Origin of the sequence: Escherichia sp. HH091_1A (assembly GCF_030295175.1) — a bacterium.
GTDB classification, from domain to species: Bacteria; Pseudomonadota; Gammaproteobacteria; order Enterobacterales; family Enterobacteriaceae; genus Escherichia; species Escherichia coli_F.
Genome location: NZ_AP025747.1, coordinates 2753850 through 2984535, shown reverse-complemented (window position 1 = coordinate 2984535; position 230686 = coordinate 2753850). Strand labels below are relative to the sequence as shown.

At 51.0% G+C, this 230686-nt stretch carries 207 protein-coding genes, 2 tRNA genes and 9 pseudogenes (2 of these 218 only partly in view); 128 read left to right on the top strand and 90 right to left on the bottom strand.

The annotated features are described in order from the left end of the window. Positions 1-1353, bottom strand: the 5' portion of a protein-coding gene (gene cscA, locus QUF14_RS15050; RefSeq protein WP_000194534.1) for a sucrose hydrolase. 81 nt of this gene lie to the left of the window's left edge; the window shows 1353 of its 1434 coding nt (coding positions 1-1353); its start codon is at positions 1351-1353; its stop codon lies off the left edge, out of view. 215 nt (positions 1354-1568) lie between these two features. Here cscA and cscK point away from each other — a divergent pair, with 215 nt between their 5' ends. Together cscK and cscB are read left to right on the top strand one after the other, a co-directional pair. Beyond that, the gene (gene cscK / locus QUF14_RS15045) at positions 1569-2483 is read left to right on the top strand and encodes a fructokinase (protein WP_001274880.1); all 915 of its coding nucleotides are present in this window, start codon (positions 1569-1571) and stop codon (positions 2481-2483) included. Positions 2484-2554: 71 nt separating this feature from the next. Continuing rightward, on the top strand, positions 2555-3802 hold the full coding sequence (gene cscB / locus QUF14_RS15040; protein ID WP_001197033.1) for a sucrose MFS transporter: 1248 nt from the start codon (positions 2555-2557) through the stop codon (positions 3800-3802). Between the two features lie 79 nt (positions 3803-3881). Here cscB and QUF14_RS29065 read toward each other — a convergent pair whose 3' ends face one another. From QUF14_RS29065 to QUF14_RS15025, 3 genes are all read right to left on the bottom strand, one after another. After that, positions 3882-3986 (bottom strand): DUF4942 domain-containing protein, encoded by a 105-nt coding sequence (locus QUF14_RS29065; RefSeq protein WP_462606792.1) that lies wholly within the window; start codon positions 3984-3986, stop codon positions 3882-3884. 251 nt (positions 3987-4237) lie between these two features. Beyond that, positions 4238-4312: transfer RNA gene (locus tag QUF14_RS15030), tRNA-Arg, on the bottom strand. Positions 4313-4387: 75 nt separating this feature from the next. After that, positions 4388-5320: a formate/nitrite transporter family protein gene (locus QUF14_RS15025; RefSeq protein WP_000368131.1), complete on the bottom strand. Its 933-nt coding sequence runs from the start codon at positions 5318-5320 to the stop codon at positions 4388-4390. Positions 5321-5614: 294 nt separating this feature from the next. Here QUF14_RS15025 and mlaA point away from each other — a divergent pair, with 294 nt between their 5' ends. Continuing rightward, on the top strand, positions 5615-6370 hold the full coding sequence (gene mlaA / locus QUF14_RS15020) for a phospholipid-binding lipoprotein MlaA (protein WP_000776770.1): 756 nt from the start codon (positions 5615-5617) through the stop codon (positions 6368-6370). 181 nt (positions 6371-6551) lie between these two features. On the opposite strand, the gene QUF14_RS15015 is transcribed toward mlaA, so the two are convergent. Beyond that, entirely contained in the window at positions 6552-7751 is a 1200-nt protein-coding gene (locus QUF14_RS15015) for a hypothetical protein (RefSeq protein ID WP_000936158.1), read from the bottom strand. Between the two features lie 366 nt (positions 7752-8117). Beyond that, a complete protein-coding gene (gene fadL, locus QUF14_RS15010; RefSeq protein ID WP_024212069.1) occupies positions 8118-9458 on the bottom strand; it encodes a long-chain fatty acid transporter FadL in 1341 nt (446 codons plus the stop codon). A 371-nt stretch (positions 9459-9829) separates the two neighbouring features. On the opposite strand from fadL, the gene QUF14_RS15005 reads away from it, so the two are divergent. The 13 genes and pseudogenes from QUF14_RS15005 to QUF14_RS14945 all read left to right on the top strand — a co-directional run. After that, positions 9830-10114, top strand: a complete 285-nt coding sequence (locus QUF14_RS15005; RefSeq protein WP_001296261.1) for a YfcZ/YiiS family protein — start codon at positions 9830-9832, stop codon at positions 10112-10114. Positions 10115-10296: 182 nt separating this feature from the next. Continuing rightward, positions 10297-11607, top strand: coding sequence for an acetyl-CoA C-acyltransferase FadI (fadI, locus tag QUF14_RS15000; protein ID WP_000531904.1), 1311 nt, complete (start codon positions 10297-10299; stop codon positions 11605-11607). After that, entirely contained in the window at positions 11607-13751 is a 2145-nt protein-coding gene (gene fadJ / locus QUF14_RS14995; RefSeq protein ID WP_000425048.1) for a fatty acid oxidation complex subunit alpha FadJ, read from the top strand. Before fadI ends, fadJ begins: the two co-directional genes overlap by 1 nt. 202 nt (positions 13752-13953) lie before the next feature. Then, positions 13954-14439 (top strand): phosphohistidine phosphatase SixA, encoded by a 486-nt coding sequence (gene sixA, locus QUF14_RS14990; protein WP_001195813.1) that lies wholly within the window; start codon positions 13954-13956, stop codon positions 14437-14439. Between the two features lie 546 nt (positions 14440-14985). After that, positions 14986-15546, top strand: coding sequence for a fimbrial protein (locus QUF14_RS14985; RefSeq protein WP_000032642.1), 561 nt, complete (start codon positions 14986-14988; stop codon positions 15544-15546). Positions 15547-15630: 84 nt separating this feature from the next. Continuing rightward, positions 15631-18267, top strand: coding sequence for a fimbrial biogenesis outer membrane usher protein (locus QUF14_RS14980; RefSeq protein ID WP_286333057.1), 2637 nt, complete (start codon positions 15631-15633; stop codon positions 18265-18267). Between the two features lie 19 nt (positions 18268-18286). After that, positions 18287-19039, top strand: a complete 753-nt coding sequence (locus QUF14_RS14975) for a fimbria/pilus periplasmic chaperone (RefSeq protein ID WP_000288457.1) — start codon at positions 18287-18289, stop codon at positions 19037-19039. 15 nt (positions 19040-19054) lie between these two features. Beyond that, entirely contained in the window at positions 19055-19570 is a 516-nt protein-coding gene (locus QUF14_RS14970) for a fimbrial protein (RefSeq protein ID WP_000877917.1), read from the top strand. After that, positions 19567-20055: a fimbrial protein gene (locus QUF14_RS14965; RefSeq protein ID WP_000746532.1), complete on the top strand. Its 489-nt coding sequence runs from the start codon at positions 19567-19569 to the stop codon at positions 20053-20055. Before QUF14_RS14970 ends, QUF14_RS14965 begins: the two co-directional genes overlap by 4 nt. Next, the gene (locus QUF14_RS14960; RefSeq protein WP_000846184.1) at positions 20052-20591 is read left to right on the top strand and encodes a fimbrial protein; all 540 of its coding nucleotides are present in this window, start codon (positions 20052-20054) and stop codon (positions 20589-20591) included. The genes QUF14_RS14965 and QUF14_RS14960 overlap by 4 nt, the downstream gene beginning before the upstream one ends. A gap of 1 nt (position 20592) precedes the next feature. Continuing rightward, positions 20593-21327 (top strand): StfH/YfcO family fimbrial adhesin, encoded by a 735-nt coding sequence (locus tag QUF14_RS14955; RefSeq protein ID WP_249822556.1) that lies wholly within the window; start codon positions 20593-20595, stop codon positions 21325-21327. A 75-nt stretch (positions 21328-21402) separates the two neighbouring features. After that, positions 21403-22631 (top strand): IS3-like element IS2 family transposase gene (locus QUF14_RS14950; RefSeq protein WP_097494069.1). Its coding sequence is split into 2 segments (ribosomal slippage): positions 21403-21718 and positions 21718-22631, totalling 1230 coding nucleotides; the frame shifts between segments, so codons are not numbered across the junction. Between the two features lie 11 nt (positions 22632-22642). Beyond that, positions 22643-22774: pseudogene (locus QUF14_RS14945) on the top strand (StfH/YfcO family fimbrial adhesin); the annotation flags it as partial. A 57-nt stretch (positions 22775-22831) separates the two neighbouring features. Here the strand turns inward: QUF14_RS14945 and smrB are convergent. Next, on the bottom strand, positions 22832-23383 hold the full coding sequence (gene smrB / locus QUF14_RS14940) for an endonuclease SmrB (RefSeq protein WP_000730533.1): 552 nt from the start codon (positions 23381-23383) through the stop codon (positions 22832-22834). A 164-nt stretch (positions 23384-23547) separates the two neighbouring features. Between smrB and prmB the strand changes: the two genes are divergently transcribed. Genes prmB through QUF14_RS14910 form a run of 6 tightly spaced genes read left to right on the top strand, consistent with a single transcriptional unit; the run spans position 23548 to position 28096 of the window. Further along, a complete protein-coding gene (prmB, locus tag QUF14_RS14935) occupies positions 23548-24480 on the top strand; it encodes a 50S ribosomal protein L3 N(5)-glutamine methyltransferase (protein ID WP_001353063.1) in 933 nt (310 codons plus the stop codon). A 34-nt stretch (positions 24481-24514) separates the two neighbouring features. Further along, positions 24515-25600, top strand: coding sequence for a chorismate synthase (gene aroC / locus QUF14_RS14930; RefSeq protein ID WP_001353064.1), 1086 nt, complete (start codon positions 24515-24517; stop codon positions 25598-25600). 2 nt (positions 25601-25602) lie between these two features. Continuing rightward, entirely contained in the window at positions 25603-26427 is an 825-nt protein-coding gene (gene mepA / locus QUF14_RS14925) for a penicillin-insensitive murein endopeptidase (RefSeq protein ID WP_001043809.1), read from the top strand. Next, positions 26427-27236 (top strand): sulfite exporter TauE/SafE family protein, encoded by an 810-nt coding sequence (locus tag QUF14_RS14920; RefSeq protein WP_000447348.1) that lies wholly within the window; start codon positions 26427-26429, stop codon positions 27234-27236. Before mepA ends, QUF14_RS14920 begins: the two co-directional genes overlap by 1 nt. Further along, positions 27236-27784, top strand: coding sequence for an elongation factor P hydroxylase (gene epmC / locus QUF14_RS14915; protein ID WP_001089246.1), 549 nt, complete (start codon positions 27236-27238; stop codon positions 27782-27784). The genes QUF14_RS14920 and epmC overlap by 1 nt, the downstream gene beginning before the upstream one ends. Before the next feature lie 33 nt (positions 27785-27817). Continuing rightward, positions 27818-28096 carry a YfcL family protein gene (locus QUF14_RS14910; protein ID WP_000559764.1) on the top strand — a complete coding sequence of 93 codons (279 nt, stop codon included), beginning with the start codon at positions 27818-27820 and terminating at the stop codon, positions 28094-28096. A gap of 215 nt (positions 28097-28311) precedes the next feature. On the opposite strand, the gene mnmC is transcribed toward QUF14_RS14910, so the two are convergent. Continuing rightward, complete coding sequence (gene mnmC / locus QUF14_RS14905) at positions 28312-30318, bottom strand: bifunctional tRNA (5-methylaminomethyl-2-thiouridine)(34)-methyltransferase MnmC2/FAD-dependent 5-carboxymethylaminomethyl-2-thiouridine(34) oxidoreductase MnmC1 (RefSeq protein ID WP_000683543.1); 2007 nt, start codon at positions 30316-30318, stop codon at positions 28312-28314. A 158-nt stretch (positions 30319-30476) separates the two neighbouring features. Between mnmC and fabB the strand changes: the two genes are divergently transcribed. Then, positions 30477-31697, top strand: coding sequence for a beta-ketoacyl-ACP synthase I (gene fabB / locus QUF14_RS14900; RefSeq protein ID WP_000817187.1), 1221 nt, complete (start codon positions 30477-30479; stop codon positions 31695-31697). Between the two features lie 266 nt (positions 31698-31963). After that, positions 31964-33142, top strand: coding sequence for an arabinose transporter (locus QUF14_RS14895; RefSeq protein WP_000127786.1), 1179 nt, complete (start codon positions 31964-31966; stop codon positions 33140-33142). Here QUF14_RS14895 and flk read toward each other — a convergent pair. Continuing rightward, complete coding sequence (gene flk, locus QUF14_RS14890) at positions 33139-34134, bottom strand: flagella biosynthesis regulator Flk (protein ID WP_000615830.1); 996 nt, start codon at positions 34132-34134, stop codon at positions 33139-33141. The two genes, QUF14_RS14895 and flk, sit on opposite strands and share 4 nt — an antisense overlap. A 98-nt stretch (positions 34135-34232) precedes the next feature. On the opposite strand from flk, the gene pdxB reads away from it, so the two are divergent. From pdxB to rpnB, 16 genes are all read left to right on the top strand, one after another. After that, entirely contained in the window at positions 34233-35369 is a 1137-nt protein-coding gene (gene pdxB, locus QUF14_RS14885; protein ID WP_000699132.1) for a 4-phosphoerythronate dehydrogenase PdxB, read from the top strand. 65 nt (positions 35370-35434) lie between these two features. After that, positions 35435-36448, top strand: coding sequence for an aspartate-semialdehyde dehydrogenase (locus QUF14_RS14880; protein ID WP_001289165.1), 1014 nt, complete (start codon positions 35435-35437; stop codon positions 36446-36448). Further along, the gene (gene truA / locus QUF14_RS14875) at positions 36448-37260 is read left to right on the top strand and encodes a tRNA pseudouridine(38-40) synthase TruA (RefSeq protein ID WP_001283589.1); all 813 of its coding nucleotides are present in this window, start codon (positions 36448-36450) and stop codon (positions 37258-37260) included. The genes QUF14_RS14880 and truA overlap by 1 nt, the downstream gene beginning before the upstream one ends. Before the next feature lie 82 nt (positions 37261-37342). After that, positions 37343-38002: a DedA family protein gene (locus tag QUF14_RS14870; protein WP_100733806.1), complete on the top strand. Its 660-nt coding sequence runs from the start codon at positions 37343-37345 to the stop codon at positions 38000-38002. 155 nt (positions 38003-38157) lie between these two features. Then, positions 38158-39072, top strand: a complete 915-nt coding sequence (gene accD / locus QUF14_RS14865) for an acetyl-CoA carboxylase, carboxyltransferase subunit beta (RefSeq protein WP_000118404.1) — start codon at positions 38158-38160, stop codon at positions 39070-39072. 69 nt (positions 39073-39141) lie between these two features. Beyond that, complete coding sequence (folC, locus tag QUF14_RS14860; protein ID WP_000584568.1) at positions 39142-40410, top strand: bifunctional tetrahydrofolate synthase/dihydrofolate synthase; 1269 nt, start codon at positions 39142-39144, stop codon at positions 40408-40410. After that, complete coding sequence (gene dedD, locus QUF14_RS14855) at positions 40400-41062, top strand: cell division protein DedD (RefSeq protein ID WP_000146990.1); 663 nt, start codon at positions 40400-40402, stop codon at positions 41060-41062. The genes folC and dedD overlap by 11 nt, the downstream gene beginning before the upstream one ends. A 440-nt stretch (positions 41063-41502) precedes the next feature. Beyond that, the gene (gene cvpA / locus QUF14_RS14850) at positions 41503-41991 is read left to right on the top strand and encodes a colicin V production protein (RefSeq protein ID WP_000262113.1); all 489 of its coding nucleotides are present in this window, start codon (positions 41503-41505) and stop codon (positions 41989-41991) included. Between the two features lie 36 nt (positions 41992-42027). Continuing rightward, positions 42028-43545: an amidophosphoribosyltransferase gene (gene purF, locus QUF14_RS14845; RefSeq protein ID WP_000334213.1), complete on the top strand. Its 1518-nt coding sequence runs from the start codon at positions 42028-42030 to the stop codon at positions 43543-43545. Between the two features lie 94 nt (positions 43546-43639). Further along, complete coding sequence (gene ubiX / locus QUF14_RS14840) at positions 43640-44209, top strand: flavin prenyltransferase UbiX (RefSeq protein WP_000825690.1); 570 nt, start codon at positions 43640-43642, stop codon at positions 44207-44209. Between the two features lie 264 nt (positions 44210-44473). Beyond that, positions 44474-45256 (top strand): lysine/arginine/ornithine ABC transporter substrate-binding protein ArgT, encoded by a 783-nt coding sequence (gene argT, locus QUF14_RS14835; protein ID WP_000748235.1) that lies wholly within the window; start codon positions 44474-44476, stop codon positions 45254-45256. Positions 45257-45473: 217 nt separating this feature from the next. Then, complete coding sequence (gene hisJ, locus QUF14_RS14830) at positions 45474-46256, top strand: histidine ABC transporter substrate-binding protein HisJ (RefSeq protein WP_000737621.1); 783 nt, start codon at positions 45474-45476, stop codon at positions 46254-46256. Between the two features lie 89 nt (positions 46257-46345). Then, the gene (gene hisQ, locus QUF14_RS14825) at positions 46346-47032 is read left to right on the top strand and encodes a histidine ABC transporter permease HisQ (protein ID WP_000965505.1); all 687 of its coding nucleotides are present in this window, start codon (positions 46346-46348) and stop codon (positions 47030-47032) included. Then, positions 47029-47745, top strand: a complete 717-nt coding sequence (locus tag QUF14_RS14820; RefSeq protein WP_000569957.1) for an ABC transporter permease — start codon at positions 47029-47031, stop codon at positions 47743-47745. Before hisQ ends, QUF14_RS14820 begins: the two co-directional genes overlap by 4 nt. Positions 47746-47752: 7 nt before the next feature. Next, complete coding sequence (hisP, locus tag QUF14_RS14815) at positions 47753-48526, top strand: histidine ABC transporter ATP-binding protein HisP (RefSeq protein ID WP_001293612.1); 774 nt, start codon at positions 47753-47755, stop codon at positions 48524-48526. 195 nt (positions 48527-48721) lie between these two features. Next, entirely contained in the window at positions 48722-49612 is an 891-nt protein-coding gene (gene rpnB / locus QUF14_RS14810; RefSeq protein ID WP_000156134.1) for a recombination-promoting nuclease RpnB, read from the top strand. A 47-nt stretch (positions 49613-49659) separates the two neighbouring features. Here the strand turns inward: rpnB and QUF14_RS14805 are convergent, their stop codons facing one another. The 3 genes from QUF14_RS14805 to yfcG are packed head-to-tail and all read right to left on the bottom strand — an operon-like array spanning position 49660 to position 51640. Then, complete coding sequence (locus QUF14_RS14805; protein WP_001028329.1) at positions 49660-50553, bottom strand: TIGR01777 family oxidoreductase; 894 nt, start codon at positions 50551-50553, stop codon at positions 49660-49662. A 20-nt stretch (positions 50554-50573) separates the two neighbouring features. Next, positions 50574-50936 carry a dihydroneopterin triphosphate 2'-epimerase gene (folX, locus tag QUF14_RS14800; protein ID WP_000068457.1) on the bottom strand — a complete coding sequence of 121 codons (363 nt, stop codon included), beginning with the start codon at positions 50934-50936 and terminating at the stop codon, positions 50574-50576. Between the two features lie 56 nt (positions 50937-50992). Next, complete coding sequence (gene yfcG, locus QUF14_RS14795) at positions 50993-51640, bottom strand: GSH-dependent disulfide bond oxidoreductase (protein WP_000566495.1); 648 nt, start codon at positions 51638-51640, stop codon at positions 50993-50995. 135 nt (positions 51641-51775) lie between these two features. Here yfcG and yfcF point away from each other — a divergent pair, with 135 nt between their 5' ends. The 3 genes from yfcF to yfcD are packed head-to-tail and all read left to right on the top strand — an operon-like array spanning position 51776 to position 53627. Beyond that, positions 51776-52420, top strand: a complete 645-nt coding sequence (yfcF, locus tag QUF14_RS14790; RefSeq protein ID WP_000042445.1) for a glutathione transferase — start codon at positions 51776-51778, stop codon at positions 52418-52420. Positions 52421-52475: 55 nt separating this feature from the next. Beyond that, a complete protein-coding gene (gene yfcE / locus QUF14_RS14785; RefSeq protein ID WP_024211955.1) occupies positions 52476-53027 on the top strand; it encodes a phosphodiesterase in 552 nt (183 codons plus the stop codon). A gap of 57 nt (positions 53028-53084) precedes the next feature. Continuing rightward, positions 53085-53627, top strand: coding sequence for an NUDIX hydrolase YfcD (yfcD, locus tag QUF14_RS14780; protein WP_000437935.1), 543 nt, complete (start codon positions 53085-53087; stop codon positions 53625-53627). A 32-nt stretch (positions 53628-53659) separates the two neighbouring features. Here the strand turns inward: yfcD and yfcC are convergent, their stop codons facing one another. The 3 genes from yfcC to ackA form a co-directional block, all read right to left on the bottom strand. After that, a complete protein-coding gene (gene yfcC / locus QUF14_RS14775; protein ID WP_001274485.1) occupies positions 53660-55180 on the bottom strand; it encodes a putative basic amino acid antiporter YfcC in 1521 nt (506 codons plus the stop codon). A 189-nt stretch (positions 55181-55369) separates the two neighbouring features. Then, positions 55370-57514, bottom strand: coding sequence for a phosphate acetyltransferase (gene pta / locus QUF14_RS14770; RefSeq protein WP_000086716.1), 2145 nt, complete (start codon positions 57512-57514; stop codon positions 55370-55372). 74 nt (positions 57515-57588) lie between these two features. Then, the gene (ackA, locus tag QUF14_RS14765) at positions 57589-58791 is read right to left on the bottom strand and encodes an acetate kinase (RefSeq protein WP_000095712.1); all 1203 of its coding nucleotides are present in this window, start codon (positions 58789-58791) and stop codon (positions 57589-57591) included. A gap of 337 nt (positions 58792-59128) precedes the next feature. Here ackA and yfbV point away from each other — a divergent pair, with 337 nt between their 5' ends. From yfbV to QUF14_RS14745, 4 genes are all read left to right on the top strand, one after another. Further along, positions 59129-59584 carry a terminus macrodomain insulation protein YfbV gene (gene yfbV / locus QUF14_RS14760; RefSeq protein ID WP_000106627.1) on the top strand — a complete coding sequence of 152 codons (456 nt, stop codon included), beginning with the start codon at positions 59129-59131 and terminating at the stop codon, positions 59582-59584. 82 nt (positions 59585-59666) lie between these two features. After that, positions 59667-60161: a YfbU family protein gene (locus QUF14_RS14755; protein WP_000426124.1), complete on the top strand. Its 495-nt coding sequence runs from the start codon at positions 59667-59669 to the stop codon at positions 60159-60161. 10 nt (positions 60162-60171) lie between these two features. Then, positions 60172-60822: a hexitol phosphatase HxpA gene (hxpA, locus tag QUF14_RS14750; RefSeq protein WP_001203411.1), complete on the top strand. Its 651-nt coding sequence runs from the start codon at positions 60172-60174 to the stop codon at positions 60820-60822. Between the two features lie 86 nt (positions 60823-60908). Then, a complete protein-coding gene (locus QUF14_RS14745; protein ID WP_100733808.1) occupies positions 60909-62741 on the top strand; it encodes an SLC13 family permease in 1833 nt (610 codons plus the stop codon). 58 nt (positions 62742-62799) lie between these two features. Here QUF14_RS14745 and yfbR read toward each other — a convergent pair whose 3' ends face one another. Further along, a complete protein-coding gene (gene yfbR / locus QUF14_RS14740; protein WP_000813867.1) occupies positions 62800-63399 on the bottom strand; it encodes a 5'-deoxynucleotidase in 600 nt (199 codons plus the stop codon). Between the two features lie 83 nt (positions 63400-63482). Beyond that, complete coding sequence (gene alaA / locus QUF14_RS14735) at positions 63483-64700, bottom strand: alanine transaminase AlaA (protein ID WP_000074523.1); 1218 nt, start codon at positions 64698-64700, stop codon at positions 63483-63485. Positions 64701-65619: 919 nt separating this feature from the next. Here alaA and lrhA point away from each other — a divergent pair. The 14 genes from lrhA (at position 65620) to nuoN (ending at position 82279) form a co-directional block, all read left to right on the top strand. Next, complete coding sequence (gene lrhA, locus QUF14_RS14730; RefSeq protein WP_000622290.1) at positions 65620-66558, top strand: transcriptional regulator LrhA; 939 nt, start codon at positions 65620-65622, stop codon at positions 66556-66558. Between the two features lie 629 nt (positions 66559-67187). Further along, the gene (nuoA, locus tag QUF14_RS14725) at positions 67188-67631 is read left to right on the top strand and encodes an NADH-quinone oxidoreductase subunit NuoA (protein WP_000062997.1); all 444 of its coding nucleotides are present in this window, start codon (positions 67188-67190) and stop codon (positions 67629-67631) included. A gap of 15 nt (positions 67632-67646) precedes the next feature. Further along, positions 67647-68309, top strand: a complete 663-nt coding sequence (gene nuoB, locus QUF14_RS14720) for an NADH-quinone oxidoreductase subunit NuoB (protein WP_000386733.1) — start codon at positions 67647-67649, stop codon at positions 68307-68309. 93 nt (positions 68310-68402) lie between these two features. After that, complete coding sequence (gene nuoC, locus QUF14_RS14715) at positions 68403-70205, top strand: NADH-quinone oxidoreductase subunit C/D (protein WP_100733809.1); 1803 nt, start codon at positions 68403-68405, stop codon at positions 70203-70205. Positions 70206-70207: 2 nt separating this feature from the next. Then, positions 70208-70708, top strand: a complete 501-nt coding sequence (gene nuoE / locus QUF14_RS14710) for an NADH-quinone oxidoreductase subunit NuoE (protein ID WP_000545042.1) — start codon at positions 70208-70210, stop codon at positions 70706-70708. Continuing rightward, entirely contained in the window at positions 70705-72042 is a 1338-nt protein-coding gene (nuoF, locus tag QUF14_RS14705; protein WP_000789502.1) for an NADH-quinone oxidoreductase subunit NuoF, read from the top strand. The genes nuoE and nuoF overlap by 4 nt, the downstream gene beginning before the upstream one ends. 52 nt (positions 72043-72094) lie before the next feature. Continuing rightward, positions 72095-74821, top strand: a complete 2727-nt coding sequence (gene nuoG, locus QUF14_RS14700; protein ID WP_001354793.1) for an NADH-quinone oxidoreductase subunit NuoG — start codon at positions 72095-72097, stop codon at positions 74819-74821. Continuing rightward, positions 74818-75795, top strand: coding sequence for an NADH-quinone oxidoreductase subunit NuoH (gene nuoH / locus QUF14_RS14695; RefSeq protein ID WP_000118503.1), 978 nt, complete (start codon positions 74818-74820; stop codon positions 75793-75795). Before nuoG ends, nuoH begins: the two co-directional genes overlap by 4 nt. A 14-nt stretch (positions 75796-75809) precedes the next feature. Beyond that, the gene (gene nuoI, locus QUF14_RS14690) at positions 75810-76352 is read left to right on the top strand and encodes an NADH-quinone oxidoreductase subunit NuoI (RefSeq protein WP_000172749.1); all 543 of its coding nucleotides are present in this window, start codon (positions 75810-75812) and stop codon (positions 76350-76352) included. A gap of 11 nt (positions 76353-76363) precedes the next feature. Then, positions 76364-76918 carry an NADH-quinone oxidoreductase subunit J gene (nuoJ, locus tag QUF14_RS14685; protein ID WP_000393511.1) on the top strand — a complete coding sequence of 185 codons (555 nt, stop codon included), beginning with the start codon at positions 76364-76366 and terminating at the stop codon, positions 76916-76918. Then, positions 76915-77217 (top strand): NADH-quinone oxidoreductase subunit NuoK, encoded by a 303-nt coding sequence (nuoK, locus tag QUF14_RS14680; protein WP_000612644.1) that lies wholly within the window; start codon positions 76915-76917, stop codon positions 77215-77217. The genes nuoJ and nuoK overlap by 4 nt, the downstream gene beginning before the upstream one ends. Beyond that, complete coding sequence (nuoL, locus tag QUF14_RS14675; protein ID WP_001056608.1) at positions 77214-79055, top strand: NADH-quinone oxidoreductase subunit L; 1842 nt, start codon at positions 77214-77216, stop codon at positions 79053-79055. Before nuoK ends, nuoL begins: the two co-directional genes overlap by 4 nt. A gap of 230 nt (positions 79056-79285) precedes the next feature. Beyond that, on the top strand, positions 79286-80815 hold the full coding sequence (gene nuoM, locus QUF14_RS14670) for an NADH-quinone oxidoreductase subunit M (RefSeq protein ID WP_000926437.1): 1530 nt from the start codon (positions 79286-79288) through the stop codon (positions 80813-80815). A gap of 6 nt (positions 80816-80821) precedes the next feature. Beyond that, a complete protein-coding gene (nuoN, locus tag QUF14_RS14665; protein ID WP_000156701.1) occupies positions 80822-82279 on the top strand; it encodes an NADH-quinone oxidoreductase subunit NuoN in 1458 nt (485 codons plus the stop codon). 62 nt (positions 82280-82341) lie between these two features. Here the strand turns inward: nuoN and QUF14_RS14660 are convergent, their stop codons facing one another. From QUF14_RS14660 to rbn, 4 genes are all read right to left on the bottom strand, one after another. After that, complete coding sequence (locus tag QUF14_RS14660; protein WP_000525343.1) at positions 82342-82845, bottom strand: YfbM family protein; 504 nt, start codon at positions 82843-82845, stop codon at positions 82342-82344. 99 nt (positions 82846-82944) lie between these two features. Then, positions 82945-83919: a M28 family metallopeptidase gene (locus tag QUF14_RS14655; RefSeq protein WP_024212045.1), complete on the bottom strand. Its 975-nt coding sequence runs from the start codon at positions 83917-83919 to the stop codon at positions 82945-82947. A 389-nt stretch (positions 83920-84308) separates the two neighbouring features. Continuing rightward, positions 84309-85532, bottom strand: coding sequence for a deubiquitinase ElaD (elaD, locus tag QUF14_RS14650; RefSeq protein ID WP_100733811.1), 1224 nt, complete (start codon positions 85530-85532; stop codon positions 84309-84311). A 187-nt stretch (positions 85533-85719) separates the two neighbouring features. Beyond that, on the bottom strand, positions 85720-86637 hold the full coding sequence (gene rbn, locus QUF14_RS14645) for a ribonuclease BN (protein ID WP_001353072.1): 918 nt from the start codon (positions 86635-86637) through the stop codon (positions 85720-85722). 64 nt (positions 86638-86701) lie between these two features. Between rbn and QUF14_RS14640 the strand changes: the two genes are divergently transcribed. From QUF14_RS14640 to pmrD, 9 genes are all read left to right on the top strand, one after another. Next, entirely contained in the window at positions 86702-87163 is a 462-nt protein-coding gene (locus QUF14_RS14640; protein ID WP_000574094.1) for a GNAT family N-acetyltransferase, read from the top strand. A 54-nt stretch (positions 87164-87217) separates the two neighbouring features. Then, positions 87218-87523, top strand: a complete 306-nt coding sequence (gene elaB / locus QUF14_RS14635) for a stress response protein ElaB (protein ID WP_000070621.1) — start codon at positions 87218-87220, stop codon at positions 87521-87523. Between the two features lie 78 nt (positions 87524-87601). Continuing rightward, entirely contained in the window at positions 87602-88900 is a 1299-nt protein-coding gene (gene menF, locus QUF14_RS14630) for an isochorismate synthase MenF (RefSeq protein WP_001191447.1), read from the top strand. Between the two features lie 85 nt (positions 88901-88985). After that, positions 88986-90656, top strand: coding sequence for a 2-succinyl-5-enolpyruvyl-6-hydroxy-3-cyclohexene-1-carboxylic-acid synthase (gene menD, locus QUF14_RS14625; protein ID WP_001354789.1), 1671 nt, complete (start codon positions 88986-88988; stop codon positions 90654-90656). Further along, on the top strand, positions 90653-91411 hold the full coding sequence (gene menH / locus QUF14_RS14620; protein ID WP_000600516.1) for a 2-succinyl-6-hydroxy-2,4-cyclohexadiene-1-carboxylate synthase: 759 nt from the start codon (positions 90653-90655) through the stop codon (positions 91409-91411). Before menD ends, menH begins: the two co-directional genes overlap by 4 nt. A 14-nt stretch (positions 91412-91425) precedes the next feature. Beyond that, on the top strand, positions 91426-92283 hold the full coding sequence (gene menB / locus QUF14_RS14615; protein ID WP_000640000.1) for a 1,4-dihydroxy-2-naphthoyl-CoA synthase: 858 nt from the start codon (positions 91426-91428) through the stop codon (positions 92281-92283). Beyond that, complete coding sequence (gene menC / locus QUF14_RS14610) at positions 92283-93245, top strand: o-succinylbenzoate synthase (protein WP_001255604.1); 963 nt, start codon at positions 92283-92285, stop codon at positions 93243-93245. The genes menB and menC overlap by 1 nt, the downstream gene beginning before the upstream one ends. Beyond that, positions 93242-94597 (top strand): o-succinylbenzoate--CoA ligase, encoded by a 1356-nt coding sequence (gene menE, locus QUF14_RS14605; RefSeq protein ID WP_000577551.1) that lies wholly within the window; start codon positions 93242-93244, stop codon positions 94595-94597. Before menC ends, menE begins: the two co-directional genes overlap by 4 nt. A 109-nt stretch (positions 94598-94706) precedes the next feature. Beyond that, a complete protein-coding gene (gene pmrD / locus QUF14_RS14600) occupies positions 94707-94973 on the top strand; it encodes a signal transduction protein PmrD (protein WP_024212043.1) in 267 nt (88 codons plus the stop codon). Here the strand turns inward: pmrD and arnF are convergent. From arnF to arnB, 7 genes are read right to left on the bottom strand one after another with little or no spacing between them, the layout of a single operon-like run. Continuing rightward, the gene (arnF, locus tag QUF14_RS14595) at positions 94967-95353 is read right to left on the bottom strand and encodes a 4-amino-4-deoxy-L-arabinose-phosphoundecaprenol flippase subunit ArnF (protein WP_000523867.1); all 387 of its coding nucleotides are present in this window, start codon (positions 95351-95353) and stop codon (positions 94967-94969) included. The genes pmrD and arnF overlap by 7 nt on opposite strands. Next, on the bottom strand, positions 95353-95688 hold the full coding sequence (gene arnE / locus QUF14_RS14590) for a 4-amino-4-deoxy-L-arabinose-phosphoundecaprenol flippase subunit ArnE (RefSeq protein WP_000638030.1): 336 nt from the start codon (positions 95686-95688) through the stop codon (positions 95353-95355). Before arnE ends, arnF begins: the two co-directional genes overlap by 1 nt. Next, positions 95685-97337, bottom strand: coding sequence for a lipid IV(A) 4-amino-4-deoxy-L-arabinosyltransferase (gene arnT, locus QUF14_RS14585; RefSeq protein ID WP_100733812.1), 1653 nt, complete (start codon positions 97335-97337; stop codon positions 95685-95687). Before arnT ends, arnE begins: the two co-directional genes overlap by 4 nt. Then, entirely contained in the window at positions 97337-98227 is an 891-nt protein-coding gene (gene arnD, locus QUF14_RS14580; protein ID WP_000169717.1) for a 4-deoxy-4-formamido-L-arabinose-phosphoundecaprenol deformylase, read from the bottom strand. The genes arnT and arnD overlap by 1 nt, the downstream gene beginning before the upstream one ends. Next, positions 98224-100206, bottom strand: coding sequence for a bifunctional UDP-4-amino-4-deoxy-L-arabinose formyltransferase/UDP-glucuronic acid oxidase ArnA (gene arnA, locus QUF14_RS14575; RefSeq protein ID WP_100733813.1), 1983 nt, complete (start codon positions 100204-100206; stop codon positions 98224-98226). The genes arnD and arnA overlap by 4 nt, the downstream gene beginning before the upstream one ends. Then, positions 100206-101174 (bottom strand): undecaprenyl-phosphate 4-deoxy-4-formamido-L-arabinose transferase, encoded by a 969-nt coding sequence (arnC, locus tag QUF14_RS14570; RefSeq protein ID WP_000461649.1) that lies wholly within the window; start codon positions 101172-101174, stop codon positions 100206-100208. Before arnC ends, arnA begins: the two co-directional genes overlap by 1 nt. 3 nt (positions 101175-101177) lie before the next feature. Continuing rightward, positions 101178-102317 carry a UDP-4-amino-4-deoxy-L-arabinose aminotransferase gene (gene arnB / locus QUF14_RS14565; RefSeq protein WP_001288716.1) on the bottom strand — a complete coding sequence of 380 codons (1140 nt, stop codon included), beginning with the start codon at positions 102315-102317 and terminating at the stop codon, positions 101178-101180. A 307-nt stretch (positions 102318-102624) separates the two neighbouring features. Here arnB and ais point away from each other — a divergent pair, with 307 nt between their 5' ends. Then, positions 102625-103227 (top strand): lipopolysaccharide core heptose(II)-phosphate phosphatase Ais, encoded by a 603-nt coding sequence (gene ais, locus QUF14_RS14560; RefSeq protein ID WP_001360820.1) that lies wholly within the window; start codon positions 102625-102627, stop codon positions 103225-103227. 38 nt (positions 103228-103265) lie between these two features. Here ais and nudI read toward each other — a convergent pair whose 3' ends face one another. Further along, positions 103266-103691, bottom strand: a complete 426-nt coding sequence (gene nudI / locus QUF14_RS14555) for a nucleoside triphosphatase NudI (RefSeq protein WP_024212041.1) — start codon at positions 103689-103691, stop codon at positions 103266-103268. 278 nt (positions 103692-103969) lie between these two features. Here nudI and QUF14_RS14550 point away from each other — a divergent pair, with 278 nt between their 5' ends. The 6 genes from QUF14_RS14550 (at position 103970) to yfaU (ending at position 110202) form a co-directional block, all read left to right on the top strand. Then, positions 103970-104512 carry a YfaZ family outer membrane protein gene (locus QUF14_RS14550; RefSeq protein ID WP_001353077.1) on the top strand — a complete coding sequence of 181 codons (543 nt, stop codon included), beginning with the start codon at positions 103970-103972 and terminating at the stop codon, positions 104510-104512. Between the two features lie 99 nt (positions 104513-104611). Then, positions 104612-105814, top strand: coding sequence for a nicotinamide mononucleotide deamidase-related protein YfaY (locus QUF14_RS14545; protein WP_000958556.1), 1203 nt, complete (start codon positions 104612-104614; stop codon positions 105812-105814). A gap of 219 nt (positions 105815-106033) precedes the next feature. Beyond that, positions 106034-106816 (top strand): IclR family transcriptional regulator, encoded by a 783-nt coding sequence (locus QUF14_RS14540; protein ID WP_000894180.1) that lies wholly within the window; start codon positions 106034-106036, stop codon positions 106814-106816. A 14-nt stretch (positions 106817-106830) separates the two neighbouring features. Further along, on the top strand, positions 106831-108036 hold the full coding sequence (gene rhmD, locus QUF14_RS14535; RefSeq protein WP_024212269.1) for an L-rhamnonate dehydratase: 1206 nt from the start codon (positions 106831-106833) through the stop codon (positions 108034-108036). A gap of 56 nt (positions 108037-108092) precedes the next feature. After that, positions 108093-109382 (top strand): MFS transporter, encoded by a 1290-nt coding sequence (locus QUF14_RS14530; protein ID WP_001308785.1) that lies wholly within the window; start codon positions 108093-108095, stop codon positions 109380-109382. Positions 109383-109398: 16 nt separating this feature from the next. Next, positions 109399-110202, top strand: coding sequence for a 2-keto-3-deoxy-L-rhamnonate aldolase (gene yfaU / locus QUF14_RS14525; RefSeq protein WP_000992985.1), 804 nt, complete (start codon positions 109399-109401; stop codon positions 110200-110202). 40 nt (positions 110203-110242) lie between these two features. Here yfaU and QUF14_RS14520 read toward each other — a convergent pair. The 5 genes and pseudogenes from QUF14_RS14520 to glpA form a co-directional block, all read right to left on the bottom strand. After that, positions 110243-110440: pseudogene (locus QUF14_RS14520) on the bottom strand (Rpn/YhgA-type helix-turn-helix domain-containing protein); the annotation flags it as partial. Continuing rightward, complete coding sequence (locus tag QUF14_RS14515) at positions 110441-111400, bottom strand: ISNCY family transposase (RefSeq protein WP_100733815.1); 960 nt, start codon at positions 111398-111400, stop codon at positions 110441-110443. It lies immediately after the preceding pseudogene. 193 nt (positions 111401-111593) lie between these two features. Next, positions 111594-112784: an anaerobic glycerol-3-phosphate dehydrogenase subunit GlpC gene (gene glpC, locus QUF14_RS14510; RefSeq protein WP_286333056.1), complete on the bottom strand. Its 1191-nt coding sequence runs from the start codon at positions 112782-112784 to the stop codon at positions 111594-111596. Then, positions 112781-114040, bottom strand: coding sequence for a glycerol-3-phosphate dehydrogenase subunit GlpB (glpB, locus tag QUF14_RS14505; protein WP_001209916.1), 1260 nt, complete (start codon positions 114038-114040; stop codon positions 112781-112783). Before glpB ends, glpC begins: the two co-directional genes overlap by 4 nt. Continuing rightward, on the bottom strand, positions 114030-115658 hold the full coding sequence (gene glpA, locus QUF14_RS14500; RefSeq protein WP_000857233.1) for an anaerobic glycerol-3-phosphate dehydrogenase subunit A: 1629 nt from the start codon (positions 115656-115658) through the stop codon (positions 114030-114032). Before glpA ends, glpB begins: the two co-directional genes overlap by 11 nt. A gap of 273 nt (positions 115659-115931) precedes the next feature. Between glpA and glpT the strand changes: the two genes are divergently transcribed. Both glpT and glpQ read left to right on the top strand, forming a co-directional pair. Then, entirely contained in the window at positions 115932-117290 is a 1359-nt protein-coding gene (gene glpT, locus QUF14_RS14495) for a glycerol-3-phosphate transporter (RefSeq protein ID WP_000948724.1), read from the top strand. 4 nt (positions 117291-117294) lie between these two features. Further along, the gene (gene glpQ / locus QUF14_RS14490) at positions 117295-118371 is read left to right on the top strand and encodes a glycerophosphodiester phosphodiesterase (protein ID WP_024212125.1); all 1077 of its coding nucleotides are present in this window, start codon (positions 117295-117297) and stop codon (positions 118369-118371) included. Between the two features lie 219 nt (positions 118372-118590). Here the strand turns inward: glpQ and QUF14_RS14485 are convergent. Both QUF14_RS14485 and QUF14_RS14480 read right to left on the bottom strand, forming a co-directional pair. Next, positions 118591-119661, bottom strand: a pseudogene (locus tag QUF14_RS14485) (hypothetical protein). Between the two features lie 465 nt (positions 119662-120126). Beyond that, the gene (locus tag QUF14_RS14480) at positions 120127-121005 is read right to left on the bottom strand and encodes a LysR family transcriptional regulator (RefSeq protein ID WP_024212124.1); all 879 of its coding nucleotides are present in this window, start codon (positions 121003-121005) and stop codon (positions 120127-120129) included. A 151-nt stretch (positions 121006-121156) separates the two neighbouring features. Here QUF14_RS14480 and QUF14_RS14475 point away from each other — a divergent pair, with 151 nt between their 5' ends. Together QUF14_RS14475 and inaA are read left to right on the top strand one after the other, a co-directional pair. Continuing rightward, entirely contained in the window at positions 121157-122347 is a 1191-nt protein-coding gene (locus QUF14_RS14475; protein WP_000660227.1) for an MFS transporter, read from the top strand. 80 nt (positions 122348-122427) lie between these two features. Beyond that, on the top strand, positions 122428-123078 hold the full coding sequence (inaA, locus tag QUF14_RS14470; protein ID WP_000301026.1) for a lipopolysaccharide kinase InaA: 651 nt from the start codon (positions 122428-122430) through the stop codon (positions 123076-123078). Positions 123079-123130: 52 nt separating this feature from the next. Here inaA and yfaE read toward each other — a convergent pair whose 3' ends face one another. The 3 genes from yfaE to nrdA form a co-directional block, all read right to left on the bottom strand. Beyond that, a complete protein-coding gene (yfaE, locus tag QUF14_RS14465; protein ID WP_000135040.1) occupies positions 123131-123385 on the bottom strand; it encodes a ferredoxin-like diferric-tyrosyl radical cofactor maintenance protein YfaE in 255 nt (84 codons plus the stop codon). Then, a complete protein-coding gene (gene nrdB, locus QUF14_RS14460) occupies positions 123385-124515 on the bottom strand; it encodes a class Ia ribonucleoside-diphosphate reductase subunit beta (RefSeq protein ID WP_000332037.1) in 1131 nt (376 codons plus the stop codon). The genes yfaE and nrdB overlap by 1 nt, the downstream gene beginning before the upstream one ends. 145 nt (positions 124516-124660) lie before the next feature. Then, the gene (nrdA, locus tag QUF14_RS14450; protein WP_001075153.1) at positions 124661-126946 is read right to left on the bottom strand and encodes a class 1a ribonucleoside-diphosphate reductase subunit alpha; all 2286 of its coding nucleotides are present in this window, start codon (positions 126944-126946) and stop codon (positions 124661-124663) included. Positions 126947-127073: 127 nt separating this feature from the next. Between nrdA and ypaB the strand changes: the two genes are divergently transcribed. Both ypaB and QUF14_RS14440 read left to right on the top strand, forming a co-directional pair. Beyond that, positions 127074-127217: a protein YpaB gene (gene ypaB / locus QUF14_RS14445; RefSeq protein ID WP_001300064.1), complete on the top strand. Its 144-nt coding sequence runs from the start codon at positions 127074-127076 to the stop codon at positions 127215-127217. Positions 127218-127641: 424 nt separating this feature from the next. Beyond that, positions 127642-128613: pseudogene (locus tag QUF14_RS14440) on the top strand (hypothetical protein); the annotation flags it as partial. 255 nt (positions 128614-128868) lie between these two features. On the opposite strand, the gene ubiG reads toward QUF14_RS14440, so the two are convergent. After that, on the bottom strand, positions 128869-129591 hold the full coding sequence (gene ubiG / locus QUF14_RS14435) for a bifunctional 2-polyprenyl-6-hydroxyphenol methylase/3-demethylubiquinol 3-O-methyltransferase UbiG (RefSeq protein WP_000990784.1): 723 nt from the start codon (positions 129589-129591) through the stop codon (positions 128869-128871). Between the two features lie 146 nt (positions 129592-129737). Here ubiG and gyrA point away from each other — a divergent pair, with 146 nt between their 5' ends. From gyrA to QUF14_RS14405, 6 genes and pseudogenes are all read left to right on the top strand, one after another. Next, positions 129738-132365: a DNA topoisomerase (ATP-hydrolyzing) subunit A gene (gyrA, locus tag QUF14_RS14430; RefSeq protein WP_001281242.1), complete on the top strand. Its 2628-nt coding sequence runs from the start codon at positions 129738-129740 to the stop codon at positions 132363-132365. 146 nt (positions 132366-132511) lie between these two features. Beyond that, positions 132512-134200: a DUF2138 domain-containing protein gene (locus QUF14_RS14425; RefSeq protein WP_100733817.1), complete on the top strand. Its 1689-nt coding sequence runs from the start codon at positions 132512-132514 to the stop codon at positions 134198-134200. Then, positions 134197-134820, top strand: a pseudogene (locus QUF14_RS14420) (DUF1175 domain-containing protein). The gene QUF14_RS14425 and the pseudogene QUF14_RS14420 overlap by 4 nt, the downstream one beginning before the upstream one ends. 23 nt (positions 134821-134843) lie before the next feature. Continuing rightward, positions 134844-139358, top strand: a complete 4515-nt coding sequence (locus QUF14_RS14415; RefSeq protein WP_186269279.1) for an alpha-2-macroglobulin family protein — start codon at positions 134844-134846, stop codon at positions 139356-139358. Beyond that, the gene (locus QUF14_RS14410; protein ID WP_001104499.1) at positions 139359-141008 is read left to right on the top strand and encodes a YfaQ family protein; all 1650 of its coding nucleotides are present in this window, start codon (positions 139359-139361) and stop codon (positions 141006-141008) included. A gap of 4 nt (positions 141009-141012) precedes the next feature. Beyond that, on the top strand, positions 141013-141789 hold the full coding sequence (locus QUF14_RS14405) for a YfaP family protein (RefSeq protein ID WP_001225830.1): 777 nt from the start codon (positions 141013-141015) through the stop codon (positions 141787-141789). 73 nt (positions 141790-141862) lie between these two features. Here the strand turns inward: QUF14_RS14405 and atoB are convergent, their stop codons facing one another. The 6 genes and pseudogenes from atoB to atoS form a co-directional block, all read right to left on the bottom strand. Then, positions 141863-143047 (bottom strand): acetyl-CoA acetyltransferase, encoded by a 1185-nt coding sequence (gene atoB, locus QUF14_RS14400; protein WP_000786554.1) that lies wholly within the window; start codon positions 143045-143047, stop codon positions 141863-141865. 30 nt (positions 143048-143077) lie between these two features. Beyond that, positions 143078-144400: a TIGR00366 family protein gene (locus QUF14_RS14395; RefSeq protein ID WP_000580275.1), complete on the bottom strand. Its 1323-nt coding sequence runs from the start codon at positions 144398-144400 to the stop codon at positions 143078-143080. Further along, a pseudogene (gene atoA / locus QUF14_RS14390) lies at positions 144397-145048 on the bottom strand (acetate CoA-transferase subunit beta). Before atoA ends, QUF14_RS14395 begins: the two are co-directional and overlap by 4 nt. Further along, positions 145048-145710, bottom strand: coding sequence for an acetate CoA-transferase subunit alpha (gene atoD, locus QUF14_RS14385; RefSeq protein ID WP_000850525.1), 663 nt, complete (start codon positions 145708-145710; stop codon positions 145048-145050). The pseudogene atoA and the gene atoD overlap by 1 nt, the downstream one beginning before the upstream one ends. Before the next feature lie 195 nt (positions 145711-145905). Then, positions 145906-147291: an acetoacetate metabolism transcriptional regulator AtoC gene (gene atoC / locus QUF14_RS14380; protein ID WP_000125277.1), complete on the bottom strand. Its 1386-nt coding sequence runs from the start codon at positions 147289-147291 to the stop codon at positions 145906-145908. Then, positions 147288-149113, bottom strand: a pseudogene (gene atoS / locus QUF14_RS14375) (two-component system sensor histidine kinase AtoS). The gene atoC and the pseudogene atoS overlap by 4 nt, the downstream one beginning before the upstream one ends. A 166-nt stretch (positions 149114-149279) precedes the next feature. Between atoS and rcsC the strand changes: the two are divergent. Next, positions 149280-152129, top strand: coding sequence for a two-component system sensor histidine kinase RcsC (rcsC, locus tag QUF14_RS14370; protein ID WP_000876046.1), 2850 nt, complete (start codon positions 149280-149282; stop codon positions 152127-152129). Between the two features lie 198 nt (positions 152130-152327). On the opposite strand, the gene rcsB is transcribed toward rcsC, so the two are convergent. Together rcsB and rcsD are read right to left on the bottom strand one after the other, a co-directional pair. Then, on the bottom strand, positions 152328-152978 hold the full coding sequence (gene rcsB, locus QUF14_RS14365) for a response regulator transcription factor RcsB (protein ID WP_001061917.1): 651 nt from the start codon (positions 152976-152978) through the stop codon (positions 152328-152330). 16 nt (positions 152979-152994) lie between these two features. Then, positions 152995-155667, bottom strand: coding sequence for a phosphotransferase RcsD (rcsD, locus tag QUF14_RS14360; protein WP_100733821.1), 2673 nt, complete (start codon positions 155665-155667; stop codon positions 152995-152997). 738 nt (positions 155668-156405) lie between these two features. Between rcsD and ompC the strand changes: the two genes are divergently transcribed. The 6 genes from ompC to mqo all read left to right on the top strand — a co-directional run bounded on the left by ompC (position 156406) and on the right by mqo (position 164047). Next, entirely contained in the window at positions 156406-157509 is a 1104-nt protein-coding gene (gene ompC, locus QUF14_RS14355; RefSeq protein WP_000865555.1) for a porin OmpC, read from the top strand. Positions 157510-157620: 111 nt separating this feature from the next. Next, the gene (apbE, locus tag QUF14_RS14350) at positions 157621-158676 is read left to right on the top strand and encodes an FAD:protein FMN transferase ApbE (protein WP_000406043.1); all 1056 of its coding nucleotides are present in this window, start codon (positions 157621-157623) and stop codon (positions 158674-158676) included. A gap of 73 nt (positions 158677-158749) precedes the next feature. Next, on the top strand, positions 158750-159814 hold the full coding sequence (ada, locus tag QUF14_RS14345) for a bifunctional DNA-binding transcriptional regulator/O6-methylguanine-DNA methyltransferase Ada (RefSeq protein ID WP_100733823.1): 1065 nt from the start codon (positions 158750-158752) through the stop codon (positions 159812-159814). Beyond that, on the top strand, positions 159814-160464 hold the full coding sequence (gene alkB / locus QUF14_RS14340) for a DNA oxidative demethylase AlkB (RefSeq protein ID WP_000884932.1): 651 nt from the start codon (positions 159814-159816) through the stop codon (positions 160462-160464). The genes ada and alkB overlap by 1 nt, the downstream gene beginning before the upstream one ends. 75 nt (positions 160465-160539) lie before the next feature. Beyond that, complete coding sequence (gene yojI / locus QUF14_RS14335; RefSeq protein WP_100733824.1) at positions 160540-162183, top strand: microcin J25 efflux ABC transporter YojI; 1644 nt, start codon at positions 160540-160542, stop codon at positions 162181-162183. Between the two features lie 217 nt (positions 162184-162400). Next, positions 162401-164047 (top strand): malate dehydrogenase (quinone), encoded by a 1647-nt coding sequence (gene mqo, locus QUF14_RS14330; protein WP_000758093.1) that lies wholly within the window; start codon positions 162401-162403, stop codon positions 164045-164047. 262 nt (positions 164048-164309) lie between these two features. On the opposite strand, the gene eco is transcribed toward mqo, so the two are convergent. Continuing rightward, positions 164310-164798, bottom strand: a complete 489-nt coding sequence (eco, locus tag QUF14_RS14325) for a serine protease inhibitor ecotin (RefSeq protein WP_000849212.1) — start codon at positions 164796-164798, stop codon at positions 164310-164312. Between the two features lie 133 nt (positions 164799-164931). Beyond that, on the bottom strand, positions 164932-165096 hold the full coding sequence (yojO, locus tag QUF14_RS14320) for a protein YojO (protein ID WP_038812969.1): 165 nt from the start codon (positions 165094-165096) through the stop codon (positions 164932-164934). A 108-nt stretch (positions 165097-165204) separates the two neighbouring features. On the opposite strand from yojO, the gene napF reads away from it, so the two are divergent. Genes napF through ccmH form a run of 15 tightly spaced genes read left to right on the top strand, consistent with a single transcriptional unit; the run spans position 165205 to position 177344 of the window. Beyond that, positions 165205-165699 carry a ferredoxin-type protein NapF gene (gene napF / locus QUF14_RS14315; protein WP_000686721.1) on the top strand — a complete coding sequence of 165 codons (495 nt, stop codon included), beginning with the start codon at positions 165205-165207 and terminating at the stop codon, positions 165697-165699. After that, positions 165689-165952, top strand: a complete 264-nt coding sequence (gene napD, locus QUF14_RS14310; protein ID WP_100733825.1) for a chaperone NapD — start codon at positions 165689-165691, stop codon at positions 165950-165952. Before napF ends, napD begins: the two co-directional genes overlap by 11 nt. Continuing rightward, positions 165949-168435 carry a periplasmic nitrate reductase subunit alpha gene (gene napA / locus QUF14_RS14305; protein ID WP_000778067.1) on the top strand — a complete coding sequence of 829 codons (2487 nt, stop codon included), beginning with the start codon at positions 165949-165951 and terminating at the stop codon, positions 168433-168435. Before napD ends, napA begins: the two co-directional genes overlap by 4 nt. Positions 168436-168441: 6 nt before the next feature. Next, complete coding sequence (gene napG, locus QUF14_RS14300; protein ID WP_000091291.1) at positions 168442-169137, top strand: ferredoxin-type protein NapG; 696 nt, start codon at positions 168442-168444, stop codon at positions 169135-169137. Next, complete coding sequence (gene napH, locus QUF14_RS14295; protein WP_000013499.1) at positions 169124-169987, top strand: quinol dehydrogenase ferredoxin subunit NapH; 864 nt, start codon at positions 169124-169126, stop codon at positions 169985-169987. Before napG ends, napH begins: the two co-directional genes overlap by 14 nt. Then, positions 169984-170433 (top strand): nitrate reductase cytochrome c-type subunit, encoded by a 450-nt coding sequence (gene napB / locus QUF14_RS14290; protein ID WP_000835175.1) that lies wholly within the window; start codon positions 169984-169986, stop codon positions 170431-170433. Before napH ends, napB begins: the two co-directional genes overlap by 4 nt. A 9-nt stretch (positions 170434-170442) precedes the next feature. After that, a complete protein-coding gene (napC, locus tag QUF14_RS14285) occupies positions 170443-171045 on the top strand; it encodes a cytochrome c-type protein NapC (protein WP_000528376.1) in 603 nt (200 codons plus the stop codon). 12 nt (positions 171046-171057) lie between these two features. Continuing rightward, on the top strand, positions 171058-171681 hold the full coding sequence (gene ccmA / locus QUF14_RS14280; RefSeq protein WP_000525591.1) for a cytochrome c biogenesis heme-transporting ATPase CcmA: 624 nt from the start codon (positions 171058-171060) through the stop codon (positions 171679-171681). After that, positions 171678-172340, top strand: coding sequence for a heme exporter protein CcmB (ccmB, locus tag QUF14_RS14275; protein WP_000971730.1), 663 nt, complete (start codon positions 171678-171680; stop codon positions 172338-172340). The genes ccmA and ccmB overlap by 4 nt, the downstream gene beginning before the upstream one ends. A 41-nt stretch (positions 172341-172381) precedes the next feature. Next, positions 172382-173119 carry a heme exporter protein CcmC gene (gene ccmC, locus QUF14_RS14270; RefSeq protein ID WP_001468980.1) on the top strand — a complete coding sequence of 246 codons (738 nt, stop codon included), beginning with the start codon at positions 172382-172384 and terminating at the stop codon, positions 173117-173119. Next, a complete protein-coding gene (gene ccmD, locus QUF14_RS14265; RefSeq protein ID WP_000186536.1) occupies positions 173116-173325 on the top strand; it encodes a heme exporter protein CcmD in 210 nt (69 codons plus the stop codon). The genes ccmC and ccmD overlap by 4 nt, the downstream gene beginning before the upstream one ends. After that, positions 173322-173801 carry a cytochrome c maturation protein CcmE gene (ccmE, locus tag QUF14_RS14260; protein WP_001026421.1) on the top strand — a complete coding sequence of 160 codons (480 nt, stop codon included), beginning with the start codon at positions 173322-173324 and terminating at the stop codon, positions 173799-173801. The genes ccmD and ccmE overlap by 4 nt, the downstream gene beginning before the upstream one ends. Further along, positions 173798-175741 (top strand): cytochrome c-type biogenesis heme lyase CcmF, encoded by a 1944-nt coding sequence (ccmF, locus tag QUF14_RS14255; protein ID WP_000982452.1) that lies wholly within the window; start codon positions 173798-173800, stop codon positions 175739-175741. The genes ccmE and ccmF overlap by 4 nt, the downstream gene beginning before the upstream one ends. Beyond that, on the top strand, positions 175738-176295 hold the full coding sequence (gene dsbE / locus QUF14_RS14250) for a thiol:disulfide interchange protein DsbE (RefSeq protein ID WP_000828281.1): 558 nt from the start codon (positions 175738-175740) through the stop codon (positions 176293-176295). Before ccmF ends, dsbE begins: the two co-directional genes overlap by 4 nt. After that, positions 176292-177344, top strand: coding sequence for a cytochrome c-type biogenesis thiol:disulfide oxidoreductase CcmH (ccmH, locus tag QUF14_RS14245; RefSeq protein WP_001211597.1), 1053 nt, complete (start codon positions 176292-176294; stop codon positions 177342-177344). The genes dsbE and ccmH overlap by 4 nt, the downstream gene beginning before the upstream one ends. 237 nt (positions 177345-177581) lie before the next feature. Here ccmH and QUF14_RS14240 read toward each other — a convergent pair whose 3' ends face one another. Together QUF14_RS14240 and narP are read right to left on the bottom strand one after the other, a co-directional pair. Beyond that, complete coding sequence (locus QUF14_RS14240) at positions 177582-178562, bottom strand: IS110-like element IS621 family transposase (protein WP_000399629.1); 981 nt, start codon at positions 178560-178562, stop codon at positions 177582-177584. Positions 178563-178836: 274 nt separating this feature from the next. Beyond that, complete coding sequence (gene narP, locus QUF14_RS14235) at positions 178837-179484, bottom strand: nitrate/nitrite response regulator protein NarP (protein ID WP_001113637.1); 648 nt, start codon at positions 179482-179484, stop codon at positions 178837-178839. Positions 179485-179802: 318 nt separating this feature from the next. On the opposite strand from narP, the gene yejO reads away from it, so the two are divergent. Both yejO and QUF14_RS14225 read left to right on the top strand, forming a co-directional pair. After that, a complete protein-coding gene (gene yejO, locus QUF14_RS14230) occupies positions 179803-182397 on the top strand; it encodes an autotransporter YejO (protein ID WP_000546504.1) in 2595 nt (864 codons plus the stop codon). A gap of 283 nt (positions 182398-182680) precedes the next feature. Continuing rightward, positions 182681-182917: a hypothetical protein gene (locus tag QUF14_RS14225; protein WP_001354776.1), complete on the top strand. Its 237-nt coding sequence runs from the start codon at positions 182681-182683 to the stop codon at positions 182915-182917. A 138-nt stretch (positions 182918-183055) separates the two neighbouring features. Here QUF14_RS14225 and QUF14_RS14220 read toward each other — a convergent pair whose 3' ends face one another. After that, a complete protein-coding gene (locus QUF14_RS14220; protein WP_001360810.1) occupies positions 183056-183358 on the bottom strand; it encodes a PerC family transcriptional regulator in 303 nt (100 codons plus the stop codon). A 112-nt stretch (positions 183359-183470) separates the two neighbouring features. Here QUF14_RS14220 and QUF14_RS14215 point away from each other — a divergent pair, with 112 nt between their 5' ends. After that, positions 183471-183770, top strand: a complete 300-nt coding sequence (locus QUF14_RS14215; RefSeq protein ID WP_001242999.1) for a hypothetical protein — start codon at positions 183471-183473, stop codon at positions 183768-183770. A 123-nt stretch (positions 183771-183893) separates the two neighbouring features. Here QUF14_RS14215 and QUF14_RS14210 read toward each other — a convergent pair whose 3' ends face one another. The 14 genes and pseudogenes from QUF14_RS14210 to QUF14_RS29055 form a co-directional block, all read right to left on the bottom strand. Then, positions 183894-184175, bottom strand: coding sequence for a hypothetical protein (locus QUF14_RS14210; protein WP_000133434.1), 282 nt, complete (start codon positions 184173-184175; stop codon positions 183894-183896). 279 nt (positions 184176-184454) lie between these two features. Then, entirely contained in the window at positions 184455-184889 is a 435-nt protein-coding gene (locus tag QUF14_RS14205; protein WP_000565611.1) for a hypothetical protein, read from the bottom strand. A 161-nt stretch (positions 184890-185050) separates the two neighbouring features. Beyond that, entirely contained in the window at positions 185051-185464 is a 414-nt protein-coding gene (locus QUF14_RS14200) for a hypothetical protein (protein WP_000224588.1), read from the bottom strand. Between the two features lie 13 nt (positions 185465-185477). Continuing rightward, positions 185478-185845 (bottom strand): annotated as a pseudogene (locus tag QUF14_RS14195) (head decoration protein). 11 nt (positions 185846-185856) lie between these two features. Then, the gene (locus tag QUF14_RS14190) at positions 185857-186912 is read right to left on the bottom strand and encodes a major capsid protein (protein WP_000907467.1); all 1056 of its coding nucleotides are present in this window, start codon (positions 186910-186912) and stop codon (positions 185857-185859) included. After that, positions 186912-187118 (bottom strand): hypothetical protein, encoded by a 207-nt coding sequence (locus QUF14_RS14185; RefSeq protein ID WP_000796963.1) that lies wholly within the window; start codon positions 187116-187118, stop codon positions 186912-186914. The genes QUF14_RS14190 and QUF14_RS14185 overlap by 1 nt, the downstream gene beginning before the upstream one ends. Positions 187119-187533: 415 nt before the next feature. Next, positions 187534-187956, bottom strand: a complete 423-nt coding sequence (locus QUF14_RS14180) for a single-stranded DNA-binding protein (protein ID WP_000126681.1) — start codon at positions 187954-187956, stop codon at positions 187534-187536. Next, positions 187953-188231, bottom strand: a complete 279-nt coding sequence (locus QUF14_RS14175) for a hypothetical protein (protein ID WP_000557474.1) — start codon at positions 188229-188231, stop codon at positions 187953-187955. Before QUF14_RS14175 ends, QUF14_RS14180 begins: the two co-directional genes overlap by 4 nt. 288 nt (positions 188232-188519) lie before the next feature. Then, the gene (locus tag QUF14_RS14170; protein ID WP_000761827.1) at positions 188520-190274 is read right to left on the bottom strand and encodes a DNA primase family protein; all 1755 of its coding nucleotides are present in this window, start codon (positions 190272-190274) and stop codon (positions 188520-188522) included. After that, the gene (locus QUF14_RS14165; protein ID WP_000810836.1) at positions 190271-190570 is read right to left on the bottom strand and encodes a DUF4222 domain-containing protein; all 300 of its coding nucleotides are present in this window, start codon (positions 190568-190570) and stop codon (positions 190271-190273) included. The genes QUF14_RS14170 and QUF14_RS14165 overlap by 4 nt, the downstream gene beginning before the upstream one ends. A 5-nt stretch (positions 190571-190575) precedes the next feature. Continuing rightward, a complete protein-coding gene (locus tag QUF14_RS14160) occupies positions 190576-190803 on the bottom strand; it encodes a hypothetical protein (protein ID WP_000549009.1) in 228 nt (75 codons plus the stop codon). Further along, positions 190796-191026 (bottom strand): hypothetical protein, encoded by a 231-nt coding sequence (locus QUF14_RS14155; protein ID WP_000336132.1) that lies wholly within the window; start codon positions 191024-191026, stop codon positions 190796-190798. Before QUF14_RS14155 ends, QUF14_RS14160 begins: the two co-directional genes overlap by 8 nt. After that, positions 191016-191483, bottom strand: coding sequence for a host cell division inhibitor Icd-like protein (locus tag QUF14_RS29060; RefSeq protein WP_374756998.1), 468 nt, complete (start codon positions 191481-191483; stop codon positions 191016-191018). The genes QUF14_RS14155 and QUF14_RS29060 overlap by 11 nt, the downstream gene beginning before the upstream one ends. A 21-nt stretch (positions 191484-191504) precedes the next feature. After that, positions 191505-191630, bottom strand: a pseudogene (locus QUF14_RS29055) (host cell division inhibitor Icd-like protein); the annotation flags it as partial. Positions 191631-191829: 199 nt separating this feature from the next. On the opposite strand from QUF14_RS29055, the gene QUF14_RS14140 reads away from it, so the two are divergent. Beyond that, positions 191830-192009: a YlcI/YnfO family protein gene (locus QUF14_RS14140; RefSeq protein ID WP_000190552.1), complete on the top strand. Its 180-nt coding sequence runs from the start codon at positions 191830-191832 to the stop codon at positions 192007-192009. 282 nt (positions 192010-192291) lie between these two features. On the opposite strand, the gene QUF14_RS14135 is transcribed toward QUF14_RS14140, so the two are convergent. From QUF14_RS14135 to QUF14_RS14110, 6 genes are all read right to left on the bottom strand, one after another. Beyond that, positions 192292-192498: a helix-turn-helix transcriptional regulator gene (locus tag QUF14_RS14135; protein ID WP_000447941.1), complete on the bottom strand. Its 207-nt coding sequence runs from the start codon at positions 192496-192498 to the stop codon at positions 192292-192294. Between the two features lie 170 nt (positions 192499-192668). Continuing rightward, entirely contained in the window at positions 192669-192854 is a 186-nt protein-coding gene (locus tag QUF14_RS14130) for a hypothetical protein (RefSeq protein ID WP_141219638.1), read from the bottom strand. Between the two features lie 158 nt (positions 192855-193012). Next, positions 193013-194254 carry an integrase domain-containing protein gene (locus tag QUF14_RS14125; RefSeq protein ID WP_000101911.1) on the bottom strand — a complete coding sequence of 414 codons (1242 nt, stop codon included), beginning with the start codon at positions 194252-194254 and terminating at the stop codon, positions 193013-193015. A 208-nt stretch (positions 194255-194462) separates the two neighbouring features. Further along, positions 194463-194539 (bottom strand) — tRNA-Pro (locus QUF14_RS14120). Positions 194540-194613: 74 nt separating this feature from the next. Beyond that, positions 194614-196374: an LPS biosynthesis-modulating metalloenzyme YejM gene (yejM, locus tag QUF14_RS14115; protein ID WP_000256195.1), complete on the bottom strand. Its 1761-nt coding sequence runs from the start codon at positions 196372-196374 to the stop codon at positions 194614-194616. 19 nt (positions 196375-196393) lie between these two features. Beyond that, entirely contained in the window at positions 196394-196621 is a 228-nt protein-coding gene (locus QUF14_RS14110; RefSeq protein ID WP_001135667.1) for a YejL family protein, read from the bottom strand. Between the two features lie 181 nt (positions 196622-196802). Between QUF14_RS14110 and yejK the strand changes: the two genes are divergently transcribed. Beyond that, positions 196803-197810, top strand: a complete 1008-nt coding sequence (gene yejK / locus QUF14_RS14105; RefSeq protein WP_000050789.1) for a nucleoid-associated protein YejK — start codon at positions 196803-196805, stop codon at positions 197808-197810. 140 nt (positions 197811-197950) lie between these two features. On the opposite strand, the gene rplY is transcribed toward yejK, so the two are convergent. Both rplY and radD read right to left on the bottom strand, forming a co-directional pair. Beyond that, entirely contained in the window at positions 197951-198235 is a 285-nt protein-coding gene (gene rplY, locus QUF14_RS14100) for a 50S ribosomal protein L25 (RefSeq protein ID WP_000494197.1), read from the bottom strand. 124 nt (positions 198236-198359) lie between these two features. Further along, the gene (gene radD, locus QUF14_RS14095; RefSeq protein WP_000578095.1) at positions 198360-200120 is read right to left on the bottom strand and encodes a DNA repair helicase RadD; all 1761 of its coding nucleotides are present in this window, start codon (positions 200118-200120) and stop codon (positions 198360-198362) included. 149 nt (positions 200121-200269) lie between these two features. On the opposite strand from radD, the gene rsuA reads away from it, so the two are divergent. The 3 genes from rsuA to QUF14_RS14080 all read left to right on the top strand — a co-directional run bounded on the left by rsuA (position 200270) and on the right by QUF14_RS14080 (position 202860). Next, a complete protein-coding gene (gene rsuA, locus QUF14_RS14090) occupies positions 200270-200965 on the top strand; it encodes a 16S rRNA pseudouridine(516) synthase RsuA (protein ID WP_001234850.1) in 696 nt (231 codons plus the stop codon). 27 nt (positions 200966-200992) lie between these two features. After that, the gene (bcr, locus tag QUF14_RS14085) at positions 200993-202183 is read left to right on the top strand and encodes a multidrug efflux MFS transporter Bcr (RefSeq protein WP_000213374.1); all 1191 of its coding nucleotides are present in this window, start codon (positions 200993-200995) and stop codon (positions 202181-202183) included. 332 nt (positions 202184-202515) lie between these two features. Further along, positions 202516-202860 (top strand): YejG family protein, encoded by a 345-nt coding sequence (locus QUF14_RS14080; protein WP_000202798.1) that lies wholly within the window; start codon positions 202516-202518, stop codon positions 202858-202860. A 3-nt stretch (positions 202861-202863) separates the two neighbouring features. Here QUF14_RS14080 and yejF read toward each other — a convergent pair whose 3' ends face one another. The 10 genes from yejF to yeiP form a co-directional block, all read right to left on the bottom strand. Continuing rightward, positions 202864-204453 (bottom strand): microcin C ABC transporter ATP-binding protein YejF, encoded by a 1590-nt coding sequence (gene yejF, locus QUF14_RS14075; RefSeq protein WP_000194932.1) that lies wholly within the window; start codon positions 204451-204453, stop codon positions 202864-202866. 1 nt (position 204454) lies between these two features. Further along, a complete protein-coding gene (locus QUF14_RS14070; protein WP_000088899.1) occupies positions 204455-205480 on the bottom strand; it encodes an ABC transporter permease in 1026 nt (341 codons plus the stop codon). After that, positions 205480-206574: a microcin C ABC transporter permease YejB gene (locus QUF14_RS14065; RefSeq protein WP_000501604.1), complete on the bottom strand. Its 1095-nt coding sequence runs from the start codon at positions 206572-206574 to the stop codon at positions 205480-205482. Before QUF14_RS14065 ends, QUF14_RS14070 begins: the two co-directional genes overlap by 1 nt. Continuing rightward, on the bottom strand, positions 206575-208389 hold the full coding sequence (locus QUF14_RS14060) for an extracellular solute-binding protein (RefSeq protein ID WP_024211944.1): 1815 nt from the start codon (positions 208387-208389) through the stop codon (positions 206575-206577). Positions 208390-208470: 81 nt separating this feature from the next. Further along, positions 208471-210027, bottom strand: coding sequence for a cyclic di-GMP phosphodiesterase (locus tag QUF14_RS14055; protein WP_000470621.1), 1557 nt, complete (start codon positions 210025-210027; stop codon positions 208471-208473). Between the two features lie 180 nt (positions 210028-210207). Then, positions 210208-210774, bottom strand: coding sequence for a bifunctional murein DD-endopeptidase/murein LD-carboxypeptidase (gene mepS / locus QUF14_RS14050; RefSeq protein WP_000241011.1), 567 nt, complete (start codon positions 210772-210774; stop codon positions 210208-210210). 421 nt (positions 210775-211195) lie between these two features. Then, positions 211196-211900, bottom strand: coding sequence for a Kdo(2)-lipid A phosphotransferase (gene lpxT / locus QUF14_RS14045; protein ID WP_000594601.1), 705 nt, complete (start codon positions 211898-211900; stop codon positions 211196-211198). A gap of 38 nt (positions 211901-211938) precedes the next feature. After that, a complete protein-coding gene (yeiR, locus tag QUF14_RS14040; RefSeq protein ID WP_000198827.1) occupies positions 211939-212925 on the bottom strand; it encodes a zinc-binding GTPase YeiR in 987 nt (328 codons plus the stop codon). 117 nt (positions 212926-213042) lie between these two features. After that, the gene (locus QUF14_RS14035) at positions 213043-214509 is read right to left on the bottom strand and encodes a mannitol dehydrogenase family protein (protein WP_001354772.1); all 1467 of its coding nucleotides are present in this window, start codon (positions 214507-214509) and stop codon (positions 213043-213045) included. Between the two features lie 222 nt (positions 214510-214731). Continuing rightward, positions 214732-215304, bottom strand: coding sequence for an elongation factor P-like protein YeiP (gene yeiP / locus QUF14_RS14030; protein WP_001136827.1), 573 nt, complete (start codon positions 215302-215304; stop codon positions 214732-214734). 154 nt (positions 215305-215458) lie between these two features. Between yeiP and QUF14_RS14025 the strand changes: the two genes are divergently transcribed. Further along, positions 215459-215713 (top strand): YkgJ family cysteine cluster protein, encoded by a 255-nt coding sequence (locus QUF14_RS14025; protein WP_001354771.1) that lies wholly within the window; start codon positions 215459-215461, stop codon positions 215711-215713. Here the strand turns inward: QUF14_RS14025 and setB are convergent. Further along, positions 215710-216891 carry a sugar efflux transporter SetB gene (gene setB, locus QUF14_RS14020; protein ID WP_000551977.1) on the bottom strand — a complete coding sequence of 394 codons (1182 nt, stop codon included), beginning with the start codon at positions 216889-216891 and terminating at the stop codon, positions 215710-215712. The two genes, QUF14_RS14025 and setB, sit on opposite strands and share 4 nt — an antisense overlap. 367 nt (positions 216892-217258) lie before the next feature. On the opposite strand from setB, the gene fruB reads away from it, so the two are divergent. The 6 genes from fruB to QUF14_RS13990 all read left to right on the top strand — a co-directional run bounded on the left by fruB (position 217259) and on the right by QUF14_RS13990 (position 224673). Then, positions 217259-218389, top strand: a complete 1131-nt coding sequence (gene fruB / locus QUF14_RS14015) for a fused PTS fructose transporter subunit IIA/HPr protein (RefSeq protein ID WP_000487253.1) — start codon at positions 217259-217261, stop codon at positions 218387-218389. Then, entirely contained in the window at positions 218389-219327 is a 939-nt protein-coding gene (gene fruK, locus QUF14_RS14010; protein ID WP_000091263.1) for a 1-phosphofructokinase, read from the top strand. Before fruB ends, fruK begins: the two co-directional genes overlap by 1 nt. Positions 219328-219343: 16 nt before the next feature. Continuing rightward, the gene (gene fruA, locus QUF14_RS14005) at positions 219344-221035 is read left to right on the top strand and encodes a PTS fructose transporter subunit IIBC (RefSeq protein WP_000854458.1); all 1692 of its coding nucleotides are present in this window, start codon (positions 219344-219346) and stop codon (positions 221033-221035) included. 423 nt (positions 221036-221458) lie between these two features. Further along, a complete protein-coding gene (locus QUF14_RS14000) occupies positions 221459-222403 on the top strand; it encodes a pseudouridine kinase (RefSeq protein ID WP_100733650.1) in 945 nt (314 codons plus the stop codon). After that, positions 222391-223329 (top strand): pseudouridine-5'-phosphate glycosidase, encoded by a 939-nt coding sequence (gene psuG / locus QUF14_RS13995; RefSeq protein ID WP_001292440.1) that lies wholly within the window; start codon positions 222391-222393, stop codon positions 223327-223329. Before QUF14_RS14000 ends, psuG begins: the two co-directional genes overlap by 13 nt. A 93-nt stretch (positions 223330-223422) precedes the next feature. Beyond that, a complete protein-coding gene (locus tag QUF14_RS13990) occupies positions 223423-224673 on the top strand; it encodes a NupC/NupG family nucleoside CNT transporter (RefSeq protein WP_000353869.1) in 1251 nt (416 codons plus the stop codon). Between the two features lie 70 nt (positions 224674-224743). Here the strand turns inward: QUF14_RS13990 and QUF14_RS13985 are convergent, their stop codons facing one another. After that, positions 224744-225442 carry a transcriptional regulator YeiL gene (locus QUF14_RS13985; protein WP_100733651.1) on the bottom strand — a complete coding sequence of 233 codons (699 nt, stop codon included), beginning with the start codon at positions 225440-225442 and terminating at the stop codon, positions 224744-224746. 129 nt (positions 225443-225571) lie between these two features. Here QUF14_RS13985 and rihB point away from each other — a divergent pair, with 129 nt between their 5' ends. Both rihB and QUF14_RS13975 read left to right on the top strand, forming a co-directional pair. Beyond that, a complete protein-coding gene (gene rihB / locus QUF14_RS13980; RefSeq protein WP_000415436.1) occupies positions 225572-226513 on the top strand; it encodes a ribosylpyrimidine nucleosidase in 942 nt (313 codons plus the stop codon). Positions 226514-226612: 99 nt separating this feature from the next. Beyond that, positions 226613-227863, top strand: a complete 1251-nt coding sequence (locus tag QUF14_RS13975) for a NupC/NupG family nucleoside CNT transporter (RefSeq protein WP_000382952.1) — start codon at positions 226613-226615, stop codon at positions 227861-227863. Between the two features lie 55 nt (positions 227864-227918). Here the strand turns inward: QUF14_RS13975 and QUF14_RS13970 are convergent, their stop codons facing one another. From QUF14_RS13970 to QUF14_RS13960, 3 genes are all read right to left on the bottom strand, one after another. Continuing rightward, positions 227919-229007 carry a sugar kinase gene (locus QUF14_RS13970; RefSeq protein ID WP_001064991.1) on the bottom strand — a complete coding sequence of 363 codons (1089 nt, stop codon included), beginning with the start codon at positions 229005-229007 and terminating at the stop codon, positions 227919-227921. Between the two features lie 2 nt (positions 229008-229009). Continuing rightward, positions 229010-229867, bottom strand: coding sequence for a deoxyribonuclease IV (nfo, locus tag QUF14_RS13965; protein WP_000873877.1), 858 nt, complete (start codon positions 229865-229867; stop codon positions 229010-229012). 73 nt (positions 229868-229940) lie between these two features. Next, a protein-coding gene (locus tag QUF14_RS13960; RefSeq protein WP_000182053.1) for a YeiH family protein crosses the window boundary here: on the bottom strand, positions 229941-230686 show its 3' portion. Its footprint extends 304 nt past the window's final position; only the last 746 of its 1050 coding nucleotides appear in the window; its start codon lies beyond the right edge, outside the window; the stop codon is at positions 229941-229943.

Sequence of the window (230686 nt, the reverse complement as noted above, 5' to 3'; positions counted from 1 at the left end):
CTGCGGATAGATTCGGCTACTCATCACAGCTTCCCCGTCGTTAATAAATACTTCCACGGATGATGTATCGATAAATATCCTTAGGGCGAGCGTGTCACGCTGCGGGAGGGGAATACTACGGTAACCATCTAAATTCTCGTGTGGGTAATACCGCCACAAAACAAGTCGCTCAGATTGGTTATCAATATACAGCCGCATTCCCGTGCCGAGCTGTAATCCGTAATGTTCGGCATCGCTGTTCTTCAGAGCCCAGTGCAACTGAATCTCAACCGCTTGCGCGTTTTCCTGCAAAACATATTTGTTGCTGATTGTGTGGGGAGAGATTGATTGATGCTGCTGGCGTAACGACTCAGCTTCGTGTACCGGGCGTTGTAGGAGTTTGCCATTGCTCTCTGATAGCTCGCGCGCCAGCGTCATGCAGCCTGCCCAGCCTTCACGTTTTGAGGGCATTGGCGATTCCCACATATCCATCCAGCCGATAACAATACGCCGACCATCCTTCGCTAAAAAGCTTTGTGGTGCATAAAAGTCATGCCCATTATCAAGTTCAGTAAAATGCCCGGATTGTGCAAAAAGTCGTCCTGGCGACCATATTCCGGGTATTACACCACTTTGAAAGCGATTTCGATAATTGTATCCCTCGGCATTCATTCCCTGCGGGGAAAACATCAGATAATGTTGATCGCCAAGGCTGAAAAAGTCCGGACATTCCCACATATAGCTTTCACCCGCATCAGCGTGGGCCAGTACGCGATCGAAAGTCCATTCACGCAATGAACTGCCGCGATAAAGCAGGATCTGTCCCGTGTTGCCTGGGGCTTTCGCCCCGACTACCATCCACCAGGTGTCGGCTTCACGCCACACTTTAGGATCGCGGAAGTGCATGATTCCTTCTGGTGGAGTGAGGATCACACCTTGTTTCTCGAAATGAATACCATCCCGGCTGGTAGCCAGACATTGTACTTCACGAATTGCATCGTCATTACCTGCATCATCGAGCCAGACGTGGCCGGTGTAGATAAGTGAGAGGACACCATTGTCATCAACAGCACTACCTGAAAAACACCCGTCTTTGTCATTCTCGTCTCCTGGCGCTAGCGCAATAGGCTCGTGCTGCCAGTGGATCATATCGTCGCTGGTGGCATGTCCCCAGTGCATTGGCCCCCAGTGTTCGCTCATCGGGTGATGCTGATAAAACGCGTGATAACGATTGTTAAACCAGATCAGGCCGTTTGGATCGTTCATCCACCCGGCTGGAGGCGCGAGGTGAAAATGGGGATAAAAAGTATTCCCCCGGCGCTCGTGAAGTTTTGCTAGTGCGTTTTGCGCCGCATGCAATCGAGATTGCGTCATTTTAATCATCCTGGTTAAGCAAATTTGGTGAATTGTTAACGTTAACTTTTATAAAAATAAAGCCCCTTATCTTTATAAATGTGATTAATATCACAAATGTTAACGTTAACTATGACGTTTTGTGATCGAATGTGCATGTTTTAGTAAATCCATGACGATTTTGCGAAAAAGAGGTTTATCACTATGCGTAAGTCAGATGAATTTGAGGGAAAAAAATGTCAGCCAAAGTATGGGTTTTAGGGGATGCGGTTGTCGATCTCTTGCCTGAATCAGACGGGCGCCTACTGCCTTGTCCTGGCGGCGCGCCAGCTAACGTTGCGGTGGGAATCGCCAGATTAGGCGGAATAAGTGGGTTTATAGGCCGGGTGGGTGATGATCCTTTTGGCGCGTTAATGCAAAGAACGCTGCTAACGGAGGGAGTCGATATCACGTATCTGAAGCAGGATGAATGGCACCGAACATCCACGGTGCTTGTCGATCTGAACGATCAGGGGGAACGTTCATTTACGTTTATGGTCCGCCCTAGTGCCGATCTTTTTTTAGAGACGACTGACTTGCCCTTCTGGCGACATGGCGAATGGTTACATCTCTGTTCTATTGCGTTGTCTGCTGAACCTTCGCGTACCAGCGCATTTACTGCGATGACGGCGATCCGGCATGCCGGAGGTTTTGTCAGCTTCGATCCCAATATTCGTGAAGATCTGTGGCAAGACGAGCATTTGCTCCGCTTGTGTTTGCGACAGGCGCTACAACTGGCGGATGTCGTCAAGCTCTCGGAAGAAGAATGGCGACTTATCAGCGGAAAAACACAGAACGATCGGGATATATGTGCTCTGGCAAAAGAGTATGAGATCGCCATGCTGTTGGTGACTAAAGGTGCAGAAGGGGTGGTGGTCTGTTATCGAGGACAAGTTCACCATTTTGCTGGAATGTCTGTGAATTGTGTCGATAGCACGGGGGCGGGAGATGCGTTCGTTGCCGGGTTACTCACAGGTCTTTCCTCTACGGGATTAGAGACCGATGAGAGAGAAATGCGACGAATTATCGATCTCGCTCAACGTTGCGGAGCGCTTGCAGTAACGGCGAAAGGGGCAATGACAGCGCTGCCATGTCGACAAGATCTGGAATAGTGAGAAATAAACGGCGAGGCCGTTCTTGTCTCTGAATAGGACGTGAATATTTTAACGACAGGCAGGTAATTATGGCACTGAATATACCATTCAGAAATGTGTACTATCGTTTTGCATCCAGTTACTCATTTCTCTTTTTTATTTCCTGGTCGCTGTGGTGGTCGTTATACGCTATTTGGCTGAAAGGACATCTAGGGTTGACTGGGACGGAATTAGGTACACTTTATTCGGTCAACCAGTTTACCAGCATTCTATTTATGATGGTCTACGGCATCGTCCAGGATAAACTCGGTCTGAAGAAACCGCTTATCTGGTGTATGAGTTTCATCCTGGTCTTGACCGGACCGTTTATGATTTACGTTTATGAACCGTTACTGCAAAGCAATTTTTCTGTAGGTCTAATTTTGGGGGCGCTCTTTTTTGGCTTAGGGTATCTGGCGGGCTGCGGTCTGCTTGATAGCTTCACCGAAAAAATGGCACGAAATTTTCATTTCGAATATGGAACAGCGCGCGCTTGGGGATCTTTTGGCTATGCGATTGGCGCGTTCTTTGCTGGCATATTTTTCAGTATCAGTCCCCATATCAACTTCTGGTTGGTTTCGCTATTTGGCGCTGTATTTATGATGATCAACATGCGTTTTAAATATCAGGATCAGCAGTGCGTAGCGGCAGATGCGGGAGGGGTAAAAAAAGAGGATTTTATTGCAGTTTTCAAGGATCGAAACTTCTGGATTTTCGTCATATTTATTGTGGGGACGTGGTCTTTCTATAACATTTTTGATCAACAGCTCTTTCCTGTTTTTTATGCAGGTTTATTCGAATCACACGATGTAGGAACGCGCCTGTATGGTTATCTCAACTCATTCCAGGTTGTACTCGAAGCGCTGTGCATGGCCATTATTCCTTTCTTTGTTAATCGGGTAGGGCCAAAAAATGCATTACTTATCGGTGTTGTGATTATGGCGTTGCGTATTCTTTCCTGCGCACTGTTCGTTAATCCCTGGATTATTTCATTAGTGAAGCTGTTACATGCCATTGAGGTTCCACTGTGTGTCATTTCCGTCTTCAAATACAGCGTGGCAAACTTTGATAAACGCCTGTCGTCGACGATCTTTCTGATTGGTTTTCAAATTGCCAGTTCGTTGGGGATTGTGTTGCTTTCAACGCCGACTGGAATACTTTTTGACCATGCAGGTTACCAGACGGTTTTCTTCGTAATTTCGGGTATTGTCTGCCTGATGTTGTTATTTGGCATTTTCTTCCTGAGTAAAAAACGTGAGCAAATGGTGATGGAAACGCCTGTACCTTCTGCAATATAGACGTAAACTCTTTCCGGTTGTTGTCGATAGCTCTATATCCCTCAACCGGAAAATAATAATACCAAAATGCTTAGCGCGGCTAATAATCGCCTAATCCAAACGCCTCATTCATGTTCTGGAACAGTCGCTCAAATGTACTCAGGATACGCGGTTCGCTGATTTCCAGGAAATTGTCGTAATTCAGCGACCTGTCCCGTGTATCACGGGCCTGCTAATCCATCAAGGAATGCATTGCGGAGTGAAGTATCGAGTCAAGCCAGATTTCGCGATCAGGATTCTGTGTGATGATTACATTGCCAGGCCCGGGGCTGTTTAGTCATCGCCGCACAGTGCTGAGATTTCAACCTGTTGCAGGGAAAATGAGTAGATTTAGGGCAAGTGTGCTGCCAAACCCAACTTTTACGCGGGGAAGGTAGATTTCGTTGGAAGGATAAATGGTGTCCCCTGCAGGAATCGAACCTGCAATTAGCCCTTAGGAGGGGCTCGTTATATCCATTTAACTAAGAGGACAATGCGGCATGAGTATACCCGCTAATGCTCAGCGGGGTAAGTACACTGCCGCTCGATTGCTTAAACCCTCGCCATTTATGCCGGGTTTTTATCATTTTTCTTAATGTTTTCCGCACGTTCTGCTTTTTGTCGTGCTTCTGCTTTGCGCTTGTTGCTCATGTCGTTACGGATCTGTGCATGACTCATTAACGCGAAGATAAAGGTGCCGCCGCAGATGTTTCCTGCCAGAGTAGGCAGCGCGAAGGGCCAGATGAAATCGCTCCAGTGCAGCGTGCCGTTAAATACCAGATAGAGGATTTCTACAGAACCGACAACGATGTGGGTGGTGTCTCCGAGGGCGATAAGCCAGGTCATTAATATAATCACTACAATCTTTGCCGCACCCGCTGCAGGAAACATCCATACCATAGTGGCGATCAGCCAGCCGGAAATGATCGCGTTGGCAAACATCTCACTGGGGGTGTTCTTCATCACATCCATGCCGATTTTTACAAATGCATCGCGAGTTTCTTCATTAAAGATAGGCATATATTCAAATGCCCACGCCGCAATACCTGTCCCGAGAATATTCCCCAGCAGCACGACGCCCCATAACCGCATAAGTAAGCCGACGTTGCTCATTGTCGGTTTTTGCATGACGGGTAGTACCGCAGTCACGGTGTTTTCGGTAAATAATTGCTGGCGGGCCATAATGACGATAATAAAGCCAAAGGTATAACCGAGATTCTCCAGCAAGAAACTGCCCGGCACGCCTTCCAGTTCGACATGAAATATCCCTTTTGCCAGTAGTGAAGCGCCCATCGACAGACCCGCCGCAATGGCTGACCACAGTAGCGCCATTGCGTCGCGTTCCAGCTCTTTTTCACCATCCTGGCGGATATGTTCATGAATTGCCATCGCCCGGGAGGGGAGTCGGTCTTCATCTATTTCTATTTTTTTGCCGCGTTCTTTTTCTTCGCTCTCAACTTCAATTTCGTCGCTGTGTTGATCAATTTTGTCGTTGTCCATGGTCTCTTCTCTTGAATTAGCACGTATAGCTAAAGCGTAGCGGCTTTTTTGCTCGCAACTGGCGGGAGTTACTCTGAAAATGTAGAAAAGGCTGTGTTTGCCTTTTTCTGTTTCTATAGAATCAAGTAGCCTACAGGGCGTCGATTACCAGGCTATGATCAAATCAGCAAATCAGGGCGTCTGGACATCAGTTGACGTGCTGTTACAATCGCCCACACCTAAACAGGCGGATACGGTATCGTTCCGTCATGGATGGCAAACTGCATAAGCCATAAAAAAAACAGGGAGACATTTATGAAGCTTCGCCTGTCGGCGCTTGCTCTTGGAACTACGCTTCTGGTGGGGTGTGCGAGTTCTGGTACAGATCAGCAAGGGCGTTCTGACCCATTAGAAGGGTTCAACCGCACCATGTACAACTTCAACTTCAATGTATTAGACCCGTATATTGTTCGACCGGTCGCAGTCGCCTGGCGTGATTATGTTCCGCAACCGGCGCGTAACGGTTTGAGCAACTTTACCGGCAACCTTGAAGAACCTGCGGTGATGGTTAACTACTTCTTGCAGGGCGACCCTTATCAGGGGATGGTCCACTTTACCCGCTTTTTCCTGAACACTATTTTGGGGATGGGCGGCTTTATTGATGTTGCGGGGATGGCGAACCCGAAACTGCAACGGACTGAACCTCACCGCTTCGGTAGTACGCTTGGTCATTATGGCGTGGGTTATGGGCCGTACGTACAATTACCGTTCTACGGTAGCTTCACGCTGCGTGATGACGGCGGTGATATGGCGGATGGTCTTTACCCGGTACTTTCCTGGCTGACCTGGCCGATGTCCGTGGGTAAATGGACGCTTGAAGGTATCGAAACCCGTGCGCAACTGCTGGATTCCGACGGCCTGCTGCGTCAGTCGTCCGACCCATACATTATGGTGCGCGAAGCGTACTTCCAGCGTCATGATTTCATCGCCAATGGCGGCGAACTCAAACCGCAGGAAAACCCGAACGCGCAAGCGATTCAGGATGAGTTAAAAGATATCGATTCTGAATAAGAAACAAATAAAAAAGGTGAGTCGCAAAACTCACCTTTTTTGTTGTTATCCATCAATTACCACAAGTAAAAGGAGACAAACCGACAATGACCCGGACGAAATTATGTAAAAATACTGATGTTCGTCACTGACTGTTTCCGATATTCAGACGTTGAAAAATCAAAAAACTGGACAAATAATTTTAATTATCATCAAAATTAACACCCAACGCAGAGAGTTGTTTAATTTCACTTTGATATTTCATCTGGCGATTTTGAAGTCTTTTTTCAACTTTATCTTCGATTTCCTTAAACTGTTTATATTCATTTTGAGAGTTGTCAACGTCAACTTCGTTAGCGAATAAAGTAGAAATTATTTCTTTTACATTATCGCGTCTAAATTTTGCATCGTCCACTTGAAAATTGTATCTTATTGCTCGACCTAAACGTTTAAAAACTTCGTTAGGTTCTCTCAGTCTTTCCCCGTTGAGCTCGTTTACAACCTGATGATCGGAACCTGTTGCAAATGACTCTGCCATGATAGCTTTACTGCTTTCAAACCACGCTGAAGCATTCCTGGCGTTTTCACTACAATATTGGGTGAGACTATCACCATTAATACGAATTCCTCTTTGAATGTGGTAGTCGTCCTGATCGTAGTAACCGAGAGATAAGTAATCATTTCCGTTTTTATTTTTAATTACAATAGCGAGAGAGTCGCCTTTTTTATCTTTACCGTACCAGGTAAATAAGTCCGTTGGTTCGCTTTTCCCGCTCTCATCAAGTTTCGTTACCGTATGTCTGAGTTTGTGTGATATTTTATCGAAGATAAAACCAGGATTTCCATCATATATTTCTTTTATTGCGCTGAAGATCATTTCCTTGTTATGGATATCATGAGTATTCTCTACTACATTTTCACTGATGATGGTTTGACCGACTTTTTTGTTTTCATCGTTCGCAGGTGATTTTGTTGGTTCTTGATTATTAATACCAATAATACCATCATCAGTATATTCAGCATTATTTATATCATCATGAGTCTTCTCAACTATGTTGTCATTAATGATAGTACGGACGAGTTCTTTGTCTTTATAGTTCGCAGATAATTTTATTGGTTCTTGGTTGTCGATACCAATAGTAATATAGTCTGTATCATTGGAGCCAATATCAATATAAGTAACTGAGGAATTATTGATAATTATTCTATCAAGTTCACCGGTTCCTCGTATGGCATTTTTTATAAGCTCAAGTAGATGTTTAATACAGGTACTTATTCCTTCCTTGCCATTAAAAAGGTTTTTGAACTCTTGTACTAATCCATTAACTTCATTATTGTTATTTTCATTGGTGGATTCTGTGTAAGTTGGGCAGGTATTGTTGATTGAAACAGCTGGTAGCATGATTTTATTCCACGTTGATTGATTTGTTGCAAATATATATTACCTAATAAAATAGACTATCAAAAAACGCTCATTTATTTAGAACCTATCTTTAATTTGAGTGTATGAGTGCATAATAGCCAGGGTGGTTTGAGTATCCTGGAAATTCAGAAAAGTAAACTCATTGAGAAGGACGAGCAGAATGCCTGATAATCTGTCTTTCCCTTCAGGCCTGTCTGTGGATAACGCTTACAAATTTGCAAGGGCAAGCTGCCATCAGGCTGTTTGCAAAACTCAGGAGGCAAGCAATGAGGAAACTACTTTCGGTGAAGAGAGGGAGTTAAAGTCACCTGCATAGCAGGTGACTTTAACTAAGCTAACGCGTTATCAGAACGCGTAGTTAAAGTTCGTCCCGAACAGCCAGGCTTTACCTTCAGACTCGAACTGATATGGGCCTTCGTTAATTTTCACGCTCTGGCCGTGCATATAAGAAACACCAACGTCGACTGAAGCATCTTTATTAAATGCGTAAGTCGTACCTGCACTCAGCCAGAAACGGTCCTGGTCCGGAATGGAGATAGAACGATTCTGTGCCGGAACTGGGCTGTCATCGAAGGCGATACCGGTACGGAAGGTCCAGTTATCATCGTAGTAATAAGTGGTACCCAACGCGATGCGGTAAGCATCTTTAAAGCCTTCATGTTTCTGGAACAGCGTGTCGCCACTCGTTGATGTCGCTTTCAGTTGCTGGAACTGACTCCAGCTGGTGTAAGCCAGGCTATAGTGAATTGCCCACTGCGGATCAACACGGTTATAACCCGACACTTCCCACATTTCAGGCAGGTTCAGCGTCAGATAACCCGACTGCGTTGCGCCACCTGTCGCGGTAGGAATTGGCAAACCGTAGTTATTAAAAGCCGGGTTAAGATCGCTGCTGTAGTTACCCTTGAAGTCAATTTTCACTTCAGAGCGGTAGGTCAAAGCGTAGCGGTTGTTTTTATCCAGTTCGTACAGGATCCCGGCGTTCCAGCCAAAGCCCCACTGGTTACCGTTCAGGTGAGCGATTTTGGTATTACTGTCGATGCCGTTGGCGGTAGCTGCTAATGCTTGCCCCTGAGGAGTCTGCCCAGCAGGAGATTGCATAATCTGACCAGCCACCAGTTGCCCCAGATCGCCTGCAAAACGTTCAATTTTCGCACGAGCGTAGACGGCGTTGAAACCAAGACCAAAGCTCCATGCATTGTTTAAGCGATATGCACCGCTTAAGTTCAGGTTCATGGTTTCGAGGTCGGTGGTACCACCGACAGAACCGCCTGCATAAGTATCGTTAAACTCTGTCGCCAGACCATAGTTAGAGGTAATTGAAGCCCCCCAACCAAATTGGTCGTTAATCGGTGCAACAAAGTGCATGTTCGGAACCCATGCCGTAGGCGCGATGTTATCGGCTTTCAGGCTACGACCAGACGGAGACGTTCCGCTGATATTTACATCCGGATCAATATAAACCGCACCCGCAGAAAATGTCGGGCGGTCAAACATGGTAATCAACGCGGGGTTACGGCTGACGTTACCTGCATCATCGGCAATAGCGCCTTCCCCTGAATAAGCCCGGCCCAGGCCAGAGGAAGAAAATTCGTTTAACTGAAAGCCTGCCGACCAGGCCTGGGTGGAGATAAGTGCCACTGCGACTGCGATAGCAGACTTTGTAAACAGGGTTTTCTGGCTCATGACCATAACCTCAATGATTTATTTTTATACAAACTATGTTACGTACTGTAACAGGAGCGCGAAGTGTAGGGTCTGAGGTACATCTTAGAAATCAGACCAGTGGCGAGAGTATAGGTCTGACCAGATGGAATGTTGCAAGTATGTTTCTATATTTTTTCAAATATGATCTAAGAAACGCGATCCAGCTGGCAAAATTTGGAGGTGGCGCACTCATGGATTCGGGTGAATTTTGTTTTAGATCATTTTTAAGTGTGATTTCGGTCACTTATCCGATTTTGCAGAATTAACAACTGGAGCAGCACTTTCCGGAAGCGTAAAATATCCCCAACGTTTATCTGGCACCTTAGGTGCACATACAGAGGAAATCAACGATGAGTAAATGTAGTGCTGATGAAACCCCGGTTTGCTGCTGTATGGATGTTGGCACCATTATGGACAACTCCGACTGCACCGCGTCTTACAGCCGCGTGTTTGCAAACCGCGCAGAAGCAGAACAAACGCTGGCGGCGCTGACTGAAAAAGCCCGTAGCGTTGAATCCGAACCTTGCAAAATCACCCCGACTTTCACTGAAGAGTCTGACGGTGTGCGCCTGGATATCGATTTCACTTTTGCCTGCGAAGCTGAAATGTTGATCTTCCAGCTGGGTCTGCGTTAATTCCTCTCGGGTATATACGCCCCTGTCAGTTCATGGCGGGGGCGTTTTTATTTTCTCTTCCTCTTTTCTCTCTGTGTCATAGCTCCCACTTTCCCTTTTCTCCACTTGGCTAAATGTAAAAAAATGGTTAAGACTATGATCAGGTCAGACCACTTTATTTATTTTTTTTACAGGGGAGTGTTATGGGTCAGGTTTTACCGCTGATTACCCGCCAGGGCGATCGTATCGCCATTGTTAGCGGCTTACGTACGCCTTTTGCCCGTCAGGCGACGGCTTTTCATGGCATTCCCGCTGTTGATTTGGGGAAGATTGTCGTAGGCGAATTGCTGGCACGCAGCGAGATCCCCGCCGAAGTGATTGAACAACTGGTTTTTGGTCAGGTCGTACAAATGCCTGAAGCCCCCAACATTGCGCGTGAAATTGTTCTTGGCACCGGAATGAATGTCCATACCGATGCTTACAGCGTCAGCCGCGCTTGTGCTACCAGTTTTCAGGCGGTTGCAAACGTCGCCGAAAGCCTGATGGCGGGAACTATTCGTGCGGGGATTGCCGGCGGGGCAGATTCCTCTTCCGTATTGCCCATTGGTGTTAGTAAAAAACTGGCGCGCGTGTTGGTGGATGTCAACAAAGCCCGTACGATGAGCCAACGACTGAAACTTTTTTCTCGCCTGCGTTTGCGTGACTTAATGCCCGTACCGCCTGCGGTGGCGGAGTATTCCACAGGCTTGCGGATGGGCGACACCGCCGAACAAATGGCGAAAACCTACGGTATTACTCGCGAACAGCAAGATGCGCTGGCGCACCGTTCACATCAGCGTGCTGCTCAGGCATGGTCAGAAGATAAGCTCAAAGAAGAGGTAATGACCGCCTACGTTCCTCCTTATAAACAACCGCTCGCGGAAGACAACAATATTCGCGGCAATTCCACGCTTGCTGATTACGCAAAGCTGCGTCCGGCGTTTGATCGCAAACACGGGACGGTAACGGCAGCAAACAGTACGCCGCTGACCGATGGCGCAGCGGCGGTGATCCTGATGACTGAATCACGGGCGAAAGAATTGGGCCTGGTGCCGCTGGGATATCTGCGTAGCTACGCATTTACCGCTATTGATGTCTGGCAGGACATGTTGCTCGGCCCGGCCTGGTCAACGCCGCTGGCGCTGGAACGCGCTGGATTGACGATGGCCGATCTGACATTGATTGACATGCACGAAGCCTTTGCCGCCCAGACGCTGGCTAATATTCAGTTGCTTGGCAGCGAACGTTTTGCGCGCGACGTACTGGGGCGTTCCCATGCTACTGGTGAAGTGGACGATAGTAAGTTTAACGTGCTTGGTGGTTCCATTGCGTACGGGCATCCCTTCGCAGCGACTGGAGCGCGGATGATTACCCAGACATTGCATGAACTTCGCCGTCGCGGCGGTGGATTTGGCTTAGTGACCGCTTGTGCTGCTGGTGGGCTTGGTGCGGCAATGGTTCTGGAGGCGGAATAATGGAAATGGCATCAGCTTTTACTCTTAATGTTCGTCTGGACAACATTGCAGTCATCACCATCGATGTTCCCGGTGAGAAAATGAATACCCTGAAGGCGGAGTTTGCCTCGCAGGTGCGCACCATTATTAAGCAACTTCGCGAAAACAAAGAATTACGTGGAGTTGTATTTATCTCAGCGAAACCGGACAACTTTATCGCCGGAGCAGACATCAACATGATCGGCAACTGCAAAACGGCGCAAGAAGCGGAAGAGCTGGCGCGGCAGGGGCAACAGTTAATGGCGGAGATTCATGCTCTGCCTGTTCCGGTTATCGCGGCTATTCATGGCGCTTGCCTGGGGGGCGGGCTGGAACTGGCACTGGCGTGTCATGGCCGCGTCTGCAGTGACGATCCTAAAACGGTGCTTGGCTTGCCGGAAGTTCAGCTTGGATTATTGCCAGGTTCAGGCGGTACTCAGCGTTTGCCGCGCCTCATTGGCGTCAGCACCGCGCTGGAGATGATCCTCACAGGCAAGCAACTACGGGCAAAGCAGGCTTTCAAACTGGGGCTGGTGGATGATGTCGTTCCGCACTCTATTTTACTGGAATCCGCCGTTGAGTTGGCAAAGCAGGATCGACTATCTTCCCGCCCGCTACCTGTACGCGAGCGTATTCTGGCGGGGCCGCTAGGTCGTGCACTGTTGTTCAAAATGGTCGGCAAGAAAACAGAGCAGAAAACTCAGGGGAACTATCCGGCGACAAAACGCATTCTTGAAGTCATCGAAACCGGATTAGCGCAAGGCACCAGTAGCGGCTATGACGCGGAAGCCCGTGCCTTTGGTGAACTGGCGATGACACCACAATCGCAGGCTCTGCGTAGTATCTTTTTTGCCAGTACCGAAGTGAAGAAAGATCCGGGCAGTGATGCTCCGCCCGCGCCGTTAAATAGCGTAGGAATTTTAGGTGGTGGCTTGATGGGGGGCGGTATTGCTTATGTTACTGCTTGTAAAGCGGGCTTGCCGGTCAGAATTAAAGATATCAACCCGCAGGGCATAAATCATGCATTGAAGTACAGCTGGGATCAGTTGGAGGGCAAAGTGCGCCGCCGACATCTCAAAGCCAGCGAACGTGACAAACAGCTGGCATTAATTTCGGGAACAACGGATTATCGCGGCTTTGCCCATCGTGACTTAATTATTGAAGCGGTGTTTGAAAATCTCGAATTAAAACAAAAGATGGTGGCGGAAGTAGAGGAAAATTGCGCCACTCATACCATCTTCGCTTCGAATACGTCATCTTTACCAATTAGCGATATTGCCGCTCACGCCTCGCGGCCGGAGCAGGTTATCGGTCTTCATTTCTTCAGCCCGGTAGAAAAAATGCCGCTGGTGGAGATCATTCCCCATACGGGGACATCGGCGCAAACCATCGCTACAACGGTAAAACTGGCGAAAAAACAGGGAAAAACGCCAATTGTTGTGCGTGACAAAGCCGGGTTTTATGTCAATCGCATTTTAGCGCCTTACATCAATGAAGCTATCCGCATGTTGACTGAAGGTGAACGGGTTGAGCATATCGATGCCGCACTGGTCAAGTTTGGTTTTCCGGTGGGACCAATCCAACTTTTGGATGAGGTAGGAATCGACACCGGGACTAAAATTATTCCTGTACTGGAAGCCGCTTATGGAGAACGTTTTAGCGCGCCTGCAAATGTTGTTTCTTCAATTTTGAATGACGATCGCAAAGGCAGAAAAAATGGTCGGGGTTTCTATCTTTATGGGCCGAAAGGGCGTAAAAGCAAAAAACAGGTCGATCCTGCTATTTATCCGCTGATTGGCGCGCAAGGGCAGGGGCGACTCTCCGCACCGCAGGTTGCTGAACGGTGTGTGATGATGATGCTGAATGAAGCTGTACGTTGTCTGGACGAGCAGGTTATCCGTAGCGTGCGTGACGGGGATATCGGCGCGGTATTTGGAATTGGGTTTCCGCCGTTTCTCGGTGGCCCATTTCGCTATATCGACGCTCTCGGTGCGGCAGAAGTGGTTGCAATAATGCAACGTCTGACCGCGCGGTACGGTTCTCGTTTTACCCCTTGCGATCGTTTAGTTGAGATGAGCGAACGTGGGGAAAGTTTTTGGAAAACAACTGCAACTGACCTGCAATAAGAAGGTCAAAGTTATATGAATCCGCGCTGAATGGCGGAGTGTTGGTCAAAATGTAAACGCATATTGACTATACTTACGCCATTGAGGTAAAAAACAGCGTTTCATTCGGTGAATGGATAAGGCACAATGCCGGCCACCGTCGTGTTTCTCTGGTTTCAGATGAAACACGATGGGCGAATCTGGTTAACAAAAGCGGTGCAATATGCAAGTTTTTATCATGCGTCACGGCGACGCAGCCCTCGATGCCGCCAGTGATTCGGTTCGTCCTCTGACCACTAATGGTTGTGACGAATCTCGCCTGATGGCGAACTGGCTGAAAGGTCAAAAAGTGGAAATCGAACGTGTTCTGGTGAGCCCGTTCCTGCGAGCCGAGCAAACACTGGAAGAAGTGGCGGATTGTATGGACCTGCCTTCCAGTGTAGAAGTTCTGCCTGAGCTAACGCCCTGTGGCGATGTTGGTCTGGTCAGTGCGTATCTCCAGGCACTGACCAACGAAGGTGTCGAGTCGGTACTGGTTATCTCCCACTTACCATTAGTCGGGTATCTGGTTGCCGAGTTATGTCCGGGCGAAACGCCGCCTATGTTTACCACTTCAGCGATTGCCAGCGTAACACTTGATGAAAGTGGAAACGGTCAATTCAACTGGCAGATGAGCCCGTGTAATCTGAAGATGGCAAAAGCAATTTAAAAGCTCATATGCCCGGTTGCGTACGCGTATACCGGGCAAATTTTTTCTGTCCTAATTGTGATCATATTTTACATATCACGAATTTTATTATCTTTCTTGTTATTGAAACTGGTAATAACACAGTGGAATAATGGTTTTGTATCTTGAATATAAATTAATTAATTTAATCAAGATTGAATGTTAGCAATAAATAAATGCAAAATCACTATAAATTCCTTTAGTGGTTTTTATATCCAATGCATTCACATTAGTTATGAGGTTTTTCTTTTTTTTGATGGCGTGCATGTATTTTTATTGAAAATCGAGTGAAATATTCTGATTTTGTATTTATTAATTAAATCTACATAAAGTCTTTAAGTATTACTACATTGATTGTTTTTAAAGATAAGACCAACATAACGACACACCAGAGAATATCTGTTTACATTCTATGATTATTTGGGACATATGATGTTCAATGGTTAACTAAAAGTGTCAGACATAATATATACAATAATATTATGTCAGTTGCTTGTATTATACATTTTAATGATTTAAGGACAAATAATGAGTAAGTTTGCCAAAACTGCCATTGCAGCCGCAATGGTGATGGGCGCAGTTGTCTCCACGTCAGCCTTCGCTGCAGGCAACAACGGTACTGCACGTTTCTATGGCACCATTGAAGACTCTCCGTGCTCTATCGTTCCAGACGATCACAAACTGGAAGTGGATTTAGGCAACATTGGTGCAGAAGCACTCAAAAACAACGGGACTACCACGCCGAAAGACTTTCAGATTCGTTTACAGGACTGCGTATTTGATACCCAAACGAACATGGAAACGACATTCACCGGTAACGTTTCTACGGGAAACGACAATTACTACACCATTTTTAATACCGATACAGGTGCTGCGTTTAACAATGTAAGCCTGGCGATTGGTGATAAGCAAGGTACTTCCTATAAAAGCGGTGCTGGTATTAAACAGCCGATCGTAAATGACTCAGTAACTAATAAAGGCAAACCTAAACAGACTCTGAACTTCAAAGCCTGGTTAGTCGGTGCGACGGGTACGCCTGACCTGGGTGGTTTTGAAGCGAATACCACCTTCCAGATTACCTATCTCTAAGGTAATTCACCCCCATAGCATCGCGCTATGGGGGATTTTGGCGAGTTTTTGGACTTATTATAATAATCACGGATGAATACGTGTATGCCTGACCATTCCCTTTTCCGCTTACGGGCGCTTCCCTGGTGCGTTGCCGTGGCCATCTCTGGATGCCATATCAATGCCTGGGCTGATGAAGATATTCAGTTTGATTCCCGTTTTCTGGAATTAAAAGGCGACACGAAAATCGATTTAAAACGCTTTTCAAGCCAGGGTTATGTTGAGCCAGGTAAATACAGTTTACAGGTTGAGATTAATAAACAGCCGTTACCCGGTGAATATGATATTTACTGGTATGCAACAGAAAATGATGCCAATAAGACTTACGCCTGCCTGTCGCCAGACCTGGTGGCACTGCTTGGTTTCAAAGAAGACATTGCGAAAAATTTTCAATGGGTTCACGACGGTAAATGCCTCAAGCCAGGCCAATTAGACGGTCTGGAAATGCGTGTTGATTTAAGCCAGTCCGCACTCCTTATCAGCTTGCCGCAGGCTTATCTTGAATACAGCGATGTCGACTGGGACCCTCCCTCGCGCTGGGATGATGGCATCTCAGGTTTAATTGCCGATTACAGCATCAACGCCCAAACCCGACACGAAGAAAATGGCGGTGATGACAGCAACGATATCAGCGGCAACGGTACGGTTGGCGTTAACCTTGGGCCGTGGCGCTTGCGAGCCGACTGGCAGAGCGATTATCAGCATACCCGCAGTAACGACGAAGAGACGGAAGACAGCACCGAAAGAAACTGGGACTGGAGCCGTTACTATGCCTGGCGCGCGTTACCGAGCCTGAAAGCCAAACTGGCACTCGGTGAAGATTACCTCGATTCCGATATTTTCGATGGCTTTAACTACATCGGCGGTAGTATCAGTACTGACGATCAAATGCTGCCGCCGAACCTGCGCGGCTATGCCCCGGATATTTCCGGCGTGGCCCATACGGCGGCGAAAGTCACCGTTAGCCAGGCCGGGCGCGTAATCTATGAAACCCAGGTGCCAGCCGGGCCATTCCGTATCCAGGATCTCGCCGATTTTAGCTCTGGTACGCTGCATGTGCGCATTGAAGAGACAAACGGTCAGGTGCAGGAGTATGACATCAGCACTGCCTCCATGCCGTTCCTGACTCGCCCGGGCCAGGTGCGCTACAAAATTATGATGGGGCGACCACAGGAGTGGGGGCACCATGTGCAAGGCGGGTTCTTTTCCGGTGGCGAGGCGTCCTGGGGGATAGCAAACGGCTGGTCGCTGTATGGCGGGGCGCTTGGCGATGAAAATTACCAGTCAGCCGCGCTTGGGATTGGTCGCGATCTCTCCGTTTTCGGCGCGATGGCCTTTGATATCACCCACTCGCATACCCGACTTGACGATTCGACCCCTTACGGAAAAAGCACGCTCGACGGTAACTCTTTCAGAGTCAGTTATTCCAAAGACTTTGACGAACTCAACAGCCGCGTCACCTTCGCCGGATACCGCTTCTCGGAAGAGAACTATATGACCATGAGCGAGTACCTGGACGCGAATGACAGCGCAATGGTCCGCTCAGGCAATGATAAAGAGATGTACACCGCCACCTATAACCAGAACTTCAGGGATGCCGGTGTTTCTGTTTATCTGAACTATACGCGTCACACCTACTGGGATCGTGATGAACAGACCAACTACAACGTAATGCTCTCCCACTATTTCAATATGGGCGGCATTCGTAACATGAGTATCTCTCTGACCGGTTATCGCTACGAGTATGACGACAGCGCTGACAAAGGCGTCTACATCTCCTTAAGCATGCCGTGGGGCGATAGCAGCGTTGTGAGTTACAACGGCAACTACGGTAGCGGTTCAGACAGCAGCCAGGTAGGGTATTTCAGCCGTATCGATGACGCCAGTCATTATCAGATAAACGTGGGCAACAGTGAAAATCACTCCAGCGTGGATGGTTATTACAGCCGTGACGGTTCAATGGCCCATGTGGACCTCAGTGCCAACTACCATGAAGGGCAGTACACCTCTGCCGGGTTGTCGCTACAGGGCGGCGCTACGCTCACGGCTCACGGTGGCGCGTTGCACCGTACTCAAAATATGGGCGGTACGCGATTACTGATTGACGCTGACGGTGTCGCGGACGTACCGGTCGAAGGAAACGGTGCAGCGGTGTACACCAATATGTTTGGCAAAGCCGTCGTTGCCGACGTCAATAATTACTACCGTAACCAGGCCACGATTGACCTGACCAAACTGCCAGAAAACGCCGAAGCCACGCAGTCTGTCGTGCAGGCGACGCTTACCGAAGGCGCTATTGGCTATCGTCAATTTGCGGTCATCAGTGGGCAAAAGGCGATGGCAGTTCTGCGCATGAGTGATGGCAGTTACCCACCATTCGGTGCGGAAGTGAGTAACGAGCATGACCAGCAGGTCGGCCTGGTTGATGATGACGGCAACGTCTATCTGGCCGGGGTAAAAGCGGGCGAACACATGCGTGTCTCATGGAATGGTGAACCCCACTGTGAGATTTCTCTGCCAGACCCGCTACCCGCCGACCTGTTCAATGGCCTGTTACTGCCCTGCAAGCAACAAGGCGCGGTGATGCCTGCGGCTCCGGTAGAGATTAAACCGATGATTCAGGAACAAACGCAGCAGGTCACACCTGGCGCGGAACCCATGGCTATTTCAGCAAACCAATAACGTGATTAAGGATTGATCCATGTATACATTGACTCGCTCTGCAACACGCGTTGCCCCGGCGCTGGCGCTGCTGGTGGCGGCCGCCAGTTTTACAACCGACGCATCGGTGACGCCCGATCGCACACGCCTGATCTTCAATGAAGGCGACAAATCTATCAGCGTCACGTTGCGCAATAACGACCCGAAGCAGCCCTACCTGGCGCAAAGCTGGATGGAGGACGAAAAGGGCAACAAAATCAGCTCGCCACTTACGGTACTGCCGCCGGTACAGCGTATAGATGCGATGATGAATGGTCAGGTAAAAGTCCAGGGAATGCCGGATATCAACAAGTTACCCGCCGATCGTGAGAGCATGTTCTACTTTAACGTGCGTGAAATCCCGCCAAAATCGAACAAACCTAATACGCTGCAGATTGCCCTGCAAACGCGTATCAAATTGTTCTGGCGACCCAAGGCACTGGCAAAAATTAACATGAGAGACCCGTGGCAGCACAAGGTGACGTTAACCCGCAATGGCCAGGCGTTCACCGTCAACAACCCCACGCCGTATTACGTGATTATCAGCAATGCCAGCACACAGAAAAATGGTAATCCGGCAGCTGGGTTTACGCCGCTGGTCATGCCGCCGAAATCGTCCGCACCGTTGAATGTGAAGATGGACACTGTGCCGGTGCTGACTTATGTCAACGACTACGGTGCGCGATTGTCGCTGAACTTTAAATGCACTGGCAATAATTGCCAGGTGGATGCAGAGCAAAGCCGCAAAGGCTGATGCCGGGAGAGTCTTATGAAATACACGTTTCTGGTGGGAACGGGCATTTTTCTCCTGAGCGGCTGGCTGATGGGGAACCTTGCTGTCGCAGGGCAAAGTAAAAAGGTGTCATTGTCGTTGCGCATTTTGGTGGATGGGCCACCGCCCTGTTCCGTAAAGGGGAGCAACGTGGATTTTGGCAATGTCTACATTAGCAAAATCAATGGCACAAATTACCGTACCACGACCCCGCTTTATACCCTGAACTGTGATAACAGGGCGGTGGGTGCTGATGAACTGCGGATGCAGCTTAAAGGCGCAACCACCGTGATTAACGGGGAAACTGTCATGGCCACCGAAATACCAGGCCTGGGCATTCGCATCGAAAACGGTGCCGATAACTCTTTGTTCAGAGTGGGTGAAGGTAACTGGACTCCTTTCAACTTTTACCAGTCGCCCAATCTCAAAGCAGTGCCGGTTAAACAGAGCGGAGCGCAGCTTATGCCTGCGGTTTTTAACGCCACTATGACGATGGTGGTGGATTACCAATGAAAAAACGCTTGTTCCTTTTACTCTGCACCTGCGGTGGCGTTGCGCTGGCGGCTGACGATGACATCACCTTCCACGGTACGCTGGTGGCACCGCCTGTCTGTGCTATCAGCGATGGAAAGACCCTCGAAGTGGAATTTCGCGATCTCATCATCGACAGTATCAACGGGGACTATGGCCGCAAGGAAGTGGAATATGACCTGAGCTGTGACTCTGACACGCGCGATCCCAGCTTGAACATGACGCTCACCTGGACGGGGACGCCGACCGCCTACAATAACGCGGCTATCGAAACAGACGTTCCCGGCTTTGGTATTGAGCTTCAGCATGATGGTCAGCGTTTTGTGTTGAATACTCCGCTTGCCATTAACGCCACCGATTTTACCCAAAAGCCGAAACTGGAGGCCGTACCAGTGAAGTCAGCCGATGCGGTGCTGAGCGATACCACCTTTTCAGCCTATGCAACCTTGCGGGTGGATTATCAATGAAGACAGAACGTATTTGTTCACTCGGTTATGGGCTGTTAGCGGGCCTGTTGTTGATCTGCAGCATACGTGCTCTGGCCGTGGACAACAACCTGCATTTTTACGGCAACTTACTCAGCCGTTCTTGTACGCTGGTGGTTGAGAGCGGGAATCTGGCCGAAGTCCATTTTCCGACTATCAGTCGTCGGGATCTTATGGCTACGGGGGAGTCTGCGCACATCCCGGTGGTGTTTAAGCTGAAAGATTGTAAGGGGCCCGCGAGTTATCAGGTCCAGGTGACCCTTACCGGTACGGAAGACAGTGAGCAGCCCGGTTTCCTGGCGCTGGATACCACATCAACCGCGCAAGGCGTCGGAATTGGGATGGAAACGACGGACGGTGTACGGGTGGCGATTAACAACCCCTCCGGGGCGAAATTCACGCTTAGCGATGGCAGCAATAATATTAATTTCAGGGCCTGGCTACAGGCGAAAAGCGGTCGGGAAGTAACGATGGGCGATTTTACCGCCAACCTGACGGCAACCTTCGAGTATATATAATATGAAAAAATGGATGATTTGTTTCGCAAGTCTGATATTACTTGCTCTCAGTTTAGGAACCCCAAAGAGCTATGCTGGTGATAAGCTCTACAGCTCAAGCTTTCCAGGGACTGCAGTATATTATGCAATGAATAATGCCTCTATGCAGGGTACTTTATATTACTATGTTACGGTATTAACGCCAAAAGAAGTCGCTTATGGTCAATACAATGCAACACGCGCGGGGAGAGGCGATACTCTCCCGGTAATATCCTGGACCGGCTCAGGTCCGGCACCAAAGCTAGTGCTGGCTGACTGGGGCCGCACAGATAGCTCAAACTGCCCAGGTATGAATACGACTATATATGTCTGCGGATTTATGACTTTTAATGTCACGGTCGCATCTGATGATTATGGCTGCCCATGGATTGCCTCTCTTTATTCAGTTGCCCAGGCCAGTGGATTTAGTGCATATACAAGTCCAACAGTGAGTCGTACTGTTTGTCCAACAATTCCAGTATCTTCTTATGATATATCCTGGAGTGATAGTTATGTTAGCCATTCTAAAACGTTGCAATTACAATCCAATGGTTCAACCATCACGACAACGCTTTCGACCTATTTGATGGAAAGTGGCAATCTCTGCGATGGCAGTAATTTTGATGCCAGAGGAGCATACTGTCGTGCAGTTTCAGATTTATTAACGTTTACCTCTTATGGTTGCGATAATGCAAAGGTGACTAGACTGGCCCCCTGAATCTCCAGACAACCAGTATCACTTAAATAAGTGATAGTCTTAATACTAGTTTTTAGACTAGTCATTGGAGAACAGATGATTGATGTCTTAGGGCCGGAGAAACGCAGACGGCGTACCACACAGGAAAAGATCGCAATTGTTCAGCAGAGCTTTGAACCGGGGATGACGGTCTCCCTCGTTGCCCGGCAACATGGTGTAGCAGCCAGCCAGTTATTTCTCTGGCGTAAGCAATACCAGGAAGGAAGTCTTACTGCTGTCGCCGCCGGAGAACAGGTTGTTCCTGCCTCTGAACTTGCTGCCGCCATGAAGCAGATTAAAGAACTCCAGCGCCTGCTCGGCAAGAAAACGATGGAAAATGAACTCCTCAAAGAAGCCGTTGAATATGGACGGGCAAAAAAGTGGATAGCGCACGCGCCCTTATTGCCCGGGGATGGGGAGTAAGCTTAGTCAGCCGTTGTCTCCGGGTGTCGCGTGCGCAGTTGCACGTCATTCTCAGACGAACCGATGACTGGATGGATGGCCGCCGCAGTCGTCACACTGATGATACGGATGTGCTTCTCCGTATACACCATGTTATCGGAGAGCTGCCCACGTATGGTTATCGTCGGGTATGGGCGCTGCTTCGCAGACAGGCAGAACTTGATGGTATGCCTGCGATCAATGCCAAACGTGTTTACCGGATCATGCGCCAGAATGCGCTGTTGCTTGAGCGAAAACCTGCTGTACCGCCATCGAAACGGGCACATACAGGCAGAGTGGCCGTGAAAGAAAGCAATCAGCGATGGTGCTCTGACGGGTTCGAGTTCTGCTGTGATAACGGAGAGAGACTGCGTGTCACGTTCGCGCTGGACTGCTGTGATCGTGAGGCACTGCACTGGGCGGTCACTACCGGCGGCTTCAACAGTGAAACAGTACAGGACGTCATGCTGGGAGCGGTGGAACGCCGCTTCGGCAACGATCTTCCGTCGTCTCCAGTGGAGTGGCTGACGGATAATGGTTCATGCTACCGGGCTAATGAAACACGCCAGTTCGCCCGGATGTTGGGACTTGAACCGAAGAACACGGCGGTGCGGAGTCCGGAGAGTAACGGAATAGCAGAGAGCTTCGTGAAAACGATAAAGCGTGACTACATCAGTATCATGCCCAAACCAGACGGGTTAACGGCAGCAAAGAACCTTGCAGAGGCGTTCGAGCATTATAACGAATGGCATCCGCATAGTGCGCTGGGTTATCGCTCGCCACGGGAATATCTGCGGCAGCAGGCTTGTAATGGGTTAAGTGATAACAGATGTCTGGAAATATAGGGGCAAATCCAGTGACAGTCACACCGACACGTAAACCGTTAACGGATAGAAAACTCCACGACATTGTGGTGAAGGTGAATACCAGTAGTCGGCAACCGATTGATTCTACGTGCCGTTTCCAATATGTCTTAAATGAATTGTAATGTTAATCTTTCACCGACCAGTTAGCTGGTCGGTGAAAGTACATGTTGATAATGATGTCAGGGCAACTCAGGCGGCAACCACTCTTCCACTTCAATCAACACTAATAAAGCTGCATCACCGCCGTACTCTTTCGGTGCCTGATGAAACGCCATCACATGGGGATGTTGCGCCAGCCACAGCGGCGTTTGCTGCTTCAAAATATGCTTACCATGACCATGCATCACGCAGGCGCAAAACACATGTTCACGACGGCAGGCGGCAATCAGAGCCCCAAGTTCCTGCTTAGCTTGCAACTGCGTCAAACCGTGTAAATCCAAAAACAACTCCGGCGAATAATCGCCGCGGCGCAGTTTCTTCGCTTCAAAGTGGCTGACATCCGGACGGACATATTTCACCGGACCTTCGGTATTCAATAACGGTTGAAACTCATCGGAGAAATAATGGCTGGCATCGGCCTGTTCCTGAATTAACCGCTTGACCGGTACTTCGCTAATTTTTTTACGTAGCGGCCGATGGACGATGGTGTCCTGCTTTATCTGGCGGGTCCCCGCCATCAACTGGCGGAACAGCGCCTGGTCCTCCTCGCTAAGTGATGATTTCTTTTTCATTTACATCTCTCATTTCTAATTTTCCTACAGTTTACCCGACTCGTCGTCTAATCGATCGTTTTAAACGTATTTTTCCTCACTCACCGCGCGTGAATGCTGATTTATCGTCATCTTCATGGCAAACTAGCCGCCGAAATTAATGCGACCATGCCCTGGAGGAATACGTGGATAAAATTTTCGTTGATGAAGCAGTAAATGAGCTGCAAACCATTCAGGACATGTTGCGCTGGTCGGTGAGCCGCTTCAGCGCGGCAAATATCTGGTACGGCCACGGCACCGATAACCCGTGGGATGAAGCCGTACAACTGGTGCTGCCATCGCTCTACCTGCCGCTGGATATTCCGGAAGATATGCGCACCGCGCGTCTGACTTCCAGCGAAAAACATCGTATTGTTGAGCGCGTGATCCGCCGCGTCAACGAACGCATTCCGGTGGCCTACCTGACCAACAAAGCCTGGTTCTGCGGTCATGAATTTTACGTCGATGAACGTGTGCTGGTGCCGCGCTCGCCGATTGGTGAACTGATCAACAATAAATTTGCCGGACTCATCAGCAAGCAACCGCAGCACATTTTAGATATGTGCACCGGAAGCGGCTGTATTGCGATTGCCTGCGCTTATGCCTTCCCGGAAGCAGAAGTCGACGCGGTAGACATCTCTCCTGACGCGCTGGCGGTTGCTGAACAGAACATCGAAGAACATGGTCTGATCCACAACGTCATTCCGATTCGTTCCGATCTGTTCCGGGACTTGCCGAAAGTGCAGTACGACCTGATCGTCACTAACCCGCCGTACGTTGATGCGGAAGATATGTCCGACCTGCCAAATGAATACCGTCACGAGCCGGAACTGGGTCTGGCATCTGGTACTGACGGCCTGAAACTGACGCGTCGTATTCTCGGTAATGCGGCAGATTACCTTGCTGATGATGGCGTGCTGATTTGTGAAGTCGGCAACAGCATGGTACATCTTATGGAACAATATCCGGATGTTCCGTTCACCTGGCTGGAGTTTGATAACGGCGGTGATGGTGTGTTTATGCTCACCAAAGAGCAGCTTATTGCTGCACAAGAACATTTCGCGATTTATAAAGATTAAGTAAACACGCAAACACAACAATAACGGAGCCGTGATGGCTGGAAACACAATTGGACAACTCTTTCGCGTAACCACCTTCGGCGAATCGCACGGGCTGGCGCTCGGCTGCATCGTCGATGGTGTTCCGCCAGGTATTCCGCTGACGGAAGCGGACCTGCAACACGATCTCGACCGTCGTCGCCCTGGGACATCGCGCTATACCACCCAGCGTCGTGAGCCAGATCAGGTCAAAATTCTCTCCGGTGTTTTTGAAGGCGTTACTACCGGCACCAGCATTGGTTTGTTGATCGAAAACACTGACCAGCGTTCTCAGGATTACAGCGCAATTAAAGACGTTTTCCGTCCAGGCCATGCCGATTACACCTACGAACAAAAATACGGTCTGCGCGATTACCGCGGCGGCGGTCGTTCTTCCGCTCGCGAAACCGCCATGCGCGTTGCAGCAGGGGCGATTGCCAAAAAATATCTCGCTGAGAAATTTGGTATAGAAATTCGCGGCTGCCTGACCCAAATGGGCGACATTCCGCTGGAAATCAAAGACTGGTCTCAGGTCGAGCAAAATCCATTCTTCTGCCCGGATCCGGACAAAATCGAAGCCTTAGATGAACTGATGCGCGCGCTGAAAAAAGAGGGTGACTCTATTGGCGCGAAAGTCACCGTTGTTGCCAGTGGCGTACCCGCCGGACTTGGCGAGCCGGTCTTTGATCGCCTGGATGCCGACATCGCCCACGCGCTGATGAGCATCAACGCGGTGAAAGGTGTGGAAATTGGTGATGGTTTTGACGTGGTAGCGCTGCGTGGCAGCCAGAACCGCGACGAAATCACCAAAGACGGTTTCCAGAGCAACCATGCGGGCGGTATTCTCGGCGGCATCAGCAGCGGGCAGCAAATCATTGCCCATATGGCGCTGAAACCGACCTCCAGCATTACTGTGCCTGGACGCACCATTAACCGCTTTGGCGAAGAAGTTGAGATGATCACCAAAGGCCGTCACGATCCTTGTGTTGGGATCCGCGCGGTGCCGATCGCGGAAGCGATGCTGGCGATCGTTTTAATGGATCACCTGTTACGGCAACGGGCGCAAAATGCTGATGTGAAGACTGATATTCCACGCTGGTAAAAATGAACAAAACTGCGATTGCGCTGCTGGCCCTGCTTGCCAGCAGCGCCAGCCTGGCAGCGACGCCGTGGCAAAAAATAACCCAACCTGTGCCGGGTAGTGCACAATCGATAGGCAGTTTTTCAAATGGCTGTATCGTTGGTGCTGACACGCTGCCGATACAGTCCGAACATTATCAGGTCATGCGTACCGATCAGCGTCGCTATTTCGGGCACCCGGACCTGGTGATGTTTATCCAGCGTCTGAGTAGCCAGGTGAGCAATCTGGGTATGGGCACGGTGCTGATTGGCGATATGGGAATGCCTGCTGGTGGGCGTTTCAATGGCGGTCACGCCAGTCATCAGACCGGACTGGATGTGGACATCTTCCTGCAACTGCCGAAAAAACGCTGGACCTCCGCGCAACTCTTGCGCCCGCAAGCATTAGATTTGGTTTCCCGCGACGGTAAACACGTTGTCCCCGCGCTGTGGAAGCCCGAAATTTTCAGCTTGATTAAACTCGCCGCGCAGGACAAAGACGTCACGCGTATTTTTGTTAATCCGGCGATTAAACAACAACTTTGCCTTGATGCGGGCACCGATCGCGACTGGTTGCGCAAAGTGCGACCCTGGTTCCAGCATCGCGCCCATATGCATGTACGATTACGTTGTCCTGCCGATAGTCTGGAGTGTGAAGATCAACCTTTACCGCCACCGGGCGATGGTTGCGGGGCAGAACTGCAAAGCTGGTTTGAACCTCCAAAACCGGGAACAACAAAGCCTGAGAAGAAGACACCGCCTCCGTTGCCGCCTTCCTGCCAGGCGCTACTGGATGAGCACGTGATCTAATGGAAACGTTTAATAGCCTGTTTATGGTTTCCCCGCTATTACTGGGACTCCTCTTTTTTGTCGCCATACTGGCGGGATTTATCGACTCTATTGCCGGGGGCGGTGGGCTACTCACCATTCCGGCATTAATGGCGGCGGGGATGTCTCCGGCTAACGCGCTGGCAACCAATAAACTGCAAGCCTGCGGTGGCTCTATTTCTGCCACTATCTATTTTATTCGCCGCAAAGTGGTTAGCTTAAGCGATCAGAAACTCAATATCGCCATGACCTTTATCGGCTCAATGAGCGGCGCTTTGCTGGTGCAGTACGTTCAGGCTGATGTCTTGCGGCAGATTTTGCCCATTCTGGTGATTTGTATTGGTCTTTATTTCTTACTGATGCCCAAACTGGGAGAAGAAGATCGCCAGCGTCGGATGTATGGACTGCCATTTGCGCTGGTGGCGGGGGGCTGCGTAGGTTTTTACGATGGATTCTTTGGCCCGGCTGCCGGATCGTTTTACGCGTTAGCCTTCGTTACGCTGTGCGGCTTTAACCTCGCCAAAGCCACGGCCCACGCCAAATTACTCAACGCAACGTCTAATATCGGCGGTTTGCTGCTGTTTATTCTCGGCGGCAAAGTGATTTGGGCGACAGGATTTGTGATGCTGGTGGGGCAGTTCCTCGGCGCGCGCATGGGGTCAAGACTGGTGTTGAGCAAAGGGCAAAAGCTGATTCGCCCAATGATTGTTATCGTCTCGGCGGTGATGAGTGCCAAATTACTTTATGATAGCCACGGACAGGAGATCCTCCACTGGTTGGGGATGAACTAATGAATAGTACACACCACTATGAGCAGTTGATTGAAATTTTTAATAGCTGCTTTGCCGATGAATTTAATACCCGTCTGATTAAAGGCGACGACGAACCGATCTATCTTCCTGCTGATGCGGAAGTACCGTATAACCGAATCGTCTTTGCTCACGGCTTTTATGCCAGCGCAATTCATGAGATTTCGCACTGGTGTATTGCCGGGAAAGCGCGCCGTGAGCTGGTTGATTTCGGCTACTGGTATTGTCCGGACGGACGCGATGTCCAAACGCAAGGCCAGTTTGAAGATGTTGAAGTGAAGCCGCAGGCGCTGGACTGGTTGTTCTGTGTGGCGGCGGGATATCCGTTTAATGTCAGTTGCGACAATCTGGAAGGGGATTTCGAACCGGACCGCGTGGTATTTCAACGGCGGGTACATGCACAGGTGATGGATTATCTGGCAAACGGTATTCCCGAGCGTCCGGCACGCTTCATTAAAGCACTACAAAATTATTATCACACGCCGGAACTTACGGCGGAACAGTTCCCGTGGCCGGAAGCGCTCAACTGAAGCCTGCGCCACGTTTTACAATGAGGAAAGAAGATGATCGCGGAGTTTGAATCACGCATTCTGGCATTAATCGACGGTATGGTTGACCATGCCAGTGATGATGAGTTGTTTGCCAGTGGGTATTTGCGTGGCCACCTGACATTAGCCATCGCAGAACTGGAAAGTGGTGATGACCACTCCGCCCAGGCGGTACATACGACCGTTAGCCAGAGTCTGGAAAAAGCCATTGGTGCCGGTGAGTTGTCGCCGCGAGACCAGGCGCTGGTGACCGATATGTGGGAAAACCTGTTTCAACAGGCGTCACAGCAGTAAGTTGTTGGCGTCTGGAGCGTCATGCCTGATGCGACGCTTATCGCGTCTTATCAGGCCTACAGGTTTTACGTAGGTCGGATAAGGCGTTCACGCCGCATCCGACATTGAGTGCATAATGCCTGATGCGACGCTTATCGCGTCTTATCAGGCCTACAGGTTTCACGTAGGTCGGATAAGGCGTTCACGCCGCATCCGACAAACGCTGCCAAAGCAGATTACCCTGCCTTAACCGCTTTCCTTTTCAACAACTTCCGCACCCATAACCGATTTGGATTTAACGCCGCCAGCGTATTGCTATCCATCGGAATCGGTTCGTCGCTCATCTGCGCTGCCAGAATCTCGGCACACAGCGGGGCAGAACACAAACCACGCGAACCTAAAGCCGCAAGCATAAAAAGATCGTCATAAATCGGCGCGCTGACCGCGTTGTCTTTCTGTTCCGCCAGAGATGCATATTCTGCGAGCGTTGCATCATAATCAGGGACATTGCCTACCATTGGCAGATGATCTCGGGTGGCACAACGCACACCGCAGCGAGCGTCTTTATCACTGACATCAACCTCTTTTGCCCACTGCGCCTGCGGGAAACAATCAATCAACCGCTGGCGATTCTGCTGCTGATCTTCATCACTGTACGCCGTATCTTCGCTGCCGCGATGATAACTGGCACCAATACAATGGTGCTGATTCGCCGGATTTTGTGGCGTGAGATAACCGTCATAGCACAGCACCTGCTTCAGCTTCGCCAGTTCCGGCGTTGTTGGAATATGGCTGACCTGACCGGCAACGGAATACACCGGCAGAGACAACGTTTGGCTGAAACCGCTGATTTGATGCCCGTTCGCCAGTACCACCACACTGTGTGTTGCTTGCTGATCACCTGCAAAATTCAATAACCAACAGTCATCCTTACGGGATAAATCCTTTAACTGATGTTGATAACAAATCTGCAAACCCTGCTGTTGTGCCAGTTCCAGCACATTACGGGTCAGCTCTGCCGGACACAGCCAACCACCTTGCGGATAAGTAATACCGCTGCAATTTGTCGCAACGCCCGTAATTTGTTCAACCGCCTTAGCATCAACGGCCACAGCCAGTTCTGCGGGTAAATCCATCGACAGCATTTGTGCGATTTTGTGCTGACTTTTCTCATCCCAGCCTAACTGCGTGACGCCGCACCAGTCATGATCAAATTTAACAGGCAATAAATCGTAAAGCCGACGAGCAAATGTAAACGCATTGGAGAAAAACCGGTTTAGTGCTTCATCATGTTTACTTAAGAGCGGATACAGCGCCCCCTGGCGATTGCCGGAAGCACCGAGCGCGGGGGCCTCATCCGCACAATAAAGTGTAACCTGCCAGCCGCGCCGTAATAGCGCCAGCGACAATAATGCGCTGGCGATACCACCGCCAATAATCGCCGCTTCCCGTTTGCGACTACCCGTACGGTTAAACCACGGCGTGGAGCAGGGGAGGGGTAATGCTTGCTCCATCACCCCGCAAAGCATTTCCCGTTTACGCCCAAATCCTTTGCGCTTTTGCATGGTGAATCCGGCTTCCTGCAAACCCCGGCGGACAAAACCGGCAGACGTAAATGTCGCCAGAGTGCCACCCGGACGCGCCAGCCTTGCCATGGCGTTAAACAGATTTTGCGTCCACATATCCGGGTTCTTCGCTGGCGCAAAGCCGTCCAGAAACCAGGCATCTACCTTTTGATTTAGCGAATCGTCCAGTTGGCTGGTCAGTTCGTTAATGTCACCAAACCATAAATCCAGCGTCACGCGGCCTTCATCGAGCAATAAACGATGGCAACCGGGCAAGGGCAAAGGCCACTGCGCCTGAAGTTTTTCTGCCCACGGTGCCAGTTCTGGCCAGTGTTGATGCGCTAATCCTAAATCCGCACGAGTGAGGGGAAATTTCTCAAAACTAATGAAATGTAAGCGTTGTAATTGCGCTTGCGGATGAGCTTCGCGAAACTGATCAAATGCCTGCCATAGCGTCAGGAAGTTTAATCCGGTGCCGAAGCCGCTCTCTGCTACCACAAACAGAGGATGCGGATGTTCAGGAAAGCGTGCCTCTAATTGGTTACCCCCAAGAAAAACATAGCGTGTCTCTTCCAGTCCGTTATCGTTGGAAAAATAGACATCGTCAAAATCTCGGGAAACAGGTGTACCCTCAGCATTAAATTCGAGGTTGGCAGGTTGTATGGCGTAGTGTTTCACGTAAGTTACTCGTCTTACAGGCGGTGGCTCGATCTTAGCGATGTGTGTCAGGCTGCGCAAATTTCTCTATTAATTGGCTGATCGGACTTGTTCGGCGTACAAGTGTACGCTATTGTGCATTCGAAACTTACTCTATGTGCGACTTACAGAGGTATTGAATGAAACGTGCAGTGATTACTGGCCTGGGCATTGTTTCCAGCATCGGTAATAACCAGCAGGAAGTCCTGGCATCTCTGCGTGAAGGACGTTCAGGGATCACTTTCTCTCAGGAGCTGAAGGATTCCGGCATGCGTAGCCACGTCTGGGGCAACGTAAAACTGGATACCACTGGCCTCATTGACCGCAAAGTTGTGCGCTTTATGAGCGACGCATCCATTTATGCATTCCTTTCTATGGAGCAGGCAATTGCAGATGCTGGCCTCTCCCCGGAAGCTTATCAGAATAACCCGCGCGTTGGCCTGATTGCAGGTTCTGGCGGCGGTTCCCCGCGTTTCCAGGTGTTCGGCGCCGACGCTATGCGTAGCCCGCGCGGCCTGAAAGCGGTTGGCCCGTATGTGGTCACCAAAGCGATGGCATCTGGTGTTTCTGCCTGCCTCGCCACGCCGTTTAAAATTCACGGCGTTAACTACTCCATCAGCTCCGCGTGTGCGACTTCCGCACACTGTATCGGTAACGCAGTAGAGCAGATCCAACTGGGCAAACAGGACATCGTGTTTGCTGGCGGCGGCGAAGAGCTGTGCTGGGAAATGGCTTGCGAATTCGACGCGATGGGCGCGCTGTCTACTAAATACAACGACACCCCAGAAAAAGCCTCCCGTACTTACGACGCTCACCGCGACGGTTTCGTTATCGCTGGCGGCGGCGGTATGGTGGTGGTTGAAGAGCTGGAACACGCGCTGGCGCGTGGGGCTCACATCTATGCTGAAATCGTTGGTTACGGCGCAACGTCTGATGGTGCAGACATGGTTGCTCCGTCTGGCGAAGGCGCAGTTCGCTGCATGCAGATGGCGATGCACGGTGTTGATACGCCAATCGACTACCTGAACTCTCACGGTACTTCAACTCCGGTTGGCGACGTGAAAGAGCTGGCGGCTATCCGTGAAGTGTTTGGCGATAAGAGCCCGGCAATTTCTGCAACCAAAGCAATGACCGGTCACTCTCTGGGCGCTGCGGGTGTGCAGGAAGCTATCTACTCTCTGCTGATGCTGGAACACGGCTTTATCGCACCGAGCATCAACATTGAAGAGCTGGACGAGCAGGCTGCAGGTCTGAACATTGTGACCGAAACGACCGATCGCGAACTGACTACCGTTATGTCTAACAGCTTCGGCTTCGGTGGCACCAACGCCACGCTGGTAATGCGTAAGCTGAAAGATTAATTCGGAGTAGGTCGGATAAGACGCGTCAGCGTCGCATCCGACGATACGCGCCAGTGCCGCCTCCGGCACTAAAGAAAAAGGGAACCCGATGGTTCCCTTTTTCACATCATTGACAATCGCCGCCTGTTCCAGGCAAACTTCCCGCTTTGTCGATTTCCTTCTGAAAAGACGTACGCGTTAAATCCTGCCAACGCGTACCGTAACCCTGAAACCAGAGAGATGAGACGGGGAAATTCCTCGCCTCGCGCTGCATTCTGGAGTAATGCATGACTGCTGTAAGCCAAACCGAAACACGATCTTCTGCCAATTTTTCGCTTTTCCGCATCGCTTTTGCGGTTTTTCTCACCTACATGACCGTAGGGTTACCATTGCCGGTTATCCCGCTGTTTGTTCATCATGAGCTGGGCTATGGCAACACCATGGTCGGGATTGCCGTCGGCATTCAGTTTTTGGCTACGGTGCTGACGCGTGGCTATGCCGGGCGACTGGCCGATCAATATGGTGCAAAACGTTCGGCGCTTCAGGGGATGTTAGCTTGTGGTCTGGCGGGGGGCGCACTGCTGTTGGCGGCGATTTTGCCCGTCTCCGCACCGTTCAAATTTGCTCTGTTGGTCGTCGGACGTTTGATTCTTGGCTTTGGTGAAAGCCAGTTACTGACGGGCGCTCTGACCTGGGGATTGGGCATCGTTGGACCAAAACATTCCGGCAAAGTGATGTCATGGAACGGAATGGCTATTTACGGTGCCCTCGCTGTTGGTGCACCGCTTGGCCTGTTGATTCATAGCCATTACGGTTTTGCTGCACTGGCGCTCACCACAATGGCATTACCCATACTGGCGTGGGCCTGCAACGGCACAGTGCGCAAAGTACCGGCCCTGGCGGGAGAACGTCCATCGCTGTGGAGCGTTGTCGGGCTTATCTGGAAACCAGGGTTAGGTCTGGCGCTACAAGGCGTGGGTTTTGCGGTTATCGGAACTTTCGTTTCGCTCTACTTTGCCAGCAAAGGATGGGCGATGGCGGGCTTTACTCTTACCGCGTTTGGCGGGGCATTTGTCTTGATGCGCGTAATGTTTGGTTGGATGCCGGACCGTTTTGGCGGCGTGAAAGTGGCGATTGTTTCTCTGCTTGTAGAAACAGTGGGCTTGTTGCTGCTCTGGCAGGCGCCAGGTGCGTGGGTCGCATTAGCGGGCGCGGCGTTAACTGGAGCCGGATGTTCGCTTATCTTTCCTGCGCTGGGCGTGGAGGTGGTTAAACGTGTACCGTCACAAGTTCGTGGCACCGCGCTGGGCGGTTACGCCGCGTTTCAGGATATCGCCCTCGGCGTCTCCGGGCCGCTGGCGGGAATGCTGGCGACCACATTTGGTTACTCATCGGTATTTCTTGCCGGGGCGATCTCTGCGGTGCTGGGAATTATTGTCACGATACTGTCGTTTCGTCGGGGTTAACGAACCAGCCAGACCAGCATCAGGATAATCGCGACTAATAGTATCCACAGCGCGGGACGCGTTGCCATGTTTTGCAACGTGTCCATCATCGGTGGAAAAGGATTAAGCAGCGGTTGCATATCACGCGGATCAATCCCTTTAACCCGCCGTTGATAAAGCTGATTAAGGATATCCTCAGCCTGGGCTGAAGAAAGCGATGATTGCGCAGAAAGGCCATATTTTTGCTGGATATATGCCGATAACGCCGCCAGTTCACTGGCATCTAAAGGTTGTTTAAGCGCCATCTGTAGTGATTCCAGCGTCGGCGTATTTTGCTGGCTTAGCGTCTGACGCGCCTGCAGCCAGGTCACCAGATGGTTAAACAGTTTCGCTGGAATTAACTCACCATCTTTCACCCCGGAAAGTTCCAGCATCGATTGCCAGATCTGCTTGCTGGGTTCTCCCGTTGCCGCCGCAAGTTTGGTAACCAGCTGTTTGAGCGTATTGTGCTCCGCCGGTAATAACGGACGGTCGGTCGCCTCGCGCTGCTGCGGTTGCGGGATAACCATCTTCCCTTCCTGCAACAGGGTGAGAATGGTTTTTAATTGCTCCGGTGAGAGCTGATTCAGTGGCGTCTGACCAAAGTTATGACGAATATAATCCGTGACCGCCTGACGATTATTCCCCAGGCGTAAATACTCACCCAATTGGGCTAAAAGCTGGCGGGCAGAATGGCTTTTTTGCGCGGTCAGCAAACGTTGCGCCAGATTATGCTCAGCGGCGGGAAAGTGACGCGAAAGCAGCGGCGAATCTCCCGACAGGCCAATATCATGCCTGATACCCGCCCACAGTTCTGCTCTTTGCTGTTGCGTCAGCGAAGTCACTTTCGTCATTAAGCTTTCCAGCGAAGTACGTTGCTGACTGGATAAAGGCTGATTGCCCGCGCCAGACGGCAGGTTATCTCCCTGACCTGGTGGTTGCCCAGGAGGAGGGCCGGAAATAGGTTGTATCATTACGTATCCTTATACCTGAAATCATCGCAAGTATGCCTGGCCGCGAGATTATGGCACACTTGTCCGGTTAACTCTCGTCTCATACAGGTAACACAAACGTGAAAATCCTTGTTGATGAAAATATGCCTTATGCCCGCGACTTATTTAGCCGTTTGGGTGAGGTGACTGCGGTTCCGGGGCGTCCAATCCCAGTAGCTCAACTGGCAGATGCGGATGCGCTGATGGTGCGTTCGGTCACGAAAGTGAATGAATCTTTGCTGGCAGGAAAACCCATTAAATTTGTTGGCACAGCCACAGCGGGAACCGACCATGTCGATGAAGCATGGTTAAAGCAGGCGGGAATTGGTTTTTCCGCAGCACCTGGCTGTAATGCGATTGCGGTGGTGGAATATGTTTTCTCCTCACTGCTGATGCTTGCTGAACGCGATGGATTTTCACTGCATGAGCGTACCGTGGGGATCGTGGGCGTTGGTAACGTTGGTCGGCGTTTACAGGCGCGACTGGAAGCGCTGGGGATCAAAACCTTGCTTTGCGATCCGCCGCGTGCCGATCGTGGGGATGAGGGCGATTTCCGTTCGTTGGATGAATTAGTCCAGCATGCGGATATCCTGACATTCCATACGCCACTCTTTAAAGACGGACCTTACAAAACGCTGCATCTGGCGGACGAAAAACTGATTCGTAACCTGAAGCCGGGAGCGATCTTGATTAACGCCTGCCGTGGCGCAGTCGTCGATAATACTGCCCTGTTGACCTGTCTGAATGAAGGTCAGAAGTTAAGCGTAGTGCTGGATGTCTGGGAAGGCGAACCGGAACTCAACGTAGAATTGCTGAAAAAAGTGGATATCGGCACGCCGCATATTGCGGGCTACACCCTCGAAGGTAAAGCCCGTGGCACTACGCAAGTATTTGAAGCGTATAGCAAGTTTATTGGGCATGAGCAACACGTTGCGCTTGATACGTTGCTACCCGCGCCAGAATTTGGCCGTATTACACTGCATGGTCCGCTCGATCAACCGACACTGAAAAGGCTGGTGCATTTGGTGTATGATGTGCGCCGCGATGACGCACCGCTGCGTAAAGTCGCCGGGATACCGGGTGAGTTCGATAAACTGCGCAAAAACTATCTTGAGCGCCGTGAATGGTCATCTCTGTATGTGATTTGTGATGATGCCAGTGCGGCATCATTGCTGTGTAAACTGGGTTTTAACGCCGTTCATCATCCGGCACGTTAATCTCTTCTTCATGCTCTCTGCTGTAATATTGGCAGGGAGCTTTGCTATTTCTGGAGTAAACCACCATGTCTGAAGGCTGGAACATTGCCGTCCTGGGCGCAACTGGCGCTGTGGGCGAAGCCCTGCTTGAAACGCTGGCTGAACGTCAGTTCCCGGTTGGGGAAATTTATGCACTGGCACGTAACGAAAGCGCAGGCGAACAACTGCGCTTTGGTGGTAAGACAATCACCGTGCAGGATGCCGCTGAATTCGACTGGACGCAGGCGCAACTGGCGTTTTTTGTCGCAGGCAAAGAAGCTACCGCTGCCTGGGTTGAAGAAGCGACCAACTCAGGTTGCCTGGTGATCGACAGCAGCGGATTGTTTGCTCTCGAACCTGACGTACCGCTGGTGGTGCCGGAAGTTAACCCGTTTGTACTGACCGATTACCGCAACCGAAATGTCATCGCCGTACCGGACAGCCTGACCAGCCAGCTGTTGGCAGCACTGAAACCGTTAATCGATCAGGGCGGTTTGTCACGTATCAGCGTCACCAGCCTGATTTCTGCCTCCGCCCAGGGTAAAAAAGCGGTCGATGCGTTAGCAGGACAGAGCGCGAAACTGTTGAACGGTATTCCGATTGATGAAGAGGATTTCTTCGGTCGTCAGCTGGCGTTCAACATGCTGCCGTTACTGCCGGATAGCGAAGGTAGCGTGCGTGAAGAACGTCGTATCGTTGACGAAGTACGCAAAATTCTGCAAGACGAAGGGCTGATGATTTCGGCAAGTGTTGTTCAGGCACCGGTATTTTACGGTCATGCCCAGATGGTCAACTTTGAAGCTCTGCGTCCGCTGGCGGCAGAAGAAGCGCGTGATGCGTTTGCCCAGGGCGAAGATATTGTGCTCTCTGAAGAGAACGAATTCCCGACGCAGGTGGGGGATGCTTCTGGTACGCCGCATCTTTCCGTTGGCTGTGTACGCAATGACTACGGTATGCCGGAGCAAGTCCAGTTCTGGTCAGTGGCCGATAACGTTCGCTTTGGCGGCGCGCTGATGGCAGTAAAAATCGCCGAGAAACTGGTGCAGGAGTATCTGTACTAATGTCCGACCAGCAACAACCGCCAGTTTACAAAATTGCGCTGGGCATTGAGTACGACGGCAGTAAGTATTACGGCTGGCAACGGCAGAACGAAGTACGCAGTGTGCAGGAGAAACTGGAAAAGGCACTCTCTCAGGTGGCGAACGAACCGATCACCGTCTTTTGTGCCGGGCGTACCGACGCAGGCGTACACGGTACAGGGCAGGTTGTGCATTTCGAAACTACCGCACAGCGTAAAGACGCTGCGTGGACGTTGGGCGTAAATGCGAATTTACCTGGTGACATCGCCGTGCGTTGGGTTAAAGCTGTACCTGATGATTTTCATGCCCGATTTAGCGCCACGGCTCGCCGTTATCGCTACATCATCTACAATCATCGGCTGCGTCCGGCAGTGCTGAGTAAAGGGGTAACCCATTTTTACGAACCGCTGGACGCTGAACGGATGCATCGGGCCGCGCAATGCCTGCTGGGCGAGAATGATTTCACCTCGTTCCGTGCGGTGCAGTGCCAGTCCCGAACCCCGTGGCGCAACGTTATGCATATTAATGTCACGCGTCACGGTCCTTATGTGGTGGTAGATATCAAAGCAAATGCCTTTGTACATCATATGGTCAGGAATATTGTAGGCAGCCTGATGGAAGTCGGTGCCCACAACCAGCCGGAGAGCTGGATAGCAGAACTGCTGGCGGCAAAGGACAGAACGCTGGCGGCAGCAACGGCAAAAGCGGAAGGACTGTATCTGGTCGCGGTGGATTACCCTGACCGGTTTGATCTTCCAAAACCGCCAATGGGCCCGCTATTTCTGGCGGACTAACGAGAATAATGCTCGGAACATTTCAGGCTGTAGCCAACGTAGTTACAGCCTGAAAGATGACGAGTACAAGGCATAGGCTAATATGGAGCTGATTTATTTCCTCATCGATTTTATCCTGCACATTGACGTGCATCTGGCAGAACTGGTCGCAGAGTATGGCGTCTGGGTTTATGCCATCCTGTTTTTGATTTTGTTCTGTGAAACCGGTCTGGTGGTAACGCCGTTCTTACCGGGAGATTCGCTGCTGTTTGTTGCAGGGGCACTGGCCTCGCTTGAAACCAACGATCTCAATGTTCATATGATGGTGGTACTGATGTTAATTGCCGCGATTGTTGGTGATGCGGTCAACTACACCATAGGACGGTTGTTCGGTGAGAAATTATTCAGTAATCCGAACTCGAAAATTTTTCGTCGTAGCTATCTCGACAAAACTCATCAGTTTTATGAAAAACACGGCGGCAAAACCATTATTCTCGCCCGTTTTGTGCCAATCGTCAGAACGTTTGCCCCCTTTGTCGCAGGGATGGGCCACATGTCGTACCGTCATTTCGCTGCCTATAACGTGATCGGCGCACTGTTGTGGGTACTGCTTTTTACCTACGCAGGCTATTTCTTCGGTACAATTCCGATGGTTCAGGATAACCTTAAGCTGCTGATCGTCGGGATTATTGTGGTTTCCATTTTGCCGGGCGTCATCGAAATTATCCGTCACAAACGCGCTGCGGCACGCGCCGCAAAATAAAAAGTAACTCCGCGGTTCGACCACTTTTTTATCCAAAGTTTCGGGCTGTTATGTTTTAATGTGCAACATTCATGGTCTGTTGGGGACAAAAATGGCATTATGCGTCCCCAAAGATAAAACTGGCATCGAACCAGGTTCAGACAGAAAGGTCCCTAATGAGCTGGATTGAACGAATTAAAAGCAACATTACTCCCACCCGCAAGGCGAGCATTCCTGAAGGGGTGTGGACTAAGTGTGATAGCTGCGGTCAGGTTTTATACCGCGCTGAGCTGGAACGTAATCTTGAGGTCTGTCCGAAGTGTGACCATCACATGCGTATGACAGCGCGTAATCGCCTGCATAGCCTGTTAGATGAAGGAAGCCTTGTGGAGCTGGGTAGCGAGCTTGAGCCGAAAGATGTGCTGAAGTTTCGTGACTCCAAGAAGTATAAAGACCGTCTGGCATCTGCGCAGAAAGAAACCGGCGAAAAAGATGCGCTGGTGGTGATGAAAGGCACCCTGTATGGAATGCCGGTTGTCGCTGCGGCATTCGAGTTCGCCTTTATGGGCGGTTCCATGGGGTCTGTGGTAGGTGCACGTTTCGTACGTGCCGTTGAGCAGGCGCTGGAAGATAACTGCCCGCTGATCTGCTTCTCCGCGTCTGGTGGCGCACGTATGCAGGAAGCACTGATGTCGCTGATGCAGATGGCGAAAACCTCTGCGGCACTGGCAAAAATGCAGGAGCGCGGCTTGCCGTACATCTCCGTGCTGACCGACCCGACCATGGGCGGTGTTTCTGCAAGTTTCGCCATGCTGGGCGATCTCAATATTGCTGAACCGAAAGCGTTAATCGGCTTTGCCGGTCCGCGTGTTATCGAACAGACCGTTCGCGAAAAACTGCCGCCAGGATTCCAGCGCAGTGAATTCCTGATCGAGAAAGGCGCCATCGACATGATCGTCCGTCGTCCGGAAATGCGCCTGAAACTGGCGAGCATTCTGGCGAAGTTGATGAATCTGCCAGCGCCGAATCCTGAAGCGCCGCGTGAAGGCGTAGTGGTGCCACCGGTACCGGATCAGGAACCTGAGGCCTGATAACTGATAAGGGCAGGGCCACTGGCTCTGCCCTTTTGCTATTCTCACCGTAACGAATCAGCGGATACCATGATTATCAAACGCACTCCTCAAGCCGCGTCGCCTCTGGCTTCGTGGCTTTCTTATCTGGAAAACCTGCACAGTAAAACTATCGATCTTGGCCTTGAGCGCGTAAGCCAGGTCGCGGCACGTCTTGGCGTTCTGAAACCAGCGCCATTTGTATTTACCGTTGCGGGTACGAATGGCAAAGGCACCACCTGCCGTACGCTGGAGTCGATTCTGATGGCGGCAGGGTACAAAGTGGGCGTCTACAGTTCGCCACATCTGGTGCGTTATACCGAGCGCGTTCGTGTGCAGGGCCAGGAATTGCCGGAATCGGCCCACACAGCCTCTTTTGCGGAGATTGAATCGGCACGCGGTGATATTTCCCTGACCTATTTCGAGTACGGTACGCTGTCGGCGTTGTGGCTGTTCAAACAGGCACAACTTGACGTGGTGATTCTGGAAGTAGGGCTGGGCGGACGTCTGGATGCAACCAATATTGTCGATGCTGATGTTGCGGTGGTGACCAGCATTGCGCTGGATCATACCGACTGGTTGGGGCCAGATCGCGAAAGCATTGGTCGTGAGAAAGCAGGGATTTTCCGCAATGAAAAACCGGCAATTGTCGGAGAGCCTGAAATGCCTTCTACCATTGCTGATGTGGCGCAGGAAAAAGGCGCACTGCTACAACGTCGGGGCGTTGAGTGGAACTATTCCGTCAGTGACAATGACTGGACGTTCAGCGATGCTCACGGCACGCTGGAAAATCTGCCGTTGCCGCTTGTCCCGCAACCGAATGCCGCAACGGCACTGGCGGCACTGCGTGCCAGCGGGCTGGAGGTCAGTGAAAATGCCATTCGTGACGGGATTGCCAGCGCAATTTTGCCGGGACGTTTCCAGATTGTGAGCGAGTCGCCACGCGTTATTTTTGATGTCGCGCATAATCCACATGCGGCGGAATATCTCACCGGGCGTATGAAAGCGTTACCGAAAAACGGGCGCGTTCTGGCGGTTATCGGTATGCTACATGATAAAGATATTGCCGGAACTCTGGCCTGGTTGAAAAGCGTGGTTGATGACTGGTATTGTGCGCCACTGGAAGGGCCGCGCGGTGCCACGGCAGAACAACTGCTTGAGCATTTGGGTAACGGCAAATCATTTGATAGCGTGGCGCAGGCATGGGATGCCGCAATGGCGGACGCTAAAGCGGAAGATACCGTGCTGGTGTGTGGTTCGTTCCACACGGTCGCACATGTCATGGAAGTGATTGACGCGAGGAGAATCGGTGGCAAGTAAGTTTCAGAATCGGTTAGTGGGTACGATCGTGCTGGTGGCGCTGGGGGTGATTGTACTTCCAGGGTTGCTGGACGGGCAGAAAAAGCATTATCAGGATGAGTTCGCGGCAATCCCTCTGGTGCCGAAAGCGGGCGATCGCGATGAGCCTGATATGATGCCAGCCGCCACCCAGGCGTTGCCGACACAGCCGCCAGAAGGCGCAGCGGAAGAGGTGCGGGCAGGTGATGCTGCCGCGCCGTCGCTCGATCCGGCCACTATTGCAGCCAATAACACCGAGTTTGAACCGGAACCTGCACCGGTCGCCCCACCGAAGCCGAAACCGGTGGAACCGCCTAAACCGAAGGTTGAAGCAGCACCTGCGCCGAAGCCAGAACCGAAGCCGGTCGTGGAAGAAAAAGCCGCCCCGACGGGTAAAGCGTATGTCGTCCAGCTGGGCGCGCTGAAAAATGCCGATAAAGTGAATGAGATTGTCGGTAAGCTGCGCGGTGCCGGTTATCGGGTTTATACGTCGCCATCCACGCCGGTGCAGGGTAAAATTACCCGTATTCTGGTTGGGCCAGATGCCTCGAAAGATAAGCTGAAAGGTTCGCTGGGTGAACTCAAGCAGCTTTCTGGCTTAAGTGGCGTGGTGATGGGCTATACACCGAATTAATACGGTTTTGCCTGATGCGACGCTGGCGCGTCTTATCAGGCCTGCGCAGGGGTAGAACCGTAGGTCGAATAAGGCGTTCACGCCGCATCCGACAGCCGTTGCCTGATGCGACGCTGGCGCGTCTTATCAGGCCTGTGCAGGAGTAGAACCGTAGGTCGGATAAGGCGTTCACGCCGCATCCGACAGTCGTTGCCTGATGCGACGCTGGCGCGTCTTATCAGGCCTGTGCAGGAGTAGAACCGTAGGTCGGATAAGGCGTTCACGCCGCATCCGACACGCATTGCCCGATGCTGCAAAGGCATAAAAAGTCGATGGCGTTGAATATTTTTTCAGCGCCATTTTTATTGAAGCGTGGTAAGGAAATCCCTACGCAAACGTTTTCTTTTTCTGTTAGAATGCGCCCCGAACAGGATGACAGGGCGTAAAATCGTGGGACACATATGGTCTGGATTGATTACGCCATAATCGCGGTGATTGCTTTTTCCTCTCTGGTTAGCCTGATCCGCGGCTTTGTTCGTGAAGCGTTATCGCTGGTGACATGGGGTTGTGCTTTCTTTGTTGCCAGTCATTACTACACTTACCTGTCAGTCTGGTTTACGGGCTTTGAAGACGAACTGGTTCGAAATGGGATTGCCATCGCGGTACTGTTTATCGCTACCCTGATCGTTGGTGCTATCGTGAACTTCGTGATAGGCCAGTTGGTGGAGAAAACGGGGTTGTCAGGCACCGACCGGGTGCTGGGCGTCTGTTTCGGTGCGTTGCGCGGTGTGTTGATTGTTGCTGCCATTCTCTTCTTTCTCGACTCCTTTACCGGGGTGTCGAAAAGCGAAGACTGGAGCAAATCACAGCTGATCCCGCAGTTCAGTTTTATCATCAGATGGTTTTTTGATTATCTGCAAAGCTCGTCAAGTTTCTTGCCCAGAGCGTAAGTGCTCTGAGATGTGGCTTAACGAGGAAAAAGACGTATGTGCGGTATTGTCGGTATCGCCGGTGTTATGCCGGTTAACCAGTCGATTTATGATGCCTTAACGGTGCTTCAGCATCGCGGTCAGGATGCCGCCGGCATCATCACCATTGATGCCAATAATTGCTTCCGTTTGCGTAAAGCGAACGGGCTGGTGAGCGATGTCTTCGAAGCTCGCCATATGCAGCGTTTGCAGGGCAATATGGGCATTGGTCATGTGCGTTACCCCACGGCTGGTAGCTCCAGCGCCTCTGAAGCGCAGCCGTTTTACGTTAACTCCCCGTATGGCATCACGCTTGCCCACAACGGCAATCTGACCAACGCTCATGAGTTGCGTAAAAAACTGTTTGAAGAAAAACGCCGCCACATCAACACCACTTCCGACTCGGAAATTCTGCTTAATATCTTCGCCAGCGAGCTGGACAACTTCCGCCACTACCCGCTGGAAGCCGACAACATCTTCGCCGCCATCGCCGCTACAAACCGCTTAATCCGCGGTGCGTATGCCTGTGTGGCGATGATTATCGGCCACGGTATGGTGGCTTTCCGCGATCCTAACGGTATTCGTCCGCTGGTACTGGGGAAACGTGATATCGACGACAATCGCACAGAATATATGGTCGCTTCCGAAAGCGTTGCGCTCGATACCCTGGGCTTTGAGTTCCTGCGTGATGTCGCCCCAGGCGAGGCGATTTACATCACTGAAGAAGGGCAGCTGTTTACCCGCCAGTGCGCTGACAACCCGGTCAGCAATCCGTGCCTGTTCGAGTATGTTTACTTTGCCCGACCAGACTCGTTCATCGACAAAATTTCTGTTTACAGCGCGCGTGTGAATATGGGCACCAAGCTGGGCGAGAAAATTGCTCGCGAATGGGAAGATCTGGATATCGACGTGGTGATCCCAATTCCGGAAACCTCTTGTGATATCGCGCTGGAAATTGCTCGTATTCTGGGCAAACCGTACCGCCAGGGCTTCGTTAAAAACCGCTATGTTGGCCGCACCTTCATCATGCCTGGCCAGCAGCTGCGTCGTAAGTCCGTGCGCCGTAAACTGAACGCCAACCGCGCCGAGTTCCGCGATAAAAACGTCCTGCTGGTCGACGACTCCATCGTCCGTGGCACCACTTCTGAGCAGATTATCGAGATGGCACGCGAAGCCGGAGCGAAGAAAGTTTACCTCGCTTCTGCGGCACCGGAAATTCGCTTCCCGAACGTTTACGGGATTGATATGCCAAGCGCCACGGAACTGATCGCTCACGGTCGCGAAGTAGATGAAATTCGCCAGATCATCGGTGCTGACGGGTTGATTTTCCAGGACCTCAACGATTTGATCGAAGCCGTTCGCGCTGAAAACCCGGATATCCAGCAGTTTGAATGCTCGGTGTTCAACGGCGTTTACGTCACCAAAGATGTTGATCAGGGCTACCTCGATTTCCTTGATACTTTACGTAATGACGACGCTAAAGCCGTGCAACGTCAGAACGAAGTGGAAAATCTCGAAATGCATAACGAAGGATGATGCCTTCGCTCAGGGTGCCGGTCTGGCACCCTGACTTGCAACTCCCGCCGAAATCCTGCAAAGTCTGCCTGCAAGTCTGACAGGGCAACTATTTATGAAACGACTCATTGTGGGCATCAGCGGTGCCAGCGGCGCGATTTATGGCGTACGATTATTACAGGTTCTGCGCGATGTCGCAGATGTTGAAACGCATCTGGTAATGAGCCAGGCGGCGCGCCAGACCTTATCCCTTGAAACGGATTTCTCCCTGCGTGATGTGCAGGCATTAGCCGATGTCACGCACGATGCGCGCGATATTGCCGCCAGCATCTCTTCTGGTTCTTTCCAGACGTTGGGGATGGTGATTTTACCCTGTTCAATCAAAACCCTGTCCGGCATTGTCCATAGCTATACGGATGGTTTACTGACCCGTGCGGCAGATGTGGTGCTGAAAGAGCGTCGCCCGCTGGTGCTCTGCGTGCGTGAAACACCGTTGCACTTAGGCCACCTGCGTTTAATGACTCAGGCGGCAGAAATCGGTGCGGTAATTATGCCTCCCGTTCCGGCATTTTATCATCGCCCACAATCCCTTGATGATGTGATAAATCAGACGGTTAACCGTGTTCTTGACCAGTTTGCGATAAATCTACCCGAAGATCTCTTTGCCCGCTGGCAGGGCGCATAACTCCACTGTTGCCCTGTTTCAGGGCAATTTTGCAACCGCGATCAAATCCTCAACATTTTGTTCCTGCCATTCAATCGAAACGCTGCGATTCAACCGCCATACCTGCTATCTTCAACTTCAGGACAATAATGCAACGTCTTATTAACATATTTAACGTTGGATGTTACTGTTGTCGTCAAGATGGCATAAGACCTGCATGAACGAGCCTGCAAACACACAACACAATACACAACATAAAAAAGCCATTTCACTTGAGGGTTATGTATGAAGAAGTCGATTCTCGCTCTGTCTTTGTTAGTCGGGATTTCCGCAGCAGCTTCCAGCTACGCGGCGCTGCCGGAGACGGTACGTATCGGAACGGATACCACCTATGCACCGTTCTCATCGAAAGATGCCAAAGGTGACTTTGTTGGCTTTGATATCGATCTCGGTAACGAGATGTGCAAACGGATGCAGGTGAAATGTACCTGGGTTGCCAGTGACTTTGACGCGCTGATCCCCTCACTGAAAGCGAAAAAGATCGACGCCATTATTTCGTCGCTCTCCATTACCGATAAACGTCAGCAGGAGATTGCCTTCTCCGACAAACTGTACGCCGCAGACTCTCGTCTGATTGCTGCCAAAGGTTCACCGATTCAGCCAACGCTGGATTCACTGAAAGGTAAACATGTTGGTGTGCTGCAGGGATCAACCCAGGAAGCGTATGCCAATGATAACTGGCGCAGTAAGGGTGTCGATGTGGTGGCCTATGCTAACCAGGATTTGGTCTATTCCGATCTGGCTGCAGGACGCCTGGATGCCGCTCTGCAAGATGAGGTTGCTGCCAGCGAAGGTTTCCTCAAGCAACCTGCCGGTAAAGATTTCGCTTTTGCAGGCCCTTCAGTGAAAGACAAAAAATACTTCGGTGACGGCACCGGTGTCGGGCTACGTAAAGATGATGCTGAACTGACGGCTGCGTTTAATAAGGCGCTTGGCGAGCTGCGTCAGGACGGCACCTACGACAAGATGGCGAAAAAGTATTTCGACTTTAATGTCTACGGTGACTGATACGTCGCAGGGAAACTGTACCTGATGGAATGATCATGGTGCACGCCAGGTTTGTTGCACTATCGTGGTGCATTGAAATGCATACTTAAGCATTTTTAATGAAAAATAATACGTCTAACGGGGCGGGATGTTTTGCCTTGATGGTCAATTTTATGGCACGATAAGTGTAACAAACCTGTAAATATTCCCTATAAAAAGACTGTCAGTTGAGGACATTATGAAAAAACTGGTGCTATCGCTCTCTCTGGTCCTGGCCTTCTCCAGCGCAACGGCGGCGTTTGCTGCGATTCCGCAAAACATTCGCATCGGTACCGATCCGACCTATGCGCCATTTGAATCAAAAAATTCACAAGGTGAACTGGTTGGCTTCGATATCGATCTGGCGAAGGAGTTGTGCAAACGCATCAATACGCAATGTACGTTTGTCGAAAACCCGCTGGATGCGTTAATCCCGTCCTTAAAAGCGAAGAAGATTGACGCCATCATGTCATCGCTTTCCATTACGGAAAAACGTCAGCAGGAAATTGCCTTCACCGACAAACTGTACGCTGCCGACTCTCGTCTGGTAGTGGCGAAAAATTCCGACATTCAGCCGACAGTCGAGTCGCTGAAAGGCAAGCGCGTAGGCGTATTGCAGGGCACCACCCAGGAGACGTTCGGTAACGAACACTGGGCACCAAAAGGCATTGAAATCGTCTCTTATCAGGGGCAGGACAACATTTATTCTGACCTGACTGCCGGACGTATTGATGCCGCATTCCAGGATGAGGTCGCCGCCAGCGAAGGTTTCCTCAAACAACCCGTTGGTAAAGATTACAAATTCGGTGGCCCGTCTGTTAAAGATGAAAAACTGTTTGGCGTAGGGACCGGCATGGGTCTGCGTAAAGAAGATAACGAATTGCGCGAGGCACTGAACAAAGCCTTTGCCGAAATGCGCGCTGACGGTACTTACGAGAAATTAGCGAAAAAGTACTTCGATTTTGATGTTTATGGTGGTTAATCGCCATCGGTGAAAGAAAGCCCGCTCCCTTCGGGTAACCGGAGGGAGACAAGAGGCGGTAATTCACCACACACGACAGGACAGGCAGCATGTTGTATGGGTTTTCAGGTGTTATTTTACAGGGTGCGCTCGTCACGCTGGAGCTGGCTATCAGCTCTGTAGTGCTCGCTGTAATCATTGGTTTAATTGGCGCTGGCGGTAAGCTCTCGCAAAATCGGTTTTCGGGGCTCATTTTTGAAGGGTATACCACGCTGATTCGTGGCGTGCCGGATTTAGTGTTGATGCTGCTGATTTTCTACGGTTTGCAGATTGCACTAAACACGGTGACGGAGGCGATGGGCGTCGGGCAGATTGATATTGATCCGATGGTCGCAGGTATTATCACTCTCGGTTTTATCTACGGTGCTTACTTCACCGAAACGTTCCGTGGCGCGTTTATGGCAGTGCCGAAAGGGCATATAGAGGCGGCGACGGCGTTCGGTTTTACTCGTGGGCAAGTGTTTCGGCGGATTATGTTTCCGGCGATGATGCGTTACGCTCTGCCAGGCATCGGCAACAACTGGCAGGTGATCCTCAAATCTACCGCTCTGGTTTCGTTACTCGGCCTGGAAGATGTGGTCAAAGCCACGCAACTGGCAGGCAAAAGTACATGGGAACCGTTCTATTTCGCCATCGTCTGTGGCGTGATTTACCTGGTTTTCACCACCGTTTCCAATGGTGTGCTGCTGTTCCTTGAGCGCCGCTACTCCGTGGGTGTGAAGAGGGCTGACCTGTGATCGAAATCTTACATGAATACTGGAAACCGCTGTTGTGGACCGACGGTTATCGCTTTACCGGTGTGGCGATTACCCTTTGGTTGCTGATTTTGTCGGTTGTGATAGGTGGAGTTCTGGCGCTGTTTCTGGCGATTGGTCGCGTCTCCAGCAATAAATACATCCAGTTTCCAATCTGGTTATTTACTTATATTTTTCGCGGTACACCGCTGTATGTTCAATTGCTGGTGTTCTATTCCGGCATGTACACGCTGGAGATTGTTAAGGGTACCGAGTTCCTTAACGCCTTTTTCCGCAGTGGCCTGAATTGTACTGTGCTGGCGCTGACGCTTAACACCTGTGCTTACACCACCGAGATTTTTGCCGGAGCAATCCGTTCGGTACCGCACGGAGAAATTGAAGCCGCCAGAGCCTATGGCTTTTCGACCTTTAAAATGTATCGCTGCATTATTTTGCCTTCAGCGCTGCGTATTGCGTTACCGGCCTACAGCAATGAAGTAATCCTGATGCTGCACTCTACTGCGCTGGCGTTTACGGCCACGGTGCCGGATCTGCTGAAAATAGCCCGTGATATTAACGCCGCCACGTATCAACCTTTTACCGCTTTCGGTATCGCCGCGGTGCTCTATTTAATCATCTCTTATGTCCTGATCAGTCTGTTCCGCAAAGCGGAAAAACGCTGGTTGCAGCATGTGAAACCTTCTTCAACGCACTGAGAATACGATGTCCGAGAATAAATTAAACGTTATCGATTTGCACAAACGCTACGGCGAACACGAAGTGCTGAAAGGGGTCTCACTGCAAGCGAATGCCGGTGATGTCATAAGTATCATCGGATCGTCGGGATCGGGGAAAAGTACCTTTCTGCGCTGCATTAACTTCCTCGAAAAACCGAGCGAAGGATCGATCGTCGTTAACGGTCAGACGATCAATCTGGTGCGCGATAAAGACGGTCAACTCAAAGTCGCCGATAAAAATCAGCTGCGCTTACTGCGCACACGCCTGACGATGGTATTCCAGCACTTCAATCTCTGGAGCCATATGACGGTGCTGGAAAACGTCATGGAAGCGCCGATTCAGGTGTTAGGCCTGAGCAAGCAGGAAGCGCGCGAGCGGGCGGTGAAGTATCTGGCGAAAGTCGGGATAGACGAACGTGCGCAGGGGAAATACCCGGTGCATCTGTCCGGTGGTCAGCAACAGCGTGTTTCCATCGCGCGGGCGCTGGCGATGGAACCGGAAGTTTTACTGTTTGATGAACCTACCTCGGCGCTCGATCCTGAACTGGTAGGCGAAGTGCTGCGTATTATGCAGCAACTGGCAGAAGAGGGAAAAACCATGGTGGTGGTGACTCACGAAATGGGCTTTGCTCGCCATGTTTCTACTCACGTCATTTTTCTCCATCAGGGGAAAATAGAGGAAGAGGGCGCGCCAGAACAGTTATTCGGTAACCCGCAAAGTCCTCGTCTGCAACAGTTCCTTAAAGGTTCGCTGAAATAATTCCCTCTCCGGTGGCTAACGCTGCCGGAGTATTTCATGGGGAATTTGCGAGTCCGCTTCCGCTGAAATGTAAAAGTTGCAGTCCGCTAAAAATACTTCTGAATTCGCTGTCCAAAGATAAAAACTGCCTGCTGCATTGGGTGTAAATCGTGGTTATTGTCGCGTCATCTTAAATTTGAGGGGTGACGGAACGCCATGACAATATCGACAACTTCCACGCCGCATGATGCGGTATTTAAATCTTTTTTACGCCATCCAGACACCGCGCGGGATTTTATTGATATTCATCTTCCCGCGCCGCTGCGCAAACTGTGTGATTTAACGACGCTCAAACTGGAACCAAACAGTTTTATTGATGAAGACCTGCGGCAATATTATTCCGACCTCTTGTGGTCTGTGAAAACGCAGGAGGGAGCGGGTTATATTTATGTGGTGATAGAGCACCAAAGTAAGCCGGAGGAATTAATGGCTTTTCGCATGATGCGCTATTCCATCGCGGCGATGCAAAACCATCTGGATGCAGGCTATAAAGAGCTTCCATTGGTGATCCCAATGCTGTTTTATCATGGTTGCAGAAGCCCTTATCCTTATTCACTCTGCTGGCTTGATGAATTTGCCGAGCCTGCGATAGCCCGCACAATATATTCATCGGCTTTTCCGCTGGTGGATATTACCGTGGTGCCGGATGACGAGATAATGCAACATCGCAAAATGGCGCTGTTGGAGTTAATTCAGAAACATATTCGTCAGCGCGATCTGTTGGGATTAGTCGACCAAATTGTTTCGCTGCTAGTTACAGGGAACACTAATGACAGACAGCTAAAAGCCCTGTTTAATTACGTATTACAAACGGGAGATGCCCAGCGTTTCCGTGCATTTATTGGTGAGATAACAGAACGCGCACCACAAGAAAAGGAGAAACTGATGACCATTGCTGACAGATTACGTGAAGAAGGCGCAATGCAGGGCAAACACGAAGAAGCTCTGCGTATTGCTCAGGAGATGCTGGAGAGAGGTTTAGACAGAGAATTAGTTCTGATGGTGACCCGACTTTCGGCAGACGATCTTATCGCGCAAAGCCACTAATCCTGTAACACCGGGAATTAACTGGCGGATGTTTGCAGTACACCACATCAGTGAACAACATCCGCCAGCGCCTCTTCTAAATCGTACCAGCGAAACGCAAAACCCGCTTCTTCCAGCCTTTTGGGCAAAGCCCGTTGTCCACCTAATACCAGTACTGAAGATTCGCCCATTAACAGCCGAATGGCGGTCGCAGGGACGCGCAAAATGGCCGGACGATGCAGTGCATGACCGAGCGCATGGGCAAATTGTTCATTGCGTACCGGGTAGGGCGAAACCATATTAAATGGCCCGCGCAGCTCGTTATCCAGCAGCCAGAGAATACCGTTGACCATATCATCGATATGAATCCAGGCCAGATACTGCCGACCGGAGCCAATCGGCCCGCCCAGGCCAAGACGAAACGGCGGCAGCATTTTACCGAGGATCCCGCCGTCCGGTGCCAGCACCACGCCGGTACGCAGCAGGCACACACGTGTTTTGTCGCTTTGCGCCCGACAGGCAATCTCTTCCCAACGAGCGCAGAGTTTATGGGTAAATTCGTTATGCGGCGGTTCCTCTTCAGTAACCACCACTTCACCTAAGTCGCCATAATAGCCCGTTGCCGAACCGGAAATGAGTACCGACGGCGGCGTGTCGCTGGCATTAATTAGATCGACCAGTTTTTGCGTGATATTCCAGCGGCTTTGGCAGAGACGATCTTTTTGCTCGTGAGTCCAGCGTTTATCGGCAATCGGTTCTCCAGCCAGGTTGATTACCGCATCAACGCCATTGAGGTTGCTTTGATCTGCAAGCCCTTGCCATAGTGTCACCCGGGGGCCGAGAACGGAACTGGCTTTCTGCGGGTTACGTGTCACTACCGTGATTTGATGGCCCAGCTCCAGCAAACGTGGAATCAAATGGCGACCAATTAATCCCGTCCCTCCGGTGATCACTATGTTCATGCAGCCTCCCGATATGGCGGTTAACGCTGCCAGCTTAAGGTCATGGATACCGAATCAGCGTAGCGCAGCGCGTGCAGTTTATCGATCTCTACTTCAGCATACGTTACCCAGTGATGTTCACGTGCGATATCGAGCACATCCTGAGTTAATTTCTCCAGCAAAGAGAAACGGTTATTCTCTACGTGCTGAATAATGTTTTTCGTTACGGTGCGATAATTCAGCGCATCGTTGATATCTTCGCTGGTGCGCGCTTTATCGGCGGGGTAGTGGATCGTCACGTTGATAACTATATCCTGACGGTTGTTAATTTCTTCTTCCTTAATTCCGATAAACGTACGTAAACGAAGGTTCTTTATACGAATAATAGCGGCAGGTTGTGCCATTGCAGGTTCTCCGTTGTTTTACTTAGGATTAAATAATACACGAGAACCTGTTTCTGTTAACTATCCGAACGCTCATCACTGAGTTGTGCTTTTAGCAGTGCCTGCCCGGTGGCAGGGCGCGAACGGATCCGCTCATGCCAGTTCTTAACTGCAGGATACATTGCGAGGTCAATGCGCTGGCGAGTCCAGGCATTAACCCACGGCCAGCAGGCAATATCCGCAATGCTGTAATTTTCTCCGCCCAGCCAGGGCGAGTTTTCCAGCCGCTTGTTCAGCACGTGATACAGACGCTGAGTTTCAACTTGATAACGTTCAATAGCGTAAGGAATGGTTTGTGGTGCAGCGTGATTAAAATGATGATTTTGCCCAAGCATCGGCCCCAGCCCGCCTACCTGCCAGAATAGCCACTGTAATGTGGTGGCGCGTTCATGCATTTCATGACTTAAAAAGAGTCCCGTTTTCTCCGCCAGATACAACAATATGGCCCCGGACTCAAAGAGGCTTAACGGTTCGCCGCCATCGGCTGGGGAATGATCAACAATTGCCGGAATTTTGTTGTTAGGCGAAATGCGCAAAAATTCCGGGCGAAACTGGCCACCTTTCCCCAGGTCTACCTTAATCAAGCGATAATCCAGTCCTGCCTCTTCGAGAAACAACGTAATTTTGTGACCATTTGGCGTCGGGGCGAAATAGAGATCGATCATTGCAGCTCCGGTTGTCTAATCATCTGAACACCACAAGTATAGAAAGCGCGACGACTTGCGTGAGTATTCGTCACGTGACAGTGACAAAAAGGCTCTATAGTTTGATAGCAAGCCCCCTTTATTGCCGAGGACATAATGAGTAAACCCGCTATCACGCTTTGGTCAGATGCCCATTTTTTCTCCCCTTATGTGTTATCCGCCTGGGTGGCGTTGCAGGAAAAAGGCCTGTCGTTTCATATCAAGACCATCGACCTCGACAGCGGTGAACATTTGCAGCCGACGTGGCAAGGTTACGGTCAGACACGCCGTGTGCCGTTATTACAAATCGATGATTTTGAGTTGAGTGAATCTTCTGCCATTGCGGAGTATCTGGAAGATCGATTTGCGCCACCGACCTGGGAACGCATTTATCCGCTTGATTTAGAAAATCGTGCGCGTGCACGACAGATTCAGGCCTGGCTACGCAGCGATCTGATGCCCATCCGCGAAGAGCGCCCTACGGACGTTGTCTTTGCGGGGGCGAAAAAAGCGCCACTGACGGCGCAGGGAAAAGCCAGTATAGAGAAGCTGTTCGCGATGGCAGAACATTTGTTAGCACTGGGTCAGCCGAATTTATTTGGTGAATGGTGCATTGCCGATACGGATCTGGCACTAATGATTAACCGCCTGGTACTACATGGCGATGAGGTGCCAGAACGCCTGGTGGATTATGCGACATTCCAGTGGCAGCGAGCCTCTGTCCAGCGTTTTATTGCACTTTCGGCGAAGCAATCTGGCTGATAGCAACGACAGAATCCAGTATCATAGCTTACGTTTTTTCGACGAGGAGTGAGTGATGAAACTGATGTTTGCATCGGACATTCATGGGTCGTTACCGGCGACGGAACGTGTTCTGGAGTTGTTTGCCCAAAGCGGTGCCCAGTGGCTGGTGATCCTTGGCGACGTGTTGAATCACGGCCCGCGTAATGCTTTACCGGAGGGTTACGCGCCAGCCAAAGTCGCTGAACGGCTTAATGACGTGGCACATAAGGTTATCGCTGTGCGCGGCAACTGCGACAGCGAAGTGGATCAAATGCTTTTGCATTTCCCGATAACCGCGCCGTGGCAACAGGTATTACTGGAAAAACAACGTCTGTTTTTGACACATGGTCATCTATTTGGTCCGGAAAATCTGCCCGCTTTAAACCAGGATGATGTGCTGGTGTACGGTCATACCCATTTGCCAGTGGCAGAACAGCGGGGGGAGATATTCCACTTCAACCCCGGCTCGGTGAGTATTCCGAAAGGCGGTAATCCGGCGAGTTATGGCATGCTGGATAATGACGTACTGAGTGTAATCGCACTCAATGATCAAAGTATCATTGCGCAGGTCGCGATTAATCCGTAATTTACCCACAACTCAAAATGCGCCGTAAGAGCGCCAGAAAAAGAAGGTTTCCTGATAATGGAACAGCGTCGTTTGGCAAGTACTGAATGGGTGGATATTGTCAATGAAGAGAATGAAGTCATTGCACAAGCCAGCCGGGAACAAATGCGGGCACAGTGTCTGCGTCATCGTGCAACTTACATCGTCGTGCATGATGGCATGGGCAAAATTCTGGTCCAGCGTCGTACCGAGACAAAAGACTTTTTACCCGGCATGTTAGATGCGACCGCAGGCGGTGTGGTCCAGGCCGATGAGCAACTGCTGGAGTCCGCGCGTCGCGAAGCGGAAGAAGAGTTGGGCATTGCCGGTGTCCCCTTTGCCGAGCACGGGCAGTTCTATTTCGAAGATAAAAATTGCCGTGTCTGGGGCGCGTTGTTCAGTTGTGTCTCGCACGGTCCCTTCGCCCTACAGGAAGATGAAGTCAGTGAAGTTTGCTGGCTGACGCCGGAAGAAATCACCGCACGCTGCGATGAGTTCACTCCAGACTCGCTGAAAGCGCTGGCGTTGTGGATGAAGCGCAATGCCAAAAATGAAGCCGTGGAGACTGAAACGGCAGAATGAAAAAAGAGCCGCAATTGCGGCTCTTAACATTTTTAGTGGTAGCCCATCAACTGAGCACCGATAACCACGACGCTGGACATAATAAACAGCAGTCCAAGCAGGGTCGCGCCCACCTTCAGCCAGTTACGGAAGTCCACCCGACAAACACCGAGCGTCGCCATTAACGAAGCTGAGGTTGGGTAAATGATGTGACTGAAGCCATCACCAAACTGGAACGCCAGCACGGTAACCTGACGGTTAACACCGACCAGATCGCCAAGCGGTGCCAGTAACGGCATGGTTAACGCCGCCTGACCAGAACCGGATGTCACGAAGAAATTAAATACCGCCTGGAAGAGCAACATAAACCAGGCTGCAACTGCGTTATCCAGACCGCTAATGGCATTGGCAATGCTGTTTAGAATGGTATTTAACACACTGGCATCACCCGCTTCACCGTTACCGACCAGCAACAAAATCCCTTTGGCGAAACCCACCAGTAGGGCAGGGGCGATCATCATTCGCGCCCCTTCGGTGAAGGATGAAGCCATGGTATTAACCGTCATACCGTTTAGGCGGAAAACAACGCCGATGATGCCAATAACTAGCCCCATCGTGAAGAACTGGCTGGCTATTTCTGGAATAAACCAGGCATTGACGATAACGCCCCAAATTACCCAGATCATGACGGCGGTTAAAACAATCAATACCAGCCAGTCACCAAAGGTAAATGGACGCTGTTCTACATCCGCCTGTTTTTCGCGGAAGAAACGATCGGACTCATGAACGCGTGACAACAGCGGATTCTTTTTCACCCGCGAGGCGTACACCATAGTGAAGACCAGACCAATCAGAGTAGAGATTACCCATACCACGATGCGCAAACCGGAGCCAGAAAGCACCGGAACACCAGCGATCCCCTGAGCAACAACCACACAAAACGGGTTCATCCACGAACTGGCAAAACCGATTTGCGTGGCGATATAAGTCACCAGGACGGTGGTAATACTGTCATAGCCCAGCCGGACCATTAGCGGTGCGATGATAATGGCAAAGGCGACGGCCTCTTCCCCCATACCAAATACCGCGCCGCCAAGTGAAAAGAGAATAAACAAGGCAGGGATAAAGAGAATTTCATTCCCGCGTGTATGCCGAATAAGTGCCAGGATGCCGTTATCAATGGTTCCTGTACGCATCACGATGCCAAACGCGCCGCCAATCACCAGCATAAACATGATGATGCCAACGGCTGTCCCGTATTTCGATCCTGAGGTTAATCCTTCAAACGGGAAATTCATCAGGCCCGGGCGTTCATCGCCCGTCGAGAACAGTTGCACGCGGTGATACTCAGGTTCGCCCGCCTCGTTAGTCAGAATGCGAAATGAGTGCGGATCTACGACTTTGCGTGTTTTTGTTTGACCATCAACCTGATACTGCACTTCCTGACTGTCAAACATCCCCACCGGAACTACCCAGGTGGCAAGGCTGGTTAAAATAGCAACAAAAAAGATAATCACCAGCGTATCGGGCATTGCCCATCTTCTGGTTGGTTTGGATTCAGTGATTGCGGACATAGCGCAGATATTCCCTTGCACAAAACAAAGTGGTAAGTATGCAAAGTGAGATGGCGCAATTCATTGATGCAGCGCAGTTAAGCAAGATAATCAGAAAGGATTAATGCAAATTAAGAGAATAAAAAACCGGAAATAGTGACTATTTCCGGTTCAGGTATCCGCAGCGCAAAGCTGCGGATGATGACGAGATTACTGCTGCTGTGCAGACTGAATCGCAGTCAGCGCGATGGTGTAGACGATATCGTCAACCAGTGCGCCACGGGACAGATCGTTAACCGGCTTGCGCATACCCTGCAGCATCGGCCCGATGGAGATCAGATCGGCAGAACGTTGTACCGCTTTGTAAGTCGTGTTACCGGTGTTCAGATCCGGGAAGATGAACACGGTAGCGCGACCAGCAACCGGAGAATTCGGCGCTTTGGATTTCGCAACGTCAGCCATTACCGCAGCGTCGTACTGCAGCGGACCGTCGATCATCAGGTCAGGACGTTTTTCCTGCGCCAGACGAGTTGCTTCGCGAACTTTCTCTACGTCGCTACCTGCACCAGAAGTACCGGTGGAGTAGGAGAGCATTGCAACGCGCGGTTCGATACCGAAGGCCGCGGCGGAATCAGCGGACTGAATCGCGATTTCTGCCAGCTGTTCTGCGGTCGGATCCGGGTTGATCGCACAGTCACCGTAAACGTAAACCTGTTCCGGCAGCAGCATGAAGAACACGGAAGATACCAGGGAGCTACCCGGTGCAGTTTTGATCAGCTGCAGCGGCGGACGAATGGTGTTTGCGGTGGTGTGAACAGCACCGGAAACCAGACCGTCAACTTCATCCTGTTCCAGCATCAGCGTACCGAGAACCACGTTGTCTTCCAGCTGTTCGCGGGCAACGGTTTCGGTCATGCCTTTGTTCTTACGCAGTTCAACCAGGCGGCCAACATAGCTTTCGCGAACCACTTCTGGATCGACAATTTCAATGCCAGCACCCAGTTCTACGCCCTGAGAGGCTGCAACGCGGTTGATCTCAGCCGGGTTACCCAGCAGTACGCAAGTTGCGATACCACGTTCAGCACAGATAGCGGCTGCTTTAACGGTACGCGGTTCGTCGCCTTCCGGCAGCACGATACGTTTGCCCGCTTTGCGCGCCAGTTCGGTCAGCTGATAACGGAAGGCTGGCGGAGACAGACGACGGCTGCGCTCAGAGGTGGCAGTCAGAGAGTCAATCCAGTCAGCGTTGATGTAGTTAGCAACGTATTCCTGAACTTTCTCGATACGCTCGTGATCGTCAACCGGAACTTCGAGGTTGAAGCTCTGCAGGCTCAGAGAAGTCTGCCAGGTGTTAGTGTTCACCATAAATACCGGCAGGCCGGTAGCGAAAGCGCGCTCGCACAGTTTAGAAATGCGCGCGTCCATTTCGTAGCCGCCAGTCAGCAGCAGGGCACCGATTTCTACGCCGTTCATGGCAGCCAGGCACGCGGCAACCAGCACGTCAGGGCGGTCTGCGGAAGTCACCAGCAGAGAACCGGCACGGAAGTGCTCCAGCATGTGCGGAATGCTGCGTGCGCAGAAAGTGACAGATTTCACGCGACGAGTGTTGATATCGCCTTCGTTGATGATGGTGGCGTTCAGGTGGCGAGCCATATCGATCGCACGGGTCGCAATCAGATCAAAGCTCCACGGCACCGCGCCGAGAACCGGCAGCGGGCTGGATTCTTGCAGCTTCGCCGGATCAACATTGTTTACTTTTGCTTTGGAAGAGTCGTCGAAAATCTCGGACAGATCCGGGCGAGTACGACCCTGTTCATCAACCGGTGCGTTCAGTTTGTTAACGATAACGCCAGTGATGTTGGTGTTTTTTGCACCACCGAAGCTGTTGCGAGTCAGTTCGATACGCTCTTTCAGCTGTTCCGGGGTGTCAGTGCCCTGAGACATAACGAAGACGATTTCCGCGTTCAGCGTTTTAGCAATTTCGTAGTTCAGAGACTGGGCAAACTGATGCTTACGTGTCGGGACCAGACCTTCAACCAGAACGACTTCAGCGTCTTTGGTGTTAGCGTGGTAGTTCGCGACGATCTCTTCCATCAGCACATCTTTCTGATTGCTGGAAAGCAGACCTTCAACGTAGCTCATTTTCAGCGGTTCAGCGGCTGTCGTGGTGGAAGAGTTCGCACGCACGATAGTCGTGGTCTGATCGGGCGCATCGCCACCGGTACGCGGCTGAGCGATAGGTTTGAAAACGCTCAGACGAACGCCTTTGCGTTCCATTGCACGGATCACGCCAAGGCTGACGCTGGTCAGACCGACGCTGGTTCCGGTAGGGATCAGCATAATAATACGGGACACGGTTTATCCTCTTTCGTTACCGCCGGTTTGGCGGGTTACAAAACAGCACCGCCAGCTGAGCTGGCGGTGTGGAATCAGGCGGTCAAGCGGCAGGCGTCTTGCGCGATAACCAGCTCTTCGTTGGTCGGGATCACAACAGCAGGGCGGGTGCCTTCTTTGTTGATGAAACCAGATTTGCCGAAACGTGCAGCCAGGTTGCGCTCATGATCAACTTCAAAGCCCAGCACGCCCAGTTTGCCCAGAGACAGTTCACGAACCATCGCGGCATTTTCACCGATACCACCGGTGAATACAACAGCGTCCAGACGACCATCCATCAGCGCGGTGTAGGCACCGATGTATTTCGCCAGACGGTGGCAGTAAACGTCCATTGCGCGCTTCGCGTCTTCTTTTGTCGCGTAGTTGTCTTCAACATAACGGCAGTCGCTGGTGACTTCGGTCAGACCCAGCAGGCCAGACTCTTTGGTCAGCATTTTGTTGATTGCGTCAACGCTCATGCCCAGAGTGTCGTGCAGGTGGAAGATGATCGCAGGATCGATATCGCCAGAGCGAGTACCCATTACCAGACCTTCCAGCGGGGTCAGACCCATAGAGGTGTCAACGCATTTACCGTTGCGGATAGCAGAAACGGAACCACCGTTACCCAGGTGGCAGGTGATGATGTTCAGCTCTTCTACCGGTTTGTTCAGCATTTTTGCCGCTTCCTGGGTTACATAGAAGTGGCTGGTGCCGTGCGCGCCGTAACGACGGATGCCATGCTCTTTGTACAGGTTGTACGGCAGGGCGTAGAGGTAAGACTCTTCCGGCATAGTCTGGTGGAACGCGGTGTCAAATACAGCAACGTTTTTGTCTTTCAGCTGAGGGAAAGATTTCAGTGCTTCTTCGATACCGATCAGGTGAGCCGGGTTGTGCAGCGGTGCAAAAGAAGCTGCATCTTTGATACCCTGAATAACAGACTCATCGATCACTACGGAGCTGGTATACTTTTCGCCGCCGTGTACGATACGGTGACCGATAGCGGTCAGCTGCGCAGACAGTTCTGGTTTTTGTGCCAGAATAGTATTAACGATAAAGTTGAGCGCTTCGCTGTGAGCGGCGCCTGCACCTAAAGCCGCTTCCTGTTTATTGCCGTCCATTTTCCATTTGATACGTGCTTCGGGCAGGTGGAAACATTCGGCTAAACCAGAAAGGTACTCTTCACCATTCACTGCATCGATGATTGCAAATTTCAGTGAAGAACTACCGCAGTTCAGAACCAGTACTAACTTACTCGACATGGAAGTACCTATAATTGATACGTGGCTAAAAAAACGTCAGGGAGCCATAGAGCGTAGCGCATGATGACACTGACATTTATGATTAACATCATGCACTGCAAATTTTTTTTGCATGATGGAAGAAATATCTTGAGTCTATGCCATTTTGCGTAATTTTCAGCCAATGGCATAATGTATATGAATTTGACGACTCAATGAATATGTACTACTTAGGCCTTCAGGCTGCTAAAGGATACCTGATAGTGGGTATGGAAGACAAAATGTTTTGAACGTTGTCCCGCTGAGTTGTGAATTTGCACAAATTTTTGAATCTTTATATGTGAAGTTGAGGTGAAGCATGTCAACGCCGGATAATCGTTCTGTTAATTTTTTTAGCTTGTTTCGCCGGGGACAGCATTACTCAAAGACGTGGCCGCTGGAAAAACGCCTTGCCCCGGTCTTTGTCGAAAATCGCGTTATCAAGATGACGCGCTATGCGATCCGTTTTATGCCGCCAATCGCCGTATTTACTCTCTGCTGGCAGATTGCCCTGGGCGGTCAGCTGGGCCCGGCAGTTGCCACTGCGCTGTTCGCCTTAAGTTTACCCATGCAAGGACTATGGTGGCTGGGCAAGCGTTCTGTAACGCCATTACCTCCTGCAATCCTTAACTGGTTTTATGAAGTTCGCGGTAAATTGCAAGAGTCTGGACAGGTGTTGGCACCCGTTGAAGGTAAGCCTGATTACCAGGCATTAGCTGACACGCTTAAGCGCGCCTTCAAACAACTGGATAAAACTTTCCTTGATGATTTGTAATTGACCCCTGATTACGCATATAAAAGAAGGCATACTCAGCCTTCTTTTTTTTCACCGTAGTAGAGTGATACAGGAGTCAACAATGGAAATGACCAACGCGCAACGTCTTATTTTGTCTAACCAGTACAAGATGATGACTATGCTCGATCCGGCAAATGCTGAACGTTACCGTCGCCTGCAAACAATCATTGAGCGTGGTTATGGATTACAGATGCGTGAGCTGGATCGCGAGTTTGGCGAGCTGAAAGAAGAAACCTGCCGCACTATCATCGACATTATGGAGATGTATCATGCGTTGCATGTTTCCTGGTCTAATTTGCAGGACCAGCAATCCATCGATGAACGTCGTGTCACCTTCCTTGGCTTTGACGCCGCCACTGAAGCACGTTACCTCGGTTATGTGCGCTTTATGGTTAACGTGGAGGGGCGCTATACCCATTTTGACGCCGGAACTCACGGTTTTAACGCCCAGACGCCAATGTGGGAAAAATATCAGCGTATGCTTAATGTGTGGCATGCCTGCCCGCGTCAGTACCATCTGAGCGCCAACGAAATTAATCAAATTATCAACGCCTGAGGAGGCCCATGTGCGGTGCAAAGGTTTTCTGTTTGATCTTGATGGAACGCTGGTGGACTCCCTGCCTGCGGTAGAACGGGCGTGGAGCAACTGGGCCAGACGTCATGGGTTAGCGCCGGAAGAGGTGCTGGCTTTCATTCACGGTAAACAGGCCATCACCTCTTTGCGCCATTTTATGGTGGGCAAATCCGAGGCAGACATTGCTGCCGAATTTACGCGTCTGGAGCAAATCGAGGCCACGGAAACCGAAGGTATTACCGCACTTCCGGGGGCAGTCGCTTTACTCAATCATCTGAATAAAGTGGGGATTCCATGGGCCATTGTGACGTCTGGCTCCATGCCCGTAGCGCGAGCGCGCCACAAAATAGCCGGACTTCCCGCGCCAGAGGTGTTTGTGACCGCTGAGCGGGTGAAGCGCGGAAAACCAGAGCCTGATGCGTATCTCTTAGGCGCGCAGTTGTTGGGGCTTGCGCCGCAAGAGTGTGTGGTGGTGGAAGATGCTCCCGCTGGCGTGCTTTCAGGCCTGGCGGCGGGTTGTCATGTAATTGCGGTTAACGCTCCGGCAGATACCCCGCGCCTGAATGAGGTCGATTTAGTCCTCCACAGTCTGGAGCAAATTACTGTGATCAAACAGCCAAATGGTGATGTTATTATTCAGTGAAACACCTGATCATGATTTAGCCCCGTCTCGTCGGGGCTTTTTTATGGCAGAATCAAGTCATCCCCCTCAATTAACAAGGATAAGTTGTGAACGGTGAATTGATTTGGGTTCTTTCATTACTGGCCGTTGCCATCGTCTTGTTTGCGACGGGCAGAGTGCGTATGGATGCGGTCGCTTTGTTTGTTATTGTCGCGTTTGCATTAAGCGGAACGCTGACGGTCCCCGAAGTATTTTCCGGCTTTTCCGATCCTAACGTTGTCCTGATTGCCGCCTTGTTCATTATTGGCGATGGTTTGGTCCGTACCGGTGTGGCCACCGTAATGGGGACATGGCTGGTCAAAGTGGCAGGCAACAGTGAAATCAAAATGTTGGTTTTGTTGATGCTGACCGTCGCGGGGCTTGGCGCGTTTATGAGTTCAACCGGCGTTGTCGCTATCTTTATTCCCGTGGTGTTAAGCGTTGCCATGCGTATGCAAACGTCGCCGTCGCGCCTGATGATGCCGTTAAGTTTTGCCGGGCTGATAAGCGGCATGATGACGCTGGTGGCGACGCCGCCGAACCTGGTAGTCAACAGTGAATTGCTGCGTGAAGGCTATCATGGTTTTAGTTTCTTTAGCGTAACACCTATTGGCCTGGTCGTGCTGGTGCTGGGTATTTTGTATATGTTAGTGATGCGTTTCATGCTGAAAGGGGATACCCAAACTCCGCAACGCGAAGGCTGGACGCGTCGAACTTTTCGCGATCTTATCCGTGAATATCGACTTACCGGGCGTGCGCGTCGCCTGGCTATTCGCCCCGGTTCGCCAATGATTGGTCAACGGCTGGATGATCTCAAATTACGTGAGCGTTATGGTGCTAACGTCATCGGTGTTGAACGCTGGCGGCGTTTTCGTCGCGTTATCGTGAATGTTAACGGGGTTTCTGAATTTCGCGCGCGTGACGTTTTACTTATTGATATGTCTGCGGCTGATGTCGATCTCCGGCAATTCTGTAGTGAGCAATTGCTGGAGCCGATGGTACTGCGCGGCGAGTATTTTTCTGATCAAGCCCTTGATGTGGGCATGGCAGAGATTTCATTAATTCCTGAGTCAGAACTTATTGGCAAATCGGTGCGCGAAATTGGTTTTCGTACCCGTTACGGACTGAATGTGGTGGGGCTAAAGCGCAATGGCGTGGCGCTGGAAGGTTCGCTGGCGGATGAGTCTCTGCTGCTGGGCGATATCATCCTGGTTGTGGGTAACTGGAAACTGATCGGTATGCTGGCAAAACAGGGGCGTGACTTTGTGGCGCTGAACTTACCAGAAGAAGTGAGTGAAGCATCGCCAGCACACAGTCAGGCACCTCATGCCATTTTTTGCCTGGTGTTGATGGTAGCGTTAATGCTTACCGATGAAATCCCTAATCCTGTTGCCGCTATCATCGCCTGCCTGCTGATGGGGAAATTCCGTTGTATCGATGCTGAAAGCGCCTATAAATCCATTCACTGGCCGAGCATTATTTTGATCGTTGGGATGATGCCGTTTGCTGTGGCATTACAGAAAACGGGAGGTGTCGCGCTGGCAGTGAAAGGGCTGATGGACATTGGCGGCGGTTATGGGCCACATATGATGCTGGGTTGTTTGTTTGTCTTGTCGGCGGTTATTGGGCTATTTATCTCTAATACCGCAACGGCGGTGTTGATGGCTCCGATTGCGCTGGCTGCTGCCAAAACGATGGGTGTGTCGCCTTATCCATTTGCGATGGTCGTGGCGATGGCAGCATCCGCCGCCTTTATGACACCGGTTTCTTCACCTGTTAACACACTGGTTTTAGGCCCGGGAAATTACAGCTTCAGTGACTTTGTGAAGTTGGGGGTACCGTTCACCATTATCGTGATGGCGGTTTGTGTGGTGATGATCCCGATGCTGTTTCCGTTTTGACAAGAGCCTGATGTCGCATCCGGCGCTTATTGCCTGATGCGACGCAGACTCCGGCTGCTTACAGCGGTGAATCCTGGCTAATCTCATCGAGCGAAAGATGGAAGCTGGGAACAAAGACTTCCATGAAGTAGTCCATCTCCTGGCTGCGGCGCGCTTCAAGCGTCGCTTCCAGTCGCGTTTTTGCCAGCAAGAATTCATTATTTCCCGCCGCGAGTTCTTCCAGACATTTCAGATATGCACACAGTGCATCTGCCTGTTTCACCAGAGATTTCTCTTCATCGCTGTATGCATGCTCGTCAATTAACGGCGCAAAAATATCCTGCAGCTCTTCCGGAACCATATCGACCAGTTTTTGCTGAGCGATTTTTTCAATAGCCTTGTATTCCTGAGCGATTTGCGAATTGAAGTATTTCACCGGAGTAGGGAGATCGCCGGTGAGAACTTCTGAGACATCGTGGTACATCGCCAGTAAAGCGATACGTTCGGCGTTGACATTACCGCCAAATTTACGATTTTTGATAGCTGCCAGCGCATGGGCGACCATCGCTACCTGCAAACTGTGTTCGGACACATTTTCCGTCCGCACGTTGCGCATTAGTGGCCAGCGGTTAATGAGTTTCAGGCGGGAGAGATGGGCAAAAAAATGGCTCTGTTTCATAGTGACCTTACGTATGATGACATCATCAGGTCATTGTGGCGGGATAACACTGCCGGATGCAATCTCCGGCAGTGAAATTAAGATTACAGCTGATGATAACCAGAAAGGAAACGCGCGAACTTACTCAAAGACAGCTCGATATCATCAACACGTGGTAGCGTGACAATGCGGAAGTGATCCGGCCACGGCCAGTTGAATGCTGTCCCTTGAACCAGCAGGACTTTTTCCTGCAACAGGAAATCCAGCACCATTTTCTGGTCGTCGTGAATGTTAAAGCGTTTAGCGTCGATTTTCGGGAACATGTACAGCGCACCGCGCGGTTTCACGCAGGAAACGCCCGGAATATCGTTGATCAATTCCCACGCACGGTTACGCTGTTCATAAAGACGCCCGCCGGGTGTAATAAATTCACTGATGCTCTGATAACCGCCCAGCGCGGTTTGAATGGCGTGTTGCGCAGGAACGTTAGCACACAGGCGCATCGAAGCCAGCATTTCCAGACCTTCGATGTAACCTTTAGCGTGTTTTTTCGGCCCGTTCAGCACCATCCAACCCTGACGGAAGCCCGCAACGCGGTACGTTTTCGACAGTCCGTTAAAGGTTATGGTTAGCAGGTCTGGTGCCATCGCGGCAATTGAGTGATGCTCGGCGTCGTCATAGAGAATTTTGTCGTAAATTTCATCGGCGAAGATAATGAGATTATGCTGACGCGCAATCTCCACAATCTCCATTAAAAGCTCTTTGGAATAAACTGCGCCGGTTGGGTTATTTGGGTTGATAATAACGATTCCACGCGTACGAGGCGTAATTTTAGCGCGAATATCATCAAGGTCCGGGAACCAGTCAGAGGATTCATCGCAAAGATAATGCACCGCTTTACCGCTGGATAGCGAAACCGCCGCAGTCCAAAGAGGGTAATCAGGCGCAGGAACTAACATTTCGTCCCCGCTGTTCAGCAATGCCTGCATTGCCTGAACGATAAGCTCCGATACACCATTGCCGATGTAAATATCTTCCACGGTAACATCACGCATGCCACGAGCCTGGTAGTGCTGCATGATGGCTTTACGCGCGGAGTAAAGCCCTTTGGAATCGCAATACCCTTGAGCGGTAGGCAGGTTGCGAATCACGTCAACGAGGATTTCATCTGGCGCGTCAAAACCGAACGGGGCAGGATTGCCGATGTTCAGTTTCAGTACCTTGTTACCTTCTTCTTCCAGGCGTTTTGCTTCTTTCAGCACCGGACCACGGATGTCGTAACAGACATTCTCTAATTTGCTGGATTTTTCAATGGGGGACATGAATCTTGACCTTTTTTGCTGTTATCGCCACTCCCTGCCGTGGAAGTCAGCTTAGAACAATGTACTCCCCCAGGACGGCGTTTTGAAGGTCTGCAGAATAAGATTTTGCCAGAGGGGAAGGCTTGATTGTGCTGTTAATAACTTAATAATGGCAAAATAATTAGGTGTATATGCTTAATAATTAATGTTATGTAGTTAATTGTTCTGATTCTTAATTGTGGGTGTGGTTTTTTTATCTGTAAGATAATTGTTTGAAAATGCCTCGTTTAAGAATTCACTAATGAATCGTGATGATGATATTTCCGCATTACGGAGAGTTTAACAGCGTGATGATTTCCGAGGTGTCGTAATGGGGGCAAGGTGTGAAACTATTGTTAAGCGGGATTAATGAATGAGGATGATGCTAATTAATTATTATTTAATATTCAAAAAGGTTTTGTTGTGCTTATTAATAATAGAAGATTACTTTGCCTAACATAACATAACTTTGCATCAGATAATTCGCAATGACCCTTATAAATAAAAGGTTTTTGGGGTAAAATGCTCGCATAAATGACGGATCCCTGCTCTTGATGCCGCCTCACCATTGCTGTTTGTACGTGTTCGCGTATGACCAGCGATGCTGCACGAGAGTGGAACAAGGACTCACATTTACATTTATACAAACACGCGCATGTCATAAATACAAAAGAGTGAGTAACTTAATAGATATGCGATTCCTGAAGATATATTCTGTGATCTACTTCAGGCATTATAACGGAACAATGTGAGTCGCTTTTTTAGTGCAACTCATATGCATTTTTACTTTCGTCCGGGTTCCGGATGAAACTGCCAGGGAGGCACATTACAAATGGAATTGCTTGTTTGTGTGTGCACAGCATTAACCAGCTCAGTACGAGCCGCCAGTAAGTGATAATATATGATAAGTGCAAATCGTCCGATAATTAACCTCGACCTCGATCTGCTGAGAACATTTGTTGCTGTTGCCGATCTGAACACTTTTGCTGCCGCAGCTGCCGCTGTGTGTCGTACTCAGTCCGCCGTAAGTCAGCAAATGCAGCGTCTGGAACAACTCGTTGGGAAAGAACTGTTCGCTCGTCACGGTCGCAACAAACTGTTAACTGAACATGGCATTCAACTTCTTGGTTACGCCAGGAAAATCCTGCGTTTTAATGATGAGGCCTGCTCATCATTAATGTTCAGCAATCTTCAGGGCGTGTTAACTATCGGTGCTTCAGATGAATCTGCCGATACGATCTTACCTTTCCTGTTAAATCGCGTGAGTTCGGTTTATCCGAAACTAGCGCTGGATGTCCGCGTTAAACGTAATGCCTATATGGCAGAAATGCTGGAATCCCAGGAAGTGGATTTGATGGTAACCACCCATCGTCCTTCAACGTTTAAGGCATTGAACCTGCGTACCTCGCCAACACACTGGTACTGCGCAGCGGAATACGTATTGCAAAAAGGCGAGCCGATCCCTCTTGTATTGCTGGATGATCCTAGCCCGTTTCGCGATATGGTGCTGGCGACGCTTAATAAAGCAGATATTCCATGGCGACTGGCTTATGTCGCCTCGACGCTTCCGGCCGTTCGTGCGGCAGTGAAAGCCGGTCTTGGCGTGACGGCAAGGCCGGTCGAGATGATGAGTCCAGACCTGCGTGTGCTGAGTGGAGTAGATGGCTTACCGCCGCTACCCGATACCGAATATTTGCTGTGCTATGACCCGTCCAGTAATAATGAGCTGGCCCAGGTGATCTATCAGGCGATGGAGAGCTACCATAATCCGTGGCAATACAGCCCAATGTCTGCTCCGGAAGGCGATGACTCATTGTTAATTGAAAGGGATATCGAGTAATCGATGGACCATAGATAATTTCTAAGACAATAGTGTAAAAACGAGCCGCTGGGGGTGTTTTAAACCCCAGCGGCTTTTTTTTAGTAAAAAGCCTTCCTCGTATCGTGCAGAACGCACAAAACTGTTCATTTTTCAATCACCAGAGATTCACGTCCCGAACGCACAAATAATCGCCTGAAAAAAATCACCTGCTACAATGATGTTAAAAAATACGTAAATTTGTTGCTGCGTTTTTGTTATGGAATGACAAAAGCGTGTCACAGATCAAGAAAATACTCTCTTTTGGGGGGAGGAATCGACACAAATTCCTGTCAAAATAGACCCGTATTTTTTCCATTGCTTCACAACGGACACGATTCAACAACATCTAATTATCCTGGAGTCGTCAAGGATCTGGGGTGAAAGGGCATTAAATGCTAATGGTGTTGATATTATGTAAACTAATGTGAAGAAACTTTTGTTAAAGTTGACAAAAGGTTATAGAAAGGAGTAAAAGACCACATCAATTAGCTGTATAAAAGAGTTTCTACAGTGATTGTAAGGTTTTTTTTATTCCTCCCCATGAATCGATGTGGCGTCCATCTGCCGTGAAGAGCAGTGAATCTGGCGCTACTTTTGATGAGTAAGCAATGAGTATGTCAACATCCACTGAAGTCATCGCTCATCACTGGGCATTCGCTATCTTTCTTATCGTTGCCATTGGCCTGTGTTGCCTGATGCTGGTAGGCGGTTGGTTTTTAGGCGGTCGCGCACGCGCGAGGTCGAAAAACGTTCCGTTTGAATCCGGTATCGACTCGGTCGGCTCCGCCCGCTTACGCCTGTCCGCCAAGTTTTATCTGGTGGCCATGTTCTTCGTTATCTTCGACGTTGAAGCGCTGTATCTGTTCGCATGGTCAACTTCTATCCGCGAAAGCGGCTGGGTAGGCTTTGTGGAAGCTGCAATTTTTATTTTTGTGTTACTGGCAGGTCTGGTTTATCTGGTGCGTATTGGCGCGCTGGACTGGACGCCCGCGCGTTCACGCCGCGAGCGTATGAACCCGGAAACGAACAGTATCGCTAATCGTCAACGCTAACCGCGAGGCATTAAGATGGATTATACGCTCACCCGCATAGATCCCAACGGTGAGAACGACCGTTACCCCCTGCAAAAGCAGGAGATCGTAACCGACCCTCTGGAGCAAGAAGTTAACAAAAACGTGTTTATGGGCAAGCTCAATGACATGGTTAACTGGGGTCGTAAAAACTCAATTTGGCCGTATAACTTCGGTCTTTCCTGCTGTTACGTTGAGATGGTGACTTCGTTTACCGCGGTGCATGACGTGGCACGTTTTGGCGCAGAAGTATTGCGTGCTTCGCCGCGTCAGGCTGACCTGATGGTGGTTGCAGGAACCTGCTTTACCAAAATGGCACCGGTTATTCAGCGTCTGTATGACCAGATGCTGGAACCAAAATGGGTTATCTCAATGGGGGCCTGTGCCAACTCTGGCGGTATGTACGATATTTATTCCGTTGTGCAGGGCGTCGATAAATTCATTCCGGTTGATGTGTATATCCCGGGCTGCCCGCCACGTCCTGAAGCGTACATGCAGGCATTGATGCTGTTGCAGGAATCTATCGGCAAAGAACGTCGTCCGCTCTCATGGGTGGTTGGCGATCAGGGCGTTTATCGCGCCAACATGCAATCAGAGCGCGAACGCAAGCGCGGTGAACGCATTGCCGTTACCAACCTGCGTACACCTGACGAGATTTAATTTGCGCCTGTCGGCAAAGGGATTTTTCTTCGCTTATTCCTAAATCTATTTCGCGAAGCTTACTGCGCCGACAGTCACCACGGACCATTTGCAATGGTGAACAATATGACCGACTTAACCGCGCAAGAACCCGCCTGGCAGATCCGCGATCATCTTGATGATCCGGTGATTGGCGAACTGCGCAACCGTTTTGGGCCGGATGCCTTTACTGTTCAGGCGACTCGCACCGGGGTTCCCGTTGTGTGGATCAAGCGTGAACAATTACTGGAAGTGGGTGATTTCTTAAAGAAACTGCCGAAACCTTACGTCATGCTGTTTGACTTACACGGCATGGACGAACGTCTGCGCACACACCGCGAAGGGTTACCTGCCGCGGATTTTTCCGTTTTCTACCATCTGATATCTATTGATCGTAACCGCGACATCATGCTGAAGGTGGCGCTGGCAGAAAACGACCTGCACGTACCGACCTTCACCAAGCTGTTCCCGAACGCTAACTGGTATGAGCGTGAAACCTGGGATCTGTTTGGCATTACTTTCGACGGTCACCCCAATTTGCGCCGCATCATGATGCCGCAAACCTGGAAAGGTCACCCGCTGCGTAAAGATTACCCGGCGCGCGCTACCGAATTCTCGCCGTTTGAGCTGACCAAAGCCAAACAGGATCTGGAGATGGAAGCCCTGACCTTCAAACCGGAAGAGTGGGGGATGAAGCGCGGCACCGAAAATGAAGACTTCATGTTCCTCAACCTCGGTCCGAACCACCCGTCGGCGCACGGTGCTTTCCGTATCGTTTTGCAGCTCGATGGCGAAGAGATTGTCGACTGCGTACCAGACATCGGTTACCACCACCGTGGCGCGGAGAAAATGGGCGAGCGCCAGTCATGGCACAGCTACATTCCGTATACCGACCGTATCGAATATCTCGGTGGCTGTGTTAACGAGATGCCGTATGTACTGGCGGTAGAGAAACTGGCCGGGATCACCGTACCAGATCGCGTTAACGTCATTCGCGTAATGCTTTCTGAGCTGTTCCGCATCAACAGCCACCTGCTGTATATCTCGACCTTTATTCAGGATGTCGGCGCGATGACGCCAGTGTTCTTCGCCTTTACCGATCGTCAGAAAATTTACGATCTGGTGGAAGCAATCACTGGTTTCCGTATGCACCCGGCGTGGTTCCGTATTGGCGGCGTAGCGCACGACCTGCCGCGTGGCTGGGATCGCCTGCTGCGTGAGTTCCTCGACTGGATGCCGAAACGTCTGGCGTCTTATGAGAAAGCGGCGCTGCAAAACACCATTTTGAAAGGCCGTTCCCAGGGCGTAGCCGCCTACGGCGCGAAAGAGGCGCTGGAGTGGGGCACCACCGGTGCTGGTTTGCGCGCTACCGGGATCGACTTCGATGTGCGTAAGGCGCGTCCTTATTCTGGCTATGAAAACTTCGACTTTGAAATCCCGGTTGGTGGTGGTGTTTCTGACTGCTACACCCGCGTAATGCTGAAAGTGGAAGAACTGCGTCAGAGTCTGCGCATTCTTGAGCAGTGCCTCAACAACATGCCGGAAGGCCCGTTCAAAGCGGATCACCCGCTGACCACGCCGCCGCCGAAAGAGCGCACGTTGCAACATATCGAAACCCTGATCACCCACTTCCTGCAAGTGTCGTGGGGGCCGGTGATGCCTGCCAATGAATCTTTCCAGATGATTGAGGCGACCAAAGGGATCAACAGTTACTACCTGACCAGCGACGGCAGCACCATGAGTTATCGCACCCGTATCCGTACGCCGAGTTATGCGCATTTGCAGCAAATTCCGGCGGCGATCCGCGGCAGCCTGGTGTCTGACCTGATTGTTTATCTGGGCAGTATCGATTTTGTTATGTCAGATGTGGACCGCTAATTATGCACGAGAATCAACAACCACAAACCGAGGCTTTTGAGCTGAGTGCGGCTGAGCGTGAAGCGATTGAGCACGAGATGCACCACTACGAAGACCCGCGTGCGGCGTCCATTGAAGCGCTGAAAATCGTTCAGAAACAGCGTGGATGGGTGCCAGACGGCGCGATCCACGCGATCGCTGACGTTCTGGGTATTCCCGCAAGTGATGTCGAAGGCGTGGCTACTTTCTACAGCCAGATCTTCCGCCAGCCGGTTGGTCGCCATGTGATCCGTTATTGCGACAGCGTGGTCTGTCACATTAACGGTTACCAGGGCATTCAGGCGGCGCTGGAGAAAAAACTGAACATCAAACCAGGGCAAACGACGTTTGACGGTCGCTTTACGCTGCTGCCAACTTGCTGCCTGGGGAACTGCGACAAAGGGCCAAACATGATGATCGATGAGGACACTCACGCGCATCTGACCCCGGAAGCGATTCCTGAACTGCTGGAGCGGTATAAATGAAAAACATTATCCGTACTCCCGAAACGCATCCGCTGACCTGGCGTCTGCGTGATGACAAACAGCCAGTGTGGCTGGACGAATATCGCAGCAAAAACGGTTACGAAGGCGCGCGTAAGGCGCTGACCGGGCTGTCTCCGGACGAGATCGTCAATCAGGTTAAAGACGCTGGCCTGAAAGGGCGCGGCGGTGCGGGCTTCTCGACTGGCCTGAAATGGAGCCTGATGCCGAAAGACGAATCCATGAACATCCGTTACCTGCTGTGTAACGCCGATGAAATGGAGCCGGGCACTTATAAAGACCGCCTGCTGATGGAGCAACTGCCGCACCTGCTGGTGGAAGGTATGCTCATCTCCGCATTTGCGCTGAAAGCTTACCGTGGCTACATCTTCTTGCGTGGCGAATATATCGAGGCGGCAGTGAATCTGCGCCGTGCCATTGCCGAAGCCACCGAAGCAGGGCTGCTCGGCAAAAACATTATGGGAACAGGTTTCGATTTCGAACTGTTCGTCCATACCGGGGCAGGGCGCTACATCTGCGGGGAAGAAACAGCGTTAATCAACTCCCTGGAAGGGCGTCGCGCTAACCCACGCTCGAAGCCCCCCTTCCCGGCAACCTCTGGCGTTTGGGGCAAACCGACCTGTGTCAACAACGTCGAAACCCTGTGTAACGTTCCGGCGATCCTCGCTAACGGCGTGGAGTGGTATCAGAACATCTCGAAAAGCAAAGATGCTGGCACCAAGCTGATGGGCTTCTCCGGTCGGGTGAAAAATCCGGGCCTGTGGGAACTGCCGTTCGGCACTACCGCACGCGAGATCCTCGAAGATTACGCCGGTGGTATGCGTGACGGCCTAAAATTCAAAGCCTGGCAGCCAGGCGGTGCGGGCACTGACTTCCTGACCGAAGCGCACCTTGATCTGCCGATGGAATTCGAAAGTATCGGTAAAGCGGGCAGCCGTCTGGGTACGGCGCTGGCGATGGCGGTTGATCACGAGATCAACATGGTGTCGCTGGTACGAAACCTGGAAGAGTTTTTCGCCCGTGAGTCCTGCGGCTGGTGTACGCCGTGCCGTGATGGTCTGCCGTGGAGCGTGAAAATTCTGCGCGCGCTGGAGCGTGGCGAAGGTCAGCCGGGTGATATCGAAACACTTGAGCAACTGTGTCGATTCTTGGGTCCGGGTAAAACTTTCTGTGCCCACGCACCTGGTGCAGTGGAGCCGTTACAGAGCGCCATCAAATATTTCCGCGAAGAATTTGAGGCGGGAATCAAACAGCCGTTCAGCAATACCCATTTGATTAATGGGATTCAGCCGAACCTGCTGAAAGAGCGCTGGTAACCGAATTTCGATTAACGCTCAGTCTCTGACTGAGAAAACTGGAAGCATGCTAATGGCTACAATTCATGTAGACGGCAAAGAATACGAGGTTAACGGAGCGGACAACCTGCTGGAAGCTTGTCTGTCTCTGGGCCTTGATATTCCTTACTTTTGCTGGCATCCGGCGCTGGGAAGCGTCGGTGCTTGCCGCCAGTGTGCGGTGAAGCAATACCAAAACGCGGAAGACACGCGTGGTCGCCTGGTGATGTCCTGTATGACACCGGCTTCCGATGGCACCTTTATTTCCATTGACGACGAAGAAGCGAAACAGTTCCGTGAAAGCGTGGTCGAGTGGTTGATGACCAACCACCCGCACGATTGTCCGGTATGTGAAGAGGGCGGTAACTGCCATCTTCAGGATATGACCGTGATGACCGGACACAGCTTCCGTCGCTACCGTTTCACCAAACGTACCCACCGCAATCAGGATCTGGGGCCGTTCATCTCTCACGAAATGAACCGTTGCATCGCCTGCTACCGCTGCGTGCGTTACTACAAAGATTACGCTGACGGTACAGATCTGGGCGTTTACGGTGCACATGACAACGTCTACTTCGGTCGCCCGGAAGACGGCACCCTGGAAAGCGAATTCTCCGGTAACCTGGTCGAAATTTGCCCGACCGGCGTATTCACCGACAAAACGCACTCCGAGCGTTATAACCGTAAATGGGATATGCAGTTTGCGCCGAGCATCTGCCAGCAATGTTCCATCGGCTGTAACATCAGCCCCGGCGAGCGTTATGGCGAACTGCGTCGTATCGAAAACCGTTACAACGGTACGGTAAACCACTACTTCCTCTGCGACCGAGGTCGTTTCGGTTACGGCTACGTCAACCTGAAAGACCGTCCGCGTCAGCCAGTACAGCGTCGTGGCGATGATTTCATTACCCTCAACGCCGAACAGGCAATGCAGGGCGCGGCAGATATTCTGCGTCAGTCGAAGAAAGTCATCGGCATCGGTTCTCCGCGTGCCAGCGTGGAAAGCAACTTTGCGCTGCGTGAGCTGGTGGGCGAAGAAAACTTCTACACCGGTATCGCTCACGGTGAGCAGGAACGTCTGCAACTGGCGCTAAAAGTGCTGCGCGAAGGCGGCATTTATACTCCGGCCTTACGCGAAATTGAATCTTACGATGCGGTACTGGTGCTGGGCGAAGACGTTACCCAGACCGGTGCGCGCGTTGCTCTGGCAGTGCGTCAGGCGGTGAAAGGTAAAGCACGCGAAATGGCGGCAGCACAGAAAGTGGCTGACTGGCAGATTGCGGCAATCCTCAACATTGGCCAACGTGCGAAGCATCCGCTGTTTGTGACTAACGTTGATGACACCCGTTTGGATGATATCGCGGCGTGGACTTACCGCGCACCGGTTGAAGATCAGGCGCGTTTAGGTTTTGCCATTGCTCATGCGTTGGATAACTCCGCGCCAGCGGTTGAGGGTATCGAGCCTGAACTGCAAAGCAAAATCGACGTCATCGTGCAGGCACTGGCAGGTGCGAAGAAACCGTTAATTATCTCCGGGACGAACGCTGGTAGCGCTGAAGTGATTCAGGCAGCGGCTAACGTGGCGAAAGCCCTGAAAGGTCGCGGCGCTGACGTCGGTATCACCATGATTGCCCGTTCCGTCAACAGCATGGGGCTGGGCATTATGGGCGGTGGATCGCTTGAAGAAGCGTTGACCGAACTGGAAACCGGACGCGCCGACGCGGTGGTGGTGCTGGAGAACGATCTGCATCGTCACGCTTCCGCTACCCGCGTGAATGCTGCGCTGGCGAAAGCGCCGCTGGTGATGGTGGTTGACCATCAACGTACGGCGATCATGGAAAACGCCCATCTGGTGCTTTCCGCCGCCAGCTTTGCTGAAAGCGACGGTACGGTGATCAACAACGAAGGCCGTGCCCAACGTTTCTTCCAGGTTTACGATCCGGCCTATTACGACAGCAAAACTGTGATGCTGGAAAGCTGGCGCTGGCTGCACTCGCTGCACAGTACGCTGCTAAGCCGTGAAGTGGACTGGACGCAGCTCGACCATGTGATTGACGCTGTTGTGGCGAAAATCCCGGAACTGGCAGGTATCAAAGATGCTGCGCCGGATGCGACATTCCGTATTCGTGGGCAGAAACTGGCCCGTGAGCCGCACCGTTACAGCGGTCGTACCGCCATGCGCGCCAACATCAGCGTTCATGAGCCGCGTCAGCCGCAGGATATTGACACCATGTTCACCTTCTCGATGGAAGGTAACAACCAGCCGACCGCGCACCGTTCGCAAGTGCCGTTTGCCTGGGCACCGGGCTGGAACTCCCCGCAGGCGTGGAACAAATTCCAGGACGAAGTGGGCGGCAAACTGCGCTTTGGCGATCCGGGCGTGCGTCTGTTTGAAACCAGCGAAAACGGTCTGGATTACTTCACCAGCGTACCGGCACGCTTCCAGCCGCAGGAAGGGAAATGGCGTATCGCGCCGTACTACCACTTGTTTGGCAGCGATGAATTGTCACAGCGTGCTCCGGTCTTCCAGAGCCGTATGCCGCAGCCGTACATCAAACTCAACCCCGCGGATGCCGCGAAGTTGGGGGTGAACGGGGGTACACGCGTCTCCTTTAGTTACGATGGCAACACGGTCACGCTGCCGGTTGAAATCGCCGAAGGACTGACGGCAGGGCAGGTGGGCTTGCCGATGGGCATGTCCGGCATTGCTCCGGTGCTGGCTGGCGCGCATCTTGAGGATCTCAAGGAGGCACAACAATGAGTTGGATATCACCGGAACTGATTGAGATCCTGCTGACCATCCTCAAAGCGGTGGTGATCCTGCTGGTGGTTGTCACCTGCGGGGCATTCATGAGCTTTGGCGAACGTCGCCTGCTGGGTCTGTTCCAGAACCGTTACGGACCTAACCGTGTTGGATGGGGCGGTTCGCTCCAGCTGGTCGCGGACATGATCAAAATGTTCTTTAAAGAAGACTGGATCCCGAAATTCTCGGATCGCGTCATCTTTACCCTGGCACCGATGATTGCCTTTACCTCGCTGCTGCTGGCCTTTGCGATTGTGCCAGTCAGTCCGGGTTGGGTGGTTGCCGACCTGAACATCGGGATTTTGTTCTTCCTGATGATGGCAGGTCTGGCGGTTTACGCGGTGCTGTTTGCGGGCTGGTCAAGTAACAACAAATACTCGCTGCTGGGTGCGATGCGTGCTTCTGCGCAGACCCTGAGCTACGAAGTGTTCCTCGGGCTTTCCCTGATGGGCGTGGTGGCGCAGGCCGGTTCATTCAACATGACCGACATCGTTAACAGCCAGGCGCACGTGTGGAACGTCATCCCGCAATTCTTTGGTTTTATTACCTTTGCCATCGCGGGCGTGGCGGTGTGTCACCGTCACCCGTTTGACCAGCCGGAAGCCGAGCAGGAACTGGCGGATGGTTACCACATTGAATATTCCGGCATGAAGTTCGGTCTGTTCTTCGTGGGCGAATACATCGGGATTGTGACCATCTCCGCATTGATGGTGACGCTGTTCTTCGGTGGCTGGCAAGGCCCGTTCTTACCGCCATTCATCTGGTTCGCGCTGAAAACCGCGTTCTTTATGATGATGTTCATTTTGATTCGTGCGTCGTTACCGCGTCCGCGTTATGACCAGGTAATGTCCTTCGGCTGGAAAATCTGCCTGCCGCTGACGCTGATCAACTTGCTGGTAACGGCGGCTGTCATTCTCTGGCAGGCGCAATAAGGGGCACTAAGACCATGACCTTAAAAGAATTGTTAGTAGGTTTCGGCACCCAGGTTCGTAGTATCTGGATGATCGGCCTGCACGCGTTCGCCAAACGCGAAACGCGAATGTACCCGGAAGAGCCGGTCTATCTGCCGCCCCGTTATCGTGGTCGCATCGTTCTGACCCGCGACCCGGACGGCGAAGAGCGTTGCGTAGCCTGTAACCTCTGCGCGGTAGCCTGCCCGGTCGGCTGTATCTCGCTGCAAAAAGCAGAAACCAAAGACGGTCGCTGGTATCCGGAATTTTTCCGCATCAACTTCTCACGCTGCATTTTCTGTGGTCTGTGCGAAGAAGCCTGTCCGACCACGGCGATTCAGTTAACCCCGGATTTCGAAATGGGGGAATACAAGCGCCAGGATCTGGTTTATGAGAAAGAGGATCTGCTGATCTCCGGTCCGGGCAAATACCCGGAATATAACTTCTACCGGATGGCAGGTATGGCAATCGACGGCAAAGATAAGGGCGAAGCAGAGAACGAAGCCAAGCCTATCGACGTCAAGAGCCTGTTACCGTAAGGAGAGGGGCAATGGAGTTCGCTTTTTATATCTGTGGCCTGATAGCCATACTTGCGACCTTGCGAGTGATCACCCATACCAATCCGGTACATGCATTGCTGTACCTGATTATTTCGCTGCTGGCGATTTCCGGGGTGTTCTTCTCACTGGGCGCTTACTTCGCCGGTGCGCTGGAAATTATCGTCTACGCGGGTGCCATTATGGTGCTGTTCGTGTTCGTGGTGATGATGCTCAACCTGGGCGGTTCGGAAATCGAACAGGAACGCCAGTGGCTGAAACCGCAGGTGTGGATTGGTCCGGCAATTTTGTCAGCCATCATGCTGGTGGTGATTGTTTACGCCATTCTCGGTGTTAACGATCAGGGTATCGACGGTACGCCAATCAGTGCTAAAGCAGTGGGTATTACGCTGTTCGGGCCTTACGTACTGGCGGTGGAACTGGCTTCTATGCTGCTGCTGGCTGGTCTGGTTGTGGCCTTCCACGTCGGTCGTGAAGAGCGTGCGGGTGAAGTGCTGAGCAATCGTAAAGACGACAGCGCGAAAAGAAAAACGGAGGAGCACGCATGATCCCCTTACAACATGGACTGATCCTCGCGGCAATCTTATTCGTTCTTGGCTTAACCGGTCTGGTTATCCGTCGCAATCTGCTTTTTATGCTGATTGGTCTGGAAATCATGATTAACGCCTCTGCGCTGGCCTTTGTGGTCGCCGGAAGCTACTGGGGCCAGACCGACGGTCAGGTGATGTACATTCTCGCCATCAGCCTCGCGGCGGCGGAAGCGAGTATCGGCCTTGCGCTGCTGCTGCAACTTCACCGTCGTCGCCAGAACCTGAACATCGATTCAGTAAGTGAGATGCGCGGATGAACATGCTTGCCTTAACCATTATTTTGCCATTGATTGGCTTCGTCCTGCTGGCGTTCTCCCGTGGGCGCTGGTCTGAAAATGTCTCGGCGATCGTGGGCGTAGGCTCTGTGGGCCTGGCGGCGCTGGTAACCGCCTTTATCGGCGTTGACTTCTTCGCTAACGGCGAGCAGGCATACAGCCAGCCGCTGTGGACATGGATGTCGGTAGGCGACTTTAACATCGGTTTCAATCTGGTGCTGGACGGCCTGTCGCTGACCATGCTCTCGGTGGTCACCGGTGTCGGTTTCCTTATTCACATGTACGCCTCCTGGTATATGCGTGGTGAAGAGGGCTACTCTCGCTTCTTCGCCTACACCAACCTGTTTATCGCCAGCATGGTGGTTCTGGTTCTTGCCGACAACCTGCTGCTGATGTACCTCGGCTGGGAAGGCGTGGGCCTGTGCTCCTATCTGTTGATCGGTTTCTATTACACCGATCCGAAGAATGGCGCAGCGGCAATGAAAGCGTTTGTCGTGACCCGTGTGGGTGACGTGTTCCTCGCTTTCGCGCTGTTCATTCTCTACAACGAACTGGGCACGCTGAACTTCCGTGAAATGGTGGAACTGGCACCCGCGCACTTTGCTGACGGCAATAACATGCTGATGTGGGCGACGCTGATGCTGCTGGGCGGTGCGGTTGGTAAATCTGCGCAGCTACCGTTGCAGACATGGCTTGCCGACGCGATGGCTGGCCCGACGCCTGTCTCCGCGCTGATCCACGCCGCAACGATGGTAACCGCGGGTGTCTACCTGATCGCCCGTACCCACGGCCTGTTCCTGATGACACCAGAAGTTCTGCATCTGGTGGGTATTGTCGGGGCAGTTACGCTGCTGCTGGCCGGTTTTGCCGCGCTGGTACAGACCGATATCAAACGTGTTCTCGCTTACTCTACCATGAGCCAGATTGGCTACATGTTCCTCGCGCTTGGCGTACAGGCATGGGATGCGGCGATTTTCCACTTGATGACCCACGCGTTCTTTAAAGCGCTGCTGTTCCTGGCATCCGGTTCCGTCATTCTGGCCTGCCATCACGAACAGAACATCTTCAAGATGGGCGGTCTGCGTAAATCTATTCCGCTGGTTTATCTCTGCTTCCTGGTGGGTGGTGCAGCACTGTCGGCACTGCCGCTGGTTACTGCGGGCTTCTTCAGTAAGGATGAGATCCTCGCCGGTGCGATGGCGAATGGTCATATCAATCTGATGGTGGCAGGTCTGGTCGGTGCGTTTATGACCTCGCTCTACACCTTCCGTATGATTTTCATCGTCTTCCACGGGAAAGAACAAATTCACGCTCACGCCGTGAAAGGGATTACTCACAGCCTGCCGCTGATTGTGCTGCTGATCCTTTCCACCTTCGTTGGCGCACTGATTGTACCGCCGCTGCAGGGCGTGCTTCCGCAAACTACGGAACTGGCGCACGGCAGCATGTTGACCCTGGAAATTACCTCTGGCGTGGTCGCGGTGGTTGGTATTCTGCTGGCAGCCTGGCTGTGGCTGGGTAAACGTACTCTGGTGACCTCCATCGCCAACAGTGCGCCGGGCCGTCTGCTGGGTACCTGGTGGTACAACGCCTGGGGCTTTGACTGGCTGTACGACAAAGTGTTCGTCAAGCCGTTCCTGGGTATTGCCTGGTTGCTGAAACGCGATCCGCTGAACTCAATGATGAACATCCCGGCTGTCCTTTCCCGCTTTGCAGGTAAAGGTCTGCTGTTAAGCGAGAACGGTTATCTGCGCTGGTATGTGGCATCCATGAGCATCGGTGCGGTCGTGGTGCTGGCACTGTTGATGGTACTGCGTTGAGTTGTTGGCTGAGTGAATATACCCGGCGTTGCGCCGGGTCTGTGAACTAAGAATAAATTTTAGGTAACTGTTCCTGAAGTACAGGCGTCATCGGCGAAGTCAGACCGGATACCGCCAGCGCACAGCAACCGGAGCGTACTTAAGTACGTGAGGATTGCGAGCACTGCCGGGATTCGGGCTGGCGAGTGAGATAGCCTGAGCAGGAGTAAATATAAGGGACATACTTAGCTATGTTATTACCCTGGTTAATACTAATCCCCTTTATTGGCGGCTTCCTGTGCTGGCAGACCGAACGCTTTGGCGTCAAGGTGCCACGCTGGATCGCGCTGATCACCATGGGATTGACGCTGGCGCTGTCGCTGCAACTGTGGTTGCAGGGCGGTTATTCACTGACGCAATCTGCCGGAATTCCGCAGTGGCAGTCTGAATTCGACATGCCGTGGATCCCGCGTTTTGGTATCTCTATTCATCTCGCCATTGATGGTCTGTCGCTGCTGATGGTCGTGCTGACCGGTCTGCTCGGCGTGCTGGCGGTACTTTGTTCGTGGAAAGAGATCGAAAAATATCAGGGCTTCTTCCACCTCAACCTGATGTGGATCCTGGGCGGCGTTATCGGCGTGTTCCTTGCCATCGACATGTTCCTGTTCTTCTTCTTCTGGGAAATGATGCTGGTGCCGATGTACTTCCTGATCGCACTGTGGGGGCATAAAGCTTCTGACGGTAAAACGCGTATCACGGCGGCAACCAAGTTCTTCATTTACACCCAGGCGAGTGGTCTGGTGATGTTGATTGCTATCCTGGCGCTGGTTTTTGTTCACTACAATGCGACCGGCGTCTGGACCTTCAATTATGAAGAGCTGCTGAATACGCCGATGTCTAACGGCGTGGAATACCTGCTGATGCTGGGCTTCTTCATCGCATTTGCGGTGAAAATGCCGGTGGTTCCGCTGCATGGCTGGCTGCCGGATGCGCACTCTCAGGCACCGACTGCCGGTTCCGTTGACCTCGCGGGGATCTTGCTGAAAACCGCCGCTTACGGTTTGCTGCGTTTCTCTCTGCCACTGTTTCCGAACGCGTCGGCAGAGTTCGCGCCAATCGCCATGTGGTTGGGTGTTATCGGCATCTTCTACGGTGCGTGGATGGCCTTCGCCCAGACCGATATCAAACGTCTGATCGCCTACACCTCGGTTTCCCACATGGGCTTCGTGCTGATTGCTATCTACACCGGCAGCCAGTTAGCCTACCAGGGCGCGGTCATTCAGATGATTGCTCACGGCTTGTCGGCGGCGGGTCTGTTTATTCTTTGCGGTCAGCTTTATGAACGTATCCACACCCGCGATATGCGCATGATGGGCGGTCTGTGGAGCAAAATGAAATGGCTGCCAGCACTGTCACTGTTCTTTGCAGTGGCAACGCTTGGGATGCCAGGCACCGGTAACTTCGTCGGCGAATTTATGATTCTGTTCGGCAGCTTCCAGGTTGTCCCGGTGATTACCGTTATCTCTACCTTTGGGCTGGTCTTTGCATCTGTTTATTCGCTGGCGATGCTTCATCGCGCTTACTTCGGTAAAGCGAAAAGCCAGATTGCCAGCCAGGAACTGCCAGGGATGTCGCTGCGTGAGCTGTTTATGATCCTGTTGCTGGTGGTGCTGCTGGTACTGCTGGGCTTCTATCCGCAGCCGATTCTGGATACCTCGCACTCCGCGATTGGCAATATCCAGCAGTGGTTTGTTAATTCCGTTACTACTACAAGGCCGTAAATCGCCATGACAATAACTCCACAAAACCTGATCGCACTGCTACCGTTGCTGATCGTCGGCTTGACGGTGGTGGTTGTGATGCTCTCCATTGCGTGGCGACGCAATCATTTCCTCAACGCTACGCTCTCGGTTATTGGGCTTAACGCGGCGCTGGTTTCGCTCTGGTTTGTCGGCCAGGCTGGCGCTATGGACGTTACGCCGCTGATGCGCGTTGATGGTTTCGCCATGCTTTACACTGGGCTTGTATTGTTGGCGAGCCTCGCCACCTGTACTTTCGCCTACCCGTGGCTTGAAGGCTATAACGACAACAAGGACGAGTTCTACCTGTTGGTGTTAATTGCCGCTCTGGGCGGGATCCTGCTGGCGAATGCCAACCATCTGGCGTCTCTGTTCCTCGGTATCGAACTGATCTCTCTGCCGCTGTTTGGCCTGGTCGGTTACGCTTTCCGCCAGAAACGTTCGCTGGAAGCCAGTATCAAATACACCATCCTTTCTGCTGCAGCATCTTCTTTCCTGCTGTTTGGTATGGCACTGGTGTACGCGCAGTCTGGCGACCTGTCGTTTGTTGCACTGGGTAAAAACCTCGGCGACGGCATGCTCAACGAGCCGCTGTTACTGGCAGGTTTTGGCCTGATGATTGTCGGCCTTGGCTTCAAACTCTCTCTGGTGCCGTTCCACCTGTGGACGCCAGACGTATACCAGGGCGCGCCTGCGCCGGTTTCCACTTTCCTGGCGACGGCGAGCAAAATCGCTATCTTCGGCGTGGTGATGCGTCTGTTCCTTTACGCTCCGGTGGGTGACAGTGAAGCGATTCGCGTGGTGCTGGCGATTATCGCCTTTGCCTCTATCATCTTCGGTAACCTGATGGCACTGAGCCAGACCAACATTAAACGTCTGCTCGGCTACTCGTCTATCTCTCACCTCGGCTATCTGCTGGTGGCGCTGATTGCGCTGCAAACCGGCGAGATGTCGATGGAAGCGGTAGGGGTTTACCTGGCCGGTTATCTGTTCAGCAGCCTCGGCGCATTTGGCGTAGTCAGCCTGATGTCCAGCCCGTACCGTGGCCCGGATGCTGATTCCCTGTTCTCTTACCGCGGTCTGTTCTGGCATCGTCCGATCCTCGCGGCAGTGATGACGGTGATGATGCTGTCACTGGCCGGTATTCCGATGACGCTGGGCTTTATCGGTAAGTTCTACGTGCTGGCGGTCGGTGTCCAGGCACACCTGTGGTGGCTGGTGGGTGCCGTGGTTGTCGGTTCGGCAATTGGCCTCTACTACTACCTGCGCGTAGCGGTGAGCTTATACCTGCACGCCCCGGAACAACCGGGTCGCGATGCACCATCAAACTGGCAGTACAGCGCGGGCGGTATCGTGGTGCTGATCTCTGCACTGTTGGTACTGGTGCTGGGTGTATGGCCACAACCGCTGATTAGCATTGTTCGGTTAGCAATGCCGCTGATGTAAGCTGTCAGTTCGTAAGTCAGAAAGCCGCCGACAAGTTCGGCGGTTTTTTTGTCATGACATCATCACCCAACAATAACCGTCAGCGCATGATTCCCCTGTCGCAGTATACGCCGATAAGCGCTAATTAATTTTTCCATATCAAGCATGATGGATGCAAAGAGTTGCCCCTCTAACTCTTCTGAAAAGGTTACTCCCGGATAAATCTCCATTTCATTGAGTCGCTGAATGGAAAACTGTTTACGCAGCACATTTCGGTCAAGAGCTTCCAGTCGGTCGATTGTCGCAGCTAACTCCTGATTCCAGGTCAACCCCAGGAAACCATCTATGCCATCTTCGAGGCTGTGTTCACCAAGCACAGCACGACTCAGCGGATCATTCTTCGCTGGATCGAACGCAGAGGTGCCTGTCAGGCCAAAATGTAAAAAATCCCAGCGTTTATCAATATCCAGTCGGCGTAATCCTGAAAGCGTGTCATGAATATTGTCCATTAAAGGTTTTTCAGCTGACTCAAGCAGTTGGTTAATCTTTTCTGAGTCGATTTCCGCAAAATAGCCAATCATTCCCATTTATTTTTCCTCCGTTGAATTTCATGTTTCGCATCTTAAAACAGATGAGGGAAAATAAAATGCGCATGTTGCTTTTTCTGGACCCGCCTCGAGAAAATTTTATTGTTTACTGTTGTATAACAAGGTGATAACGCCATCCACGACCTGAGCCATTTTCTGATAATTCAATCTGTCTGCGGTATCACCGGGCAAGTGGTATTGTTTATTACGATAAAAAGCGGTGTCGGTAATCATTACGGCGGGAATATCGTGTTGCCAATAATTAAGGTGGTCAGAGAAATCAATGCCGGGAATAAACCCTGGGGCATTCATAGAATAAACAGATAAATCCTGAGATGACAACAATGCCGCTTTTAGCTGACGAACGGCGTTGATATCCTGCATTCTGCCGACCACGGCAATAAAGTCTCCCCGTTCAGGATAAAGCCAGGACATTGCCGGGTAAGGGTAATCCTGGCTCCCAGGCGCAGAGTCGTAATAGCCAATCATCTCCAGAGAAATCATTAACTGTACTGGGCGGTTAAGCGAAGCTGCATGTACCGCGCTCCCCATTTCATTGCTACGAAAGAAGGGCGGTTCTTCCGACGCATAGGCGACCAGCTGCACGCCAGTTTTCGGTGTTTGCTGCTGTAACAAACGTGCCAGTTCGAGTAATCCTGCCACGCCGCTGGCGTTATCATCCGCGCCAGGCGTATAGGTTAATTGATCTTTTTCAAAACTGCTGGCAGAGTCATAGTGCGCACCAATAATAATCAGCGGTCCATTGGCAGGACCATAATCAGCTACAATATTTTTGTAGGGGCCATCCACAATGGGAACGTCCTGCCCGGTAACTCTGGCACCGCTACTGACAAAGACCTCTTTTATATACTCTGCGGACCTATTCAGATTATCAATAATGTCTGCACTACGGGGATACACAGTTTGTGTAAGATAACGAACTGTTTTTTCTAATTGCTCAGGACTTGCGTGTCGGGGAGTTGGCGGTAATGCATTGACCCAGGGTTGGTAAAAAATAATAAAAGGAAGTGATAGTAGTAATGATATAAAACAAAGAGGTGTTATTTTTTTCATATGTAAATTATCAATAAAGGGCGTTATTTCATTATTATTTATAATGAGTTATGAGCGTTTATTTTATTACGGTTGGTAGGAATATACAAAAAAGTATTTTTTCAGTGGGTTCGCTATTTTAAAAAGGAATTCATATGAGAAATAAAAAAAATTATGTTATTTATTGGTAGATGGAATTGACAGGATGCAGAAATCTGAGGGTAAGAAAAGACAGCAATAACAATCCACTACATCAACAGACCAGCAATCGCGTGCCGCGATACGCTGGAAATACCCGCAGATTGAACTGGTGGATGGTGTGACTGGCATCAGTCAGTGATGACTTTTTAGCAAACTATGTTCGACCAGTCAGCATATTTACTGACTGGTCGAATTAATTAACAATGATGTTAACTTACTCTTTTTCCTGATGCTCTATTTTTGGGTTGTGAATATTTTATTTCTAAGTTTCTATAATAATGATTGATATTTGCATCGCCATATTTATCTAAATAACAATTTCTGTTTGTCAGTCGATGTTGAAAATCAATTTCGTACTGCTCTTCTGCTGAATATTTTTTAAATCTGTCAGCATAGTTTTTTAATAACGTATAGGGAGCGCTGTCAGAATTGCTTTCCCTTTGTTCAATTACTTCTTTGGCTGCCATGCACACAAATGCACCGCAACTTTGGCTTAAGTATTGCTGAAGATCGGCATGTAAAAATGTTATCTCTTGTTCAGTTAAATGATCTGTTATATTCTTATTATTCGGCATTTCTCCCATGAATTTAGAATTGAAACTATTAATGACACGCTTAAGTGAATTTTCTTTATCATGGCCTAGTGCACGTAATGAGTTGAATATGACGCATTTTATTTGTTGTGTGTTATTTTTTTCATTAACTATTTTTTGTAGCGAAACTAATATCCAGTGTCCGCCAGTATTTATGGGGAATAACTGGACTTCTTTCGGCCATGATGGATCGCTCTTAATATTATCATTGAGAGCGATTTCTAGGTAAGTGCTGTTGGAATCGGGGAGGTAGAGACCAGTAGGATAATTGACTTGAGTATTTTTTGCATTAGCGGCGATCTTCTGAAGATAGCAATCTATTTCATCCGTGGTTAATTGACGATTTTTATCCCAGAAGTTTGTACCATCGCTCAGTTCATTATTCTTATCATTTAAAAGTACCTTTGAAAGCGACTGTTTTTCAGATATAAGAGGAATATCATCACCGATAATTGTCATTAATTTTGACGGGGAGAATAGCTTTTTGAACAGGAGATTATCTGAATTATCCGGACCAGCTGGTTTTAGGGGGGAGTTGGTTGCGGTATGTGCCAAATTATATAATTTTAAACAGGCATTTTTGATAAGTCGGATAATCGATAGGGTTTCATTTGTTGGGTTTCTAACAATATGATAAAGAATATCTTCGGCTTTTTTTCCAAATTCATCATAACCTAACGCAATATTATGCAGTAACTCAATGCTTTCTTCATCTCCGGATAATGCTGTTTTTTTTAAAGATTGCAGTAATTCCTCGGTCACAGTAAATTTTTCTGCAAATGTCTGATTGAGTTGTGTTTGAGATAATTGACAATAATTGCTGACAACTGTAACCATCATAGGCTCCTTTTAGTTGCAAAGGTTGTGCTGAATGAAGATAAAAAGAGGCAACTTATTGCTCTGAATATAGTGCGTGCGGAGATGAATAAATATCAAAAATCGCTCAATATGCCCGTGTGGGGGGATATATGTGGCGCGGGTTGCGATAACAGGGCAAGTTTCGCCCTGTTTTTAGTAGGAAGCAGAGTTAAACATTAAACACGGTGAAATCATGCGCCAGTTCAGTCGCCGGGAAAATTGACCGACATTCACGTAACAGGTGCTGACAACCTTTGTCATCATAGCGCGAGCTGACGTGGGTAATGATTAGCTTACCGACTCCAGCCTCACGGGCCAGTGTCGCAGCCTGGCGTGTAGAGCTGTGGCCGCGACTATTGGCTTTGGCTTCCATGGTTATATCCAACGTCGCTTCGTGTACCATGACATCGACGCCTTTAGCCAGGTCAAGTGCGGCATCGCAGGGGCCGGTATCACCGAAAATAGCGAGCGCTTTACCTGGCACTGGAGCGGCTAAGTAATCTGCGCCGTTAATCTGCCTTCCGTCTTCCAGCGTGATTGTTTTGCCCGCTTTTAATGCCTGAAACAGTGGGCCAGGCGGCACGCCAGCAGCTTTTAATGCCTGGGCATTTAATGCACCCGGTTTATCATGTTCTTCAATACGATAGCCATAACATTCCAGTGGATGCTCCATCGGATAAGCGGTCACTTTGCGCAGGCCATCATCGAGAATTTCGCCAGCGCCAATTTCGACAATTTCCAGCGGATAATCGGTCCATGAGCCGCTAATCCGCAGCGCAGTCTCCACAAATTCACGGAGACCTTGCGGACCATAAATCGTTAAGGGTTGGACAATACCAGACATAGAACGACTGCATAGTAAGCCGGGTAAACCAAAGAGATGATCGCCATGAAGGTGACTGATAAAAATCTTATCCAGTTTTCCAGGGTTAAAGGCGGTATGCAGTAGCTGATGCTGGGTGCCTTCACCGCAGTCAAACAACCAAAGACCGCTCCGGGTCGGATGTTGCAGGTTAAGCAATATTGCCGTGACATTGCGCGTACGGGTTGGCACACCGGCTGAAGTACCTAAAAAAATTAATTCCATGAGTTCATCACGTTTCAAAAAATATTCCGGCTAGTATAAGGCATACATCTAAAAGGAGAGCATTATGATTGAATGGCAAGATCTGCATCACTCTGAATTATCGGTTTCCCAGCTTTATGCCTTATTACAACTGCGTTGCGCGGTGTTTGTTGTCGAGCAGAATTGCCCTTATCAGGATATCGATGGTGATGATTTGACGGGGGATAATCGCCATATTCTCGGTTGGAAAAATGATGAACTGGTGGCGTATGCGAGGATTCTGAAAAGTGATGATGATCTTGAGCCGGTCGTTATAGGTCGGGTGATTGTCAGTGAAGCGTTGCGTGGCGAAAAAGTGGGGCAGCAGCTTATGAGTAAAACACTCGAAACATGTACGCGTCACTGGCCTGATAAACCTGTTTACCTCGGGGCGCAGGCGCATCTGCAAAACTTCTACCAAAGTTTTGGCTTTATCCCTGTGACGGAGGTCTATGAAGAAGATGGTATCCCACACATTGGGATGGCACGCGAGGTAATTCAGGCGTAATCAATAACCATTGTCTATAGTTAGTGACAGGTTTTACGCAAATGGAGAACGAGAATGTCTAATCAGTTTGGTGATACACGTATCGATGACGACCTGACGCTGCTTAGTGAAACACTGGAAGAGGTGCTCCGCTCCTCTGGCGATCCCGCCGATCAGAAATATGTTGAGCTGAAAGCGCGTGCAGAAAAAGCGCTGGATGATGTGAAAAAACGGGTTAGCCAGGCTTCAGACAGTTATTACTATCGGGCGAAGCAGGCTGTTTATCGTGCTGATGACTACGTCCACGAAAAACCCTGGCAAGGAATTGGGGTGGGCGCGGCCGTTGGGCTGGTATTAGGACTGTTGCTGGCACGCCGTTAAAACCTCCCTACACCGGGGTACTGCATTTTTTTTGTAGTACCCCGTATAATGTGAGGCTTTTAACAGGGAGAGGTCCGCGTGCAATCACTCACTACGGCGCTGGAAAATCTACTGCGCCTTTTGTCGCAAGAGATTCCAGCGACACCCGGCATTCGGGTTATTGATACTCCTTTCCCTCTCAAAGATGCTTTTGATGCCTTGAGCTGGCTGGCCAGTCAGCAAACGTATCCGCAATTCTACTGGCAACAACGTAATGGTGATGAAGAAGCTGCCGTCCTGGGCGCGATTACCTGTTTTACGTCGTTGGACCAGGCACAACGTTTTCTTCGCCAGCACCCGGAACACGCCGATTTACGCATCTGGGGGCTGAATGCGTTTGACCCGTCGCAGGGCAATTTACTTTTACCACGACTGGAATGGCGACGCTGTGGCGGTAAAGCCACGCTGCGGCTGACGCTATTCAGCGAAAGCTCCCTTCAGCACGATGCGATAAAGGCAAAAGAATTTATCGCTACACTGGTGAGTATCAATCCCCTGCCAGGGTTACATTTAACCACCACGCGAGAACAACACTGGCCGGACAAAACGGGCTGGACGCAATTAATCGAACTGGCAACGAAAACCATCACCGAAGGTGAACTCGACAAAGTCGTTCTTGCACGGGCGACCGACCTGCATTTTGCAAGCCCGGTTAACGCAGCGGCGATGATGGCAGCCAGCCGTCGGCTCAATCTGAACTGCTATCATTTCTTTATGGCCTTTGATGGCGAGACCGCATTTCTGGGGTCGTCTCCTGAGCGGCTATGGCGGCGGCGTGCCAAAGCGCTGCGTACTGAAGCGCTGGCGGGAACGGTAGCAAATCATCCTGATGATAAGCAGGCGCAGCAGTTGGGCGAGTGGCTGATGGCGGATGATAAAAACCAGCGCGAGAACATGCTGGTGGTGGAAGATATTTGCCAACGATTGCAGGCCGATACCCAGACGCTGGATGTTTTACCACCGCAGGTACTGCGTCTGCGTAAAGTGCAGCATCTGCGCCGCTGTATCTGGACTTCACTCAACAAAGCGGATGATGTGATCTGTTTACATCAGTTGCAGCCAACGGCTGCGGTTGCGGGCTTACCGCGTGACCTGGCGCGGCAGTTTATCGCCCGTCACGAACCGTTCCCCCGTGAATGGTATGCCGGTTCCGCGGGCTATCTTTCGTTACAACAAAGCGAATTCTGCGTTTCCCTGCGCTCAGCAAAAATTAGCGGCAATGTCGTGCGGTTATATGCTGGCGCGGGCATTGTCCGTGGCTCCGACCCCGAGCAAGAGTGGCAGGAAATCGACAACAAAGCGGCAGGGCTGCGTACTTTATTACAAATGGAAGAGTAATGAGTCGCATCATTACCGATTCATATCAATAATCTATTTTTGTAGCTCCTTATACTTAGCCGCAATATTGATACCGGACAAACTCATGTCAGTAAGCGCATTTAACCGACGCTGGGCGGCGGTCATTCTGGAAGCATTAACGCGTCACGGCGTCAGACACATTTGTATCGCCCCTGGCTCGCGTTCTACACCGTTAACGTTAGCGGCAGCGGAGAATTCCGCATTCATTCACCACACCCATTTTGATGAGCGTGGACTGGGGCATCTGGCGCTGGGGCTGGCGAAAGTCAGCAAGCAGCCGGTGGCGGTGATAGTGACCTCCGGTACGGCGGTTGCGAATCTCTATCCGGCATTGATTGAAGCTGGGTTAACCGGAGAAAAACTGATCCTGCTAACCGCCGATCGCCCGCCGGAGCTCATTGACTGCGGCGCGAATCAGGCGATTCGTCAACCGGGAATGTTCGCCTCTCATCCTACGCATAGCATTTCACTGCCGCGCCCGACGCAGGATATTTCTGCCCGTTGGCTGGTCTCTACTATCGACCACGCCCTTGGTACGCTTCATGCTGGAGGAGTCCATATCAACTGCCCGTTTGCTGAACCGCTATATGGCGAGATGGACGACACCGGGCTTAGTTGGCAACAGCGTCTTGGCGACTGGTGGCAGGACGATAAACCGTGGCTGCGTGAAGCGCCTCGTCTGGAAAGTGAAAAACAGCGTGACTGGTTCTTCTGGCGACAAAAGCGCGGCGTGGTGGTTGCTGGTCGCATGAGTGCGGAAGAGGGCAAAAAAGTTGCTCTGTGGGCGCAAACTCTTGGCTGGCCGCTGATTGGCGACGTCCTGTCGCAAACCGGGCAGCCGCTGCCGTGTGCCGATCTCTGGTTAGGCAATGCCAAAGCGACAAGCGAACTGCAACAGGCGCAGATTGTGGTGCAACTGGGCAGCAGCCTGACGGGCAAACGGCTCCTGCAATGGCAGGCAAGCTGTGAACCAGAAGAGTACTGGATTGTTGATGACATTGAAGGTCGACTTGATCCGGCACACCATCGCGGACGCCGCTTAATTGCCAATATTGCCGACTGGCTGGAGCTGCATCCGGCAGAAAAACGCCAGCCCTGGTGCGTTGAAATCCCGCGCCTGGCGGAACAGGCAATGCAGGCGGTTATTGCCCGTCGCGATGCGTTTGGCGAAGCACAACTGGCGCATCGCATCAGCGACTATTTGCCGGAACAGGGGCAACTGTTTGTTGGCAACAGCCTGGTGGTACGTCTGATCGATGCGCTCTCGCAACTTCCGGCGGGTTACCCGGTGTATAGCAACCGTGGGGCCAGCGGTATTGACGGGCTGCTATCTACTGCCGCAGGCGTTCAGCGGGCCAGTGGCAAACCGACGCTGGCGATTGTGGGCGATCTCTCAGCACTTTACGATCTCAACGCGCTGGCGCTATTGCGCCAGGTTTCCGCGCCGCTGGTATTAATTGTGGTGAACAACAACGGCGGGCAAATTTTCTCGCTGCTGCCGACACCGAAAAGCGAGCGTGAGCGTTTCTATCTGATGCCGCAAAACGTCCATTTTGAGCACGCCGCCGCGATGTTCGAGCTGAAATATCATCGTCCGCAAAACTGGCAGGAACTTGAAACGGCACTTGCCGACGCCTGGCGCACGCCGACCACCACGGTAATTGAAATGGTGGTTAACGACACCGATGGTGCGCAAACCCTCCAGCAACTGCTGGCGCAGGTAAGCCATTTATGATCCTGCACGCGCAGGCAAAACACGGCAAACCAGGTTTACCCTGGCTGGTGTTTTTGCACGGTTTTTCCGGCGATTGCCATGAATGGCAAGAAGTGGGCGAGGCGTTTGCCGACTACTCGCGGTTGTATGTTGATCTCCCAGGTCACGGTGGTTCGGCAGCAATTAGCGTCGATGGATTTGATGATGTCACCGGCTTACTGCGTAAAACTCTGGTTAGTTACAACATTCTTAACTTCTGGCTGGTGGGGTACTCGCTTGGCGGACGGGTGGCGATGATGGCGGCTTGTCAGGGGATGCCGGGGCTGAGTGGGGTTGTGGTCGAAGGCGGGCATCCGGGATTGCAAAGTGCTGAACAACGCACGGAACGTCTGCTTTCCGATCGCCAATGGGCGCAGCGTTTTCGCACAGAACCATTAACGGCGGTATTTGCCGACTGGTATCAACAGCCTGTCTTTGCCTCGCTCAATGACGATCAACGCCGGGAGCTGGTGGCGCTGCGTAGCCACAATAACGGTGTAACGCTTGCTACTATGCTGGAGGCCACTTCTCTCGCCGTCCAGCCTGATTTACGTGCTAACCTTAGCGCCCGCACATTTGCGTTTTATTATTTATGTGGTGAACGTGACAGCAAATTCCGCGCTCTGGCGGCGGAACTGGCTGCCGACTGCCATGTCATTCCTCGCGCCGGACATAACGCGCACCGGGAAAATCCCGCTGGCGTAATCGCAAGTCTGGCGCAGATCTTGCGTTTCTGACTAAAGGACACAATATGATTTATCCTGATGAAGCAATGCTTTACGCACCGGTTGAATGGCACGACTGCTCCGAAGGTTTCGAGGACATTCGTTATGAAAAATCCACCGACGGTATCGCAAAAATCACCATTAATCGTCCGCAGGTGCGCAATGCCTTTCGTCCTCTGACGGTAAAAGAGATGATCCAGGCACTGGCAGATGCGCGTTATGACGATAACATCGGCGTAATTATTCTGACTGGTGCAGGCGATAAAGCGTTCTGCTCTGGTGGCGACCAGAAAGTGCGTGGCGATTACGGCGGCTATAAAGATGATTCCGGCGTACATCATCTGAATGTGCTGGACTTCCAGCGTCAGATCCGTACCTGTCCGAAACCGGTTGTCGCGATGGTAGCGGGTTACTCCATCGGCGGCGGTCACGTTCTGCACATGATGTGCGACCTGACCATCGCGGCGGAAAACGCCATCTTCGGTCAGACTGGCCCGAAAGTCGGTTCCTTCGATGGCGGCTGGGGCGCTTCCTATATGGCGCGCATTGTTGGGCAGAAAAAAGCGCGTGAAATCTGGTTCCTGTGCCGTCAGTACGACGCGAAACAAGCGCTGGATATGGGCCTTGTGAACACCGTGGTGCCGCTGGCAGATCTGGAAAAAGAAACCGTGCGTTGGTGCCGCGAAATGCTGCAAAACAGCCCGATGGCGCTGCGTTGCCTGAAAGCTGCGCTGAACGCTGACTGTGACGGTCAGGCGGGTCTGCAGGAGCTGGCGGGCAATGCCACCATGCTGTTCTACATGACAGAAGAAGGTCAGGAAGGTCGCAACGCCTTCAACCAGAAACGTCAGCCTGATTTCAGCAAATTTAAACGGAATCCGTAATGCGTAGCGCGCAGGTATACCGCTGGCAGATCCCCATGGACGCGGGGGTGGTTCTGCGCGACAGGCGGTTAAAAACCCGCGACGGGCTATACGTTTGCCTGCGCGAGGGCGAGCGCGAAGGGTGGGGGGAGATCTCCCCACTGCCGGGCTTCAGTCAGGAAACCTGGGAAGAGGCGCAAAGTGTGCTGCTTGCCTGGGTAAATAACTGGCTGGCAGGCGATTGCGAATTACCGCAAATGCCTTCCGTCGCCTTTGGCGTAAGCTGTGCATTGGCTGAGCTGGCAGACACGTTACCACAGGCGGCAAATTTCCGTGCTGCACCGTTGTGTAATGGTGATCCTGACGATCTGATCCTCAAACTTGCCGATATGCCAGGTGAGAAAGTGGCGAAGGTCAAAGTGGGATTGTACGAAGCGGTGCGCGACGGCATGGTGGTGAATCTGTTGCTGGAGGCCATTCCGGATCTGCATTTGCGTCTTGATGCGAATCGCGCCTGGACGCCGCTGAAAGGCCAGCAGTTTGCCAAATACGTTAACCCGGATTATCGCGGCCGCATCGCGTTTCTCGAAGAACCGTGCAAAACCCGCGAGGATTCCCGCGCCTTTGCCCGTGAAACGGGTATTGCCATTGCCTGGGATGAAAGCCTGCGTGAGCCGGATTTTGCCTTTATGGCGGAAGAAGGCGTGCGAGCGGTGGTGATCAAACCCACGCTCACGGGCAGCCTGGAGAAAGTACGTGAGCAGGTGCAGGCGGCGCACGCGTTGGGGCTGACGGCGGTGATCAGTTCTTCTATTGAGTCGAGCTTAGGCTTAACGCAACTGGCGCGGATTGCCGCCTGGTTAACGCCAGACACCATTCCGGGGCTGGACACGCTGGATCTGATGCAGGCGCAGCAGGTTCGTCGCTGGCCGGGTAGCCCGCTACCGTTAGTGGAAGTTGATGCACTGGAGCGGCTGTTATGATCTTCTCTGACTGGCCGTGGCGTCACTGGCGGCAAGTGCGGGGAGAAGCCATCGCCTTACGTCTTAATGACGAGCAACTTAACTGGCGCGAGCTTTGTGCTCGCGTCGATGAATTAGCCTCCGGCTTTGCGGCGCAGGGCGTTGTTGAGGGCAGCGGCGTGATGTTGCGGGCGTGGAATACGCCGCAAACGCTGCTCGCCTGGCTGGCGTTACTGCAATGCGGGGCGCGGGTGTTGCCCGTGAACCCTCAGCTGCCGCAACCGTTGCTTGAAGAATTGCTGCCCAATCTGACGCTGCAATTTGCGCTGGTGCCGGATGGGGAAAACACGTTTCCGGCGTTAACGTCGCTGCATATTCAGCAGGTTGAAGGCGTACATGCCGCTGCGTGGCAGCCGACGCGTCTGTGCTCAATGACGTTAACTTCTGGCTCCACCGGGTTGCCGAAAGCCGCTGTTCATACTTATCAGGCCCATCTTGCCAGCGCCGAAGGGGTGTTATCGCTGATTCCGTTTGGCGATCACGATGACTGGTTGCTCTCTTTGCCGTTGTTTCACGTCTCCGGTCAGGGAATTATGTGGCGCTGGTTATACGCTGGTGCGCGGATGACGGTACGTGATAAACAGCCGTTGGATCACATGCTGGCAGGCTGTACTCACGCATCGCTGGTGCCGACGCAGCTCTGGCGTTTGCTGGTTAACCGCAGTTCCGTTTCCCTGAAAGCAGTGTTGCTTGGCGGCGCGGCGATCCCGGTCGAGTTGACGGAACAGGCGCGCGAGCAGGGTATTCGTTGCTTTTGTGGCTATGGTCTGACCGAGTTTGCCTCCACGGTGTGTGCGAAAGAAGCCGATGGTCTGGTGGACGTCGGTTCGCCGCTGCCCGGTCGGGAAGTGAAAATCGTTAACGATGAAGTGTGGCTGCGGGCTGCCAGCATGGCAGAAGGTTACTGGCGTAACGGACAACTGGTGCCGCTGGTGAATGACGAAGGCTGGTACGCTACGCGCGATCGCGGTGAGATGCATAATGGCAAGCTGACCATTGTCGGACGTTTAGACAATCTGTTCTTCAGTGGTGGCGAGGGTATTCAGCCGGAAGAGGTGGAGCGTGTAATTGCTGCACATCCTGCGGTTTTGCAGGTGTTTATCGTCCCCGTTGCGGACAAGGAGTTTGGTCATCGACCGGTAGCGGTGGTGGAGTATGACCATCAAAGCGTTGATCTTGGCGAATGGGTGAAAGATAAGCTGGCCCGTTTTCAGCAACCGGTGCGTTGGCTGACGCTTCCACCTGAACTGAAAAACGGTGGTATTAAAATTTCACGTCAGGCGCTAAAAGAGTGGGTGCAACGCCAGCAATAATTAACCATCCGTTGCACTTCTCATTTCTGCCATTCCATTGCCGTTGATAAAGAGTTTATCTGTTAATCTGTAAATTGATGTGAAAACTCTTAGCAAACAGGATAATGCAATGGAATGGCTGGTCAAAAAATCGTGCTGCGATAAACAAGATAACAGACATGTACTTATGCTCTGCGATGCTGGCGGCGCGATAAAAATGATCGCCGAAGTGAAGAGTGACTTCGCCGTGAAAGTGGGCGATTTACTCTCCCCTTTGCAGAATGCGCTTTACTGTATTAATCGTGAAAAGCTGCACACGGTGAAGGTCCTCTCGGCAAGCAGTTACAGCCCCGATGAGTGGGAACGGCAGTGTAAAGCGGCAGGGAACACTCAGTAACGTTGTTTTGTCGTGGGCAGGAAAATCAACATCAACCCGCTCATAATACAAGCAACTCCCAGTAGTGCCTTCAGCGAAAAAGTTCCTTCCCAGCCGGGAAGTATCATTGATGCAATCCATACCAGCACATAGCTCATACTGAGCAAGGCATAGGCTTTGCTTAACGCAAGTTTATGTAGCGTTTTATACCAACAAAAAACGGAAAGCAGATAACCCAGCAGCCCGAGTAACAGTATCCGGGCATCCAGGCCAAAAGCTAACAGCGCCGCGATAAAATCCCATAAGTGCGTCATCGGCGGTAGATGACTCGCCGCATACCCGAGGCTTAATTGCGCAGCGGAGGCAATAATGACGCTGAATAATCCCCACATCAGGCCCATTACACCGTACTCCCGAGGATCACAATGCCGCCAATAATGAACGCCACCCCACACCAGTGACGCAGTGATACCGGCTCGTGCCACAGTTTTACTGCAGCCAGCGTCACCCAGACAAAATTCAGACTTAACATCGGGTAGGCAATGCCTACCGGTACGTTCTGCAAGACCAGCAGCCAGAGCACCATGGCAAGGCCAAGACAAGCCAGCGCCAGTCCCAGCCACAGTACGATATGTTTGCGCCGTTTGTTTATCGCCACAAAGCAGGTTGCTTGTTTCTGACACAACTGCCCGGCAACGCTAAGCAAGCTGGCAAAGACTAATGTTAGCCAGATCATTTGGGCCGATACTGAATCAGCACCAGACGCTCCTGACGATCGATGGCATCTGCGGGCGGAATGGCGAGACTGTTGATATCTTCATCGCGGTCAACCGAAAGCACGAGTGTAATAACCCCCTCCTGACGATGTTGATTAAGCCAGTTTGCGAACTCATCACCGCTGACAAATCTCCCTTTCGCATCCGGATAATTTAGGCCGTATTTCAATTCCCCTGTCTGGCGATACATGATGATGTCATCACGTCTCAGGCTCCATGCCAGACCAGCAGCAACGCCGACGCTATCGGTAAGAATATAGCGGCTTGGCTGCAGTGATTCTTGTGTCGTCTCGACAAAAAATTGCGGATGTTTTCCTTCCATGACTCTGTCAGGAATTGAAAATCCTACCAGCAACGCCAGCCCAAGCGGGCAAAGTGCGGCAAAAGGCCAGTTTTTTTCGACGTTTGTTAAGGTATACCAGCCGAAAAATGCCCATAGCGAAAAAATCGACCATGCACAGAAGACTTTATAGCTCTCGAAGGTTTGCCACACCGGCGTGCTCATAGGTCCCCAGGGGGAGACCACAAACGTAGCAATAATGCCAGTGACGCCAAAAGCGATGTTAATCCAGCCATTAATCCGCAACGCCAGAGGATTATTTTTTGCTGCCAGCAAAGCGTAATGCGCCATCAGCATTGCCAGAGGTGCAAAGCAGGAAAGAATATAGGTGGGCAATTTGCCTTTGGCGACGGAGAAAAACAGCAGCGGCATTACCGCCCAGCTCAATAAATAGACGGTTGCGGAATGCTTGCGGTTTTTCCAGCCTGTGTACAGTGCTCCGGGGAGTAATCCCAGCCACGGCAGGCTACCGGCAATGATGACCGGCAAGTAGTACCAGAACGAAGCTCTATGCTGAGCATCATCCATTGCAAAGCGTTGAATATGCTCAACCCAGAAAAAATAGTGCCAGAAGTCAGGCTCCCGCTGCGCTATCGCCAGTCCCCAGGGGAGAACCGTCAGTACGCAACTGATAACCGCCAGCCAGCCGTAAATAAAGAGATCTTTCCAGCGTTTTTGCGTTGCAACCCATGGCAGCACGCTTAATACCGGCACGGCAAGGGCGAGAAAACCTTTGGTCATCACCCCCATGCCGCAGGTGATTCCCAGCAGTAAAAATCCCGCGCTTTTGCCTTTCCACGTCTGTGCCTGCATTGCCAGCCAGAAGCTGCACATTCCCGCCACCAGCCAGAATGCAATAAACGGATCGAGCACGGCATAAGTGCCAATGGCATAGACAATAAACAGTGAGAGATAAATCACTGCGGCGAGTAGAGCCAGACGTTTATCGCGCCATAAGCGCAGAGTAAACCAGGTCACCAGCGCGGCAGTTAACAGGGTCGCAAAGATAACGCCTGCCCGCACACCAAAGTTATTTGCGCCAAATAGCCATTGCCCAATACTGTTAATCCAGTATCCGGCAATGGGTTTTTCGAAATAACGTAGCCCTAACATATGGGGCACAATCCAGTCGCCGGATGCCAGCATTTCCCGACTGATTTCCGCATAACGCGTTTCATCAGGTTGCCAGAGCAGACGCGTGCTGATCGGTAACAGGTAATAGCAGGCAATAAACGCGAAGAGGCCGATAAGGTAACGTACCGATTTCATCAGCGACTACCCGCAATTTGTTGGCAACCCAGCCAGCCTTCACGTCCGGCAATATTTCCGCGAACAACTTGTCCGAGCGGCAACGTCCCTGATAACAGTTCGCTTAAAGGGCAAAATGTCACGCCTTCCTGGGCTGCGCGTTTCAGGAGATCCACAAAATTATGCTGATAAGCGCAGCCTTCAACTTCTGCATGAATGGTATAAACCGGCGTGCCTTTATCTCGTAGGATGCGGTTGAGTAACCAACCGTTAAAATCTTCAGCTTTCACATCCCGACCAATCACTTCATCCCAGGTGGGTAAGGTCACCGGAATTTGCGCCGTGCCGGGTTTTCCTGTTTCGAGCAATGGACGAAACGGCATAGCCCCACGACAATCGCTGTTGTAGCGCAAATGGAACGCTTCTTTTACTTCGATCACTTGCTGGTCGGCACGCCATCCAGCGGCAGCTGAGCAGGTTACCGGTTGGCCGATAATCTCTCCCAGGGTGCTAAGGCCGCGTGCAATATCGTCGGTCATCGTTTGCCGATCCCAGTTACCGCTATGGGCTTGCCAGGCGTGATGATCCCAGGCGTGCAGGCCGACTTCGTGGTGTTTAGCCGCTTCTCGAATGATATCGGCATTGGCATGACCAATCTCTTTACCTGGCCAGGCCGTACCTGCCAGTAAAATATCCCAGCCATAAAGCGATGCCGCGTTTGAGCGCAGCATCTTCCACAAAAACTGTGGCTTCACCAGTCGCCAGAGATGGCGGCCCATATTGTCCGGGCCGACGCTGAAAAAAATGCTGGCCTGAATATTATGCTTACTCAAGATTTCCAGCAGACGTGGTACGCCTTCACGGGTGCCACGAAAGGTATCGACATCAATGCGTAAGCCTACTTTGGTCATGATGGTTTATCCGTAAGATCGACGGTGCGCAGGAAAAAATCCAGCGTTTCGTCGATGGTTTCCTGCATATCAATTTTCGGTTCCCAGTCCAGGCAACGGCGGGCATTGCGGATGCTCGGTTTACGATGCTCTACGTCCTGATATCCTTTACCGTAGTAACTGCTACTTTCGACCACACGAAAGCCTGCAAATGGTGGGAAGTGATGGCGCAGCGGATGTTTTTCGAAGCTCGCCAGCAGCATTTCGCCCAGTTCCTCAATGCTCGCTTCGTTATCAGGATTGCCAATATTGATAATTTCGCCGTCGCAGCGATTGCCTGCATTTTCGATAATGCGATACAACGCTTCAATGCCATCCCGGATATCAGTAAAGCAGCGTTTTTGTTTTCCGCCATCAATCAGCTTAATCGGTGAACCTTCCACCAGGTTGAGAATGAGTTGCGTAATAGCGCGGGAGCTGCCAATTCGCGCTGCATTAAGGTTATCCAGTCGTGGCCCCATCCAGTTAAACGGGCGGAAGAGGGTAAACTGTAAACCCTCTTTTTCGCCATAGGCCCAGATCACTCGATCAAGTAATTGTTTAGACACCGAATAAATCCAGCGTGGTTTATTCACCGGGCCGACGATTAAATTAGAATGGTCTTCATCGAAGTATTTATCGCTACACATCCCATAAACTTCTGAAGTCGACGGGAAGATGATTCGCTTACGGTACTTCACGCAGTAACGGATAATGCGTAGATTCTCTTCAAAATCGAGTTCAAAGACGCGCAGCGGGTTGCGGGTATATTCAATCGGCGTGGCTATTGCCACCAGCGGCAAGACGACATCACATTTTTTGACGTGATATTCAATCCATTCGGAATGGATACTGATATCGCCTTCGACAAAGTGAAAATGCGGATGATTCAGAAAACGGCTTATCGCATCGCTGCCGATATCCAGACCGTAAACTTCATAATGATCTTCGCGCAGCAGGCGTTCTGTCAGATGGTTGCCAATAAAGCCATTCACCCCGAGGATGAGTACCCGAGTACGGCGTCGGGCGGTGCAGGCAGGCTGGCTATTCAAGCGCGAACCTTGCACCAGACCCAGCGACAGCGCTAACTGCGAGCCTTGCATAGTAATGCCGTCTCCCGCCTGTCCGGTGACGATTTCCAGCGCGCCATCGCCACAGGCAATCAGCAACGGCGCAACAGAAATCACGCTTCCCGGTTGTGCTGCGGGCGCATGAGAATGCACGCGTGACGACCAGACGGTAAATTTTTGATTACCAACATAGCTGAAGGCACCCGGCCACGGATCGGCGACGGCACGCACCATGTTATGCAATACTGCTGCCGGTTTATGCCACTCGAGGAAGCTGTCTTCTGGCGTTCTGCGACCAAAACAGGTGGCTTCGTTTTCGCGCTGGGCGATTTCCAGAATATTACCGTGTTTAATGGCGGGTAATGTCTGCTCCAGTAGCTGGCGCGCGGCATGGCATAACTTGTGATGCAGCGTAATGGCGATATCGTCTGGCGCAATGGCAATGCGCAATTGGGCCACAATGGCCCCAGCATCGGCACGTTTCACCATTCGGTGCAATGTCACGCCAGTTTCCGTTTCACCGTTCACCAGCACCCAGTTCAGCGGCGCGCGACCACGATATTTTGGTAACAGCGAACCATGCAGATTAAATGCGCCTGCAGGGGCGAGCTGCAAAATCTCGTCGTGAATAAGATGGCGATAATAAAACGAGAAAATCACCTCCGGCGACATTTGGGCAATGCGTTCCACCCACAGCGGATGATTAACGTTATCCGGCGCATAAACCGGAATGCCTCTTTCCGCCGCCAGACGAGCTACCGAACCATAAAAGGCTTTTTCACCGGGATTATCACTATGAGTAAAAATAGCGCTAATTTCGTAACCGGCAGCCAGCAGGGCTTCAATACCGAGGCATCCCATATCGTGGTAGGCAAAAACGACGGTTTTCATTATTCATTTTCCTTGCTGGATGGACGGATAACTTGCTGAACAAAATAGCGGGGGCGGGCGCGGACATCGGTGTAGATCCTGCCGATATATTCACCGAGTAGTCCCATGCCGATAAATTGAGCGCCAATAAAAGTAAACAGCACGGCAAATAGCATAAAGACGCCTTCTGCCGCCCATTGGGGGCCGAAGGTCAGGCGTAAAATCACCAGCAGTACCGCGATGCTGAAACCTCCAATCGCAATAATGCTGCCGAGCAGACTCAGCATACGTAGCGGCGTAGTAGTAAGGCAGGTCACCAGGTCGTACATCAAATTAATCAGGCGCATAAAGCTGTATTTGGATTCACCAAACTCACGCTCGGCATGATGCACTGGAATTTCAATGGCGCGGCGGGCGAAGATATTCGCCAGAATCGGGATAAAGGTGCTGCGTTCATGGCAGTGCAACATCGCATCGACAATATGACGGCGATAGGCGCGCAGCATACAACCGTAGTCACCCATTGCTTTGCCGGTGGTGCGCTGAATAAGTCGGTTGATCATCTTCGAAGCGGTTTTACGAAACCAGCTGTCCTGGCGGTTCTGGCGTACAGTTCCTACTACGTCGTAACCTTCATCGGCTTTTGCCACCAGGCGGGGGATCTCCTCTGGAGGATTCTGGAGATCGGCATCGAGGGTAATAATTAAGTCGCCGGTAACGTGACTGAAACCCGCCATAATCGCTGAATGTTGTCCGTAATTGCGGTTAAGCAAAATAGACACAATATGGCTGCCCTCCACTAGCGAAGCTTCGACCAGCATATGCGCGGAATTATCGCTACTGCCGTCATCAATCAGCAGGATCTCATACTCTTTCCCCAGTGATTCACAGGCTGTGGTGGTGCGCCTGATTAATTCCGGTAAGCTTTCCTGCTCGTTATAAACGGGAATAACCACCGAGACTTTCTTAACAGGGTGGATTTCAAACATGGCTTATTGTCCTGCGAGTTGCTGAAGGGCTGTGATGACGCGGTCGGCATCGGCGGTGGTCATATCCGGGAACAGCGGCAACGAACAGATGCGTTCGCTATTCCATTCGGTATTCGGTAACGACAGCTCGGGAAAACGCTCGCGATAATATTTTTGCGTGTGAGCGGCGCGGAAATGTAACCCGGTACCAATGCCTCTTTCTTTTAACGCTTCCATCAACGCATCGCGACTGATACCACAACGTTGTTCATCGACACGAATAATAAACAGATGCCAGGCGTGAACGTGCGGCCAGGCGGGAAGGCTTAATGGCTGAAAGGGGAGAGCTGCCAGTGCTTGCTGATATTGCAGAGCAATTTCGCGCCGACGGGTGTTGAGGTGCTCTAATTTGGCTAACTGGGTCAGGGCAATCGCGGCGTTAATATCGGTCAGATTATACTTATAGCCCGGCGTTAAGACTTCAGCTTGCGGTGCACGGCCCCAGGTTTGTCTGTCATAGGCATCGACACCCAGACCGTGAAATTTCAGCATCCGTAGCTGGCGGGCAAGGTTTTCATTATCAGTAACAATCAGGCCACCTTCCGCACAGGTAATATTTTTGATGGCGTGAAACGAAAAAATAGCGGTACCTTTTGCGCCAATATGTCGGCCTTTGTAATACGTACCGACGGCATGGGCAGCATCTTCGATAACTGCGATGCCGTAACGTTCGCCAATGGCGCGAATGGCGTCAATATCTGCTGGCGCACCGGCATAATGCACCGGAATGATGGCTTTAGTGCGTGGCGTAATGGCTGCTTCGATCGTTTCAGGCGTGACCATCAGCGTATCGCGGTCGACATCCACCATTACCGGCGTTGCACCCAACAAGGAGAGCATATTGAGGGTTGAAACCCAGGTCAGGGAAGGCGTAATCACTTCATCGCCCTTGCCAATTTCCAACGCCATTAGCGTGATATGCATTCCGGCGGTGGCTGAACTGACCGCGATGGCATGCTGATTTCCCGTCAACTGGCAAAAGGCTTGTTCAATCGCCTGATTCTTCGGACCGGTTGTGATCCAACCAGATTCGAGAACCTCTTTAACTGCAGCGACTTCCTCCTCGCCCATTGCTGGTCGCGAAAAAGGCAAAAATTCTGACATTGTTTTTCCATCCGTCGTTGAATACTTTTCCACTTATATTTGCCATAAAGAGTGTTGTGTATATTTTGCCATTTGGAGCGAAATTCTAAGGATAGAATATTAACTTAACCTTAAGAAATTAATATTAGACGTAAATATTGAAATTTTTATATTTTTTCTTATTTAGGCTTTGCATTTGGCAAAATTTTGAGGCATTTTGCCGGCATCGTAGGATTTTTAATATTACACCAACTGCTAATTATCGCCAGAAATGTCGCTCAATTTCACGGTAATTGTCTGGTTGCACTTGTCTATAGGTGGAGTTTACGTGTTAGCTTTTTGCCGCTCTTCGTTGAAGTCAAAAAAATATTTCATCATTTTACTGGTGCTCGCTGCAATTGCCGGACTGGGTACTCATGCCGCCTGGAGTAGTAATGGTTTGCCACGTATCGACAATAAAACACTGGCCAGACTGGCACAGCAGCACACGGTTGTCGTTTTGTTTCGCCATGCTGAACGTTGCGATCGTTCAACCAATCAATGCTTGTCAGATAAAACAGGTATTACGGTCAAAGGTACCCAGGATGCCCGTGAACTGGGCAACGCTTTTAGCGCTGACATCCCTGATTTCGATCTTTATTCCAGTAATACCGTCCGGACCATTCAGTCGGCGACCTGGTTTTCAGCGGGGAAAAAGCTGACGGTAGATAAACGACTTCTTCAATGCGGTAATGAGATTTATAGTGCAATTAAGGACTTACAAAGCAAAGCACCTGATAAAAATATCGTTATTTTTACCCATAATCATTGCCTGACATATATTGCTAAAGATAAGCGTGATGCGACATTTAAACCTGATTATCTGGATGGTTTAGTCATGCATGTGGAAAAAGGCAAAGTTTATCTGGATGGGGAATTCGTTAACCACTAAATTTTCAATCTGACAGCCAGTAATGGCTGCCATCACTGTTACAGAAGACCTTTCAAACGTAACGTTTTTCGGGTGGCGACATTCAAATCATAGTGCGCTAGATCTTCAGGTTTTACCCACGCGTAGTCCTGAAACTCTTCATTTATTTTCACTTCTCGGTTGGTAGAAACGCAGTCAAAAATCAGGTAAATCATATAAATCTCTTCCTTGCGGCCATCTGCATACGTCTTGGTGCGAATATCATCGCTGAAGGTCCACGGCGTGATTTCTGTCAAAATCAGCTGTTCTCCCAGTTCTTCACGAATTTCGCGGCGTAGTGCCTCTTCAATTCGTTCGCCAGACTCCACGCCGCCACCCGAAAGCGCCCATTGACCGGGGAAAACGCCGCGATCGTCGGCCATTTTACACAGCAAATAAGCACCATCATTTTCAATCAAAGGGCATACAATAGTCCGTTGTCGCACAGGAGTATTCCTTATAAATAAAAAGAAACCATGAGAATACGGCAACTCAGAAATATGTGAAAGTGACAGTAATCTCTTTTGCGATGATAACTGTGCTTATTATTATTTTTGTGTGTATCGATACAGTGTGTTTATTTTTTCAGCGTTTAATTATTTGAGAAGTATTTAGTTACAATAAGTGACTAGATCCCTTTTTTCGCTCATTGAATCCTCTGTGCCAGACAGTACAATCCCGCAGCTTTGGGAATTTTGATTTATTGCTTGTGGGAGAGGGGAAAATGAAAAAAATTGCGCTAGCAGGTCTGGCCGGAATGCTGTTGGTTTCTGCATCGGTCAATGCAATGAGTATCAGCGGTCAGGCGGGTAAAGAATACACCAATATTGGTGTCGGTTTTGGTACGGAATCGACGGGCCTGGCGTTAAGCGGTAACTGGACACATAACGACGACGACGGTGACGTCGCGGGCGTAGGGCTGGGGTTGAATCTGCCTCTCGGGCCGTTAATGGCGACCGTTGGCGGAAAAGGCGTTTACACCAACCCGAATTACGGCGATGAAGGTTATGCTGCGGCGGTAGGAGGTGGTTTGCAGTGGAATATTGGCAACAGCTTCCGTTTGTTTGGCGAGTATTACTACTCTCCAGATTCGCTCTCCAGCGGTATTCAAAGTTATGAGGAAGCGAATGCTGGTGCGCGTTACACCATTATGCGTCCAGTCAGTATTGAGGCAGGTTATCGCTATCTGAATCTGTCGGGTAAAGATGGTAACCGCGACAACGCCGTGGCTGACGGTCCATATGTTGGGGTTAACGCCAGTTTCTGATGCCTTCCGGCGCGGCATTCTGTCGCGCCATTCAGTTTCTTACTACGCCTTATCTCCCTTTGCGTTATAGTGATTCGATAACAAAAGCAGGAGATAACCATGTTAACAGTGGAAATGTTATCCACCGGGGATGAAGTGTTACACGGGCAAATCGTTGACACTAACGCTGCCTGGCTGGCCGATTTTTTCTTTCATCAGGGGTTGCCATTATCTCGCCGTAATACGGTGGGGGATAACCTCGATGACTTAGTGACCATTCTTCGTGAACGTAGTCAGCACGCCGATGTGCTGATTGTGAACGGCGGGCTGGGGCCGACCAGTGATGATTTAAGCGCACTCGCCGCTGCGACTGCAAAAGGAGAAGGCCTGGTGCTGCATGAGGCCTGGCTCAAAGAGATGGAACGTTATTTTCGCGAACGTGGACGGGTGATGGCACCGAGCAACCGTAAACAAGCGGAGCTACCTGCCAGTGCAGAATTTATCAATAACCCAGTAGGCACCGCCTGTGGTTTTGCCGTGCGGCTTAATCGTTGCCTGATGTTCTTTACCCCCGGCGTACCGTCAGAATTTAAGGTGATGGTCGAGCACGAAATCCTGCCGCGCCTGCGCGAGCGTTTTTCTTTACCGCAGCCGCCGGTTTGTCTGCGTTTGACTACCTTTGGTCGTTCGGAAAGCGATCTGGCGCAAAGCCTGGACTCCCTGCAACTGCCGCCGGGCGTTACAATGGGCTATCGCTCTTCTATGCCGATAATTGAACTTAAGCTGACCGGACCGGCAAGCGAGCAACAGGCGATGGAAAAACTGTGGCTGGACGTTAAACGTGTTGCCGGACAGAGCGTGATTTTCGAAGGCACCGAAGGACTGCCCGCGCAGATCAGTCGCGAATTGCAGAGCCGCCAGTTCAGCCTGACGTTGAGCGAGCAATTCACCGGTGGTTTATTGGCTTTGCAACTTTCTCGCGCAGGTGCTCCATTGCTGGCGTGTGAAGTAGTTCCTTCACAGGAAGAAACCCTGGCGCAAACTGCGCACTGGATTACAGAACGGCGTGCCAACCATTTTGCCGGGCTGGCACTGGCTGTTTCTGGTTTCGAGAACGAACATCTCAACTTTGCGCTAGCCTCGCCAGACGGCACTTTCGCTCTGCGTGTGCGTTTCAGCACTACGCGCTACAGCCTGGCTATCCGTCAGGAAGTGTGCGCAATGATGGCACTGAATATGCTGCGCCGTTGGTTAAACGGTCAGGACATCGCCAGTGAGCATGGCTGGATTGAGGTTGTTGAGTCCATGACTTTATCTGTCTGATTCCGCCACTCCGTGCCGGTTTACTGCACCGGCACGTTCCCCCTCCGGCAAAATTTGTCCAACCTGTTGTACTCAATAAGAAAAAATCCGTGCGCTGATTCACAAATTTGTGCGTAATTTCTCCAGCCCGCTGGACGAGGTGCGGGATTTGATGCGCTTCACAATTTTACTCCCCCTGAGCAACGAGACTGATTCCAGTATCTAAGACTGGAGTCCAGTATGTTGGAATCAAGCAAAGTTCCCGCCCTGACACGGGCTATTGATATTCTCAATTTGATTGCCCGCATTGGCCCCTGTAGTGCTGCGACGATCATTGACACATTGGGGATCCCTAAAAGCACGGCCTATTTGCTGCTTAATGAACTCAGGCGTCAGCGTTTTCTTAGCCTTGATCACCAGGAAAATTTTTGTTTGTGGACCAAGCTGGTGGAGCTTTCCGGTCATGCGTTAAGCAAGATGGATCTCCGGGAACTGGCTCGACCGCGTTTGACGCAACTGATGGATACCACCGGGCTGTTATGTCACCTGGGGATTATTGATAACGGCAGCGCTTATTACATTTTGAAAGTGGAGTCATCAGCCACTATCAGCGTGCGTTCCCATGAAGGAAAAAGCCTTTCGCTTTATCGCTCCGGAATAGGTAAATGCCTGCTAGCCTGGCAACCTGCATCTGTACAGCAAAGTATTATCGAAGGGCTGGTCTGGGAGCAGGTGACACCCACAACGATTACTCATCCACAGCAACTTCACGAAGAACTGGCGCGTATTCGCCGTCAGGGCTGGAGCTATGACAACGGCGAAGATTACGCCGATGTCCGTTGTGTCGCTGCGCCGGTGTTTAACGCCAATAACGAGCTTACCGCTGCGATCTCGGTGGTCGGTACCCGCTTACAAATCAATGAAGAATACCGTGATTATCTGGCGGGCAAGGCCATTGCCTGCGCCAGGGATATTTCACGTCTGTTGGGATGGAAAAGTCCCTTTGACTTACAGGCCTCATAACAATGGAGAACAGCATGACCCTACCAAAAATCAAACAGGTTCGCGCCTGGTTTACTGGCGGTGCGACAGCAGAAAAAGGCGCTGGCGGCGGTGATTATCACGACCAGGGGGCGAATCACTGGATTGACGATCATATTGCCACCCCGATGAGTAAATACCGCGATTACGAGCAGTCACGCCAGTCATTTGGCATTAACGTTCTTGGCACGTTGATTGTTGAAGTCGAAGCAGAAAACGGCCAGACCGGATTCGCCGTTTCGACAGCCGGTGAAATGGGCTGTTTTATTGTCGAAAAACACCTTAACCGTTTCATTGAGGGTAAATGTGTCAGTGATATCAAACTGATCCACGATCAAATGCTCAATGCCACCCTGTATTACTCCGGCTCTGGTGGCCTGGTGATGAATACGATTTCCTGTGTCGATCTGGCTCTGTGGGATCTGTTCGGCAAAGTGGTCGGGCTTCCGGTTTATAAACTTTTAGGCGGCGCAGTTCGTGATGAGATTCAGTTCTACGCCACAGGTGCGCGTCCGGATCTGGCAAAAGAGATGGGCTTTATCGGTGGCAAAATGCCGACGCACTGGGGGCCACATGATGGCGATGCGGGGATCCGCAAAGATGCCGCTATGGTCGCGGATATGCGTGAAAAATGCGGTGAGGATTTCTGGTTAATGCTCGACTGCTGGATGAGTCAGGACGTGAACTATGCCACCAAACTGGCCCACGCTTGCGCGCCCAATAACCTGAAATGGATCGAAGAGTGCCTGCCGCCACAGCAGTATGAAGGTTATCGCGAACTGAAACGCAACGCGCCAGTCGGAATGATGGTCACCAGCGGTGAGCATCACGGCACACTGCAATCTTTCCGTACGCTTTCAGAAACCGGTATCGACATTATGCAGCCGGATGTTGGCTGGTGCGGTGGCTTAACCACGCTGGTGGAAATTGCCGCAATCGCCAAATCCAGAGGGCAACTGGTGGTGCCGCACGGTTCGTCTGTTTACTCTCACCATGCGGTGATCACCTTCACCAATACGCCATTCAGCGAATTCCTGATGACCAGCCCGGATTGTTCAACGATGCGTCCGCAATTTGATCCGATTCTGCTTAATGAGCCAGTGCCGGTGAATGGTCGTATTCATAAATCAGTGCTTGATAAACCCGGTTTCGGCGTCGAGCTCAATCGTGACTGCAATTTGAAACGCCCCTACAGCCACTAATCATTCCGGGCGTTGCTTTGACAACGGTAACGCCCACATATTCTAAGGAGCTTTTTATGAGCACCGCTTTGCTTGACGCCGTGGTGAAGAAAAACCGTGCGCGTTTAATTCCGTTTATGTTGGCGCTGTATGTGCTGGCGTTTCTCGACCGTTCGAATATCGGTTTTGCCAAACAGACCTACCAGATTGATACCGGGCTGAGTAATGAAGCTTATGCGCTGGGAGCAGGCATTTTCTTTGTGGTATATGCGTTTCTGGGTGTTCCGGCGAATCTTTTGATGCGCAAACTGGGGGCAAGAACCTGGATTGGTACGACAACACTGCTGTGGGGATTTCTTTCGGCAGCCATGGCATGGGCCGATACTGAAGCGAAATTTCTGATCGTTCGCACTCTGCTTGGTGCTGCGGAGGCCGGGTTCTTCCCTGGTATGATTTATCTCACCTCGCAATGGTTTCCGCAGCGTAATCGCGCCAGCATTATGGGGCTGTTCTATATGGGCGCACCGTTGGCGTTAACACTGGGATCACCGCTTTCCGGCGCGCTGCTGGAGATGCATGGATTTATGGGGCATCCCGGCTGGTTCTGGATGTTTGTGATTGAAGGATTGCTGGCAGTCGGCGCTGGTGTATTCACATTCTTTTGGCTTGATGACACGCCGGAGCAGGCTCGTTTTCTGAGTAAAGAAGAAAAAACGTTGCTTATCAACCAACTGGCAAGTGAAGAACAACAGAAAGTGACTTCTCGACTGAGCGATGCGCTGCGTAATGGGCGAGTCTGGCAACTGGCGATTATCTACCTGACCATTCAGGTGGCGGTTTACGGATTAATTTTCTTCCTGCCGACGCAGGTTGCTGCATTGTTGGGGACAAAAGTGGGCTTTACGGCGTCGGTGGTCACCGCCATTCCGTGGGTCGCGGCCTTGTTTGGGACCTGGCTTATTCCGCGCTATTCCGATAAAACCGGCGAACGGCGTAATGTCGCGGCGCTGACATTACTGGCGGCAGGCATTGGTATTGGTCTCTCCGGGCTGCTTTCTCCAGTACTGGCGATCGTAGCGCTGTGTGTTGCAGCCATCGGGTTTATTGCCGTGCAGCCGGTGTTCTGGACGATGCCGACACAACTGCTTTCCGGTACGGCGCTGGCGGCGGGGATTGGTTTTGTAAACCTGTTTGGTGCAGTGGGCGGGTTTATTGCCCCGATCCTGCGCGTGAAAGCAGAAACGTTGTTTGCCAGCGATGCGGCTGGATTACTGACGCTGGCAGCGGTGGCGGTCATCGGTTCGCTGATTATTTTCACTCTGCGTGTAAATCGCACTGTTGCGCAGACCGACGTGGCACATCATTAATAGGTTAAGGAACACCATGAACGCATTATTAACCAATCCCTTTAAAGAACGTTTACGCAAGGGCGAAGTGCAAATTGGTCTGTGGTTAAGCTCGACTACTTCTTATATGGCAGAAATTGCCGCCACCTCCGGTTATGACTGGTTGCTGATTGACGGGGAGCACGCGCCAAACACCATTCAGGATCTTTATCACCAGCTACAGGCGGTAGCGCCCTATGCCAGCCAACCCGTGATCCGTCCGGTGGAAGCCAGTAAGTCGCTGATTAAACAAGTCCTGGATATTGGCGCGCAAACTCTACTGATCCCGATGGTCGATACTGCCGATCAGGCACGTCAGGTGGTGTCTGCCACGCGCTATCCTCCCTACGGTGAGCGTGGTGTCGGGGCCAGTGTGGCACGGGCTGCGCGCTGGGGACGCATTGAGAATTACATGGCGCAAGTCAACGATTCGCTTTGTCTGTTGGTGCAGGTGGAAAGTAAAACAGCACTGGATAACCTGGACGAAATCCTCGACGTCGAAGGGATTGACGGCGTGTTTATTGGACCTGCGGATCTTTCTGCCTCGTTGGGCTACCCGGATAACGCCGGGCACCCGGAAGTGCAGCGAATTATTGAAACCAGTATTCGGCGGATCCGTGCTGCGGGTAAAGCGGCTGGTTTTCTGGCTGTGGCTCCTGATATGGCGCAGCAATGCCTGGCGTGGGGAGCGAACTTTGTCGCTGTTGGCGTTGACACGATGCTCTACAGCGATGCCCTGGATCAACGACTGGCGATGTTTAAATCAGGCAAAAATGAGCCACGCATAAAAGGTAGTTATTGATATCAAAGGCCCACGGGGATCGGCTGTGGGCCTGTGTTAATTAGTGGTTATTGGCTGCCAGATCGGCTTCGCTTAGCTGGGTGGCAGCGAGCACCAGGTCACGATCAATGCCCTGTTCCAGCATGCGCAAAGCAATTTTAATGGCTTGTTCATGCATACCTTCTAATTTACCCTCCTGCCAGCCAATTTGGTGTCCTTCCTGCCGTAGCCGTTCAGCAATAGTCATTAATCTCTCCTTTTAATAACAGTTCGGAATATCAGCATCAGTGAGTTGGGTTGTCGCCAGCACAATCTCACGTTCAAAGCCCTGTTCCAGCATGCGCAAGGCAATTTTAATGGCTTGTTCATGCATACCTTCTACTTTGCCTTTCTGCAAACCCTCCAATTTCCCCTCCTGCCAACCTTCAATTTTACCTTCCTGCCAGCCAATTTGGTGTCCTTCCTGCCGTAGCCGTTCAGCAATAGTCATTAATCTCTCCTTTTGTAGTGGTGAACGTTCGGCAATCTCCTCAATAAAACGGGTGAAGCGGGAGGTATCGCCGCATTGCAGCAGATAATTAAACAGCGTTTGTAGCTGGCTGTCATTAGTGAAGCCTCTAACCAAAAGCGTGGTGATCCTGTCGACCATACCGATTAAATCGCGGTCGCGAATATGCTTTTGAATCAGTTCAAGCAGAGCTATACGCCGATGTTGCATGATCTCATCGTCAGGCACGATGGTGATATCCACCAACGGAAAAGCTTCGGTGTACAACTGCCGGGCAAGTTGCGGATCGTCAAACTCATCCAGCCAGTTAAGTGAGTATGGGTAGGGCGAGGTTTCGCCGTGATAAAACAGCAACGGCACCACCAGCGGGACTCTGTCATAGCCTTTGTCAAGGTGACGCTGCATGGCGGCGGTGGCATAGCGCATTAGCCGAAAAGCCATATTCTTTTCTGCAGAGCTTTGATGTTCAATCACGCAGTAGATATAGCCGTTACCGTCGCTGGTTTCCACGGACCACAAAACATCCGAGTAGTAAGCGCGTAAACTTTTTTCAATAAAACTGGTGGGTTCCAGGCGTAAGGTTTGCAGGTTGCAAAGCTTGCGCAGCGGCTCTGGTAGATGTATTTCCAGAAAATCCCGTGCGGTTTCGGGTGTGAACATAAAGGTTTTAAACACCGCATCATGCGGGGAGGAGGTTGTTGATTCGGTCATGGTTGTCCGTCACCTGATATTTATGATGACGCGACATTACGGGGATCTCGAAACAATGACATCTGCCAGTTTCTGCCTTTGCGAGACGTTTTCAGAAGAATTTTCAAAGCGATGCAACGCATACATTGAGCGAGGAATCGCGCCCGCAAAAATGCCCGATAAGCAATGCGCTTACCGGGCATCACAAGGAAGATTAAGACAGCGCCTGGGCCAGCAGCGTAATCGGGTGCTCGCAGCGAAGGCTCGTGGACATCTCAATCTGCCATTTGCAGGTTTCGCAGTCGGTGACCACCAGATCCGCGCCGCTCTCTTCTATCTGACGGAATAGTGGTGCGCCGATGGCTTGTGAGGTGGGGTAGTTCTCTTTTTTGAAACCGTAAGTACCTGCAATACCGCAGCACTGGGAATCCAGCACCGTTAACTCAAGCCCCGGGATTTTACGCAACAGTTCCAGGGTGTAGAGTGTCCAGCCCATTTTTTCCATATGGCACGGGGTGTGATAAACCACTTTTAGTGGCAGCGTTTTCAGCGGTAACGTTTTTCCTTCGTCCAGCTTGCGCCACAGCCAGCGGGTCGCCAGTTCGATATGATCGCGCAAGCCTTTGTTGTCGACATTCAGCACTTCCGGGTATTCATCGCGCAGGGCAAATGTACAGGTTGAGGAGGTGGCAATCACCGGAATGCCTTTTCCCCCCACAGCTTCGCGGATCGACTCTACATTCGTGATTGCTTGTTTACGTGCTTTATCGGTAAAACCGTTGGCGATGAGCGGCACGCCGCAGCATTTTTCTTTGCTCAGCAGTTGTACGCCGGTGTCCATCGCGTTGAGCACTTTAATTAAATCTTTACCTAACTGCGGATGGTTGTAGTTAACGAAGCAGCCGTGAAAGAAAGCCACCTGGTCTTTATATTGCGCTTGCTGAGCCGCCACGCTGCGATACCAGCGACGAAACGTACCGAAGGAGTATTTCGGTAGCGTGCGGCGATGATCGATTTTTAACGCCGCATCAAGCAACTGCCGCACTGGTTTCAGCGAGGTAGCGGTGTTGACGATTGGAGCAAACGGCGTGGAAACGCTACCCATCAGGTCGGTATGACTCAACATAAAATTGCGCAGCGACGGGCGCGTGGTGTCATATTTCGCCCGCGCGCGCTGGATGATATCGCCAATCTTCACATCGGACGGGCAGGCGACTTCGCAACGTTTGCAGTTAATACAATATTTCAGTGCCTCGTCATACAGTGCACCATCTTTTAAACGCAGACGCTCGCCATCCGGCCCGGCTTGTTTTGGCCCCGGATAGCTGGGATTCACCCGGCTCACCGGGCAGGCGGTGGTGCAGACGGTGCACTTAATGCAGTTTTCGAAGCTGGTGTCGTTCATTGTTGGCCTCCTGCGCGTTGGGCAATTTGTTGAGCGGCATGTAAAGCACTGACGGCACAAACACCGCCGCCGCATCCCTGGGCAATGGGATCAAATCCGCCCAGCACCGAACCGATGACAAATAGGTTCTCAATGGTTTTCCCCGCCTGCGACGGGCGCAGCGCCTCATCAGTGGTGACACCGAACTGCTGCCACGGCTGCGGCGCAAAAAAATCTCCCTTATACCATTCACCCCGCGTAGCGGTTTGTAGTACATCAAGACCAATAATTGGTTCACGAATGCCTTCACGTTCCGCTACCAGTCCGCCACTAAAGAAACTGCCGCTGGCGAGCACGGCAAAGCGTGGACGCAGCGGGATATCGGCGTGATTGCGGGTCCAGATTTCATTCACCACGCCATTTTTACAGGTCACTTTTTTCACTTCATCGCCCGGCATCCACACGCCACCCTGGCGCACAAACTGGCGCTGTAACTGGTTTTGCAGACGAATGCCCAGCACTGAAGGTGGTAATGTCGGCAGTAACATTAATGAACAGGGCAATTGCTCGTTCAGCCACCGCCAGAGTTTGTCATCAGCCAGGCCGAAGCAGGCGGGCATCAGGATCATTTCGCTGGTATTGGCGACAGGAATAAGCGCATCAATTAACAGAGGCCAGTTTTCTTCGTTATCAAGGAAACGGGCGATATTCACCGCGCGGAACTCGGTGGCGTTATTGCGCAGGATATCCAGTTCTGGCAGCTCTATTTCTGCGGTTTCAACATTAAGATCCAGTTCGCGCAATGAAGCCGCCGCAAGATGCGCCTGAAAATCCATCAGGCCGCTAATTCCCACTACACAAATTTTCTTCGCGGGCAGCGGCCAGACGGGGACTTCTGGCGAACTTAGCCAGGTAGAGCGCAGAGTACCGAGCGGCGTAACTCGCTGGTGAGCCAGCTCTACGCTGCCCTGTAATTGCGCACCGCTTTCAGCGATTAATGTCTGTGCCTGACAAGCGAGATCGAGCACGCGTTGTGGCCCGAGAAGAGAGTATGGATGGGCAGGTGCCTGATGACACAAAGATTCCAGTCCACTGTGAATGTCTGTCACCGGCTGACCGTCAGGCAGATGGCTCAGCAAATCCAGCGATCCGGATGAGAAATGCAGCGCGCTTTGACCACGAGTGACAATGGCACAGCGCAGGCCGTGTTTTTGCAGTTGCAGGCCACAGAGTAATCCGGCGAGCCCGCCGCCCATAATGACAGTATCAAAGCGCATCTTTCTGCTCCTTCTCCAGACCACAAAGTCCCTGATAAACCCAACGGGTAAACTCGCTTTCGCGCAATGCGTCTCCCCAGGCGATGGGTTGCACGCCTTTCCAGCGTTCGTTAAGGAAGGTGGAAAGTTGCTCGATAGATTGCGCGGACGTCGTGACGTTAAAACGCTGTAGCAGTCCGGCAGCGCGGCAGGCGCAGAGCTCGCCCTGGCAGGTTCCCATCCCCACACGGGTGCGACGACGTAAATCCAACAGGCTGTTAACGTTTAAATTTTCTACTGCGTACTGCACTTCACCCGCAGTTACCGCTTCGCACTCACATACCAGGCTGCGGTGCAGACGGCCTTCGCTCAGCCAGGCAGGCGTGCGATCGCCATGACGATAAACCGCAGAACCGCGCAGCGGGGCAGGCAGGGAGATGACTTTACGCAAGGTAACTTCAGCGGGTTCCTGTGAACCTGGAAGTGCCAGATCGGCGGTCGTACAGGGGCGCGTATTGCCCAGCTTGCGACATACCGCATCGGTAGCCCATTCCGCCATCAGCCGATAGGTCATCAGTTTGCCACCGGTGATGGTGATAAATCCGTCCAGACCATCGCGTTCAGCATGATCGAGCAGCACGATGCCACGGCTGACGTTACGTCCGCTCGGGTCGTCATCGCTGGCAACCAGCGGACGCACGCCAGAGTAAGCCCGCAAAATACGCGTTTTCGCCATCACGGGGGCCAGTTTTTCCCCTTCACGCAGCAGAATATCCACTTCTTCTGCCGTCACTCGATTATCGTCAATCTCGTTGTAATCAATACGTAAAGAGGTGGTGCCAATCAGCGAAATGGTATCGCCAGGCACCAGAATATCGGCGTCAGAAGGTTTACGGCAGCGGTTGATCACATGCTGATTAATGCGGTGATCCATAATCAGAAGCGACCCTTTCGCCGGGAACATGCGAATGCGCAGATCGGCATATTCCGCAATATGTTGCCCCCAGATCCCGGCGGCATTAACCACGACAGGCGCATGGAGAGCCTGCGTTTCGCCGGTGAGATGGTTACGTACACGAACGCCGCACACCGTCGTGCCTTCACGAATCAGCCCCGTGACTTCGTGAGCGGTAAGGATAATCGCACCGTGTTCTTTGGCATCCAGCATGTTTGCTGCGGTCAGACGAAATGGATCAACAGTGCCATCCGGAACTTTCACCGCGCCAATCAGTGCCGGGTTAACGGCAGGTTCGATAATGCGTGCTTGCTGCGGATCAATGGCTTCAGCACTGATTCCAGCCTCTTCGCAAGCACGAATAAAAGTCGCCTGGAAGGAGAGATCATCTTCCGGCAGGGTGATAAACAGGCCGTTGGTTGGTTCGACACAGTGACGCGCAATGCGTTTTAAAATCTGGTTTTCACTAATACATTCGCGGGCCGATTCCGCATCGGTAACCGCATAGCGTGCGCCGCTGTGCAGCAGACCGTGGTTACGCCCGGTGGCTCCCGTTGCGATGTCGTGGCGCTCAACCAAAATCACGCGCAGCCCGCGCAGGGCACAGTCGCGGGCAATCCCGGCTCCCGTTGCGCCGCCGCCAATGATAATCACGTCACTTGATTGCGAGTCGCGAGTTTTCATTGTTATCCCTCTGAAGTTCGTTTTTTTACCATTTAGCCATAGTAAAAACATGAATTGTTTGATTTCGCGCATATTCGCTCATAAATCGAAAGTGAAACGTGATTTCATGCGTCATTTTGAACATTCTGTAAATCTTATTTAATAATGTGTGCGGCAATTCACATTTAATTTCTGAATGTTTTCTTAACATCGCGGCAACTCAAGAAACGGCAGGTTCTCCCACTGAATCAGGCTGTTAATCATAAATAAGACCACGGGCCACGGAGGCTTTCAATGTTGAGTATTTTTAAACCGGCGCCACACAAAGCGCGCTTACCTGCCGCGGAGATCGATCCGACTTATCGTCGATTGCGCTGGCAAATTTTCCTGGGGATATTCTTTGGCTATGCTGCTTACTATTTGGTTCGTAAGAACTTTGCTCTCGCGATGCCTTACCTGGTGGAGCAGGGATTCTCACGCGGTGATTTAGGTTTCGCGCTTTCTGGGATCTCGATCGCCTATGGATTTTCGAAATTCATCATGGGTTCGGTGTCGGATCGCTCGAATCCGCGCGTTTTCCTCCCCGCAGGTTTGATTCTGGCGGCGGCAGTGATGCTGTTTATGGGCTTTGTGCCATGGGCGACATCGAGCATTGCGGTAATGTTTGTACTGTTGTTCCTCTGCGGCTGGTTCCAGGGGATGGGGTGGCCGCCGTGTGGTCGTACTATGGTGCACTGGTGGTCGCAGAAAGAACGTGGCGGCATTGTGTCGGTGTGGAACTGTGCGCACAACGTCGGTGGTGGTATTCCGCCGCTGCTGTTCCTGCTGGGGATGGCCTGGTTCAATGACTGGCACGCGGCCCTCTATATGCCCGCTTTCTGCGCCATTCTGGTGGCACTATTCGCCTTTGCGATGATGCGCGATACCCCACAATCCTGTGGCTTGCCGCCGATCGAAGAGTACAAAAACGATTATCCGGACGACTATAACGAAAAAGCGGAGCAGGAGCTGACCGCGAAGCAAATTTTCATGCAGTACGTGCTGCCGAACAAACTGCTGTGGTACATCGCCATCGCCAACGTGTTCGTTTATCTGCTGCGTTACGGCATCCTCGACTGGTCACCGACCTACCTGAAAGAAGTTAAGCATTTCGCGCTGGATAAATCCTCCTGGGCCTACTTCTTCTATGAGTATGCGGGCATTCCGGGCACCCTGCTGTGCGGCTGGATGTCGGACAAAGTCTTCCGCGGTAACCGTGGGGCCACCGGAGTCTTCTTTATGACACTGGTGACCATCGCAACTATCGTTTACTGGATGAACCCGGCAGGCAACCCAACCGTAGATATGATTTGTATGATTGTTATCGGCTTCCTGATCTACGGTCCTGTGATGTTGATCGGTCTGCATGCGCTGGAACTGGCACCGAAAAAAGCGGCAGGTACGGCAGCGGGCTTTACCGGGCTGTTTGGTTACCTGGGCGGTTCGGTGGCGGCGAGCGCGATTGTTGGTTACACCGTGGACTTCTTCGGCTGGGATGGCGGTTTTATGGTAATGATTGGCGGCAGCATCCTGGCGGTTATCCTGTTGATAGTTGTGATGATTGGCGAAAAACGTCGCCATCAGGAATTACTGCAAAAACGCAATGGAGGCTAATGGCATGAAATTGACGCTGAAAAACCTTAGCATGGCGATCATGATGAGTGGAATGATCATGGGAAGCAGTGCAATGGCGGCGGATAGCAACGAAAAAATAGTCATCGCCCATCGCGGTGCCAGTGGATATTTACCGGAGCATACGCTGCCAGCAAAAGCGATGGCTTATGCGCAGGGAGCGGATTATCTGGAACAGGATTTGGTGATGACCAAAGACGACCATCTGGTTGTTCTGCATGACCATTATCTCGATCGTGTTACTGATGTTGCCGATCGTTTCCCGGATCGGGCGCGCAAAGACGGTCGTTACTACGCGATAGATTTCACGCTCGATGAAATTAAGTCACTGAAATTTACCGAAGGTTTCGATATTGAAAACGGTAAGAAAGTACAGACTTATCCGGGACGTTTCCCGATGGGTAAATCTGACTTCCGGGTTCACACTTTCGAAGAAGAGATTGAATTTGTTCAGGGGTTAAATCACTCTACCGGGAAAAATATCGGTATCTATCCAGAAATTAAAGCGCCGTGGTTCCATCATCAGGAAGGGAAGGATATTGCGGCAAAAACGCTGGAAGTGCTGAAGAAATATGGTTATAGCGGTAAGGACGACAAAGTTTATTTGCAATGTTTTGATGCTGATGAGCTGAAACGCATTAAAAATGAGCTGGAACCGAAAATGGGCATGGACCTCAATCTTGTACAGCTGATTGCCTATACCGACTGGAATGAAACGCAGCAGAAACAGCCGGACGGAAGCTGGGTTAATTACAGCTATGACTGGATGTTCAAGCCGGGCGCCATGAAACAGGTAGCGGAATATGCTGATGGCATTGGTCCGGATTACCATATGGTGATTGAGGAGACATCGCAGCCGGGTAATATCAAGCTTACCGGAATGGTAAAAGATGCACAGCAGAATAAGCTGGTGGTGCATCCTTATACCGTGCGGTCAGATAAGCTGCCTGAATACACTACTGATGTGAATCAGTTATATGATGCTCTGTATAATAAAGCGGGTGTAAATGGGCTGTTTACTGATTTCCCTGATAAGGCAGTAAAATTCCTTAATAAAGAGTAATGCTACTGCAGGATGGCGTTCATGCGCCATCCTCTGCTAAAGCGAAATAATGCTACTACCGGTTATTATTTTCATTAACGGGTGCATCCTGTAAAAAGATGCCAACATAATTTTCGCAAAACTCATTCGTTAAAAAAGCTAACACTGGGCATTGTTATTCTTTAAACAGTATGAATATGCCTCAATAATAAATTGTAATGCAGTTTATACTGTAAAGTATTATTCTAATTTCGGAAAGGTAAAGAAAATATTAATGTATCTTATTAATTTATCATATTGTTCTTGGGTGAATGCTGTTTGCACACCTTCAGGGCAATATTTACCAGTAATAACCAGTTGCCCATTGCTGTGTTGTACCATTAAACCTTCTTTTTCCTTTGGATCTACAAAATTAGAATTATCAAATGTGAAGATATTCTTTTCCTGTTTTGAGTAAGCAAAGAAATCTCGTGTATAGCTGAAACTATCATTTATTAATGGTGCTAACTTTTTGTCGGCGATATCGATAAGCTCACCACTTAATTTATTGATGTATTTCATTTGCTTCAATTTTTTCTGCGCTTGCACAATTTGCTTGTAGGTGTTTTCAATTTTTTTAGATGAATTCTTAAATACATCATAGCGTTCCCCGGAGGATGTGGATTTGTACCATTCTGTATTTTTCTCAGAATGTAGTAGCAGGTCTGTATATTCTTTTTGCTTGCTGTAAAGTTGAGTTCTTATATTTAACTCGTGGATAAATTTATAAATTTTGTCAGAGTTGGTTATTTTTGGTGTGTCTTTGTCTGTCAATGTTTGGATCTTGTTATTGATATTTTCTTTTGCGACATGCTCATTGATGATGTTAATTGCAGTTTCATATTCATTTAAATTTATTGTTCTTTCTGAAAGAAACCCTTCTTTGCTTTCGATACTCAAAACACCTTCGTTGTTTTCACCTCGGGTAAAGGTAAGGGTATAGGGTTCATAATCTTCTGCAAATTCATTTTTATACGTTATGACATGCTCGACAAAATGTCTTATTGGTACGAAACCATAACTGTGAACGTCAATTTTTTGTGTTTTGATACTATCAATTTTATCTGAGGCTTTCGTGAAAAAAGCCAATAAATTAGCTATGTTGTCTGCTGAGGTTGATAACCCGAATCTACTTTGAGATATTTTTAGAAACTCATTGCAAAAAATCTCAAGTTTCGCGGTTTGTTGTGATTCTTTGTAAATTTCTGCTGTTTGCAATTTATTATTTTGTAAAATATTACAGCGAGATAAGTGAATAGATGTATTTGGCATAAATGATTCCTTGTAGTGTGAGTTAACAAGATACAATTTAATCTTTGCAGAATATATTCACTATCAAATTTAGCTCATTTTATTACGAAGACCTTTACGCATGTTAGAAAGTATCATTATTGTTAATAAATACGGTAATAAGTAACAAACAGATATTGATAACTTCCCTGACTAGTTATTAGGTATCCCACATGAAGATTGAGAATGGCTCCAGAGTAAACTGTGTACTGTTCGCCGGAGTGTCATTACTCTCAACAATCGGTTTTGACAGTGAGTCGGGCGCTTCATACCGGTTTCTACCTGGAGTCATTGTCACTTCTCCCAACTGGATAAATATATATCGCCAATTCACAAAGTGGGCCAAAATCAGGTGAAAACGAATTATTACGCCTGGAAAAGGCTATAGTACAACTAAGTGTGGCGAATCAGGCAGTCTTGCATTTGTCATCAATCTCATGTCTTACATCAAATTTTTCCACTCACCACGAGTTGTTCCGTACACGTTTGTAGTAAAAACAGTGGACTGCCTTCTACCGGCTTTTCTTTAGCCAACAACGAAATCTGTCGATAGAAGGTTGGTTCGTGAGGAACGGAACACAATTCACCTGCAATGGTTTTCAGCGTTAACTCTGGTAATAAGGCGATGCCTAATCCCTGTCGAATAAAACTGATCGCTGTATCCGGGTGATTAAATTCATATTTTATCTGTGGGGTAATATTCTTTTCTTTAAATAGTGCCATAATGCTTAATTCATAGCGTCCTTTACTAATAATTAATGGTTCACCCATTAACTCTTCCACTGTAATAGTGCTGTTTTTTGCCAGAGCATGGTCGGGCGGTAACACTACGGTGAATTTATCCTGATAAATGGGCACGGAGTACATTCCGCTCACCGGAAAATGAACAAAACCGGCATCAATGGATTCATTCTGAAGGGAATCAATAATCGCTGTGCTATTTTCCTCAAAAGGAATAATTTTTATATTCGGATGATGAATTTCAAAGTAGCGAATCACAGCCGGTAAGATACAGGCGCAGACGCTGGGGAAACAACCAAGTCTCAGCATTCTTTGAGGGTTCTGCTTTTCCTGCTCGGCTATCTCTTTTACTGCGTTAACTTCCCGATTAATGGCGCGCAGATGTTGCACAATGCGATGACCTGCTGTGGTCAGTTGTATAGCTTTACGGCGATCGCGTAACAGTATATTCACACCAAGTTCTTGTTCGAGGGCAGCAATTGCCTGACTTACCGCCGACTGCGTCATGAACAATCGCTTGCTGGCTTCAGTAAAGCCACCGTAATCCAGCACGGCGAGTAAAGAATTTATTTGGGTAAAAGTCATTAGAGTTTGTTAATTAATAATATTAAAACGATTAATTTCTCTAATAGCATGCCGCCATTTATACTTCTGTTCTGCAAAGTACATCACAATTTGACGCAACCGCAGTAGCGGGAGTGTTGTCTGCGTGCGTCATCCTGACAGGCGGTAGGGTATGAAAGAGAAGTTATGGACGAAGGATTTTTGGGCAATAACCATCATCAGCTTTATTATTTTCTTCGTCTTTTATGTTTTACTAACATTGTTGCCAATTTATATCTCTGACCGCTTGCATGCCTCTCCTGATAAAGCCGGTTTATTGGTGACTTTATTTTTAATTGCCGCCATTGTTATTCGCCCATTTGCCGGGCAATGGGTGGGTAAATACTCGAATAAAACTATTCTGGTGCTCTCTTCTCTGGCCTTTTTATTGGTCACAGCGTTGTATCCTTTTTGCCACTCAATTGAATCACTGCTTTTTATTCGGGTGCTTCATGGTATTACCTTCGGGGTTATCACTACGGTAAAAGGAACGATTTCCGCGCGGCTGATCCCGGCCTCCCGACGTGGGGAGGGCATCAGTTTTTTCTCTCTGGCAATGGGGCTGGCAATGGTGGTCGGGCCGTGGATTGGCCTGAATATGGCGCGCTGGGAGGCCTTTAATATGGCTTTCTGGTTATGCACCGGCGTGGCAGCGGTGGGGATTATTCTGTCGCTGATTATGACAGTGCCGCCGGTTATCAGCCATGCTGATGGTTCAACGCCGAAAATGGGCTTCGCCGCCATGTTCGATCGCGCGGCGTTGCCATTTGCGATGGTCACCTTTTTTATGACCTTTTCGTATGCCGGGGTTTCTGCTTTTCTGGCGCTTTATGCACGCGAACTTAACCTGATGTCGGCGGCCAGTAACTTCCTGCTTTGCTACGCCATCTTCCTGATGATCTGCCGTACCTTTACCGGCAATGTCTGCGACAAAAAAGGACCGAAATATGTGGTTTACCCTTGCCTTGTGTTCTTTACGGTAGGACTGGTGGTTCTCGGCTACACCCAGGGAAGCATAATGATGGTTGTTTCTGGCGCGTTGATTGGTATCGGGTATGGTTCCGTGACGCCAGTTTTTCAGACGCAGATTATCAGTTCAGTGGAACCGCATAAAATCGGTGTCGCAAACTCCCTCTTCTTCAATGCGATGGATGCAGGCCTGGCGCTGGGAGCCTGTGTGATGGGGATGATGGTTGCACATACTGGCTACCGGATGATTTATCTGCTGGGTGCACTATTAGTGGTAGTGGCTGGTGGAGTCTATGCGCTGCAAATGAAGGGTAAAAGCGGTGTCGCGCTAGTAGTGGCAAAAGAAATTCATTAATACGACACGTTTCATTAAGATTTTTCGCAGGTAACCACCTATAGTCATTGTCGTTAATAAAAAATGACAGGCGATAGGGTATGGCAGTTTCAGCAAAGCACGATGAATTTAATCACTGGTGGGCAACAGAGGGCGACTGGGTTGAAGAGCCTAACTATCGCCGTAATGGGATGAGCGGGGTGCAATGCGTCGAGCGCAACGGCAAAAAGCTGTATGTAAAGCGCATGACGCATCATCTGTTTCATTCCGTACGTTATCCGTTCGGTCGACCGACGATTGTCCGTGAGGTTGCGGTAATTAAAGAGCTGGAACGGGCTGGTGTCATTGTGCCGAAAATCGTTTTTGGTGAAGCGGTGAAAATTGAGGGTGAATGGCGCGCGTTGCTGGTGACGGAAGATATGGCGGGGTTCATAAGTATTGCTGACTGGTATGCCCAGCATGCAGTAACACCTTATTCTGACGATGTTCGGCAAGCCATGTTGAAAGCTGTGGCGATGGCGTTTAAGAAAATGCATAGCGTTAATCGTCAGCATGGCTGTTGTTACGTTCGCCACATCTATGTGAAAACAGAAGGTATGGTAGAAGCTGGTTTTCTTGATCTGGAGAAAAGTCGTCGCCGCTTACGTCGGCATAAAGCGATTAATCATGATTTCCGCCAGCTGGAAAAATATCTGGAGCCGATCCCTAAAGCGGACTGGCAGCAGGTTAAAGCGTATTACTACGCCATGTAATCACGTAGGCCAGATAAGACGCGTAAGCGTCGCATCTGGCACAAGTACCCGATCACATCTCGATTTCAATATCGCCTTTTGCCCGGCAACAACAGGGCAAAATTTCCCCCGGCTGAATAAAGGCCAACGGTTCGGCAATCCAGTCCACCTGGCCTGCAACAAGGCGTGTGCGACAGGAGCCGCAGTAACCTTCGCGGCACTGATACTCAACCGCCACATTGTGGGATTCCAGCGCCGCCAGAAGGGAAGGGTGTTCATCCTGGCACAGCAGCTGTGTGCCAGTGATGCGCAGGGTAACGCGGGCCATCAGAGCTGGAAGTTACTCAAATCGTCGGTGTCCACTTCCGAGTCAATCTGCCCGACCAGATAAGAACTGACTTCCACTTCCTGCGGAGCAACCTGTACGTTATCAGACACCAGCCAGGTGTTGATCCACGGGATCGGGTTGGAGCGTGTCTGGAACGGCAGATCCAAACCGACTGCCTGCATGCGGATATTGGTGATGTATTCAACGTACTGGCAGAGAATGTCTTTATTCAGACCAATCATCGAACCGTCACGGAACAGATAATCCGCCCAGTCTTTCTCTTGCTGTGCCGCCTGGACGAACAGGTCATAGCACTCCTGCTTACATTCTTCGGCAATTTCCGCCATCTCCGGATCATCCGCGCCGCTGCGCAGCAGATTCAGCATATGTTGTGTACCGGTCAGGTGCAGGGCTTCGTCACGGGCAATCAAGCGAATAATCTTGGCGTTGCCTTCCATCAGTTCGCGTTCTGCAAAGGCAAAGGAACAAGCAAAGCTGACGTAGAAGCGGATCGCTTCCAGCGCGTTAACGCTCATCAGGCAGAGATACAGTTTTTTCTTCAGCTCGCGCAGGCTAACGGTTACGGTTTTACCGTTAACGGTGTGGGTGCCTTCGCCCAGCAGATGCCAGTAGCTGGTCATTTCGATCAGTTCATCGTAATAGCTGGAGATCCCTTCCGCACGTTTCTGGATCTGCTCGTTGGTGACGATATCGTCAAACACAACAGACGGATCGTTAACGATATTACGAATGATATGAGTATAGGAACGGGAATGAATTGTTTCTGAGAATGCCCAGGTTTCTACCCAGGTTTCCAGTTCCGGGATCGAGATCAGCGGCAGCAGCGCCACGTTCGGGCTACGACCCTGAATGGAATCCAGCAGCGTCTGATATTTCAGGTTGCTGATAAAGATGTGTTTTTCGTGTTCAGGCAGTGCCTGGTAATCGATACGGTCACGAGAAACGTCAACTTCTTCCGGACGCCAGAAGAAAGAGAGCTGCTTTTCGATCAGCTTTTCGAAGATGTCATATTTTTGCTGATCGTAGCGAGCCACGTTGACCGGCTGACCAAAGAACATCGGTTCTTTCAGCTGATCATTTTTCGTCTGAGAAAAGGTGGTATATGCCATGAATGTGTCCTGTTGGGAGTTTAATGCCGGATAAGGCATTTTACGCCGCATCCTGTGCCTGATGCGACGCTGGCGCGTCTTATCAGGCCTACAAACCGAGCCGTAGGCCGGATAAGGCGTTCACGCCGCATCCGGCATCTCAATATCAGATCTTACATGCGCCGCTTTCGCAGCCATCGTCCTGAATTGACGGCACCAGATCGTCTTGTGCGTCTTCTGCACCGTCACGGGTGTTCTGATAATACAGCGTTTTGACCCCGAATTTGTAGGCGGTGAGCAAGTCTTTCAGCAGTTGCTGCATCGGCACTTTTCCTGACGGGAAGCGTGACGGATCGTAGTTGGTGTTAGCAGAGATCGACTGATCGATAAATTTCTGCATGATCCCCACCAGTTGCAGGTAGCCATCGTTACCCGGCATTTCCCACAGCAGCTCATAGGCGTCGTGCAGATGCTCGTAGTCCGGCACCACCTGGCGCAGAATACCGTCTTTCGACGCTTTGATGCTGACGTAACCACGCGGCGGTTCAATACCGTTAGTGGCGTTAGAGATCTGCGAAGAAGTCTCTGACGGCATCAGAGCAGAAAGCGTGGAGTTACGCAGGCCGTGCGTTTTGATTGACTCACGCAGTGCTTCCCAGTCGTAATGCAGCGGCTCATTAGCGATGGCATCCAGATCTTTCTTATAGGTATCGATCGGCAGGATCCCTTTCGCGTAAGTGGTTTCGTTAAACCACGGGCACGCGCCTTGCTCTTTCGCCAGCTCATTAGACGCTTTCAGCAGGTAATACTGAATGGCTTCGAAGGTTTTATGCGTCAGGTTGTTGGCGCTGCCGTCGGAGTAGCGTTTACCGTGCTTCGCCAGGTAGTAAGCGAAGTTGATCACACCAATACCCAGCGTACGACGACCCATCGCTCCACGTTTGGCGGCCGGGATCGGGTAATCCTGATAATCCAGCAGCGCGTCGAGTGCGCGTACCGCCAGAATTGCCAGCTCTTCCAGTTCATCCAGGCTGTTAATTGCGCCCAGGTTGAAAGCAGAAAGCGTACACAGCGCGATTTCACCGTTCTCGTCGTTGACGTCGTTCAGTGGTTTGGTCGGCAGGGCGATTTCCAGGCACAGGTTAGACTGGCGCACTGGTGCAATAGCCGGATCAAACGGGCTGTGGGTGTTGCAGTGGTCTACGTTCTGAATATAGATACGACCGGTAGACGCACGTTCCTGCATCATCAGCGAGAACAGCTCAACGGCTTTCACACGCTGCTTGCGGATGCTGTCGTCTTTCTCATATTTGGTGTACAGGCGTTCAAACTCTTCCTGATCGGCGAAGAACGCGTCGTACAGCCCCGGTACGTCGGACGGGCTGAACAGGGTGATATCTTCACCTTTCAGCAGACGGGTATACATCAGTTTGTTGATTTGTACCCCGTAGTCCATATGACGCACGCGGTTGCCTTCCACCCCACGGTTGTTTTTCAACACCAGCAGGCTTTCCACTTCCAGATGCCACATCGGGTAGAACAGTGTTGCCGCACCGCCGCGCACACCGCCCTGAGAGCAAGATTTCACTGCCGTCTGGAAATGTTTGTAGAACGGAATACAACCGGTGTGGAACGCTTCGCCACCGCGAATCGGGCTACCCAGCGCACGAATACGCCCGGCGTTGATACCGATCCCGGCACGCTGGGAAACGTATTTAACAATCGCGCTGGAGGTGGCGTTGATGGAATCCAGGCTGTCGCCGCACTCAATTAGCACGCAGGAGCTGAACTGACGAGTCGGGGTACGCACGCCGGACATGATTGGCGTCGGCAGCGAAATTTTAAATGTGGAAACCGCGTCGTAAAAACGCTTCACGTATTGCAGGCGCGTTTCATGCGGGTAGTTCGAGAACAGGCACGCCGCAACCAGAATATAGAGGAACTGGGCGCTCTCGTAGATTTCGCCGGTCACGCGGTTCTGTACCAGATATTTGCCTTCCAGCTGCTTAACGGCAGCATAAGAGAAGGTCATATCACGGTCGTGATCGATAAACGTGTCCATCTGCTTGAACTCTTCTTCCGTGTAGTCTTCCAGCAGATGATTATCGTATTTGCCCATCTCGACCATTTTCACCACATGGTCGTACAGCGCAGGCGGCTCAAACTGGCCGTAGGCTTTTTTACGCAGGTGGAAGATCGCCAGGCGCGCGGCGAGATACTGATAATCCGGCGCATCACGGGAGATCAGGTCTGCGGCAGCCTTGATAATGGTTTCGTGTATGTCAGAGGTCTTGATACCGTCATAAAACTGAATGTGGGAGCGCAGCTCGACCTGGGAAATCGAAACGTTATGCAGTCCTTCTGCCGCCCAATCCAGAACGCGATGGATTTTGTCGAGATTGATGCGCTCTGTGCTACCGTCGCGCTTTGTCACCAGCAGATTCTGATTCATGTATGTCGTACCTGTTTTTGGAATTCTTTCCGCAATAGCTTCATGCAGACTACCTGTAGTGAGGGAAGCTGCTAAGAACACTATATATAGGGGGTATGTTTGGGATTCACTGCAAGATAGTGTGAAAATGGCCCTCTTGCAAGTGCATAACTTTGTGGATAACTCAGGAAGGAAAAAGTGGCTTTCGCGCACCTTAGGTCAGACAAGGTGTCCGGGAAAGTCAATGGGAAGAGAAAAATTTGTTAAAAATAACTGTTCGGCGATTTCTTGAACGGCAGAATAGTATGGGTAAATTGATATAGATGGTTTATTAATCTTGTTGCTAATGATTGCCAAAATTGATCTAAGCACGAATCATCACATAATCTGATGTATCAGTTGTGGTCAATATATAAGCGAATGTAAGCGATTGTTGAGTCGGAAATGGTTGTTTTCTATTCGGTTATTGTTAAATACCAAGCCAATTTGTTACTTTTGCATATATTATAAGAATATTATTTATTACTTTAATTCAGTTTAAATATAACCGATTTACCTTAAGGTTATTAATTTGAATTATGATACACTGATATTATTCATCAAGTAATAACAAAATAGTCATTGCACCGAGTTATACAATTTACAAAAGAAAGATACCCCATATCACATAATGCGATTAAATACGCCTTCTCATAGAAAAGGATGGTTAGGGTAATATGTGGATTATTTTTCTACGTAAGGAGTATTTATCTTTACTCCCGTCAATGATTGCGTCTCTCTTCTCCACTAATGGTATCGCAGCGGTTATTGATTCATGCCAGGGATATGATATCAAAGCGAGCTGTCAGGCCAGCAGGCAAAGCCTTTCAGGCATTACGCAGGACTGGAGCATCGCCGATGGGCAATGGGTGATTTTTTCGGGTATGGCCAATAATGCCAGCGGTGGCGCCGTATTTTTGCAACAAGGAGCGGAGTTTTCTCTATCGCCAGAAAATGAAACTGGAATGACTCTGTTTGCCAATAATACTGTCTCAGGAGAATATAATAATGGCGGGGCAATATTTGCTAAAGAAAACTCAACGATAAATATTGAGAATGTTATTTTCGACAGTAATGTTGCTGGGGGCTATGGCGGAGCAATCTATTCTGCCGGTACCAACGATACTGGTGTCGCCGATTTACGTATCACTAACGCCGTATTTCTCAATAACATCGCTAATGACGGCAAAGGCGGTGCACTTTATACCATCAATAATGATGTCTATTTAAGTGATGATGTTTTTAATAATAACCAGGCATATACATCAACAAGTTACAGTGATGGCGATGGCGGCGCAATCGATATCACTGATAATAATAGCGACAGCAAGCATCCATCAGGTTATACGATAATAAATAACACCGCCTTTACAAATAACACTGCCGAAGGTTATTGCGGGGCAATTTATACCAATAGCGCGACGGCTTCCTATCTTATTGATATTTCAGTTGATGACAGCGACAGCCAGAACAACGGTGTTTTAGTGGATCAGAACAACAGCGCAGCAGGCTATGGCGATGCATCATCGGCGGTGGCGGGAGGCTTCATGTTCATTGATTCAAGTCAGGTCAGATTTGACATCGCGGCCAATAAAACTCTGGTCATCGGCAACATGAGTAACGATGGTGAGATCGATTCCATTGCCGGAAACAGTAGCTAAGTGTTGCTGTTCATAGCACGCCAGCATTAGATCTGAATTATTATCACGAGCCCCATTCGGTGGAAATTGAAGACGGTGGCAGCAATATCAGCGACGATGCGGCTAAGCAGCGTGGCGTGGCAGAAAGGGAGTAATGATTTTGCCCAGACGGCAGGGTTTTTATCGATGACGATAAAATGGTAATTGCTGTCCGCCTGGTATTGTTACCGGATGCAGTGCGAGCACTTTATCCGGCCAACAACCTCACTTATTCTGCGTGTGCAGCATATAGTTCACATCGACGCCGGGGCCGAGCTTAAAAGTATTAGTGATCGGGTTGTAATGCAGTCCGATCATATGCCGTTCTTTTAGACTGGTCTGATCCACCCAGCCCAGCAATTCTGCCGGTTTAATAAACTTCTTCACATCATGCGTACCTTTAGGCACCATGCGCAAAATATATTCAGCACCAACCACCGCCATCAGCCATGACTTGCCGTTGCGGTTAAGCGTCGAGAAAAAGACATCGCCGCCCGGTTTCACCAGTTGCGCACAGGCTCTGACCACTGACTGCGGATCGGGGACGTGCTCCAGCATCTCCATGCAGGTCACCACATCATAATGCCCGGCATGTTTTGCCGCGTGCTCTTCCACGGTTTCCTGCACGTAATCCACCTGAATGCCACTTTCCAGCGCGTGCAACTTTGCCACCTGCAATGGCTCAAAGCCCATATCCAGACCGGTCACCGTCGCGCCTTCGCGCGCCATACTCTCGGCCAGAATGCCGCCGCCACAACCGACATCGAGCACCTTTTTGCCAAATAAACCGCCAGCACGCTCGGCAATATAGCCCAGACGCAGCGGGTTAATGCGGTGCAGCGGTTTGAACTCACCTTCCAGATCCCACCAGCGGGAGGCGACGGCTTCAAATTTAGCGATCTCTTCGTGGTCTACGTTAGGGGTTACCGGCGATTTTTCGGCATTCATTGGCACTTCTACTCCGTAATTGGCAAGACAAACGAGTATATCAGGCATTGGATGTGAATAAAGCGTATAGGTTTACCTCAATCTGCGCGGCTGTGTTATAATTTGCGACCTTTGAATCCGGGATACAGTAGAGGGATAGCGGTTAGATGAGCGACCTTGCGAGAGAAATTACACCGGTCAACATTGAGGAAGAGCTGAAGAGCTCCTATCTGGATTATGCGATGTCGGTCATTGTTGGCCGTGCGCTGCCGGATGTCCGAGATGGCCTGAAGCCGGTACACCGTCGCGTACTTTACGCCATGAACGTACTAGGCAATGACTGGAACAAAGCCTATAAAAAATCTGCCCGTGTCGTTGGTGACGTAATCGGTAAATACCATCCCCATGGTGACTCGGCGGTTTATGACACGATCGTCCGTATGGCGCAGCCATTCTCGCTGCGTTACATGCTGGTAGACGGTCAGGGTAACTTCGGTTCCATCGACGGCGACTCTGCGGCGGCAATGCGTTATACGGAAATCCGTCTGGCGAAAATTGCCCATGAACTGATGGCCGATCTCGAAAAAGAGACGGTCGATTTCGTTGATAACTATGACGGCACGGAAAAAATTCCGGACGTCATGCCGACCAAAATTCCTAACCTGCTGGTGAACGGTTCTTCCGGTATCGCCGTAGGTATGGCAACCAACATCCCGCCACACAACCTGACGGAAGTCATCAACGGTTGTCTGGCGTATATCGATGATGAAGACATCAGCATTGAAGGGCTGATGGAACACATCCCGGGGCCGGACTTCCCGACGGCGGCAATCATTAACGGTCGTCGCGGTATCGAAGAAGCTTACCGTACCGGTCGCGGCAAGGTATATATCCGCGCCCGTGCGGAAGTGGAAGTTGACGCCAAAACCGGGCGTGAAACCATTATCGTCCACGAAATTCCGTATCAGGTGAACAAAGCGCGCCTGATCGAAAAAATTGCGGAACTGGTAAAAGAAAAACGCGTGGAAGGCATCAGCGCGCTGCGTGACGAGTCTGACAAAGACGGTATGCGCATCGTGATTGAAGTCAAACGCGATGCGGTCGGTGAAGTGGTGCTCAACAACCTCTACTCCCAGACCCAGTTGCAGGTTTCTTTCGGTATCAACATGGTGGCATTGCACCATGGTCAGCCGAAGATCATGAACCTGAAAGACATCATCGCTGCGTTTGTTCGTCACCGCCGTGAAGTGGTGACCCGTCGTACTATTTTCGAACTGCGTAAAGCTCGCGATCGTGCTCATATCCTTGAAGCATTAGCCGTGGCGCTGGCGAACATCGACCCGATCATCGAACTGATCCGTCATGCGCCGACGCCTGCAGAAGCGAAAACGGCGCTGGTTGCTAATCCGTGGCAGCTGGGCAACGTTGCCGCGATGCTGGAACGTGCGGGCGATGATGCTGCGCGTCCGGAATGGCTGGAGCCAGAGTTCGGCGTGCGTGACGGTCTGTACTACCTGACCGAACAGCAAGCTCAGGCAATTCTGGATCTGCGTCTGCAGAAACTGACCGGCCTTGAGCACGAAAAACTGCTCGATGAATACAAAGAGCTGCTGGATCAGATCGCGGAACTGTTGCGTATTCTTGGTAGCGCCGATCGTCTGATGGAAGTGATCCGCGAAGAGCTGGAGCTGGTTCGTGAACAGTTCGGTGACAAACGTCGTACTGAAATCACCGCCAACAGCGCAGACATCAACCTGGAAGATCTGATTACTCAGGAAGATGTGGTAGTGACGCTCTCTCACCAGGGCTACGTGAAGTACCAGCCGCTTTCTGAATACGAAGCGCAGCGTCGTGGCGGGAAAGGTAAATCTGCCGCACGTATTAAAGAAGAAGACTTTATTGACCGACTGCTGGTGGCGAACACCCACGACCATATTCTGTGCTTCTCCAGCCGTGGTCGCGTCTATTCGATGAAAGTCTATCAGTTGCCGGAAGCCACTCGTGGCGCGCGCGGTCGTCCGATCGTCAACCTGCTGCCGCTGGAGCAGGACGAACGTATCACCGCGATCCTGCCGGTGACTGAGTTTGAAGAAGGTGTGAAAGTCTTCATGGCGACCGCTAACGGTACTGTGAAGAAAACCGTCCTCACCGAGTTCAACCGTCTGCGTACCGCTGGTAAAGTGGCGATCAAACTGGTTGACGGCGATGAGCTGATCGGCGTTGACCTGACCAGCGGCGAAGACGAAGTAATGCTGTTCTCCGCTGAAGGTAAAGTGGTGCGCTTTAAAGAGTCTTCTGTCCGTGCGATGGGCTGCAACACCACCGGTGTTCGCGGTATTCGCTTAGGTGAAGGCGATAAAGTCGTCTCTCTGATCGTACCGCGTGGCGATGGCGCAATTCTCACCGCAACGCAAAACGGTTACGGTAAACGTACTGCGGTAGCGGAATACCCGACTAAGTCGCGTGCGACGAAAGGGGTTATCTCCATCAAGGTTACCGAACGTAACGGTTTAGTGGTTGGCGCGGTGCAGGTAGATGACTGCGACCAGATCATGATGATCACCGATGCCGGTACGCTGGTACGTACTCGCGTTTCTGAAATCAGCATCGTGGGCCGTAACACCCAGGGCGTGATCCTTATCCGTACTGCGGAAGATGAAAACGTGGTGGGTCTGCAACGTGTTGCTGAACCGGTTGACGAGGAAGATCTGGATACCATCGACGGCAGTGCTGCGGAAGGGGACGATGAAATCGCTCCGGAAGTGGACGTTGACGACGAGCCAGAAGAAGAATAATTTCATCGCCTCATGCCAAAAGGGAGTTATCTCCCTTTTTTGAATTGAAGTCCAGGCTGCAAAGTCTGGGCTTTTGTCGTATTAGGGCGCGGTAAAGTTTTGCTGTACCCATAAAAAATGGCTGGCTTTACACAAGGAATGTGGCAATGGGTAGTGAAAAAAAGGCGAAAGGCTGGCGGTTCTATGGTCTTGTAGGTTTTGGCGCAATAGTACTGCTTTCCGCTGGTGTCTGGGCATTGCAATATGCTGGTAGTGGGCCAGAAAAAACGTTGTTGCCGCTGGTGGTACACAACAATCTGCAAATCGATCTCAATGAGCCGGATCTCTTTCTCGATAGCGACTCTCTAAGCCAGCTTCCCAAAGATCTTCTTACTATTCCTTTTCTTCACGATGTTCTAAGCGAAGATTTCGTTTTTTATTATCAGAACCATGCCGACCGTCTGGGCATTGAAGGCAGCATTCGCCGCATTGTCTACGAACACGATCTCACACTAAAAGATAAGCTCTTTTCGTCACTCTTAGATCAGCCCGCGCAGGCGGCGCTATGGCACGATAAACAAGGCCATCTTTCTCATTATATGGTGCTGATCCAGCGAAGTGGTTTAAGCAAGCTGCTGGAGCCATTGCTGTTTGCCGCTACCAGCGACAGCCAGTTAAGTAAAACGGAAATCAGTAGTATTAAGCTAAATAGTGAAATCATCCCGGTTTATCAGTTGCGCTATAACGGCAATAACGCCCTGATGTTCGCAACTTATCAGGACAAGATGCTGGTGTTTTCCAGCACGGACATGCTGTTTAAAGATGATCAGCAGGATACCGAAGCCACGGCGATCGCAAGTGATTTGTTGAGCGGTAAAAAACGCTGGCAAGCCAGCTTTGGCCTGGAAGAGCGTACTGCCGAAAAAACGCCAGTACGCCAGCGCATCGTGGTCAGTGCAAATTTGCTGGGTTTTGGCTACCAGCGATTAATGCCTTCTTTTGCTGGTGTGCGCTTCGAAATGAGCAACGACGGCTGGCACAGTTTTCTGGCGTTAAATGATGAATCCGCAAGCGTAGATGCCAGTTTCGATTTTACGCCTGTATGGAACAGTATGCCCGCAGGGGCCAGCTTCTGTGTGGCGGTGCCTTATTCACATGGTATTGCTGAAGAGATGCTTTCCCACATCAGCCAGGAAAACGACAAGCTCAACGGGGCGTTAGACGGTGCTGCGGGGCTGTGCTGGTATGAAGATTCAAAATTGCAAACCCCGCTGTTTGTCGGTCAGTTTGATGGCTCAGCCGAACAGGCACAACTGCCTGGAAAACTGTTTACGCAAAATATTGGTGCGCACGAAAGCAAAGCGCCAGAAGGTGTTTTGCCGGTAAACCAGACTCAGCAGGGCGAAGCGCAAATCTGGCGTCGCGAAGTGAGTTCCCGATACGGCCAGTATCCGAAAGCACAGGCGGCGCAACCAGATCAATTAATGTCGGATTATTTTTTCCGCGTGTCGCTGGCGATGCAAAACAAGACGATGCTTTTCTCCCTCGATGACACGCTGGTCAATAACGCGTTGCAAACACTGAATAAAACCCGCCCGGCAATGGTGGATGTGATACCCACTGAAGGCATTGTTCCGGTCTATATCAATCCACAAGGCGTGGCGAAACTGCTGCGTAACGAAACGCTGACCAGTCTGCCGAAGAATCTCGAACCGGTTTTTTATAACGCCGCACAAACTTTATTAATGCCGAAGCTGGACGCTTTATCTCAACAACCGCGTTATGTCATGAAGCTGGCCCAGATGGAACCCGGTGCCGCCTGGCAGTGGCTACCCATTACCTGGCAGCCACTATGAGGCACGGGCTGCTGGCGCTGATTTGCTGGCTGTGTTGTGTTGTTGCTCATAGCGAAATGCTGAATGTCGAACAATCGGGGCTGTTTCGCGCCTGGTTTGTGCGCATTGCACAGGAACAGCTTCGCCAGGGGCCAAGTCCGCGCTGGTATCAGCAGGATTGTGCGGGCCTGGTGCGATTTTCGGCGAACGAGGCGCTGAAAGTTCACGACAGCAAATGGCTAAAAAGTAACGGTATAGCAAGTCAGTATTTGCCGCCTGAAATGACGCTAACACCTGAACAGCGTCAACTGGCGCAAAACTGGAATCAGGGGAACGGAAAAACCGGCCCCTATGTGACCGCGATTAATTTGATTCAGTACAACAGCCAATTTATTGGCCAGGACATAAACTAGGCGTTGCCTGGCGATATGATTTTTTTCGATCAGGGCGATGCCCAGCACTTAATGGTCTGGATGGGGCGTTACCTCATCTACCACACCGGAAGCGCCACGAAAACTGACAACGGAATGCGCGCAGTCAGTCTGCAACAACTTATGACATGGAAGGACACCCGATGGATACCCAACGATTCCAATCCCAATTTCATTGGCATTTATCGTTTAAATTTTCTGGCGCGATAGCAGCGTGCTTGTGCCTGTCTCTTGTGGGAACAGGGCTTGCTAATGCTGATGATTCGCTTCCTTCCAGTAACTATGCGCCACCCGCCGGGGGAACATTCTTTTTGCTCGCTGACAGCAGTTTTAGCAGCAGTGAAGAGGCGAAAGTGCGACTGGAAGCGCCGGGGCGTGATTATCGGCGTTACCAGATGGAAGAGTACGGCGGCGTGGACGTTCGCCTGTATCGTATTCCTGACCCGATGGCATTTTTGCGCCAGCAGAAAAACCTGCATCGCATTGTGGTGCAACCGCAATATCTGGGCGACGGGCTGAACAATACGCTAACCTGGCTGTGGGATAACTGGTATGGCAAATCTCGCCGTGTAATGCAGCGTACTTTCTCTTCTCAGTCACGGCAGAATGTGACTCAGGCGTTACCCGAATTACAGCTCGGTAATGCCATTGTTAAACCTTCCCGTTATGTACAGAACAGCCAGTTTTCACCGCTGAAAAAATATCCACTGGTGGAACAGTTCCGCTATCCACTATGGCAGGCAAAACCGGTCGAGCCGCAGCAAGGGGTAAAACTGGAAGGCGCATCCAGCAATTTCATCTCGCCGCAGCCGGGCAACATCTATATTCCTCTCGGCAAACAAGAGCCGGGACTGTATCTCGTCGAGGCGATGGTCGGTGGGTATCGGGCAACGACGGTGGTATTTGTCTCCGATACCGTGGCGCTTAGCAAAGTGTCAGGCAACGAACTTCTGGTGTGGACTGCTGGCAAAAAACAGGGTGAAGCGAAGCCAGGCTCAGAGATCCTGTGGACTGACGGTCTTGGCGTGATGACTCGCGGTGTGACCGATGACAGCGGTACCTTGCAGTTACAACATATATCGCCGGAACGTTCATACATTCTGGGTAAAGATGCAGAAGGCGGCGTTTTTGTCTCCGAGAATTTTTTCTACGAAAGTGAAATCTACAATACCCGCTTGTATATCTTTACTGATCGCCCGCTATATCGCGCAGGCGATCGTGTCGATGTTAAAGTGATGGGCCGCGAGTTCCACGATCCGTTGCATTCATCCCCTATCGTCAGCGCACCGGCGAAACTTTCAGTGCTGGATGCTAATGGCAGCCTGTTGCAAACCGTCAATGTCACGCTGGATGCGCGTAATGGCGGGCAGGGGAGTTTCCGCCTGCCAGAAAATGCCGTTGCCGGAGGTTATGAATTACGTCTTGCTTACCGCAATCAGGTCTATAGCAGTAGTTTTCGCGTAGCCAACTATATCAAGCCACATTTCGAGATTGGTTTAGCTCTCGACAAAAAAGAGTTCAAAACAGGCGAAGCGGTTAGCGGCAAACTGCAACTGCTTTACCCTGATGGCGAGCCGGTAAAAGATGCCCGCGTGCAGTTAAGTTTGCGCGCTCAGCAATTATCAATGGTCGGTAACGATTTGCGTTATGCCGGACGTTTCCCGGTGTCGCTGGAAGGCAGTGAAACGGTTTCCGACGATAATGGTCATGTGGCGTTAAATCTCCCCGCCGCCGATAAACCAAGCCGTTATTTGTTAACTGTCTCCGCCAGTGACGGCGCGGCGTATCGTGTTACCACCACCAAAGAGATCCTCATTGAACGTGGTCTGGCGCATTACACTTTGAGCACCGCCGCACAATACAGCAATAGCGGTGAATCGGTTGTTTTCCGTTATGCTGCGCTGGAATCTTCAAAACAGGTTCCTGTTACGTATGAGTGGTTGCGTCTGGAAGACCGCACGAGCCACAGCGGAGATCTACCTTCTGGCGGCAAATCCTTTACCGTCAATTTCGATAAACCAGGCAATTACAACCTGACGTTACGCGATAAAGACGGCTTAATTCTCGCCGGGTTAAGCCATGCCGTCAGCGGTAAGGGCAGCACGGCGCATACTGGTACGGTAGATATCGTGGCGGATAAAACGCTGTACCAGCCAGGCGAAACCGCGAAGATGCTGATTACCTTCCCGGAGCCAATTGATGAAGCGTTATTGACGCTGGAACGTGATCGCGTTGAACAGCAGTCGCTGCTATCGCATCCGGCAAACTGGCTGACGTTACAACGTTTAAACGATACCCAGTATGAAGCCCGCGTACCGGTGAACAATTCCTTTGCGCCTAACATCACTTTTTCGGTGCTGTATACCCGTAACGGTCAGTACAGTTTTCAGAACGCCGGGATCAAAGTTGCCGTTCCCCAGTTGGATATCCGGGTGAAAACGGACAAAACCCATTACCAGCCAGGTGAACTGGTCAATGTCGAATTAACCTCGTTGCTGAAAGGTAAACCAGTTTCTGCGCAGTTAACGGTTGGCGTGGTCGATGAAATGATCTACGCACTGCAACCGGAAATCGCGCCAAATATCGGCAAATTTTTCTATCCGATGGGGCGTAACAATGTGCGTACCAGCTCCAGCCTGTCATTTATCAGCTACGACCAGGCGCTCTCCAGCGAACCTGTTGCGCCTGGCGCGACTAACCGCAGCGAGCGGCGAGTGAAAATGCTGGAACGTCCACGGCGTGAAGAGGTGGATACCGCTGCCTGGATGCCGTCACTCACAACCGATAAACAAGGCAAAGCGTATTTCACGTTCCTGATGCCTGATTCATTAACCCGTTGGCGCATCACCGCGCGTGGGATGAACGGCGACGGGCTGGTAGGGCAGGGGCGTGCTTATTTGCGTTCGGAAAAAAATCTCTACATGAAGTGGAGTATGCCAACGGTATATCGCATGGGTGACAAACCGGCGGCAGGACTGTTTATCTTCAGTCAGCAGGATAACGAACCGGTGGCGCTGGTGACTAAATTTTCAGGCGCTGAGGTGCGTCAGACGCTGACGTTGCATAAAGGGGCGAATTATATTTCGCTGACGCAGAATATTCAGCAATCTGGCTTGTTAAGTGCAGAACTGCAACAAAATGGGCAAGTGCAGGACAGTATTAGCACAAAACTGTCTTTTGTGGATAACAGCTGGCCCATTGAACAGCAGAAAAACGTCATGCTCGGCGGTGGCGATAACGCACTGATGTTGCCCGAGCAGGCGAGCAATATCCGGTTGCAAAGTAGCGAAACGCCGCAGGAGATTTTCCGTAACAATCTTGATGCGTTAGTCGATGAACCGTGGGGTGGCGTGATCAACACCGGTAGCCGTCTGATCCCGCTCAGTCTCGCCTGGCGTTCACTTGCCGATCATCAAAGTGCCGCCGCTAACGACATTCGTCAGAGGATTCAGGATAACCGTTTGCGGCTGATGCAACTGGCGGGGCCAGGAGCGCGCTTTACCTGGTGGGGTGAAGATGGCAATGGCGACGCATTCCTCACGGCATGGGCATGGTACGCCGACTGGCAGGCCAGCCAGGCGCTCGGCGTAACGCAACAACCGGAATACTGGCAGCATATGCTCGACAGCTACGCGGAGCAGGCGGATAACATGCCGTTATTGCATCGGGCGCTGGTGCTGGCGTGGGCGCAGGAGATGAATCTGCCGTGCAAAACGTTGTTGAAAGGGTTGGACGAAGCTATCGCCCGGCGCGGAACTAAAACTAAAGATTTCTCTGAGGCAGACACCAGCGATATCAATGACAGTCTGATCCTCGATACACCTGAATCTCCACTGGCAGATGCGGTGGCAAACGTCTTAACCATGACGTTGCTGAAAAAAGCGCAGTTGAAGTCCACTGTGATGCCACAGGTTCAGCAGTATGCGTGGGATAAAGCAGCAAACAGTAACCAGCCGCTGGCGCACACGGTTGTGCTGCTCAATAGCGGAGGCGACACCACCCAGGCTGCCGCTATTTTAAGTGGTTTAACCGCTGAACAATCCACTATTGAGCGCGCGCTGGCAATGAACTGGCTGGCGAAATATATGGCGACGATGCCTCCGGTTACGTTACCTGCTCCTGCGGGCGCATGGGCCAAACATAAGTTAACCGGAGTGGGTGAATACTGGCGTTGGGTTGGTCAGGGCGTGCCGGATATTCTCTCTTTTGGTGACGAATTACCGCCGCAAAACGTGCAGGTTCGCTGGCGTGAACCGGCAAAAACGGCTCAACAAAGTAACATTCCGGTGACCATTGAACGACAGTTGTATCGGCTTATCCCGGGTGAAGAAGAGATGAGCTTTACTCTGCAGCCGCTGACCAGCAATGAGATTGACAGCGATGCGCTGTATCTCGATGAAATCACGCTTACCAGCGAGCAGGATGCAGTTCTACGCTACGGTCAGGTGGAAGTACCGCTCCCGCCGGGGGCTGACGTTGAGCGGACAACGTGGGGCATTTCGGTCAATAAACCCAACGCCGCGAAACAGCAGGGGCAGTTGCTGGAAAAAGCGCGCAATGAAATGGGTGAACTGGCCTATATGGTGCCGGTAAAAGAACTGACGGGAACGGTCACCTTCCGCCATTTGCTGCGTTTCTCGCAAAAAGGGCAATTCGTTCTGCCTCCTGCTCGTTATGTGCGTTCCTATGCACCTGCACAGCAAAGTGTTGCGGCAGGGAGCGAATGGACCGGGATGCAGGTGAAATAAGTGAACTGGCGCAGAATCGTCTGGCTATTAGCGTTGGTTACTCTGCCAACGCTTGCGGAGGAGACGCCGTTACAACTGGCGCTGCGGGGCGCGCAGCACGATCAACTGTATCAGCTGTCGTCATCAGGCGTGACCAAAGTCTCGGCATTACCTGACACACTCACCACGCCGTTAGGGAGTTTGTGGAAACTGTATGTTTACGCCTGGCTGGAGGATACCCATCAACCAGAGCAGCCCTACCAGTGTCGCGGAAACTCCCCGGAAGAGGTTTATTGTTGTCAGGCTGGGGAGAGCATAACGCGCGATACCGCGCTGGTACGCTCCTGTGGACTCTATTTTGCGCCGCAACGGTTGCATATTGGTGCAGATGTTTGGGGGCAATACTGGCAACAGCGTCAGGCACCTGCGTGGTTAGCGTCTCTTCCGACGCTGAAGCCAGAAACCTCGGTAACGGTTAAATCGCTGCTTGATTCATTAGCGACGTTACCCGCGCAAAACAAAGCTCAGGAAATCTTACTGGATGTGGTGCTGGACGAGGCGAAAATCGGTGTCGCATCCATGCTCGGTAGTCGGGTAAGGGTAAAAACCTGGAGCTGGTTTGCCGATGATAAACAGGAAATCCGTCAGGGTGGTTTTGCCGGCTGGTTAACCGATGGTACACCGCTGTGGGTTACTGGCAGTGGCACCAGCAAAACGGTACTGACCCGTTATGCGACGGTGCTTAATCGGGTATTGCCAGTGCCGACGCAAGTTGCCAGTGGGCAATGTGTTGAGGTGGAGCTGTTTGCCCGTTATCCGCTGAAGAAAATCACGGCGGAAAAGAGTACGACAGCAGTAAATCCCGGCGTACTTAATGGGCGCTATCGTGTGACGTTTGCCAATGGTAACCACATTACGTTTGTCAGCCACGGTGAGACGACCTTACTGACAGAAAAGGGCAAACTGAAATTGCAGTCGCATCTTGATCGTGAAGAGTACGTTGCCAGAGTGCTGGATCGCGAGGCGAAAAGTACGCCCCCTGAGGCAGCGAAAGCTATGACCGTGGCGATTCGCACTTTCTTACAGCAAAACGCCAATCGGGAAGGTGATTGCCTGACCATCCCCGACAGCAGCGCCATGCAGCGTGTTTCTGCTTCGCCAGCCACCACGGGCGCGCGGACGATGACCGCCTGGACGCAGGATCTCATTTACGCTGGCGATCCGGTTCATTATCACGGCAGTCGCGCTACCGAAGGGACGCTCTCCTGGCGGCAAGCCACCGCCCAGGCGGGGCAGGGAGAGCGTTACGACCAGATACTCGCGTTTGCTTATCCCGACAACAGCCTTAGCCGCTGGGGAGCGCCACGCTCAACCTGCCAGTTATTACCCAAAGCGAAAGCCTGGCTGGCGAAAAAAATGCCGCAGTGGCGGCGTATGTTACAAGGCGAGACGGGGTACAACGAACCAGACGTGTTTGCGGTCTGCCGTTTAGTCTCAGGTTTCCCCTATACCGATCGGCAGCAGAAACGGCTGTTTATTCGTAACTTCTTTACGCTTCAGGATCGGCTTGATTTAACCCATGAGTATCTGCACCTGGCCTTTGATGGTTATCCCACCGGGCTTGATGAGAACTATATCGAAACGCTGACCCGACAATTATTAATGGACTAATGCTATGCGAAAGATTTTTCTTCCGTTGTTACTGGTGGCGCTTTCGCCTGTTGCTCACAGTGAAGGTATTCAGGAAGTCGAGATTGATGCACCGCTCTCTGGCTGGCATCCTGCGGATGGTGAAGATGCCAGTTTTTCACAATCGATCAATTACCCGGCGTCGTCCGTCAACATGGCTGATGATCAAAATATCTCAGCGCAGATCCGCGGCAAAATAAAAAATTATGCTGCGGCGGGCAAAGTCCAGCAGGGGCGACTGGTGGTCAACGGTGCCAGTATGCCGCAGAGAATTGAATCCGATGGTTCATTTGCACGCCCTTATATTTTCACTGAAGGCAGCAACAGCGTGCAGGTCATCAGCCCAGATGGGCAAAGCCGACAAAAAATGCAGTTTTACTCAACGCCGGGCGCTGGAGTGATCCGCGCGCGTTTACGGCTGGTTCTCTCCTGGGATACGGACAATACCGACCTCGATCTTCATGTTGTCACGCCGGATGGTGAACACGCCTGGTACGGTAACACGGTGCTGAAAAACAGTGGTGCACTGGATATGGATGTCACGACGGGTTACGGACCAGAGATTTTCGCCATGCCAGCGCCGATTCATGGACGTTATCAGGTGTATATCAACTACTATGGCGGACGCAGCGAAACGGAATTGACGACCGCTCAACTGACGCTGATCACCGATGAAGGATCGGTCAATGAGAAACAGGAAACTTTCATTGTACCGATGCGTAATGCTGGCGAGTTGACGCTGGTGAAAAGTTTTGACTGGTGATTACTGAGGTTATCTTTACTGTCAATGTTCAAGAAAACGCCCGATGACTTTCGCTATCGGGCGTTTTTACATGTTAATTCAATCGTTCAATCACCATCGCAATTCCTTGACCGCCGCCAATGCACAACGTTGCCAGACCCAGCGTTTTATCGCGTGCCTGCATTGCATGTAATAGTGTGACCAGAATACGCGCACCGCTGGCGCCGATAGGATGCCCCAGCGCGATGGCCCCACCGTTGACATTCACTTTCTCAGGGTCAAAGCCCAGCGTTTTCCCTACAGCAAGGAACTGCGCGGCAAATGCTTCATTGGCTTCGATAAGATCAATGTCTGCCAGCTGCAGCCCCGCCAGTTGTAACGCTTTTTGCGTGGCAGGCACTGGTCCCATACCCATCAATGCGGGGGGCACGCCGCCGCTGGCATAACTTTTAATACGTGCCAGGGGATTCAGGCCTGCTGCCAGCGCCGCGGATTCTTCCATAATCACCAGAGCGGCAGCACCGTCGTTAATACCTGACGCGTTCCCGGCGGTGACAGTACCTGCTTTATCGAAGGCCGGACGCAATGCAGCCAGAGCTTCTGTAGTAGAATCTGGTTTCGGGAATTCGTCTTGACTGAAGACGAGGGTTTTCTTCCGGGTGACAACATTTACCGGGACGATTTCGGCTGTAAAAGCACCGGACTCAATTGCGGCAACCGCTTTACGCTGTGAATGTAGCGCCAGTTCATCCTGCATTTCGCGGGTAATCCCGTACTCCTTAGCCACGTTTTCGGCGGTAATTCCCATATGATAACCATGGGTGGCGCACATCAGGCCATCGCGCAGGATTACGTCATAAACCTGTCCGTCTCCCAGACGATAACCAGAGCGTGCTTTTGCATCGAGTAAGTAGGGCGCTAAACTCATATTTTCCATACCCCCCGCCACAATGCTCTGCGCCTGACCTGCCTGAATTGCCTGGGCGGCAAGCGCCACGCTTTTCAGACCCGAACCACACACCTTATTGACCGTGAATCCGCACACCGTTTCGGCCAGTCCGCTTTTTAACAGTGCCTGACGCGCCGGATTTTGCCCCAGCCCGGCTTGCAACACGTTACCCATAATCACTTCATCGATATGTTGTGAATCGATTTTTGCGCGTTCAATAGCGGCCTGAATTACTGTTGCTCCCAGATCGATGGCGCTGGTGGAGGCGAGTGAACCATTAAAACTACCGATGGCAGTACGTACCGCACTGACGATGACACAATTTTTCATTTTATATTCCTTCTGTCTGTAAAGTTGCCGTCAGAACAGCGTTAAACCAATGACGAAAATGACGCCGGAGAAAAGCAGAGCAGTGATGCAATAGCCCATGATGTCGCGGACACCGAGTCCGGCGATTGCCAGTGCTGGCAGCGCCCAGAACGGTTGTGCCATGTTCATCCATTGCTCGCCGTAGGCGATCGCCATTACCGATTTACCGAGATCGGCTCCCAGCGCCTGGGCTGCAGGTATCACGAAAGGTCCCTGAATAACCCAGTGACCGCCGCCAGACGGAACGGCGAAGTTAATCAGTGCAGAACTAAAGAAGGTCATTACCGGGAAGGTGTCTTTGTTCGCAACATTGATGAAGAATTCAGTAATGAGCCCACCCAGACCGGAGTGCTCCATCATCAGTTGGATCCCGGCGTAGAAGGGGAATTGCACCAGAATACCGGCGGTACTGCGCGCAGCCGCGCTGATAGCACGCATATAAGCCATTGGCGTTTTATGTAGCAGCAGACCCGCAATCATAAACATCAGGTTGACGGTATTGATGGTGATGTTGAAGCCATGTTCGCTGAAGTACATCGCCAGGTAAGCGATACCGAGTGCGCCGATGATCAACGTCAGGATGCGACTTTCCTCCAGTCGCTCGGATGGTGGGGCATCTTTCGGTAGCTGCTTCTGAAAATCAGCCTCTTCCATGAGTAGTTTCGGATCGATACTCACCACGTCAGACGGTTTTGGCATCATCATGCGGGTAATAAATGGCATCACCACAATCAATGCCACAGTGATGAAAATGTTAAAACCACTGAACAGAGTATCGCCCACCGGGATAAGCCCGGCGATATGCTCAACCGGATTGCCCGGTGTGGCAGCCAACAGAGGCATTGAACCAGAGAAACCGCCACCCCAGGTAAGAAAACCAATGTAGGCGCAGGCAATGAGCAACGGATAATCAGAACCGGGTACTCGCCGGGCGACTTCACGGGCGAACATTGCTCCGACAACCAGACCAAATCCCCAGTTGATGACACAAGCGACTGAACCGAAGAAAGTGACCAGCATGACGCCCTGTACGGGCGTCTTTGCGGCGGAAGCGGCTGTACGCAGCAAGCTTTTCACCGGAGCAGAGCTGGCAAGGGCATGACCGGTAACGATGATAAGCGCCATCTGCATACCGAACGCCAGCAAGTTCCAGAAACCGTCCCCCCACATTTTCACCATGCTGATCGGCGTTTGTGGTGTTAACCAAAGCGCGATCACGAACGTTAGCAATGTCAGCAACATGGCAAAGATCAGTGGATCGGGAAGCCACCGGCTGACAAAACGCGTCATAAAACGCGAGATGCGACCAATCATAAATCACCCCGCTGCGTATTCAGATCGGCGGGCGACTTCAAACTGAGCTTCGGTTTTGGCACGCACGGTGGCTAAATCACACCCGTCGGCAATTTCGGTGAGCCACATTTTGCCGTCAATGAAACGAAAGACTGCCAGTTCAGTGACCAGCATATGCACCGCGTGTTGCGCAGTGAGCGGCATGGTGCAGCGGCGCAAAATTTTTGCTGAACCATCTTTGGCGCAATGTTCCATGGCAATGATCACTTTGCGTGCCCCGGTCACCAGATCCATCGCGCCACCCATACCGGGCACCATTTTTCCAGGCACTACCCAGTTCGCGAGGTTGGCTTCTTCGTCTACCTGCAAACCACCGAGTACGCAGGCATCAATATGACCACCACGAATCAGCGCAAACGACATTGCGCTGTCGAACATCGCTGCGCCGGATAAAATGCCGCATGGTTGCCCGCCAGCGTTCACCAGATCTGGATGCGCTGTAGTGACTGGGCCTAAACCGAGGAAGCCATTTTCCGATTGCAGAGTGATATGAATATCCTCCGGTAAATAATTGGCGACCATTGTGGGTAAACCGATCCCTAAGTTAACGATGTCACCATCACGAAGCTCTTGCGCCACACGGCGTGCAATACGTTGTTTCGCATCCATTATTTGCTCTCCTGTGAAACGATGATGTGGTCGATAACGGCACCAGGGGTGACAATATGGTCAGGTTGCAGTTCGCCGGTTTCGACCAGTTCATCTGGCTCCACCAGCGTGATATCAGCCGCAAGGGCAATCAGGGGGTTAAAGTTGCGGGCGCTAAGTTGGTAGGTCAGGTTGCCAAGTGTGTCGCAACGATGGGCGCGAATGAGCGCCAGGTCGGCGCGCAGTGGACGTTCAAGCAGCCAGGTTTTACCGTCGAGTGTCAGCGTCTGTTTGCCTTCCTCTACGACGGTGCCGACACCAGTTGGCGTGAGAAAACCACCAAGTCCAGCTCCACCACAGCGAATTTGCTCAATCAATGTACCTTGCGGTACGAGAACGACCTCCATTTCGCCAGAAATCATGCGCCGTCCGGTTTCCGGGTTGGTGCCGATATGTGAAGCAATTACTTTGCGGACTCGACCATTGACGATGAGCGGACCGATGCCGGTATCAACAAACGCGGTATCATTGGCTATCAATGTCAGGTCGCGAACGCCAGATTCCAGTAATGCTTCTACCAGGCGGGATGGAGTGCCAATTCCCATAAATCCGCCCACCATGATGGTCATGCCGTCACGAAAGAAGCCGGAGGCGTCTTGTAATGTCATCAATTTTGTTTTCATTATTTATCCCTCTTGCATACACCGTTGTGGGTACAGTCAGGGAATAGCAAGGGGAGTGCCAGAATGAAAATGTTTGATATTGTTTTTTAACTCATTGAATAGTAAAGAATAAATAAGGTGGGGATTAAGAGGGTGAATGAACGGCTATGCAGAAATTTGCGCACTGTGCAAATTTCTGCATAGCAAGTTTTGGTGTTATACATCCGCCGGATCGATACCGTATTCCTGGAGTTTATACATCAATGCCCGGCGACTAATACCCAGCATTAAAGCAGTGCGGGTTCGGTTTCCTTCTTGTTGTTCCAGCACTTCCATAATGATGCGTTTTTCGACGCGTTTTATTTCCTCTTTTAAATTACGCTCACCGACAGGGGCTGTTTTTGCTTCACCAGCATTACAGACTGGCTGACGAATCTGCGGCGGAAGATCCTCAGAAAAAATGATCGGGCCTGAATTCATCACGACGGCGCGTTCAATGACGTTGGAAAGCTCTCGAATATTACCCGGCCATGACCAGGCGGTAAGCAGTGACATTGCCATCGGATCGATGTCGATAATATCGCGCTGATTCTCACTACTGAATTTTTGCAAAAAGTGATTAGCTAACAGGGAAATATCTTCCCGGCGATCGCGCAGAGGCGGCAGTATTAAATGAATAACGTTAAGGCGATAAAAGAGATCTTCACGGAAGGTGCCTTCTTTCACCATTGCCTGCAAGTCGCGGTTGGTGGCAGCAATGATACGGATATCAACTTTTATGGTCTGATGGCCGCCAATCCGTTCAAATTCCCGTTCCTGCAGAATGCGTAGTAATTTGGCTTGCAGTACCAGCGGCATTTCGCCAATTTCGTCGAGGAGCAGAGTACCTTCGTTGGCACGTTCAAATAATCCCTGACGCAAGGTTTGTGCACCAGTAAATGCACCTTTTTCATGACCAAACAGTTCACTTTCGAGCAACGATTCCGGCAGTGCCGCGCAGTTGACTTTAATGAACGGCCCCTTTGCCCGCCGCGAATTGTAGTGAATCGCTCTGGCAATCAACTCTTTCCCGGTGCCGCTTTCACCGCTAATCAAGACGCTGGCCTGAGAAAGGGCAATTTTGGCGGTGTCTTTGCAGATGTCCATCATTGCTGGGCTGTTAGTGAGAATGTGCCCCCATTGCCAACTGGTGCTTAGTGCCTGGTGCAGATGACGGATCTCTTTTTTCATTGACTGGAGTTGTAAAGCGCGCTGAACGATTAAATTCAACTCATCGAGATCAAACGGTTTGATAACATAGTCAAAGGCCCCGCAGCGTAGTGCTTCGACGGCGGTTTCTACTTCAGCATAGGCCGTCATCAGAATAATGGGGGTCCGTGTCTCATGGCTGCGCATCTCCTTGAGTGCCTTGATGCCGTCCATCTCTGGCATGCGGATATCCATCAACACCACGTCAGGGTGAATATCGGCAAACAGGTGTAATGCTGTGCGCCCGTTATTCGCACAATGTGTTTCGAATCCTTGTAGTGCAAAAGCGGTGCTCAGCATACGGCGAACATTATCTTCATCATCCACAATAAGGATGCGATTAATAGCAGTCATACAGTCTGATTTCCCTGCGGGTTGATCGGTAAAATAAGCGTGAAGGTTGCGCCGTAGCCCGGCAAACTGGCGACGCGAATATCACCCTGATGGGCATTAATGATGCGTTGACTTAACGCCAGACCAAGCCCGGTTCCTGAGGCTTTGGTAGTGAAAAAGGGATCGAAGATCTTTTTTGCAGCGAGAGATCAATGCCACTGCCGTTGTCCTCTATCGAAATGGCCTGTTGTGAGTCGCTATACTGCCAGGTTCGAATGCGAATTTTCCCTCGTGCACTGATAGCCTGGACGGCATTGATCAGGATATTCAGTAGTACCTGTTTGAGCAGTTCACGATCGGCGTTAATCGGGCTTAATTCATTATCCAGTTCGCTTATGAAGTCGACCCGCGCTTGTACGCCGGCGGTTTGTACCAGTACCAGAGTTTCTTCAACCAATGCATTGAGGCTGACTTGTTGCCATTGACTGTGGCGTGGGCGTGAAAATTCGAGCAATTGCTGAATAACTTTGTTAATTGAATCGATTTCTTTGAGTACTACGGACAGATATTCCTGATGTATTGGGTCACTGGTTTGTTGGCGCAAGATCTGTACATAACCACGAATAGCCGTTAACGGATTACGTACTTCATGCGCCACGCCAGCCATCAGCTCACCCAGTGTGGCGAGGCGTTCTGCTTGCGCCATGCGGCGCTGGGTTTCTTTGCGGGCAGTTAAATCAGAGAAAATCACCAAAGCACCTATCATTTCACCGTGCGTGTTATGAATACGACTGGTAGTGACACTGAGTTCAATGGTGCGGTCACGGCCTGGAAAACTGATCTCCAGCGCCACATGTTCGGTGCCATGTTCCAGCGTATCCAGTACTGGACTGTAGAACTGAGTATTGTCGAACAACATGGAGTAAGGCTGCCCTACCAGTTCATGACGTTGATAGCCAGTGATGACTTCTGCTGCCGGGTTCATGGTGGTTACATCACCCTGGCGGTCAATGGCAATGACGCCATCGGCAGCGTTTTCAATAATCAGATCGTTAAGTGTTCGCGTTTCACGCAGTGCCTGGGCGAGGTTGTTGACACTCTGACTAATTTGCCCCATTTCACCGGGCAATTGTGGTAATCGAGTGGGAATATTTTGCGCCAGAGTCGCGAGACCATCGGTGATGATATCTATATTGGCGCTCAGGCGACGGGAGAAAAGGACAATCAACAGCAGGCTTATCAGCAAACCGGCGGTGAGCACAATGATAATCCTCACATCCATTTTCCAGGCCTGGCGGCGAATATCTTCGGTTAATTCATTGGCCCAGATATAACCGAGGATTTCACCATTACGCTCAATGGGGATCATTGAATTCAAAATATCGCCGCGCACCTGCCTGCCTGAATAAATCAAAGGAGTATTTGTACGCATGACTTCGCGACCAGGGTGATCTGCGGCAATAGTAACGCCCACATTATTCTGATACAGCGCTGAAGGCGCGTAAGTGATTATCGCATCCAGCGTTTTGTTGTAATAACCAGCGCCTATGCCAGGAAAGGCGTGAGTGATATTTTCAGTAATGGGAGCAAGTTCTGCATTCAGTGCGTGGATTCGCTCCTCACGTGGTAAGTCGTTGTAGAGATCGTAGCGATCGCCTAGCGCCTGATTAAGCAGGTTGACCACGGCAGAAAGTTTTTTCTCTTTTTCAGATAAGACTGCTGAACGTCCTTCCGTTTCTACGATATAACCAATAGTAAGCGTTGGGACAATGACCATCAGGATTGCCATCAGGATCATTTGATTGCGTAAGCGGCGTGGATAAATCCACTTCATATAATGCATGCTGAATCCCACTAGTCTTGTCCGGTATATGACGATTATCAGAGGTTAAGGTGATGATTTCTCGGCGGTGTATCATATTCCAGAGAAGAGAGAACATTGCGGTAACACGCTTTTACCGCTACCTTAACCACACTCCATCGGTCACCTGAGGCGGAGCTTCGCCCCTTTGAAATACCTTGCTTCTTTTCGTACAACCCTGAAAGCCTCGCGCTACATGTTCAGAGCATTGGCGTTAGTGCTCTGGCTGTTGATTGCTTTTTCATCCGTTTTTTACATCGTTAATGCGTTGCATCAGCGAGAATCGGAAATTCGTCAGGAATTTAATCTGAGTTCCGATCAGGCTCAGCGCTTTATTCAACGCACCTCTGATGTGATGAAAGAGCTGAAGTACATAGCTGAAAATCGCTTATCGGCAGAAAACGGTGTGCTTTCGCCGCGTGGACGAGAAACGCAGGCAGATGTGCCTGTGTTTGAACCACTGTTTGCCGACTCCGATTGTTCCGCAATGAGTAACACCTGGCGAGGTTCTCTGGAGTCATTGGCGTGGTTTATGCGCTACTGGCGCGATAATTTCTCTGCGGCTTACGATCTCAACCGGGTATTTTTAATCGGCAGCGATAACCTCTGCATGGCCAATTTCGGTCTACGTGATATGCCAGTGGAACGCGATACCGCGCTAAAAGCTTTGCATGAACGCATCAATAAATATCGAAATGCACCACAAGATGATAGCGGCAGTAACCTCTACTGGATCAGCGAAGGTCCGCGCCCTGGCGTCGGGTATTTTTACGCATTGACGCCAGTTTATCTGGCGAACCGGTTGCAGGCGCTTTTGGGTGTCGAGCAAACCATCCGGATGGAGAACTTTTTTTTACCTGGTACGTTGCCGATGGGGGTTACCATTCTTGATGAAAATGGTCATACCCTGATTTCGCTTACCGGACCGGAAAGCAAGATTAAGAGCGATCCTCGCTGGATGCAGGAACGTTCCTGGTTTGGCTATACGGAAGGGTTCCGGGAACTGGTGCTGAAGAAAAACCTGCCACCTTCATCGTTAAGCATCGTCTATTCGGTGCCGGTTGATAAGGTGCTGGAGCGCATTCGCATGTTGATCCTTAACGCGATTTTACTGAATGTGCTTGCCGGAGCCGCGTTGTTTACTCTCGCACGGATGTACGAGCGGCGTATATTCATTCCTGCGGAAAGCGACGCCCTGCGACTGGAAGAGCACGAGCAGTTTAATCGCAAGATTGTCGCTTCCGCGCCAGTGGGTATCTGCATTTTGCGTACCGCTGATGGCGTTAATATTTTAAGTAACGAACTTGCGCATACCTATCTCAATATGCTTACGCATGAGGATCGCCAACGACTGACGCAAATTATTTGTGGTCAGCAGGTCAATTTTGTTGATGTCCTGACCAGCAACAATACCAATCTGCAAATCAGCTTCGTCCATTCGCGCTATCGTAATGAAAACGTGGCTATTTGTGTGCTGGTGGATGTTTCTTCGCGCGTGAAGATGGAAGAGTCGTTGCAGGAGATGGCACAAGCAGCGGAACAGGCGAGTCAGTCAAAATCGATGTTCCTTGCCACCGTAAGTCATGAGCTGCGAACGCCGTTGTATGGCATTATCGGTAACCTGGATCTGTTGCAAACCAAAGAGTTACCGAAAGGCGTCGATCGTCTGGTGACGGCAATGAACAACTCTTCCAGCCTGTTGTTGAAAATTATCAGCGATATTCTCGATTTCTCGAAGATTGAATCGGAACAGTTGAAGATCGAACCGCGTGAGTTTTCACCGCGTGAAGTGATGAACCACATCACCGCCAACTATTTACCGCTGGTGGTACGCAAGCAGTTAGGCTTGTACTGTTTTATTGAACCGGATGTGCCAGTGGCCTTAAATGGCGACCCGATGCGTTTACAGCAGGTCATCTCCAACCTGTTGAGTAACGCCATAAAATTCACCGATACCGGCTGTATAGTTTTGCATGTCCGCGCTGATGGCGATTATCTCTCTATCCGCGTTCGCGATACCGGCGTGGGGATTCCGGCGAAAGAAGTGGTGCGCTTGTTTGATCCCTTCTTCCAGGTCGGAACGGGCGTACAGCGAAACTTCCAGGGGACCGGTCTGGGTCTGGCGATTTGTGAAAAACTGATCAGCATGATGGACGGCGATATCTCGGTAGATTCAGAACCGGGAATGGGCAGCCAGTTTACCGTGCGTATTCCGTTGTACGGCGCTCAGTACCCGCAGAAAAAAGGCGTGGAAGGGTTGAGTGGTAAACGCTGCTGGCTGGCGGTCCGCAATGCGTCGCTCTGTCAGTTCCTGGAAACCAGTTTGCAGCGCAGCGGCATAGTCGTTACAACATACGAAGGGCAGGAACCGACTCCCGAAGATGTGTTAATCACTGACGAGGTAGTGAGCAAAAAATGGCAGGGTAGAGCGGTAGTGACCTTCTGTCGTCGCCATATTGGTATTCCTCTGGAGAAAGCGCCAGGGGAGTGGGTACACAGTGTGGCTGCACCGCATGAGCTACCGGCATTGTTGGCGCGTATTTATTTGATCGAGATAGAGAGCGATGATCCTGCTAACGCTCTGCCGTCGACGGACAAAGCGGTCAGCGATAACGACGATATGATGATTCTGGTCGTGGATGATCATCCGATTAACCGGCGTCTGCTGGCAGATCAGTTGGGATCGCTGGGCTATCAATGTAAAACCGCGAATGATGGCGTCGATGCGCTTAATGTACTTAGCAAGAATCATATTGATATCGTGCTTAGCGACGTCAACATGCCAAATATGGATGGTTACCGCTTGACGCAACGCATTCGTCAGTTGGGGCTGACGTTGCCGGTAATCGGAGTAACTGCTAATGCGCTGGCTGAAGAGAAGCAGCGGTGTCTGGAGTCCGGTATGGACAGCTGCCTGTCGAAGCCGGTAACGCTGGATGTGATAAAACAGACACTGACGGTATATGCCGAGAGGGTTCGGAAATCGCGGGAATCGTAGGCTTATAAGACATTTACGCCGCATCTGGCATTCAGTGCAAATGCCAGATGCGACGCTGGTGCGTCTTATCTGGCCTACTTTGTTGTAATCCATTGAAATAATGGGAATCGTAGGCCGGATAAGGCGTTTACGCCGCATCCGGCATTCAGTGCAAATGCCAGATGCGACGCTGACGCGTCTTATCTGGCCTACAGATGATTAGTCTTTATCTGCCGGACTTAACGTCACAGAAGAGAGATAATTCAGCAGAGCAATATCGTTCTCGACACCCAGCTTCATCATCGCAGATTTCTTCTGGCTACTGATGGTTTTGATACTGCGGTTCAGCTTTTTAGCGATCTCGGTCACCAGGAAACCTTCCGCAAACAGGCGCAGAACTTCACTCTCTTTTGGCGAGAGACGCTTGTCACCATAACCGCCAGCACTGATTTTTTCTAACAGGCGAGAAACGCTTTCCGGGGTAAATTTCTTCCCTTTCTGCAGCGCGGCGAGAGCTTTCGGCAGATCGGTCGGTGCACCTTGTTTCAGCACGATCCCTTCGATATCCAGATCCAATACCGCACTAAGAATCGCCGGGTTGTTGTTCATGGTCAGAACGATGATCGACAGGCTTGGGAAATGGCGCTTGATGTACTTGATTAAGGTAATTCCATCGCCGTACTTATCGCCAGGCATGGAGAGATCGGTAATCAACACATGCGCATCCAGTTTCGGCAGGTTGTTGATCAGTGCTGTAGAGTCTTCAAATTCGCCGACAACATTCACCCACTCAATTTGCTCAAGTGATTTGCGAATACCGAACAAGACTATCGGATGGTCATCGGCAATAATTACGTTCATATTGTTCATGTAATAGGCTACCTTGCTACAGCAAGCTCTTGACATAACTGTCAATGTCGCTGATGTATTTTTCTATTCCTGGAACATCCTTCTCACGAATCAGATGTTCCAGCGTTTCACATAACTGCTTGCCGGGTACCAGATTTAGCATGGCAAATACGCCTTTAAGACGATGAGCCGTTTGGGCTAACGCAGCAAAGTCACTGGTTGCTGCTTCAGTATACAGCCTCTTAACATCATCCGGTACTGTGTCTACAAAGAGCGCATAATAGCCGCTGGCATGGAGTTGCGCATTTTCATCTCCGCCCAGAGGCGATTCTGTCACCTCTTCCTGCGCCAGTTGCACTTCAATTAATTGTAAGACCGCTTCCTGCATAGCGTTGCTCATATTGAAGTTGACGCACAATTGACCAGGCCCAATTTCCCGTACGCCAGACTCATCATCGCTTAAAAGCAAGCCAGAGGCAGTAAGATTAGACGGATTATCCGTTAAAAAGATATCATAATCTTGACTAATTAATCTTTCATCGGGTGTGATACAGGTTGCACCCCAATTTTCTAACTGGCGAGTGACAATATTCCGAATTTCTGCCGAAGTAACATCCACCATTATGCAGACATCATCCAGTAATCGTTCTTCTTCCTCTTCAACTTCCGGGTCAGCTGCGAGCATTTTGATATGCACAGAGTAGCGTGTACCAAGCCCATCCCGCGTTTTGATGTTTAAATGACCGCCCAGTTTACGCGCCAGTTGATCGCTCAGCCAGAATGCCAGCGGGTCCGCCTTGCCAAAGCGATCGTTTTGGGTCTGGTTGATAAACGGGAAGTGCAAATTATCCATTTCATGAATGCTTACGCCTTCTCCGGTGTCCAGAATGCGGAACGTCAGGCGGTCTTCGGAGGACTCATCCTGATCAACCTCAAGGGTGATTTTTCCCAATTGCGTTGAGGTCACGGCATATTGCATCAGTAGTAGCAAAATACGTCGTAAGGCATCGCGATCGCCGCGGCGCATATCGTGTGCTTTCAGATGATTGTTAATCAGCAGTTGCAGACCTTTACGCTTGATGGCAGGCAATACTGAAGGCACAACTTCATCAATCAAATCCTGCACGGAGAACAGCTCCGTCTCACTTTTCCAGCTATCGTCCGCAAGCATATTCGCTAACTGTATTTCATCGACCAGCCGCACCAGCACATCTGCCTGATTCGCCAGTTGTTTGCCTTCCGGGGCGTTGAGTTTAGCCGCGCTCTCCGCCAGGGACTGTGCGGGTTCTTTCAGCGCATCACCAATGTTTTTCATAAAGGCCATCCGTCCTTGCTGGTTTTTCTCATACAGACGCTGCGCCTGCTTGAGTTTCTTGTTTACCAGCACTTCGCGATCCTGATCGCGAATAATGAAAATTTGTGTGCGCGGCGCAACCTGGCTGCGGAACATGCGGATCTCATACAGCTCGTTATTGATCGTCGCCTGAATAATCCCCTGATGCTGCTCCGCCATGGTAGTGATGTTTTGCAGATTTAAATGCGGCAGCAAATGATCGGCAATTTTGTTACTTATGACAGTGCGGTTCGATTCCTGATCGTGAACCAGCAGGCCGAGCGGCAGCAGTGAGACTATCTCTTCATTAATTGCCCGTAAAATGCGCAATTCGTTATTGACCGCCGTGCTGGGGACGCTTTCTGTACTGCGGCTGGAGAAATGGCGGAATGTGGTATAGCCAAATAACGCCAGCGCCAGCAAACCGATGTTCAGCAGCAGTGGCAGCAGAATGTTTTGCAACGTATCCAGCAATAAGGTGCCATAAGGAACCTGCCAGACCAGGCGCATATCGGTAGAGTTGAGTGCCGAGGAGATTTCAATCTTCGTACTGTTAAAGTGGATACTGACGCTATCCGTCCCTTCTTTCTCATTTTCATTGTTTCCCGTTGCCGTCGCGTCTGGCTCAAGGCGGAAACTGTCTAGCGGCATACCCGGTGGGATCAAATCATTAATCGGCAGATCAAAAGCAACGACCGTTGCCAGATGTCCCGGCTGGTTGAACGTGGTACGCAAGGTAAAGTAATGACCGTTCTGCCAGGCCAGGCGGCGCAGGTTAGAAAAACTTTCGCGTTCATCGAGCGCGTTGGCCTGTTGCAACATCTCTGCGCGACGTGAATCAACAATGTCGCTGACGGTCGATTCTTTAAATCCGGAGGTGAGATCTTTGAGGGGCAGGGTCGAGATCAGCACCAGACTGTTATCCTGACCATTCAGGTAATACATCGACCACGGTACATTTTCTGCGCCCCACAATGTGTCCAGATAGGTGGACATCCGTTGAGTCATCTCAAGCGTTGAGTTGTCGTGAGAGCCAAAGATTAACGCTTCCGTTTTGCGGCGTGGTTTTTCCAGATAGTAGACATCCTGTTTCAGGCGCGTCTCTTGTAAACCTTCGCCGGAGGAGGGGGAAGTCGTCGCGGCAATGTTGTCGTAGATCTGCCAGGTCACATAACGCCAGGTATCGACGCGCTTTTGGATAGCGTGGGTAATGTCGACAATCTGGTAACTTTTATCTTTCAGCCAGGCGTTAACGGCGCTTTGTACCATTACACCCATCGTCACCAGTAACACAATGATCAACAGTAAAAAGAAGCGGGTAATGCTCCCCGGTAGGAGTGAAAAGCGGGTCGTGGCCGTTGTCTCTTTCTGACGCATTCGTGTTTATGACCTGTTAAAACTTCGCGAAGTGATAGGGCAGTATAAAGGGTACAGTGTGAAATTCCAGACTCTTACCTGATTGATGATTTTCTATTCTCCCGTGATATTTATCATCCTGCATTGGGGGAAATAGATGTACAAGCGCCATTTTGCTGTACAAATAACCGACAAAAAGCCCAACGAAATTAATTGCAAATAAACGAAGATTGCTGGAAATTATGCTGATGTTAATTATTTGTGAAATAGTTAACAAGCGTTATAGTTTTTCTGTGGTAGCACAGAATAATGAAAATTGTGTAAAGAAGGGTAAAAAAAACCGGATGCGAGGCATCCGGTTGAAATAGGGGTAAACAGACATTCAGAAATGAATGACGGTAATAAATAAAGTTAATGATGATAGCGGGAGATATTCTAGTTGCGAGTGAAGGTTTTGTTTTGACATTCAGTGCTGTCAAATACTTAAGAATAAGTTATTGATTTTAACCTTGAATTATTATTGCTTGATGTTAGGTGCTTATTTCGCCATTCCGCAATAATCTTAAAAAGTTCCCTTGCATTTACATTCTGAAACATCTATAGCGATAAATGAAACATCTTAAAAGTTTTAGTATCATATTCGTGTTGGATTATTCTGCATTTTTGGGGAGAATGGACTTGCCGACTGATTAATGAGGGTTAATCAGTATGCAGTGGCATAAAAAAGCAAATAAAGGCATATAACAGAGGGTTAATAACATGAAAGTTAAAGTACTGTCCCTCCTGGTCCCAGCTCTGCTGGTAGCAGGCGCAGCAAACGCTGCTGAAGTTTACAACAAAGACGGCAACAAATTAGATCTGTACGGTAAAGTAGACGGCCTGCACTATTTCTCTGACGACAAGTCTGTAGATGGCGACCAGACCTACATGCGTCTTGGCTTCAAAGGTGAAACTCAGGTTACTGACCAACTGACCGGTTACGGCCAGTGGGAATATCAGATCCAGGGCAACAGCGCTGAAAACGAAAACAACTCCTGGACCCGTGTGGCATTCGCAGGTCTGAAATTCCAGGATGTGGGTTCTTTCGACTACGGTCGTAACTACGGCGTTGTTTATGACGTAACTTCCTGGACCGACGTACTGCCAGAATTCGGTGGCGACACTTACGGTTCTGACAACTTCATGCAGCAGCGTGGTAACGGCTTCGCGACCTACCGTAACACCGACTTCTTCGGTCTGGTTGACGGCCTGAACTTTGCTGTTCAGTACCAGGGTAAAAACGGTAGCGTAAGCGGCGAAGGCATGACCAACAACGGTCGTGAAGCACTGCGTCAGAACGGCGACGGCGTTGGCGGTTCTATCACTTATGATTACGAAGGCTTCGGTATCGGTGGTGCGATCTCCAGCTCCAAACGTACTGACGATCAGAACAGCCCGCTGTACATCGGTAACGGCGACCGTGCTGAAACCTACACTGGTGGTCTGAAATACGACGCGAACAACATCTACCTGGCTGCTCAGTACACCCAGACCTACAACGCAACTCGCGTAGGTTCCCTGGGTTGGGCGAACAAAGCACAGAACTTCGAAGCTGTTGCTCAGTACCAGTTCGACTTCGGTCTGCGTCCGTCCCTGGCTTACCTGCAGTCTAAAGGTAAAAACCTGGGTGTCATCAATGGTCGTAACTACGACGACGAAGATATCCTGAAATATGTTGATGTTGGTGCTACTTACTACTTCAACAAAAACATGTCCACCTATGTTGACTACAAAATCAACCTGCTGGACGACAACCAGTTCACTCGTGACGCTGGCATCAACACTGATAACATCGTAGCTCTGGGTCTGGTTTACCAGTTCTAATCTCGATTGATATCGAACAAAGGGCCTGCGGGCCCTTTTTTCATTGTTTTCAGCGTACAAACACAGTTTTTTGGTGTACTCTTGCGACCGTTCGCATGAGGATAATCACGTATGGAAATAAGCTTTACCCGCGTGGCACTGCTGGCTGCCGCGTTCTTCTTTGTTGGTTGCGATCAAAAACCACAACCCGCCAAAACCCACGCTATTGAAGTTACCGTTCTCGAAGGCAAAACCATGGGTACCTTCTGGCGTGCCAGCATTCCGGGCATTGACGCCAAACGCAGTGCCGAACTTAAAGAAAAGATTCAGACCCAGCTGGACGCCGACGATCAGCTGCTTTCGACCTATAAAAAAGATTCCGCGCTGATGCGCTTTAACGACTCGCAAAGTTTATCGCCGTGGCCGGTAAGTGAAGCGATGGCCGATATCGTCACTGTCTCGCTGCGCATTGGCGCAAGGACCGATGGTGCGATGGATATAACCGTCGGGCCGCTGGTGAATCTGTGGGGCTTTGGCCCGGAACAACAGCCGGTTCAAATTCCGAGCCAGGAACAAATTGATGCGATGAAAGCCAAAACCGGCTTACAGCACCTGACGGTCATTAATCAGTCGCATCAGCAATATCTGCAAAAAGACCTGCCGGATTTATATGTCGATCTCTCCACCGTCGGTGAAGGTTATGCGGCGGATCACCTGGCACGCTTGATGGAGCAGGAAGGGATTTCCCGCTATCTGGTGTCGGTGGGCGGCGCGCTGAACAGCCGTGGTATGAACGGTGAAGGCCAGCCGTGGCGGGTAGCGATTCAAAAACCAACTGATAAAGAAAACGCGGTTCAGGCCGTGGTGGATATCAACGGTCATGGGATTAGTACCTCTGGCAGCTACCGTAACTATTACGAACTGGACGGCAAACGTCTTTCTCATGTTATCGATCCGCAAACCGGGCGTCCTATCGAACACAATCTGGTATCCGTGACGGTGATTGCCCCGACGGCGCTGGAAGCCGATGCCTGGGATACTGGCTTAATGGTACTGGGGCCGGAGAAAGCCAAAGAGGTTGTTCGCCGGGAAGGACTGGCGGTCTACATGATCACTAAAGAGGGCGATAATTTTAAAACCTGGATGTCGCCGCAGTTTAAAAGCTTCCTGGTGAGCGAAAAAAATTAAAGCGCAAGATTGTTGGTTTTTGCGTGATGGTGACCGGGCAGACTAAAGGCTATCCTTAACCAGGGAGCTGATTATGAAAAACGCCACATGCTTAACTGACGATCAACGCTGGCAATCTGTCTTAGCCCGCGACCCGAACGCCGACGGCGAATTCGTTTTCGCCGTGCGCACCACGGGTATCTTTTGCCGTCCGTCTTGCCGAGCCAGACATGCCTTGCGGGAAAATGTCTCCTTCTACGCAAATGCCAGCAAGGCACTCGCCGCCGGATTTCGCCCCTGCAAACGTTGTCAGCCAGACAAAGCCAATCCCCGGCAACATCGCCTTGATAAAATTACCCACGCCTGCCGACTGCTGGAACAGGAAACGCCTGTAACGCTGGAAGCCTTAGCCGACCAGGTGGCGATGAGTCCGTTCCATCTGCATCGGTTGTTTAAAGCGACTACCGGAATGACGCCTAAAGCCTGGCAACAGGCCTGGCGCGCTCGCCGTTTGCGCGAATCGCTGGCGAAAGGGGAGAGCGTGACGACGTCCATTCTTAACGCCGGATTCCCCGACAGCAGCAGTTACTACCGCAAAGCCGACGAAACGCTGGGCATGACGGCTAAACAATTCCGTCATGGTGGCGAAAATCTGGCGGTGCGTTACGCGCTGGCTGATTGTGAGCTGGGCCGTTGCCTGGTGGCAGAAAGCGAGCGGGGGATTTGCGCGATATTGCTGGGCGATGATGACGCGACGCTAATCAGCGAGTTGCAGCAGATGTTTCCCGCTGCCGACAACGCGCCTGCCGATCTGACGTTTCAGCAACATGTGCGTGAAGTGATCGCCAGCCTCAATCAACACGATACGCCGCTGACGTTACCGCTGGACATTCGCGGCACTGCTTTTCAGCAACAAGTCTGGCAGGCACTGCGCACGATACCTTGTGGTGAAACCGTCAGTTATCAGCAACTGGCGAACGCCATCGGCAAACCGAAAGCGGTACGGGCCGTTGCCAGCGCCTGTGCAGCCAACAAGCTCGCTATCGTAATACCCTGTCATCGGGTAGTCCGTGGTGATGGCACACTTTCCAGTTACCGCTGGGGCGTGTCGCGCAAAGCGCAACTGCTGCGCCGTGAAGCTGAAAATGAGGAGAGGTAATGTTGGATCTGTTTGCCGATGCTGAACCGTGGCAAGAACCACTGGCGGCTGGAGCGGTGATTTTGCACCGTTTTGCTTTTAACGCTGCGGAGCAACTGATCCGCGATATTAATGACGTTGCCAGCCAGTCGCCGTTTCGCCAGATGGTCACTCCAGGCGGATATACCATGTCGGTGGCGATGACCAACTGTGGGCATCTGGGCTGGACGACCAATCGGCAAGGTTATCTCTATTCGCCCATTGATCCGCAAACAAATAAACCGTGGCCCGCCATGCCGCAGAGTTTTCATAATTTATGTCAACGTGCGGCTACGGCGGCGGGCTATCCAGATTTCCAGCCAGATGCTTGTCTTATCAACCGCTACGCTCCTGGCGCGAAACTGTCGCTGCATCAGGATAAAGACGAACCGGATCTGCGCGCGCCGATTGTTTCTGTTTCTCTGGGCTTACCCGCGATTTTTCAATTTGGCGGCCTGAAACGAAATGATCCGCTAAAAAGATTGTTGTTGGAACATGGCGATGTGGTGGTATGGGGCGGTGAATCGCGGCTGTTTTATCACGGTATTCAACCGTTGAAAGCGGGGTTTCATCCACTCACCGCCGACTGCCGCTACAACCTGACATTCCGTCAGGCAGGTAAAAAAGAATAAAAATAAGAATTATTATTGCTGTGCGCGCGAAGATGTTTAAACTGCGGGCTGTAATTCATTGTCCGGGTTTTCTGCATGGAACTTCTTGTACTTGTCTGGCGGCAGTATCGCTGGCCATTTATCAGTGTGATGGCGCTAAGCCTCGCCAGTGCGGCATTAGGCATTGGCTTAATTGCTTTTATCAATCAGCGCCTTATCGAAACGGCGGATACCAGTCTGCTGGTATTGCCGGAGTTTCTCGGTTTATTGCTGCTGCTAATGGCGGTGACGCTAGGTTCGCAACTGGCGCTCACCACTCTGGGGCATCATTTCGTTTACCGACTGCGTAGCGAATTTATCAAGCGGATTCTGGATACTCACGTCGAGCGTATCGAACAACTCGGTAGCGCCTCGTTGCTGGCGGGGTTAACCAGCGATGTGCGCAATATCACTATTGCGTTTGTTCGTCTGCCAGAACTGGTGCAGGGGATCATTCTCACTATCGGTTCGGCGGCGTATCTGTGGATGCTGTCGGGCAAGATGTTGCTGGTAACGGCTATCTGGATGGCGGTCACCATCTGGGGCGGTTTTGTACTGGTGGCGCGGGTTTACAAACATATGGCGACCCTGCGTGAAACCGAAGACAAGCTGTACACGGATTTTCAAACTGTACTCGAAGGGCGCAAAGAGCTGACTCTTAACCGTGAACGCGCCGAGTATGTGTTTAACAACCTCTACATTCCTGATGCGCAAGAGTATCGCCATCATATCATCCGCGCAGACACCTTCCATCTTAGTGCTGTGAACTGGTCAAACATCATGATGCTGGGCGCAATCGGCCTGGTGTTCTGGATGGCGAACAGTCTCGGTTGGGCTGATACCAACGTTGCCGCGACCTATTCGCTAACGCTGTTATTCCTGCGTACGCCGCTGCTTGCGGCGGTTGGCGCATTACCGACGCTGCTGACGGCGCAGGTAGCGTTTAACAAGCTGAATAAATTCGCGCTCGCACCTTTCAAAGCTGAGTTTCCGCGTCCGCAGACGTTTCCCAACTGGCAAACGCTGGAGCTGCGCAATGTTACGTTTGCTTATCAGGATAACGCGTTTTCCGTTGGGCCGATTAACCTCACCATTAAACGTGGCGAACTGCTGTTTCTGATTGGCGGCAACGGTAGCGGAAAATCGACACTGGCCATGTTGCTGACGGGCTTGTATCAACCACAAAGCGGCGAAATTTTGCTGGATGGCAAACCTGTCAGCGGCGAACAACCGGAAGATTATCGCAAACTGTTTTCGGCAGTGTTTACCGATGTCTGGTTGTTTGATCAACTGCTGGGGCCGGAGGGGAAACCTGCTAACCCGCAACTGGTTGAGAAGTGGCTGGCGCAGCTGAAAATGGCTCATAAGCTTGAGTTAAGCAACGGGCGTATTGTTAACCTGAAGTTATCAAAAGGGCAGAAAAAACGCGTCGCGCTGTTGCTGGCGCTGGCAGAAGAACGCGATATTATCCTGTTGGATGAATGGGCGGCGGATCAGGACCCACACTTCCGTCGTGAGTTTTATCAGGTGCTGCTGCCGCTGATGCAGGAGATGGGTAAAACGATTTTCGCCATCAGTCATGATGATCATTACTTTATCCACGCTGACCGCCTGCTGGAAATGCGCAACGGGCTACTTAGCGAGCTGACAGGCGAAGAGCGCGATGCTGCTTCGCGTGATGCCGTTGCCCGGACGGCATAATATTTCGACGCTGACCTGGCGGACTGCTGCCGCCAGGTCAATATTCTAAAAAACCCTTCGTTTCTAATAACCCTATAATTAATCAACGAAATTATAATGTTTCTAAAATTAGAATATAATTTATAAACATTATTTAAATGTTGTTACTTAAGTGTTACCGTTGATGCCGCGCAAATCTCACCTGCAATAAAGCGACTAAAAGTAAGGCATTAACAAGATGAAAAAAGTGACTGCCATGCTCTTCTCGATGGCCGTGGGGCTTAATGCCGTTTCGATGACGGCAAAAGCGAAAGCGTCCGAGGAGCAGGAAACTGATGTACTGTTGATTGGCGGCGGCATTATGAGCGCCACGTTGGGGACCTATTTACGCGAGCTGGAGCCTGAATGGTCGATGACCATGGTGGAGCGTCTGGAGGAGGTCGCGCAGGAGAGTTCGAACGGCTGGAACAACGCCGGAACCGGGCATTCTGCACTGATGGAACTCAATTACACCCCGCAAAATGCCGACGGCAGCATCAGTATTGAAAAAGCAGTCGCCATAAACGAAGCATTTCAGATTTCCCGCCAGTTCTGGGCGCACCAGGTCGAGCGCGGTGTGCTGCGTACTCCGCGTTCATTTATCAATACCGTTCCGCATATGAGCTTTGTCTGGGGCGAGGATAACGTTAATTTCCTGCGCGCCCGTTACGCCGCGTTGCAACAAAGCTCGCTGTTTCGCGGTATGCGTTACTCTGAAGATCACGCGCAGATCAAGGAGTGGGCACCATTAGTGATGGAAGGGCGCGATCCGCAACAGAAAGTGGCGGCTACGCGCACAGAAATTGGCACAGATGTGAACTACGGCGAGATCACCCGCCAGTTGATCGCCTCCTTACAGAAGAAATCTAACTTCTCGCTGCAACTCAGCAGCGAAGTCCGCGCCCTAAAGCGTAATGACGATAACAGCTGGACCGTCACCGTTGCCGATCTGAAAAACGGCACTGCACAGAACATCCGCGCCAAATTTGTCTTTATCGGCGCGGGCGGTGCGGCGCTGAAACTGTTACAGGAATCGGGGATTCCGGAGGCGAAAGACTACGCCGGTTTCCCGGTGGGCGGACAGTTCCTTGTTTCGGAAAACCCGGACGTGGTTAATCACCATCTGGCGAAGGTTTACGGTAAAGCCTCCGTTGGCGCACCACCGATGTCGGTTCCGCATATCGATACCCGTGTTCTGGACGGTAAACGCGTCGTGCTGTTTGGGCCATTTGCCACCTTCTCAACTAAATTCCTCAAAAACGGTTCATTGTGGGATCTGATGAGTTCCACCACCACCTCAAACGTGATGCCGATGATGCACGTTGGGCTGGATAATTTCGATCTGGTGAAATATCTGGTGAGTCAGGTGATGTTGAGTGAAGAGGATCGTTTTGAAGCGTTGAAAGAGTACTATCCGCAGGCGAAAAAAGAGGACTGGCGTTTGTGGCAAGCGGGGCAGCGCGTGCAGATTATCAAGCGTGATGCCGAGAAAGGTGGCGTACTGCGTCTGGGTACCGAAGTGGTCAGTGACCAGCAAGGGACCATTGCCGCGTTGTTGGGGGCATCGCCAGGGGCGTCAACCGCCGCGCCGATTATGTTGAATCTGCTGGAAAAAGTATTTGGCGATCGCGTTTCAAGCCCACAATGGCAGGCCACGCTGAAAGCGATTGTTCCGTCTTATGGACGCAAGCTGAATGGTGATGTGGCGGCAACAGAACGCGAGTTGCAGTACACCAGCGAAGTGCTGGGGCTGAAATACGACAAGCCGCAGGTAGCGGACAGTACGCCAAAACCGCAGTTGAAGCTGCAACCCGTTCAAAAAGTAGTCGCGGATATTGCGTTGTAATGATGTGCCACATCCGGCATGTTATGCCGGATGTGGCGTATGCTGATAAGACGCGCCAGCGTCGCATCAGTCAACCGGCTTGGGCGTTAGATGTCGGATGCGGCGTGACCGCCTTATCCGACCTACGGGGTGGAGCACTTCACAGCGGTGTAGGCCTGATAAGACGCGCCAGCGTCGCATCAGGCAACCGGCTCGGGCGTTGGATGTCGGATGCGGCGTGACCGCCTTATCCGACCTACGGGGTGGAGCACTTCACGGCAGTTTAGCGGACTACCGCGTTGTCAATTTTCTCTTCCGCCTTCCAGATGCGGTATTTCACATCCACATTGTCTGGCGTATACACCACGATCGGCAGCTTGCTGTTGTAACGCAGCATTCCAGCATCGCCCAGATACGCGGTGACAAATTTCTTCTCTTTCTTGCCATCCGGGCAGGCCATCATCGTGGAAACCGGCGAGCTAACTTTATCAAAGACGTAATAATCATAGCCCCAGCCTTCCAGCGTTTTGCTTTCCAGCTTCCCGCCGAGACGATGCAAATTGCAATCGACTTCCAGCGTCTGACCGATTAACAGTTCTACTTTCAGGGTAGATTCATCTTCTTGCGGGGTTAACTGAATCACCTGACGCTTCATGCCTTTTTCAGCTTGCGGATAAGGCGCGATTTTTTCCAGTGGCTGGACGCTCTCTGCCGCCCAGGCGGAAGTGGTAGCGAAAGCGGCAAACAATACTGCAGGTAGAATGGTCTTCATTGTTGTATTCCCTTCGTCATTTATAGGTTTTCACCGATGATGTCGCTGAAGGTTAACATATTCATCAGATTTATTAATTTGCTTTATGAATAACTTAAAGAACATTCAGACAATTTTACCTGCTCTTTTAGTGTTAAATTCTGACGAGAGAACAAACCAGTATAAATATCTCTGGCGAATTAATCGCTATATAAATATGTTTATAACCATTTGAAATGTGAGCAAAAGCCCGTTTTTGCCACGCTTCCCGCCACTCTTTTGATCCTGCTACAGGTTTTACCTCGATCGGGGTATGCATCTTTGACACATCCTTTAATATCTTAGCGGCTATAAAAATGGCTTATTAATTATGCGGTTTATTTGGTCGCTCTCAATTTTCAGAGCGTATTAATGATGGAAGGTCAATGTGAAGATTGATGCATCCCGTCGGGGCATACTCACTGGTCGCTGGCGCAAAGCCAGTAACGGTATCCGTCCGCCCTGGTCCGGTGATGAATCTCATTTTCTGACCCATTGCACCCGCTGTGACGCCTGTATTAATGCTTGTGAAAACAACATTCTGCAACGCGGCGCGGGGGGCTATCCGAGCGTTAATTTCAAAAATAACGAGTGCAGCTTCTGTTATGCCTGCGCGCAAGCTTGCCCCGAATCGCTATTTTCTCCGCGCCACACCAGGGCCTGGGATTTGCTGTTCACCATCGGGGAGGCATGCCTGGCGTATCAAACAGTTGAATGCCGCCGCTGTCAGGATAGCTGTGAGCCAATGGCAATTATCTTTCGCCCGACGCTCTCCGGGATCTACCAGCCGCAACTTAATAGCCAACTTTGCAACGGATGTGGAGCATGTGCAGCCAGCTGTCCGGTATCAGCCATAACTGCGGAGTATCTCCATGCACACTAACTGGCAAGTTTGCAGCCTGGTCGTGCAGGCCAAAAGCGAACGAATTTCAGACATCAGCACCCAACTGAACGCCTTTCCCGGCTGTGAAGTCGCTGTCAGCGACGCGCCGAGCGGTCAGTTGATTGTGGTGGTGGAAGCAGAAGACAGCGAAACGCTGATCCAAACCATAGAGTCAGTACGCAACGTAGAGGGCGTGCTGGCGGGGTCGCTGGTTTATCACCAGCAGGAAGAGCAAGGTGAGGAAACACCATGAAACTCAGTCGTCGTAGCTTTATGAAAGCTAACGCCGTTGCGGCCGCTGCGGCGGCTGCCGGTCTCAGCGTGCCGGGCGTTGCCCGCGCCGTTGTTGGTCAGCAGGAAGCCATTAAATGGGATAAAGCACCATGCCGTTTCTGCGGTACTGGTTGTGGCGTTCTGGTCGGAACGCAGCAGGGGCGTGTGGTGGCCTGTCAGGGAGACCCGGACGCACCGGTTAACCGTGGTCTGAACTGCATTAAGGGCTATTTCCTGCCCAAAATCATGTACGGTAAAGACCGTTTGACGCAGCCGCTGCTGCGTATGAAAAACGGTAAATATGACAAAGAAGGCGAGTTCACCCCAATCACCTGGGATCAAGCCTTCGATGTGATGGAAGAAAAATTCAAAACTGCCCTGAAAGAAAAAGGGCCGGAATCGATCGGTATGTTCGGTTCTGGTCAGTGGACTATCTGGGAAGGTTATGCCGCGTCCAAGCTGTTCAAAGCGGGCTTCCGTTCGAACAACATCGACCCGAACGCGCGTCACTGTATGGCGTCGGCGGTAGTTGGCTTTATGCGTACCTTTGGTATGGATGAGCCGATGGGCTGCTATGACGACATCGAACAGGCTGACGCGTTTGTGCTGTGGGGCGCTAACATGGCGGAGATGCACCCGATTCTCTGGTCGCGCATCACCAACCGTCGTCTCTCTAACCAGAACGTCACCGTGGCGGTGCTTTCTACCTACCAGCATCGTAGCTTCGAGCTGGCGGATAACGGCATCATCTTTACGCCACAGTCTGACCTGGTGATCCTGAACTACATCGCCAACTATATCATTCAAAACAACGCGATAAATCAGGACTTCTTTAGCAAACACGTTAACCTGCGTAAAGGGGCGACGGACATCGGCTACGGTTTACGTCCGACCCATCCGCTGGAAAAAGCAGCGAAGAATCCAGGTTCTGACGCTTCCGAGCCGATGAGCTTTGAAGATTACAAAGCCTTCGTTGCCGAGTATACGCTGGAAAAAACCGCTGAAATGACCGGCGTGCCGAAAGACCAGCTAGAACAACTGGCGCAGCTGTATGCCGATCCGAACAAGAAAGTCATCTCCTACTGGACGATGGGCTTCAACCAGCATACCCGTGGCGTGTGGGCCAACAACCTGGTCTACAACCTACACTTGCTGACTGGCAAAATTTCTCAGCCGGGTTGCGGTCCGTTCTCCCTGACCGGGCAGCCTTCCGCGTGTGGTACTGCGCGAGAAGTGGGCACCTTTGCTCACCGTCTGCCTGCGGACATGGTGGTGACCAATGAGAAACACCGTGATATCTGCGAGAAGAAGTGGAATATCCCGAGCGGCACCATTCCGGCGAAAATCGGCCTGCACGCGGTGGCACAGGACCGTGCGCTGAAAGACGGCAAACTGAATGTTTACTGGACCATGTGTACCAACAACATGCAAGCCGGGCCGAACATTAATGAAGAGCGTATGCCGGGCTGGCGCGATCCGCGCAACTTTATCATCGTTTCCGATCCGTATCCGACAGTCAGTGCGCTGGCAGCCGACTTGATCCTGCCGACCGCAATGTGGGTAGAAAAAGAGGGTGCTTACGGTAACGCCGAACGCCGTACTCAATTCTGGCGTCAGCAGGTACAGGCACCGGGCGAAGCAAAATCGGATCTCTGGCAGTTAGTTCAGTTCTCCCGCCGCTTCAAAACTGAAGAAGTGTGGCCGGAAGAGTTGCTGGCGAAGAAACCGGAACTGCGTGGCAAAACGCTGTATGAGGTTCTGTATGCCACCCCGGAAGTGAGCAAATTCCCGGTATCCGAACTGGCAGAAGATCAGTTGAACGATGAATCCCGCGAGCTGGGCTTCTATCTGCAAAAAGGGCTGTTCGAAGAGTATGCATGGTTTGGTCGCGGTCACGGTCACGATCTCGCGCCGTTCGATGACTACCACAAAGCGCGCGGTCTGCGCTGGCCGGTGGTTAACGGTAAAGAAACGCAGTGGCGTTATAGCGAAGGTAACGACCCGTACGTGAAAGCGGGTGAAGGCTACAAGTTCTACGGTAAACCGGATGGCAAAGCGGTGATCTTCGCACTGCCGTTCGAACCGGCGGCGGAAGCACCGGATGAAGAGTACGATCTGTGGCTCTCTACCGGGCGTGTCCTGGAGCACTGGCACACCGGCAGTATGACTCGCCGTGTACCGGAACTGCACCGTGCCTTCCCGGAAGCGGTCCTGTTTATTCATCCGCTGGATGCGAAAGCGCGCGATCTGCGTCGTGGCGACAAAGTGAAAGTGGTTTCTCGCCGTGGCGAAGTGATCTCGATTGTTGAAACGCGCGGTCGTAACCGTCCGCCGCAGGGCCTGGTGTATATGCCGTTCTTCGACGCCGCACAGCTGGTTAACAAACTGACGCTGGATGCGACCGATCCGCTCTCGAAAGAGACGGACTTCAAGAAGTGTGCGGTCAAACTGGAGAAGGTGTAAGCCATTATGTCCCGGTCAGCGAAACCTCAAAATGGTCGCCGCCGCTTTCTGCGCGATGTCGTTCGCACAGCTGGCGGGCTGGCTGCCGTGGGTGTGGCGCTGGGGTTACAACAGCAAACCGCACGTGCATCTGGCGTGCGGTTGCGCCCGCCCGGAGCCATAAACGAGAACGCCTTTGCCAGTGCCTGCGTACGTTGCGGTCAGTGTGTTCAGGCTTGCCCTTACGACACCTTAAAACTGGCGACACTGGCCTCTGGCCTGTCGGCAGGTACGCCGTACTTTGTCGCGCGAGATATTCCTTGCGAAATGTGTGAGGACATTCCGTGCGCCAAAGTGTGCCCGAGCGGTGCGCTGGATCGAGAGATCGAATCGATCGACGACGCGCGGATGGGGCTGGCGGTGCTGGTGGATCAGGAGAACTGCCTCAACTTTCAGGGGCTGCGCTGCGATGTTTGCTATCGCGAATGCCCGAAAATTGATGAGGCAATCACCCTGGAGCTGGAGCGTAACACGCGTACCGGTAAGCACGCCCGTTTTCTGCCGACGGTTCACAGCGACGCCTGTACCGGCTGCGGTAAGTGCGAAAAAGTGTGCGTGCTGGAACAACCCGCAATCAAGGTGTTACCGCTGTCACTGGCGAAAGGGGAGTTAGGTCACCATTACCGCTTCGGCTGGCTGGAGGGGAACAATGGCAAATCGTAAACGTGACGCCGGGCGCGAGGCGCTGGAGAAAAAAGGCTGGTGGCGCAGTCACCGTTGGTTAGTGTTACGTCGCCTTTGTCAGTTCTTCGTGCTGGGGATGTTTTTGAGCGGTCCGTGGTTTGGTGTGTGGATCTTGCACGGCAACTACAGCAGTAGCCTGTTATTCGACACCGTTCCGCTGACCGATCCGCTGATGACGCTGCAAAGCCTTGCCAGCGGTCATCTGCCTGCCACGGTAGCGCTGACAGGTGCGGTGATTATCACCGTGCTCTACGCCCTGGCAGGAAAGCGATTATTTTGCAGCTGGGTCTGCCCGCTGAACCCGATTACCGACTTAGCAAATTGGTTACGCAGACGATTTGACCTCAATCAGTCTGCGACGATCCCTCGCCACATTCGCTACGTGCTGTTGGTGATCATTCTGGTGGGATCGGCCTTAACTGGCACGCTCATCTGGGAATGGATCAACCCCGTTTCCCTGATGGGGCGTAGCCTGGTAATGGGCTTCGGCAGCGGCGCGCTGCTTATTCTCGCGCTGTTTTTATTTGATCTACTGGTCGTTGAACACGGCTGGTGCGGGCACATTTGTCCGGTTGGTGCACTGTATGGCGTGCTGGGTAGTAAAGGTGTGATTACCGTTGCGGCCACCGATCGGCAGAAATGTAACCGCTGTATGGATTGTTTTCATGTTTGCCCGGAACCGCATGTGCTACGTGCCCCGGTGCTGGATGAACAAAGCCCGGTGCAGGTCACCAGCCGCGATTGCATGACGTGCGGTCGCTGCGTGGATGTCTGTTCTGAGGATGTATTTACAATAACTACACGATGGAGTTCGGGAGCGAAATCATGAAAAGCCATGACCTGAAGAAAGCGCTGTGTCAATGGACGGCGATGCTGGCCCTGGTGGTGAGCGGCGCGGTTTGGGCGGCTAATGGCGTCGATTTTAGCCAGTCGCCGGAAGTATCCGGGACGCAGGAAGGGGCCATTCGGATGCCAAAAGAGCAGGATCGGATGCCGCTGAACTATGTGAATCAGCCGCCAATGATCCCGCATAGCGTTGAAGGTTATCAGGTAACGACCAATACCAACCGCTGCTTGCAGTGCCACGGTGTCGAAAGCTATCGCACCACTGGCGCGCCGCGCATTAGTCCTACTCACTTTATGGACAGCGACGGCAAAGTGGGTGCAGAAGTGGCTCCACGTCGTTACTTCTGTCTGCAATGCCACGTGCCGCAGGCTGATACCGCGCCAATCGTGGTGAATACCTTTACCCCGTCAAAAGGTTACGGGAAATAAGAGGTTATTATGGGAAATTCTGACCGTAAGCCTGGTCTGATTAAGCGCCTGTGGAAATGGTGGCGTACCCCCAGCCGTCTGGCACTGGGGACGCTGCTGTTGATCGGTTTTGTCGGCGGCATCGTTTTCTGGGGCGGCTTTAACACCGGGATGGAAAAAGCCAATACCGAAGAGTTCTGCATTAGCTGCCACGAAATGCGTAACACGGTGTATCAGGAATACATGGATTCCGTGCACTACAACAACCGTAGCGGCGTCCGTGCGACCTGTCCGGATTGTCACGTTCCGCACGAGTTTGTGCCGAAGATGATACGCAAGCTCAAAGCAAGTAAAGAGCTGTATGGTAAAATTTTTGGCGTTATTGACACGCCGCAGAAATTTGAAGCTCATCGCCTGACGATGGCACAGAATGAGTGGCGGCGCATGAAGGACAATAACTCGCAGGAGTGTCGTAACTGTCACAACTTCGAGTATATGGATACAACCGCCCAGAAATCAGTTGCCGCTAAGATGCACGACCAGGCGGTGAAAGATGGGCAAACCTGTATTGATTGCCATAAAGGGATAGCGCACAAGCTGCCCGATATGCGCGAAGTCGAGCCAGGTTTTTAACAGGGTTATTGCGTGGGTATGCTTGAAGCCAGAGAGTTACTTTGCGAGCGGGATGAACGAACCTTATTTAGTGGTTTGTCATTTACGCTGAACGCAGGCGAGTGGGTACAAATCACCGGTAGCAACGGCGCGGGGAAGACAACGCTTCTCCGTTTGCTGACGGGGTTGTCTCGCCCTGACGCAGGCGAGGTTCTCTGGCAAGGGCAGCCCTTGCATCAGGTACGCGACAGCTACCATCAAAACCTGTTATGGATAGGCCATCAGCCGGGGATCAAAACCCGGCTGACGGCGTTAGAAAATCTGCACTTTTATCATCGCGATGGCGATACCGCACAATGTCTGGAAGCCCTGGCGCAGGCCGGGCTTGCCGGATTCGAAGATATTCCGGTAAATCAACTTTCTGCCGGGCAACAACGCCGCGTCGCTTTAGCGCGTCTGTGGCTGACCCGTGCCACGTTATGGATACTCGACGAGCCTTTTACCGCGATTGACGTTAACGGCGTCGATCGTCTGACCCAGCGTATGGCGCAGCATACGGAGCAGGGGGGGACTGTGATTCTGACTACCCACCAGCCGCTCAACGTTACTGAAAGTAAAATCCGCCGCATTTCACTGACGAAAACGAGGGCCGAATAATGTTCTGGCGAATTTTCCGTCTTGAACTGCGCGTGGCGTTTCGTCATAGCGCCGAAATCGCTAACCCGCTGTGGTTCTTCCTGATTGTTATTACCCTTTTTCCGCTCAGTATCGGTCCGGAGCCGCAACTGCTGGCGCGTATTGCCCCTGGCATTATCTGGGTTGCCGCGCTGCTTTCATCCTTGCTGGCACTGGAACGACTGTTCCGTGACGATTTGCAGGACGGCAGTCTTGAACAATTGATGTTGTTGCCGTTACCCTTGCCCGCCGTTGTGCTGGCGAAGGTGATGGCGCACTGGATGGTAACCGGTCTGCCGTTACTCATCCTTTCGCCTCTGGTAGCAATGCTACTGGGAATGGATGTTTATGGCTGGCAAGTGATGGCGCTGACGCTGCTGCTGGGAACCCCAACGCTTGGTTTTCTCGGTGCACCGGGCGTGGCGCTGACAGTGGGACTTAAACGCGGTGGTGTGCTGCTCAGCATACTGGTGTTACCGCTGACTATCCCATTACTCATCTTTGCCACCGCCGCGATGGACGCGGCTTCGATGCATTTGCCCGTTGACGGGTATCTGGCAATTTTAGGCGCGTTGCTGGCAGGCACCGCGACATTAAGTCCTTTTGCGACGGCGGCAGCGTTACGAATCAGCATTCAATAACGCTGGATTACTGATTTTTGTTCGAGTCTGGTATCGAAACTATGTGGAAAACACTGCATCAACTGGCGATCCCACCACGGCTGTATCAAATCTGTGGCTGGTTTATACCGTGGCTGGCAATTGCCAGTGTGGTCGTGCTTACCGTCGGCTGGGTCTGGGGATTCGGCTTTGCTCCGGCTGATTATCAGCAGGGAAATAGCTATCGCATTATCTACCTGCATGTGCCTGCGGCGATCTGGTCGATGGGCATTTATGCATCAATGGCGGTGGCGGCGTTTATTGGCCTTGTCTGGCAGATGAAAATGGCTAACCTGGCGGTCGCGGCGATGGCTCCCATTGGTGCCGTGTTTACCTTTATTGCCCTTGTCACCGGCTCTGCATGGGGAAAACCGATGTGGGGCACCTGGTGGGTATGGGACGCACGTCTGACTTCTGAACTGGTGCTGCTGTTTCTGTATGTTGGTGTGATTGCCCTGTGGCACGCCTTCGACGACCGCCGTCTGGCGGGCCGAGCGGCAGGTATTCTGGTGCTGATTGGCGTGGTGAACCTGCCGATTATTCATTACTCCGTGGAGTGGTGGAACACACTGCATCAGGGATCAACGCGGATGCAGCAAAGTATCGATCCGGCGATGCGTTCGCCGCTGCGCTGGTCGATTTTTGGCTTCCTGCTGCTGTCTGCCACGCTGACGCTGATGCGGATGCGTAATTTAATTTTGCTGATGGAAAAACGCCGTCCGTGGGTGAGTGAACTGATACTGAAAAGAGGCCGTAAATGACCCCTGCATTTGCTTCCTGGAATGAATTTTTCGCAATGGGCGGTTACGCCTTTTTTGTCTGGCTGGCGGTGGTGATGACCGTTATTCCGCTGGTGGTTTTGGTCGTGCACTCCGTGTTGCAGCATCGCGCAATTCTGCGTGGCGTGGCGCAACAGCGGGCGCGTGAGGCGCGTTTACGTGCTGCGCAACAGCAGGAGGCTGCATGAATATTCGCCGTAAAAACCGTTTGTGGATTGCCTGTGCCGTGCTGGCGGGGCTGGCGCTGACTATCGGCCTGGTGTTGTATGCGCTGCGCTCGAATATCGATCTTTTTTATACGCCGGGGGAAATTCTCTACGGCAAGCGTGAAACTCAACAGATGCCGGAAGTCGGTCAGCGTCTGCGCGTTGGCGGGATGGTAATGCCGGGTAGCGTGCAGCGCGATCCCAATTCGCTAAAAGTAACGTTCACTATTTACGACGCTGAAGGTTCAGTAGATGTCTCTTACGAAGGCATTTTGCCGGATCTGTTCCGTGAAGGGCAGGGCGTTGTGGTGCAGGGCGAACTGGAAAAAGGCAATCATATCCTTGCGAAAGAAGTACTGGCGAAACACGATGAAAACTACACGCCGCCAGAAGTCGAGAAAGCGATGGAAGCTAATCACCGTCGCCCGACGAGTGTTTATAAGGGCCCAGCATCATGATGCCAGAAATTGGTAACGGACTGCTGTGCCTGGCGCTAGGAATTGCGCTGTTGCTGTCCGTGTATCCGCTATGGGGCGTGGCGCGCGGGGATGCGCGCATGATGGCTTCTTCGCGCTTGTTTGCCTGGCTGCTATTTATGTCTGTGGCTGGCGCATTTCTGGTGCTGGTCAATGCTTTCGTGGTGAATGACTTTACTGTCACCTATGTTGCCAGCAACTCCAATACCCAGCTTCCGGTGTGGTATCGCGTGGCGGCAACCTGGGGTGCGCATGAAGGCTCGCTACTGCTGTGGGTGCTGCTGATGAGCGGCTGGACCTTTGCGGTGGCGATTTTTAGTCAGCGTATTCCGCTGGATATTGTGGCCCGTGTACTGGCGATAATGGGGATGGTCAGTGTCGGCTTTTTGCTGTTCATTCTCTTTACCTCTAACCCGTTCTCACGCACGTTGCCAAACTTCCCGATTGAAGGGCGCGATCTTAACCCGCTGTTGCAGGATCCAGGGCTGATCTTCCACCCGCCCCTGCTCTATATGGGGTACGTCGGTTTCTCGGTGGCGTTTGCTTTTGCCATTGCTTCTTTGCTGAGTGGTCGTCTGGACAGCACTTACGCACGCTTTACCCGTCCGTGGACGTTGGCCGCGTGGATTTTCCTGACGCTCGGCATTGTGCTCGGTTCCGCATGGGCCTATTACGAACTCGGCTGGGGCGGCTGGTGGTTCTGGGATCCGGTAGAAAACGCCTCGTTTATGCCGTGGTTGGTGGGTACTGCGCTGATGCACTCGCTGGCGGTCACTGAACAACGCGCCAGCTTCAAAGCGTGGACATTACTGCTGGCAATCAGTGCCTTCTCGTTGTGTCTGTTGGGGACTTTCCTCGTGCGTTCCGGCGTGCTGGTATCGGTACACGCGTTTGCGTCTGATCCGGCGCGCGGTATGTTTATCCTCGCTTTTATGGTGCTGGTGATTGGCGGTTCGCTGCTGCTGTTTGCCGCGCGTGGACACAAAGTTCGCTCACGCGTAAACAATGCGCTGTGGTCGCGGGAATCTCTGCTGTTAGCGAACAACGTTTTGCTGGTCGCCGCAATGCTGGTGGTATTGCTGGGGACGCTGCTGCCGCTGGTGCACAAGCAACTGGGACTGGGCAGCATTTCGATTGGCGAACCGTTCTTCAACACCATGTTTACCTGGCTGATGGTGCCGTTTGCGCTACTGCTGGGTGTCGGTCCTCTGGTGCGCTGGGGGCGCGATCGCCCACGTAAAATCCGCAATTTATTGATTATCGCCTTCATCTCTACGCTGGTGCTGTCTCTGCTGTTGCCGTGGCTGTTCGAAAGCAAAGTTGTGGCGATGACGGTGCTCGGCCTGGCAATGGCCTGCTGGATTGCGGTGCTGGCAATTGCGGAAGCTGCGCTGCGTATTTCACGCGGCACGAAAACCACCTTTAGTTATTGGGGCATGGTGGCGGCTCACCTGGGGCTGGCGGTAACAATTGTTGGTATTGCCTTTAGCCAGAACTATAGCGTTGAGCGTGATGTGCGCATGAAGTCCGGTGATAGCGTCGATATTCATGAATATCGCTTCACCTTCCGTGATGTCAAAGAAGTGACTGGTCCGAACTGGCGTGGCGGTGTGGCGACTATCGGCGTAACGCGAGAGGGTAAACCGGAAACGGTGCTGTATGCGGAAAAACGTTATTACAACACTGCCGGGTCGATGATGACCGAAGCGGCGATTGACGGTGGCATCACGCGTGACCTGTACGCAGCGCTCGGTGAAGAGTTGGAAAACGGCGCGTGGGCTGTGCGTCTTTACTACAAACCGTTTGTTCGCTGGATTTGGGCGGGCGGGCTGATGATGGCGTTGGGCGGGCTGCTGTGCCTGTTTGATCCTCGCTATCGTAAGCGCGTGAACCCGCAGAAAACTGCGCCGGAGGCTGTATGAAGCGCAACGTATTGTTAATTCCTTTGATTATCTTCCTGGCGATTGCCGCGGCGTTGCTGTGGCAGCTGGCACGTAATGCCGAAGGGGATGATCCGACCAATCTGGAATCGGCGCTCATTGGCAAGCCGGTGCCAAAGTTTCGCCTCGAATCACTGGACAATCCGGGGCAGTTTTATCAGGCGGATGTGCTGACTCAGGGCAAACCAGTGCTGCTTAACGTCTGGGCGACCTGGTGTCCGACCTGCCGTGCGGAACATCAATATCTGAATCAGCTTTCTGCGCAGGGCATCCGCGTGGTCGGCATGAACTATAAAGACGATCGCCAGAAGGCAATCAACTGGCTGAAAGAGCTGGGCAATCCTTACGCGTTAAGCCTGTTTGATGGCGACGGCATGTTAGGGCTGGATCTCGGTGTCTATGGCGCGCCAGAAACGTTCCTCATCGACGGCAACGGCATCATTCGCTATCGCCATGCGGGTGATCTCAATCCCCGCGTCTGGGAAGAAGAGATCAAGCCGTTGTGGGAGAAATACAGTAAGGAGGCCGCACAATGAGGTTTTTATTGGGCGTGCTGATGCTGATGATCTCCGGCTCAGCGCTGGCGACCATCGACGTGTTGCAGTTTAAAGATGAAGCACAGGAACAACAGTTTCGTCAGCTTACTGAAGAACTGCGCTGCCCGAAATGCCAGAATAACAGCATTGCCGATTCCAACTCGATGATTGCCACCGACCTGCGCCAGAAAGTGTACGAACTGATGCAGGAAGGTAAAAGTAAGAAAGAGATTGTCGATTATATGGTGGCGCGCTATGGCAACTTCGTCACTTACGATCCGCCGTTAACGCCGCTGACCGTTCTGCTGTGGGTGCTACCGGTAGTCGCTATTGGCATTGGCGGTTGGGTTATTTACTCCCGCTCGCGGCGTCGGGTACGCGTGGTGCAGGAAGAGTTTCCTGAACAAAGCGTGCCGGAAGGTAAGCGTGCCGGATATGTTGTTTATCTGCCGGGTATTGTGGTGGCGTTAATTGTGGCTGGCGTCAGCTACTACCAGACCGGCAATTATCAGCAGGTGAAAATTTGGCAGCAGGCCACGGCTCAGGCGCCGGCGTTATTGGACAGGGCGCTGGATCCGAAAGCTGAGCCGCTCAACGAAGAAGAGATGTCCCGCCTTGCGCTGGGAATGCGTACTCAACTGCAAAAAAATCCGGGAGATATAGAAGGCTGGATTATGTTGGGCCGCGTTGGCATGGCGCTGGGTAACGCCAGTATTGCCACCGATGCATACGCCACTGCGTATCGCCTCGATCCGAAGAACAGCGATGCTGCACTGGGATACGCTGAAGCGTTGACACGTTCATCTGATCCCAACGACAACCGCCTGGGTGGTGAACTGCTACGCCAGTTGGTGAGAACGGACCATAGCAATATCCGTGTGTTAAGCATGTATGCGTTTAATGCCTTTGAGCAGCAGCGATTTGGCGAAGCCGTTGCCGCGTGGGAGATGATGTTGAAACTCTTACCTGCCAACGATACTCGCCGTGCGGTGATTGAACGCAGTATCGCGCAGGCGATGCAACATTTATCACCACAGGAGAGTAAATAAGAACAAGCCCGATGGTGATGCCATCGGGCCAGACTGATGGCAAAGTGCGCTTTGTTTATGCCAGATGCGGCGTAAACGCCTTATTCAGCCTACAAAATCGTGCGAAATCAATACATTGCTCGATCCGCGTAGATACTGTTATGGCCTGCAAGTTTTTTTCTACCCCGGTTTCCCAGATTGCAGGCATGCCAGACACAGCGCCGTCAGGCGCTGTTTTTTTCATCCCTTCCGCGATTTTTACGCAGCTACCGGATTATGCCGTGACGCATCGAACGGGACCCCTGACTTCAGCACGCCATACGCCACCTGTGCCAGCTTGCGCATCATCGCGCCGAGAATCACCTTTCCTTTCTTGCCATTAGCCGCCAGACGGTCGCGGAACGCCCGTCCCCACTCAGTCTTACTGGTGGCTACCATTGCAGGCATATACAACGCCCTGCGAAGCGACACATGTCCGGCTTTACTCAACCGGCTTGCCCCTCTCACACTACTGCCTGATTCATAACGCCGTGGTGTCAGACCCGCAAAAGCGGCGAACTGTCTGGCATGGGCGAAGCGGTCCTTCAGACCGATATAAGCCAGTAATACCGCAGATGTTTTCTCTCCGATACCCGGGATACTTTCCAGCAGTTTCCTGCGGTGTTTCATATCCGGATCATCGTCTGTCAGGTCTTTTATCTGCTTCTCAAGACGCTTCAGCTCTGCTTCAAGCCACAGAAGGTGAGCATCAATGCTCGGTCTCTGGACTTCCCGCGCCGTTTCAGTGCGGTTCAGTTCCTGCGTGTGCATATCTGTCAGCGCCTGGTGGCGTACGACCAGGGCACGCAACGCGCGTTCAAGCGGGTGAGGCGCTTCCCAGGCTGCAGGGCGCTTCTGACGACAGAACTCTGCCAGCATGCGCGCATCCACGGTATCAGTCTTGTTACGCAGTCCTTCACTCTGAGCGAAAGCTTTACCCAGTGCAGGATTAATGACTGACACTATGTAGCCAGCATCGTAAAGGCACTCTGCGACAGGTTCCATATAGGTGCCGGTCGCTTCGATGCAGATATGCGCATGGTCAATCTTGTGACCTTTCAGCCAGCTCACCAGCTCATCGTGCCCTTTAGTGGTGTTAGCGAATTTTTTGGTGCGATGACGACCATCAGGACGCAACACATCGACATCCAGTTTCTCTTTAGCGGTGTCGATACCGATATAATGAAGTTCATGTTCCATAGTGAAACCAACCTTGCAAATACGGATTACCGGGAAAACCGGTCCATGATACTGTCCGGTTTATCACTTTGGGAGTAAGGCAGTCCGCTGCATAAATCTACGCAACAGGTTGAAAACCTAAGGCCCGATACGGCATGCGGACTGCAGGCAGAGAAAACTGGCCGATTTTCTCTGCACAGGAGGGATAATACAAGGCCTGATAAGCGTAGCGCATCAGGCCGTTTTGCGTTTGTCATCAATATCAGCCCGAGGATAAATCCATCGGGCTATTTTTTTATTGTGCCCCACGTTGTTGCAGGAACAGAATAGTGGCCGCCACGCGTGAGCGGACATTGAGTTTACGCAGCAGATTACGGATATGGACTTTTACCGTCTGCTCGGAAATATTCAACACCGAGGCAATCTGTTTATTTGACAGCCCCTGTGCCAGCTCGTGCAGAACATCCAGCTCGCGCTCCGTCAGCACGCTGAAGGGATCTTCTTCCGCGCCAAACATTTCACGTTCACGTAAGTACTGATTGACGCGTTCGCTAAAGACTTTGCTGCCTTTCGCTCCGGCACGAATCGCTTCCAGCAACACTTCCGGGTCGCTGTCTTTCAACAGATAACCGTCTGCGCCTGCGTCTATCAGCGCAAAGACATCGCTGGAGGCATCTGATACGGTCAGGATAATAATTTGCGCGGTAACGCCATCCCTGCGCAAGGCATTGAGGGTATCCAGGCCACTCATACCTTTCATATTGAGATCCAGCAAGATCACGTCGATATCCAGTCTATTCGCCAGATCGATAGCACTTGCGCCGTCGCCCGCTTCGGCGACCACTTCAAAGCCAGGATCAAGTTCCAGTAACTGACGAACACCGCGTCGCATAAGTGGATGATCATCCACAATCATCACCTGAAAAGGCGTTGCTTCAGGCATAGTAGTCTCCTGAGGTTTTATTAGAATCATTATGTTTGAGCGTAGCGTTGGAAACGCTACCAGGCGCGTGAATGTTACCCCATTTTATGTATGGACATGTAGTGAAAAGTACAGCTCATTAGTTCACCCTCGCATCATTTTCATTATAAATATGGAATTTTGCATCAACTTCCCATCAAGAAAAACAACTAAAAAATCAATCACAATACATGTGCATTTCTTTAAACAGTTTTTAAAAACTGACTCCGGGTATGGCGCTATGGGTATTTTCAGTACCCAATGCTTTTACAGCAATTAATTTCATAGGATGAAAGATTAATGCATCACTCTGGTTCTGTTTCTCTTTGTCGTTCCGCAATATCTGTTCTGGTGGCTACAGCGTTATATTCTCCCATAGCATTGGCATCAACTGTTGAGTATGGAACGACTGTTGATGGTGTTGTCCTGGAAAAAGATATCCAGCTGGTTTATGGGACCGCAAATAATACGAAAATCACTCCCAGCGGAGAACAGCATATAAAAGAATGTGGTGTAAGTAATAATGCTGAAATCAACGGAGGGTATCAGTACATTGAAGCATATGGCTCAGCAGAATACTCAGTATTAAATGATGGTTATCAAATTGTTCAATTGGGTGGTGCAGCAAACCAAACTACCATCAATAATGGTGTGTTACAGGTTTATGGCGCAGCGAATGATCCCACGATTAAAGGCGGGCGCTTAATCGTTGAAACCGAAGGCATTGCCATCTTCGCCGTTATCGAAAAGGGAGGACTACTGGAGATTAAAGATGGCGGATTGGCATTTGCGGTAGATCAAAAAGCAGGCGGTGCAATCAAAACAACCACGCGGGTTATGGAGGTATTCGGAACAAATCGTCTCGGTCAGTTTGATATCAAAGATGGGGTTGCTAACAATATGCTGTTGGAAAACGGCGGAAGTTTGCGGGTTGAAGAGAATGACTTCGCTTATAATACCACTGTGGATAGTGGTGGTTTACTGGAGGTTATGGATGGCGGGACTGCAACTGGCGTTGACAAAAAAGCAGGCGGAAAATTAATTGTTTCAACGAATGCGCTGGAAGTGAGTGGTACAAACAGTAAAGGCCAATTTAGCATAAAAGATGGCGTGTCTAAAAATTATGAACTAGATGACGGTTCCGGGCTAATTGTTATGGAAGGCACTCAGGCAATTGACACTATCCTTGATGAGCATGCAACCATGCAATCGTTGGGAAGAGATACTGGTACGAGAGTGCAGGCACATGCAGTTTATGATCTTGGTCGGTCAGTGCAGAATGGAAGCATAAAATATTCCTCAAATGCTATATCTGAAAATATGGTTATCGATAATGGTCGCGCTAATGTCTGGACTGGCACAATGGTTAACGTAACAGTCAGAGGAAATGAGGGCATTATTGATGCAATGGCGCTGGAATTAAATTTTTATACACCGGCTACATTATTAGGTGACGTGGTGGTTTCTGATGGTGCATCTTTAAGAACGCATGGCGCAGTGGATACCAGTAAAGCAGATGTTTCTATCGAAGAGAGTTTTTGGGCTATTATTGCCGATATCAATAATATAAACCAAAACACCCGTCTCAATTTAGCAAACCTGGTGATGTCAGACGGAACTGTCGTTATGATGGCTGAGCCAGCAACTCGCTCAACCGTGACGGCAAGTGCGGAAAATTTCACTACGTTGACCACTAATACCCTGTCGGGAAACGGCAATTTTTATATGCGCACCGATATGGCCAATCACCAGAGCGATCAGCTTAACGTCACCGATCAGGCAACAGGTAATTTCAAAATCTTCGTTACGGACACCGGTGCCAGCCCGGCAGCAGGAGATAGCCTTACACTGGTAACAACGGGCGGCGGTGATGCTGCATTTACCTTGGGCAATGCCGGAGGCGTTGTTGATATCGGTACGTATGAATATATCTTGCAAGATAATGGCAACCATAGCTGGAGTCTGGCAGAGAATCGCACGCAAATAACTCCTTCAACCACTGATGTGTTGAATATGGCGGCAGCACAACCGCTGGTATTTGATGCAGAACTGGATACCGTACGTGAGCGTCTTGGTAGCGTAAAAGGCGTTAATTACGATACGGCGATGTGGAGTTCGGCAATTAACACCCGCAACAACGTAACCACTGATGCGGGAGCTGGCTTTGAGCAAACATTGACGGGGCTGACGCTCGGTATCGATAGCCGTTTCTCCCGTGAAGAAAGCAGTACAATTCGCGGCTTGTTCTTTGGTTACTCTCATTCTGATATTGGTTTTGATCGCGGCGGCAAAGGCAATGTCGATAGCTATACCCTGGGGGCTTATGCCGGTTGGGAGCATCAGAACGGTGCCTATGTTGATGGGGTGGTGAAAGTTGACCGTTTTGCCAACACCATCCATGGCAAGATGAGTAATGGGGCAACAGCGTTTGGCGATTACAATAGTAACGGCGCGGGTGCTCATGTTGAGAGCGGGTTCCGTTGGGTTGACGGATTGTGGAGTATTAGACCCTATCTCGCCTTTACCGGCTTTACCACAGATGGTCAGGACTACACGTTATCAAACGGCATGCGCGCGGATGTGGGAAATACCCGCATATTACGCGCTGAAGCGGGAACGGCGGTAAGCTATCACATGGACCTGCAAAACGGTACGACGCTGGAACCCTGGCTGAAAGCCGCCGTACGTCAGGAATACGCCGATTCTAACCAGGTGAATGTTAATGACGACGGCAAATTTAATAACGATGTGGCCGGAACCCGTGGCGTTTATCAGGCTGGGATAAGGTCATCGTTTACCCCGACGTTAAGCGGTCATTTGTCAGTCAGCTATGGCAATGGCGCGGGGGTAGAATCACCGTGGAATACCCAGGCGGGTGTGGTCTGGACGTTCTGATAACAGAAAATAAACAGGCCGTAATGTGTCGCGGTCTGTTTATCAAATTAATCGCAGATATAAAAAAACCAACCGCAATAGGTTGGTTTTTCTTGGGATTTTTGGTCGCACGAGAGTAGTTTAATTAAGTGTATAACTAAATGATTTTAAATAATATTCTTTATTCAACTTTTAAATCGTATAACCAAACGTATAACTAAAATAATTTGCTGAAAAAGTGTACAATTTCAGCAATAATTGCCCTAGCGACTATCATCCTGCTCCCCGGTTTTTTTCCGGTTAAATGTTAATCAGGCTGCTGGGCTTTGCCTGTTCGGTAGGTGTAATGATTATCGTAATACTTTTCCCCCAATGGGGTAAAAGCATCAACCGTAACGGAAGTCGTTATGGTTGCCTTGATGATCTGCGTGGTCATTATGACCATTCAGCCAATGACCTTAATCAGAGCTTTTCGCTAAAAATGACGTTGGCCACTCGTCCGGAAAGCACAAAATCCCATCGATTTTTAATTAACGGTTAAACCGTCTTTTTGTCACGTCGTGTCACTGGTTGTCACTCTCCGTCACGATCTCCGATAGCCTGGCTGCAAATTAAACTACGAAAATTTCGTAGTTCTGACTTCTTTCAGATAGTCGGTTGCCTGGTTACACGAAAAAAATTACTTCCTGCGTTTATCCCGCTTTGTATGTCCGTGCTGAATGCCCCGCAGTGGATCTTCTTTTTTCAGGTCGATCCCCATGTCCGTTAGTGTTTTTGTGGCGGCGGTTCTTATGGCACAAATCAGGTCTCTTTCCGGTTCCCGGGTTATGGTTGCCTTCCGGATACATGCCGTTCGTCGTTCCGTTACATACTGACGCGCTTCATCACTTGCCGCCTGTTTCAGTAACTCACCCCAGCGATTAGCCGCCCGTCGCCATAAACCTTTCGCTTCCAGTTCTTCCGCTTTGTCATCATGCACCATAAGCATAATCCCATTGATACCTGTTAAATCTGAATGGTTGGTTTCCGTTCTTTTGATAATTTCCCTCATAGCTTATTGTATGACAGTACTGTCCCACAATAAGGAATCACACATGAGAATGACCAGGCACAAAAAACAGATTCTTGAACTTTACAAACCTGAGTATCGCGATTGGGTGCGGGTGGAGGCCGGAGATCCGCCTTTTGATGTTCGTGGTGTGACAGTGCTGCTCTATGGTTCCGAATATCAGCGATATCACATAGAGGCAACCCGACGAACGTTAAACGCTATGGTAAATGATGGGATCCTGTACCGCGTGAAAGTGCGCGAACCCCGCTTTGATGTGCGTATCGGTAGCGATGGCGCTCACTGTACGGTAATCCGGTACGGGCTGGGTAAATCAGATGATTAAATCACCAGAATGTAAATTTACATTCTGCCAGCCACCAGCTACAGAACGCAAATTTGCACTTTGCTGAAATATTAACGGGTTAGGCCAGAGTGCAAATTTGCATTATGCTTTAACTTCAGCAAGTTACCGCCGTAACCGCTCCGGCTTCTTCCACTGGTACGTTATTTTGGCTTTTTCCCTGTACGTCTGTATCCGGCGACGGTAGGCCAGCATTTCAAGAACGCGGATCCGTATGTCGCGCATATCCGCATCATTAAGCTGGATACCATCACGGTGCATCACCTCAGCAACCACACGAACATAATTTTCTGCGGTCACGCTGTCCGGCTGCGTGGCCTGTTCGTCAGCCTGCTGGCTGATTCCGGCAACGCGACGGATTAATCGCAGTAGTTCGGCTTCTGTCATTGTGCCCCCATCGTTCTGATAGTCTGGTGTCGTCGGGTCCTTCCAGGAATTATGGCCCGTTACGGGGCGGCGACCTCGCGCGTTTTCACTATTTATGAAAATTTTTCGGGATCCATGTCCGGTTTCTCTGTAAGTTAACCATATGAAAAATATAAAAACATGCTTTCCATGAACCGGACATGCGCAAAAAACAGACACTAAAACCGGACATCGAACCAGTTAACCGAAAGTGTGCACAAATCACATGCATTGCTGCGAGTGATTAACAAGTTATCGGCTTTACTGTTCTGTATCGGCTGATTGCTCCATGCTGGCACGGCGAACGCTTACTGCATGACGCCACCCAGCCAGAAAGCCAGCCATTTTATTTCGTGCCTTGCTCACATCTTCCGGTGCATAGCCGTAAATCTGCAAACCTTCATCAAATCGATGTTCTGTTTCTTCACTGGAGTACTCGTCACGCTCAGATGAAAGCAGCCTGGCAACCATAATTTTTTCCAGCGCACTGGTTTCTACGTGATATCCGATGGTCTCAAAATGGCTTTTACCTGAAGACCAAAGCAATGTATGCCCGATGTGATAACCGCCAGACTTTCCGCGATCCGCATTAAGATAGGGCATCCCCTGTTTGGTCCATGCGCGAATAGTGGTTCTGTTTACCTGGAAATGTTCAGCTATTTCCTGCTGGCTTACAAAACAAGCTTTATCAATCATAATGTTACCTCAACTGCATGGTTAAATATTAATCAAGTGGTGGTGGTGGCACCTTCTCGGAAAAACGTCATAAATAGTGAAAACGCGCGAGGTCGCCGCCCCGTAACAGGTCCATATGCCGGAAAGGACCCGCAAAAAAGCCGGATTTCTCCGGCCTTGTCTCAGATGGTTTTCAGTATGCGATCAATGTCGCCGTCATCGCCCGGGTTTCTGCCATCGTATGCCATGCCAGCTGATACGGCTTGTGGGCTGTGCATGTCCATAAAGTTTTCAAAGGCTGCGGTAAGCTCTGGTGCAACCTTCTGGCGTTCCTGTTCTATGGTCATGTTCAGGATGTTTTTAGCCGTATCAACATCAATACAAGGCACGTTTGCCATTGCACGTAACAGCGGCTGATAGTCGTCAGATTCATGAAGCGACATAATCGCATCAGCGCGCGGCTTGTCCTGTTCTTCCAGTTTGTTAAGTTGATATATAGCTTCGTAGGTTGATAGACATCTGTCAGCCATTGCCCGCGCTTCAGCTTTAAATTTACTCGCCAGCGGTAGCGCCATGATACTTTCATTCGTTGCCATCGTTCCCCCCTGCTTATCGCGCCAGCGGCTGAACAGATACACCAGAACCCGCAAAGGCGGCACATTTTTTCGCGTCGGTGTCGACGCTCTCAGGCCAGTTAACGGCGGCAATATTGAATATCCCCGTCTTGTAACACTGTGCTGATTTCTGCGTTGACGTGTCCACGGGATACGCCGTCAGATAAACAGCCTTGCCAGATTCCTGACCATCCCACGGCTTAAATTCGCCATTGTCCGCCAGCATCAGCGGGGTAAATTCCTGAATAACGCCAGCATCAGCGGGGTAAATTCCTGAATAACGCCAGCATCAGCGGCAAAATGTACCAGCGTCGTGGCAACCTGCTGACTGCCTGCAAATAACTCAATGTATGGAGTGTCCATAGAATCCCCCGTTAACCAATTTTGACGGTAACAAATTTGCGAATATCTGCCGGAACCGGCTGCGGTGCGCTGTGCGTCTGCACGTACTCAATCGCCGGATCGCCGTCCTCAATCCAGTTTTTCGGGTAAAACATGTTTTGCGTTGCGCCCGTTCTGACCGCTTCCTGATCCATAATCGCACCATAGGCCACCAGCCCTTTATTGTTGGTGTTGCCCAGGACCAGCAAATCAGGCTCAAGGAAATATTTTTCGGTGCCGTCGCTGTCAGTGTATTTGCCGGAATAGACGATAAGGGCAATATCGCCCAGATATCCTTTAAAGCTCACCACTTCGCCCAGGTTTTTACAGGCCAGCTCTGCGGAGGACTCTGAACCACGGGAAAGATCGTACAGTTCGCGGAATTTTTTAAAGCTGCGTAACGTTCGCCATACCTCAGCGCCCATGATCATGACGTTGGCGGGGCAACATGCTTGATCCGCATAAAGCTCGATATCATAGATTGGATCGTGGGTTTCTTTGTCCTGCTCGGACCATTTACGGCCTTTGGCCTGCTCTATGATGTTTTTTTCCGGTATCTTCCAGTCGATTTCATAGCGTTCTATGCCTTCGCCCTCAATGATGTTTTTTCCGGTCGTTATCGCATTCACCGCCAGCCATTCCACGCGCGCTTTAATCGCGTTTATCTGGCGGCGCATGTTGCCAGTAATCAGGCGCATACGGCGATAGGTTGGGTCATTAAGCTGTGCCGGATCTTCTCCAGCCATACGTATGATGGTTTTCGTTGGATCGATTTCGTGCTTCGGCTTCATGTATCCAGGTTTAATCGTGCTGGTTTCGTACCCTTTATCGCGCTGGACCTGACTACCCACCATAGGCGAACAAAACGCCGACATCGTAACCTCTTCAATGTCCAGGGTGTCCAGCATGATGTTTTGGGTGTTGAATGTCGCCACGTTCGGGAAAAACAGCGTGGTAAACAGCGGACTGAATTTAAATTCCGCAATATCCCCGCGATTCAGGTACATGAAAAGCTGGTTAGTGTTAAGTGCCGTTGCTTTGCCTGCCATTATTCACCCCCATAATTTTTATGCATCCCAAGCGCCGCAAGTAAATAAGAGCGTACAAGTGAACCTATCGACGGCTCCGGCGTCATCAGCGGATCCAGTCCAGCCGCCACGCCAGCCTCATAGTTTTTTTTGTGGCGCTGCTTGAGCACCTCCACGATTTCGGGGCTTATGTACACCGAAACACCGCCTTTTTTCTCTTCAGCCATAGTAAGAAATTCCTCTTTGACTTAAAAAATCAGAACTGGATGTTCATCCAGTTCTGATTATAATCATGATTGCATTTTATGCAATGATGTTGAGTTGTGTTGCAAATTATGAAATGATGATCCCGATCATGTGTGTCAGTGCACCAAAAAGCCTCATATGCAAAAGCCCGATAAGCCACCTCTGACCTTATCGGGCTTTTTTATCTGCCTGCAAAGATGTCGAACAAAAATTAACCACAACCATCATCTTTTTTGCATCAAAACAATTAAAAACAATAAATTACGCTCATGATGATGATGACGATAAAATCACAAAAATGCGCTTTTTTCCGCGCCTCCCGCCCCGTGTTCAGGCCCACCCCGCCAGGAGGACCCGTAAAAAAGCCGGATTGCTCCGGCTTCTGTCACTCGTCGCTTAAAACGGTATGTTATCCCCGTACGGATCATCATTCCCCGCCTGTTGTTTTGCCCTGTTCAGCGCGTCAGTAGCCTGGCCCTGTTGACCTTTTTTGCCGCCCAGTCGCGCCGTTCGCGCACTGATTACACTGTCTGCGATAACCTGCCAGCCCTGCCGCGTTTCTCCGTTCTGCCCAGTCCACTGGCTGATCTGCATGTTACCCGCCACGCTCAGGAGTTCACCCTTGCGGTGCCTTTCCAGTGCTTCGGCCTGTCTGCCAAATGCCAGGACGGATAACCACATCGTCGCCGTTCCGTCATCTGCCTGGCTGCACGGAAGGGGGACCGCCATACGCGCCAGCGTCATCGGTGTGCCCTTGCTGGTCTGTTTTACCTGCGGGTCGTCCACCAGCCGCCCGTAAGCGGCTATCTGTGCTGTCATGATTCCACCTCTCCGGTTTTAACGTTGATTGTTGTTACCTGTTCCGCTTCGGCAATCTCCCGCTCTGTCAGCGTGGCAAAATTTGCCGCCGTCGTGGTCATGAATGCGCTTATCAGGTCGGGATGTGCTTTCGCGTATCCTTCCCCCGCGTGGCGGTCTATCGTTCTGATTGCCACCTTTAAAGCGTGCTCTGTCATGTCTAACGCGCGATATTTCGGTTCTGTTCTGTCTCTGCGTTTTTTGAGTGATTTATTAAATTTCCCTGAAGTGTGCATATTTATTTTTACCCCCTCGTTTAAAAAGTTTTGAGTTGTGCCTCCCCTTGTCTACCTTATCTACCTTAGTGGCCCTCATGCCAGTAATGGCGCGGCTTTCAGCGGGGTAGAGTGCTTTTATCCACTATCTACCCCGTGTCTACCTCCCTGTCTGATTCAGGTAAAATCAGGTAGAGAGGGTAGATAGTGGGTAGATAGTAAAAAAAGGCTATCTACATAACTTAATGCACTGAATTAAATGTATTTTTCTTTACTCAGGTAGACAGGGTAGACAGCAATTACAAAAAATTATAAAAACGCGTCGCACTCGTCTGTTGTTATTGCGTTAGTCTGCGTTACTCCCTTAACTTTCCGCGTAATATATTCATGTCCGTAAACTTTCGCGGCTGGCTTCATAGCCTTGCCAAAGTCATTTACGTTTAGCGGTTTGCTCCTGCCTGCGTACGCCATAAACGCCAGATAGACGCGATAAAGGCTGTTCCTGGTCGTGTACTTCACTGAATCACCACCGCCACCCATCATCAGGCCGCGCGCTTCCTCCAGAAAATTCAGGAACTGGCAAAACTCAATAACCGGATCCGTCTGTTGCTTTATTGCCAGTGCTTCATCACCGTCACGCTGTTCCAGTAGTAAAGCCCGTGCCTTCTCAGGGTCGGTAAAGTTCGCCAGCAATCGGCGGATAATGACAGGGATTTCAGCCGCAATCTTTTCCGGTAGCTCCCTGTCTTTTTCGGCCTCACTGACGATATTGTCGAAACGGAAAATTACGCGACGACGTGACACACCTCCGGCCCGTTCGGTGAATATCATCGGGTTATTGTTGGTAGCCAGCACCACCGCCCTGATTACCGCCGTAAAACGCTTTTCATATTTCGGGTTAATTTCCACGGGGTCGCCGCCCGTGATTTTCTTGATGCCCGTTCCTTCGCCTGTATATTTCGGCTGGTCAGCCAGGACGATAAGACGACTCCCGACAACCTGCGCACGTCCACCAGCATCATCAAGCGATGTCATCTCCGCGCTCACCGTGTTCTGTTTCCCTGCCAGAAGGCTGGCTATGTGCGTGAATGTACTTTTACCGCTCCCGCCGTCTCCGGTGGCCTCAATAAACATCTGCCAGTCGTACCGGTTCGCCATAATCATGTACAGCGCGGCACATATACGCATCATCTTGCGCGGGTCTTTTCCGGCTACGTGCTCAAGCCATTTATGAAAGTTTGGCGCGTTGTCGCGGATATTCTCCCCTGGTGCTGGTGGCGTGTACTCAATACCGTTGTGCGTGGTGATCCAGTTCTCCGGCGTGTGCGGGGAAAATTCCCCCGTTTTCAGGTCAAGCGCACCATTGGCGAACGGCAGCAAATCGCCGGACGGCTCGCCCATTGGTTCGGCAATAACTTTTAACGCTTCCACGGCGTTATTGATTACGCGCTTGCTGAAAGTGGCCCTGTGCTCTGAATAGATCGCCACCATTTCGCGGCTAAGTTCCATTGTGCTGACCGGACACCATACCCCGCCGCGCCATACGTAAACGATTTCACTTTCAGGATGTACGCAAACGCCATCAAAGCGATCGGCAAGCAGCTGCGCGCGCTCACTGTCCGCCATCTGCGAAAGTTGCGCCTTTTGCTTTACCGGAAGCTCAATGACCAGACCATCAGAAAGATTCTGTCGCTCACGGGCCAGATATTCGCGCCAGTTCTGCACCTCTTGGCCGTGCATACCCTCAGGATAAAAATTTGCATCCTGTACGCCTGCCGCCGCCAGCTTCTGGCCAATCGCCTTTATCATTACTGGCGCAAGATATCCGGCCCTGAATATGCGCACGGATTTTCTGCCTTCCGGCACAATTTGCAGCTTATCCAGTTCTGATAACTGCTGCTCCCCAAGCCACACAGGAGGCTCATTATCTCCGGCCAGACGCGCGTCATGTTCCTGCCATTGTTTTGCGTGTGACCAGGCATCACTACCCGCAAAAATAATGACTTCTGTTTCTTTGTGTTTTATGCCGCGTGACTGCTGTTTTACGTTCGGTGCCAGTTTCATTTTTTACCCCTGAATCCGTTAATCATGGTTTTCAGCTTCTGGATGTTTGCCCGTGCCCTGGCGTTGCTGGTGGGCACGTTATGCGGCGCGGTCTGTACCAGAGAAAAATCACGCCGGAACTGATAAACAGGCATCACGCAATCATATTCGTAACCTTCACGGCGGTAAGTTACGCACCGTCCCGCCACGCTTTTAATCGTTACCGTGCCGCCGTAGTTATCCCGGAAAATATCGCCGGGGCGGATTTCAGGCCGAGCGAGGCCACTGGCAGTAAAGCCAGAATTTTTCTGTTTCATGGTTTTTATTCTCCGGTGTGATGCGCTTTATTATTCTCGTGAATTGCCATCACTGTATTTAATTCGTTAATTACTGGCGTTAATAATGTGTGCACGGCAGAAAACATCATGGGATATGATTCATCGCCATTTTCCGGCACTTCCATTAACTTAAGTAATAATGCCTCCATTTCCTTTGCGCGGATTAATGCATTCTCAGAATGAATAAGAACATTAAAGGGTATTTTATGCATCACACAGTTTCTCCCTGATTCTTTTAGTGTCCTCATTGAGGATGTCTGTAGCTTTTGTCAGTGAGTTTTTGATAATTATTTTTATTGTTTTAAATTTTCTTTTGTCGTACTCCGACTGTGATTTCCTCTCCATGATCTCTACCATGCAATTTATATCCACAAGCGCATGTATCAGTACTTTCAATGCTTCGCCTGCTGCGTCCGGCGTGTTTTTATTGCACATGGCGCACCTCCTGACGAATACGGGCGGCGAATACAGCAACACAACCGGACGGGCAACGACTACGCGCTTCGCGTTCCGTCCAGGCGGTTACGTGGATGATTTGGGATTCTGACGCGCCAAAGATGATAAAGCGCCAGATAAAGGCAGTTTGAGAATGTACGAGGGCAGGGATAGTAGCCATGTTGGCAGCCTCTTCGTTAGGTTTAATAAACCCACCGCAGGAAACGCCAATTTCGCTGGCGGTGGACTGTACAGGGTTGGCGTAACCGGTTAACGAAGAACCCGGCGCGGATTGCTCCGCCCCCATACAGCCCACCATTGATAAGGTGTGACTATCCGGCACAAAAAAACACGCAGGGCGCGTGTTGTGCGCTTCGTTAAATACCAGGACGCCAATCCCGGCACCAGATTTTGCTGGTGCGGATAAATCATAGCCCTGGCTGGCAATGGCGATCAACTGGTTTTTCTGGCGTGCTTCCTGTTCGCTGGTGGCCTCAATGGTAATCACGCGCGGTTGTGCTGTGCTCAGGGCGATAAAACGCCAGATATATTTATTCAGGTTGTGCGAGTCCCGCCCTTGCGGGTGTATGGTATGATTTAACATAGCTACCTCGATACTCTCGTTATCGTTGGTGGTTAGAAGCCCGGTTAGTGTTAGCGCACTGCCGGGTTTCGTCGTTTCTGCACCTTGTATCAACAAGGTGTAAGACACAATGTAAAATAATAGTGTCTTACACGTCAACCCTTCAAAATAATTTTTTTTCGTGTATATTGTCTTACACCAAAAACATAAGGAGTTAGACATGGCAACAGGTCCAAAGAATGCAAAATCACAATCTGTAACTGCACGTATTGCCCATGAAATTATTGAAGGCATGGAAAACGTGAAAGAAGAAGGCGAAAGTACAGGGCAGTTTATAAGTGCAGCCATGCGCGGCGAGATCAAACGCCGCCAGCGCCGCAAGGCCAAAGAGCAGGAGTAGCTCCACCGGAATTTTTTTCCGGTTACGCTTTGCCCACCAGCCGCAAATGTGGCATTGTTGGCTATGCTCATGCGTTGGGGATAACGTGTAGCTTGTGTCGAGGGGCCACCGTAGCGGGTGGCCTTTGTTTTGCCTGTTATCCGGCAATTGTGGCGCTTCGTCACACGGTTGATATAATTCCACTGCACTGATCCATTTTTTTCGCAGCAGGTTAATTGTTCGCAAGGGCGCTCCGGCAACGGGGCGCTTTTTGTTATGTTCATCGCGTTACGCCTCACACCATTACGCAGCCGTTCCGCGCGCTTCTTCCTCGCGCTCTTTCAGCCAGGCCAGCACTTCATCTTCATACCAGCCAACACGGCGCAGACCGATTTTGAAGCCTTTCGGGAATTTTCCGGCGTTGATCATGTCCTGTAGCGAACTGTCTGCCTTGATGCGCAGAATATTTTTTACTTCCTGACGGGTAAGAATTTTTCTGATTGTTTCCACTATGTTTTACCTCGTTAATCCGGCGTATTCCGGTGATAAATACGGTAAAACAGGGCAGGGCGGGAAAAACAGTACCCACCGTTTTAAAACGGTACCCACTGTTTTTTATCTTATTGATTACGCTTTTCTTTCTGCAAAAAAATAGCGACCGCAAGGGGCCGCTATTGTGATTACCGTTTCCACTTCTTAGGTCGCCCACCGCATTTAAGGCTGGTGGGCCTCAGCACCTTGTCGATACTTTCAGCCAGATTTTTCGATGCGCCACGCGAGCGCAAAAAACTGACTACCTCGTGTTTTGTGGGGGCAGTTGATTTGTCTTCCGGATCGTACGTTGACCAGAATTCACGATTTGCCATTAAGGCCAGTTGAAGGCCTTCACCATAGGCAGGGGATACCTTTTCATTGAAAAACACTCGGATAACTCCTTGAATTTCAAGAGTCGGGTCTCTCTGTATATGGTGATTATACGATGGTTTAGCATGGTTTGCATCGCTTTTACTGGTTTTTTGTACAGTTACACGGCACGGATACCCCTTTTACCACTGGCTATGGTCACTCCGGTTGCTGCGGCCTCTACAAATTCCCCCCACCAGCGCATAAGCACCACGCGCTTTTCCAGGTAGTTACTTCGGTTATATGCTCGCCTTACCTCGTTCGTGTCCACGTGTGCGAGTGCGGCCTCGATTACGTCCGGCTCGAATCCTTCCTCGTTCGCTGCTGTGCTGAATATGGCGCGTAATCCATGAGACACCAGCACGCCAGCGAATCCCATTCGCCGCAATGCTGCGTTGGCGGTCTGGCTGTTCATAGGCTGCCGTGGGTCTTTCAGGCTAGGGAAAACGTGCTCGCGGTGGTGGCTGATTGGCTTCATGGCCTCCAGTACCGCCATAGCCTGACTACAAAGCGGGATAACGTGATCACGCCGCATCTTCATGCGTCCGGCGGGGATCGTCCATTGTTGCGCGTCCATGTCGATTTCTTCCCAGCGTGCTGACGATGCTTCAACCGGACGGGTTACAGTCAGTAGCTGCCATTCAATCAGTAATCTGGTCTGCCGTTCTGTTGCTGATACGGATAAAGCCTGCATAAGCTCCGGCAACTGTTCGGGGCGGATTGTTGGCATATGTTTTTTTACAGGGGAGGGGAACGCCTTACGCACATTCATAGCCGGATTGGCATCAATCAGCCCACTGTTGGCGGCGTAATCCATTACCTCATTAACGCGCTGTAAAACCCGCTTGAGTGTTTCCAGGTTGCCGCGCTCCTTGATGGGTGTAAGCACCTCAACGAACCTTCGGGCAGTGAGGGTATCTATTGGCGTGTTGCCGATGAACGGGAATACATATTTATCCAGCGAACGCCAGATGTCTTTAATCGTGTTGGGGGCCAGATTCTGGCTGATTTTCACCTGGTACCATGCCGCCGCCACATTTTCGAACGTGTTCCCTTGTCTTCGGGCCTCTGCCTCTCGTTTTTTCTTCTCATGGTCCTGCGGGTCAGTTCCGGCACTGATTAACGTCCTGTACTCGCTACGGCGTTTTCTGGCATCAGCCAGGGAAACATCTTCAAGCGATCCAAAACTCAGCAATATTCTTTTTTTGTCCGATGGTCGGTAGTAGGAAAATCGCCAGAGTTTTGATCCGGACGGTTTTACCAGGAGAAAAAGCCCACCGCCGTCCTGTAGGGTGTACTCCTTTTGCGCTGGTCTGGCTGCTTTGATCTGCACTGTGGTTAATGGGGGTGTTTTTCTCGCCATATGTCTATGATTCCACACGAAAAAACAGGGTTTTAGTTATACGGCTTTAGTTATACGCCAGCCCGTATAACTAAACGTATAACTAAAAAATCCGGCTGATAGCTTATAAATCCGGTGATGTTCGGTGACTAAAAACCATAAAAAAACCCGCCAATCAAGTGATTAGCGGGTTATCCCTGTCTTATTCGGTGCTTTCCGGTGGGCGATTTGGTCGGCACGAGAGGATTTGAACCTCCGACCCCCGACACCCCATGACGGTGCGCTACCAGGCTGCGCTACGTGCCGACTCGTGGCTGCTAATACTACCGTTTTCCACAACGAATGCAAGTAAGATATTTCGCTAACTGATTTATAATTAATCAGTTAGCGATAAAACGCTTCTCGTCTGTCAGCACCTGCAATAACAAACTTAACTGTGGTTTTTCATCTTTCACTCTTTCACCACGTAAGTTGTAAGTACGGTATTTACCGTTATTGTTCAGCACCAGCGTCTTTTTCGGGGTGGTAATTGCCAGCGTATCGTTATCCGCAGCGGTAACCCAGTAATGACGGCGTTGAGGGTTGAACAAATCCTGACCTTGCGAATATTCGCTGGCAGGTGTGCTGACATGTAGCAGGCGTTGCATCAGCGTCGTCATCAGATCGGTATGATCAGTCAGCGCATTAATACGCTGCGCCGGCGTGCCTGGCCAGTGAATCACTAATGGTACCTGCAGATGACCGTGGGACCAGTCAAAGGTTTCTTCCTCTTCGCTCAGCGGAATACCCCGGCCGGCAGTGATAATCACCACCGTATTGTCCAGTTTGCCAGAATCACGCAGTGCATTGAGCACGCGGTTGATCTGGTCATCGACATTGCCTGCCGCCCGGCTATATTTCCGTGCAAATGCCAGCTGATTGCTGTCGTCAATGTTGGTGCCATTGAAAGACACCCACGAGAACCAGCGGTTATCTTCTTGTGCGTAGCGGCCCAGCCAGTTAATCCACTGTGTGGCGGTCTGCTCGTCGGATTGGGTACGTACGCTCGGCATCGAGAAATCTGACAACAATGCCTGGCGATACAGCGGGCTGGTAAAGCCATCTGACGAGAATAACCCCAGCTGATAGCCTTGCTGATTAAGCGCAGTAATTAACGCCGCAGGCGTACGGGTCGACAGAATGCCGTCCATATAGCTTGGCGAGATGCCATAGAACAGGCCAAAGATGCCGTTGTCTGTAGTGTTGCCGGAGCTCATATGGCGCGTGAACGAAATATTTTGCTCAGCAAAACCTGCCAGCGCAGGCATCTGTTTCTCGAAGCGTGAGTAATTCAGGCCATCGACAGTGATCAACAGCACATTCTGCCCGGTGCCCATATCGCGATAGCGCAGCTCGCTTAACGGATACTGAACGGAAACAGCGTCTGGGTTACCTTGCTCAATAAGACGGCGTTGATACTCCTGCGCATCAAGCAGACCATGCTTCTCAAGAAAACGTCGCGCCGTCATCGGGTACGAAAGCGGCAGGTTAGCGCGCTGCATGGTGATCGGGCGATAGAAGTTGGCATCGGCCCAGATATACACCACATGCGAGGCAATAAAAGCGATAAATAAGAATGCGGCCAGTGGGCGCGCGAAGCGCCGACGACGCGTCAGGCTGCGTAGCTTTTGCCAGCTCCACGTCGCAAACACCAGTTCAAGCAATAAAATAACCGGCACGCTAATGAACATCAGCTGCCAGTCGCGCGCCATCTCATTTTCGTCTGGGTTGATAACCAACTGCCAGACGATGGGATTAAGATGGAGATGGAAACGAGTAAAGACTTCGCTATCGATCAGTAATAGCGTCATTCCCGCCGTTGCTAAAATGACGGACAAAAACCTCATCAGCCTCTGGGAGCCGACGATAAAAGTCAGCGGGAAGAGGATCAGCAAGTAGGTGGCGAACACCAGGAAGCTGAAATGGCCGATAATGCTTACGTAGGAATAAATGCGACCAGCAAGCGTTGTCGGCCAGTCGGCGATAAACAGGTAACGGCTGCCAATGACGAGCGAAAGCAGAATATTGAACAGTGCAAACCAGTGCCCCCAACTGACCATCTGGGAGACTTTTTCACGGTAGCGCTGACGATGAGTTACCATAACCTGTTATCTGTTTCCCTTAGTGCGCTTTGTCTTCGTTGATAGAGGACTGTAAGGCGCGGGCAAAAGAGTTGGCAATTGCCTGGCGTTGGGCCGGGGCAATGCTGGTGTTGATAAGGTTAGTGACCATGTTGCCTAACACCATCAGGGAAAGGTCGGTCGGAGCCTTATGTTTTTCCAGTACGTTGAGCAGCTCTGCGAGCAATTGTTCAACCTGTTCATCACTGTAGCGGGAAATTTGTGGCATAAATCGAAATCAGTTAGTTGATGAAAGGGCAACATATTACCGTAGCAACGGTTTTTTTTCTGCTTTTTTATGCTTTAAATCATTCTCGTTACGCCGCCTTCTGTAAAATGACCGCCATCTTTTATTGCGTCGCTTTACCGGCGGTGGTTGAATACCGGCCGGTCTTAAAGGAGAGTTTATCATGAGTCTGGATATCAACCAGATTGCTCTGCACCAGCTTATCAAGCGTGATGAGCAGAACCTTGAGCTGGTGTTGCGCGATTCATTGCTGGAACCGACAGAAACCGTCGTTGAGATGGTGGCAGAACTACATCGGGTCTATAGCGCCAAAAATAAAGCATACGGCTTGTTCAGCGAAGAGAGTGAACTGGCGCAGACGCTACGCTTACAGCGTCAGGGCGAAGAGGACTTTCTGGCCTTTAGCCGCGCGGCAACCGGTCGCCTGCGTGACGAATTAGCGAAATATCCTTTTGCTGACGGTGGCTTCGTGCTGTTTTGTCACTACCGTTATTTAGCTGTCGAATATCTGCTGGTGGCGGTTCTGAGCAACCTGAGCAGTATGCGCGTTAACGAAAATCTCGACATCAACCCGACCCATTATCTTGATATCAATCATGCGGATATTGTTGCGCGTATTGATTTAACCGAATGGGAAACCAATCCAGAGTCGACCCGGTATCTCACTTTCCTGAAAGGGCGAGTCGGGCGCAAAGTGGCCGATTTCTTCATGGACTTCCTCGGTGCCAGCGAAGGGTTGAACGCGAAAGCGCAAAACCGCGGATTATTGCAGGCGGTTGATGATTTCACTGCCGAAGCACAACTGGATAAAGCAGAACGGCAGAACGTGCGTCAGCAGGTCTACAGCTACTGTAATGAGCAATTGCAGGCGGGTGAAGAGATCGAGCTTGAATCGCTGTCGAAAGAGCTGGCGGGCGTCAGCGAAGTGAGCTTCACGGAATTTGCGGCTGAAAAAGGCTACGAACTTGAAGAGAGCTTCCCGGCAGACCGTAGCACGTTGCGTCAGTTGACGAAGTTTGCCGGTAGCGGTGGTGGCTTGACCATTAACTTTGATGCGATGCTGTTAGGTGAGCGCATTTTCTGGGACCCGGCGACCGATACCCTGACCATTAAAGGCACGCCGCCGAACTTGCGCGATCAATTGCAGCGCCGGACGTCTGGCGGCAATTAATCGGTTTGGTGTTATGAATGCCAGATGCGGCGTGAACGCCTTATCTGGCCTACAAAAAATAGCAATACCGTAATCAGGCATAATTTGCAGATACAAAAAACCCCGCCGGAGCGGGGTTTTTTTTACAACTTATTCAGCGATTAAGCGCGAACGAAGTCGATGTGCAGCAGCTTAGGTTTGTACGGGTGGCGCTGTACGTCCTGAGCTTTAACTTTGATTTCTTTACCGTCAACAACGATGGTCAGAACTTCGCTGTAGAATTCAGCTTTAACTTGCATGTTCATGACTTTGTCGTGATCCAGAGCAACAGCCAGCGGCGCTTCGTTGCCACCGTAGATGATTGCCGGGAATTTGTTAGCGGTACGCAGGCGGCGGCTCGCACCCTTACCCTGCTCGTTACGTACTTCTGCGTTGATAGTAAACATTTCTTTCTCTCTTAAATTAATCCTGCTACAGGCGACCCAGCAACAGGCAAATGATCTGCTTTGCGTATGCAAAAGCGGGCGAGATTCTATACTCAATCGCCTTGCACATCAATTAAAACTACCATTAACCGCGTAATTCGTGCGCCCGACGAAAACGACCTTCGTAATCAAACACTTTTTCACGCACTTGCCAGTACTGGCCTTTCATTCGTGCGACGACGAAATCCGGATGGCGCAGCAACGCTTGTTGGGCGAGGATATCGGCAGCGGTGATCCAGCGCAGAGGGATGCCCGGCGTACGCGTATGCGGGCGGATAAAAAGCTGCTCGAAGGCGGTACGCTGAGCGGGCGTTTGCAGACGGAAACGCTCACTCACATCCGCGCCGTCTTCATCGTAATAGGTGATTTTCAACCATTCGCCTTTCTCGTCGTGCCCATGTTGCAAAGACATGCCGCTACAGCGTAATACCAGCGCGTCTTTCAGTCGTAGCGCCGCTTTTAACATGTCGTCTGGATCAACCAGTATGGTGTCACATTCGCGGCAGCGGCGGGCGGCAATATCATTTTCTGCGTTACATTGCGGGCAATTTTTAAAACGAAAACGGAAGTCACACTGTTCTCGATGACCGTCGTCATCATCAAACCATCCCTGACAACGACGACCAAAGTGTTCAATCAATGTCCCGTCAGCGGTCGTTTTCCCCCAAAAGGTGTTGGCAAAACCGCAGGCAGGGCAGAAAACCTGTACCGGAACGTTGTCACTTTTGCCTTTCGGTGTACCGACCTCCGGCGCGTAGAGATCGTGAGGATTACCCGCATAATCAAGAATTAAGCAATCAGTCTTGCCTGGAGCCAGACGCAGACCGCGCCCGACAATTTGTTGGTAAAGACTCACCGATTCGGTAGGGCGCAGAATAGCAATAAGATCGACGTGCGGGGCGTCAAATCCGGTGGTCAGTACCGCGACGTTGACCAGATAGCGAAAACGCTGGGCTTTAAAATCTTCAATTAATACATCGCGTTCAGCGCCTGGCGTGTCGCCGGTAATAAGTGCTGCATCCTCAGCGGGCAGCAAGCCGACAATCTCTTTTGCGTGTTCGACTGTCGCAGCGAAAATCATCACCCCTTTGCGCGTTGCGGCGAACTCCATAATCTGGCTGATGATGTGCGGGGTAATACGTTGCTGTTTTTTCAGCTCGCGGTTGAGATCGGCTTCGCTGAACAGCCCGTTACTCTGTGCCTGCAATCGGCTGAAATCGTATTGCACTACTGGCATATCCAGTCGTTCTGGCGGCGTCAGATAGCCGTGTTTAATCATATAACGCAGCGGCAGCTCATAAATACAGTCGCGGAAAAGGGCTTTCTCATCGCCGCGTACCATGCCGTGATAATGAAACTGATAAATCCAGCCTTTGCCCAACCGAAAAGGCGTGGCAGTCAGCCCTAACAGGCGTAAGCGGGGATTCACTTTTGTCAGGTGAGTGAGGATTTGCTGATACTGGCTCTCTTCATCGTCACCAATACGATGGCATTCATCGACAATCAACAGTGAAAATTCACCCTGAAAGGCATCAAGGTTACGGGCGACCGATTGCACGCTGCCAAATACTACTTTACCGTGGCTCTCTTTACGCTTTAGCCCAGCGGCAAAGATATCGGCTTCCAGTCCCAGCGCCTGATATTTTGCATGGTTTTGCGCCACCAGCTCTTTAACGTGTGCCAGCACCAGCACACGACCACGCGCCAGCCGCGCCAGTTCCGCTATCACCAGGCTTTTACCTGCACCGGTGGGCAGCACAATAACGGCAGGGGTTTTATGACGACGAAAATGGTTGAGCGTGGCATCCACGGCTTCTTGCTGATATGGACGGAGTGTAAAAATCATGGTCTCGCGTAGGTAGATTATTCTGCTAATAGTATGCCACGGATCTTTTTCCCTTGAGGGAAGTTATTAGACCGCTATACTGGGCAGACAACAGTTCAGATTTTCGGGTCATTACCCGACCTCCGTTTTTTACAGGCAAAATCACACACATGCGACTTGATAAATTTATCGCACAGCAACTCGGCGTTAGCCGTGCTATTGCCGGGCGTGAAATCCGCGGCAATCGTGTCACCGTCGATGGCGAAATCGTCCGTAATGCAGCGTTCAAACTGCTCCCTGAACATGATGTCGCTTACGATGGCAACCCGCTGGCGCAGCAACATGGTCCTCGTTACTTCATGCTCAATAAGCCTCAGGGCTATGTTTGCTCAACTGATGACCCGGATCACCCAACGGTGCTCTATTTTCTTGATGAACCGGTAGCGTGGAAACTGCACGCCGCAGGGCGTCTGGATATCGATACCACCGGTCTGGTGCTGATGACTGATGATGGTCAGTGGTCGCACCGCATTACTTCTCCGCGCCATCATTGCGAGAAGACCTATCTGGTGACGCTGGAATCACCCGTAGCTGACGATACGGCAGAGCAATTTGCTAAAGGCGTGCAGCTGCATAACGAAAAAGATCTCACTAAGCCTGCGGTACTGGAAGTGATTACCCCAACGCAGGTTCGTCTGACCATCAGCGAAGGGCGTTATCATCAGGTGAAACGCATGTTCGCCGCCGTGGGTAACCACGTGGTTGAGCTGCATCGTGAACGTATTGGCGGCATTACGCTGGATGCTGATTTAGCCCCCGGTGAATATCGTCCGTTAACTGAAGAAGAAATTGCCAGCGTCGTCTAACTTTTTAATGACTTTCAGGAGCCCGTTGTGACCACCCGACAGCATTCGTCGTTTGCTATTGTTTTTATCCTTGGCCTGTTGGCCATGTTGATGCCGCTGTCGATTGATATGTATCTGCCCGCGCTACCGGTAATTTCAGCGCAGTTTGGCGTACCGGCGGGTAGTACGCAGATGACCCTGAGTACTTATATTCTGGGGTTTGCGTTAGGGCAGTTAATCTACGGGCCGATGGCAGACAGCTTCGGGCGTAAGCCGGTGGTTCTTGGCGGTACGCTGGTGTTTGCCGCCGCCGCGGTGGCGTGTGCGCTGGCACAAACCATCGATCAGCTGATTGTGATGCGTTTCTTCCACGGCCTGGCGGCAGCTGCGGCCAGCGTGGTCATTAACGCCCTGATGCGCGATATCTACCCGAAAGAAGAGTTCTCGCGGATGATGTCGTTTGTCATGCTGGTGACCACTATTGCACCGTTGATGGCACCGATTGTCGGCGGCTGGGTGCTGGTATGGTTAAGCTGGCATTACATCTTCTGGATCCTGGCATTGGCGGCGATTCTGGCTTCGGCAATGATTTTCTTCCTGATTAAAGAAACGTTGCCGCCAGAGCGCCGTCAGCCATTTCACATTCGTACCACTATTGGTAACTTTGCGGCACTGTTCCGCCATAAGCGTGTCCTGAGTTATATGCTGGCCAGTGGTTTCAGCTTTGCCGGGATGTTCTCGTTCCTGAGCGCCGGACCGTTTGTCTACATTGAAATTAACCACGTCGCGCCGGAAAACTTTGGTTATTACTTTGCGCTAAACATTGTTTTCCTGTTCGTGATGACCATCTTTAACAGTCGCTTCGTCCGCCGTATTGGCGCGTTAAATATGTTCCGCTCGGGGTTGTGGATACAGTTTATTATGGCGGCGTGGATGGTCATCAGTGCGCTGCTGGGGCTGGGATTCTGGTCGCTGGTAGTTGGCGTTGCGGCGTTTGTGGGCTGCGTGTCGATGGTGTCATCTAATGCGATGGCGGTCATTCTTGATGAGTTTCCCCATATGGCGGGAACGGCATCTTCGCTGGCAGGAACCTTCCGTTTTGGCATAGGGGCAATTGTTGGCGCATTGCTTTCTCTTGCGACCTTTAACTCTGCATGGCCGATGATTTGGTCAATTGCATTCTGCGCAACCAGCTCCATTATCTTCTGTCTGTACGCCAGTCGGCCGAAAAAACGGTGATCTATTGCACAACGAGGAAGCTAAAAGGCTTCCTTTGTTGATGCATGTCAACCACAAATCCATCATTCCCCCGATATATGTTTATTTTATGTAAAATCAATTTATGTAAAAAGTCACATCATTGTAGTTAAAAAGGTTGAGTTAGATCGCAGAAACGGGTACATATAGCCCCGCAAATGTGACCACGCCCGCAGATATTATTTAAATCAGAGCCATAGAGGCCACGCTGGCGAGGTATCAATCTTTACGATCTGTATAAAGACGGATTGTTGATGATGTGTTAAAATTGATGTAAACAAATTGTGAAGTAAATGTGCTCCCGGGGAAAATAAGTGACTTCATTACAACTCTCAATCGTCCATCGACTGCCGCAGAACTATCGCTGGTCTGCTGGTTTCGCAGGTTCGAAGGTTGAACCGATTCCGCAAAATGGACCGTGCGGTGACAACAGCCTGGTGGCGCTTAAATTGCTTAGCCCGGATGGTGATAATGCATGGTCGGTGATGTACAAACTAAGCCAGGCGTTAAGCGACATCGAAGTTCCATGCTCGGTACTGGAGTGTGAAGGTGAGCCGTGCCTGTTTGTAAATCGCCAGGACGAGTTTGCTGCAACATGCCGATTGAAAAATTTTGGTGTGGCAATTGCCGAACCCTTCTCAAACTACAATCCTTTTTAAGCGTCAGCTCAACGCCAGTAGCTGACGCGTATACTCCTGCTGCGGTGCGGCAAACACGCGCGCGCACGGCCCTTGTTCCACTACTTCCCCTTGTCGCAGTACGATAACCTGATGACATAATGCGCGGACAACGTGCAAATCGTGGCTGATAAACAAATAGGCCAATTGATGCTTTTGTTGCAATGATTTCAATAGCGTCAATATTTGCGCCTGTACCGTTTTGTCGAGCGATGATGTCGGTTCATCAAGAATGATCAGCGAGGGCTTAAGAATTAACGCCCTGGCAATCGCAATACGTTGCCGCTGACCACCAGAGAACTCCGCCGGATAACGGTGGCGTGTTTCAGGATCTAATCCCACTTCATGCATCACGGCTATCACTTGTTGTTCGCGTTGCACGGCAGAAAGCATCGGCTGGTGAACCCGTAAACCTTCCTCGATAATTTGCAAAACGTTGAGTCGTGGGTTGAGCGAGGAGTTAGGATCCTGAAATACCACCTGAATGCGATGGCGAATAGGTAATAGCTGACGGCGGTTTAAATTTTGCAATGGCTGACCGTCAAAAATGATGCTGCCCTGAGAGTAAATCAGTCGCAGCAGCGCCAGTCCCGTCGTGCTTTTCCCGGAACCGGACTCGCCCACTAAACCCAGTGTTTCACCCGCCCGTAGCGTAAAACTGATGTTTTTCACCACCACATTATGATCCACAATGCGCTTCAAAATCCCTTTGCGAATGGGGAAGGCAACCTGAAGCTGTTCAACATCTAGCAACGTTGAGGCAGGTTCTGGCAATGGGACCGGGTCGCCTGACGGTTCACTGTTGAGTAGCTTTTGTGTGTAAGGATGAGTGGGTGAGGCAAATAGCGTAGCAGCGTTATTTTTCTCGACACAGCGACCGTTTTGCATTACCGCCACGCGGTGAGCCAGTTTTCTGACAATACTGAGGTTATGAGTAATAAACAGCATGCCCATATTCAGCTCGCCTTGCAGTTCGCGCAACAGCTGTAAAATCTGCGCCTGGACAGAGACGTCCAGCGCGGTGGTCGGTTCATCGGCAATTAATAATTCCGGTCGCGTTAACAGCGCCATCGCAATCATCACCCGCTGGCGTTCGCCGCCGGAGAGCTGATGCGGATAATCTGTCAGCCGTTTTGCCGCCTGGCGGATACCGACGCGATCAAGGCAGTTAAGAATTTCGCCACGAGCCGCTTCCCGACGCATTCCGCGGTGGAGTGAAAGCACTTCATAAAGCTGTTTTTCCAGGGTATGCAATGGATTTAACGACACCATCGGTTCCTGAAAAATCATGGCAACCTTATTACCGCGTACACCGCGTAACGTTTGATCGCTGGCATGAAGCAGCGATTCGCCATGAAAACGAATATCGCCGGAGAGATATTCAACCGGCGGGGAAGGGAGCAGGCGTAAAATTGACAGCGCGGTAACGCTCTTACCTGAACCAGACTCACCCACCAGCGCCAGCGTTTCGCCAGCCTCAATCTGTAGTGAAACATCATTGACTACTGTGCGTACGGTTTGCTGATGGCGAAAACCCACCGACAAATTTTCAATCGCTAACAGAGTTTGCGTCATGCTACACCGCCTTATTAGGATCAAATGCGTCGCGGACGGCTTCACCAATAAAGATCAGCAAAGACAACAATATCGCCACCGACAAGAAGGCGGTGATCCCAAGCCACGGGGCCTGAAGGTTATTTTTCCCTTGTAACAGCAGTTCGCCGAGTGACGGTGAACCGAGCGGCAGACCGAAGCCGAGGAAATCGAGTGAGGTCAGGGTGGTGATCGAACTACATAAAATAAACGGTAAAAAGGTGAGGGTAGCGACCATGGCATTTGGCAACATATGACGCAGGATGATACTGCGATCGCTGACGCCAAGCGCCTGCGCCGCACGGATGTAGTCGAAATTACGGGTACGTAAAAACTCCGCCCGCACCACGCCGACCAGACTCATCCAGCCAAACAAGACGGTAATTGCCAACAGCCACCAGAAGTTAGGCTGTACGACGCTGGAAAGTAAAATAATCAAAAACAGCGTCGGCATCCCCGACCATACTTCAATAAAACGTTGCCCCCAGAGATCGACTTTACCGCCGTAATAGCCTTGTAGCGCCCCCGCCAACACGCCCATCACGCTGGAGCAGAGGGTCAGCATCAGGCCAAACAGAACTGAGATCCGCGTGCCATAGAGAATGCGCGCCAGCACATCGCCGCCATTGGCATCCGTTCCCAGCCAGTTTTGCCGGGAGGGTGGAGAAGGGAAGGGCTTATCGGTAGCAAAGTTGATACTGGTAGCACCAAAGCGAATCGGTGCCCACAGTACCCAGCCTTTATCTTCCAACCGCTGTTTCAGCCACGGGTCCTGATAATCAGCCTGGCTTGCCAGCGGGCCGCCAAAATCGCTTTCGCTGTAGTTTTTCAACAACGGGAAATACCAACTGCCGTCATAACGTACCAGCAACGGTTTATCGTTGGCGATAAGTTCAGAACACAAACTCAAACCAAATAAGACGAGGAAAATCCATAACGACCAGTAGCCGCGACGGTTATGACGAAAACGCGCCCAACGGGCCTGATTGACGGGGCTGAGTCGCGACATTAACGTCCCTCAAAATCTATACGCGGATCGACCAGCGTATAGCTGATATCACTGACAATATTCAGCAGCAGGCCAATCAGGGTGAAAATATACAAGGTACCAAACATTACAGGATAATCGCGCGAGACGGTCGCTTCGTAGCCCAGTAAGCCAAGACCATTGAGTGAAAACATCACCTCAATCAGCAGCGAGCCGGTAAAAAACATGCTGATAAACGTCGCCGGAAAACCGGCAATCACCAGCAGCATGGCGTTGCGGAACACATGTTTCCAGAGAATATTTTTTTCACTTACCCCTTTCGCACGGGCGGTCACCACGTATTGCTTGCGCACTTCATCAAGGAATGAGTTTTTTGTCAGCATGGTCAGCGCCGCAAAGCCGCCAATCACCGTCGCCAGCACCGGCAGCGTGATATGCCACAGATAATCGGTGATTTTCTGATACCACGGCAGCGAATCAAAGTTAGCGGAAACCAGGCCGCGCAGAGGGAACAGGTCGAAATAGCTGCCGCCCGCGAAGAAGACAATCAGCAGGATGGCAAACAAAAAGGCCGGAATGGCATAGCCGATGATGATAAATGCGCTACTCCAGACGTCAAAGCGGCTGCCGTTATAAACAGCTTTGCGAATACCCAGCGGAATCGACACCAGATAGATAATCAGCGTGCTCCACAATCCGAGGGTGATGGAAACCGGCAGACTGTCTTTAATCAGCGTCAGCACCGAGGCGCTGCGAAACAGGCTATCGCCAAAATCAAAGCGGATGTAGTCCCAGAGCATTTTGAAGTAACGTTCGTGGATCGGCTTATCGAAACCGTAGCGATGAGTGATCTCGGCGATCACTTCTGGATCTAATCCGCGTCCACCACGGTAATTACTGTCGCTGATATTGCCGACGCCCGTTTGCGCATGGCTGGCGCGAACACCTTCACCGCCTGCGCCGGGTAATACTCCGGCATTACCAAACTCAATGGCGGCGATGGCCTGGTCGACCGGACCGCCAGGCGCAATTTGCACGATGAAAAAGTTGATAGTGATAATCGCCCATAACGTTGGGATCACCAGCAACAGACGGCGAATCAGATAAGCGCCCATCTACTCTCCCTGTTGTCTGGCTGACGGCAGTTTCGTCGCTTTATTAACGTCATACCACCAGGTATCGATACCCAGGCTGTAAACAGGGCGCACTGCGGGTTGAGAGAATTTATCCCACCAGGCGAGACGGTCTTCCGCCATATACCACATTGGCAGCATGTAATAATTCCACGTTAATACGCGATCCAGTGCTCGCCCCAACGGCAGTAATTTTTCTTTATTTCCCTGCGCGGCAATAATTTGGTTGATCAGCGAGTCGATAACCGGACTTTGCACGCCGGGGGCATTATAAGTGGAGTTGATATATTCCGATGACCAGGAAATCTGTAAATCGGAACTGGGCCACGGCATCGCCCGCCATACGCGCGGCATCATGTCATAGTCGCGACTGCGCATGCGGTTGGTGATTTGCGAGTTATCCACCTTGCGAATGTCCATGTTGATACCCAGCCGTTGCAGGCTGTGCTGGAACGGTAATACCCACTGACTATTGCTGCTTGCGGGAAGCAATAATTCAAAGCTGAGAGGCTGACCCGTTGTGGCATTAACGCGTTGCTGACCCTTCAGCACCCAGCCCGCTTCATTGAGAAGTTTGTCGGCTTTTAACAGGTTGTCACGATCGTAGCCATCGCCTTTCGATACCGGCGGCTGGTAGATTTGTGTGAAGACTTCTGGCGGAAGATCTTTTTTCATTGGTGCCAGAAGCACCAGCTCCGCGGCGTCGGGGTAATTTCTGGCTGCGTATTCGGTATTCTGAAAATAACTGTTCGTGCGACTCCAGGCATTGTAAAACAACGCCTTGTTCATCCATTCAAAGTCAAAGGCGAGAGTGATCGCTTCCCGGACCCGGCGATCGCTGAATACCGGACGTTGGATATTAAACGCCAGCCAGCGCGTATCCTGGGCTGATTCGTTCTTTTGCTCATCTTTGATGATGTATTTCTTATCGAAATTTTTACCGGTATAGCGCGTGGCCCAGTTTTTGGCGTCGTTTTCCATACGCAAATCAAAGGCACCGGCTTTAAACGCTTCAAAGGCGACATTATCATCGAGGTAGTAATCGTAGCGAATGGTGTCGAAATTCCAGCGTCCACGGTTTACCGGTAAGTTTGCTGCCCAGTAATCTTTCACGCGGGAATAGACAATATTTTGCCCCATTTTCCAGGACGTAATTCGGTACGGACCACTGGCAAGCGGAGGCGTGGCGAGCGGATCGCTAAGTTTGTGATTCTTCCAGTACTTTTCTGGAAATACCGGCAGCGAAAACAGACTCAACATATCTTCTTTGCCGGGCTTCGCTAACTCAATACGCACGGTTAATGGTGCAATGGCTTTGACGGTGGTGCCTTTGTAGACCAGACGAAATTGCGGCACGCCTTCGGTCATAAATTTTTGAAAAGTAAACTCTACATCGCGGGCAGTAATGGGAGAACCATCATGAAAACGGGCGCGCGGATTAATAGCGACCTCCACCCAGGAATAATCGTCAGCATAGCGCGCACTTTCGGCAATCAGCGGATAATAACTGCCTGGCTCGTCATCGGAAGTAGTAAATAGCGTGTCGTACAACTGCTCGGTGCGTGCGCCTGGGTTGCCGCGCAGTGCATAGCGGTTGAAATTATCGAAGGTGCCGAGGGCTGACAACGTTATCTGCCCACCTTTTGGCGCGGCGGGGTTCACATAATCAAAATGGTTGAAATTAAACGCGTACCGGGGTTCGCCCAGTACCGCAAAGGCATAGCTTTCCTTGATAGCCTGCGCCTGCGCACCAAAGGTGAACAGAGCGATAAACAGCAGCAGTATGCGCACAATCATCTGCAACAGATTTCCTTTTACTCATCATTAGCCGCAAACCGGCATGCTTTCACTATGAATAATAAGGGACGTAAGCACGCCTTACCACTGCGGCGTATACGGTTTCTTCAGCCAGCGGACAAAATCGTCCAGCGGTAATGGGCGACTGATCCAGTAGCCTTGCATGAAATTAACGCCGCGTTCGCTTAGCCATCGCGCCTGTTCCGGCGTTTCAACCCCTTCAGCAACCGTCAGCATATTGAGACGTTTCGCCAGCGTCAGCACCGCGTCAAGTACGGGTGAAGTGATCGTTTCCGTACCGATGGCGTTGATAAATCCACGATCAATTTTCAGATAATCGAGCGTAAAACGCTCAAGGTAGATAAGCGCGCTGTGCCCGGTGCCAAAGTCATCAATAGCAATTTCAACGCCGACTGAATGCAGCCAGGCGAAGAGTTGCGTGGCTTCTTGCTCTTTCAACATATCGCGCTCGGTAATTTCCAGCACAATCTGGAAATGGTGTGCGGGCAGGGAAGTGAGCAGTTTCTGGATATCAGCTTTAAAGCTTTCGCTGTGCAGATGGTCCGGCGCAATGTTAATGCCAAATTTGACGCCTACCGGCAGTACTTTTTCTAATTCTGCGGCATCACGGGCAATCAACTCAAACAGATGCTGAGTCAGCGGCACAATCATCTTTTGCGATTCGGCAAAGTTGATGAAGGCATCCGGGGGAATTTCTCCCGCTACAGGATGCCGCCAGCGTAGTAGTACTTCCAGGCCCGTTACCCGCAGAGCTTGTGTATCAACCACCGGTTGATATACCACGTAAAATTGTTCGCGCTTGATGGCGGTCATGATTTCTCTGCCCGGTCGCATACGCACGCTCATCAGGTAATAGCAGAGAAGTCCAACCATTGTTCCACTCATGCCGCCCAGTAAAAATGCGTACCACACATCGTTCCATGTCCAGTCATCCGCATAAAGCCGAACGGTCAGAGGAATGCCCGCAATTTTAGTTTCACGGACCGGCATGTCGGTTAATTCATTAACGTTCATCAAACGTGAAGAAAAGGTAGATAGCGCAGTATTGCCAATAATGAGGGCGACGCCATCGTAATCTTCCTGCCGTGAACTATAAAAGAGAGAAGGCGTCAGGTTGAGATTCAGAGCGGCAAACACGCCGCTATTTTTCAGCAAAGGGTTGCGATACCAGATGACGATTGCGGGTTTGTTCGGCACCATCGGCGTGCCGGGTAAGATCGCCATATCGACGTTTTTATTAATGTCGAGCGCCGGAATCAATTCATTGAGTGGAATGTCCATCTCACCAGTCGCAGATGAACAGAATGTTTTTTTATCTTTTACCAGCACAAACGTACGGACATTCATGCTAAACGCCGCGCGGGCAGTCAGTTCGGGGTTAGCCTGCTGGCAGGTATCTAAGGTCAGCGGCTGGAGCCGGTCAGTAGTAGATTTCAGGTCGGCAAAATAGGTATCGAGATACTTTTGTACGTCGGTAATCAGTGTGTCGTATTTGACTTCGTGCTTATGCCAGGCCACTAAAAACTGAAGGCAGCTCACCAGTATCGCAATCATCACGCCTGCAACGATGCAGGTAAGCATAAGCTTACGTCCAGAAGAGGGAGCGCGTATGAACATGATTCCGTTAATTTCCTGAAATTACGACAACATTTAAAAGATAACAATGACCGGACTATAGCCTGGATCAAGACGCGGAAACATCATTTTCTCTGATGAATGAAAACAAAAAAGCACTGCCTAAGCAGTGCTTTCAGTTAACTCGTCAGGATAGCCAAGGGATTGCATCCAAACGGTTTATTAGCTGCGGCTGAGAACCCGGCGTGCTTCGTTGTAACGCTTCTTCCAGTACGGTTCATTCATGCTGGAAATAATAACACCACTGCTGGTGGAAGCATGGACAAACTGATTGTTGCCGATATAAATACCGACATGGCGTCCCGTTGAACCGGCGCGGAACAGAACTAAATCACCCGTACGCAAATTACTGCGGGAAACAGATTTACCCATTTCCTGCTGTTCGTAAGTCGAACGCGGAAGTTCTAAGCCAAATTGCTCACGGAATGTACGCTGTACGAAACCAGAACAATCGATACCTTTTTTAGTGCTGCCGCCCAGACGATAGCGTACGCCTTTCCAGTCAGCATACTGATCCATAATTCGCGATTTTACGTCGACATTACGAACCAGGTTTTCAAATTCATCCTGAGAAGCTTGCAGTGATGATGTTTCACTACCCACTGCACGTGTCTCAGGATGCATATTCTTTGCGGTGTTATTTGCACTACATGCAGAAAGCAGAACCGCTACTGCAATCGCGGGGATCCCGCGCAAGATATATCTCAAAATCGGTTGAGATTTGACCATGTTGTTTGTTTTCCCTTGAAGTCCTTAACGACAAATATCGTTATAAAAAAATGCTAAGCGACATGAGACTAATTACCTGGGCATGTTGAAACAATTCCTTAAGGCCAAATCTGTGGACTAACGCACAAAATTATATGCTGTGAGGATAATCTACCGCCGAGGCAAAACGAGTTCGAGATTACCCGATTGGTGCGGTCTTGGCGAGTGGTTTTACATGATTTTTTATAAGAAAAAGTGATACAGAAAGTTAATAAGCGGGATTGGTCAATTAAAGTACGATTGAGTGAAACGCATACAATCCATTCATTTACTTAGGGAATGATTTTTGTGTTCGATGAAAGAAAGCAAAGGCGCACATCATCAGGAATATCCTTACTATAAAAATAAACCTGATGATGTTAATTACCGTGAGTTATTTGTTTTAGAAATGTTTGTTTTTTCCCGGTAGTGATTTGTCAAAAAAGGTGATTAATCGATCACTTAATGGCGTCAGCAACATCCAGGGCAAACCAATCAATATCACGGTCATCGAACCAACAATGATGTCAGTAAACCAGTGTGCACCAATCATTACTCTGGGAAATGCAAAAACCACAAAAATAATAAGGGCGATAAGGCCTGCGACTTTGCCGAAATAACGCCACATGAATGCCGAAAAAATAAGCAACATCATGCCGTGATCGCCGGGAAAGCTGTCTCGTGAGGCATCTTTCGTGGGGATAGGGAGCAGTTCGCTGACGCGGTTAATATTGGCAAAAGTTAATGTTGGGCTGGCCCGTTTTACAGGAATTAATGCCTGTCCCAGTTGGTTTAAGACCACTCCAGTTAATAGCATGACGAGGCCAATAATCACGATACGTCGTCTGCCTGGGGCGTTTTCTTTCAGCCAGAAACTCAGCATCAACATTCCCATCGCCAGCAGTGAACAACCGTCGAAAGCGCGATTGTTGGTCAATGCAACCAGCCACAAAAAGGCCTTACTTTCGACCAGTTTCTGATTAAAAAAATAAAAAATATCCGCATCAATCGGCAACCAGAATCCATGATTAACGGGAATATACCAGGAAAGAAACAGCGCGAGGCCGACAATATTCAACAACACTATTTGCGGCAAATTTTTAATCATATTTTCTCTAATTATCTTACTGAAAAACGCAGGCAACCTTACGCGGTAGTCGCTAAACGAAGCTTCAACAGCGCGCTCTGCAAAGCATTCCAGTCAGCTTCGCTGCTGGAAATCAGCTCAATACGACTGTCCGGTGGCGCAACGTTTTGCGTTTCAATGTGCAGGTCATCGCCCTGACGGTTGATTCGCACCAGCCCTTCGGGAATACGCATCACGCCTTTGACGCGTTCCACCGGTGCAAGTCGCGCCCATTCCAGAATGCCAATGGTGTCGAATACCGTATCAGCGTCGAATATCCAGCCACAGGCCTGATGCCCTTGTCCACTGTTCAGACTGCGACGCCAGCGTTGATGCTCTGGCAGGCTTAACGCTGCTAACCCTTTTTTCACGCTATGCTGATGAGAATGCGCCGCGCTGGCGGGCAACTCGGCTAAATTGCGACGTGGCAAATCCAGAAGATGACCGTCAATTTTCCCATGCTCGCTGTGAATTAATTGCCGATCGCCACCATTTTGCTGCCACCAGCTCTGTAGCGCTTGCTCACTTTCGGGCGTCGCACGGTCGGATTTATTGGCGACAATAATGTCTGCGGCAGCCAGCTGGTCACGGAAGTTTTCATTGCTGGCGCTTTTTTCGTCCAGCAGCAGGCGTGGATCGAGAATGCACAACGTGGCGCGCAGATCTATCCACGGTTCATACACGGGCGCGGTTAAGAGATCGAGGATCTGTTTCGGATGGCCCAGCCCGGTCGGCTCTATCAACAAGCGGTCTGGTTTTCCCTGACGCAGTAAGGTATTCAACCCTACCTGCATGGGTAAACCATTAACGCAGCACATACAGCCGCCGGGGATCTCTTTCAACAATGCGCCGCTATCGGCGAGCAAAGCACCATCAATTCCGACTTCCCCAAATTCATTAACCAGTACCGCCCATTTTTCGTTGGGATCTTTATGGGCTAACAGATGAAGAATCGACGTAGTTTTCCCGCTGCCGAGAAAACCGGTGATGAGGTTGGTCCTGGTCACAACGGCTCCGCAATATTCTTAAAAGTTAACTGAGCGTTAATCCTGGCTAAAAAAGGCAGAAAAGAGAAGGGGAGAGCGGACGAAGGCGAGCTTCATCCGCTTTAACCGCAGAAATCGTTAAATTTTGAGGGTGTTTAATAGCGCCTGATGCGCGCCGAATTGTGCGATTTGCTGCCAGGCTTGTTCGATAGCCTGCACAAAATGCGGGTTATCTGGCAGATCATCACCGAAAACTTCACGCAGAGAAAGCAGGGCGGTTACGCGTTGTTCACTGCTACTGCCCGCAACAAGTTCGCAAATTTTATCGCTAAGCGGATCGCGAACATCAATGGCATTTCCGGCATCATCAACGCCGCTGACGTAACGCATCCAGCCTGCAACGCCTAATGCCAGCAACGACCAGTCCGTTTCGCGCGCCAGATGTATGCGAATACCTGCCAGCATACGTTGCGGTAATTTCTGGCTACCATCCATTGCGATTTGCCAGGTCTTATGTTTCAGCGCCGGGTTAGCAAAACGTGCAATTAACTTATCTGCATATTGTGTTAAATCGACATCTTTAATTCGCAGTGTCGGCGCTTGCTCATCCAGCATTAATGCTCTGGCGGCATGGCGAAATGCGCGATCCTGCATGCAATCACTGATGTGCGCGAATCCTGAGAGGTAACCCAGATAAGCGAGAAAAGAGTGGCTGCCATTAAGCATACGCAGTTTCATCTCTTCCCATGGCAGGACATCATTCACCATTTGTACACCTGCGACTTCCCAGGCAGGACGCCCAGCGACGAAGTTATCTTCCACCACCCACTGGATAAACGGTTCGCAGCTAATCGCGCAGGGATCATTCACCCCCAGATTTTGGCTGATTTCCGCCAGTGATTCGTCGGTTGCTGCCGGAACAATACGGTCGACCATGGTTCCCGGAAAACTGACGTGTTCTTTTATCCACCCGGCGAGTTCTGGTGAACGTTTTTCCGCCATCCCCTGCACCGCGTTTTTCACCACATGGCCATTGTCGGGAATATTGTCGCAGGAGAGTACGGTAAACGGTGCAAGGCCGCGTTCACGGCGTCGTTTCAGTGCTTCGACGAGAATACCCGGCGCGGAGTGAGGTTCTTCAGGATTTTGAAGATCGTGAATAATCCGCGGATTGCTGGTGTCGAGTGCACCGGTGGCCGGGTCAATACAATAGCCTTTTTCGGTAATCGTCAGGGAAACAATTGCCACCTGTGGCTCGCAAAATTTCTCAATAATTGCCGCTAAGGAATCCAGTTTTGCATTCAGGCATTCGTGAACGGCACCGACAATTATCGCCTGATTGCCGTCCGCACCTTTCTCCAGCACGGTATATAAATGGTTCTGTGCGCGGAGCTGGCTCATCAGTTGATCGCCGCTGAACAAGCTGATCTCACAGATCCCCCAGTCGCCGCCCTGGGCATTCAGCACACGATCGGTCAGTAACGCCTGATGTGCGCGGTGAAAGGCTCCGAAGCCAAAATGAACGATACGTGATTGCAACTGCTGGCGATCGTAGCGTGGAGCGTGTACCTGAGGCGGGAGCGTAGCGGAGGCGATTGTATTCATAGGAGTCACGTCTTAGTAACGATTGATTAACAATGACAGTGTAAAGTTATATGACAGAAATTGAAATTGGTCTGGATTGTTAATGCGATGAAGTGTGAGGGCGATCAATGAACTGGTGAATATTACGGGAGAACTATATTCAGGAAGCGCAAAATAGAAGATTGGTATAATAAATTAAAAAAGGGACAGCCTGAGCTATCCCTTTTCTGCATGCGGCTGAAGTTAGTCAGCACGACCCATATAACGGCGTTCTTCGATATGGATACGAATTTTTTCGCCCGGGCTTAAGTATTCTGGTACCTGAATCACCAGACCAGTGCTCAATGTCGCCGGTTTGTTACGGGCGCTGGCAGATGCCCCTTTGATGCCTGGTGCGGTTTCAACGATTTCCAGATCAACGGTCTGCGGCAGTTCAAGCGCCAGCAGTTGACCGTCCCAGGTCAGCACCTGCATGTCCGGCATGCCGCCCTCAGGCATAAACAGCAACTCTTCTTCAATCTGATCTTTGGTGAAGGTATACGGGGTATAGTCTTCTTTATCCATAAAGACATATTCGTTGCCATCGACATAGGAGAAGTCAACGTAACGGCGGGTCAGCGTCACGGTGTCAACGATATCATCTCCTTTGAAACGCTCTTCTACTTTCAGCCCGGTACGGACATCAGAAAAACGCATTTTGTACAGCGTAGCGGCACCGCGGGCAGTGGGCGACTGAATATCAATATCCTTAACCAGCAGCAGTTTGCCGTTGTAATTCAGTACCATACCTTTTTTAATTTCGTTCGCTCTTGGCATCGAAAAATTCCTGTAGTCGAAAATGTCAAAAATATCGCGACAAAGTACTCGCGACGGGCCTTTCGGGCAAGTGGTATTCGCACTTTTGCTGGTGCAAAAAAGGTGGTACTGTGCGCGCTCATCAATCCGGTGGTTAACCTTAAGAGAACAACGTATGGAATGCCGTCCGGGTTGCGGGGCGTGTTGCACAGCCCCTTCAATTTCCAGCCCTATTCCCGGTATGCCAGATGGCAAGCCCGCCAATACGCCCTGCATTCAGCTAGATGAGTATCAGCGCTGTAAAATTTTCACCTCGCCACTACGACCGAAAGTCTGTGCAGGGTTACAAGCCAGCGCTGAAATGTGCGGTAACTCGCGTCAGCAGGCAATGACCTGGCTTATCGATCTGGAAATGCTGACCGCGCCTTAAACATCTTTAATCCGCAGTAAGCAAAACAGAGTGGCGATAATCATCACCATCGCAAACCAGAACACAGCGTGATAATTCCAGATCTCGGCGACGATGCCCGCCACAGATCCTGCGATGATCCAGCCCACGCGCGACGTGTTGGTATAGAGCGTGGTGGCTGAACCTGCCTGACCGGGCATCAAATCCTGAAAATAGAGCATCCCGATGCCACCCAGAATGCCAATAAAAATAGCATTTAGCAGCTGCAAGCCCAACAGAATGACAGGTGAATGCGCCATCAGCATTCCTGCGTAAAAACAGACGCCACCCACGGCAGCAACGCGCATTAAGAAACGCTTACCCAGACGTTTGGCGAAATATCCGGCAATCAACATGGTCGGGATTTCCAGCCCGGCGGCGGTCCCCATCATCACGCCTGCCAGTTTCTCGGGAAGATGCAGTTCGTTGATAATAAATAGCGGCATGTTGATAATGTACAGGCTGTTCGAGCCCCACATCAATGTACAAATGACAAACAGCAGCAGCGTATCGCGACGGTTACGGCGCGGCGCTTCAACCGTGCCGGTCGCCAGCGGAAGCTCTTTTTGCATCGACGGTAAAAACAGCCACACCATCACGCCGCAAACAATAAACGCTACCGCTGCGCTCAGATACATTACCGTAAAGCTGAAACCCATCGCTAAGGCATAAGCCAGCGGCGGGCCAATGACCCATGCCAGTGAAACCTGAGCGCGTAAAAAAGAGCTGAACATCACCGCCTCACGTCCGGTTTTGTCGGCATGTTCACGTGCAAGGGCAAACATTTGCGGGTTAGCGGTCGAGCCAAAGCTGCTAAGAAAGACGCCAACGAATAGCAAAACAAAGTAGTTGCGATTCCAGGCAAAAAGGGTGCAGGCCAGCACGCCTAACAGGCAGCAAAAGACAATCAGCGATTTGCGATCGCCGCGCTTATCAGAGCGCCCGGCGAGAAACTGACTGACCAGAATCCCAATGACAGCGCTGCCGGTAAAGAAGAATCCCACCATCGCCGGACGGGCATGTACTTCATCGGTAAGGAAAATACTGAGTGTCGGGGTTTGCAGAGCGCCCGCAATACCGGTGAGAAAGGCAACGATTAAAAACGCCGTCGAGGTCAGGTCAAACGATTTCGCGCTGGAGACTGCGGGGGAGTTATGCATGCTGGTCGATCACTGGAAGAGGAAGACGCGGAGTTTACGCTGCTTGTTAGAAAATAAACAGACAGCGAAATCAAAAGCGCCACGAATAATCAAAATGCCATTTCACTGTTGCTGATTGGCTGCTGACGCTGCTGAAATGAAATTGCTGATAACGGATTTTCCCATCAGCAATTAGGAAAAATGACAAAAAATTGTGCAGCACATCAAACTTTTGCTCATTACTTTACGGCTTTCCTTGCGTGCTGAAACAGAAGTATTATGCTTTCTTGAAACGTTTCAGCGCGATCTTGTCTTTAACCCTAAGCCAGGTTGGCGCTTTTTTTCTCATAGAAGCTGAATCGTTTCAATTCAGCAAGAGAGGAGAACTATGTTCCAGTTATCCGTACAGGACATCCATCCGGGCGAAAAGGCCGGAGACAAAGAAGAGGCGATTCGCCAGGTCGCTGCGGCGCTGGTGCAGGCCGGTAATGTAGCTGAAGGCTACGTCAATGGCATGCTGGCGCGCGAACAGCAAACCTCTACGTTCCTCGGCAATGGTATTGCTATTCCACACGGCACTACCGACACCCGCGATCAGGTGCTGAAAACCGGCGTTCAGGTATTTCAGTTCCCGGAAGGCGTCACCTGGGGTGACGGCCAGGTAGCGTACGTGGCGATCGGTATTGCTGCCAGCTCGGATGAACATCTGGGTCTGTTACGCCAGCTGACCCACGTACTGAGCGATGATTCCGTTGCTGAACAGCTGAAGTCAGCAACGACAGCAGAAGAACTTCGCGCATTGCTGATGGGCGAAAAGCAGAGTGAGCAGCTGAAGCTCGATAACGAAATGCTGACGCTGGATATTGTCGCCAGCGATCTGCTGACGCTTCAGGCGCTTAACGCTGCGCGTCTGAAAGAAGCAGGGGCAGTTGACGCCACCTTCGTCACTAAAGCCATCAATGAACAACCGCTGAACCTCGGACAGGGCATCTGGCTGAGCGATAGCGCTGAAGGCAATTTGCGTAGCGCGATTGCGGTAAGCCGTGCGGCAAATGCTTTTGATGTGGACGGCGAAACGGCAGCCATGCTGGTGAGTGTGGCGATGAATGACGATCAGCCCGTCGCGGTTCTTAAGCGTCTCGCTGATTTGTTGCTCGACAATAAAGCTGACCGTTTGCTGAAAGCGGATGCGGCAACGTTGCTGGCGCTGCTGACCAGCGATGATGCGCCGACCGACGACGTGTTAAGCGCGGAGTTTGTGGTGCGCAATGAACACGGCCTGCATGCTCGTCCAGGTACCATGCTGGTCAATACTATTAAACAATTTAACAGTGATATTACCGTGACAAACCTTGATGGCACCGGCAAACCGGCAAACGGACGTAGTCTGATGAAAGTTGTGGCACTTGGCGTTAAGAAAGGTCATCGCCTACGCTTTACCGCCCAGGGGGCAGATGCTGAGCAGGCGCTGAAAGCCATTGGCGACGCTATCGCTGCTGGTCTTGGGGAGGGCGCATAATGAGCAGACGTGTTGCTACTATCACCCTTAATCCGGCTTATGACCTTGTTGGTTTCTGCCCGGAAATTGAACGCGGCGAAGTGAACCTGGTGAAAACCACCGGTCTGCATGCGGCGGGTAAAGGCATCAACGTGGCCAAAGTATTAAAAGACCTGGGGATTGATGTCACCGTTGGCGGCTTCCTCGGTAAAGACAATCAGGATGGTTTTCAGCAACTGTTCAGCGAGCTGGGCATTGCCAACCGTTTCCAGGTTGTACAGGGGCGCACCCGAATTAACGTTAAGCTGACGGAAAAAGACGGCGAAGTGACCGACTTCAACTTCTCGGGTTTTGAAGTTACCCCCGCCGACTGGGAACGCTTTGTGACTGATTCTCTGAGCTGGCTCGGTCAGTTCGATATGGTCTGTGTCAGCGGAAGCTTACCGTCAGGCGTCAGCCCGGAAGCGTTCACCGACTGGATGACTCGCCTGCGTAGTCAGTGTCCTTGCATTATCTTTGATAGTAGCCGTGAAGCGTTAGTGGCAGGTTTGAAAGCGGCACCGTGGCTGGTGAAACCTAACCGCCGCGAGCTGGAAATCTGGGCGGGCCGTAAACTGCCTGAAATGAAAGATGTGATTGAAGCTGCGCATGCGCTGCGTGAACAAGGTATCGCGCATGTCGTTATTTCACTGGGTGCCGAAGGCGCGCTTTGGGTTAATGCCTCCGGCGAATGGATCGCCAAACCACCGTCAGTCGATGTCGTAAGCACCGTTGGCGCAGGGGATTCTATGGTTGGTGGCCTGATTTATGGCTTGCTGATGCGTGAATCCAGTGAACACACACTGCGTCTGGCGACAGCTGTTGCAGCCCTGGCGGTAAGTCAAAGCAATGTGGGTATTACCGATCGTCCGCAGTTGGCCGCAATGATGGCGCGCGTCGACTTACAACCTTTTAACTGACAGCAGGAGAGGCATAATGAAAACGCTGCTGATTATTGACGCTAATCTCGGTCAGGCACGCGCCTATATGGCGAAGACCCTGCTGGGCGCGGCGGCGCGAAAAGCAAAACTGGAAATCATCGACAATCCGAACGACGCTGAAATGGCGATTGTTCTCGGTGATTCCATCCCTAACGACAGCGCGCTGAACGGTAAAAATGTCTGGCTGGGCGATATTTCCCGGGCAGTTGCGCACCCTGAGCTGTTCCTGAGTGAAGCCAAAGGCCATGCGAAACCTTACACTGCACCGGTCGCTGCGACAGCACCAGTTGCCACCAGCGGTCCGAAACGCGTAGTTGCGGTGACAGCTTGCCCGACTGGCGTAGCACACACATTTATGGCGGCTGAAGCCATTGAAACCGAAGCGAAAAAACGTGGCTGGTGGGTGAAAGTTGAAACCCGTGGTTCTGTTGGCGCGGGTAATGCGATCACCCCTGAAGAAGTAGCCGCAGCGGATCTGGTGATTGTGGCGGCAGATATCGAAGTGGATCTGGCGAAATTTGCTGGTAAACCGATGTATCGCACCTCTACCGGTCTGGCGCTGAAGAAAACCGCGCAGGAACTGGATAAAGCGGTTGCTGAAGCAACGCCGTATGAACCGGCGGGCAAAGCTCAAACAGCGACCACTGAAGGTAAGAAAGAGGGTGCAGGCGCTTACCGTCACTTGCTGACGGGCGTCTCTTACATGCTGCCGATGGTCGTTGCAGGTGGTCTGTGTATCGCGCTTTCTTTTGCTTTTGGTATCGAAGCGTTTAAAGAGCCGGGTACGTTGGCAGCGGCGCTGATGCAGATTGGTGGTGGTTCAGCCTTTGCGCTGATGGTGCCGGTACTGGCAGGTTACATTGCCTTCTCCATTGCCGATCGTCCGGGTCTCACGCCGGGTCTGATTGGCGGTATGCTGGCGGTCAGCACCGGTTCTGGCTTCATTGGGGGTATTATTGCGGGCTTCCTGGCTGGTTACATTGCGAAGTTAATCAGTACGCAACTGAAACTGCCACAGAGTATGGAGGCGCTGAAACCGATCCTGATCATTCCGCTAATTTCCAGTCTGGTGGTCGGTCTGGCGATGATCTACCTGATCGGTAAACCGGTTGCTGGCATTCTCGAAGGGTTGACTCACTGGCTGCAGACCATGGGGACTGCGAATGCGGTTCTGCTGGGGGCGATCCTCGGTGGCATGATGTGTACTGACATGGGCGGTCCGGTAAATAAAGCAGCGTACGCATTCGGTGTGGGTCTGCTGAGTACTCAAACCTATGGCCCGATGGCGGCGATTATGGCGGCAGGTATGGTGCCACCGCTGGCAATGGGTCTGGCAACAATGGTGGCGCGTCGCAAATTCGACAAAGCGCAGCAGGAAGGTGGCAAAGCCGCTCTGGTTCTTGGTCTGTGCTTTATTTCGGAAGGTGCAATTCCGTTTGCTGCTCGTGATCCGATGCGTGTGCTGCCGTGTTGTATCGTTGGTGGGGCGCTGACTGGCGCAATCTCAATGGCGATTGGTGCGAAACTGATGGCACCGCACGGTGGTCTGTTTGTTCTGCTGATCCCTGGCGCTATTACGCCGGTACTGGGTTACCTGGTAGCAATTATTGCCGGTACGCTGGTGGCGGGTTTGGCCTATGCCTTCCTGAAACGTCCGGAAGTGGACGCAGTAGCGAAAGCAGCGTAATAAAAGGTGTGTTACAGGGCAGAAATTTCCTGCCCTGTAACATTTGATGAGCGCAAAGGGAATGACCAGTTTGTGAATGTAATTTTATGAATTTAAATGGTTTTATCTTTCAGTAGAAACCTGAAATGTTCATCAAACACTAAGGTTATTTCCTCAAGGGCAGATTATTTTCTGCCCTTTTTTAGTGTTCCTGTTCTGTGCATCCCGTCACAAATTCCTCACTTTTGTAATTCAGGCATTTAATCGCATTTTGTGAGCCTGCTCAAATCTGCCCATTTTGCCTCTCTGGCGGCAATTTACTTTACGTAAAACATGCATACTATGAGCACATGTTTAAATATGAACATATGTTTAAACCGTCTTTGCAGTATCTATATTCTTGTGGATTGACAGGGTTGGTAATTTTTTACCAGAGGACGTGCTATGCGCGAAAAGGATTATGTCGTAATTATAGGCTCGGCGAATATTGATGTCGCCGGATATTCACATGAATCATTAAATTATGCGGATTCAAATCTAGGTAAAATAAAATTTACGCCTGGTGGGGTAGGGCGCAATATTGCACAAAACCTGGCGTTGCTGGGTAATAAAGCCTGGCTACTGAGCGCCGTAGGCAGTGATTTTTATGGTCAATCGCTGCTAACGCAAACCAATCAATCTGGCGTTTATGTCGATAAATGCCTGATTGTGCCGGGAGAAAATACGTCGAGCTATTTATCACTACTCGATAATACCGGTGAAATGCTGGTTGCTATAAATGACATGAATATTAGCAACGCTATTACAGCTGAATATCTCGCACAGCACCGTGAATTTATTCAGAGGGCAAAGGTCATTGTCGCGGACTGTAATATCAGTGAAGAGGCACTGGCATGGATTCTGGATAATGCCGCCAACGTACCCGTATTTGTCGATCCTGTTTCTGCGTGGAAATGTGTCAAAGTGCGCGACCGTCTAAATCTGATCCACACTCTCAAGCCAAACCGCCTCGAAGCGGAAACCCTGAGTGGGATTGCGCTGTCAGGGCGTGAAGAAGATGTGGCAAAGGTTGCCGCCTGGTTCCATCAACATGGCCTGAACCGACTGGTATTGAGCATGGGCGGCGACGGCGTTTATTACAGTGATATCAGCGGTGAAAGTGGTTGGTCTGCGCCGATTAAAACCAATGTCATTAATGTTACCGGAGCGGGCGATGCCATGATGGCGGGACTTGCTTCGTGTTGGGTAGACGGAATGCCGTTTGCCGAATCTGTTCGTTTCGCACAGGGATGTTCGTCAATGGCGCTCTCCTGTGAATACACCAATAACCCCGATTTATCGATTGCCAACGTTATATCGTTAGTGGAGAACGCAGAATGTCTGAATTAAAAATTTCCCCTGAATTATTACAAATTTCCCCGGAAGTGCAGGACGCTTTAAAAAACAAAAAACCGGTTGTGGCACTGGAATCGACCATTATTTCTCACGGGATGCCATTCCCGCAAAATGCTGAGACGGCAATTGAAGTAGAAGACACAATTCGTAAGCACGGTGCTGTACCTGCAACAATCGCCATTATTGGTGGTGTCATGAAAGTAGGTTTGAGCAAAGAAGAAATTGAATTGTTAGGCCGTGAAGGACATAACGTGACGAAAGTCAGTCGCCGTGATTTACCTTTTGTCGTTGCCGCAGGAAAAAATGGCGCGACCACCGTTGCTTCAACGATGATTATCGCGGCACTGGCAGGAATTAAAGTATTTGCAACGGGGGGGATTGGTGGTGTGCATCGCGGTGCGGAACATACATTCGATATTTCTGCCGATTTACAGGAACTGGCAAATACTAATGTCACCGTTGTTTGTGCCGGTGCAAAATCTATTCTCGATTTAGGATTAACAACAGAATATTTAGAAACCTTCGGTGTACCGTTAATTGGCTATCAGACAAAAGCGCTGCCTGCGTTTTTCTGCCGTACCAGCCCATTTGAAGTCAGTATTCGCCTTGATAGTGCCACGGAAATCGCTCGTGCAATGGCAGTGAAATGGCAAACCGGTTTGAACGGCGGCCTGGTAGTGGCGAATCCGATCCCGGAGCAGTTTGCGATGCCGGAGGAATCTATCAATGCAGCCATAGATCAAGCTGTCGCCGAAGCCGAAGAGCAGGGCGTTATTGGTAAAGAAAGTACACCGTTCCTGCTGGCTCGTGTTGCTGAACTGACCGGTGGTGACAGCCTGAAATCCAACATCCAACTGGTGTTCAACAACGCCATTCTGGCGAGCGAAATTGCCAAAGAATACCAGCGTCTCGCGGGTTAATTTCTGACGGGCAGAAAGCCGTCGCCCGTACTGATCATACATACCAAAACCTGGCGCTAGCGCCGGGTTTACTGGCATGAAAGGAAAATCATTATGGATATAATGAGAAGTTTGGTGGGTATGGTGGTATTGCTGGCAATTGCATTCTTATTGTCAGTGAATAAAAAAGGTATCAGCATACGCACGGTCGGGGCTGCATTGCTGCTGCAAATCGCTATTGGTGGCATTATGCTCTACTTCCCACCGGGAAAATGGGCAGTAGAGCAGGCGGCATTAGGCGTGCATAAAGTGATGTCTTACAGTGATGCCGGTAGCGCCTTCATTTTTGGTTCGCTGGTTGGGCCGAAAATGGATGTCCTGTTTGATGGCGCGGGCTTTATCTTCGCCTTTCGCGTACTTCCGGCAATTATTTTCGTCACAGCGCTCATCAGCCTGCTGTACTACATTGGCGTGATGGGGCTGCTAATCCGCATTCTTGGCAGTATTTTTCAGAAAGCCCTCAACATCAGCAAAATCGAATCTTTTGTTGCGGTTACCACTATTTTCCTCGGGCAAAATGAGATCCCGGCGATCGTTAAACCGTTTATCGATCGCATGAATCGCAACGAGCTATTTACGGCAATTTGTAGCGGGATGGCGTCCATTGCCGGTTCGATGATGATTGGTTATGCCGGAATGGGCGTACCAATTGACTACCTGTTAGCGGCATCGCTGATGGCGATCCCTGGTGGTATTTTGTTTGCACGTATTCTTAGCCCAGCCACCGAGCCTTCGCAGGTGACATTTGAAAATCTGTCGTTCAGCGAAACGCCGCCAAAAAGTTTTATCGAAGCGGCGGCGAGCGGTGCGATGACCGGGTTGAAAATCGCCGCTGGTGTGGCGACGGTGGTAATGGCGTTTGTGGCAATTATTGCGCTGATCAACGGCATTATCGGCGGAATTGGTGGCTGGTTTGGTTTTTCCAATGCCTCTCTGGAAAGTATTTTTGGCTATGTGCTGGCACCGCTGGCGTGGATCATGGGCGTGGACTGGAGTGATGCCAACCTTGCGGGTAGTCTGATTGGGCAGAAACTGGCGATTAACGAATTCGTCGCTTACCTGAGTTTCTCCCCATACCTGCAAACGGGCGGCACGCTGGAAGTGAAAACCATTGCGATTATCTCCTTTGCGCTTTGTGGTTTTGCTAACTTTGGTTCTATCGGTGTAGTCGTTGGGGCGTTTTCGGCTATTTCGCCAAAACGCGCGCCGGAAATCGCCCAGCTTGGGTTACGGGCGCTGGCAGCAGCAACGCTTTCCAACCTGATGAGCGCGACCATTGCCGGGTTCTTTATTGGTTTAGCTTGAGTTTCATTGCCGGATGTACGCGCTTATTAAGCGTTGCATCCGGTAATCGCGTACTATTCCAGATTATTTTTTACTGCATCATCCCGGAGAATTTATTCTCCGGGTCCATCTCCAGCGCCAGCCCTAACAACTGCTTTCTGTTTTTAATCAGATACCCTTTCTTGCTTTTAATTAATAAACCGTCATGAATGAATTGCGCGAGAACATATAAAAGATGTCGATAAGAAACGCCCAAATACTCTGCCGCTTGCGTATGCTTTTCGTGATAAAGATCACCTTCCTGCGAGAGTAATATAAAAGCTGCCAGGCGATTCACTAACGGAAATGATTGATTCTGAGTTAAAGAAACAATATTACGATAATTTTTATGACTTAAGGTGACGCAGAGTTTTCGTAAAAATAGCGTGTCGTTTAATAACAGCGTACGGTAATGTTTCATGGGGAGTGCAAGGCACCAACACTCTTCAATCGCCTGTACCGCTCGTGGTTCATGATCTTTATCGATTAACTCAATCTCGCCAATAAAACAGGGTGCAGCAAAGAAATCAATCAGCGACACACGACCATTAGCAAGCGTGGCGTAAAGCCTGGCGCGGCCTCGCGTCAGGTAAAACAGCCATAACGGCTGTTGCCCTTCCTGCACAATGTAGTCACGCGCTAAAAAATGAAACAGCCGTGTATCGGCTGAAACATCCGTTGAAAAGCAATCCTTATACGCGGACTTACTCATCAATTGCTGCTTAAGATCATTATTGTGGATTTCTTTCACGATGTTTATCCGCTATGAGATTTCTCATATTTAGCATACGTACGCTGTTGTTAAGATTCAATCATCGGCCCGGTCGAATTTTCTTTGCTGTAGAAAAAATAACGCAACTGGAAACAGAGGAAATAAACAATGGAAAAGAGAAAAATTATTCTGGATTGTGATCCGGGTCATGATGATGCTATTGCCATAATGATGGCCGCGAAACATCCGGCGATTGATTTATTAGGTATCACTATTGTGGCGGGGAATCAAACCCTCGATAAAACATTAATTAATGGCCTGAGTGTTTGCCAGAAACTGGAGATTAATGTTCCGGTTTATGCGGGGATGCCGCAACCCATTATGCGTCAACAAATCGTTGCCGATAATATTCACGGTGAAACCGGGCTGGATGGTCCGGTATTCGAACCGCTGACTCGTCAGGCAGAAAACACCCATGCGGTGAAATATATCATCGATACCCTGATGGCAAGCGATGGCGATATCACTCTGGTGCCGGTTGGTCCGCTTTCAAATATCGCGGTGGCAATGCGTATGCAACCCGCAATCCTGCCGAAAATCCGTGAAATTGTACTGATGGGCGGCGCTTACGGTACTGGCAACTTCACCCCATCTGCCGAGTTCAACATCTTTGCTGACCCGGAAGCGGCGCGAGTGGTGTTCACCTCCGGCGTTCCATTAGTGATGATGGGCCTCGATCTCACCAACCAGACCGTTTGCACTCCGGACGTGATTGCACGGATGGAAAGAGCAGGCGGCCCTGCCGGAGAGTTGTTCAGCGACATCATGAACTTCACTCTGAAAACCCAGTTCGAAAACTACGGTCTGGCTGGCGGCCCGGTGCACGACGCCACCTGTATCGGCTATCTGATTAACCCTGATGGCATAAAAACCCAGGATATGTACGTCGACGTGGACGTTAACAGTGGCCCTTGTTACGGGCGTACCGTCTGCGACGAGCTGGGCGTTCTTGGCAAGCCCGCCAATACCAAAGTCGGCATCACTATTGATACCGACTGGTTCTGGGGATTAGTCGAAGAGTGCGTGCGCGGCTACATCAAAACCCACTAAGTGGTGATATCAAGCCGGGCCGGTATCGCTGGATGCAAGCCTGGCTATTTCTGATGGGCAGAAAGCCGTCGCCCAAAATGACATGAAGAGATAATAACTATGGATGTCATGAGAAGTGTTCTGGGAATGGTGGTACTGCTGGCAATTGCGTTTTTGCTGTCAGTAAACAAGAAGAAGATCAGCCTGCGTACTGTCGGTGCGGCGTTAGTGTTACAGGTCGTGATTGGCGGCATAATGCTTTGGTTACCGCCAGGGCGTTGGGTCGCAGAAAAAGTCGCTTTTGGCGTGCATAAAGTGATGGCGTACAGCGACGCAGGTAGCGCATTTATCTTCGGTTCTCTGGTCGGACCGAAAATGGACACCTTATTTGATGGCGAAGGATTTATCTTTGGTTTCAGGGTATTACCGGCAATTATCTTCGTCACTGCACTGGTGAGTATTCTCTACTACATCGGTGTAATGGGGATCTTAATTCGCATTCTCGGCGGTATCTTCCAGAAAGCGTTAAATATCAGCAAGATTGAGTCATTCGTCGCGGTCACTACCATTTTCCTCGGGCAAAACGAAATTCCGGCAATCGTCAAACCCTTTATCGATCGTCTGAATCGCAATGAATTATTTACGGCTATTTGTAGTGGCATGGCCTCGATTGCTGGTTCGACAATGATTGGTTACGCCGCACTGGGCGTGCCTGTGGAATATCTGCTGGCGGCATCGTTAATGGCGATCCCTGGCGGGATCTTGTTTGCCCGCATGTTAAGTCCGGCTACGGAATCTTCGCAGGTTTCCTTTAATAACCTCTCTTTCACCGAAACACCGCCAAAAAGCATTATTGAAGCCGCTGCTACAGGGGCAATGACCGGGCTGAAAATCGCTGCGGGTGTGGCGACAGTGGTGATGGCATTTGTCGCCATCATTGCGTTGATCAACGGTGTTATCGGCGGCGTTGGTGGCTGGTTTGGTTTTGAACATGCCTCGCTGGAGTCCATTTTAGGTTACCTGCTGGCCCCGCTGGCGTGGGTGATGGGTGTTGACTGGAGTGATGCGAATCTTGCCGGAAGTTTGATTGGACAGAAACTGGCGATTAATGAATTTGTCGCTTACCTCAATTTCTCACCTTATCTGCAAACAGCTGGCACTCTGGATGCTAAAACCGTGGCGATTATTTCCTTCGCGTTGTGCGGTTTCGCTAACTTTGGTTCTATCGGGGTGGTGGTTGGCGCATTTTCTGCGGTTGCGCCACACCGTGCGCCGGAAATCGCCCAGCTTGGTTTACGCGCGCTGGCGGCGGCGACACTTTCTAATCTGATGAGTGCCACCATTGCAGGATTCTTTATTGGCTTAGCGTAGTGCGCGAGTTATGAGCCGGATAAGACGCGGTCAAGCGTCGAATCCGGCAAGATTGTTACACCATCGGCACTAATGAAAGCGCGTTATCGGCAGACAGGGTAGGGTTGTTTAAGCTGCCGCTGGCGCGTGAAATTGCCGCGCAGGCCATCGCAAAACGGGCACTATCACGGAAACTGCTTCCTTCCAGAAAGCTATACACCAGGCCCGCCATAAAACCATCGTCAGCACCAAAACTGTCTACCGTCGTATGCGCTGGCGCAGTCAGCAAAAATTGTTCGCCATCCTTTTGGCTGCAATAAACAGACTCATCGGGCAAATAAACAAACAGTTGCTGAACGCCTTGCTGATGCAACGCATTCACTGCGGCATTACGATCAGCATCGCGGGTTATCGGCTGGCCCCATAAAATTTCCAGCTCCGGCAAAGTGGGTTTCAGAGTGTGAATATGCGCCAGCCAGTGTTTGATTTTGCCCGCTTTGAATTCTGAAACGGTATCGACAAACACCGGGATTTCATCAGCGAGGGTAAAGACCCACTCCAGCGCCTCGGCTGTCAGGTTGCAATCAGCCAGTACCACGCCCGCATGACGAAGTAAATCGCGCGACCCGTTCAGTAGTTGCGGTGTCAACTGATCCAGCAGATGGGTATCGTTAATCGCCAGCACGGTTTGATCGTCTCGATTGGCAATTGCCAGATACGTCGATGTGCTTTGACCATGTAAACGAACGCAGCCGGAGACATTCACGCCGGCGCGGCGCGTTTCTTCCAGGAGCATTTCGCCATAAAAGTCATCGCCAATCACTGAAAGCAAATGGACGTCGCGGCCTAACAGCGCCAGATTGTGGGCGATATTGCGTCCAACGCCGCCTGCCGAGCAATGAATTGTACCGGGATGAGAAGCCGCTTGCGGGTAACGGATATCCGCCATCCCGCGAATATCCATATTGATTGTCCCCACCACTACGCAGTATTCCTGCTCGGTGAGAATGTAACCTTTGCCTTTAATCCGACCTTTGCGCATTAAATCCATAATATGCGCTGCAACACGCGAACGGCTGATTTGCAGCATATCCGCAATTTCGTTCTGCTGAATCAGCGGGTTACGCCTTAATATTGCAAGGATCTCCTTCTCCCGGTTATTCATCTTCAGGCTACCGCTTTTTCAGTTTGTTGCGCTTTCAGCCAGGCGATTTCTTCTGCCCAGATATCCGGGTTGATGGTTTCAAGGATCAGCGGAATACCGTCGAAACGGTCGTCCTGCATAATCCAGCGGAACGCATCGTGGCCGATATTGCCTTCACCGAGGCTATGATGACGGTCAACGCGGCTGCCAAAGGTACTTTTCGCATCGTTAAGATGCATACCGCGTAGATACTTAAAGCCGACAATACGGGCAAAATCCGCGAACGTTTTCTCGCATTCGGCTGGAGTACGCAAATCATACCCGGCAGCGAAAGCATGGCAGGTATCAATGCAGACGCCGACGCGGGATTTATCTTCCACGCCGGCGATAATCGCCGCGAGATGTTCGAATTTAAACCCTAAGTTGCTGCCCTGACCGGCGGTATTTTCAATCACCGCTGTCACACCTTGAGTTTTATCCAGCGCAATGTTGATGGATTCGGCAATACGCGCAAGGCAATCCTCTTCTGAAATCTGCATCAGATGGCTGCCAGGGTGGAAGTTGAGCAAAGAAAGCCCCAGCTGTTCGCAACGCTGCATTTCATCTATAAACGCATCGCGCGATTTTTCCAGAGCTTCAGCGACCGGATGTCCGAGGTTAATCAGATAACTGTCGTGGGGAAGAATTTGCGCCGATGTGTAGTGATATTTTTCACAGGCGGCTTTGAATTCATCGATGGTTTGCGTCGTGAGCGGTGCGGCACGCCACTGACGTTGGTTTTTGGTGAACAAGGCAAACGCGGTTGCGTCGATTTCGGCGGCGCGAATTGCGGCATTTGCCAGACCGCCAGCAGCACTAACGTGCGCTCCAATGTATTTCATGCGAGGACTCCTGTTAAACCCGCTGGAGGAAAACGGTAATGATAGCGGGTTAACAGGAGCAAGATGTAGTGGTTTATGCGATGACGCTTTGAATCACATAGTTAATCGCACCACCACCAACAATCAGCCAGGCAAACAGTACCAGAGCCATCAGCAGAGGTTTCGCCCCGGCTTTTTTCAGCGCGCTGACGTGAGTGGTCAGACCCAGCGCCGCCATCGCCATTGCCAGCAGGAAAGTATCCAGCGTTACCAGCATATTCACTACGCTCTGCGGTAACAGGTGGAACGAGTTAAAGATGGCAACTACGATGAACAATATGGCAAACCACGGAATAGTGATTTTGCTTTTCTCGCCGCTGTTCGCCCCAGACAGCTGTTTAACACGCGCCGCCAGCAGGATGAGGAACGGAGCCAGCATCATCACGCGCAGCATTTTGGAAATAACTGCTGCGTTTTCTGCATCCGGGCTGATGGCATGACCTGCCGCCACCACCTGCGCCACTTCGTGCACAGTAGAACCAATGTAGATACCGAAAGTTTCCGGACTAAACCATTGAGACATCAGCGGATATATCGCCGGGTAGAGGAAAATCGCGACGGTCCCGAAGATAACAACGGTTGCAACAGCCACGGTTACTTTACTGGCTTCCGCTTTCACTACCGGCTCAGTCGCCAGTACCGCGGCAGCACCACAGATACTGCTACCGGCACCGATCAACCAGCTGGTGTGCTTATCCAGACCAAACACTTTCTGCCCCAGGAAACAAGCCAGCAGGAAGGTACTGGACAGCGTCAGCACGTCAATGATGATCCCACTGA

What these genes read in the sequence shown, in the direction of transcription:
- cscK (WP_001274880.1), top strand. Translation starts at nt 1,569, where the DNA reads ATGTCAGCCAAAGTATGGGTTTTAGGGGATGCGGTTGTCGATCTCTTG.
- cscB (WP_001197033.1), top strand. Translation starts at nt 2,555, where the DNA reads ATGGCACTGAATATACCATTCAGAAATGTGTACTATCGTTTTGCATCC.
- QUF14_RS15025 (WP_000368131.1), bottom strand. Translation starts at nt 5,320, where the DNA reads ATGGACAACGACAAAATTGATCAACACAGCGACGAAATTGAAGTTGAG.
- mlaA (WP_000776770.1), top strand. Translation starts at nt 5,615, where the DNA reads ATGAAGCTTCGCCTGTCGGCGCTTGCTCTTGGAACTACGCTTCTGGTG.
- QUF14_RS15015 (WP_000936158.1), bottom strand. Translation starts at nt 7,751, where the DNA reads ATGCTACCAGCTGTTTCAATCAACAATACCTGCCCAACTTACACAGAA.
- fadL (WP_024212069.1), bottom strand. Translation starts at nt 9,458, where the DNA reads ATGAGCCAGAAAACCCTGTTTACAAAGTCTGCTATCGCAGTCGCAGTG.
- QUF14_RS15005 (WP_001296261.1), top strand. Translation starts at nt 9,830, where the DNA reads ATGAGTAAATGTAGTGCTGATGAAACCCCGGTTTGCTGCTGTATGGAT.
- fadI (WP_000531904.1), top strand. Translation starts at nt 10,297, where the DNA reads ATGGGTCAGGTTTTACCGCTGATTACCCGCCAGGGCGATCGTATCGCC.
- fadJ (WP_000425048.1), top strand. Translation starts at nt 11,607, where the DNA reads ATGGAAATGGCATCAGCTTTTACTCTTAATGTTCGTCTGGACAACATT.
- sixA (WP_001195813.1), top strand. Translation starts at nt 13,954, where the DNA reads ATGCAAGTTTTTATCATGCGTCACGGCGACGCAGCCCTCGATGCCGCC.
- QUF14_RS14985 (WP_000032642.1), top strand. Translation starts at nt 14,986, where the DNA reads ATGAGTAAGTTTGCCAAAACTGCCATTGCAGCCGCAATGGTGATGGGC.
- QUF14_RS14980 (WP_286333057.1), top strand. Translation starts at nt 15,631, where the DNA reads ATGCCTGACCATTCCCTTTTCCGCTTACGGGCGCTTCCCTGGTGCGTT.
- QUF14_RS14975 (WP_000288457.1), top strand. Translation starts at nt 18,287, where the DNA reads ATGTATACATTGACTCGCTCTGCAACACGCGTTGCCCCGGCGCTGGCG.
- QUF14_RS14970 (WP_000877917.1), top strand. Translation starts at nt 19,055, where the DNA reads ATGAAATACACGTTTCTGGTGGGAACGGGCATTTTTCTCCTGAGCGGC.
- QUF14_RS14965 (WP_000746532.1), top strand. Translation starts at nt 19,567, where the DNA reads ATGAAAAAACGCTTGTTCCTTTTACTCTGCACCTGCGGTGGCGTTGCG.
- QUF14_RS14960 (WP_000846184.1), top strand. Translation starts at nt 20,052, where the DNA reads ATGAAGACAGAACGTATTTGTTCACTCGGTTATGGGCTGTTAGCGGGC.
- QUF14_RS14955 (WP_249822556.1), top strand. Translation starts at nt 20,593, where the DNA reads ATGAAAAAATGGATGATTTGTTTCGCAAGTCTGATATTACTTGCTCTC.
- smrB (WP_000730533.1), bottom strand. Translation starts at nt 23,383, where the DNA reads ATGAAAAAGAAATCATCACTTAGCGAGGAGGACCAGGCGCTGTTCCGC.
- aroC (WP_001353064.1), top strand. Translation starts at nt 24,515, where the DNA reads ATGGCTGGAAACACAATTGGACAACTCTTTCGCGTAACCACCTTCGGC.
- mepA (WP_001043809.1), top strand. Translation starts at nt 25,603, where the DNA reads ATGAACAAAACTGCGATTGCGCTGCTGGCCCTGCTTGCCAGCAGCGCC.
- QUF14_RS14920 (WP_000447348.1), top strand. Translation starts at nt 26,427, where the DNA reads ATGGAAACGTTTAATAGCCTGTTTATGGTTTCCCCGCTATTACTGGGA.
- epmC (WP_001089246.1), top strand. Translation starts at nt 27,236, where the DNA reads ATGAATAGTACACACCACTATGAGCAGTTGATTGAAATTTTTAATAGC.
- QUF14_RS14910 (WP_000559764.1), top strand. Translation starts at nt 27,818, where the DNA reads ATGATCGCGGAGTTTGAATCACGCATTCTGGCATTAATCGACGGTATG.
- fabB (WP_000817187.1), top strand. Translation starts at nt 30,477, where the DNA reads ATGAAACGTGCAGTGATTACTGGCCTGGGCATTGTTTCCAGCATCGGT.
- QUF14_RS14895 (WP_000127786.1), top strand. Translation starts at nt 31,964, where the DNA reads ATGACTGCTGTAAGCCAAACCGAAACACGATCTTCTGCCAATTTTTCG.
- flk (WP_000615830.1), bottom strand. Translation starts at nt 34,134, where the DNA reads ATGATACAACCTATTTCCGGCCCTCCTCCTGGGCAACCACCAGGTCAG.
- QUF14_RS14880 (WP_001289165.1), top strand. Translation starts at nt 35,435, where the DNA reads ATGTCTGAAGGCTGGAACATTGCCGTCCTGGGCGCAACTGGCGCTGTG.
- truA (WP_001283589.1), top strand. Translation starts at nt 36,448, where the DNA reads ATGTCCGACCAGCAACAACCGCCAGTTTACAAAATTGCGCTGGGCATT.
- QUF14_RS14870 (WP_100733806.1), top strand. Translation starts at nt 37,343, where the DNA reads ATGGAGCTGATTTATTTCCTCATCGATTTTATCCTGCACATTGACGTG.
- accD (WP_000118404.1), top strand. Translation starts at nt 38,158, where the DNA reads ATGAGCTGGATTGAACGAATTAAAAGCAACATTACTCCCACCCGCAAG.
- folC (WP_000584568.1), top strand. Translation starts at nt 39,142, where the DNA reads ATGATTATCAAACGCACTCCTCAAGCCGCGTCGCCTCTGGCTTCGTGG.
- cvpA (WP_000262113.1), top strand. Translation starts at nt 41,503, where the DNA reads ATGGTCTGGATTGATTACGCCATAATCGCGGTGATTGCTTTTTCCTCT.
- purF (WP_000334213.1), top strand. Translation starts at nt 42,028, where the DNA reads ATGTGCGGTATTGTCGGTATCGCCGGTGTTATGCCGGTTAACCAGTCG.
- ubiX (WP_000825690.1), top strand. Translation starts at nt 43,640, where the DNA reads ATGAAACGACTCATTGTGGGCATCAGCGGTGCCAGCGGCGCGATTTAT.
- argT (WP_000748235.1), top strand. Translation starts at nt 44,474, where the DNA reads ATGAAGAAGTCGATTCTCGCTCTGTCTTTGTTAGTCGGGATTTCCGCA.
- hisJ (WP_000737621.1), top strand. Translation starts at nt 45,474, where the DNA reads ATGAAAAAACTGGTGCTATCGCTCTCTCTGGTCCTGGCCTTCTCCAGC.
- hisQ (WP_000965505.1), top strand. Translation starts at nt 46,346, where the DNA reads ATGTTGTATGGGTTTTCAGGTGTTATTTTACAGGGTGCGCTCGTCACG.
- hisP (WP_001293612.1), top strand. Translation starts at nt 47,753, where the DNA reads ATGTCCGAGAATAAATTAAACGTTATCGATTTGCACAAACGCTACGGC.
- rpnB (WP_000156134.1), top strand. Translation starts at nt 48,722, where the DNA reads ATGACAATATCGACAACTTCCACGCCGCATGATGCGGTATTTAAATCT.
- QUF14_RS14805 (WP_001028329.1), bottom strand. Translation starts at nt 50,553, where the DNA reads ATGAACATAGTGATCACCGGAGGGACGGGATTAATTGGTCGCCATTTG.
- folX (WP_000068457.1), bottom strand. Translation starts at nt 50,936, where the DNA reads ATGGCACAACCTGCCGCTATTATTCGTATAAAGAACCTTCGTTTACGT.
- yfcG (WP_000566495.1), bottom strand. Translation starts at nt 51,640, where the DNA reads ATGATCGATCTCTATTTCGCCCCGACGCCAAATGGTCACAAAATTACG.
- yfcF (WP_000042445.1), top strand. Translation starts at nt 51,776, where the DNA reads ATGAGTAAACCCGCTATCACGCTTTGGTCAGATGCCCATTTTTTCTCC.
- yfcE (WP_024211955.1), top strand. Translation starts at nt 52,476, where the DNA reads ATGAAACTGATGTTTGCATCGGACATTCATGGGTCGTTACCGGCGACG.
- yfcD (WP_000437935.1), top strand. Translation starts at nt 53,085, where the DNA reads ATGGAACAGCGTCGTTTGGCAAGTACTGAATGGGTGGATATTGTCAAT.
- yfcC (WP_001274485.1), bottom strand. Translation starts at nt 55,180, where the DNA reads ATGTCCGCAATCACTGAATCCAAACCAACCAGAAGATGGGCAATGCCC.
- ackA (WP_000095712.1), bottom strand. Translation starts at nt 58,791, where the DNA reads ATGTCGAGTAAGTTAGTACTGGTTCTGAACTGCGGTAGTTCTTCACTG.
- yfbV (WP_000106627.1), top strand. Translation starts at nt 59,129, where the DNA reads ATGTCAACGCCGGATAATCGTTCTGTTAATTTTTTTAGCTTGTTTCGC.
- QUF14_RS14755 (WP_000426124.1), top strand. Translation starts at nt 59,667, where the DNA reads ATGGAAATGACCAACGCGCAACGTCTTATTTTGTCTAACCAGTACAAG.
- yfbR (WP_000813867.1), bottom strand. Translation starts at nt 63,399, where the DNA reads ATGAAACAGAGCCATTTTTTTGCCCATCTCTCCCGCCTGAAACTCATT.
- alaA (WP_000074523.1), bottom strand. Translation starts at nt 64,700, where the DNA reads ATGTCCCCCATTGAAAAATCCAGCAAATTAGAGAATGTCTGTTACGAC.
- lrhA (WP_000622290.1), top strand. Translation starts at nt 65,620, where the DNA reads ATGATAAGTGCAAATCGTCCGATAATTAACCTCGACCTCGATCTGCTG.
- nuoA (WP_000062997.1), top strand. Translation starts at nt 67,188, where the DNA reads ATGAGTATGTCAACATCCACTGAAGTCATCGCTCATCACTGGGCATTC.
- nuoB (WP_000386733.1), top strand. Translation starts at nt 67,647, where the DNA reads ATGGATTATACGCTCACCCGCATAGATCCCAACGGTGAGAACGACCGT.
- nuoC (WP_100733809.1), top strand. Translation starts at nt 68,403, where the DNA reads ATGGTGAACAATATGACCGACTTAACCGCGCAAGAACCCGCCTGGCAG.
- nuoE (WP_000545042.1), top strand. Translation starts at nt 70,208, where the DNA reads ATGCACGAGAATCAACAACCACAAACCGAGGCTTTTGAGCTGAGTGCG.
- nuoF (WP_000789502.1), top strand. Translation starts at nt 70,705, where the DNA reads ATGAAAAACATTATCCGTACTCCCGAAACGCATCCGCTGACCTGGCGT.
- nuoG (WP_001354793.1), top strand. Translation starts at nt 72,095, where the DNA reads ATGGCTACAATTCATGTAGACGGCAAAGAATACGAGGTTAACGGAGCG.
- nuoH (WP_000118503.1), top strand. Translation starts at nt 74,818, where the DNA reads ATGAGTTGGATATCACCGGAACTGATTGAGATCCTGCTGACCATCCTC.
- nuoI (WP_000172749.1), top strand. Translation starts at nt 75,810, where the DNA reads ATGACCTTAAAAGAATTGTTAGTAGGTTTCGGCACCCAGGTTCGTAGT.
- nuoJ (WP_000393511.1), top strand. Translation starts at nt 76,364, where the DNA reads ATGGAGTTCGCTTTTTATATCTGTGGCCTGATAGCCATACTTGCGACC.
- nuoK (WP_000612644.1), top strand. Translation starts at nt 76,915, where the DNA reads ATGATCCCCTTACAACATGGACTGATCCTCGCGGCAATCTTATTCGTT.
- nuoL (WP_001056608.1), top strand. Translation starts at nt 77,214, where the DNA reads ATGAACATGCTTGCCTTAACCATTATTTTGCCATTGATTGGCTTCGTC.
- nuoM (WP_000926437.1), top strand. Translation starts at nt 79,286, where the DNA reads ATGTTATTACCCTGGTTAATACTAATCCCCTTTATTGGCGGCTTCCTG.
- nuoN (WP_000156701.1), top strand. Translation starts at nt 80,822, where the DNA reads ATGACAATAACTCCACAAAACCTGATCGCACTGCTACCGTTGCTGATC.
- QUF14_RS14660 (WP_000525343.1), bottom strand. Translation starts at nt 82,845, where the DNA reads ATGGGAATGATTGGCTATTTTGCGGAAATCGACTCAGAAAAGATTAAC.
- QUF14_RS14655 (WP_024212045.1), bottom strand. Translation starts at nt 83,919, where the DNA reads ATGAAAAAAATAACACCTCTTTGTTTTATATCATTACTACTATCACTT.
- elaD (WP_100733811.1), bottom strand. Translation starts at nt 85,532, where the DNA reads ATGATGGTTACAGTTGTCAGCAATTATTGTCAATTATCTCAAACACAA.
- rbn (WP_001353072.1), bottom strand. Translation starts at nt 86,637, where the DNA reads ATGGAATTAATTTTTTTAGGTACTTCAGCCGGTGTGCCAACCCGTACG.
- QUF14_RS14640 (WP_000574094.1), top strand. Translation starts at nt 86,702, where the DNA reads ATGATTGAATGGCAAGATCTGCATCACTCTGAATTATCGGTTTCCCAG.
- elaB (WP_000070621.1), top strand. Translation starts at nt 87,218, where the DNA reads ATGTCTAATCAGTTTGGTGATACACGTATCGATGACGACCTGACGCTG.
- menD (WP_001354789.1), top strand. Translation starts at nt 88,986, where the DNA reads ATGTCAGTAAGCGCATTTAACCGACGCTGGGCGGCGGTCATTCTGGAA.
- menH (WP_000600516.1), top strand. Translation starts at nt 90,653, where the DNA reads ATGATCCTGCACGCGCAGGCAAAACACGGCAAACCAGGTTTACCCTGG.
- menB (WP_000640000.1), top strand. Translation starts at nt 91,426, where the DNA reads ATGATTTATCCTGATGAAGCAATGCTTTACGCACCGGTTGAATGGCAC.
- menC (WP_001255604.1), top strand. Translation starts at nt 92,283, where the DNA reads ATGCGTAGCGCGCAGGTATACCGCTGGCAGATCCCCATGGACGCGGGG.
- menE (WP_000577551.1), top strand. Translation starts at nt 93,242, where the DNA reads ATGATCTTCTCTGACTGGCCGTGGCGTCACTGGCGGCAAGTGCGGGGA.
- pmrD (WP_024212043.1), top strand. Translation starts at nt 94,707, where the DNA reads ATGGAATGGCTGGTCAAAAAATCGTGCTGCGATAAACAAGATAACAGA.
- arnF (WP_000523867.1), bottom strand. Translation starts at nt 95,353, where the DNA reads ATGGGCCTGATGTGGGGATTATTCAGCGTCATTATTGCCTCCGCTGCG.
- arnE (WP_000638030.1), bottom strand. Translation starts at nt 95,688, where the DNA reads ATGATCTGGCTAACATTAGTCTTTGCCAGCTTGCTTAGCGTTGCCGGG.
- arnT (WP_100733812.1), bottom strand. Translation starts at nt 97,337, where the DNA reads ATGAAATCGGTACGTTACCTTATCGGCCTCTTCGCGTTTATTGCCTGC.
- arnD (WP_000169717.1), bottom strand. Translation starts at nt 98,227, where the DNA reads ATGACCAAAGTAGGCTTACGCATTGATGTCGATACCTTTCGTGGCACC.
- arnA (WP_100733813.1), bottom strand. Translation starts at nt 100,206, where the DNA reads ATGAAAACCGTCGTTTTTGCCTACCACGATATGGGATGCCTCGGTATT.
- arnC (WP_000461649.1), bottom strand. Translation starts at nt 101,174, where the DNA reads ATGTTTGAAATCCACCCTGTTAAGAAAGTCTCGGTGGTTATTCCCGTT.
- arnB (WP_001288716.1), bottom strand. Translation starts at nt 102,317, where the DNA reads ATGTCAGAATTTTTGCCTTTTTCGCGACCAGCAATGGGCGAGGAGGAA.
- QUF14_RS14550 (WP_001353077.1), top strand. Translation starts at nt 103,970, where the DNA reads ATGAAAAAAATTGCGCTAGCAGGTCTGGCCGGAATGCTGTTGGTTTCT.
- QUF14_RS14545 (WP_000958556.1), top strand. Translation starts at nt 104,612, where the DNA reads ATGTTAACAGTGGAAATGTTATCCACCGGGGATGAAGTGTTACACGGG.
- QUF14_RS14540 (WP_000894180.1), top strand. Translation starts at nt 106,034, where the DNA reads ATGTTGGAATCAAGCAAAGTTCCCGCCCTGACACGGGCTATTGATATT.
- rhmD (WP_024212269.1), top strand. Translation starts at nt 106,831, where the DNA reads ATGACCCTACCAAAAATCAAACAGGTTCGCGCCTGGTTTACTGGCGGT.
- QUF14_RS14530 (WP_001308785.1), top strand. Translation starts at nt 108,093, where the DNA reads ATGAGCACCGCTTTGCTTGACGCCGTGGTGAAGAAAAACCGTGCGCGT.
- yfaU (WP_000992985.1), top strand. Translation starts at nt 109,399, where the DNA reads ATGAACGCATTATTAACCAATCCCTTTAAAGAACGTTTACGCAAGGGC.
- QUF14_RS14515 (WP_100733815.1), bottom strand. Translation starts at nt 111,400, where the DNA reads ATGACCGAATCAACAACCTCCTCCCCGCATGATGCGGTGTTTAAAACC.
- glpC (WP_286333056.1), bottom strand. Translation starts at nt 112,784, where the DNA reads ATGAACGACACCAGCTTCGAAAACTGCATTAAGTGCACCGTCTGCACC.
- glpB (WP_001209916.1), bottom strand. Translation starts at nt 114,040, where the DNA reads ATGCGCTTTGATACTGTCATTATGGGCGGCGGGCTCGCCGGATTACTC.
- glpA (WP_000857233.1), bottom strand. Translation starts at nt 115,658, where the DNA reads ATGAAAACTCGCGACTCGCAATCAAGTGACGTGATTATCATTGGCGGC.
- glpT (WP_000948724.1), top strand. Translation starts at nt 115,932, where the DNA reads ATGTTGAGTATTTTTAAACCGGCGCCACACAAAGCGCGCTTACCTGCC.
- glpQ (WP_024212125.1), top strand. Translation starts at nt 117,295, where the DNA reads ATGAAATTGACGCTGAAAAACCTTAGCATGGCGATCATGATGAGTGGA.
- QUF14_RS14480 (WP_024212124.1), bottom strand. Translation starts at nt 121,005, where the DNA reads ATGACTTTTACCCAAATAAATTCTTTACTCGCCGTGCTGGATTACGGT.
- QUF14_RS14475 (WP_000660227.1), top strand. Translation starts at nt 121,157, where the DNA reads ATGAAAGAGAAGTTATGGACGAAGGATTTTTGGGCAATAACCATCATC.
- inaA (WP_000301026.1), top strand. Translation starts at nt 122,428, where the DNA reads ATGGCAGTTTCAGCAAAGCACGATGAATTTAATCACTGGTGGGCAACA.
- yfaE (WP_000135040.1), bottom strand. Translation starts at nt 123,385, where the DNA reads ATGGCCCGCGTTACCCTGCGCATCACTGGCACACAGCTGCTGTGCCAG.
- nrdB (WP_000332037.1), bottom strand. Translation starts at nt 124,515, where the DNA reads ATGGCATATACCACCTTTTCTCAGACGAAAAATGATCAGCTGAAAGAA.
- nrdA (WP_001075153.1), bottom strand. Translation starts at nt 126,946, where the DNA reads ATGAATCAGAATCTGCTGGTGACAAAGCGCGACGGTAGCACAGAGCGC.
- ypaB (WP_001300064.1), top strand. Translation starts at nt 127,074, where the DNA reads ATGGCCCTCTTGCAAGTGCATAACTTTGTGGATAACTCAGGAAGGAAA.
- ubiG (WP_000990784.1), bottom strand. Translation starts at nt 129,591, where the DNA reads ATGAATGCCGAAAAATCGCCGGTAACCCCTAACGTAGACCACGAAGAG.
- gyrA (WP_001281242.1), top strand. Translation starts at nt 129,738, where the DNA reads ATGAGCGACCTTGCGAGAGAAATTACACCGGTCAACATTGAGGAAGAG.
- QUF14_RS14425 (WP_100733817.1), top strand. Translation starts at nt 132,512, where the DNA reads ATGGGTAGTGAAAAAAAGGCGAAAGGCTGGCGGTTCTATGGTCTTGTA.
- QUF14_RS14405 (WP_001225830.1), top strand. Translation starts at nt 141,013, where the DNA reads ATGCGAAAGATTTTTCTTCCGTTGTTACTGGTGGCGCTTTCGCCTGTT.
- atoB (WP_000786554.1), bottom strand. Translation starts at nt 143,047, where the DNA reads ATGAAAAATTGTGTCATCGTCAGTGCGGTACGTACTGCCATCGGTAGT.
- QUF14_RS14395 (WP_000580275.1), bottom strand. Translation starts at nt 144,400, where the DNA reads ATGATTGGTCGCATCTCGCGTTTTATGACGCGTTTTGTCAGCCGGTGG.
- atoD (WP_000850525.1), bottom strand. Translation starts at nt 145,710, where the DNA reads ATGAAAACAAAATTGATGACATTACAAGACGCCTCCGGCTTCTTTCGT.
- atoC (WP_000125277.1), bottom strand. Translation starts at nt 147,291, where the DNA reads ATGACTGCTATTAATCGCATCCTTATTGTGGATGATGAAGATAATGTT.
- rcsB (WP_001061917.1), bottom strand. Translation starts at nt 152,978, where the DNA reads ATGAACAATATGAACGTAATTATTGCCGATGACCATCCGATAGTCTTG.
- rcsD (WP_100733821.1), bottom strand. Translation starts at nt 155,667, where the DNA reads ATGCGTCAGAAAGAGACAACGGCCACGACCCGCTTTTCACTCCTACCG.
- ompC (WP_000865555.1), top strand. Translation starts at nt 156,406, where the DNA reads ATGAAAGTTAAAGTACTGTCCCTCCTGGTCCCAGCTCTGCTGGTAGCA.
- apbE (WP_000406043.1), top strand. Translation starts at nt 157,621, where the DNA reads ATGGAAATAAGCTTTACCCGCGTGGCACTGCTGGCTGCCGCGTTCTTC.
- ada (WP_100733823.1), top strand. Translation starts at nt 158,750, where the DNA reads ATGAAAAACGCCACATGCTTAACTGACGATCAACGCTGGCAATCTGTC.
- alkB (WP_000884932.1), top strand. Translation starts at nt 159,814, where the DNA reads ATGTTGGATCTGTTTGCCGATGCTGAACCGTGGCAAGAACCACTGGCG.
- yojI (WP_100733824.1), top strand. Translation starts at nt 160,540, where the DNA reads ATGGAACTTCTTGTACTTGTCTGGCGGCAGTATCGCTGGCCATTTATC.
- mqo (WP_000758093.1), top strand. Translation starts at nt 162,401, where the DNA reads ATGAAAAAAGTGACTGCCATGCTCTTCTCGATGGCCGTGGGGCTTAAT.
- eco (WP_000849212.1), bottom strand. Translation starts at nt 164,798, where the DNA reads ATGAAGACCATTCTACCTGCAGTATTGTTTGCCGCTTTCGCTACCACT.
- yojO (WP_038812969.1), bottom strand. Translation starts at nt 165,096, where the DNA reads ATGCATACCCCGATCGAGGTAAAACCTGTAGCAGGATCAAAAGAGTGG.
- napD (WP_100733825.1), top strand. Translation starts at nt 165,689, where the DNA reads ATGCACACTAACTGGCAAGTTTGCAGCCTGGTCGTGCAGGCCAAAAGC.
- napA (WP_000778067.1), top strand. Translation starts at nt 165,949, where the DNA reads ATGAAACTCAGTCGTCGTAGCTTTATGAAAGCTAACGCCGTTGCGGCC.
- napG (WP_000091291.1), top strand. Translation starts at nt 168,442, where the DNA reads ATGTCCCGGTCAGCGAAACCTCAAAATGGTCGCCGCCGCTTTCTGCGC.
- napH (WP_000013499.1), top strand. Translation starts at nt 169,124, where the DNA reads ATGGCAAATCGTAAACGTGACGCCGGGCGCGAGGCGCTGGAGAAAAAA.
- napB (WP_000835175.1), top strand. Translation starts at nt 169,984, where the DNA reads ATGAAAAGCCATGACCTGAAGAAAGCGCTGTGTCAATGGACGGCGATG.
- napC (WP_000528376.1), top strand. Translation starts at nt 170,443, where the DNA reads ATGGGAAATTCTGACCGTAAGCCTGGTCTGATTAAGCGCCTGTGGAAA.
- ccmC (WP_001468980.1), top strand. Translation starts at nt 172,382, where the DNA reads ATGTGGAAAACACTGCATCAACTGGCGATCCCACCACGGCTGTATCAA.
- ccmD (WP_000186536.1), top strand. Translation starts at nt 173,116, where the DNA reads ATGACCCCTGCATTTGCTTCCTGGAATGAATTTTTCGCAATGGGCGGT.
- ccmE (WP_001026421.1), top strand. Translation starts at nt 173,322, where the DNA reads ATGAATATTCGCCGTAAAAACCGTTTGTGGATTGCCTGTGCCGTGCTG.
- ccmF (WP_000982452.1), top strand. Translation starts at nt 173,798, where the DNA reads ATGATGCCAGAAATTGGTAACGGACTGCTGTGCCTGGCGCTAGGAATT.
- dsbE (WP_000828281.1), top strand. Translation starts at nt 175,738, where the DNA reads ATGAAGCGCAACGTATTGTTAATTCCTTTGATTATCTTCCTGGCGATT.
- ccmH (WP_001211597.1), top strand. Translation starts at nt 176,292, where the DNA reads ATGAGGTTTTTATTGGGCGTGCTGATGCTGATGATCTCCGGCTCAGCG.
- QUF14_RS14240 (WP_000399629.1), bottom strand. Translation starts at nt 178,562, where the DNA reads ATGGAACATGAACTTCATTATATCGGTATCGACACCGCTAAAGAGAAA.
- narP (WP_001113637.1), bottom strand. Translation starts at nt 179,484, where the DNA reads ATGCCTGAAGCAACGCCTTTTCAGGTGATGATTGTGGATGATCATCCA.
- yejO (WP_000546504.1), top strand. Translation starts at nt 179,803, where the DNA reads ATGCATCACTCTGGTTCTGTTTCTCTTTGTCGTTCCGCAATATCTGTT.
- QUF14_RS14225 (WP_001354776.1), top strand. Translation starts at nt 182,681, where the DNA reads ATGTTAATCAGGCTGCTGGGCTTTGCCTGTTCGGTAGGTGTAATGATT.
- QUF14_RS14220 (WP_001360810.1), bottom strand. Translation starts at nt 183,358, where the DNA reads ATGGTGCATGATGACAAAGCGGAAGAACTGGAAGCGAAAGGTTTATGG.
- QUF14_RS14215 (WP_001242999.1), top strand. Translation starts at nt 183,471, where the DNA reads ATGAGAATGACCAGGCACAAAAAACAGATTCTTGAACTTTACAAACCT.
- QUF14_RS14210 (WP_000133434.1), bottom strand. Translation starts at nt 184,175, where the DNA reads ATGACAGAAGCCGAACTACTGCGATTAATCCGTCGCGTTGCCGGAATC.
- QUF14_RS14205 (WP_000565611.1), bottom strand. Translation starts at nt 184,889, where the DNA reads ATGATTGATAAAGCTTGTTTTGTAAGCCAGCAGGAAATAGCTGAACAT.
- QUF14_RS14200 (WP_000224588.1), bottom strand. Translation starts at nt 185,464, where the DNA reads ATGGCAACGAATGAAAGTATCATGGCGCTACCGCTGGCGAGTAAATTT.
- QUF14_RS14190 (WP_000907467.1), bottom strand. Translation starts at nt 186,912, where the DNA reads ATGGCAGGCAAAGCAACGGCACTTAACACTAACCAGCTTTTCATGTAC.
- QUF14_RS14185 (WP_000796963.1), bottom strand. Translation starts at nt 187,118, where the DNA reads ATGGCTGAAGAGAAAAAAGGCGGTGTTTCGGTGTACATAAGCCCCGAA.
- QUF14_RS14180 (WP_000126681.1), bottom strand. Translation starts at nt 187,956, where the DNA reads ATGACAGCACAGATAGCCGCTTACGGGCGGCTGGTGGACGACCCGCAG.
- QUF14_RS14175 (WP_000557474.1), bottom strand. Translation starts at nt 188,231, where the DNA reads ATGCACACTTCAGGGAAATTTAATAAATCACTCAAAAAACGCAGAGAC.
- QUF14_RS14170 (WP_000761827.1), bottom strand. Translation starts at nt 190,274, where the DNA reads ATGAAACTGGCACCGAACGTAAAACAGCAGTCACGCGGCATAAAACAC.
- QUF14_RS14165 (WP_000810836.1), bottom strand. Translation starts at nt 190,570, where the DNA reads ATGAAACAGAAAAATTCTGGCTTTACTGCCAGTGGCCTCGCTCGGCCT.
- QUF14_RS14160 (WP_000549009.1), bottom strand. Translation starts at nt 190,803, where the DNA reads ATGCATAAAATACCCTTTAATGTTCTTATTCATTCTGAGAATGCATTA.
- QUF14_RS14155 (WP_000336132.1), bottom strand. Translation starts at nt 191,026, where the DNA reads ATGTGCAATAAAAACACGCCGGACGCAGCAGGCGAAGCATTGAAAGTA.
- QUF14_RS14140 (WP_000190552.1), top strand. Translation starts at nt 191,830, where the DNA reads ATGGCAACAGGTCCAAAGAATGCAAAATCACAATCTGTAACTGCACGT.
- QUF14_RS14130 (WP_141219638.1), bottom strand. Translation starts at nt 192,854, where the DNA reads ATGGCAAATCGTGAATTCTGGTCAACGTACGATCCGGAAGACAAATCA.
- QUF14_RS14125 (WP_000101911.1), bottom strand. Translation starts at nt 194,254, where the DNA reads ATGGCGAGAAAAACACCCCCATTAACCACAGTGCAGATCAAAGCAGCC.
- yejM (WP_000256195.1), bottom strand. Translation starts at nt 196,374, where the DNA reads ATGGTAACTCATCGTCAGCGCTACCGTGAAAAAGTCTCCCAGATGGTC.
- QUF14_RS14110 (WP_001135667.1), bottom strand. Translation starts at nt 196,621, where the DNA reads ATGCCACAAATTTCCCGCTACAGTGATGAACAGGTTGAACAATTGCTC.
- yejK (WP_000050789.1), top strand. Translation starts at nt 196,803, where the DNA reads ATGAGTCTGGATATCAACCAGATTGCTCTGCACCAGCTTATCAAGCGT.
- rplY (WP_000494197.1), bottom strand. Translation starts at nt 198,235, where the DNA reads ATGTTTACTATCAACGCAGAAGTACGTAACGAGCAGGGTAAGGGTGCG.
- radD (WP_000578095.1), bottom strand. Translation starts at nt 200,120, where the DNA reads ATGATTTTTACACTCCGTCCATATCAGCAAGAAGCCGTGGATGCCACG.
- rsuA (WP_001234850.1), top strand. Translation starts at nt 200,270, where the DNA reads ATGCGACTTGATAAATTTATCGCACAGCAACTCGGCGTTAGCCGTGCT.
- yejF (WP_000194932.1), bottom strand. Translation starts at nt 204,453, where the DNA reads ATGACGCAAACTCTGTTAGCGATTGAAAATTTGTCGGTGGGTTTTCGC.
- QUF14_RS14070 (WP_000088899.1), bottom strand. Translation starts at nt 205,480, where the DNA reads ATGTCGCGACTCAGCCCCGTCAATCAGGCCCGTTGGGCGCGTTTTCGT.
- QUF14_RS14065 (WP_000501604.1), bottom strand. Translation starts at nt 206,574, where the DNA reads ATGGGCGCTTATCTGATTCGCCGTCTGTTGCTGGTGATCCCAACGTTA.
- QUF14_RS14060 (WP_024211944.1), bottom strand. Translation starts at nt 208,389, where the DNA reads ATGATTGTGCGCATACTGCTGCTGTTTATCGCTCTGTTCACCTTTGGT.
- QUF14_RS14055 (WP_000470621.1), bottom strand. Translation starts at nt 210,027, where the DNA reads ATGTTCATACGCGCTCCCTCTTCTGGACGTAAGCTTATGCTTACCTGC.
- mepS (WP_000241011.1), bottom strand. Translation starts at nt 210,774, where the DNA reads ATGGTCAAATCTCAACCGATTTTGAGATATATCTTGCGCGGGATCCCC.
- lpxT (WP_000594601.1), bottom strand. Translation starts at nt 211,900, where the DNA reads ATGATTAAAAATTTGCCGCAAATAGTGTTGTTGAATATTGTCGGCCTC.
- QUF14_RS14035 (WP_001354772.1), bottom strand. Translation starts at nt 214,509, where the DNA reads ATGAATACAATCGCCTCCGCTACGCTCCCGCCTCAGGTACACGCTCCA.
- yeiP (WP_001136827.1), bottom strand. Translation starts at nt 215,304, where the DNA reads ATGCCAAGAGCGAACGAAATTAAAAAAGGTATGGTACTGAATTACAAC.
- QUF14_RS14025 (WP_001354771.1), top strand. Translation starts at nt 215,459, where the DNA reads ATGGAATGCCGTCCGGGTTGCGGGGCGTGTTGCACAGCCCCTTCAATT.
- setB (WP_000551977.1), bottom strand. Translation starts at nt 216,891, where the DNA reads ATGCATAACTCCCCCGCAGTCTCCAGCGCGAAATCGTTTGACCTGACC.
- fruB (WP_000487253.1), top strand. Translation starts at nt 217,259, where the DNA reads ATGTTCCAGTTATCCGTACAGGACATCCATCCGGGCGAAAAGGCCGGA.
- fruK (WP_000091263.1), top strand. Translation starts at nt 218,389, where the DNA reads ATGAGCAGACGTGTTGCTACTATCACCCTTAATCCGGCTTATGACCTT.
- fruA (WP_000854458.1), top strand. Translation starts at nt 219,344, where the DNA reads ATGAAAACGCTGCTGATTATTGACGCTAATCTCGGTCAGGCACGCGCC.
- QUF14_RS14000 (WP_100733650.1), top strand. Translation starts at nt 221,459, where the DNA reads ATGCGCGAAAAGGATTATGTCGTAATTATAGGCTCGGCGAATATTGAT.
- psuG (WP_001292440.1), top strand. Translation starts at nt 222,391, where the DNA reads ATGTCTGAATTAAAAATTTCCCCTGAATTATTACAAATTTCCCCGGAA.
- QUF14_RS13990 (WP_000353869.1), top strand. Translation starts at nt 223,423, where the DNA reads ATGGATATAATGAGAAGTTTGGTGGGTATGGTGGTATTGCTGGCAATT.
- rihB (WP_000415436.1), top strand. Translation starts at nt 225,572, where the DNA reads ATGGAAAAGAGAAAAATTATTCTGGATTGTGATCCGGGTCATGATGAT.
- QUF14_RS13975 (WP_000382952.1), top strand. Translation starts at nt 226,613, where the DNA reads ATGGATGTCATGAGAAGTGTTCTGGGAATGGTGGTACTGCTGGCAATT.
- QUF14_RS13970 (WP_001064991.1), bottom strand. Translation starts at nt 229,007, where the DNA reads ATGAATAACCGGGAGAAGGAGATCCTTGCAATATTAAGGCGTAACCCG.
- nfo (WP_000873877.1), bottom strand. Translation starts at nt 229,867, where the DNA reads ATGAAATACATTGGAGCGCACGTTAGTGCTGCTGGCGGTCTGGCAAAT.